Raw genomic sequence first — 175329 nt, forward strand, 5'->3', positions numbered from 1 at the left:
CGACAGCCCCATCCCCACGGCCACCGCCTGGAGCGCGATGCGGCGGGACCGGCGGGCGACCAGGATCGCGTCGGCGAGCGCGTCGATCCGGTCGACCGTGAGCACCACGTCGGCGGCCTCGGACGATGCGGTGGCGCCGCGCGCGGCGAGCGCGACGCCCACGTCGGCGGCCGCGAGCGCGGGGGCGTCGTTGATCCCGTCGCCCACCATCAGCGTCGGGCCGCGCTCCCCCTCGCGCCGGAGCGCGGTCAGCTTGTCCACGGGCTCGCACTCGGCGAGCACGGCGTCGACGCCGACGATCCGTCCGACCATGTGCGCGACGTCGGCACGGTCCCCGGTGGCGAGGACGATGCGGTCCATCCCCGCGGCCCGCAGCGCGCGCACCATGCGTGGGGCGTCGGGACGGATGGGGTCGCGCAGCAGCAGGGCCGCGGCCGGCTCGCCGTCGATCTCGACCATCACGCTCATCGAGCCGTCGAGGTCGGCGCGGCGACGGACCTGGCGGGCCCACGGCGCGGGATCCGGACCGGCGATCCAGCTCGGCCGCCCGACGCGGACGCGGCGGCCCCCGACGGTGCCGCGCACCCCGTGGCCATGGACCTCCTCCGCCTGGTCCGGCATGGTCAGGGCGAGGCCGCGCGCGAGGGCGGCCTCGACGATCGGTCCGGCGAGCACGTGGGCGGAGACCTGGTCCAGCGAGGCCGCGAGGCGCAGGGCGACGTCGGGGTCCCCGCCGTCCGCCGGCACCACGTCGGCCAGCTGCGGCCGGCCTCGCGTCAGCGTGCCGGTCTTGTCGAACACGGCGACGCGGGCGCGGGCGAGGCGCTCGAGCGCACCTCCGCCCTTGACCACCACGCCGAGCCGCGCGGACCGGGACAGGCCCGACACGATCGCGATCGGCGCCGCGAGCAGCAGCGGGCACGGGGTGGCCACCACCAGCACCGCGACGGCGCGGACCGGATCGCCGGACACCCACCAGGCGCCGCCCGCGAGCGCGAGCGTGAGCGGCACGAACGCGATCGCCCACCGGTCGGCGGCGCGCACGAACGGCGCGCTCGCCGCCTGCGCCGCCTCGACCAGCCGCACCAGCGCCGCGTAGGTCGAGGTCTGCGCCGTCGTGGTGGTGACCAGCTCGAGCGGACCGCCCGCGTTCACCACGCCCGAGCGCACGTCACCACCCGCGGGCCGCTCGACGGGCTCCGGCTCCCCGGTGAGCGCCGACTCGTCGAGCGTCGCGTCCGCCGCCAGGCGGCCGTCGACCGGCACGACCTCCCCCGGGCGCACCAGCAGACGCTCCCCCACCCCGATCTCCTCGACGGCGACCTCCACGAGGCCGTCTCCCACGACCCGGCGGGCGGTCCGTGGCGCACGCGCGGCCAGGAGGCTGAGCTCGCGCCGCGCGCGGGCGTCGGCGCGGGCCTCCAGGACCTGGCCGGTCGCGAGCATGAGCGTGATGATCGCGCCGGCGAGGGGCTCGTCGACCCACAACGCCCCGGCGAGCGCCAGCACCGCGATGATGTCGACCGTCGGCCGGCGATGCCGGGCGGCCTCGACGGTCGCGGAGAGAGCGAACGCCAGCCCGAGCAGGGTGCCGGCGATCCACATCCACCGGGCCGCCGCATCGTCCCCCGCCCAGGCGAGGACGCCGCCCGCGGCCAGGACGAGCCCCGAGGCGATCAGCACGATCGTCTCGAGGTGCCGCCGCAGCGCCGCGATCATGCTTCCACGCTACGCCGCGAGCCGTGGTCCCGGCTCAGGGCAGCAGCGGCTCGACCTGATTGTCGAACGGGTCCGAGGACAGCACCGTCCAGCGACGCGCCTCGTCGAGGGTCACGGCCAGGACGCACACGCCCTCGGCCGGGACGCCGGGCGCGAGCCGCGAGACGTGCCGCGCCACCTGCTCGGGGTCGCGGATCACCCGCGCCGTCCCGCCGGCGGCGAGCCACCCGCCGGGGACCGGCCCGGCGAGCGCGACCTCCGGCCACCGCTCGAGGTCGACGGCCTTGCGGGACGATGCGGCGGTCAGGACCAGCGCATCCGCCCCGCCCTCCGGCGCGTCGGCGAAGAGGGTCACCGGCCGCGAGCGCAACGCTCCCCCTTCGGCGCGCGTGGCCATGGTCCACACGGCGGCCTCGACGAGCAACGCGCGCACCGCGGCGCGACGGGGGCGGTCGTCCATCAGCCCGGCCCCTCCCAGCGCGGGATCCCCGCGACATGGACGTCGAAGAGGTCGAGCGCGCGGGCGACGGAGTGAGTGATCACGTCGTCGATCGAGGCCGGGTGCGCGTACATCGCCGGCACCGGGGGGAACACGATGGCCCCGGCCTCGGTGACGGTGGCCATGTTCCGCAGGTGGATGAGGTGGAGCGGGGCCTCCCTCGCCATCAGCACCAACCGCCGACGCTCCTTGAGCACCACGTCCGCGGCGCGGCTCACCAGGGACGTCGAGGCGCCCGAGGCGATCTCGGCGAGCGTCCGCATCGAGCAGGGCGCGATCAGCATGCCGCGCGTCGCGAAGGATCCGGAGGAGATCGCGGCGTCGATGTCGCCGGGACGGTGCACGTGGTCCGCGAGCGCCTCGATCTCCGCCCGGCTGAGGCCGCTCTCGTAGGTGCGGGTCACGTGCGCCGCCTTCGACATCACCAGGTGCGTCTCGATGCCCGCGTCGCGCAGGAGCTCGAGCGCCCGCACGCCGTACGCGGTGCCGGAGGCGCCGGTGATCCCCACGATGATCCGGTCACCCGTCATGGCGCCGCCCCGGCGACCGCATCGTCCAGGTACGGGAACGCGAGTCCCGGCGCCCAGGGGCGGGGGTCCACGTCCGCGAAGCTCGCGCGGGCGAACTCATCGCGCAGCGCCCACGGCGCCGTCGCGTCGTAGAGGGTCTTCGACGTCACGCCCGGGGCGGGGATGCCGGCGTCGTAGGCCGGCTGCTGCGAGGGGTCGAGCACGTGGCCCGCGACGCCCGGGATCACCACGATGTCCGTGGAGCCCTGCATCCGGGTGGTCATGGCCCACAGCACGTCGTCGGTGTCGAACACGTCCACGTCGTCGTCCACGACGATCACGTTCTTCAGCTCGCGGAAGGTCGCGAAGGCGACCAGCGCGGCATGCCGCGCCATCCCGTCGTCCCGCGGGCCGCGCTTGCGCACCTGCATCACCAGCAGGAGCTTGCCCCCGCCCGCCGTGTGCGCGTGGACCTGGGTCACGAACCCGGGCATCGATCGCTCGACCGCCTGCAGCACGGACGCCTCGGTGGGGATGCCCGCCAAGGAGGTGTGCTCCTCACCCGGGCCGACGAGCGTCTGCAGGATCGGGCGCTCGCGCGTGGTGACCGCCGTGACGCGCATCACCGGCACCGCCGGGTGGGCCGGACCGGCGTACCCGGGGAACTCGGGCATCGCGTGGCCGGTGCCCGTGTGCTGGTCCTCCGCGACGCGCACGCCGGGGAGGAGCTCGCCCTCGATGACGATCTCGGCGCGGGCGATCGCGTGCTCGTCGACCGTCGTGGCGCGCACCAGCTCGACGGGCTCGCCTCGCAAGCCGCCCGCCACCTGCAGCTCGTCGAAGCCGAGCGGCGTGGCGGGGGCCTCGAAGCACGCGCCGACCACCACCGCCGGGTCCAGGCCCATGTTGATCGTCACGGGCAGCGGCCGCCCGGCGGCCTCGGCCTTCGCGCGGAACACGTCGATGTGGCGGCCCGGCGAGAAGAAGATCGACAGCTCGTCCCGCCCCTGCACCGCGATCCGGTGGATCGTGACGTCGGAGCGCCGGGTCTCGGGGTCGGACGCGAGCAGGAGCCCCATGCAGAAGTACGGGGCGGCATCGGTGGGGGTGTTCGTGGGCGCCGGCAGCAGGGCGCGGATGTCGAAACCCGGGTCGGAGGCGAGGTGGACCACCTCCTGGGCCGGCGCATCGTCCACGACCACGGGCGGCACCGGCGCCTCCAGGGCGTCGACCAGCCGGTGGGCCACGGTGTCCGGGGTCGCGCCCAGCAGCCGCGCGGCCCTCCGGCGGTCCGCGAGCAGGCCCACCAGCACCCGCGCGCCCGGGTACCCGGCCACATCGGTGAACATCATGGCCGGCCCGCGGCGCGTGGGCCGGGCGACGGTGCCGCCGGCGCCCACGTGACGGTAGACCCCGGCGAGCTCCGCCTTCGGATCGACCGGGTGGTCGCTCTCGAGGTACGCGCCGGGCTCGTCCGCGATCAGCGCGAGCGCGTCGCGCAGGTCGCGCACGAGCGGTCCGGGTGCATCGCGGGTCATGGCGGCTCGAGCGGCCGCGGTCAGGCGGTCGCCTCCTCCGGCACACCCGTATTGATCAGCTCGAGCATCGTCTGCGTGGTGATGCGCTCGCCCTCGAGCTCGGCGACCGCGCGGCCGCGATAGAAGACCACGACGCGGTCGCACGCGGCGACCACCTCCTCCAGGTCCGTGGAGCACATCAGCACCACCGCGCCTCCGTTGGAGGCGCCGCGCAGGAGCCCGTGGATCTCGGCGCGCGCGCCCACGTCGACGCCACGGGTCGGGTCGTCGAGCAGCAGCACCGACGGCGCGTTGTCGAGCCACTTGGCCATCACGACCTTCTGCTGGTTGCCGCCCGACAGCGAGCTGACGTCGTCTGCGATCGAGCCGACCTTGATGCCGACCCGCTCGACGTGGCCCTGGGCCCGCTCGATGAGCGAGGCCTTGCGCATCACGAGGCCGTCGCGGGCCATGCCCATCGATCGGACCTGGACCATGTTCTCCCAGATGGGCTTCTCGAGCATGAGGCCGTAGCGGCGCCGGTCGCCGGACACGTACGCGACCCCGGCGGCGACGTGCGCCCGCTGCCCCTTGGGCGCGGGACGTCCGCCCGGCAGCGTCACGGTGCCCGCGGTGGGGCGGACGATCCCGGCGAGGGCACGCAGCACGTCGGTGGGCCCGGACCCGGCGAGCCCGACCAGGCCGACGATCTCGCCCGGCCGCGCCGTGAGGTCGACGTCGTGGACGCCGGAGGCGAGGGAGAGGCCGGTGACCTGCAGGACGCCCTCCGCCGAGCCGGCGAGGTCCTCGACGTCCGCCCGCGCGACGGTCTCGGTGGCCACGACCTTGTCGCCGATCATGGCCTTCACCAGCGTGGGCACGGTGTGGTGCGCGATCGGATCCGCGGACAGCGCCATCTCGCCGTCGCGGAGCACCGTGACCTCGTCGCAGACGCTCATCACCTCCTGCAGGATGTGGCTGACGAACACGACGCCCACATCGCGGCTGCGCAGCACCCGGAGGATCTCGAGCAGCCGCTCGGTGGCGCCCCCCTCGAGGGCCGAGGTCGGCTCGTCCAGAAGCAGGACGCGCGGCTGGGTCACGAGCGCCTTGGCGATCTCGACCAGCTGGCGGTCCGCCAGCGACAGGTCCTCGACCAGGACGCTCGGCTTGGCGTCGACGCCCAGCTGCTCGAGGATCGGCTCGGCCCTTCGGAGCATCTCGCGCGTGTCGATGAGCAGCCCCTTGCGCGGCTCGCGCATCGGGAACAGGTTGGACAGCAGCGACAGGTGGGGGAACAGGCTGAGCTCCTGCGACACCACCGCCACGCCGCTGGCGGCCGCCTCGGCCGTGTTCGCGAACGCCACGTCACGCCCGTCGAGGCGCAGGACTCCGGAGTCGGGCCGGGTCACCCCGGTCATGATCTTGACCAGGGTCGACTTGCCGGCGCCGTTCTCGCCCAGCAGGGCGTGAACCGAGCCGGGACGGACCGCGAGGCCCACCCCACGGAGCGCGTGCACTCCGCCATAGCTCTTCCGGATGTCCTGCGCCTCGAACGCGTGCATGAGTGTGCGTGCCTGCCTTGTTATCCGATGTAGTCCTGGTAGTTCGCGATCTGCTCGTCACCCACCGGGCTCAGAGCCTCGCGCATCGAGTCGTCGCTGGCCTGCCGCGCCAGCACCTCGTCGATGTTGTCGGAGTTGACCACGAGGCCGCCGGTGTCCCAGACGCCCGCGGGGATCTCGAAGCCGTCCTCGGCGTGCATCGCGAGCAGCTTGGTCGCGATGTAGCCCTTCAGCCAGTGCTCGGGCGAGACCAGCACGGCGACGCGGCCGGTCTTGACCTCGTCGAGCGAGCCGGGCTCGAGGTCCATGCCGCCGGCGAGGATCTCGACGCTGTTGCGGGTCTGGATCAGGCCGAGCGAGACGGCGTCCTGGGCGCCGGGCGCCATGTAGGCGAGGGCGTCGGGGTACTGGCGCCAGATGCCGTCCCAGGCGTCGTAGTTCTCCTGGGGGGAGCCGGACGTGCCGTAGGTGGAGATCGGGCCGATCACCTCGACGTTCGGGTACTCCTCGGTCACGACCTCGATCATGCCGTCGACGCGGGCCATGAGCGGGGGCACGGCGGGGCCGTTGGTGCCGATCACGATCTGCCCGGACGCGTCGGCGTCGAGGTCCTTGAGGAGCTCGCGGGCGAGCATGCGGCCCAGCTCCATGTTGTCGTTCGTGATGAAGAGGTCGACGCCGGCGTCGGCGGGCGGCGGGGCGTCGATGGCGATCACCGGGGTGCCGGCACCGGTGGTGTCGAGCACCGGACGGTAGAACGGGTCGGCCGCGAGCGTCTGGAGCACCACGCCGTCGGTCTGGGTCTGCGCCAGCGCCTGGAAGAGCGGGAGCAGCTTGGACGGGTCGCCGGAGTCGGGCGCGGCGGACTCGAGGGCGATCGCCGGGTCGTTGGCGGCCACGGCCTCGGAGCCCTTGAGCATGAGCTGGAAGGCGTACGTGATGGTGTCCCAGTACGCGATGCCCAGCTTGATCGAGCCGGGCTCGAGCGTCGACTCGGTGGTGGTGTCGGTGCCGGTGGTGGGCTCGTCGGAGGTGGTGGCCTCGGTGCCGGACGAGCTGCAGCCGGCGAGGGCGACCGCGGCGATCGCGGCGCTGGCCGCGAGAACGCCGAGGCGCCTGCGGAGGGTGGTCGGATCGGACTTCATTGTCACTGCTCTCCTTGTTGTTGGGGACCTGGTGGTGGGGTGGGATGTGGACCGCTAGGTCTTCTTCCGTCTCGCCTTGCGGCGGGCCATCAGCCCGTTGAGCGAGACGGCGAGGATGATGATGGCGCCGGTGGCGAACTGGCTCCAGACCGCGGGGATCGAGAAGTACACGAGGCCCACGCCGACGGTCTTGAGCAGGATCGCGCCGATCGCGGCGCCGAAGATGGTCGCGATGCCGCCGGTGAGCGGGTTGCCGCCGATGACGGCGCCGGCGACGGCGAACAGCTCGAAGCCGCCGCCGCTGGTCGGGTCGCCGCTGGTGAAGAACGCGAGCCCGAGCAGGCCTGCGAGGCCCGCGAGGCCGCCGCTCAGCAGGAAGCCGTACGTCTTGTTGCGGTTCACGGGGATGCCGGCGAAGGCCGCCGCGTCGGGGTTGGAGCCGATCTCGCGGGAACGGTAGCCGAACGGTGTCGCGCGCAGCACCACGGTGAGCAGCGCCACCACGATGATGAGGATCCACACCGAGACGGGCAGCCCCAGCACCTTCCCGCCGCCGAGGATGGCGAAGAACGGGTCGGAGACCGGCATGCCGATGATCTGCTTGCCTTCGGAGACCGCGGCCGCGAGTCCGCGGAGCACCCATCCCATCGCGAGCGTCGCGATCAGCGAGTTGATGCCGATCCCTTGCACGATCAACGCGTTGAACGCGCCCACGCCGACGGCGCACAGCAACGCGATGGCCGCGGCGAGCCACGTGTTCATGCCTCCCTGGATGAGGAGCGAGGCGACGATCCCGGTGAGCACATAGTTGCCTGCGACCGAGAGGTCGACCTCTCCCTGGGTGAGGAGGAACGCGATGCCGGCGGCCATCAGCGCGATGTACACCGACTGCTGCACCACGTTGATCAGCTGCGTGGTGCTGAAGAACGCCGGGTTCATCAGGCCGATCACCGCGACGAGCAGCAGCAGCGCGGCCAGCGCGCTGAACCAGTCGGCACCGGTGAGGGCGCGGATGTTGAGCCCGCTGGTCAGGAACGACGGCAGCGTGCTGCGCGTCGGCGCCGACGGCGGGGATGCGGAGGGCTCGTCGGCCTTCACGCGTGGGCTCATGAGGGTGCCTTTCATCGGAGGGTCCTGGCGGTGGCGTGGGGGTGAGCCGGGGGCATCACCTCGCGGAGGAAGTCCACGGCCTCGTGGACGAACTGGAACGGGTCGGGGTGGCCCTCGAAGACGTGCCCCGCGCCATCGACGGGACGCAGCCGCACATCGACACCCGCGCCCTCGAGGGCCGAGGCGAGGTGCACGCTCTGCCCGAAGGGCACCAGGCGGTCGTGCATGCCGTGACGGATCAGGATCGGCGGGCATCCCGGGCCCACGTGGGTCGCCGGATCCGCGTCCGCCACCCGGTCGGGCGCGTGCTGCACGGGAGCCCGCAGCAGCACCGACTCGGGCGAGTCCGGATCGTCGTGCACCTGAAGGGCATCGGCGGGAGCCTGGTGGTCCATGAGGGCGAAGTTGGACGGGCCGTACCAGTCGACCACGGCCGCCACGGTCGGCGGCTCGAGGCCGGGCTCCTCATCGGGGTGCTCCGCGGCGCCCCGGACCCCCGCGCTCGCCGCGAGGTGGGCTCCCGCGGACTCTCCCCACACCGCGATCGCGGCCGGCGCGATGCCGAGCTCGTCCGCGCGGCCCCTCAGCCATCGCACGGCGGCCCTGACGTCCAGCAGCTGGGCGGGCCAGGCCGCCTCGGAGGAGAGGCGGTAGTCGATCGACGCCACCACGAATCCGGCACGCGCGAGGCTGCCGAAGAAGTCGCCGTCGTCGAGGAAGTCGGGAAGGAGGGCCCGCGAGCCGACGCGGAAGGCTCCCCCGTGGATCCACACGATCGCGGGATAGCGACGCGCGGCGGCGGCGCCGCCGGCCGGCTCCCACGCCTCGGCCGGGGCGTGGAGGTCGAGGGTCAACGGGCGGAAGCCGACGCGGCTGGAGTAGACGGCGTCACGGATGACGGCCACATCGCCGTCGATCTGCGGCGCGCTCAGCGGCCGGCCGGCGAGGGGGGCTCCCCAGGGTTCGGCGGTCTCGGGACCGTCAGGTGTACGTCTTTGCACATCTGCAGTCTGGAGGAATTTAAGTCAGGAGTCAACTTAATTAGGTCACGAAAGGTCGAGTTTCGGTCTCGGTTCGGTAACGGTCGCCCAGGAGGGACGACGCGATGGCGCCGCGCCGCTCGCGGCACGGCGGGACGGCGCCGGCGCCATGCCCTCCCCCCGACGGTCGCGACGATGCGGCGGTCCGTGTCCTCAGCAGGGCCTTCGCCTCCCCCGGGCCCGCCGGGCGCGGGCGCACCCCGCGGGAGTAGATTCGAAGATGAGCGGGCACCCCGGATGCCCGGGTCGTCGCTGACTCGAGGAAGAGACATGCGCTGGCAGGAGATCCTGGACCGCTTCCGCCCGGTGGCGGCACCCGGCGGCGCCGCCGAGTCGGCGGAGCACGTCGCCCAGCGCTCCAGCGCGGCGCTCGAGCTCGCCCCGGTCTTCGCGGCCGTCGACGCGGACCTGGCGCAGGCCGCGACGCGAGTCGAGGAGGGATGCACGCGCGCGGCGGAGCGTGCCGAGCAGGCACGCGCCGAGGCCGCGGCGCTGCTCGCGCACGCACGTGGCGAGGCGCCGGCGCGGGAGGCCGCGGCCGCTGCGGAGGTGCTCGCGCGGGCAGCGGGCGAGGACGAGCGCGTGATGCGTGCGGCCCGCGATGAGGTGGACCGTCTGCTCGCCGACCGCAGGCCGCGCGTCGAGGACGCCGCGCGACAGGTGGTCGAGAGCCTGGTCGACCCGCTCGGGCGCTCATCATGAGCATCGCATGGGTGGCCGCCGCGGTCAGGACGCGTGCGCTGGTCTCCGGCCGCGCGGGAGCCGCCGGAGCCGCGCGCCTCGCGGCCGCCGGCTCGCTCGAGCAGGCCCGCGAGCTGGTCGCGCGCTGGAGCTACGGCGCACGGCTGCCCGAGTCCGCCACCGTGACCGGCCTCCAGCTCGCGACCAGGGAGACGCTGCTGTGGCAGCTGCGGGTCCTGGCGGGGTGGGCGCCGGCGGGCGGCACCCGCATCCTCCGCGCCGCCGCGGCGCCGTTCGAGCGCGACAACATCCTGGGACTGGCCCGGGAGCTGCGGGGCGACAGGGCGGGCCCGGCGCACGACCTGGGCTCGCTCGCGACGTCCTGGGGCGCTCTCCGTCGGGCCGCGAGCCCGGAGGACCTGCGTGCCGCGCTGGCGCGCACGCCGTGGGGGGCGGTCGAGCCCGAGGAGGAGGACCGGCTGGCCGAGCTCCTCGAGGCCGCCTGGCTCCTGCGCTACGCGCAGACGGCCCCCGCGGCTCGGGTCTGGGTGTCCCGACGCGCGGCCCTGGTCGCCGCGCGCGCCGTCGTCGTCGACGGCGACAGCCCCTCCGCGGGTCTGACCCGGCGGCTGCGGCCGTTGCTCGGACGCGCGTGGGAGGAGGCTCGGGACCTTCCGGCGCTGACGGCTGCGCTCCCGCCGCACGTGCGCCCGATCCTCGCGGGGATCGACGGCGCGGAGGATCTGTGGCGGGCCGAGGCTCGGGACCGTGCCCTGACCGAGGCGGAGGCCACGGCGCTGATGAGGTCCGGCGCGCCCCGCCAGGAGGTGGTGGTCGCGGGCCTCGCGCTGCTCGAGGTGGACGCGTGGCGCGTCCAGGCCGCCGCGGCGGCCCTCGAGGCGGGTCCGGCTGCCCGGGAGGTGCTCGATGCCGCGGCGTGAGCACGGGGGACCCGTGACGATGGACCGCGTCGCGATCGTCGCGCTCGAGGAGGACCGCGACCGCACGCTCGCGGCGGTCGCCCGCGCGGGCATCGTCGAGCTGGACCTGCGAGCCGCGGGCCCCGAGGACGGCGATCCGTTCGCCCGCGCCGCCCGGGCGGCCGTGACCCATGACCGCATCGTCGGGTGGGTCGGCTGGATGCCGAGCCACGAGCGCGACGGCCTCGCCTCAGCACTCGCCCCGCTCGGCGCGGCGGTCGTGCCGCTGCGCCACCCCGCGGGCGAGCAGCCGCCCACGCTCATGGCGGAGCGCGACGCGGGCACCTCCCGCACGCTGGTCGACACCTACGGGGTGGTGCCCTACGCCGACGTCGACCCGGCGCGCCTCGCGGCCGCCGCATACATCCTGATGTTCGGGATGATGTTCGGCGACGTCGGTCACGGCGCGATGCTCGCCGGGCTCGGGCTCGCGATGCGCGCCGGCTGGATCCCCCGCCTCAGGAAGCTGACCCGCATGTGGCTGTTCGTCACGCTCGCGGGGCTCGCGGCGATGGTGTTCGGCGCGCTCTACGGCGAGGCGTTCGGGCCCACGGGCCTGGTCCCGGTGCTGTGGCTCGACCCGATGGACGACCCGGTGCCGCTGCTGCTCGCCGCCGTCGGCATCGGCGGGGTCCTGCTCGCCGGCTCCTACGCGACGGGCACCATCAACCGCGTCCGCGAGGGCGGCTGGGGCTACGCGCTCTACGCGCGCTCCGGGCTCGCCGGCGCGGGCCTGCTCGTCGCCCTGGCCCTCCTGACGTGGGGACTCGTCGCGGACGTTCCCGCGCTGACAGCGGCGGGAGCCGTGCTCGCCCTCGCCGCGCTGGTGCTGATCTTCATCGGGGTGCTGTCCGAGTCGGGCGGCGGCGCCACGGGCGTGCTGCAGGCGGGCATCGAGTCCGTCGACGCCGTCAGCCGGCTCGGCTCCAACGTCGTGTCCTTCGCGCGGCTCGCGGCCTTCGGACTGACCCACGCGGCCCTGCTCACCGTGATCTGGGACGGCACCACCGCCCTGTGGCGTCCGGGCTGGGCGGCCGTCGCCGCCGTGCTGGTATTCGTGGTCGGCAACGTCATCACGTTCGGGCTCGAGGCGCTCGTCGCGGGAGTGCAGGCGCTCCGGCTCGAGTACTACGAGCTGTTCTCCCGTGTCTTCGTCGGGGAGGGACGCGCCTTCCGACCGTGGCACCCCGAGGTCCCCGAGGTCGCGGAGCCGTCCGGCGCCGCGGCGAGCGAGCCCGATCGAGAGGAGTGACCCATGTCCATCTGGCTCCTGACCCTTCCCATCCTCGTGCTCGTCGCGGGCGGCGCCACCGTGCTGATGCGTCGACGCCCCCGCGCGGGGATCGTCACGATCATCGGCGCCAACCTCGCGGTGATCGCTGCCGCCGTCGTCGTGCTCGTCTCCGCGCCCTCGGCGAGCGCCGCGGCACCCGTCGCGGCCGCGACCACCGAGGCCGCCGCGTCGGGCTCCAACGGCTCCGCGCTCATCGCCGCGGCGATTGCCGTCGTGGGCTCGTCGATCGGCGCGGCGATCGCCGTCGCGTACACCGGTTCCGCCGCGCTCGCCGCGATGAGCGAGCGCCCCGAGATGTTCGGCCGCGCCATGGTGGTCGTCGGCCTCGCCGAGGGCATCGCCATCTACGGGCTCATCATCGCGATCATCCTGATCGGCAAGGCATGAACGCTCCGGCACCGCTCCTCGACGGCGTCGTCGTCGCGATCGGCGACCGCCGGCTCGTCGGCGCGTACGCGCTGGCCGGGGTCGACGTGCGGCACGCGCCGGATCCGGGCGCCGTGCGCCTCGCCTGGGAGGCGCTCGCGCAGGATGTCGCGCTGGTGGTGCTGACCGCGGACGCGGCCGCGGCGCTGGGGGGCGAGGCGGACCGCCTGGGCGCACCGGTGACGGCGGTGATCCCGACATGAGGTCCCTGCCGACCGGATCCGCGCCGTCGCTCGCGCCGCTGCGCGACCGCATCCATGCTCAGGCGGAGGGCGTGGTGCGCGCCTGCGAGCGGAAGTCCGCCGAGGAGGCCGCCATCACGCTCGCGGAGGCGCGCCGGGACGCCGACGCGATCACGGAGCGCGCGGTCCAGGCGGGCGAGGCCGCGGCGCGGTCGGACGCCGCACAGCGCTCGGCACGCCGCCGGCGCGCCGCGCACGAGCTCGACCTCGCGGGTCGCGAGTCGCTGCGCCGGGAGATCGAGGACCGGGTGGTGGCGCGCGCCCGGATGCTGCGGACCTATCCGGCCTACCCGCGCCTGCTCGCGTCGCTGCGCGAGCGCGCACGCGAGATGCTCGGGCCCGACGCCGCCATCGAGGAGCACCCCGACGGCGGGGTGGTGGCCGCCAGCGGCACGCGCAGGCTCGACCTCACGCTTCCCGCGCTCGCGCGTGCCGCGCTGGGGTCCCCGTCCGAGGAGGTGTCGGCGCTATGGATGCCGTGAGCGCGTCGCCGACGCCGGCCGCACGCGTCGGCCGCGCCGTGCGCGTCACCGGGCCGCTGATCGAGGCCGACGGCGTGCCGGACGTCGCGATGGGCGAGATCCTCCGGATGGGCGCGGGCGGCATCAGCGCGGAGGTGGTGGGCGTCGACGGTGCCCGCGCGACGATGCAGGCCTACGAGTACACCGGCGGCCTGCGCGTGGGCGACCCGGCGGCGGGCACCGGGCAACCCCTCACGGGGCTCTTCGGCCCGGGGCTGCTCGGGCACGCGTTCGACGGGCTCATGCGTCCGCTCTCGTCGGCGCCGCTGTGGCTGCGGCCCGACCGTCCCGGGGACGATGCGGACGGGATCCGGTCGCACCGGTGGACCTTCGTGCCCGCGGTGGCCGCGGGCGACACCGTGGGCGAGGGCGACGTGCTCGGCACCGTGCCGACGACGGGCGCGGTCGAGCATCGGGTCCTGACGCCGGCGGGCTGCGCCGGCACCGTCGAGCGGATCGCCGCCGGAGAGGTCGGCGAGCTCGACGCCGTCGCGCGCGTCTCCGGGCGCGACGTCCACCTGTCCGAGCGATGGCCGATCCGCCGCCCGCGCCCCCACCGCGAGCGGCTCACGGATCCGGTACCGCTGCACACGGGCCAACGCGTGCTCGACCTGTTCTTCCCCGTCGCGCGCGGCGCGGCTGCCGCGGTGACCGGCGGCTTCGGCACGGGCAAGACCATGCTCCTCCAGCAGGTGGCGAAGTGGTGCGACGCCGACGTGATCGTCTACGTCGGGTGCGGCGAGCGCGGGAACGAGATGGCCGATGTCCTCGACGACCTCGGCCGGCTGGTGGACGCGCGCACCGGCGGCCGGCTGGTCGACCGGACCGTGGTGGTCGCGAACACGTCGAACATGCCGATGATGGCGCGCGAGCTCAGCATCTACACCGGCGTCAGCATCGCGGAGTACTTCCGCGACATGGGGCACGACGCCGTGGTGATCGCCGACTCGACCTCGCGCTGGGCCGAGGCCCTGCGCGAGTTCGCCAACCGGCGCGGCGACCTGCCCGCGGAGGAGGGGTTCCCCGCCGATCTGGCGTCGGAGCTCGCCGCGTTCTACGAGCGGGCCGGGCGCGTGACCACCTTGGGAGGGCAGGAGGCCTCCGTCACCGTGATCGGGGCGGTGTCGCCACCGGGCGGCGACATGTCGGAGCCGGTCACCACCATCAGCCAGCGGTTCGTGCGCGCCATGTGGATGCTCGACCGGGATCTCGCCTACGCGCGGCACTATCCCGCCGTGCACTGGTCCGGATCGTTCGCGCGCGACGCCGCCGGCCTCGCACGGTGGCAGACCGTGCACGGCGACCCCGAGTGGGCGCAGCGCCGCGCGCGGGCGCTCGAGGTGCTTGCCGAGGCGGACCGGTTGGAGTCGCTGGCCGAGGTGATCGGCGTCAGCTCGCTCCCCGGCCGCGAGCGGGTGGTGGTGCTCGGCGGGCGCCTGCTGCGCGAGGGCGTGCTGGCGCAGAACGCCCTCCACCCCAACGACGCCACGTGCGCCGACGCGAAGGGCGCGGCGCTGCTGGACCTGGTGCTCGATGTGATCGACGCCTGCCACGCGGCGATCGCACGAGGGGTCTCCGCGACCGCGCTGGAGCGCGTCGACATGGGTCCGGTGATCCGCGCGGCTCAGGACGGCGGCCCGGAGGACGCCACGGCCATCGCCGCGACCCGGGAGCGGATGCTCGACGCGATCAGGAGGGTGTCATGAGCGGCGACGGACGCGCCCCGTCGTGGGCAGCCGGCGAGCCGCGGGTCGCCCACCGCGACGTGCAGGCGATCCGTGGGCCGCTGCTGGTCGTCGGCGGTGTGGACGGCGTCGGCTGGGACGAGTCCGCCCAGGTCGCGACCGAGGAGGGCGTCCGGCATGGCCTGGTGCTGGAGCTCGACGGCGATCAGGCGACGGTGCAGGTGTTCGAGGGCACCGACGGTCTGGTGCCCGGCGCGATCGAGGTGAGGTTCGCCGGAAGCCCCCTGCGCGTCCCGGTCGGCGCCGGCTGGCTCGGCCGGGTGTGCAACGGCCGCGGGGCGCCCCTCGACGGGGGGCCGCCCGTCACCGGCGACCGGCTGGAGCCGGTGGCGGGGTGGCCGATGAATCCGGTCGACCGCGACCCCCCGCACGAGCCCGTCCTCACCGGGGTCTCCGCGATCGACGCGCTCACCACCCTGGTGCGAGGGCAGAAGCTGCCGATCTTCTCCGTCGCCGGCCTGCCCCATCTCGCGCTCGCGACCCAGATCGCGGCTCAGGCGACCAGCGCGGGCACGCGGTTCCGGGTGGTGTTCGCGGCCATGGGGCTGACGCATGCCGACATCGCGTACGTCCGGGACCGGCTGGAGGAGCGCACCTCCTCGGGAGAGCTGGTGCTGATCCTCAACGCCGCGGACGACCCGGCGATCGAGCGGATCCTCACGCCCCGCCTCGCGCTCACGGTCGCCGAGCATCTCGCCTTCGACGACGGCGCCGACGTGCTCGTCGTCCTGTCCGACATGACCAACTACGCGGAGGCGGTCCGCGAGGTCTCGGCCGCGCGGCGCGAGATCCCCGCCCGACGCGGCTACCCCGGCTACCTCTACAGCGACCTCGCGAGCCTGTACGAACGCTGCGGCCGGGTCCGCGACCGCGACGGCTCCGTCACGATCGTCCCGGTGCTCACCATGCCGGCGGGCGACATCACCCACCCCGTGCCGGACCTCACCGGCTACATCACGGAGGGGCAGATCGTGCTGTCGCCCGAGATCGCGGCGCGCGGCGTGTATCCGCCGGTCGACACGCTCGGCTCGCTGTCGCGGCTCATGCGTCACGGCGCGGGCGCGCGACGCACGCGCGACGACCACCTCGATGTGGCCGCGCAGGTGCTCGCGGCGCTCGCACGCGCGCGCCAGTCGGCGGCCCTGGCCGAGCTCGTCGGGGCCGCCGCGCTCGGCGAGACGGACCGCAGCTACCTCGCCTACCGCGAGGAGCTCGAGCGGGAGCTGCTCGACCAGGGCGACGCGGAGAGCAGGTCGCTCGAGGAGACGCTCGATCGTGCCTGGACGGCGCTCGCCACGTTGCCGCGACAGGAGCTGACGATGCTGTCGCCGGAGATGATCCGGGCGCACCTCGAGCTCCCGGACGAGGGGGTGGACGATGCCTGACGTCGGGCGCGCGGCCAGGCTGCGGGTGCAGCGCCAGCTGGCCGTCGCGCGCCATGGGGTCGACATGCTCGAGCGCAAGCAGCGGATCATCGCCGCCGAGCACGAGCGGCTCCTCCTCGGCGCGGACCACCTCCAGCAGGCGTGGGAGCGCGCCGCCCGCGATGCGGCGGTGTGGGCGGACCGGGCGGCCGCGCTGGACGGCTGGCCCGCGATCGAGGCCGCGGCGCCGAGCGGCGCGGCGACGATGCGCGCGGAGGCCGGCCACGTCATGGGGGTCGAGTTCACGGACGCGGGCGAGGCGACGGTGCCCGAGCGCCTGCCGTCGGGAGGCAGCTCAGCGCTCGAGCTGGCGGCCGAGGCGATGGCGGAGGCGGTCCGGGCGGCCGCCGCCTACGCCGCGGCCCGGCGCGCCTCGACCACGGTCGAGGCCGAGCTGGTGGCGACCAGGACCCGCCGTCGGGCGGTCGAGCACCGCTGGATCCCGCGCCTCGAGGGCGAGCTGGCGCGGATCGAGGGCGCGCTCGAGGAGCTCGAGCGCGAGGAGAACCTGCGTGTGCGCTGGGCGCTCGACGCGCGCCGACCTCGGCGGACCGCCGGGTCGCGAACGGGAGGTGCGGGATGAACGGCACGGTGCTGGTGGCGGTCCACGACTCCCCCGCCGCGTTCGCGGCCGCCGACGAGGCGATCGCTCACGCACGGCGGACCGGGGCGGCGCTGCGCGCCGTCGCGGTGGTCGAGCCCGCGGGGGCCGGCGAGGACCGCGACGGGTCCGTGGCACGCGGCCGCGCCGCCGGCTGCGAGGCGGCGCTGGCGCACGTGGTCGAGCGCGCCGGCGCGGCCGGGATCGTGGCCACGGTGGCGCTGCGTGGCGGCCGGATCGCCGCCGAGATCCTCGCCGAGGCGGACTCCTGCGAGGCGAGCCTCATCGTGGTGGGGCGGATGGACCGGCCCGGGCACGTGATCCCGGCGATCGGCTCGCACACGCTCGGCGTGATCGAGTTCGCCCGCTCCCCCGTGCTGGTGGTTCCCGAGGACGCCCCGTCGGCACCGCGGCCCCGGAGGCCGCAGTAGGGCGGTCGTGCGGCGGATGGTGCGCCTGGCGCGATTCGAACGCGCGACACCCGCTTTAGGAGAGCGGTGCTCTATCCCCTGAGCTACAGGCGCCTGTACGAGGGGGTACCGGTCAAGGGTACCCGCTCACCGCATCGTCCCTGCGCTCAGAACACGTCGTGGACGTGGCGGCGGCAGTGCCGGTCGTAGATGTCCTCGAGCGCCCGCATCGTCTCCTCGGGCAGCGCGGGCATCTCCGCGGCCGCGGCGTTCGACACCGCCTGCGACGGCCGGGACGCGCCGGGGATCATGGTCGCCACCCCCACCTGCGCGAGCCAGCCGAGCGCCATCTGCGCAGTCGTCCAGCCCGCGGGGGTGAGCGCCGCGACCTCGCGCGCCGCCGCCACGCCGACCTCGAACGGGATGCCGGAGAACGTCTCGCCGATGTTCATCTTCGAGCCGTCGCGGTTCCAGGTGCGGTGGTCCTCCGGCGCGAAGGTGGTGTGCTCGTCGTACTTGCCCGAGAGCAGGCCCGAGGCCAGCGGCAGCCGCGCGATGATCCCGACGCCGCGCTCGGCCGCGAGCGGCAGCACCCTCTCGAGCGGCTTGCGGCGGAAGATGTTGACGATGATCTGGATGGTGGCGAGGTCGGGCTGCTCGAGCGCCGCCAGGGCCTCGTCCACCAGCTCGACGCTCACGCCCCATCGCGCGATGCGGCCCTCGGCCTGGAGCGTGCGGAGGTCGTCGTAGACGCGCTCGTCGCCGTAGACGGCCGTGGGCGGGCAGTGCAGCTGGACCAGGTCGAGGGTCTCGACGCCGAGGTTCTCGCGCGACCGGTCGGTCCATGCGCGGAAGGCGTCGAGCGTGTACGCCGCCGGCTCATGGGGCTCGGCCCGGCGCCCCATCTTGGTGATCACCGTGAAGTCGGCCCGGTCGGCACGCCCCGCGAGGAACCGCCCGATCGCCTTCTCGGAGCGCCCGTCGCCGTACACGTCGGCGGTGTCGAACAGCCGCGTACCCGCGTCGGCCGCGGCCGCGAGGACCTCCTGCGCCGCATCGTCGCCCACGGTGGCCCAGTCGCCGCCGAGCTGCCACGTGCCCAGACCGACCAGCGAGATCTCGCGTCCCAGGTTCGGGACCATCGTCGTCCTCATGGGATCCACCCTAGCCGCGGGAATGCATCACCCCGACCGCGCGGTTGCACCAGGCATGACGATGCCCGGGCCCGCACGCGACGAGGGCCGCCACCTTGCGGTGACGGCCCTCGTGAGGCGTGTGCGCCGGTCAGCCGGCGATGCGCTTGTAGGTCGGGTTGGACTGCCAGATCGGGCGGAACTGGACGGTCTTGCCCGGGCGCGGCGCGTCGATCTGCAGGTTGGGACCCGCGTAGAGGGCCACGTGGCCGGAGGAGACGATGATGTCGCCCGGCTGCGGGCTCGACACGGTCACGCCGACGCCCCAGTAGGCGCTCGACGAGCGCGGCAGGGAGACACCGAACTGCGCGTAGACGTACGAGACGAAGCCCGAGCAGTCGAAGCCCGACGGGCTCGAGCCACCGGAAACGTAGGGGGTGCCCACATACTTTGCGGCCTCGGCGATGATCGCGGAGCCGGAGATGGCGGCCGTCACGGCGGCGGACGACGAGGTCGAACCGGACGAGCTCGAGGTGGTCGTGGTGCCGGCGCTGGTCCCTGAGGACGTGGCCGCACGGGCCGTGGTGGCGACGGGGGCCGGCTCCGGCGGCGGCGGGAGCTCGACATCGACGGAGGGGGTGTCGATCTCGAAGGCGTCCGACTCCTCGGTGGAGGTGACCGCAGGGATCTCGGCGACGTCGCTGGCGTAGTCAGCGCGCTGAGCGGAGCCCAGGACCGTGACGTTCGAGTCGTCCTCGGTCGTCACCAGGGCGGCCGCGGCGGCTCCCGTGAGGGGAACCACGACGAGTGCGGCGCCCGCTGCTGCGGCCACCGCGCGCGTCCGGGCGCGCATGTATCCGTACTTCAATTTCTGTTCCTTCCGCGCCGTGTGCGCGTCGTTGTTTCTGTACCCCGTCGCTCGCGTCATCTTCGAGCGTCTCCTCTTGTGAGGGGCACCGTGGAGTAGGTCTCCATGCCATGAAGGCCGTCTTTGTTACCGAAAATTTATCAAACTTCACTGAGAAGGCAAGCCGAAGAGGTGGCGCGCCACCTCTTCGGGCACGGTGACGGCATCCTTGCGAACGGCCAAGCATACCCCCTGGGGTACCTCGGACAGCGTGACCGTCTCGCCTGGCAGGATCCCGTTCTCGACCAGCGCCTCGAGCGCCTCCAGATCGGCCTGCGGATGCTCCCCGATGCGGGTCAGTGTGACGGATGTCACACCGGCCTCCAGCAGCTCCGAGACCCGCGCCTCGCCCCCGGCCGCGATGCCCTCGGGCACGCCCAGCTCCCCGAGCCCGGGGATCGGGTTGCCGTACGGCGACACCGTGGGAGCGTCGAGCAGCTCGATGAGCCGGCGCTCCACACGCTCGCTCATCACGTGCTCCCACCGGCATGCCTCGTCGTGCACATGCGCCAGGTCGAGCCCGATCACGTCGGTCAGCAGCCGCTCGGCGAGGCGGTGCTTGCGCATGACGCGCGTCGCGAGCTCGCGGCCCCGCTCGGTGAGCTCGAGGTGGCGGTCCTCCGACACCAGCACCAGCCCGTCGCGCTCCATGCGCGCGATGGTCTGCGAGACCGTGGGGCCCGCGTGGCCGAGGTGCTCGGCCAGGCGCGCGCGCATCGGCGTGACGCCGTCCTCGATCAGCTCATAGATGGTCCGGAGATACATCTCCGTCGTGTCGATGAGGTCGCTCATGACGCGTAGCGGCCCAGCCCCAGGTAGCGCCACCCCGCCGCGATCCACTGGTCGGCCGGGAGGCAGTTGCGTCCGTCGATGACCGTGGCCTGCGCGACCTCGCCCGCCACGACGGCGGGGTCGAGCTCGCGGAACTCCTTCCACTCGGTCGCGACGATCACGAGGTCGGCGTCCGCGCAGGCCTCGTCCGCATCGGCCACGAACGGCAGCGTGGGCCACACCGCGGCGGCGTTGCCCATCGCCTCCGGGTCGTAGACGCGCACCTCGGCGCCCGCGAGGTGAAGCCGCCCCGCGATATCGAGCGCGGGCGAGTCGCGCACGTCGTCGGAGTTCGGCTTGAAGGCCGCTCCTAGCACCGCGATGCGCGCACCCTTCAGGGAGCCGCCCACCTCACGCTCGGCGAGGTTGACGACGTGGTCACGGCGGCGCAGGTTGACGTTGTCGACCTCGCGCAGGAACCCCAGCGCCTGGTCCACGCCGAGCTCGCCGGCCCGCGCCATGAACGCTCGGATGTCCTTCGGGAGGCAGCCGCCGCCGAAGCCGAGGCCAGCGCCCAGGAACTTGCGGCCGATGCGGGCGTCGTAGCCGATCGCGTCCGCCAGGTCGGCGACGTCGGCGCCCGTGGCCTCGCACACCTCCGCGACCGCGTTGATGAAGGAGATCTTGGTCGCGAGGAAGGCGTTCGCGGAGACCTTGACCAGCTCCGCGGTCGCGAGGTCCGTCACCATGAACGGCGTTCCCCGGCCGATCGCGCCGGCGTACACCTCTCGCGCGACCTCCTCGATGCGGCCCGGCCGGTCCTTGTCGACCCCCACCACCAGGCGGTCGGGACGCAGGGTGTCCTCGACGGCGAACCCCTCCCGCAGGAACTCCGGGTTCCAGCCGAGCTGCGCCTCGTCGCCGACCGGAGCGAGCTCGCGCACGCGGGCCGCCAGGCGGGCGGCCGTCCCCACCGGGACGGTGGACTTGCCCAGGATCACGGCGGGGCGGGTGAGCAGCGGCGCGAGCGTCTCGATGACGGAGTCCACGAACCGCATGTCCGCCGCGTTCTCCCCCTTCTTCTGAGGGGTGCCGACACCGATGAAGTGGACGTCGGCGAACTCCGCCGCCTCCGCGGCGTCGGTGGTGAAGCGCAGGCGCCCCGACTCGACGTGCTTGCGGAGCAGCTCAGGCAGCCCGGGCTCGAAGAACGGCACCTCGCCTCGGGCGAGCCTCTCGATCTTCGCCGGGTCGATGTCGACGCCGATGACCTCGTGGCCGAGCTCGGCCATCCCGGCCGCGTGGGTGGCACCGAGGTAGCCGGTGCCGAAGACTGACATGCGCAGTGACATGCGCCTAATCTAACGGCACCCCAGGCACCAGGACTAAGGAACTTCTGCGACGACGGCCATCCCGTGGGCGTCCACGTGGAGCTCGCCGTCGCAGTACGGCACGAACGCCGCCTGGCCGCGGCGCAGCCCGAGGCCTCCCGAGCCCGCCCGCACGTCGACCGTGCCGTCGACGGCGAGGACGATGCGCGGGCCCGGAGCGACCCGCGCGGCCCCGTCCCTGACCACGGTGAGCGCGAACTCGCCGACCGGCGCGGGATAGTGCGTCACCGGCCCGTCGACCTGCGGCGCGACGCGTGGCGGAGGACCGGGGGTGCCGTCGGTGAGAGCGACGAGCAGCGGGATGTCCACCTGCTTGGGCGTGAGCCCGGCGCGCACCACGTTGTCGGAGTTCGCCATGATCTCGACGCCCAGGCCCGACTGATAGGAGTGGACCACTCCGGCCTCGGTGAAGCAGGCCTCACCCGGCTCGAGGCGCACGACGTTGAGCGCCAGCGCCACGAGGGCGCCGACGTCGCCGGGGAAGTCGGCCAGGGTGGCGGCGGCGACCGCGAGGCCCTCGCTCGCGTCGGCGCCGGTGCCGACCTCGGCCAGGCGTGCGACCGCGTCACCGGCGTCGGGATGGGTCAGGACCGTCGAGACGTACTCCCGCAGCGCGACGGTGGGCTCGGTCGAGTTGTTCAGCTCCTCCGCCCACGCGCGCGTGCACTCGAGGCCCAGCCGCATGAGGTCGGCGGCCACCGCGGGCGCCTTGCGGAAGCCCGCCAGCAGAGTCATCGGAGTGAGCGCGACGATCATCTCGGGCTTGTGAGACCGGTCCTTGAAGGTGCGCGCCGCCGCGTCGAGGGGGACGCCGATCGCCTGCTCCCGGCGGAAGCCCTCGTCGGCCTGGGCCAGCGTCGGATGCACCTGCAGCGACAGCGGCTTGGCGATCGCGAGGACCTTGAGCAGGTACGGCAGCCGCTCCCACCGCACGACCACGTCGTGGCCGAGCATGGCGGCGGGGTCGCGCGCGATGAGGCGGTCGAGCGGCACGACGTCCCCGGGGTACAGCCCTACCTCGTCGGCACGCACGGCGTGCATCGCCGTCGCGAGCGCGGGCGCGCTGGGGTGAGCCCCCCACCACGCCTCGGCGACCGGCTCGTCCGTGACGGGTCGTCCGAGCATCGTCTCGATGACCCCGGACATGCCCCAGGCATAGTTCTGGAGCGTGGGTTCCAGGCGATACATGGGGCACATCATGCCAGTACCCGCTGGCTACCATGATGCCCATGACCGCGCTGATCGAGATCCCTCACGACCTGCTGCCCCGCGACGGGCGCTTCGGCTCGGGCCCGTCGAAGGTGAGCGACGCGCAGGTGAGCGCGCTGGTCGCGTCCCAGCCGTCCGTGCTCGGCACGTCGCACCGGCAGGCTCCGGTGAAGGGCCTGGTGGGCGACGTGCGGCGCATGCTCGCCGAGCTCTACTCGCTGCCCGAGGGGTACGAGGTGGTGCTCGGCAACGGCGGCTCCACCCTGTTCTGGGACGCGGCGGCGTTCTCCCTGGTCGACGAGCTCGCCCAGCACTGCACGTTCGGGGAGTTCGGCGCGAAGTTCGCGAAGGCCACGGACCTGGCGCCGCACCTGCGGCGGTCGTCCCTCCGCACCGCCGAGCCCGGGAGCATCGTCCTGCCGGAGGCCGAGGACGGCGTGGACGTCTACGCCTGGCCGCACAACGAGACCTCGACCGGGGCGATCGCGCCGGTGCTGCGGCCCGCCGGGACCGAGGGCGCGCTGACCGTGGTCGACGCCACCTCGGCCGCCGGAGGCACGCTGGTCGACCTGACCCAGGCCGACGTCTACTACTTCGCGCCCCAGAAGAGCTTCGCCTCGGACGGCGGGCTGTGGTTCGCCTTCCTGTCGCCGGCGGCTCTCGCCCGCGTCGAGGCCATCGCGGCCGCCAAGCGCTGGGTGCCGGAGTCCCTGTCGCTCGCGGCCGCGATCGACAACTCGCGTGCGAACCAGACCCTCAACACCCCCGCGGTCGCCACGCTGGTGATGATGCGCGCGCAGCTCGAGTGGATGCTGGCCGGCGGCGGGCTCCCGTTCGCGGCAGGACGCTCAGCCGAGTCGTCCACGGCCATCTACGACTGGGCGGAGCGCACGTCCTGGGCGACGCCGTTCGTGACCGATCCGGTGCACCGGTCGCCGGTGGTCGCGACCATCGACCTCGACGCCTCGATCGACAGCGCCGTGCTGCGGACCCACCTGCGCGGCAACGGGATCGTCGACATCGACCCCTACCGGAAGCTGGGGCGGAACCAGATCCGCGTCGGCGTCTACCCGGCCGTCGACCCCGACGACGTGCGTGCCCTGCTCGCCTGCATCGACCACGTCGCGGACCGCCTGGGGTCATGACCACGGAGCGGGAGGACCCGCGGCCCGACCGTGCCGGCCGGCGTCTCCCGGTCCTCCTGCTCGGGATCGCGCTGGCGGGCGTCGGCGGGAGCGTCGCCTGGTCGCTCGCGTCGCAGGACGATGCGCGGGTGACCGCGAGCGCCGACGTGGTCTCCGTCCCGGAGGCCACCGCCGGTGCCGAGGCGATCACGGCCGCCGAGGTCAGCCCGGCACCCCTCTCGCGGGGCATCGGCGTGCGGCTGCCCTCGCCGACGCCGGAGCCGGCGGACACGCCGGCCACGCCGGGGGGATCGACGGCGTCGGGGTCCTCCGCCCGGTCCTGGGGGCCGGACGACTGGCGCGCCTACTGCGACTCTCCCGCCTCCCCCACCGGCGCATCGTCCGCCCGCGGCCTGCTCACCGCGGCGAATACGGAACGCGCCCGCCTGGGCATCGCGCCGCTGGCATGGTCCGGCGATCTGGCGGCCGCATCCGAGTCGTGGTCCTTACAGATGGCGCGCGACGACGAGTCGACCTCCGGCATGGCGGATGCGCTCGCGCACAATCCGGCGTCACCGGGCCGGGCGGAGAACGTCGGCGTCACCGCGAGCTCCGCAGGCATCAGCCAGGCCCGCGCCGCCTCGACGCTGGCCACCGGATGGATGCGGTCTCCGGGACACTGCCGGAACATCATGAACCCCGCGTACTCGGTCATGGGCGCGGGCCTCGCCGTCACCTCCGACGGCACCACCTGGTACGGCACCGAGAACTTCCGCTAGGCCTCCGGAGCCTCATTCGGCGACGTGACCCGGGGACCGCATGGACGGGATCCACGCGACGAATCCGCCCACCGTCGCCAACCCCATGCCGCCGACGGCGACGAACCCGACCGGCAACGCGATCAGGGCACCCACCGACACCAGCGCGGGGCCGAGCAGGCCTCCCACGTCCTGCAGCACCATCCACAGCCCCGTGAACACGGTGCGGCCCTCCGCGGGAGCGACGTCCGCGCCGAGCGTCATCACCAGGCCCGAGCCCCAGCCGTTGCCCAACCCCAGCAGGAGCGCGGCGATCGTGACCTGAGTCGCCCCCGCGGTCAGCGGGAGCGCGAGCGTGCCGAGCGCGAGCAGCAGGGTCGACGGGATCGCCGTCCAGCGCCGGCCCCAGCGGTCCATCACCGCCCCCGCCGGGTAGAACAGCAGCATGTCGATCGCCGCCGAGATGGAGTAGATCAGGGTGGCCGCCTGCGGGCTGAGCCCCACGTGGGTCGCCCAGAGCGGGATGACGGCGATGCGCGCCTGGCGCAGCGCCCCGGTGGCGATGACGGTCACGCCCAGGGTGCGCAGCACGGGCAGGTTCTCACGCGCGACCAGCCGCAGGGAGATCCGGGGACCGTCCGCGCGGGCCGGCCGCTCGCGAGCGGCCGGGGAGAGGCCCAGCGCCGCGATGGCGGCGACCAGGAACGCGGCCCCCATCCAGTAGGTCGCGGCGAGCCCCCAGATCCCGATCAGCGCGGCACCGAGCAGCGGGCCGATGAAGTTGGCGATGCGCCAGACCCCCGCGAGCGTCGTGAGCGAGCGGGCGGTGAGGTCGGGGGTGATGATCGCGAGGATCTGCCCCTGCCTCGCCACGTGATACCAGGCATGACCCAGCCCGACGATCACGGCGCCGACCATGAAGACGGCGAGGTGCGGTGCCCACGCGGCGAGCACCGAGCCCGCCGCGATGACCGCGAGCGCGGCCATCGCCGCGTGCGTGGAGCCCCAGCGGTGCGCGATGGCGCCGCCGAGCGCCGAGCCGGGCAGCCGGCCGAGCTGGTACGCGGCGACGGCGAGGGAGGCGAAGGCCGCCGTGTGCCCCATGTCCGCGACGCTGAGGGCCAGCACCGGCAGGATCGCGCCGATCCCGATCTCCGCGAGGAAGGTCGGCAGGTAGGCGTGGCTCAGGAGCGAGCGCGCGATCTCCCGGCGGGAGGTCGGGCCCTCGCCCGCGGTCAGGAGCGCTGCTCCGGCTCGGAAGCCGTGGCGGCGTCGGTGGCCTCGGCCGGCTCCTCAGAAGCCTCGGTCGTCTCCGCAGCCGCGTCCTCGGGCAGCGGCTCGCCGGGCGCGACCTCGGTCTCGACCACGTCGCCGTCGACCTCGACGGGCTCGGGGGCGACGGGCTCGTCGTCGGGGGTCTCGGGCTCGCTCGCCTCGTCGGCGGGCTCGGTCGGCTCCTCGGCCGCCTCGTCCGCCGGCTGCTCCGGCTCGGGAGTCGGCTCCGGCTCGGGCTCCTCCTCGGCCTCCTCGAGATCCACGGTGACCGCGGTCTGGTTCTCGAACACGGGGTCGGGGTCGGGCCACTGGGTCGAGTGACGCTCGACGTCGGTCTCCGAGTGCGCACCGCAGCCATGGTCGACGCTGACGACCTTGCCGTCGGAGGGCGACCACTCGTTCGAGCAGGCCCCGAAGCGCAGGCGCATCGAGCCGGTGAGCGGGATGAAGAAGGCGCAGGTCGAGCAGGGCGACGCGGACGCGATCGCCGAGGCGGCGTTCGGGCCATGCGAACCGCGGTACCAGCGGTCCGCGACCTCGGAGCGCCCCTCGGAGCCGAGCGCGCGGGCGCGACCGAGCCCGAGCTCCCAGATCTCCATGGCGTCCTCGTCCTCGCCGGACACCTCGTAGCCGGGGACCAGCCGCGCGTCGTCGGGGATGTACGGCAGCACCATCGAGGGCTCGAGGTCGCCCGGGCGCACCCGGTCGGCCCACGGGACCCACGCGGGGGCGAGCAGCGCATCGTCCGCGGGCACCAGGTGGGCCTCGCACACCGTCGCCGCCTTCTGGCGCGGAGCGCGCGCGAGCGAGACGGACCAGACCCAGCCGCGGTAGCCCGGCAGGGCGCAGGCGAACAGGTGGGTCACCAGCCGCTCGGACTCGGTGGTGGCGGAGAGGTGCTCGCCGACCGCGTCGACGTCACCGGCCGCCTCGATCGCCGCCTCGCGGGCGAGATCGACGGCTCCGATCAGCACGGCGTCCTTGGCCATCAGACGTCCAGCTGCTCCGCGACGGCGCGCAGCACGGCGGCCACCTGCTTGCCCTTGGCGGGCTCCGGGTAGCGCCCCTTGCGCAGCGAGTTGGACACGCCGTCGAGCATCTTGATGAGGTCCTCGACGATCACGGTCATGTCCTCGGCGGGCTTGCGGAGGTTCGCGGCGACCGACGGCGCCGCCTCGAGGACGGTCACCGAGAGCGCGGAGGGTCCCCGGCGGCCGTCGGCGACGGAGAACTCGACCTTCGCGCCCGGCTTGACGGTGGTGCCCGCGGGCAGCGCGGACGCGTGGAGGAAGACCTCCGAGCCGTCCTCGCTCGCGATGAATCCGAACCCCTTGTCGGAGTCGAACCACTTCACTTTTCCGGTGGGCACATCAACCTCGTTCGTCCTGCTGGCACCGTCTCTCGGCGCCCACCCGATTCTAGCGGGCGGGAAGCGCGTGCGGTCCCGACGCTCCTGGGTCGGGACGATGCGGGCGCGGGGTTTTGCGTCCCGCGCCCCTGAGTCGGCACACTGGAGGCGTACGGAGTCCCCCGTCCCTGTCTGAGGTGAACATGTCTGCGGCCACCACGCCTGCCTGGCTGCTCCCCGCCTTCGTCCGCGAGGCGACGGCTGCGGGCTCGACCGCATCCGAGGAGCAGATCGCCGAGGCGGGGGACCGGCTCCTGCGGCGGTGGGAGAACCCGGCGCGGCGATATCACGGGATCCAGCACCTGGTCGAGCTCCTGACGCGGGTCGACGAGCTCCAGCAGGAGACCCGCCTGCCCCACTGCGTGCGCCTGGCGGCCTGGTACCACGGCGCGGTGTTCGCGTCGGACTCGGCCTCCGCGTACGCCGCGAAGGGCGGGGAGGACGAGGACGCCAGCGCGGAGTTCGCACGCCTCGAGCTGCGTGAGCTGGGACTGCCGGTCGAGAAGATCGACGCCGTCGCGACCATGGTTCACGGTCTCGCGCGGCACGCCGCCGGGACCCAGTCGACCGACGCGGCCGTGCTGTCGGACGCCGACCTCGCGATCCTCGCCGCCGACCCGCAGCGGTACAAGGCGTACCTGCAGGACGTCCGCGCCGAGTACTCCGCGATCCCCGACGAGCGCTTCATGCGCAGCCGCCGCGCGATCGTCTCGAAGCTGCTGGCCCGGGAGCGCCTCTACACGAGTCCGCTCGGAGCCACGTGGGAGTCCCAGGCACGGCAGAACCTCACGGCGGAGCTCGCGCGCCTCGACAAGGCCCTCGCGGCGATGTCCCCCGCCGACGACACCGCCTGAACCGCTCCCCCTCCGGGCGCGGGCCCGCCGCGGTCCCGTCGCGATCCCTAGCGTGGTGCGCACCCACACCACCAGGGAGGACACCATGCAGTTCCACGTCGATGCCGCCGAGGTCGCGGCCGCCGCGGCACGGACCGCTCACACGGCCGACGCGATCCGCGGCGAGACCGCCGCCATGCTCGCGCACCTGACCGCGCTCGAGGGCTCCTGGCAGGGATCCGCGGCCGCCGCGTTCGGCGACGTCCGCGAGCAGTGGCGCGCGGCCCAGGTCCAGGTCGAGGCGGCCCTCGACGCGATCACCCAGGCCCTCGGCGCCGCCGCACGGTCCTACGAGGACGCGGAGGCGACTGCGACCCGGCTGTTCGCCCGCTGACCCCCGCCTGTCGGGACACTCAGTACTGATCCGAGCCCGATCCTGTGCGCCCCGGGACGCTCAGTCCTCATCGGAGCCCGATCCGGCTCCCCCCGGGACGCTCAGTCCTCATCTGCACGCCCGCGTCCGACGTACGCTCGGGACCATGATCCTCATCGACCCGCCGCTGTGGCCCAACCACGGCACGGTGTGGGGGCACCTGGTCTCGGACGCGTCGCTCGAGGAACTGCACGCGTTCGCGCGCCGGGCGGGGATCCCCGAGCGCGGCTTCGACCGCGACCACTACGACTATCCGATCGCCCGACAGGAGCAGCTGGTCGAGCTGGGCGCCACGCTGGTCTCGACGCGCGAGCTCATCACGCGGCTACGTGCCTCCGGGTTGCGCGTCACGGCGGCCCAGAGGCGCTGAGCCGCGCCCTGCACCTGCCGGCTCCCGCCGCCCGGCTCCGTGCGGGGAGGTGATGGTCGCTCCGCGGACTCCGGTTCTCGCTGCGGGGAGCTCGGCGCAGCGCGCACCCCTGGTTTGGCACTCCACTTCCCCGCAGGAGGCGCGCACCTTCCCCACGCGACCGCCAGCTCCCCGCAGGAGGCGCATCGTCCCGCCCGGGCACGACGAAGGCCCCCGCCCCGGCGAACCGGGAGCGGGGGCCTGCGTCAGTCGGTCGCGAGACCGGGCGGGGTCAGAAGCCCATGCCGCCCATGTCGGGCGCGCCGCCGGCCGGCATGGCCGGCTCGGGCTCGGGCTTGTCGGCGACGACGGCCTCGGTGGTGAGGAAGAGCGCCGCGATGGACGCCGCGTTCTGCAGCGCCGAGCGGGTCACCTTCACCGGGTCGTTGACGCCCGCGGCGAGCAGGTCGACGTACTCGCCGGTCGCGGCGTTGAGGCCGAAGTGGACCGGGAGGCCCTTGACCTTCTCCACGACGACGCCACCCTCGAGGCCGGCGTTGATCGCGATCTGGCGCAGGGGCGCGGTGATCGCGGCCTCGACGATCCGGGCACCGGTCGCCTCGTCGCCCTCGAGCGCGAGGCCCTCGAACGCCGAGGTACCGGCCTGGATGAGGGCCACGCCACCACCGGCGACGATGCCCTCCTCGACGGCGGCCTTCGCGTTGCGGACGGCGTCCTCGATGCGGTGCTTGCGCTCCTTGAGCTCGACCTCGGTGGCCGCGCCCGCCTTGATGACGGCGACGCCGCCCGCGAGCTTGGCGAGGCGCTCCTGGAGCTTCTCGCGGTCGTAGTCCGAGTCCGAGTTGTCGATCTCGGCACGGATCTGGCGCACGCGGCCCTCGATCATCTCCTGCGCACCGGCGCCCTCGACGATCGTGGTCTCGTCCTTGGTGACGACCACCTTGCGCGCCTGGCCGAGCAGCTCGAGACCAGCGTTGTCGAGGGACAGGCCCACCGACTCCGAGATCACGGTGCCGCCGGTCAGGATCGCCATGTCCTGCAGCATCGCCTTGCGGCGGTCGCCGAAGCCGGGCGCCTTGACGGCGACGGCCTTGAAGGTGCCGCGGATCTTGTTCACCACGAGGGTGGCGAGGGCCTCGGACTCGACGTCCTCGGCGATGATCATCAGCGGCTTGCCGGTCTGCATGACCTTCTCGAGCACGGGGACCAGGTCCTTGACGGAGCCGATCTTGGACTCGACGAGCAGTACGTAGGCGTCCTCGAGGACGGCCTCCTGGCGCTCGGGGTCGGTGACGAAGTACGCCGAGAGGAAGCCCTTGTCGAAGCGCATGCCCTCGGTCAGCTCGAGCTCGAGGCCCAGAGCCGAGGACTCCTCGACGGTGATGACACCCTCCTTGCCGACCTTGTCCATCGCCTCGGCGATGAGCTCGCCGATGGCGGGGTCGCCGGCCGAGATGCCCGCGGTCGCGGCGATCTCGTCCTTGGTCTCGACCTCCTTGGCCGCCTTGAGCAGCTCGGCGGTCACGGCCTCGACGGCCTTCTCGATGCCCTTCTTGAGGGCGATCGGGTTGGCGCCGGCGGCGACGTTGCGCAGACCCTGCTGCACGAGCGCCTGGGCGAGCACGGTGGCGGTGGTGGTGCCGTCACCCGCGACGTCGTCGGTCTTCTTGGCGACCTCCTTGACGAGCTCCGCGCCGATCTTCTCGAACGGCTCGTCGAGCTCGATCTCCTTGGCGATGGAGACACCGTCGTTGGTGATGGTCGGGGCGCCCCACTTCTTCTCGAGCACCACGTTGCGGCCCTTGGGGCCAAGCGTGACCTTGACGGCGTCGGCGAGGGCGTTCATGCCCCGCTCCATGCCGCGGCGGGCCTCCTCATCGAAGGCAATGATCTTTGCCATGGGGATGATTCCTCTTCCGATGGAATGCGGCTCCCCCACCGCCCGCGACGGACGATGCGGCGCCCGGCGTTCACGTCACGCCGCGCCCCGCACCTCGGCAGGTGAGCCTTAGGTCTGATTTAGCACTCGCGCAGGGCGAGTGCTAACCGCGATTCTGGCACTCTCACCCGGCGAGTGCAAACCGCGGGGGCGTCGTTCAGCCGATGTTCGCCAAGGGCGAGCCGCGCCTCAGCGCGGGTCGGAGACGATCTGCACCTCGACGTCGGCGTCCGTGGTCGGCTCGCCCTGCACGACCGCGTCGAAGCCGAGCGCGTCGGCGACCGCCTGCGCGGTGTCCGCCATCGCATCGTCCGCGTAGACGACCGTGTTGACGTCGGGCTTGGTGCCGGTGAGGTTGGCGGCGCTGACGGCGGTGAAGCCGGCGTCCTCGAGAAGCGACTGCTGGCCCGCGGCGAGGCCGCCGATGCCGGTGCCGTTGAGCACCGCGACCGCGGCGTCGTACTCGATGACGGGCTCCGGCTCGGCCGTCTCGGTCGGCTCGGGGGTGGCGCTGGCGGACGCGGAGGCCGAGGCGGAGGCGGAGGCCGACGGCGAGGCCTCCACGGAGGCCGTGGCGCTGGGCGTGCTCGACGACTCGGAGCCCGACTCGCCGCTGTTCCACAGGAACTGGGCGATCAGGAAGGCGAGCAGACCGGCGACGATGAACACCACGATCGGCGTGACCACGAGGATCCACCACGGGCGGGGCGCGCGGTGCACGCCCACGGGACCGGCGCTCTCGGCGATCTGGTCGAACTCGTCGCGGGGATACTCGTCAGCCACGGGGAAACCCTACCTTCCGCCTCACGCGTCCCGGGAGCCCATGGCGCGACCACGCTGACGCGCGGCGCGCATGCGGCGCAGGCGACGCACCAGCATCGGGTCGTGGGCCAGGGCCGCGGGAGAGTCGATGAGGGAGTTCAGCACCTGGTAGTACTGCGTCGCGCTGAGGTCGAACAGCTCCCGGATCGCGTCCTCCTTGGCGCCCGCGTAGCGCCACCACTGGCGCTCGAAGGCGAGCACGGAGGAGTCGCGCTCGCTCAACGCGGTGGTCGCGTCGAGCGGCTGCGCCGCGGTGCCGTCCATCGGGGCTCCCTCCAGTCCGGGCACCACCGTAACGCCGCCATGGAGGGACGACGCGCAGGCGCGCTGGTCGGAGCCGGGCCCGCCGCTAGGGTGGCGCCATGGCCGACGCGTGGAAGGACCCGGTGGCGCCCGACTGGGCGGAGGTCCTGGAGCCCGCCGCGGACACGCTCGCCGCGCTCGGCGTCTTCCTGCGCGAGGAGGTCGCCGCCGGCCGCGGCTACCTCCCGGCCTCCGACCGGATCCTCCGCGCGTTCGCTACCCCGCTCGCAGAGGTCCGGGTGCTGATCGTGGGTCAGGACCCGTACCCGACCCCGGGCGACCCGGTGGGTCTCAGCTTCTCGGTGCCGCCCGGACATCCCATGCCGCGGTCGCTCACCAACATCGCGCGGGAGCTGCGGGAGGACACCGGCGCGGTGCTGAGCTCGGGCGACCTCTCGCACTGGGAGCGGCAGGGGGTGATGCTCCTGAACAGGGTGCTCACCGTCTCGCCCGGCCGGCCGGCCTCGCATCGCGGCAAGGGGTGGGAGCAGATCACCGCCCTCGCGATCGAGGCTCTCGCCGCGCGCGGTGGGCCGCTGACCGCGATCCTCTGGGGTCGGGACGCGCAGGCGCTGGGTCCGGTGCTCGGCGACGTGCCGCGCGTCGAGAGCGCGCATCCGTCGCCGCTGAGCGCCTCTCGGGGCTTCTTCGGATCGCGCCCGTTCTCGCGGACCGACGCGGCGCTGGAGGCCCAGGGCGCCGCCCCCATCGCGTGGGGCACGCCGGACTGAACCTCGGCATCGTCCCCTCCCCGACTGTCGGGACACTGAGTCCTCATTTCTGCGGGAGACACCTCGTGCCGGGACGCTCAGTCCTCATCGGCCGCGGGCTCGGGAGGACTGAGTGTCCCGAGCGGCGCGATCCGGCCGAAACAGGAGGACTCACTGTCCCGACGGGCAGAGGGGAGGGTCGGGAGGCAGAGCTGGCAGCGGGACTCGAACCCGCAACCGCCCGATTACAAGTCGGGTGCGCTACCAGTTGCGCCATGCCAGCAGGGGACCGCCAGGATACCGGCCCCGGACGCGCCGACGCCCCGCGCGGCGGACCGGCGGGGCGTCGGGGATCGGACGATGCTGGGGCTCAGCCCAGGCTCTCGATGTACGCCTTGAGGTTGCCGTCCGTGAAGTAGTCCACCGAGGGCGAGCTCGAGTCGGCGTTGAGGATCAGGCCGTCGTCGAAGCTGCCGGTCGCGGAGATCCGCACGGTCGGGGTCCCCTGCATGCCGTCGACCGAGGCCTGCTGGGTCGCCGCGGTCGCCCACTTCTTGAAGTCGTCGTTCACGAGGCTGCCGGCGACGTCAGCCGGGACGCCGGCGTCGAGAGCGATCTGCTCGATCTCGTCGTCGCTGAGGCCGTCCGTGTTCTCGGCGGGCTGGTTCGCGAACAGCGCGTTGGAGAAGTCCAGGAACGCCTCGGGCGCGTCGTTGGCGACCACGCCGGCGGCGGCCGCGGACCGCGTCGAGTAGTTGGTGCCGTTCGAGTACCGGTCGAGGATCGAGATCGGGTGGTAGTAGACCTGGATGTCCCCGGCCTCACGCATCTCGTCGATGTCGGCGGCGTTGGTGTCCTCGAAGACGCCGCAGATGGGGCACATGTAGTCGAGGTAGATGTCGACGCGCACCGCGTCGGTCGGCACGTCCACCCCGACCACGCCGCTGGTGCCCACCGGGATGCCGCCGGTCGAGTCGGAGGCCACCGGGGAGGTCGCGCCGTCCGAGCCGAGCTCCGGCACCTTGCCCTGGTTCACGATGAAGATCACGACCGCGGCGAAGATCGCGAGACCCGCCACGGATCCGGCGATGATCATCAGGGTGGTGCGGCGCTCCTGCGCGCGGACCTGGGCCTGCGCCTTGGCGCGCGCCTCGGCGGCCTTCTGGTTCTTGCTGGACATCTCTCTCCTGGGGTTGGTCCTTGGCGGGAAAGTCTACGGGTGCGGGTCAGGCGGCCTTCATCCAGCCGTCGAGCGAGAAGCGCGACCGGGGCCAGATCAGCAGGTACGTGCCGAGCACGATGAACCCGAGCCGCTCGAGCATGTGCAGCGGATAGTTCGTGGTGCCCTCCGCCACGTCTCCGCCGCCGCCGAAGCAGCCGCAGTCGATCGAGTAGCCCTGCGACCACGCCCAGATCACGCCCGTGGAGAACGCCGCCATCATCAGCAGCCACGCGATCGAGGACAGCCGGGTGAACAGGCCCAGGATCAGGAAGACGGCGAGCGCGAGCTCGAGGAACGGCAGCATGGTGCCGACCAGCGGGACCACGGCCTCGGGCAGCAGCCGGTACGCGCGCACCGCGATGATCGACTGGGGGATGTCCAGCATCTTCGGGATCGCGGCGGCGATGAGGATGACCGCCATTCCGAGCCGCACCACGGTGCTCAGCCATGGCTGGATCGCGTGCCAGCGGCTCGTCTGCGCGTCGGTGGTCTCGTCGGTGTCGACGCCCATGATGTCCCCTCGTCCGCGGGGCGGACGCCGTCCGCCCCGTGCTGCCTGACCGGCCAACGTCCGGTTCTCCGTCAATGTTCCATCGCACTATCGCCGACGGGCCGGGGACGATGCGGGACCTGGGTCCCGCTCAGCCCGCGCCGGGCATCCCTGGCAGCGGCCACCACCAGATGTCGACCTTCACGTACAGCGCGAGGACGGCGACCAGGATCCCGACGACCAGGACGACCGCCCACGTGCCGCGCAGGCCCGACGAGGGCGACAGCGCCGCGGCCAGGCGGTGCGCGCCCTCGCGCGAGCCCGACATGTAGGGCCCCCACGCGAGCATGACGATCCCGACCAGGCACCCGAGCGCGAGCGCCGCGGCGTGCCCGTAGTACTGCCCGACGGCCGTCGTGGGGGCGGCGACGCCCGCGCTCACGAGCCACCACCCGCCGACCGCCGCTCCCCCGCCCAGCACGGCGGCCGCGAGCGCGGCGGGCACCGTCTCGGCCGCGGCGCGCAGCGTGTGCCACGGGAGGCCGAGGGTGTGCACCACCGTGTCCGACGTGCGCCGCTCCCCCCGGCGCGCGGTGGCGGCGTCGATGGCGACGCCGCGGCGGAAGACGCCGCGGGCGATGATCCACACGGCGAGCACGACGCCGAACGCGACGAACGGCGCGATCGGCGCCGCGACCACGGCGAGGATCGCCGCCAGGAGCAGGAGGGTGCGGCGCCGGGGCGCGGGCTCGGGCGCCTCCTCCACATCGTCCTCGTCCATCCACGTGTCGGCGCCCGTCGACCACGGCACCGGCGACCCCTCCGGCACGTAGGGCGCGGGCGCGACCGGCGACTCGCCGCTCGGCAGCACGGCGGTGCGCTCCGCATCGTCCTCGAGGACGTACCCGGCGGGCGCGACCACGGTGGCGGGGAGCCCGTACGGGATCGCCTCGGTGGCCCCGCGCAGCGAGGCGACCACGTCCCGCATTCCCGGGCGTCCCGAGATGTCGCGTCCGAGCGCGGCGTGGAGCGCCGCGGCGCCGGGGGCGTCGGGCAGGCGCACGTCGGCCTCGAGGGTGCGGCTGATCGCGCCGGTGCCGGCGCCGAAGGGCGCCTGGGCGGTCATCGCGTAGGCCACCGTCGCGGCCCACGACCACCGGTCGGCGAGCGTGCCCGGCTCGGCGCCGTCGATCACCTCGGGGGCGACGTAGCCGGGGGTCCCGCTCACGAGGCCCTCGCGGGTGAGGCGGTTGTCGGTCGCGCGGTGGGACAGGCCGAAGTCGATCAGCACCGGGCCGTCGCTGCCCATCATGATGTTCGACGGCGTGACGTCGCGGTGGATCACGCCGGCGGCGTGGACCGCCTCGAGCGCGGAGGCGGTGCGCTCGGCGAAGTCGGCGAGCGCGTCGCCGGCGAGCGGGCCCTCGCGCTGGATGAAGTCGAAGAGGGTGTCGCCGTCGATCAGCTCGAAGACGACGAAGGTCTCGTCCTCGTCCAGCTCGGCGTCGAGGATGTGCGGCACCGCAGGATGGCGCAGGGACTGCAGCGCCCGCACCTCGCGGCGCAGGCGCTCGACGGCGACCTCGTCGTCGCGGGCGTCGACCAGCTTGAGCGCCGCGACCTGGCCGTCGGGCGACTGGACGCGGTAGACCGAGCCCGACCCGCCCGTGCCGAGCCGCGCGAGCACGCGGTAGCCCCCGATGAGGTCACCTGGTTCGCGCTGGGGCCCGGCCATGCGCCCAACCTACCCGGCGGAGGCGCCGGTCCCGGGTCCCGGGTAGGAGGTCCCGGGTGGGGTGTGAGAGGATGACGGGGCCGGCGCACCCGCGTCGGCACGTGTCAGCGTGGACACACGATTGGCATCACTTCACTACGGATCGTCCGGCACGTACCTGCCGGTGAAGGAGAAACACGGCCATGGCCACTGTTACCTATGACAAGGCGTCCCGGATCTACCCGGGCACCGAGCGCCCCGCGGTCGACGCACTCGACCTGTCGATCGCCGATGGCGAGTTCCTGGTCCTCGTCGGACCCTCCGGTTGCGGAAAGTCCACCTCCCTGCGCATGCTCGCGGGCCTCGAGGACGTCGACAAGGGCTCCATCTTCGTCGGTGACCGCGACGTCACCCACGTGCAGCCGAAGGACCGCGACATCGCGATGGTGTTCCAGTCCTACGCGCTCTACCCGCACATGACCGTCGCGGACAACATGGGCTTCGCGCTCAAGATCGCCAAGGTCGACAAGGCCACGATCCGCGAGCGCGTCGAGGCGGCCGCGAAGATCCTGGACCTCACCGAGTACCTGGACCGCAAGCCGAAGGCCCTCTCCGGTGGTCAGCGTCAGCGCGTCGCCATGGGCCGCGCGATCGTCCGTCAGCCGCAGGTGTTCCTCATGGACGAGCCGCTGTCGAACCTCGACGCCAAGCTCCGCGTCCAGACCCGTACCCAGATCGCCGCGCTGCAGCGTCGCCTGGGCACCACCACCGTCTACGTGACCCACGACCAGGTCGAGGCGCTCACCATGGGCGACCGCATCGCCGTGCTGAAGGACGGCGTCCTCCAGCAGGTCGGCACCCCGCGCGAGATGTACGACACCCCGGCGAACGTGTTCGTCGCGGGCTTCATCGGCTCGCCGGCGATGAACCTGTCCACCTTCCGCGTCGAGGGCGACTCCGCCGTGGTCGGCGACTCGAAGGTGAAGCTCGAGCGCGAGGTCGTCGCCGGCATGACCGCCGACGACAAGGGCGACATCATCCTGGGCTTCCGTCCGGAGTCGCTCGACCGCGTGGCCCCGAACACCCCGGGCGCGTTCCCGGTCGAGGTGAACGTGGTCGAGGAGCTCGGCTCCGACGCCTTCGTCTACGGCACGCTCCCGACCCCGGTCGCGTCGGCCCACGACGTCACCGTCGGCGGCTCCGGCGAGGGCATCGTCCGCGTCGACCCGCGTGATGTCCCCGCCAAGGGCGACACCATCTGGGTCACCATCCGCCCGGGCGAGCAGCACGCCTTCTCGGCCTCGACCCAGAAGCGCCTCACCACGCACGCGATCCAGACCGACGCGTCGCGCACCGTCGGCGCGTAAGCACCGCAGTCCCGCAGGGGCGGTCCCGGCTCAGGCCGGGGCCGCCCCTGCGGCGTTCCCGGGCTGGGTCCCCGCGCCCCGCGCCCTCCCACCCGGACAGCCCGCACGGACCTGGTCCCGGGTTCGCGGCGTGTCGCGGGACGATGCGCGGGCCGGCCCGGCGTGTCGCGGCGAGATCCGTGCGGGGCGTCCGGGCAGGAGGCGGACGCCCGCCCGACCCCGGCATCGTCGCTCCGGCGCCCGGCTACGCTGAGACCCATGCCGCACATCACCGGAGCCGTCGACGCGTCGCTGATGGAGCTCCCCTGGGAGATCCCGCTGTCCGCCTGGCCGGAGGAGCGGATCGCCGCGCTGCCCCGCGGCCTGTCGCGCCACGTGGTGAGGTTCGTGCGCCACAACGGCACGGTGCTGGCGGTGAAGGAGACCAACCGCGAGATCGCGTACCGCGAGTTCGAGATGCTGCGCGAGCTCGAGCGCATGGACGCACCCTGCGTGCACGCCGTCGCGGTGGTCACGCGCCGCATCTCCGTGTCCGGCGACGAGCTCTCCGCCGCCCTGGTCACCGAGCACCTCGCGTACTCGCTCCCCTACCGCGCGCTGTTCTCGACGGCGCTGCGCAAGGGGACGCTGAACCGGCTGATCGACGCGCTCTCCGTGCTGCTCGTGAAGCTGCACCTCAACGGCTTCTACTGGGGCGACGTGTCGCTGTCGAACGCCCTGTTCCGCCGCGACGCGTCGGAGTTCTCCGCGTACCTGGTCGACGCCGAGACCGGCGACCTGCACGAGCAGCTCACCAGCGGGCAGCGGTCGTACGACCTGGAGATCGCGACCACCAACATCATCGGCGAGATCCTCGACCTGCAGGCCAACGAGGACCTCGACGAGGGCATCGACCCCTTCAAGATCGGCGACCGGCTGGAGTCGAAGTACTCGAAGCTGTGGTCGGCGCTGACCGAGACCGAGGTGTTCGACTCGAACATCCCGTTCCGCGTGTCGGAGCGCGTGCGCGCGCTCAACGAGATGGGCTTCGACGTGGGCGAGCTCGACATGCTCTCCACACCCGACGGCACGGGGCTGCGGATCCGGCCCAAGGTGGTGGACGCGGGCTACCACTCGCGCCGCCTGATGCGCCTCACCGGCCTCGACGTGCAGGAGAACCAGGCGCGCCGCCTGCTGAACGACCTCGACGAGTTCCGCGCTGTCCGCCGTGACGTGATCGAGGACGAGTCGTTCGCGGCGCACGAGTGGCTCACCACCATCTTCGAGCCCACGGTGCGCGCGATCCCGCGCGAGCTGCGCGGGAAGCTCGAGCCCGCCCAGGTGTTCCACGAGGTGCTCGACCACCGCTGGTACCTCGCCGAGGCCGCCGCGGAGGACGTGCCGATGCCCGTCGCGACCGCCTCGTACGTCAAGAACGTGCTGCCGCTGCGCCCCGACGAGCGCGCCGTGCTGGGCCGCTCGCTCGCGGAGATGACCGCGGAGCTCCCGGCCCTGACCGACGAGTTCGGCACCAGCTTCGAGGCGCGCGACCCGTTCGAGAACGACAACACCTACGCCTGGGGCGAGGTCCCGGCGCCGGCGACCACCGAGCCGCCGGTGGTGCGGCGCGCCACCACCCGGATCCCGGCGCCCGAGCGGGCGCCGCTGTCGGGCGAGCTCGCCAAGCGTGACCAGGACGCCGCCGAGGCGGCCCACGCCGAGCAGGACGATGCGGCGGAGTCGGAGGAGTCCGGCTTCTAGCCTCGTCGGTCGCGCGCCCTGGGGCGCGGCTCGCGCGGGCCGGTCAGCGCGGGCCGGTCAGCGCCCGGCGGCCTTCGCGGCCTCGTACAGCGCGATCGACGCCGCGACGGAGGCGTTGAGGCTCTCGGTGGTCCCGGCGATGGGGATCGAGACCACCTGATCGCAGGCCTCGCGCACCAGGCGGGACAGCCCCTCGCCCTCGGCGCCGACCACGATCACGAGCGGCCCGTCGAGCAGGCTCGACTCGTGCAGCTCGACCTCGCCGTCGCCGGCGAGACCGATCACGAACAGGCCCGCCTTCTTGTACTCCTCGATGGTGCGGGTGAGGTTGGTGGCACGCGCGACGGGGATGCGCGACGCGGCGCCCGCCGACACCTTCCAGGCGGCCACGGTCATGCCGGCGGCCCGCCGCTCGGGGATCAGCACCCCGGACGCGCCGAACGCGGCCGCGGACCGCACGATCGCGCCCAGGTTGCGCGGGTCCTGGATGCCGTCGAGCGCGATGATGCGGACGGGCGCGGGCGCCTCGAGCAGGTCGGACGGGTGCGCGTACTCGTACGGCGGCACCTCGAGCGCGACGCCCTGGTGCGGCGAGCCGTCCGCGAGCGCGTCGAGGGTCGGCTTGGTGACCTCGCGCACGGTAACGCCCTGCTCGACCGCGAGCGACACGATCTCGGTGACGCGGTCGTCGGCGTCGATCCTGTTGAACACGCTGAGCAGGTTCGCGCTCATGCCCTCGCGCAGCGCCTCGAGCACGCTGTTGCGGCCGACCACCAGGTCGACGGCGCCGCTCGTGCGGTCCTTCGGCGCGGCCTTGCCCGATCGCTGGGGCCGCTTGGCGGCCTCCTTCTCGGCACGCACCTTGGCCTTGTACGCCTTGTGGTTGGGGCGGTCCTCGGCCTTCGGGGTCGGACCCTTGCCCTCGAGCGCCTTGCGGCCGTGACCGCCGGTGCCGACCTGCGCACCCTTCTTGGAGCCCGCGTTCCGGGTCGCGCCGCGGCGCTGTGAGTTACCAGCCATGGGTACAAGGGTAATGGGGGACGATGCGCGGGGCCGCCTCACCGTCGCCACCTCCCCGTACGCGCGGACGGTCCGCACCTACCGACGGCACCGACGCAACACGCGGACACTCCTCGCCAGCCGTCTAGCAGGCACGTCGCTGAATCGGTGGCGGCCGCGAGCACGAGCGCTCGGCGTCGGTAGGTGCGGAGCGTCCGCGGTCTCGACCCTCAGCCGTCGGAGGCGAGCGACCAGCGGGCGCCGTCCGCGCCGTCGGCCACCACGATCCCGGCGGCGGCGAGCCGGTCGCGGATCGCATCGGCGGTGGCCCAGTCCTTCGCGGCTCGCGCCGCCGCCCGTGCCTCGATGTCCGCGCGCACCATCACGTCGAGCGCGGTCATCGCCGCATCGTCCGCCCCGGACGACCCGCCCGCCCACTCGGGAGCGGCGGGGTCGAGGCCCAGCACGTCGAGCATCGCCCGGGCGGCGAGGAGCGCGGCGGCGACCGCCGCATCGTCCCCCGCGGTGAGCGCGGCGTTGCCGGCGCGGACGGTCTCGTGGATCACGGCGAGTGCGCGCGGGACGGCCAGGTCGTCGTCCATCGCCTCGACGAAGCTCGCGGGCAGCTCGGCTGCACGCACCTCGTCGCCGGTCGGCGCCCCCACCTTCTCGGATGCGCGGGCGACGAAGCCCTGGAAGCGGCCCCACTGGGCGGCCGCCTCCGGCAGCGTCTGCTCCGAGTACTCGAGCATCGACCGGTAGTGCACCGCGGCGAGCGCGAGCCGCAGCGCAGCGGGCTCGTGCTCCGCCAGCACCTCGGACACGAGCAGCCCGTTGCCCAGCGACTTCGACATCTTGGCGCCCGACTGCGTCACCCAGGCCGAGTGCATCCACAGGTGCGCGAAGCCGTAGCCGGCGGCGCGGGACTGCGCCTGCTCGTTCTCGTGGTGCGGGAACCGCAGGTCGAGGCCGCCGCCGTGGATGTCGAACTCGTCGCCCAGGTAGCGCTGGGCCATCGCGGAGCACTCGATGTGCCAGCCCGGGCGGCCACGGCCCCACGGGGAGGCCCACGACGCGGTGTCGGGCTCGTCGGCCTTGCGCGCCTTCCACAGCGCGAAGTCGCGCGGGTCGCGCTTGTCCTCGGCCGGCGCGTCGGGCGCGGGCGTGAGGTCCTCGAGCGCCTGCCGCGTGAGCTCGCCGTAGGGAGCGTAGGAGCGGACGTCGAAGTAGACGGAGCCGTCCTTCTCGTACGCGTGGCCGGCCTCGATCAGACGCCCGATGATCGCGACGATCTCCGGGATGTGGCCCGTCGCGCGCGGCTCGGCCGCCGGCGGCAGCACGCCGACCGCGGAGTACGCCGCCTGGAACTCGCGCTCGTAGTGCAGCGCCCAGGCCCACCACTCCCAGCCGGCCTCCGCCGCCTTGGTGAGGGTCTTGTCGTCGATGTCGGTGACGTTGCGGACCATGGTGACCTGGTAGCCGGAGCGCTCGAGCCATCGCTGGAGGACGTCGAAGGCGACCGCGCTGCGCAGGTGGCCCACGTGGGGGGAGCTCTGCACCGTGGGACCGCACAGGTAGATGCCCACCTTCCCCGGGGTGAGGGGGGCGAACTCGCGCTCGAGGCGCGTGGCGGTGTCGAACAGCGTCAGGGTCACCGCACCAGGCTACCGGCCATGCCCTCCCAGGTACCGCGCCGCACGCTCGGGACGCTGAGTCCTCATCTGGACCCGGTTCTGGACCTCCCGGGACAGTCAGTCCTCATCGCCACGCGCGGGCCCGTGATGGCCGCTCCCGCGATGCGCCAGGCCGATGAGGACTCAGCGTCCCGGCATCAGCAGATCGGGGGCGAGACGGAGGACTGAGTGTCCCGACAGGCGAGGGGCGCGGGAGAGGGGAGGCCGGGCGCGGGGCAGGCTCAGGCCGGGAGGATCAGCGCGGTCGCGATCGCCGCGACCCCCTCGCCCCGACCCGTGAGCCCGAGACCGTCCGTGGTGGTGCCCGCCACCGTCACGGGCGCCCCGCAGGCCGCGGACAGCGCGGCCTCCGCCTCCGCGCGCCGGGGCGCGAGCTTGGGGCGGTTGCCGATCACCTGCACCGCCACGTTCCCGATCGAGAAGCCCGCGGCCCGCACCAGCCGCGCGGACTCGGCGAGCAGCACCACGCCCGCGGCACCCGCCCACTCGGGACGCGAGGTGCCGAAGTTCGATCCGAGGTCCCCCAGGCCCGCGGCGGACAGCAGCGCATCGCAGGCGGCGTGCGCGGCCACGTCGGCGTCGGAGTGTCCCTCGAGGCCCGGCTCACCCGGCCACTCGAGGCCCGCGACCATCAGCGGGCGGGACCCGCCGAACGCGTGCACGTCGACGCCGATGCCCGTCCGGGGCGGGCCGACGGGCGGCATGGTCACCGCAGCGCGTCCTCGGCGACGTCCGGGGACACGCCCGCGATATGCGCGGCGACCAGCAGGTCGGAGGCGTGCGTGACCTTGATGCCGTGCTCATGGCCGTCGACGGCGACCACGCGGTGGCCACGGCGGCGCACCAGGGTGGCGTCGTCGGTGGCGTCGGAGTGCACGGCCTTGGCGTGCGCCTCGAGCAGCGGGCCGGCGCGGAACACCTGCGGCGTCTGCACGGCGCGGAACAGCGTGCGGCTCACCGGGTCGCCCAGCGCGCCGTCGGCGGCGGGGGCGGTCACCAGCGTGTCCACGACGGGGACCACGGGGATCGCGCCGGCCGCACCCGCCTCGACCGCGGCGACGGCGGCCCGCATGGTCTCGACGGGTTGGAAGGCGCGGGCGGCGTCGTGCACCAGCACGATGTCCTGGTCGCCCAGGTCGAGCGCCTCGAGGCCCGCAGCGACGGAGGCCTGGCGGGTGTCCCCACCGGGGACGATGAACAGCGCGGCGCACGTCTCGACGTGCTCCAGCGCGGCGGCCACCTCGGTGAGGTGGGTCGGCGGCGCGGTGACCGCGATGCGGTCGGCCACGCGCGCCATGCGGCGCACCGCGTGCACCAGCAGCGGCTCGCCCGCGATGCGGACGAGCGCCTTGGGCAGGTCGGATCCGAGCCGCGTGCCGTATCCGGCCGCCGTGACGACGGCCGCGAGGGTCACGACGCGAGCACCTCGTCGAGGCGGGCCTCCGCGGCCTCCTCATCGCACTTCTCGGCGAGCGCGAGCTCGCTCACGAGGATCTGGCGCGCCTTGTGGAGCATGCGCTTCTCACCGGCGCTGAGGCCCTTGTCGGTGTCGCGACGGCTGAGGTCGCGGACCACCTCGGCCACACGGATCACGTCGCCCGAGGCGAGCTTCTCGACGTTGGCCTTGTAGCGGCGCGACCAGTTGGTCGGCTCCTCGATGTAGGGCTCCCGCAGGACTCCGAACACCTTCTCGAGCCCCGCCTGATCGACGACGTCGCGCACACCCACCAGGTCCACGTTCTCCGCCGGCACCTCGATGGTCAGGTCACCCTGGGCCACCTTCAGCTTGAGGTAGGTCTTCTCCTCACCGCGGATGATGCGCTTCTTGATGTCCTGGATCTGGGCCGCCCCGTGGTGGGGGTAGACGACGGTCTCGCCAACGACGAAGTTCATGGTGGAGTAATCCCCTTCTCGGTGGATCCCCAGTCTATCATTCGCCATTTGTGCAATAACATCCGCCCCCGAGCGCCCGCCGGGCCGTCGGTCCCGGCGCGGAGGCCGCATGTGGCCACGCGTGCGCGCACCCACTATTCTTCCTGGTGACGTCCCCCGAAAGGTCCCCACCGTGAAGATCCCCGCAGGCATCGCCGCCGCCGCCGTCGTCTCCGCCGTCCTGGCCGGCTGCAGCGCCGTCAACCCGATCACGACGCAGATGCAGTACGACGCCTCGGACGGCATCAGCCTGGAGATCGGCGACGTGACCGCCTACAACCTGCTGGTGCTCACCCCGGGCGAGGGCGAGACGGGGGTCCTGATCGGCACCCTGGAGAACGCGGGAACCGAGGACGTCGCGGTGAGCGCGAGCATCGACGGCACCGCCATCACCACGGTGGACGTGCCCGCCGGCGCCACGGTCAAGCTCGGTGGTGACGACGGCGAGACCGCCGTCACCGGTACCGTCCCGGTCCTGCCCGGCCTCCTGACCGAGGTGGTCTTCCAGACCGATGCCGAGGGCCAGGTGGCGGAGGACGTGCCCGTCCTCGACGGCACCCTCCCCGAGTACGACCACGAGCTGTCCAAGATCTCCTGAACCCCGCGCATCGTCCCGACGGAGGGACGATGCGGCGGTCCCGGGACGAGCAAAGGCCCCGACGCATCGCGTCGGGGCCTTCTCTCTGCGCCGGCTGGCAGACCGGCGGGATCAGCCGAAGCGGCCGGAGATGTAGTCCTCGGTCGCCTTCTCGGACGGCGTGGAGAACATGGTCGGGGTGTCGTTCATCTCGATGAGCTTGCCGGGCTTGCCCGTGCCGGCGATGTTGAAGAACGCCGTCTTGTCGGACACGCGCGCGGCCTGCTGCATGTTGTGGGTGACGATCACGATCGTGTAGTCGTTCTTGAGCTCCTGGATGAGGTCCTCGATCGCGAGGGTCGAGATGGGGTCCAGGGCCGAGCAGGGCTCGTCCATGAGGAGCACGTCGGGCTTGATGGCGATCGCGCGGGCGATGCAGAGGCGCTGCTGCTGGCCGCCGGACAGGGACGAGCCCGGCTTGTCGAGGCGGTCCTTGACCTCCTCCCAGAGGTTGGCGCCGCGCAGCGAGCCCTCGACCAGGTCCTCGGCGTCCGACTTCGAGATGCGCTTGTTGTTGAGCTTGACGCCCGCGAGCACGTTCTCCGCGATCGACATGGTGGGGAACGGGTTGGGGCGCTGGAACACCATGCCGATGTGGCGGCGCACCGCGACCGGGTCCACGCCGGAGCCGTAGAGGTCCACGCCGTCCATCAGCACCTCGCCCTCGACGCGGGCGCCGGGGATGACCTCGTGCATGCGGTTGAGGGTGCGGAGGAAGGTGGACTTGCCGCAGCCGGACGGGCCGATGAAGGCGGTCACGGCCTTGGGCTCGATCGCGAGCGACACGTCCTCGACGGCCAGGAAGTTGCCGTAGAAGACGTTCAGGTTGTTGACGTCGATGCGCTTGGTCACTATCGGTCCTTTACCGGCCGGTCTTGGGGGAGAAGTATCGGGAGATGAGGCGCGCGATCAGGTTCAGCGCCATGACGATCAGGATCAGCACCAGGGCGGCGGCCCACGCGCGGTACTCGGTGATCTCGCCCACGCAGGGGATCCCCGGGTCGTTGCACGGCTGCACGCCCTTGCGCCACTCGGACACGATGTACACCGGCAGCGACATCATGCGACCGTCGAACAGGTTGAAGTTCATGGAGTCCGCGACGCCCACCGCGATCAGCAGCGGGGCGGTCTCGCCGATCACGCGCGCGATCGCCAGCGTCACGCCGGTGGTGATGCCCGCGATCGCGGTGCGCAGCACCACCTTGAGGATGGTCAGCCACTTGGGCACGCCGAGCGCGTAGGAGGCCTCGCGGAGCTCGTTCGGCACCAGGCGCAGCATCTCCTCGGAGGAGCGCACGACGACCGGGATCATGAGCACGGACAGCGCGACCGCACCGACCATGCCGGTCTTGGTGCCGGGCCCGATGATGAGCGCGAACACCGCGTACGCGAACAGACCGGCGACGATCGAGGGGATGCCCGTCATCACGTCGACGAAGAAGGTGACGGCCTTCTTGAGCCAGCCCTTGCCGTACTCGACCAGGTAGATCGAGGTGAGCAGACCGATCGGGACCGAGATGACGGTCGCCGCGATCGTGATGAGCAGCGTGCCCCAGATCGCGTGCAGGATGCCACCCTCGGGCATGCCGCCGAAGACGCCGCGCATGGACTGCTGCAGGAAGTCGAGGTTGAAGTTCGCCTCGCCGTTCGCGTCGACCATGAACCGGTCGATGCCGCGGGTGATCACGGTGACCGTGAGCCACACGAGCGGGATGACCGCGATCAGGAAGGCGAGGTAGACCAGGACGGTCATGCCGCCGTTGGAGAACCGGCGGCGGGTGCTCAGGGTGCCGAGCGCGGCGGCGGTGTCGGTGGTGGCCATGTCAGTTGGCTCCCGAGAACTCGGCCCGGCGCGCCACGATCCAGCGGGCGAGCATGTTGACCAGCAGGGTGATGATGAACAGCGCGAGGCCCAGCGCGATCAGGGCGGACACGCCCTGGGTGTTCGCCTCCGGGAACTGGCCCGCGATGAACGATGCGATGGTGTTGTGGCTCGCGGCGTTGAAGAGGCCGAACGAGTAGCTCAGGCCCACCGAGAGGATCATGTAGACCGCCATGGTCTCGCCGAGCGCGCGGCCCAGGCCGAGCATCGTCGCGCCGATCATGCCCGAGCGCGCGAAGGGGAAGACCGCCATGCGGATCATCTCCCAGCGGGTGGCACCCATGGCGAGGGCGGCCTCCTCGTGCAGCTTGGGCGTCTGGAGGAACACCTCGCGGGTGACGGCGGTGATGATCGGGACCACCATGATCGCGAGGACGATGCCCGCGGACATGGCCACGCGGCCCGTCGAGGAGATGGTGCCGTCGGCGGCCGGGGCGAACAGCGGGATCCAGCCGAAGTAGGTGCTGATCCACTCGTAGGCGGGCTGGAGCACCGGGATCACGACGATCGCACCCCAGAGTCCGTAGACCACCGAGGGGATCGCGGCGAGCAGGTCGATCATGTAGCCCAGGCCCTGCGCCAGCTTGCGCGGCGCGAAGTGGGAGATGAAGAGCGCGATGCCGATCGACAGCGGCGTCGCGATGAGCAGGGCGACCGCGGAGATCAGCACGGTGCCGAAGACCAGGAAGCCGGCGAGCTCGATGAGGCTCTGGCCCTCGTCGGGCCGGACCCAGGAGATCTTGGCGGCGACCTCGCCGGAGGTGTCGGTGAGCGCCGGCCACGCCTCGACGAGCAGGAACGTCGCGACGGCGGCCAGGGTCACCAGGATCAGCGTGGCGGCGGTGGCCGACAGGCCGAAGAAGACCTTGTTCGCCGCACGCTCGGTGTGCGCCGTCAGGGGGGTGCCGGCCGCGGTGACCGCGGTGGGCTTGTCAGTGGTGGTCACGCTCTACTCTCCGTGGAGGCTCCGTGGGAGGCGGACAGACAGGTGGTGGACTCATCCTCGCGGACGAGCCCACCACCGGTCCAATCCAATGCTGCTTACGCCGCCGCGATCTCGTCGAGGATCGCGGTGATCTTCGCGGACAGGTCCGCGGAGATCGGCGAGGAGCCGGCGGCCGAGGCCGACTGCGCCTGACCCTCCTCCGAGGCGACGTACTTGAGGAAGCCGGTCACCAGGGCGGCCTCGGTCGCGTCGTCGTACTGCTGGCAGACGATGTGGTACGAGACCAGGACCAGCGGGTAGGCGCCCGCGGCGGTCGTGGTGCGGTCGAGGTGGATCGCGAGGTCGTTCTCACCGCTGGTGTAGTCCGCGGCCGGCGAGGCGTCCACGACGGCGGCGGCGGCCTCGGCGGAGAACGGCACGTACTCCTCGCCGACCTTCAGCGCGACGGTGCCGAGGTCGCCGGCACGCGAGGCGTCGGCGTAGCCGATGGTGCCCGCGTTGTCCTGGACGATCTGCACGAGGGCCGAGGTGCCCTGGCCCGACTCGCCCGCGGCACCCATCCAGTCACCGGAGGCCTCCTGGCCCCACGTGGTGGAGGCGGCGGCGAGGTACTCGGTGAAGTTCTCGGTGGTGCCCGACTCGTCGGCACGGTGGACGATGGTGATCGCGCTGTCGGGCAGCTCGACGCCCTCGTTCTGCGACGCGATCGCGTCGTCCGACCAGTTGGTGATCGTGCCGTTGAAGATGTCCGCGATGGTGTCCGCGTCCATGTTCAGCGAGTCGATGCCGTCGAGGTTGAAGATGACCGCGATGGGCGAGATGTACATCGGCAGGTGGATCGCGCCGGACTCGCCGTCGCAGCGGGCGATGGAGAGGTCGTACTCCTCCTCGTCCATCTGGGCGTCCGAGCCGGCGAACGAGGTCGCGCCGTCGAGGAACTGGGTGCGGCCACCGCCCGAGCCGACCGGGTCGTAGTTGACGGTCACGTCGGGGTTCGCGGACTGGAACCCGGCGCGCCAGGCCTCCATCGCGGACTCCTGCGACGAGGCGCCGGCGCCGTTCAGCGAGCCCGAGAGCTCCATGGCGGTGTCGGTGGTCTCCGTGGCCGACGACTCGGTGTCGGTCGAGCCCTCGTTCGAGGCGGAGCAGGCGGCAAGCGCAAACGTCAGCGCGGTGGCGGTCAGCACCGCACCGGTGCGAGCAGCGATCTTCACGTTCAGTTTCCTCACAAGTTGGGAGTGCCCGGCGTGCTGCCGGATGACCACCAAGGTAAGGAGCGAAGGTAACGGCGCCCGGGGCGGATTCTGAATGGAAGATGAACATCCGGTGAACTGCCCGGCGCCGTGATCGAAACGTGACGATCCTGCCCCCCTGCACCGCCGCATCGTCCCTCCGGACGGGTGCGTCAGGCCTCGAACGTGTAGCCCACCCCGCGCACGGTCTGGATGAGCACGGGCTGCGACGGGTCAGCCTCGACCCGCGAGCGGATGCGCTTGATGTGGACGTCGAGGGTCTTGGTGTCGCCGAAGTAGTCGGCGCCCCACACGCGGTCGATGATCACCTGGCGCGGCAGCACGCGGCCGGCGTTCTGCGCGAGTAGGTGCAGCAGCGCGAACTCCTTGGGCGGCAGGGAGATGGTCTCGCCGTCCTTCGTCAGGTGCAGGCGCTCGGGGTCGAGGGTGATGCCGGCGAGGGTGAGGCGTTCCGGCTCGTCGATCACCTCGCGCTGGCCCGACGCGACGCGGCGCAGCACGTTGCGGATGCGCGCGACCAGCTCGCGGCCGGAGTACGGCTTGGTGACGTAGTCGTCGGCGCCCAGCTCGAGGCCGATGATCCGGTCGACCGGGTCGTCCTTCGCGGTGACCATGATGACGGGCACGTCCGAGCGCTCGCGGATCGCCTTGTAGACCTCGGGTCCGGGCAGCCCGGGCAGCATGAGGTCGAGCAGCACCAGGTCGGCGCCGTCGCGGGCGAACGCCTCGACGCCCTTGGGTCCGGTCTCCGCGAGCCCGACGGCGAACCCCTCGCGCTCGAGCAGGAACTGGAGGGAGTCGCGGTACGACTCCTCGTCCTCGATCACGAGGATCCTCGCCTCCGACATCTACCCCTCCTGAAGAACGTTGAGCTTGAGCGTGAACGTGGAGCCGACGCCCTGCTCGGACCACAGGCCCACCGAGCCGGCGTGCTGGAGCGCCACGTGCTTGACGATGCTGAGGCCCAGGCCGGTGCCGCCGGTGTCGCGGGAGCGGGCCGGGTCGGCGCGGTAGAAGCGCTCGAAGATGCGCTCCTGGTCCTTGGGGTCGATGCCGATCCCGTGGTCGACCACGGAGATCGAGGCGACGCCGTCCTTCGCGCCGAGCGCGACGGCCACCTCGCGCCCGGGGTCGGAGTACTGGACGGCGTTGTCGATCAGGTTGCGCAGCGCCATCACCAGCAGGTCGCGGTCGCCCATGATCTCGGGCCGCGCCTTGAGGTCGGGGACGATGCGGATGTCGCGGGCGTCGGCGCCCAGGCGGGCGGCCTCGATCGCCTCGTGGACCACGCCGTCGAGCTGGAGGCGCTCGTGCTCCGCGATGGAGCCGCCGCCCTGAAGCCGGGTGATCTCGATGATCTCCTGGATGAGCTTGGTGAGGCGGCGGGCCTCCTTGCGCATCTTCTTGGCGAACTTGCGGACCATCACCGGGTCGTCCGCGCCCTCCTCGATGGTCTCCGCGAGCAGGCTGAGCGCGCCGATCGGGGTCTTCAGCTCGTGCGAGACGTTGACGGCGAACTCGCGGCGGGACTGCTCGGCGGCGCGCGCCTCGGTGTGGTCGTTCGCGACCGCGAGGCACAGCTCGTCGTCGAGCGGGGTCACGCGCACGTGGACGAAGGAGGTGCTGCCGAGCACGCCGCGCTGGACCGCGACCTCGTCCTCGACCGGCTCGTCCCTCCTCCACGCCTCCTCCGCGAGATCCGCGACGTCGGAGTGGAGCTTGCCGTCCAGCCGGGCGATGCCGAGCGCGACCGCCGGCGAGTTCGCGAACGCCGAGCGCCGGTCGCGGCGCACCACCACGGCCCCCGACTGGAGGATGGACATCAGCTGGCGGGTGCGGTGCGGCACCAGGGTCGCCGCGACGGTCAGCCGGTGCCGCCTGCGCAGGCCGAGAAGCGCGACCACGGCGGCCCCGACCAGGGCGCCGACGGCGGCGGCCAGCCACAGGTCGGGAGTCATGGCCACACAGTATCCACGCGCGTCGGAGTTCACCCAATGTTCAAACGGGTCACCGATTGTTCACCGTCGGTCGGGGCGGAAGCGTCCGGGATGCCCCTGGTTGGTGCCAGACTTGGAGGGCACAGCAGAAGGAGAGCCATGCGCACCCTGTTCAACGCCGAGATGGCGGACCTCGCCCAGGACCTGATCGCGATGGCGCGTCACGTCGAGACCGCCATCACCAAGACCGCGGACGCCATCCTCACCGGCGACCTCGAGCTCGCCCAGTCCGTGATCGCGGACGACGCGAAGCTCGACGAGCTCGAGGACATCGTCGACGAGCGCTGCGTCCTGCTCATCGCGCAGCAGCAGCCCGTGGGCCTCGACCTCCGCACCATCATCAGCTCGCTGCGGATCTCCGCGTCGCTCGAGCGGATGGGCGACCTCGCCGAGCACATCGCGAAGGACGCCCGTCGCGCGTACCCGAACTCCGCGATCCCGGACTCGCACCGCCAGATCATCGAGGACATGTGCGCGGCCGCCAAGGAGGCCGCCGGCGAGGTGGTCAAGCTGCTCGAGAACCGCGACCTCAACGTGGCCGCGGCGATCGTGGAGGACGACGACCGCCTCGACGACCTGCACGAGGCCGCCTACCAGGGCCTCGTCGCGGAGGGCTACGCGGGCACGCCTCAGGAGACCCTGGACGTCGCGCTGCTCGCCCGCTACTTCGAGCGCTTCGGCGACCACGCGGTGGGCATCTCCCGCCGCATCGTCTACCTGGTCACCGGCGACCACTCGGGCGACCGCGCCAAGATCTGAGAGCCCGCGGCGGGCGACGCGCTCTGGGGGGAGTCGCGCGCAGGCCGCTCCGGCCGCGCCTCGTCATCGGGCGGCGGCCACGGGCCCCGCACCCCGCCAGGGGTGCGGGGCCCCTCTCTTTCTCCCCCGCCCCGCCCCAGCCCCCCGCGCCCCCGGCCTCCCTGCCCCCGAACCCGCTGCGGGGAGGTCATGGCCCTTCCCCACGCATCGTCACCTCCTGCGGGGAGCTCAATGCCCCCGGGCATGCGACAGGGCCCCCGCCTCCGTCGGGAGGCGAGGGCCCTGCGCGTGGCAGCCGGTCCGGGCTGCTACTTCTTCTTGCCCTGGTTGGCGACGGCCTGGATGGCGGCCGCGGCGGCCTCCGGGTCCAGGTACGTGCCGCCGGGGTTGGTCGGCTTCAGGGTCTCCTCGTCGAGGTGGTACACCAGCGGGATGCCCGTGGGGATGTTGACGCCCACGATCGCGTCGTCCGCGACGTCGTCGAGGTGCTTCACGATCGCGCGCAGCGAGTTGCCGTGCGCCGCGACCATGACGGTCTTGCCGGCCTTGAGATCCGGGACCACCTCGGACTCCCAGTACGGCAGTGCGCGCTCGAGGACGTCCTTGAGGCACTCCGTCTTGGGGATCGGCTCGCCGGCGTAGCGCGGGTCGCCCTCCTGCGTCCAGGTGTTGTCGGCGCTGATCTCCGGCGGCGGCACGTCGTAGGAACGGCGCCAGATCATGAACTTCTCCTCGCCGAACTGCTCGAGGGTCTCGGCCTTGTTCTTGCCCTGGAGGTCGCCGTAGTGACGCTCGTTGAGGCGCCAGTTGCGCTTGACCGGGATCCAGTGACGGTCCGCCGCGTCGAGCGCGAGGTTCGCGGTCATGATCGCGCGACGCAGCAGCGAGGTGTGCAGCACGTCGGGGAGGATGCCCTCCTCCTTGAGCAGCTCGCCGCCGCGCTTGGCCTCGCCCCAGCCCTTCTCGTTGAGCGGGACATCCACCCAGCCCGTGAAGAGGTTCTTCTCGTTCCACTCGCTCTCGCCGTGGCGGAGCAGGATCAGTGTGTAGGTCATGGCGTCAGCCTAGCCGCGACCGCCGGGGGCGCGCTGGACCGAGGTCCCGGCCGTCACCGGTCATGCGCCCGCTTGCCCGACGTCGCCCGCGTCCCCCGCGGCCCACCCGAAATGGACGATCGGTGCGCGAAACCGCCGGGTTCCGTGCACTCAGGCTCCATCTCACGGCACGGCCGCGATCAGACGGCCGCGACGCAGGCCGGGCTGACCACCTCGGCGGCGGCGTGCGGCAGGTCGATCACGTCGCCGATCCCGCTCTCCGGCCGCAGCGCGAAGACGTCGGTCATCGCGAACGCCCGGACCTCGTGGCCGCGCTCGGCCCCGACGATCAACCGGTCGCCCAGCACCGCGAAGAACCGCGGCCACTCCCCCGCGTCGATCGCCGCGCGGTAGGTCAGCTCGCCCTCGGGCGCGATGTCGAACACGCTCACGACGTCCGCGCCGCGCACGCTCACCAGCAGGACCTCGCCGTGGGGCCCGTCCGCGAGCGCGAGGTGGGAGTCCTGCAGCTCGGCGCTCCGCGGCGGGGCGAGGGTGGAGGGCGCCTCAGCGATCACCTCGGCGGTGGCGGACGTCGGGTCCCAGCGCAGCGTCCGCACCAGGTGGTCGAGCTCGCAGGTGACGTAGATCAGCCCGCCGCGGACCACCGCGTGGCGCGGGCCGGCGCCTGGCGGCAGGGTCGCCGCGATCCCGTCGGGCTCGAGCAGCCCGTCGGAGCCGATCCGGTAGCGGCGCAGCTCATCCGTGCCCAGGTCGCAGACCAGCAGGTGGGCGCCGCCGGGGGCGATCAGCGACGAGTGGGCGTGCGGGCCCTGCTGACGATCGGCGTTCGGGCCCGAGCCGGCATGCCCGAGGAGCTGGGCCGGGGCCGCATCCGCGGGCAGGCCGTCCCCGCTCAGGCGCACGACGGCCACATCGCCGCTGGAGTAGTGGCTCACGTACAGCGTGCGGGCGTCGGGCGCGAGGAGCAGGTGGCAGGCGTCGGCGCCGCCGGTCGGGACGGAGGCGACGATGCGCGGCGCGGGCGGACGCGACACGTCGAGCACGGTGAGCGCCGAGTCAGGCAGCTCGCTTGCGACGTAGACGAGCGGCAGCTCCGGGTGGGCGAGCACGTACGACGGCGCGGGCAGCTCGGCGACCTGGACGGCTCCGGCGAGGCCGGCATCGTCCTGGATCCACAGGCCCTCGCCGAGCCCGGCGGGCGTGCCGAGGCCCGCCGCGGGGTACGTGCCCCAGAGGAGGGTCACCGGGCGTCGAAGGCCTCGCGGACCTTCGCAGGGATGCGCCCGCGCTCGGGCACGTCGACGCCGTTGGCCTTGGCCCAGGCGCGGATCTCGGCGGCGTCGGAGGCCTTCGCGGCCCTGGACTCCGCGCGGCGGGCACGCGAGGCGGGCTTGCGCGCATTCATGCGACGACCTGCGGAGATCCACGGCGCGACCGCATCGCGGAATTCCTTCGCGTGGGTCGAATTCAGATCGATCTCGTACGACGTGCCATCGAGAGAGAAAGCGATGGTCTCGTCGGCCGTGCTGCCGTCGATGTCATCGACCAGCACTACCTGCACCTTCTGTGCCACGAGCGGTCCTTTCGGTCGGGGGGAACCGAGATAACAGTTCCACGCGGAAAGGCGCGCGTCAATTGTCCGCGATTATCGGCACAGAATGTCCCGCCGGGGGGAATTCCGGTCCGATATTCAGGACTGAATGTCCCGGGGGGCGTCAGCGGAGTTCTCGGCCGACGAATTCCGGGCGGATTCCGCGCCCGCGGCACCCCCCGCATCGTCCTGCTCCGCGGCCTCGGCCGCGTCCTGCTCGGCCTCCATCCGGGCCAGCGCGGCGCGCTCGTTGCGGTCGGCGCGGATGACCGAGCGGATCGCGAACCAGAAGATCAGCCCCACCCCGATGGACGGGATGATGCCGACCAGCACCGCCTGCCACGTGGGCATCTCAGTCCTCCTGCGGCTTCACCAGGGGGAACAGGATGGTCTCGCGGATGCCCAGGCCGGTCAGCGCCATGAGCAGGCGGTCGATGCCCATGCCCATGCCGCCGCTCGGGGGCATCGCGTGCTCCATCGCGGTGAGGAAGTCCTCGTCGAGACGCATGGCCTCGTCGTCGCCCTGCGCCGCCATGCGCGCCTGCTGCTCGAACCGCTCGCGCTGGATGACCGGGTCGACCAGCTCGGAGTAGCCCGTCGCGAGCTCGAAGCCGCGGACGTACAGGTCCCACTTCTCGACGATCCCGTCGATCGAGCGGTGGTCGCGCGTCAGCGGCGAGGTCTCGACCGGGAAGTCGCGGACGAACGTGGGCGCCGTCAGGGTGTCGCCGACGTGGTGCTCCCACAGCTCCTCGACCAGCTTGCCGTGGTTGACGCGCTTGGGGTCCACCTTGAGTCCGGCCTTGTCGCAGAGCATCTCGAGGTGCTCGACGGGGGTGGTCGGCGTGATCTCCTCGCCGATCGCCTCCGACAGCGAGCCGTACATGGTGAGGTGAGCCCACTCGCCGCCGAGGTCGTACTCGGTGCCGTCGGCCAGCGTGACCACCTGGGTGCCGAACACGTCCTGCGCCGCACCCTGGACCAGGTCCTGCGTGAGCCGGCCGATGGTGGAGTAGTCGCCGTACGCCTCGTACGCCTCGAGCATCGAGAACTCGGGCGAGTGCGAGGAGTCCGCGCCCTCGTTGCGGAAGTTGCGGTTGATCTCGAAGACCTTCTCGATGCCGCCGACCGCCGCGCGCTTGAGGAACAGCTCGGGCGCGATGCGCATGTAGAGGTCGATGTCGTAGGCGTTCATGTGGGTGATGAACGGGCGGGCCGCGGCGCCGCCGGGCTGGGTCTGCAGCATCGGCGTCTCGACCTCGATGAAGCCGCGGGAGTGCAGGCTGTCGCGCAGGCTGCGCACCATGGTCGCGCGGTGGCGGACCGTGTCGCGCGCGAGCGGGCGGGCGATCAGGTCGACGTAGCGCTGGCGGACGCGCGACTCCTCGGACAGCTCCTTGTGCAGCACCGGCAGCGGGCGCAGCGCCTTGGAGGCGATGGCCCACTCGGTGGCGAACACCGAGACCTCGCCGCGGCGCGACTTGATCGCGCGGCCCTTGGCGAACAGGTGGTCGCCCAGGTCGACGTCGGCCTTGAAGGCCGCGAGGGAGTCCTCGCCCACCTCGGCGAGGCTCAGCATGATCTGCAGGCGCTCGCCGGTGCCGTCCTGGATGGACGCGAAGCAGAGCTTGCCGGTGTTGCGGATGAACACCACGCGACCGGCGACGCCGACCACGTCCTGGGTCTCCTCGCCGTCCTCGAGACCCGTGTAGGCCGCCTTGACGTCCGCGATCTCGTGGGTGCGGTCGACGGAGACGGGGTACGCCTCGCCGCCGTCCGCGATGATGCGGTCGCGCTTCTCGCGGCGCACGCGCATCTGCTCGGGAACGTCGGACTCGTGGATCTCGGGGGTCTCGCTCACGCGGAGAAGTCTAACGGCGCTCGTACGGGACCGGCCCCTCGCCCCCACCACCCCCGCCGGGACACTCAGTCCTCATTCTGCAGACACAACCTGGCTGCCGGGCCAGTCAGTCCTCTTCGGGCGCCGCGGCCTTCCCGACGCGGCCGAGCGCGCGATGAGGACTCAGCGTCCCGGGAGAGCCAGATCAGCCCAGAAATGAGGACTGAGTGTCCCGACAGGCGGGGTGGGGGCGGCGGCTGAGGTGGGGGGCGGGGCGACGATGCGCGGGGTCAGCCCAGATCGAGACCCAGGTCCACGATCGGGCTCGAGTGGGTCAGCGCCCCGACCGACATGAAGTCCACGCCCGTCGCGGCCACGTCGCGCACGTTCGCGAGGGTCAGGCCCCCGGTCGCCTCGAGCCACACCTTGCCCGTGCCGCCCGGGCCGTTCTCGCCGGCACGCACGGACGCGACCAGCGCCGCCATCCCCGCGGGCGGCATGTTGTCGATCATGAGGAACCGCGCACCGGCCCCGATCGCCTCGGCCGCCTGCGCGGCGGTCTCCACCTCGACCTGGATGGGAACCTCCGGATAGGCGGCCCGGATCCGCGCGATCGCGCCCGCAACCGAGCCCGCCGCCACGATGTGGTTGTCCTTCACCATCGCGCAGTCGTACAGGCCCATGCGCTTGTTGACGCCGCCGCCCATCCGCACCGCGTACTTCTCGAGCTCCCGCAGCCCGGGCGTGGTCTTGCGGGTGTCGAGCACCCGCGCGCCCGTGCCGGACAGCGCGTCGACCCAGCGGCGGGTGTGGGTCGCCACGCCGGAGGCGCGCGACATGATGTTGAGCAGGGTCCGCTCGGCGATCAGCACCACGTGTCCGGGCCCGGACAGCCGGGCGATCACGGCGCCCGCCGCGAGCCGGTCCCCGTCCGCGGCCTCGAGCGCGACCGCGGGCGACGGCAACCCCAAGCGGGAGGCCACCTGCCGCATCGTCTCGCCCACCGCGTCGATACCAGCGAGGACGCAGTCCTCGCGGGCGGCGACCACCCCGGCGACCTGCGCATCGTCCGGGATCGTGGCCTGGGTGGTGACGTCGCGGCCGGGGAACGGTCCGAGGTCCTCGTCGAGGGAGATGCGGACGAGGCTGGCCAGCGCCTCGGGGTCGAGCGGCGCGTCCTGCGGGAGCTCCTCGGGATGGGTCATGGGCCCATTGTGGCAACACGTCCTGTGCCACATATACCCGGGAGGGGTATCCTGAGCACAACGTCACGCCGTACGAAGGAGCCCCCGATGGCAGAGATCCACCTCTCCGAAGAGGACATGGACCCCGTGGTCAAGCGCCTGCGCCGCGCGCACGGCCAGCTCGCCGGGGTCATGAAGATGATCGAGGAGGGCCGCGAGTGCGCCGACGTGGTGACACAGCTCGCCGCCGTGTCGAAGGCCATCGACCGCGCCGGCTTCACCATGATCGCCGCCGGGCTCGAGCAGTGCGTGCGCTCGGACGAGGACGCCGACGACGCCAAGGAGCGCCTGCAGCGGATGTTCATGTCGCTCGCCTGAGCGGCCTGGGCTAGCCTCGGAAGAGTCCCCGTCGGAATGGTCAGGACCTAGGTCGGAATATACCCCCGGGGGTATCTGTTACTGTGGGTCCATACCTTGATGGAAGGACCCTCACATGCGCATCCTCGTGATCGGTGGAGTCGCCGGCGGCATGAGCGCCGCGGCCCGTGCCCGCAGGCTCGATGAGCACGCGGAGATCATCGTCTTCGAGAAGGGGAAGTACGTCTCCTTCGCCAACTGCGGCCTCCCGTACCACGTGGGCGGCGAGATCGAGCAGGACTCCTACCTGCTGCTGCACACCCCCGACTCGCTGAAGGCGGAGCTGGACCTCGACGTCCGCACCGAGCACGAGGTCATCTCGATCGACCGGGACGCGCAGTCCGTGCTGGTCGCCACCCCCGAGGGCACCGAGACCTTCGAGTACGACGCGCTGGTGCTGTCCCCCGGCGCCGACGCGATCGTGCCCCCGATCGAGGGCATGGACCTGCCCGAGGTCACCCACCTGCGCACCGTCGACCAGGCGCGCTCCCTCGCTGTCCGCGCCGCCGACGCCCGCCGCGCCGTGGTCATGGGCGCCGGCTTCATCGGCCTCGAGACGGCCGAGGCGCTGCGGCACCGCGGCCTCGAGGTCACCGTGGTCGAGCTCGCGCCGCAGGTGCTGCCGCCGCTCGCCCCCGAGATGTCCTCCCTGGTGGAGAAGGAGCTGCGCGCCCACGGCGTGGACGTGCGCACCGGCGTGGCCGCCGTGGGGGTCGTGAAGGACCCCGCCCACGAGGGCGTCACCGTGAACCTGGACGACGGCGGCGCGATCGGCGCGGACATCGTCGTCGTGTCCGTCGGCGTGCGCCCGTCGTCCGCCCTCGCGAGCGAGGCCGGCCTCGAGGTCGACGGGCGCGGCGCGATCGTGGTCGACGACCAGCAGCGCACCACCGACCCGCACATCTGGGCCGCCGGCGACGCGATCGCCGTCCGCCACGGCGTCACCGGCCAGGTGGGTCCCGTCCCGCTCGCGGGCCCCGCGAACCGCCAGGGCCGTCGCGCCGCGGACTCGATCATGGGCCGCATCGACAAGGCGCAGCCGGTGCTCGGCACCGCGATCGTCCGCGTGTTCGGCGAGACCGCCGCGATGACCGGCGCCTCCCCGCGCATGCTCGACATGGCGGGCATCGACTACTTCGTGGTCCACACCCACCCGGCGAACCACGCCGGCTACTACCCCGGCTCGCAGGTGCTGCACCTCATGGGCGTCTTCTCGCCCGAGGGCAAGCTCCTGGGTGCGCAGGCCGTGGGCCCGGACGGCGCCGACAAGCGCATCGACGTTCTCGCCACCGCCCTGCGCGCGGGCATGGACGCCGACGACATCGCCGAGCTCGAGCTCGCCTACGCCCCGCCGTTCGGCTCCGCGAAGGACCCGGTCAACATGCTCGGCTTCCTCGCGCAGAACGTGGTCAACGGCACCACCCGCACGTGGTCGGCGAAGGACCTGGAGTGGGCCCGCGACAGCGCGCTGATCCTCGACGTCCGCTCGGAGCGCGAGTACGCCATGGGCCACCTGCCCGAGGCGCTCAACCTTCCGCACACCCACATCCGTGAGTACATCGAGGGCGTCAAGCAGATCGCGGCGGGCCGCCCGGTCCGCGTGCTGTGCGCCTCCGGCGTGCGCTCCTACTACGCGCACCGCGTGCTGGCGCAGCACGGCCTTGACTCCGCGACGCTCGACGGCGGCATGTTCACGCTGGTCGAGTCGGTGCCCGGCCTCGAGCTGGTGCACGGCACGGCGCAGCCGGCGAACGCCTGAGGCGTTCGACCGCACGGCCCCCGCATCGTCCCGCTGAGGGGACGATGCGGGGGTCGCCTGCGTCCGGGACTAGCCGCCGATCTCCAGCGGCGCCCGCATGAACTCCAGCCGCCCGTCCGGGTCGAGCCGCGCCGCGAGGCGCACCGCCCACTCGGGATCGGTCTGCGGGTAGTCGGACCGCTGGTGGCCGCCGCGCGACTCCTCGCGCAGCAGCGCCGCCTCGCAGAGCACGGACGCCGTGGCGACGATGTTGGTCGTCTCCCACTCGGCCGTCTGCGGGACCACGGTCGACACCGGGTCCGTGTGGAAGCGCTGCCGGATGCGCGCGAGGCGCGCCACCGCATCGTCCAACCCGTCGCCGTCGCGCATGGGCCCCGCGCCCTCGTGGGCGATGGCCTGCACCCGCGTCCGCATGGTCGCCGGGACCAGCGCGGAGTCGCCGCGGCGCTCCTCGGGCTCGAGCTGGCGCAGGACGCCGTCGGCGATGAGGGACGATGCGTCGCGCGCCGCGCGGCGTCCGAAGACCGTGCCCTCGAGCAGGGAGTTCGAGGCGAGCCGGTTCGCGCCGTGCACGCCGGTGCAGGCGGCCTCGCCGATCGCGTACAGCCCGCGCTGCGTCGAGCGCCCGTGCAGGTCCGCCATGATGCCGCCCGAGTGGAAGTGCTGCGCGGGGGCGACCGGGATGAGGTCGTGCGCCATGTCGATGCCGTGCTCGGCCAGCGAGGCCCAGATGCTGGGGAAGCGCTGCTCGAGGAACGCGGCGTCGAGGTGGCGGCAGTCGAGGAAGACCGAGTCGGACTCCTCCTCGCGCATCACCTCGACGATGTTCCGGCTCACCACGTCGCGGGGTGCCAGCTCCGCCATCTCGTGCCGTCCGACCATGAAGCGCTCGCCCGCGCCGTTGAGCAGGTAGGCGCCCTCGCCGCGGACGGCCTCGGAGATCAGGGGCAGCTGGCCGCGCGCGTTCGCCCCCTGCCACAGCACGGTCGGGTGGAACTGGACGTACTCGACGTCGGCGACCGCGGCCCCGGCCCGCAGCCCGACCGCGAGCCCGTCGCCCGTCGCCGAGGCGGGGTTGGTCGAGGACCGGAACACCTGGCCGATCCCGCCGGTCGCGATGATGACGGCCTTCGCGAGCGCCGCGCCGACGCCGTCGCGCTGCCCCTCGCCGATGATGTGCAGCGTCGCGCCGCAGACCGGGCCGGGCCGGCCCTCGGCGTCCGGCGCGCCGGTCAGCAGGTCGACCACCATGGCGTGCTCGATGACCTCGATGCCCGGGTCGTTGCGGATCGCGTCGAGCTGCTCGATGAGCGCGCGCGAGATCTCGGCGCCGGTCGCGTCGCCGCCGGCGTGGGCGATGCGGTCCCGGTGGTGGCCGCCCTCGCGGGTGAGGGTGAGGTCGCCGTCGGGCCCGAGGTCGAACTGCGTGCCGCGACGCACCAGCTTGCGGACCGAGTGCGGCCCCTCCGTCACCAGCACCCGGACGGCCTCCTCGGAGCACAGGCCGGCGCCGGCGACGAGGGTGTCCTCGAGGTGCTCGTCGGGGGTATCCTCGGGATCCATCGCGGCCGCGATGCCGCCCTGGGCCCACACCGTGCTGCCAGAGCTCAGGACGCCCTTGGTGACCAGCAGGACGCGGTCGACCTTCTCCCGCAGATCCAGCACCGTGGTGAGCCCGGCGATGCCGGAGCCGACCACGATCACGTCGGTCTCGATGGTCCAGCCGGGCTGGGGCGCGGCGAGCTGCCGCACGAACGCAGTCATGAGGTCAGGCTACCCGCGGCGGCCGCCTGGGCACTCCGCACGGATTCGCCGGCGACACGCCGGTGAGAAGGGACGATGCGGTCCCGACACGCCGCCGACCCGGGACCAGGTCCGTGCGGACTGTCCGAGGGGGGTGGGTGGGCTGGGGTGGAGGGAGAGTGCCCGCGCTCAGGCCTCCGCCGGGGCCTCCGGCAGCACCGGGCCGATCCGCGTCACCACGTTGTCGATCAGCCGGGTCGCGCCCACCTGCGCGGCGACGGCCACCACGGCCTCGCCCACGTACCCGGGCGTCAGCTCCTCCGCGGTCACGGGGTCGAGCGCGGCCAAGTAGTCGACCTCGACCTGCGGCACCTCGGACAGCGTGTGCCGACCCGCGGCGAGCACGGTCTCCAGATCCCGACCGGCCCGCGCCGCGCCGTCGGCGGCCTGCAGCGCCCGGTGCAGCACCAGCGCGCGGGTGCGCTCGACGGGCGACAGGAACACGTTGCGCGAGGACAGCGCCAAACCGTCCGCGTCGCGCACGGTCGGGACGGGCACGATCCGGGTGGCGATCGACAGGTCCCGCACCAGCGCTCGCACCGCGATCACCTGCTGCGCGTCCTTCTGTCCGAAGAACGCCAGGTCCGGCTGCGTGAGGTTGAGCAGCTTGGTCACCACGGTGAGCACACCGTCGAAGTGGCCGGGACGATGCGCGCCCTCCAGCACGTCGCCGATCGCGCCCGCGTGGACGGTCACCACGGGCGGTCCACCGGGGTAGACCTCGTCGAGGGACGGCGCGAACACCACGTCGACGCCGAGCGGCTCGAGCAGCGCGCAGTCGGCCTCGAGGGTGCGGGGGTAGCGCTCCAGGTCCTCGTCGTCCTCGAACTGGAGGGGGTTGACGAAGATGGTGACGACCACCTCGTCGGCCGCCTCGCGAGCGGCGCGCACCAGCGCGAGGTGGCCCTCGTGCAGCGCGCCCATGGTCATGACGACCGCGCGCGACGCCCGGTCGCCCGAGCGCCGGCTGGGCCGGCTCGCGAGGCCGCGCAGCTCGCGCGCGGTGTGGACGATTCGCATCAGGGCTCTCCCAGGGTGGCGATGAGGTCGGCGTACACGGCGGGTCCGATGCGCCCCCCGCGCAGCGCCAGGTCGGCGGTCGCGCGGGCCATCGCCCGGTACGCGAAGAGGGCCTCGGGCTGGTCCGCGAGCGCCTCGAGGTGCGAGGCCACGGTACCGGCATCGCCGCGCACCACCGGACCGGTGAGCGAGGCGACGGCGCCGGGGGCGTCCCGCAGCGCGCCGTCGATGGAGGCGTGCGTGAGCGGCGCGAGCACCCGGGACGGGTCCTCGATGCCGATCCGCGCGAGCATCGCGCTCGCCTGCGTCACCGCGGTCACCACGTGGTTCGCGCCGTGGACCAGCGCCGCGTGGTACACCGGCCGGTCCCACTCCTCGATCACCACGGGCTCGCCGCCCATCTCGACCACGAGGGCCTGGGCGATCGGCAGCATTCCGGGCGGCGCGGTCACGGCGAACACCGCGTCGGTGAGGCGGGCGAGGTCCAGCGACGTGCCGGAGAACGTCATGGCCGGGTGGATCGCGAGGGGGACGATGCTGTGGCCGGCGGCCTCCGTCAGCACGGCGATGCCGTGCCGGCCGGCGGTGTGGACCACCAGCTGGCCGGGGCGCCAGGCCCCCACCTTGGCGAGGCCCGCGGCGACGGGCGCGATCGCATCGTCCGGCACCGTGAGCAGCACCAGCTCGGCGGCCTTGACGGCCTCGTCCGGCGGCACGACCGGGACGCCCGGCAGCATCGCCTCGATGCGCGAGACGGAGGCGTCGGAGACGCCGGTCGCGGCGACCACGTCGTGCCCCGCCTGGCGCAGCGCCGCCGCGAGCACGGCGCCGACGCGGCCCGCGCCGACCACCGCGATGCGGAGACGCCCCGGACGCCGCGATGCGCCCGTGATGTCGGGTCCGTTCACAGCCCTACCGCCTCCCGCCACTGCTCAGGGGTCTGTCGCCGCCGACCCTCGCGGGCGCGGGCGGCCTGGGCGTCGAGCAGGGCCATCGCATCGTCCACGTCGAGGTGGGCGGCGACGGGCTTGACGGGCCCGGACGTGGAGTGGACGTCGACGTTCGCGAGGCTGAGCCCGCGCAGGAGCGGGCCCTGGCTGAGCCCGAGCGACTGGGTGCGCTCGTGGGGCACGACGTAGAGCTCGCGCTCCCAGCGGCCGCGGCGGATCAGCAGGGCGCGCTCGGTCGCGCGGACGCCGCGGAAGCGCCACTGCAGCGGGTCGACGCGCCGGGCCCGGTCGGGGCTGGTGAGGAAGCCGCCCTCGCCGCCGCGGCCGCTCATCGCGAGGCCCAGGGTGCCGGCGGGGTCGGGGTCGCCCAGGTCGGGCAGGATCAGCCACACCGCGGTCAGGGCCTCCTGGCGCGTCGCGACGGGGTGGAGGATCGAGACGGACTCCTGCTCGTCGCCGTAGCCGGCCACGTTGATGGAGATGCGCCACCAGTCCTTCGCGCGCCAGAACAGCGGCTGGTGCAGGCGGATCGCCTGGACGCGGCCCGGCGGGACGGTCTGGCGCCGGGTCTCGGTGAGGCCGTGGCGCAGGCGCAGACCGTCGTCGCTCAACCCCGCCGTGAAGTGGAAGCCGCCGTTGATGCGGGTCCAGAAGAATCCGAGCAGACCGAACAGCGCACCCACCGTGGCGAACAGCGAACCGCCGAGCGCCGCCAGCAGGGTGCCGACGAGGTCGTAGTCGAAGAAGAGCCAGGCGGTGAGGCCCAGGACGAGCACGATCGCCATGAACGCGGCGGGTCCCGACAGGATCGTCGAGAGCACCAGCCGACCGATCGGCACCGTGTAGACGGGGCGCTCCTCGCTCGCCGCCACCGCGGTGCGGGGCGCCTCGGTGCCCAGCAGCACCGCCTCGGGGTCGTTGAGCGCCTGCGCCCTGCCCGCGAGGTGGGAGGTGAGGTCGCGCAGGCGGGGCGAGCCGTCCGGGGCGCCCCCCGCATCGTCCGCCGCCGCATCGTCCCGCTCCGCGACGCCCGCCGCGAGCGCGAGGATCTCGTTGCGCAGCGCCTCGGCGTCCCCGAGGCGGAGGTACCGCAGCTCGACGCCGGACTTGGAGCCGCCCGCGACCTGCACGTTGATGGCCGCGAAGCCGAAGATGCGCGCGAGCAGCGGCTGCACCACGTCGACGGCCTGGAGCCGGTCGAGGCGCGCCTGACGCTGCTGCTGGGTGATGATGCCCTGGCGGAGGTAGACCGCGTCGTCGCCGATCCGGTACTCGGTGCGTCGCCACTGCCAGACGCTGATGAGGATGGTCACGGCGAAGCCCAGGATGGCCGCGACCACGATCCAGAGCAGGGGGAACTGGTCCGCGAACTCGAAGGCGCTGTCGAACGACGTGCCCGCGATGATGTCGGGCAGCCGCTGGTGGATGAAGTAGGCGAGCAGGATGCCGATCACCGCCCAGCCGCCCAGCAGGGGCGACACGGGGTGGACGCGGGTCCACTCGCGCGGGGCGCGGAAGGTCTGCTGGGTCACGTCGCCTGCCCGATCAGAGTCCCGCGAGGCGGGCCTCGCCCCTCGTGGTGAGGCGGTCGCGCAGCCGGGCGGCCTCCTCCGCGGGGACGCCCGAGATCGAGGCGTCCGACGCCGGCGACGCGGTGTGGAGCTGGAGGGTCGCGATGCCGAACGCGCGATCGATGGGCCCGGCCTTCACATCGACGAACTGCATGCGGCCGTAGGGCACCACCGTGACGCTGCGGAACATGCGGCCCTTCTTGACCATGAGGTCCTCGCTGCCCTCGGCCCACGCGTGCGCGGTGACCTGGCGGCGGATCACCCAGGTGCCCCACGCCCCGAGGGCGAGCGCGGCGACCGGGATCGCGATCAGCGCGGCGAGGCCGCTCGTGAGGGCCGCGATCGCGCCACCCACCGTGATCAGCCCGATGAAGATCCAGAACGGGATCAGGCGGGCGGGGATGAGGCGCGGGGACACGTAGGTCCACGGAACCTCGGCGTTCTCGTACCAGCTCATGGGGTCAAGTCTGCCAGGGCTCGCGCCCTCGGGTCGCTGAGCTCCCCGCAGGAGTCGATGATGCGCGGAGAAGGGCGGTGGGTTCCCCGTGGCGAGCGGGGGCGGGGACGATGCGGGGGCGGGGACGATGCGGGGGCTACGCCGGGCTGGCGTCCGGGGGCGCCGCGTCGTCCTCGTCGTCGCCGCCGATCTTGCACCAGTGCTCGGCGACCCGGCCGGCGCCCGCCATCGCGATCGCGCCGAGCATGGCGACCAGCGCCGAGATGGCGACCTCGCGGCGCGGCGCATGCCCCCACTCGAGGCCGACCGCGAGCGCGTAGCCGCCGAATCCGCCCGCCATGATCGCGCCGGTGTACGCGACGGCCTGAGAGAGCACCGCCGTGCGGGCGGCGCGCAGCGCGCTCAGGCCCGGGTGGGAGCCCGCGCGGTACTGGCGGACCGTCCAGCCGAGCCAGAGGATCATGACCGCCACGGCCGCGCTCACCAGGAGCGACACCCATGACACGGCGGTCGGGGTGTGGCCGCCGTCGATGAGGAAGCGTGAGACCACGAACGCGACCGCGCCCATGATGGCGGCGGTGATCCCCAGCCGGGACGTGCTCAGCGGAGACATCTGCTCAGGCGGGGGCGGGAGGGGCGTCGGCCTGCGCCTCGGGCGCCGGCCACTGCGCGGCGACCATGCTGACGCCCTCGGCGCCCACGGCCGCGGCCAGCTCGCGCACGGTTCCCGCGCCGGGGATGACCAGGTCGGGGGCGAGCGTCGCCCACGGCTGCAGCACGAACGCACGCTGCGCGGCCCGCGGGTGCGGCACCATCACGTCCTCGGCCTCGATGGTGCGGCCGTCGTACCAGAGGATGTCGACGTCCAGCGTGCGCGGGCCGTTCTCCACCAGCCGCTCGCGGCCGTGCAGCACCTCGACGCCCTGGCAGGCGGCGAGCAGCTCGCGCGGGGCGAGGGCGGTCTGGACCTCGATGACCACGTTGAGGTAGTCGTCCTGCGGCGGCCCGCCCACGGGCGCGGTCCGGAACAGGGACGATGCGCGCTGCACCGCGATGCCCGGGATCCGGTGCAGCTCCCACAGGGCCTCGCGGAAGGCGGCGTCGACGTCGCCGACGTTGCCGCCGAGCGCGAGGTACGCGGTGACGGGCTGGGCGGGCTGCTCGTCGGCGGGGTCGTCGATGGGCCGGCGGCCCGTGAGGAGGTCCGCCGAGCGGCCGGCCGACGAGCCGATGCGCTTGTCCGCCCACAGCGCCCCGGACTTGAGGTCGCGGCGGATCTTCACCATGACGTCGCGGAACTCGACGTGCAGCGGGGCCTGCGGCTTGTGGACGGTGACGTCGACGCAGTGCACCCCGTCGAACTCGAGGATCGCGCGGGCGATGTGCTCGGCGACCGTCTCGAGGAGGTCGGCGGAGTCGCCGCCCAGGACGTCCGCGGCGCGGTCGGCGATGTCGGAGTAGTTGACGGTGCGGTCGAGGTCGTCGCGGGAGGCCGCGCCGTGGGTGGACACGTGCGCGACCACGTCGGCGAGGAACAGCTGTCCCGTCTCCTTCTCCGCGGCGTAGACCCCGTGGTGCCCGGTGACCCGGATCCCCTGGACCCAGATCTGGTCCAGCTCGATCCCGTCCTTCACGTACGGCGTGACAGTCGGCGTCGTCATGTCCCTCATCCTTCCCGGCGCGCGGCGTTATTCCAAGCGGACACGACCCGGACCGCGTCGGCGGCGGCGGTCGCGTCGTGGACCCTGACCGCCCAGGCGCCGGCGCGGGCGGCGAGGGCGGTGACGGCGGTGGTGGCGTGCTCGCGGACGGCGGGGTCGGCGGCGTCGACGCCGTCGCGGGCGATCGCTGCGCCCAGGAACCGCTTGCGGCTCGCGCCGATCAGCACGCGGTGACCGCGCGACCAGTCGTCGACGCGGGCGAGCAGGGGCCAGTTCGAGTCGGTCACCTTGCTGAATCCCAGACCCGGGTCCAGGACGATGCGCTGCTCGCCGACGCCCGCCGCCACCAGGGCGTCGACGCGGGCGGCGAGCTCGTCGCGGACCTCCGCGACCACGTCGTCGTAGCGGTCGAGCGCGTCCATGTCCGGCGAGTGCGCGCGCCAGTGCATGCAGATGAAGTCGACCCCGAGATCCGCGACGGTGGCCGCCATCGCGGCGTCCGCGAGGCCGCCGGAGACGTCGTTGACGAGGCTGGCGCCCGCCTCGACCGCCGCGCGCGCCGTGGCCGCATGCATGGTGTCGATGCTGGTGACGATCCCGCGGGCCGTGAGCTCGCGGATCACCGGGATCACGCGGGCGCGCTCCTCCTCCGGCGTCACCGGAGCAGCGCCGGGGCGCGTGGACTCGCCGCCCACGTCGACCAGGTCGGCGCCGCCGGCGACCAGGGCGACGCCCTGGGCCACCGCATCGTCCACCCGGGCGAAGCGTCCGCCGTCGCTGAAGCTGTCGGGCGTGACGTTGAGGATGCCCATCACCAGGGTCATCGCGGCCTACCTGCCGAGGATGAGGCTCATCGCCTCGGCGCGGGTGGCGCCGTCTCGCATGACGCCGCGCACGGCGGAGGTGACGGTGCGGGAGCCGGGCTTGCGGATGCCGCGCATCGACATGCACAGGTGCTCGGCCTCGACCACGACGATCACGCCGCGGGCGCCCAGATCGTCGACCAGCGCGTCCGCGACCTGCGTGGTGAGACGCTCCTGGACCTGCGGACGCTTGGCGAAGACATCGACCAAGCGAGCCAACTTGCTCAGTCCGGTGATGCGGCCGTCGGCGCCGGGGATGTAGCCCACGTGGGCGACGCCGTGGAAGGGCACCAGGTGGTGCTCGCACATCGAGTACAGCTCGATGTCCTTGACGAGGATCATCTCCTCGTGGCCCAGCTCGAAGACGGCGTTGAGCACGTCGGCGGGGTCCTGGTGGAGGCCGGCGAAGAACTCCTCGTACGCGCGCGCCACGCGGGCGGGCGTGTCGACCAGCCCGTCGCGGTCGGGGTCCTCCCCCACCGCGCTCAGGATCTCGCGGACGGCGGCCTCGATGCGCGCCTTGTCGACGGCCATCGCGCTACTCGTCCTTGGGCTCGACCAGCGCCGGGGCGGTGTGGGACTCCTCCTCGGCGCCCTCCGCGGGGGCGGGGGCCGCGGCATCGTCCTGGCCCGCATCGTCCCGCGGCTCGACCGAGGCGCTCGGGGGCGTCTCGACCGCGGGGCGTCGGGCGTCCTCGCCCACCGTGTCGATCCAGGTGCCGGAGATCCAGTCCTGTCGCGGCGCGATGCGGTCGACGTCCGCGAAGATCGCGGCCAGCTCCTCCTCGCCGAGCGTCTCCTTCTCGAGCAGCTCGACCGCGAGGCGGTCCAGGATGTGGCGGTTGGTCGCGAGCGCCAGCGTCGCCTCGGCCATCGCGTTGTCCATCAGCGCGCGGACCTCCTGGTCCACGGTGGACGCGACGGTCTCGGAGAAGTCGCGGCCGTGGCCCATGTCGCGGCCGAGGAACACCTCGCCGGAGCTGCCCGCGAGGCGGACCGAGCCGATCCGCGTCGACATGCCGAACTCCGTGACCATCTGCTTGGCGATCTCGGTCGCCTTCTGGATGTCGTTGGAGGCGCCGGTCGACGGGTCGCCGAACACGAGCTCCTCCGCGATCCGGCCGCCCATCGCGTACGCGAGGTTGTCAAGCAGCTGGTTGCGGGTCTTGGAGTAGCGGTCCTCCTGCGGCATCACCATCGTGTAGCCGAGCGCGCGGCCGCGGGGCAGGATCGTGACCTTGGTGACCGGGTCCGTGTGGCGCATCGCGGCGGCCACCAGGGCGTGGCCGCCCTCGTGGTAGGCGGTGACGCGCTTGTCGTGGTCGTTCATGACGCGGGTGCGCTTCTGCGGGCCGGCGATGACGCGGTCGATCGCCTCGTCCATCTCGTCGGGGCCGATCAGCTGCTTCTCGCGGCGGGCCGTGAGCAGGGCGGCCTCGTTGAGGACGTTCGCGAGGTCGGCGCCGGTGAAGCCGGGGGTCCGGCGCGCGAGTGCGTCGAGGTCGACCTCCGGGGAGATCGGCTTGCCCTTGGCGTGGACCTCGAGGACCTTGACGCGGCCCTTGAGGTCGGGGGCGTCGACGCCGACCTGGCGGTCGAAGCGGCCCGGGCGCAGCAGCGCGGGGTCGAGGATGTCGGGGCGGTTGGTCGCCGCGATCATGATGATGTTGGTGTGGGCGTCGAAGCCGTCCATCTCGACCAGCATCTGGTTGAGGGTCTGCTCGCGCTCGTCGTGGCCGCCGCCCATACCGGCGCCGCGGTGGCGGCCGACGGCGTCGATCTCGTCCACGAAGATGATCGCGGGGCTGTTCTTCTTCGCCTGCTCGAACAGGTCGCGCACGCGGCTCGCGCCGACGCCGACGAACATCTCGACGAAGTCGGAGCCGGAGATGCTGAAGAAGGGCACGCCCGCCTCGCCCGCGACGGCGCGCGCGAGGAGGGTCTTACCGGTGCCGGGCGGGCCGTACAGCAGCACGCCCTTGGGGATCTTCGCGCCCACGGCCTGGAACTTCGCGGGGTTCTCGAGGAACTCCTCGATCTCCTTGAGCTCCTCGACGGCCTCGTCGACGCCGGCGACGTCGTCGAACTTCACGGTCGGGGTGTCGGGCGTCACCAGCGACGCCTTCGACTTGCCGAAGCTCATGAGGCGGCCGCCGCCCGCGCCGCCCTGCATGCTCGACATGAGGAACCAGAACAGTCCCAGGATGATGAGGATCGGCAGGAAGCTGAGCAGCAGCGTCATCCAGATGCTGGTCTTCGGGACCTCGGAGTCGTAGCCCTGCTCGGGGTCGGCGGCGGTGACCGCGGCGACGATCGTCTCGCCCTGGGGGGCGACGTAGAAGAACTCGACCGTGCCTCCCATCTCGTCCCAGGCCTCCGGAGCATCGTCCGGGAAGGTCTCGGGGTCCGCGAGGGTGAGCTGGACGCGCTGATCGCCGTCGACGATCTTGACCTGCTCGACCACGCCGGCCTCGAGCATCGCGAGACCCTCGGAGGTGTCGACGCGCTCGGTGCTGGGGCGGAACAGGTACGACACGGCGAAGCCGAGCACGAGCGCCACCAGCACGTAGGACAGGATGAGGCGGAGATTGAGGACGTTCTTCATCGTGGCACCGACTCTACGCGGTGGTTCCGGGCACAAGTAAAGGTTTCGCTATGGGCGTTCTGCCTGCCGCCCCCTCTCAGATTGCTCCGCACGGATTGGCCGGCGCCACGCCGGGGATTCGAGGCCATACCGGTCCGAACGCCGGCGCGTCGCGATCAGTTCCGTGCGGAGCAACGTGGCGGGCGACGATGCTGAGTGGGACGATGCGCCGCGAGGTTCAGCCCGTGGCGCGCCAGATGAGCGCGCGCACGTCCGCGATGATCTCTTCGGGTGTGCGCATGACGTGGCTGTAGGCATACCGAAGGTGCGGGATTCCCAGGGTGGTGAGCGCATTGCTCCGGCGCCGGTCCTCCTCGAACCTCTCGCGGTCCGAGTGATAGGCGAACCCATCGCATTCGACGACGCAGCAGTTCGCGACCACGAAGTCGACCCGTCCCACGCCGGCGATCTCCACCTGTGGCACGAACGGCACCCCCGCGTCGATCATGGCCGCACGGGTGAAGCTCTCCATCGGCGACTCGCTGAGCGGGTCACCGTGGCGCCGGAGCCACTCGCGGACCTGGCGGGGGGTCGACGTGAAGTCGAGGACCTCGTCTCGCCGCATCAGCCCGAGGCGAAGGGCCGCGTCCATGGCAGCAAGCTGCCCGTTCCGTCCGATGCACCGCCACGACGCATCGAGCGCGCGCAGCAGTGGGCGACGAGCATCCGCGACGTCCTCCGTGTGGTGGACGCTCGCGAGTTCGAGGTCGCGGATTCCCGGTCGACCCAGGCTCCGGTTGGAGGGCACCTCGATGTGAGGCTTCAGGGCGCCCGGCACCACCGGGAGACCCAAGGTCTCGAGGACGGTCACGCACGCCGGTTGGCCCCGGAAGATGGTCGCGACGACATCGGGCCACGGCGTGCTGGCCAGCGCGTAGCACCCGCGATGTGGTCGCACCACCGTGCCCTCAGCGATCGCGAGCGCCATCGCGCTCTGCGGGACACCGGCGTCACGAAGCTCCTTGTAGCGCGCAACGCCCCCGGCGTCGGCGAGCGCACGGAGAGCGTCCATAGCGCGATCGTGTGATCAGCTCCGACCCGTTCGCGTCACGGCAGCGGCTCGCGCGGACACCGGTCGATTCCGCCCACGGCTGGGGACATCGCGAGCGACACCGCCGCGACCCGCCTCCCCCAGATTGCTGCGCACGGATTCGTGGTCGACACGCCGGTGGAGCCGAGCCGATCGGGGCCGCGCACCGGCGTGTCACTCCCAGATCCGTGCGGAGCAACTCTTGGGGGGGCGGAGCCATAGGCGGGCCGACACGCCGCAGACCCGGGACCAGCTCGGTGCGGAGTGTCCAGGAGGAGGGAGGGTCTGGGAAGCTCAGCCCTCGTAGACCTTCGGGTCCAGGATCGCCACGAACGGCAGCGTCCGGTAGTTCTCCGCGTAGTCCAGCCCGTAGCCGACCACGAAGTCGTTGGGGATGTCGAAGCCGATGTACTTGACCGGCACGTCCACGACCGCCGCCTTGGGCTTGCGCAGCAGCGCCGCCACCTCGACGGACGCCGCGCCGCGGGCCCGCAGATTGCCCAGCAGCCAGGACAGCGTGACGCCGGAGTCGATGATGTCCTCGACGATCAGCACGTGACGCCCCGTGAGGTCCGCGTCCAGATCCTTGAGGATCCGCACCACGCCCGACGACTTGGTGCCGGATCCGTAGGAGGAGACGGCCATCCAGTCCATCTGCACCTGCGGCGGCATGCGGCGCGCGAGGTCCGCCATCACCATCACGGCGCCCTTGAGCACGCCCACGAGCAACAGGTCCTGGCCCTCGTAGTCCCGGCGGATGGCGTCGGCCATCTCGTCGAGCTTGCGGCCGATGTCGTTCTCGCTGACGAGCACCTTCGAGAAGTCGGTCATGTCGTACTGCATGGTCACGGACGTCGCTCCTCTTCGGACGGGTGGCTGATGACCAGCCTGCCATATTCGCGCCGGGCCTCGAAGCCTCCGGGCAGCGAGATCGCGCCCTGCCCCTTCCACGCCGTCACGAGCGAGTCGAGCGCCGCCACATGGGTGGCGGTGAGCGGGCCGGCGCCGCGGTTCTCCGCGAGCATCTTCAGCATGCGGGTGCGGATCGCGTCGGGCAGGGCGGCGAGCATGTCGCAGCGCCACTCGTCGGACCGCACGGTCGACACGGAGGTGCCCATCGCGGAGCGTGCCTGACGGTCGAGCTCGTCGGCGTCGGCCTGCAGCAGCGCGGCCGAGCGCGCCAGCCCCGACACCACGCCCGGCCCGAGCACCTCGATCATCGCGGGCATCACCTTCGACCGCAGCGCGGAGCGGCGCGGGCCGTCCTCGATCGTGTTGGTCGGGTCGTGCCACGGGTCGAGGCCGAGCGCCTCGCACGCCATCATCGTGTCCTTGCGCCGGACGTTGAGGAAGGGACGGACGATGCGCCCCCGTCGCGCCGGGATCCCGGACAGCGCGCGGGCGCCGGATCCGCGGGCGAGGGCGAGCAGGACGGTCTCGGCCTGGTCGTCCATGGTGTGCCCGGTGAGCAGCAGCGGCGCGAGCCCGCCCTCGCGGTCGATGCGCGCCTCGAGCGCCGTGTACCGGGCCTCGCGCGCGGCGGCCTCCTGGCCACCCGAGCGCCCCACGATCACCTTCTCGATGTGCACCGTGTGGATGCCGGCGCGTCGCACCTGGTGCGCGGCCCGTTCCGCGACCACCGCGGAGTCGGGCTGCAGCCCGTGGTCGACGATGATCGCGCCGACCAGGTACCCGTGCTTGCGGCCCACGTAGGACGCGGCGGCGGCCAGCGCGAGCGAGTCCGGACCGCCCGAGCAGGCGACCCAGATCCGGGTGCCCAGCTCGAGGTCGCCGAGGGCGTCGCGCACCGCCACGCGGCACGCGGCGACGGCAGGATGAGGTCCGCTCACGCCCGACTCATCCCTCACAGCCACATTCTGCCAGCGCCGTGAGGAACTCATCGAACGCCGCCTTGGGCCGGGTCTGGCCGTACGGCATGCCGTCCGCCAGGATCGCGACGGCCAGCGGCCGCCCCTCCGCGGTGACGATCACCCCGGCGATCGTGGTCACCCCGGTCAGCGATCCGGTCTTGGCCCGGAAGTACCCCGCGACCGGGGTGTCCGCGAACCGCGTCTCGACCGTCCCCTCGAGCCCCGACAGGGGCAGCCAGGACAGCAGGTCGTCGAGCGCGGGCACGTCACGGGCGGCCAGGAGGGACGATGCGAGGGTCGCCGGGGAGATCTGGTTCCGCTCGGAGAAGCCCGCGCCGTCGTGCAGCTCGATCCCCGTGATTTCGACGCCGATGGCCTTCAACGCGCGCCGGGTCGCGGTCGCGGCCCCCTCGGGGTCGCCGGGCAGCCCGGTCTCGATCGCGAGCACCCGCGCGAGGGACTCGGCGACCGTGTTGTCGGACACCGCGAGCAGGTGCCGGGCGATCTCCGACAGCGGCGCGGACTCGACGGCGGCGACCTCGACGGCACCGGAGCCGGCGTCGGCCCGGGTCACCTCGTCGGCGACCGTCACGCCCCGGTCCGCCAGCGCCGCGGCGAGCACCTCGCCGGCGTTGACCGACGGGTCGTCGTAGCGCGCCGTGTACTCGGCGTCCGCGTTGTCCTCGGTGCGGATGCGGGCGATGTCGACGGCGAGGCCGGTCACGGCCGCGGCGTAGCCGCGGTTGCGCGCGTAGTCGGGCCACTCCTCGGGCCAGGCCGGCCCCTCGAAGGAGGAGTCGTCGACGGCGACGGCCACGTCGCCGGTCACCCCCGCATCGTCCAGCGCCGCGGCCACCTGGTCGGCGAGATCGGCGATGCCGGCCCACCCGTTCGCCGGGTCCGTGCCCGCCTCGACCTCGGCCCCGAGGTGCCCGTACCCGGCCGCGAGCATCTCGTCGCCCCCGGCGACCAGCGTGAGCGTCGCGGAGCCGGCGTCCCACAGGACGCGGGTGGTGAGCGTCGCATCGTCCCCGAGCGCGGAGACCGCGGCGACCACCGTGAGCAGCTTGGTGGTCGAGGCGGGGACCTGCGGGTCGGCGGCGGACAGGTCGGCGTAGACCGTGCCGTCGAGGTAGTCGACCACGGCGATGTTGGTGGAGTCGCCGGTGCGCTCGTCGTCGCGGACCGCCTGGGCGAGCGCCTGCACCACCGCCGCGGAGGGCCGCGGCGCGTCCGGGTCGAGCGCCGTGACGGGCAGCGGGGAGGACGATGCGACGGCCACCGGCGCCGCCGTGATGAAGGGCGGCTGGGGCTGCTCGACGGGCGCGAGAGTGAGCCATCCGGGCACCAGATCGGCCGCGTCGGCCCACAGGTAGCCCCCCGCGAGCAGCGCGACGGCGGCTGTGACCGCTCCAAGCACCCGAACCCGCACCCACGACCTCCGAACATGCGCCACACTAGACCCAGGACCGAGACCCGGACCTTCGACCTACCCCAAAAAGGACACCGAATGGAATTCGACGTCACCATCGAGATCCCCAAGGGGTCGCGGAACAAGTATGAGGTGGATCACGAGACCGGCCGCATCCGGCTGGACCGCATGCTCTTCACCTCGACCCGCTACCCCGACGACTACGGCTTCATCGACGGCACGCTCGGTGAGGACGGCGACCCGCTCGACGCGCTGGTGCTGCTCGAGGAGCCGACGTTCCCCGGCTGCCAGATCCGTTGCCGCGCGCTCGGCATGTTCCGCATGCGCGACGAGGCCGGCGGCGACGACAAGGTCCTCTGCGTCCCCGTGGGCGACCAGCGTCAGACCTGGCGCCAGGAGCTGACCGACGTCTCGGACTTCCACCGTCTCGAGGTCCAGCACTTCTTCGAGGTCTACAAGGACCTCGAGCCCGGCAAGTCGGTCGAGGGCGCCCACTGGGTGTCGCGCGAGGAGGCGGAGGACGAGATCCGCGACTCGTTCGAGCGTGCCAAGGGCACCTCGTTCGCGAGCCTCAACCCGCTGATGCCCGCGGAGCACTGAGCGCGCGCCGACTCACCACGAGCGGAAGGCCCGGATCGCAAGGAGGCGGTCCGGGTCTTTCTGCGTCTCCCGCCAGCGCCCCAGACTGCTCCGCACGGTTCTAGCGGCGCCACGCCGGCGCGATGGGACGATGCAGGAGCTCGCGCCGGCGTGTCGCCCACGGATCCGTGCCGAGCAACTTGAGGGCGGGCGCGGCGCGGGGGCAGCCTCAGGGGCGGCCGATGTACGGCATCATGTTCGACGTCATCCACGAGTACAGCGAGCGGATGCCCGCGGGCTTCGAGTAGTTGACGGCCTCCATGACCTGGCCGTCGCCGATGTAGATCGCGACGTGGAAGATCGTCGACGGGTCCGAGGTGTTGGTCGCGTAGAACACCAGGTCGCCGGGGCGCAGCTGCGAGTAGGGCAGGTGCTTGGTCGCCGCGTACTGGCTGCGCGAGGAGCGCGTGATCCACTGCCCCGCGGCGGACCAGGCGGACGAGGTCACGCCGGAGCAGTCGTACTGGTCCGGACCCGACATGCCCAGGCCGTACGCCTTGCCCACGAGGGTCACCGCGTAGTCGGCGGCGACCTGCCCCTGCGCGGCCGTCGACTGGGCGGTGCTGGTCCCCGGCACGTTGGTGGTCGGCTTGGGCGCCGGGGTGGTCGCCGTCTCCTCGGGCTCCGGTGCGGTGGTGGTCTGCGCCGGCGCGGGCGTGGTGGTGGTCGGCTGCGGGGCCGCGGTGGTCGCGGCCGGGCTGGAGGTCGTGGGCCGCGGCGTCGAGGTGGTCGCCGCGGGGGTCGAGGTGGTGGAGGGGCGGGACGCCTCGTACTCGGCCTCGGCCTCGGCCTGGGCGCGCTCGGCCGCCTCCTGCGCGGCGCGCTGGCGGTCGGCCTCGAGGCCGGCCTGGCGCTGCTGCTCGAGCTCGATGGTGACGCCGCGCAGCTCGGCCAGGCGCGCGACCGCGTCGACCCGGGCCTCCTCGGCGAGCGCGACGGCCTCCTCGGCGTGGGCCTGCGCGTCCTGCGCCTCGGCGAGGGCAGCCTCGGCCTCCTCCGCCGCGGCGACGGCCTCGACGGCGGCCTCCTCGGCGTAGGTGCGCATGGTGGAGGCGACCAGCTCGGCCGCCTTGACGCGCTGGACCAGGATGTCGGACTCCTCGGACGAGCGGGTCATCGCCTCGGAGCGGACCACGGCCTGGTCGACGGTCTCCGCGCCGACCACGGCGCCGAGTTCCGCCAGCCCGCCCGAGCCGCGGTATGCGGCCTGCGCGATCGAGGCGAGCTGGGCGCGGGCCTCGGCGAGCGCGACCTCCGCATCGGCGGCGCGCTGGTTCGCGGCCTCGAGGGTGGTCTGCGCCTGGTCGGAGGCGTCGGCCGCCTGCGAGTAGTTCTCCGCGGCGAGCAGGGCGTTGGCGGTGGCCTTGTCGCGGGCGTCCGCGAGCGCGGCGATCGCGTTGTCGAGCTCGTCGATGCCGGCGGCGAGGTCGTTCGCGGCCGCGCGGGCGGCGTCGATCTCGGCCTGACCGGGGTAGTCCTCCGCGACGGCATGCTGCGGCGGGCCCGCGATGACCACTCCCGCGGCCACCCCGAACATGGCGAGGAGCGCGAGCACCCTCTTGCCTGCGCCAGTCACTTCAACCACCTTTGTCACATCTGTCACATCAGTCCCAGGTGAATGCTAGACGGACCAGGGGCTATCTGTCACCAGTGTGTTCCCGACCTCACATCAGCGCGACCGCAGCCGCCCCGCCCCACCCGCTCGGGACACTCACTCCTCTTTTATCGGCAGGAATGTCTCCTACGGGACACTCAGTCCTCCTCGGTTCTCACAACAGCCGGCCCACCGCCGACCCCCTAGGCTTCGGAGCATGGATGACGACGGCATCGAGACCGACGCGCTCGCCGCGGATCAGGGCCCCGGCCCCGGCGCGCCGATCCCCGCGAGCGCCGCCTGGCGCGAGGGCGACCACCCGGGACGCCGCCTGTTCTTCCCGCTCGGCGACCTGGACCTCGAGGCCGACCCGCTCGGCACCCTCCCCGACACCGTCCTTGCATACGAGACGTGGGGCACGCTCAACAAGGCCAAGGACAACGCGGTCTACATCGCGCACGCGCTCACGGGCGACAGCCACGTCTTCGGCCCGGCCGAGCCCGGCCACCACACCGGCGGCTGGTGGAACGCGATGGTCGGCCCGGGTAAGCCGATCGACCCGGCCAAGCACTTCATCGTCTGCGCGAACGTCGTGGGCGGCTGCCAGGGCAGCACCGGGCCCGCGTCGCCGCACCCCGAGGACGGCCGCCCGTGGGGCAGCCGCTTCCCCTACGTGACGATGCGCGACATGGCCCGGGCGGAGATCGCCCTGATGGACTTCCTCGAGATCGACCGATGGAGGCTGATGACCGGCCCCAGCATGGGCGGCATGCGCGCGCTCGAGTGGGTGTCGATGGTCCCCGAGCGCGTGGGCGCGATCTCCCCCGTGGGCTCGACCGGCGCCACCACCGCGGACCAGATCGCCTGGTCGACCGCCCAGGTCGCGGCCATCCAGGCGGACCCGCGGTACCGCGACGGCGACTACTACGACGCCGCCGACGGCGACGGCCCCCACGTCGGCATGGGCATCGCGCGCATGATCGCGCACACCACGTACCGCAGCGCGGGCGAGCTCAACGAGCGCTTCGACCGCAGCTACCAGGGCGACTCCGACCCGCTGGGCAAGGGCGGCCTGTTCGCGGTGCAGAGCTACCTCGAGCACCACGCGCGCAAGCTCGCGCGCCGCTTCGACGCCAACACCTACATCCGCCTGGCGCAGGCGATCCAGTCGCATGACGTGGGCCGCGGACGCGGCGGCGTCGAGACGGCGCTCGCGCGGTACACGGGCCCAGCCCTGGTGATCGCGATCGACTCCGACCGCCTGTACCCGATGCAGAACTCGCAGCGCCTCGACGCGGCACTGTCCGGCTCGGACGGCATCAAGGTGGTCCACTCCCCCGTGGGCCACGACGGCTTCCTGGTCGAGGCCGCGCAGATGATCGCCTTCATGGACGAGTTCGAGCGCAGTCTCTGACGCGGTGGCCGTGGGGTGCCATGCCCTCTCGGCAGGCTAGAGGTTCACGATCCAGTTGAGCCGGTCCTGGTCGAGGCCGCCGGTCGCGTAGGCGACCTCGCGGTGCCAGCCGCGGTGCCCCCATCGGGCGATCTCGCGTGGACTGATCGTCGCGTGGCCGGCGCGCGCGAGCGTCGCCGTCAGCCAGGCCGCGGTGGCGCCCATCCCGCGGCGGCGGTACGTGCGCTCGAGACGTCGAAGCCTCGCCACCGCACGCCGAGCACCATCGGGATCGTCGAGCTCGCAGGTCGCGGTGATGACCGCAGCGGCGTGGCGCGACAGCCAGCACGGTGGCGCCTTCCGGGTGCGTCGGGACAGCACCGCATCTACCTCCCGACGACACGCATCGACGTCTCCGTCGACGCGGTACCGCTCGGCGCTGTGCAGGAGGAAGTAGTCGTAGAGCTGGCCTTCGACGCTCTCCGCGATCCCGCGTACTCGTTCCAGCTCGTCGCGCGCGGACGCGCCCGAGGTCGCGTGCAGAGCTGCGGAGACCCCCGCCATGAGGGCCTCCCCTCGGCGCGCGCCCGCGAGTGCGACGGCTCGCTGCATGCGCGCGTCGAGATCGCCCGCCGTTGCCTGCAGCTGTGGGAATCCGGTCTCGAGGAACGCCTCCGCCGGGCTTCGTCCCCAGACCGCGGCGATCTCGGCGGTCTTGGCCAACGCGTAGGCCTGCTGTGAGGCGTCCGCATACGGGAGCGACGGCATGATCTCGGCGAGGATCGTGATGGCTCCTCGGTAGTCACCCACCGTGCGGCGCGCGTCGGCGAGCCACGTGGCCTCGTCGACCAGTTCTCCCTGCCCGAATCCGGAGGGCGGCGGGTCCCAGCGCCGCACCAGAGCGTCGACACGGGCACCGCGCCCCGACGTCATCAGGCGCTGGACCAGGCGGACGCGAGCGCGTCGCGCGATCACACCCCTCCTACCGCGCGGATCCTTCCCGGCCTGCATGACCAGGATCCTGTCGAGCAGTTCAGCAGCGCGCGGATGGCCAGCGAACGCGACGTTGATGGAGATCTCCGATATCCGCGCCCCGAGAATGCGTGGGTCTGCGGTCGAGAGAAGCGTGCGAAGCGCCTGGGACGGCCTTCCCTGGCGGCGATGGCAGCGGGCCGTCAGTCGCGCCGCGTCCTCGCGAGCCTTCGCGGATACCCACGGCCGCCGCATCGAGGCGATCGCCTCGGGGTACATCCCCAGCTCGACCATCACCCGGACCAGCGCCAGCACACGCTTCTCCGAGAAGCCGGGATCACGATCGCGGCGCATCAGTTCCACGGTGTCCTGCGGCACCTCCACCTCGCGGTTCGCGCGCGTCGATGCCACGTGCCGGAGCTCCTCCATGACGGGCCCATCGACCGCTCCCGCCAGGAGGTCCTGCCCATAGCCGCGGACCACGGCGACATCGCATCCCTGATCACCGAGCAGGCGCAACGCTTCCCGAGCCTCGTCGCTGAGCACCTCGCCGACGGGCGCGGTCCACGTGACATGCCGGGGCCGCGCGGCGACCAGTTCCGGCCACACATCGCGGTCCCGCGCCGAGTAGCCCATGACAAGCAGACGACTACCCTCGACGCGCGCCCTCAGTTGTCCGCACATCTCGGGCGACAGACCGCGGAGGTACTGCGAGATGGTGGTGACGATGGAACCGGGCTCATCGACCGTGCCGTGCAGGTGGAGCACGTCCGCCGCTCCCGCGTCCTCCAGCAGCCGGTCCATGTTGACGGTGACCAGAGGAGAGCCCCAGCCAGCGAGCGCGCGGTGGATGAAGTTGACCGGAGCGTCCTTGAGCACGTCGTAGATGCGCACCAGATCGATCAGATCGAGCGAGTGGTGCATCACCTCCATCAGCTCCTCGAGGCGCAGGCCCTCGGCTAGCGCCCCGTCGCCCTCCATCCGCTCGAGGACCCCGGCGATCGCATCCGGCGACAGGGACGGCTCCGCATCGCCGATCCACTGGATCGCGGCGCGCGCGAGCCGATCCCCACTGGGAAGGGTCGATGGTGCGGGAATCGAGATCCCGGCGCCGACGAATACCGCATCGAAGTCGTCCGCGACCAGCCGCCGCACGCTCGTCACCGGCGCACCCGCCATGGAGCCAATTGCACGGCGAACCCCTCTCCCGCACCGGCATCGCGTCGCGAGCACCGTACCGAGGCCGCGACCGACCCCGGCTCACCAGCCACGAAGCAACGCCCTCGCACCGCCACCCTCGCCCCCCCGGACATGAAGCGAGGCCGCGGTGTCCCCCCAGACCACCGCGACCTCGCCACTGTTCGCTTCAGGCGACGGGCTCAGCCCGCCGTCATCGCCACTTCATCCAACCCGCGACCGTCATGGTCCCCCCTACGGGCCGTCCGGGCCCCCTCAGCGTCCGGGTCGACCGTACCGACCGGCACCCGGGCGCGCATGCCCCCATTTATGGGGGCACCGGCATGATCTGCCAGGGATTGTGCGGCTATGTCGGATATGTCAGCGCGACGATGCGCGCCCCACGCCGGGCCGCGCGAGGATGGACGCATGGACCCGTACCCCCGCCTGCACCCGCGCCCCGCGACGGGCTGGGTCAACGACCCGAACGGCATCGGCTTCTGGGACGGCCGCTGGCACGTGATGATGCAGTGGAACCCGGGCAGCGCCCGCTGGGGGGACATCCACTGGGCGCACCTCAGCTCGCCGGACCTGGTCACCTGGGAGGAGCACCCCGCCGCGCTGACGCCGCGGCCCGGCACCATCGACGCGGGCGGCTGCTGGTCCGGGGTGGCGACGGTGGACGATGCGGGGGTCAGGTGCCTGGTCTACAGCGCGACGCCGCGCGGTCCCGAGGAGGCGGGCGTGGCGATCGCCCGCGACCGCGGCGACGGCACCTACGCGCAGCCGGACGCCATGATCCTGCCGCAGTCCGCTGACCGCCCCTTCGAGCACATCCGCGACCCGTTCCTGTTCCACCACGACGGCCGCCGGCTCGGCCTCCAGGGCTCCGGACGCGACGGGCGCGGCGCGGCACTGCTGTACGAGGTCGCAGAGTTCGACCGCTGGGAGCCGCTCGGGGTCCTGCTCGCCGCCGCCGATGTGCCGGACCCGCTCCCGAGCGGCGGCGACATCTGGGAGTGCCCGCAGCTGGTGCGCGTGGACGACTCCTGGGTGCTGGTGGTGTCGTGGGCGTACCTCGACAACGGGCCGCGCGGAGCGGTCGCGTACGCGGGCGAGCTGGTCCCGGAGCAGGGCGGCTACCGCTTCGTGCCGCGCACGGGCGCGCCGCTCGACCACGGCCCGGACTTCTACGCGCCGCAGGCCGCCCAGGTGGGCACGCGCGCCGTCGTGTTCGGCTGGTCCGACGAGGGCACCGGCCCGGGCGCGCGCACCCAGGAGGAGATCGACGCCTCGGGCTGGGCGGGCACCATGACCCTCCCTCGCGAGGTGGTGGTGGACGATGCGGGCGTCGCCCGCCTGCGCATCGTCCCCGAGGTCCGGGCCCTGGTGGGCGACGCCGTCGGCGAGCCGGCGCCGGAGGGCGGCACGCGCATCGTCGATCCGGCCTGGATGGCGACCGCCGAGGGGCCGTGGCGCCTGTCGCTCACGGGACCCGACGGCGAGCGCGACGTCGCGGCGGGCGACGGCCCCGCCGAGGTCTGGGTCGACGGGTCGATCGTCGAGGCGTTCGGCCCCGCGGGGTCGACCACGCTGCGCGCCTACCCCGCCTCGGGCGAGGCGTGGGCGTGGCTCGCCACGGGCGCGGCGCCGCGGGAGCTCCGGCTCCCGTAGCACCGCGCCCGTGGCGAGCGGCTCAGCTGTCGAGCATCGCGAAGCGGTAGAGGAACGCCGCCATCGCGTCGCGCTTGATCGCGGAGGCCGGCTTGAACTTCTGGCCCGAGGACGTGCTCCAGCCCCGCGTCACGCCGGTCTGCGCGAGCCACGAGATCTCCGTGTAGAACTGGTGCGTCTTCGGGACGTCGACGAACGCGGACTTCGACGGCGCCGTGTAGCCCGAGACCCCCGCGAAGCGGTAGAGGAACGCGGCCATCGCGTCGCGGCCGATCTCGGACGAGGGGCGGAACTCGGTCCCCTTCGACGTGGTCCAGCCGCGCGTGACCTCGGACTGCGCCAGCCAGGCGATCTCCTTGTAGAAGGGGTGCGTGGTCGGCACGTCGATGAACGGGGACTTCTTCGGCGGCGTGTAGCCCGTCACCCCGGCGAGCCGGTAGAGGAAGGCCGCCATCGCGTCGCGCTTGACGGTCGACAGGGGGCGGTACTCGTAGGTGCCGTCCTTGAGCTTCCAGCCCGTGGTGATGCCTGCGGACGCCAGGAACTCGACCTCCGGGTAGAACTCGCCGTCGTAGGCGTCCCAGAACATGGGGATGCGGTCGAGCGTGAACCACAGGTCGGTCTGGTAGAAGCCGCCGAGGTCCAGCACCACGGCGTGCTCGGGTCGGAACGCGTCGAGGAAGTACTCCGAGGTGTAGGTGGTCTCGTCGCTGTAGACGTCGAGCCAGGTGGCGCTCACCACCACCTCCTCGGGCACCATGGCGGTCATGTACCAGTAGCCGTCCTCGTCGGTGCTCGCGGCGCCGATGATCTCGCCGTCGTAGCCCTCGGCCAGCACGACCGCGCCCTCGGCGTTCCCGCCGTCGGAGAGCGTGACGGTGCCGTAGAGGGTCTCGCCGTAGTCGAGGTCGATGTCGATGCCGGTCACCGCGCCGGCGACCGTCACGGTCTCGGCCTCGTCGGCGTACCAGGTGCCGGGCCAGTACTCGGGGATCAGGTTCGGGATCTCGATGCCGGCCGGGTCCTCGGCGGCCACCGCGACCATGTAGTCGCCACCCGCCGGCAGGTCGATCGTGTACGCCCCGGTCACCGGGTCCACGTCGACGTACTCGACGTCGTCGCCGATCGCGACCACGTACGCCATGCCCAGCCAGCCGGCGGGCGCGCCGTCGGGGACCGAGACGGTCCCCGAGATGGAGTAGGTGACGGCCTGGGCAGGCGCGGCTACCAGGAACGATGCGCCGATCGCCGCGAGCGCGGCGGTGGCGGCGGCGCGGCGGAGCGCGCGCGCAGGTGCAGCGGACATGCTGAGATCCCCCTCAGTGTGGCGCGGCATCCGTGCCGCGCGTGCAGGGGGATCGTACAGCCTGCGGCACCCGGTGCCGGACGCCGCGCGCAAGCGATGCATCAGGGAGCCGGGTTGCGCATCCGCGACATGACGCCGTACAGTCCTCCCCATGTTCCGTCGAATGTGCCGCTGACCGAAGCGCACGTTCGTCGTGCGCCCGTGAGGGCGCCGGCCGCGAACTCTTGATCAGGAGCGGACGCAGGCCAGGAACCCATCACCCACGGGCCACGCTCTCGTGTCGCACCGCGCCCTCCGGGGTCGCGGACGGTCGGCGCGCTTGCACGCCCGACGGTCGGTGACACCACGCCCGGAGGCGCGGATCCGCAGCAGTTCTGGCATCACGCCACCACCTCCATGCGAATCCACACGACCTTCAGGAGCAGAATCACCATGAGCAACGACTGGGCCTTCGAGACCAAGCAGATCCACGCCGGCCAGACCCCCGACGGCGCCACCGGCGCCCGCGCCCTCCCGATCTACCAGACCACGTCCTTCGTCTTCGAGGACACCACGCAGGCCGCGGCCCGCTTCGCGCTGGCGGAGCTGGGCCCGATCTACACGCGCATCGGCAACCCCACCCAGCAGGCCGTCGAGGACCGCGTCGCGGCGCTCGAGGGCGGCGTGGGCGCGCTGCTCGTGGCCTCCGGCTCCGCCGCGAACACCCTCGCGATCCAGAACATCGCGGAGGCCGGCGACCACATCGTCTCCTCCCCGTCCCTCTACGGCGGCACCTACAACCTCTTCGAGTACACGCTGCCCAAGTACGGCATCGAGGTGACGTTCGTCGAGAACCCCGACGACCCGCAGAGCTGGCGCGACGCCGTCCGTCCCAACACCAAGGCGTTCTTCGGGGAGTCGATCTCGAACCCCAAGCAGGACCTGCTCGACATCGAGGCCGTCGCGGCCGTGGCCCACGAGGTCGGCGTCCCGCTGATCGTCGACAACACCGTCGCGAGCCCCTACCTGATCAACCCGCTCCAGTGGGGCGCGGACATCGTCACCCACTCCGCCACCAAGTACCTCGGCGGCCACGGCACGGCGATCGGCGGCGTGATCGTCGACGGCGGCTCGTTCGACTTCGGCGCGCACCCGGAGCGCTTCCCGAACTACAACACCCCCGACCCGAGCTACAACGGGCTCGTGTACGCCCGCGACCTGGGCCCGGACGGCATCTTCGGGGTGAACCTCGCCTTCATCCTCAAGGCGCGCGTGCAGCTGCTGCGCGACACCGGCGCCGCGATCAGCCCGTTCAACGCGTTCCTCATCGCGCAGGGCATCGAGACCCTCAGCCTGCGCGTGGAGCGTCACGTCGAGAACGCGAAGCAGGTCGCCGACTTCCTCGAGGGCCACGCCCAGGTGACGTCGGTCGCGTACTCGGGCCTCGCATCGTCCCGGTGGAACCACCTGCAGCGCAAGTACGCCCCGAAGGGCGGCGGCAGCGTCCTCGCGTTCGAGATCGTGGGCGGCAAGGAGGCGGGCCAGGCGTTCGTCGACGCGCTGCAGCTGCACTCCCTGGTGGCGAACATCGGCGACGTCCGCTCGCTCGCGATCCACCCGGCGACCACCACGCACTCGCAGCTCAACGAGGCGCAGCAGGCGTCGACCGGCGTCTCCCCGGGCCTGGTGCGCCTCGCGGTGGGCATCGAGAACATCGACGACATCCTGGGCGACCTCGCGCTCGGCTTCGAGGCCGCGGCGGCCGTCGTGGCACGCCAGGACGATGCCGTGGTCGAGACGGTGCCCGCGTGACCGACCACGTCGACACCGCCTGGGCGCCGGCGGGCGAGGCGAGGGACGGGCACCGCCCGATCCCCGCATCGTCCGCCTGGCGCCCGGGCGACCACCCGGGGCAGCGCAAGTTCGCGCACGTGGGCGTCATCCCGCTGGAGGGCGACCCGCGCGGCGAGCTCGACGTGACGCTCGCGTACGAGACGTGGGGCGAGCTCAACGAGGCGCGCGACAACGCCGTCTACGTGGCGCACGCGTTCACGGGCGACAGCCACGTGGTGGGCGAGGCCGGGCCGGGGCACCTCACCGGCGGCTGGTGGGAGGACCTGGTCGGGCCGGGCAAGGTGATCGACACCGACCGGTACTTCGTGGTGAGCGCGAACGTGGTGGGCGGGTGCCAGGGATCGACCGGGCCGGCGCATCCGCACCCGGAGGACGGGCGGCCGTGGGGGTCGTCGTTCCCGTACGTCACGCTGCACGACCAGGTGGTCGCGGAGGCGCGCCTCGCCGACCTGCTGGGTGTCGACGCCTGGGCGCTGGTGATCGGGCCGTCGATGGGCGGGATGCGCGCGGTCGAGTGGGCGGCGACGTTTCCGGAGCGGGTGCGGGCGATCGGCGCGATCGGCACCACGGCGGCGACCACCGCCGACCAGATCTCCTGGCACGCGGCCCAGGCGGCGGCCATCCGGCTCGACCCGGGCTTCCACGGCGGGGACTACTACGACCAGCCCGACGGCGAGGGCCCGCACCACGGCCTCGGGCTGGCGCGGGTGATCGCGCACACGACCTACAGGAGCGCGCCGGAGCTCAACGAGCGGTTCGGCCGCGCCGTCCAGGACGGCGACCCGCTGCGCCCGGAGGGCTTCTTCGCGGTCGAGAGCTACCTCGACCACCACGCCGACAAGCTCGCGCGGCGCTTCGACGCGAACGCCTACCTGCGGATGCTGCACGCGATCAACACGCACGACGTGGGCCGCGGCCGCGGCGGCGTCGAGGCCGCGCTGTCGCGCTACGAGGGCGAGGCGCTGGTGGTCGCGATCGACTCCGACCGGCTCTACCCGCTCAGCGATGCGGAGCGTCTCGCGGGCGCGCTGCCGAGCGCCGAGCTGGTGGTGCTGCACAGCGAGATCGGCCACGACGGCTTCCTGGTGCCCGAGTCGGGGTTGAACGATGCGGTGGCGGGGCTGCTGGAGCGGGTCGCGGTGGGGGTGGGGGTCTAGTCGACCGGCCCTCCCCCGTCGCCGCCCGCGACCAGGCCCAGCTCGAGGAGCTGGGCCACGAAGTCGTGCACCTGGGGGGCGATGTCCTCGGCGGGAGCCTCGTAGGCCTCGGCGAGCTCCTCCACGACCTGAGCCTCGGCGCGCGTGCCGTCGATACGGGTCCAGATCTCGAAGGCGGTGCCCTCGAAGACGTAGGGCACCTGCTGCTCCTCGAGGCGAGGAAGGTTCAGCACGGTGGCGCGGGTGTCCGAGGTGACCTCGGCGAGGCCCTCGGTGCGGGTCAGCGGGCGCGGCTCGGTCATGGGCTCATCCTGCCCGATCCACGGCGCCGGAGCGGTCAGGCGACGGTGACGCGGCTCACGGACGGCGCGTGATCGGGTCCAGCATCGTCCACCGCCGCCGTCAGCACGATCTCCCGGCCGGCGATCCGTGTCCCCGGCTCGAGGCCGAGCCGGGCGGTGATGCCGGCACTGCCGCAGTGCCCGAGCGCGCCCCGGTAGGTGAAGGTCGCGCGGCCGAGGGCGGCGTCGACGGCGAGGGTCCAGCCCTCCTCGGCACCGCGGTCGAGCACATGCCAAGCGGAATCGGCGTCGAACCACACGCCGGGCGCGTCGAGCGTGAGGGTCGCGCGTCGGATGGGCGTGCCGTCGGCGGACTCGTAGACGATGCTCGCCCGGAGCAGCAGCGCCGTGGCGCCGTCACCGGCCGCCTCCATCGCGGCGATGTCGGACAGGTGGAGCTGGCCGATCGGCCGCTCCACGTGCGTCGAGTCGTGGGCGGTACCGCCAGTGAGCTCTCCGTCGACCCATGCAGTTGGTGTCGCAGCCGCCGCACGGCGCGGCTGCCCCTCAGTCAGATGTGCGTCCACCGGGCCCTCTCCCGTAGTCAGGCCGGACGCCCCCTCAGGCAGACCGGCCATCGTTGTGCCTGACAGGTGAGAAATTACCGCGTCATGGCGCTCGCGCGACAGCACGAGTGCTCTACGTCTCACGCGGGAACATCAGGGGCGATTCGCACGAATGGGACCGCGGGAGGTGCTCCGCGCCGTAGATGCGCGAAGGCCCGCGGACCAGTCGTGGTCCGCGGGCCGACGCGCGGGTGGAGCTTCTCGGCTACTTGAAGTAGTAGAAGCTCGTCGGGAAGCTGCTCGACTTGCCGTCGACGGACACGGTCACCAACACATCCACCGTGCCGGGCGGGAGCACCAGCTCGTGGTCATTGACGTTGATCTTGAACTTGGTCACGGAAACCGTGCCGGAGTTGTCGTAGGCCTTGTAGGCCACCGCCGTGAACGTGCCGTTGGTGGTGCCCTGCTCCGAGATGGTCCACTTCGAGCTGTTCTCGGCGACCGCGTCGACCACAGCGCCCTGCGGCACATCGAAGACGACGGTCAGGATGGCGTCGCCACTGAAGGCGCCCACCACGGTTGCGTCGAGCTTCAGCTCGAAGTTGTCGCTACCCTGACCGTTCTGGTCGATGATCGCGTTGGTGATCGTGACGGTCGCGACCGACGCCGCGGCCGGCGGCGATGCGGTCGCGATCAGGATCGCGGGAGTCGCCCACGCAGCGCCCTGGACGACGCGTCGGCGCGAAATCGAGCTATGCGCCTTCGGGCGCGCAACAGTGTTCTCAGTCAAGGGGGGACTCCTCAGCTTGCGGCTACCCCTCAGCGGGCACCTGGCGAAAGGGTAGCCACACAAGCCGCCCCGTGACGAGCACATTTGCCTAAGCGTTCCGCTATGTCACGAGATGTCGCTTTCGAGCAGCGCGATCACGGCCCTGACGATGCGTCGCGCACTGGCGCTTCCGGCGCGCCGAAGGTGGGCTCCGGCGCCGCCGGCGGAAATGCGGCGAGAACCAGCACGGTCGCGAGGATCATCCCGACGATGATGATCGCCCATCCGGGCGCCCCTCCGTGCTCACGGGAGATCCACGGCTTGTCGAGCGAATGCTTCCGTCGTGCGTGTCGATATCCCATGAGAGCGCCCCCGTGTCCCGCACTGATACGGGAGGACTCTATTCGGACATATCGGACGTTTGCCAGACCCGCCGGGAAGTGTTTACACGGAGTTCACACGGGGCGCTCCGGGGCGCCCGCCTACACGGATTGGCCCGCCGAGGTGCCCTCTGCCGCCACCGAGACCGTCGCTGAGAAGTTTCCGTGGCCGCTCGCGCCGACGGTGATCGCCAGTGGCGCTGTCGACGTGGTCGACGAGTTGAGGGTGCCCGTGTACCGATAGGTGAAGGTGTGCGTCGTCCCAGCGGTAGACGAACCCTCGTACGTCCACACGGCGGCGCCCGCGGTGATCGTGGGCGCCGTGGCGGTCGATGGGCTGCCGACCGAGATCCTCACCCTGATGTCGGTGATGGGCGCGTTCGCTGCGAGCCCAGTGCCGGAGACGACGATGTTCGAGATGTGGATCTGTCGGCCAGGACCGCCGTCCCACGTGAACTGGGTGGTGGGGGTCGGGACCGCGATCTGGCTCGGTTCGTTGATCGAAGCCGCTGCCGGCGGGGAACCCGTGGCGATGAGGATCGCGGGGGTCGCCCAGGCGGCGCCCTGGATGACGCGCCTGCGCGAGACTCCGTTGGTCTGCTCCGTCATGTCGTCCCTCCATCGGGTGTGCGGCTGCCCCTCAGCTGCCGGTCAGTTGCTCCAAGGGTAGGGATCAATTGACCATGTGACAAGCGTCACATCGTGAGCGTGCGCTCTACTCAGATATCGACACAATCCCGCGTTCCTGAAGCGCGGCCACCACCTCACGCACGGCACTCGAAGAATCGCCCCCGTCGGGAACGCCGAACCGCTCCTCCAGGACGGCCGTCAGCCGGGCCACGGAGATGCCCTGGCGGCACGCCAGTGCGGCGGCAGACGCCAGAGGAGACAAGAGCGTCACGTCGTTGCCCGCCAGCACCAGCACCTGGCCGTCACGCTCGAGTACGTCGTCCCACGCCGCAGTCACCAGGGCGTCGTCGGGGATCACGCGGCGCCCCCGATCAGGTCGGGCATCAGCGGGAGCACCGTCCGCACATCGCTGTAGGTCAGCCGCGAGAGCCCGCCTACTGCATCGACCAGGTCGGACAGCGCGTGAAGCTTGCCAGGGATCTTGGACAGGTAGGAGAGCTGCTCAGCGAGCATCGCGATCCCCTCCAGATGACCAAGCGGCGCGAGCGTGGGAACGTCCGGGCCGTCCGGTCGCCGGTCGAGGATCACGAGCCGCCTGAGCCTCAGCGGCACGTCAGGCAAAGGCGCGAGATCGAGCGAGTCCGCACCCCACTGCTCCTTCACGTGGGTGAGCGAGTCGATCACCGAGAGCGGCTTGGGATATGGCAGCACGGCGAGATCGGCGCCGATCGCCAGGGTCTCGTCGGTCACATACCCGTAGTGCGCGCCGAGCGTGCGGGACAAGGTGGTCTTGCCGGTCCCGGACGGCGCGACGAATCCCACCACCGACCCGTCGGGCCCGGCGAGCCCCGCCGCGTGCAGCATGATCAGCTGTCCGACACGCGCCTCGATCGCGCGCACCGTCACCGCAGAGCTGAGGAAGTGAAGCGCAGTGTCGACCGAGTCGTAGGCGAGCGCGCCGTCCAGGCGGGCCTTCGCCAGGAATGCGGGGTCCGAATCGACCACCAGGGACACGGAGGCCTCCGGCTCGCGTCCCGACACCACGCATCGCCCCCACGCCCGATGCCCCGCGTCGGAGAGCTCCTCTAGCGCCGCGCCGTCGCAATGAATCGCCACCGCGACGCCAAAGGCGTCGACGATGCACGACGGCTCACGCCCTTCGTACCCCTGCCGACGACTCGGCACGATCGCCGCCCAGATCTCGGCGATCCAGGAGGCAGCCTCGTCGATCGCCGCTCCGAGCAGGTGGATCCGCTGCTCGCGCTCGGCGTCCACGGGAAGGTCGAAGTCGTCGGGGACGGAGGCTAGCCGCCTGCTGAATGCCAGCAGGTGCGGATGCTCGGCCAGCGGCGCAGCGAAGGCGATCCCCTCGTAGAGGTGCGCGATCTCGGAGAGGGTGAAGGCGCGGGACTCGGTGCGAGGGAATCGGGTGACCACCTCGTCACGCTCGTCGGCGGCCCCGCAGATGATCATGTCAGCGGCGTCCACCATCGTCGCGGAGAGGGAGCGGGCCCGGAAGCCATGGGAATTGCCGTCGTGTCGGTCAATCTCGGCGGCCGCCGCGGGATCCATGCGCGCACCGTCGTGGGCGCCGAGCCCGGCGGAGGTCACGCGAATGACGTCCTTCGGGATGCCGTGGCGGGCCAGGTGGCGGCGGAGCAGACGCTCGCCGACTGCGGAGCGGCCGGTGTTGGCCGTATCGACGATCAGGACGCGGAAGGCGGCATCGATTCCCAAATCCATGTCAGGCTCGCCCGCTCCTGCGCTTGGAGACGGCTCGCCGGGCGACGCGCGCGGGCGCGCTTCTCTCGAGCGCCATCGGTCCCCTCACGTCTGGTGTCCTCGTGCGTCAGTGTAGGCGAGAGCTATCCGCGCCCCAGTGCCGCGGAAGCGTGTCTGTTCATGACCGAGGAGATCGTTGCGTCAGTGCACGCGCGCGTGACAACCCACGGGGCAACCGCGCGAGTCCGCGGCCCAGCCGCGCGAAGCGGGCCCCGAGGACCTCAAAGCTCGACGCATGGTCCAGACCGTAGGTCGATACGAACTCGTCGCGACGAGGCCAGACGATGCGCGCCAAGGCAACTACTCGGGCACTCCCTCGGCTCAAGGAGAAATCTGCCGCCGCGCGCGCCTCGAACGGCCCCGCGCCGGCCAGAGCAAGATCCCACGCGAGCTGATCCGGCTTCGAGGCCCGAGCCTCGGGGCGTCCGAGCACAGGCGCCATCGCGTACGCCGCTCCAGCGCTGTCAGCAAGTTCCGCGAGTTGGAGTGCCTCGTCGTCGGCAAGCGCACCGATCACCGCCCGACCCGCGCCGTGCGAACCGTCGATGCTCTGTCCCAGTGCACCCGAACGCATCGCATTGAGCGACTCCACCAAGGCGGTGCCCAACCTGTCGGGCGCGTCAACCACGCACCCGGCTGCGTCGAGGGGCTGGCGGCGCTCCCACAGCACCTCGAATGCGCGCGCTGCACCCTCGGTGAATCCTGGAAACGTGTGATGCAGATCTATCGAGACCGGCCAGCCCTTGTGGACCAACGTTTCCGCGTGAGGCGCTCTCGCGGTGTCACCGCCGGAACCGACGCTGGTGGTCCATCCCCAAGCGCCGAGCGTCGCGAGGGCGGCAAGTGCATCGTCGGGGTGGACCAAGACGTCCAGGTCGGCTGAGTACTTGGGCTCTCGGAGCCCACGTACGTCGGGCACCGCACCCTTGATCAATAGATACTTCACGCGACTTGCGGTGAGCGCCGTGCCGATACCCGCGGCAAGCAGCATCCACTGGTCCCGCCGCTGCACCGTGTCAGGCGCTGCGGACGGCGCGGCCCCCGGCTCCATGTCAGTGCTTGGCGCGGTGCTTCGGCTGCGGCGGGGGGACGATGCTGTCCCAGCCCTGGGTGGGGAGGCTCGTCTTGGGCTCTTGCGCCTGCGGCGCCGCCGGCGTGGTGTCGCGCCGCGGCGCCCTGGGGTCGGAGTACTCATAGTTGTACGCGTACGCGTACTTGTCCTTGTGGGCACCCTTGCGAGGCACGGCGTCGAGGATGAGGCCGAGGGCGCGGCCGTTGACCTTGTCCAGGGCCTGCAGAGCCTTGTCGAGCACGTCGACGGTCGTGCGACCCGCCCGCGCGACCACTACGGCACCGTCAGTACGAGCGGTCAGGATGGCCGCGTCGGTCACCGGGATCAGCGGAGGGGTGTCGACCAGCACGATCGCATCCTCCGGGAAGGAGTAGAGCAACGTCCGCATCGCTCCCGACCCGAGCAGCTCCGATGGGTTCGGCGGGATCACGCCGGCGGCCATGACATAGAGGTTGTCCGTGGGGCCGTAGGGCTGAAGGACCTCTTCCGCCTTGACTCGACCGACAAGGACATCGGTGAGGCCCGCGCCGTCGGGGAGCCCGAGGTTCTTTGCGAGGGTCGGGCGGCGAAGGTCGGCGTCGATCAGCACCACGTTCGTGCCGGACTCGGCGATCGCCTCGGCGAGTTTGTAGCTGACGGTGGACTTGCCGTCGCCGGGGAGCGAGCTGGTCACGACGATGACCCTCGGCGGGTGGTCGACGTCCAGGAACATCAGGTTGGTGCGGAGCTGCCGGACCGCCTCCTTCATGGCGAAGTCAGAGGTGGAGCGAACAGGCCCGAGGCGAGCGACGCTGTCGTCGAACGGCAGGGTGCCGACAACCGGCAGATCGAACTCCCGCTCGATGTCCTCCGCAGAGCGGAGCCGGCGGTCGATGGTCGCCTTGACGAGCGCGTAGCCGATGCCCAGTGCAAGTCCGACGAGCAGGCCGAGAGCTACGGCTAGCTTGGTGTTGGGACTCGACGGTGCGCCGGGCAAGCCGGCGCTGTCGAGGGTCTGGAGTTGCACGACCGTGGTGCCACCGTCGCCGCCGGTCTCGATGTCGGCGACGGTCTGCGTCATGCCGGCGATCCACGCCTCGGTGAGGGCCCGCGCGTCCTCGGGCGTAGGGCCCGTCGCGCTCACGCGAAGCACTGCGGTGTCGAGCGGGTTCGAGACCGTCACCCGTGCGACCAGCGAGTCGGGAGAGGCGTCGATGCCGAGCTCCGCCGCCGCATAAGCCCCCACCTGGCGCGACTTCGCGATGTCGAGGTAAGACTTCACGCGCGACTTGGCATAGTTGTCGCCGACAAGGGCGTCGCCGAGCGACTCCGAGGACCCGGTGGTGATGATCGCCGAGCCGGTCGAGGTGTAAACCTTGGGTTGCAGGAGCGTCCAGCCGAATGCGAGCGCACCGCCGAGCACCGTGGCGAGCAGGATCGCCAGCCAGTGCGTGCGGAACACGCGCATGTAGTCCTGGAGCTCCATCTAGTGCCTCCCTATCCCTCAGGCATACTGGTACGCAAGTCTAGGCGGCACCACCACGGTGCTAGGACCCGAAAGCGCCATTCACGCGGCGACCCGACTCTTGGTAAGGACGCGAGCGAGGCCTCTAGCGCCGCGCGAGTCTCGGCGAGCCTTTGCCGTGGAACCACCTCCATGGGTCGCATGCGAGAGCCGTCGGCGCGTGCATCGACCCGCTCGCGCTCGGGGTCCACGCGCCTTACTCCAGGTTGTCACCTCGGCAAGTGCAGGAGGCGGCCGCGGCAACGAGTGCCGCGCCGGACCCCGATCTAGCCGCGGACTGACCTCACTTCACCGGACTTCCGGCGCTGCGTACGCAAGCTACAAACGCGCGGGCCCAATGACTGCTATCGGGCGCTCCGAGTAGCTCCGGACTTGGGCAGTGAACTTTTCAAAACGCGGCAGTATGTCGATGCATGCGCACCGGGGCTGACGGAAGCCGTCGGTCCGGCGTCGCACCCCATGACGGTATAGTGCGGAAATCCCCAAGGTCGCGCGGATGCGTACGCGCGAGTGCGCCGAGCCCGCCAATAGATACAGCTCGATGCAAAGGTTGCTGATGGCGAGACAAAACGATGGTCCTGGCGCCACGCGGGGGCGGCGTGTGCTCATTGTCGAAGCACAGGTCTCCGGGCATCGTCTGAACTATGTCCGGATGCTCGTCGAAGCGGCGCTCCAGTCTGGCGATTCGGTGACGCTCGCCCTCCCCTCGGGCGCACTCGACAGCCCCCAATTCCAGACGTTCCTTGGGAAGTTGGTGGCCTCGGCATCAGTCGTGCCGCTTCCAGAACATCGAGCATCAGCGCTAGCCGAATTGGCCAAAGCGCGCGCTGCAGATCTCGTGGTCATACCGGAGGGCGACGCATGGCTCATACCGCTACTGCGAGCCGTGCCTCATTCAGCGGGAGCACGCTACCGTCTTGTCATCATGCGCACACGGTCAGTCGCCAATAGGCGGCGCCTCTTGGCACTTGCCTTCGCAGGTCTCAAGGGAACGCTAATCGGGATCGCAAACATATCGTCGACTCGCGACGTTTTCGTACTGCGCTCAGCGGGGGACACGAGGCGGCGTTGCCTCCCGTCCATTGGCGATCCGATCGAATGGTCGGCTCGGTCACTCTCGGTCGAGCAAGCTAGGGAACAATCGGGGCTGCCTCGTGAAGGAATCGTGGTGTCGGTGCTCGGCGCGATCTCCGAGCGCAAGAACATCGTGCTCGTAGCTCACGCAATCGCGAGTCTGCCGATTGCTGCGACCGTGACTCTGCTCATCGCAGGCAAGTTCGATGACTACGCGCGCGCCCAAGTCGGAGACATCCGGAACCTTGCCGCAGATAGCGGGTTCCGACTTGACGTCGTCGACCGCGTGCTCGAGGAGTCGGAACTGGATGCGATGATCCGCGCATCCTCATGCGTGGTGATAGCGCACTCAAACAACGGCCCGAGTGGCCTGTTCGGCAAGTGCCTCGTAGCGGGAACGCCGATCGTGGCCGCCGGCGCGCGATCACTAAGGAGGGACGCTCGGGAAGCTGGCCGAAGTCGGGCAACCTGGACGAAGTTGGAGGCCTCCCACATCGGCGACGGGATCGCCATCGCCATAGGTCGACCGCGCCCAACGCCAGGCCACGTCTCATCCGACTTCACGGACACATTGCTTAGATGAAGTCGTCGCTACGCGGTGCAGAGTCCATTAGCCGGCAAGCGCTCTGGCTCGTCGGCTCGACAGTCATCGCTCAAGCCATCTTCGCGGTTGTGTATCTCCTGGCGGCACGCGGCGGAACGCCTGCGGAGTTCGGTGCCGCTGCCGCTGCCGCAGCGCTCGGCACCGCAGCGGCTGGCTACATCGACTTCGGCTCAAACGCGCTATGGGTCAGAGAATCCGCGCGCGGAAAACTGCGGCCGACGACAATCGCTTCTCTCGTATTGAGCAAGAACATAGTAGCCGCGACGCTTGCCATTGCATGGATAGCCGCCACTCTCACGCTGTTCGCTGATACTCCGCTGTGGGTCGCGGGAACGAGCGCGTTCGCGCTCGTTTGGAGCCAGACCTGGCAAGTGCCTCTTCGGGGCGCTGCACTTATCGGCAGAGTTTCCATAGCTGTTATCGCAGATCGTGCAGTAGCGCTTGCCGTGCTCGGCGGACTCTTGGCGTCTGGACGTTCTGTGGCAGTCGCCTTTGGTGCGGCGCTTCTGATTGGCCCCTTGGTCTCCGGCTTTGTGTGTTTTTGGCTCACCCCACGGACTATTCGCCCGAATCTCGCTCACTACCGCTTCACGGTGCCCTGGCGAGGCTCCGCCGCTTACGGGCTCTCATCCGCAGCTGTAGGGAGCCAATCGCTGGACATGACAATCCTTTCGGCCGTGTCGTCGACCGTAGCAACCGGCTCGTACGCTGCGGTTAGTCGGTGGACGCAACCTCTGGGCATGCTTGCCAATGCATTCGCCTCTGTGTCAGTTCCCCATGTCGCAGCGGCGCCGTCGTGGAAGTCCGCGATCGAGCATGCCCGAAAGTCCCTCTGGCTGCTCGGGCTCGGCATAGCCGGATCCATCGCCCTCGCATTCGGTGCACCAATATTGGTTGAGTTTCTTCTGGGGCCGGAATATGGGCCGTCAGCCGCTGTCCTTCGCGTGCTGGCGTTGGCGATGGTCCCGGCGATCGTGAATCAGCCCATGGCGACATTCCTCCAGGCCCGCGGCCGGGACAGGTCCGTGTCGGTCGTAGTCGTCTGTGGGGTGGCGTTGCATCTCGCGCTCGTGGCGCTCCTAGGTTCCAACTTTGGCGCACTCGGTGCCGCTGTGGCGTTCCTCGCAATGCAATCGGCTATTCTCGTAGCGCTTGGGTTCCTGATGAAGCGCGGAGCAAGTTCGATGGTGGAGGAGTCAGGTTCAGTTTGACCAAGGTAGTTCAGGTCCTGCTCAGCCCTCGAATGGGCGGCGCCGAAGCGATCGCAGACGCACTTCAATCGGAGTGGCGAAAAATGGGTCTGTCGACGGATACGATCTTCGTAGATACAGACCAATCGCTCGGCACGGGGCGGATCAGGCGCTTGACGCGAATGCGCGCGGCGATAAAGGCCTACGGGCCTGACCTCGTTGTCGCGCACACCGCTACCCCGGCGTTCTACGCTCGACTTGCGGCTCCGCGGGCAACTTCAGTGTTCTGCGTGCTCCATAGTGCGAGCGATGATTTTGCGTGGCCGATTCGCCGCCTCGCTGAGAGGTTGCTCCTACTTCGGACTCGCGGAGTGATCGCTGCTAGCGAGGGTCAGCGACAATCGTTTGCGAGGCACTTTGCTCGTTACACGCGCATACGCGTCATTCCACCCGGCGTCCGGCTGAACTTGTCAGCAAGAGCCGTGGCAGGCGATGTTCCTTCCCGGGTAGTAACGCTCGCGCGGGTGGCCGAACAGAAGAACCCTCGACTCTGGTTGGAAATCGCACGTGGACTTGCTAGCGAGGCCCCAGAACTGAAACTCGAGTGGTGGGGCCCGCTGTCATCTGACGAACCGGAAATGTCGAGAATAGTCGATGAGATGCAGCGCACTGAAAATGCGCAGTACCGCGGTCCAACAAGTGAACCAGAGACGGTGCTCAACGCCTGCGACTTCGTGTTGCACACTGCGGATCGTGAAGCTCCGGGCCTGACGATCATGGAAGCCGTAGCCGCGGGCGTGCCGTGCATCTGCAGCGAAGACGCAGCGAAGTACCTTCCACGTGGGATCCGACCGATCACTTTCGTGACGGGTAACGCAGAGTCAGCACTCGCTGCAATCCATGAGTTGCGCAGTTCGTGGGCGACCGTCGCACAGGAGTCGATCGCCGCAGCCGGACCAATTCGCAGCGCGTACTCGACGCGCGCGATGGCCCGTGCCTATCTGGACGCTATGGGCCTGCCCCCGAAGACGTAAGTGCAGGTGCCCGGCGCGACACCTCCATCTCCCGCTGGGTACCATCCAAGCGTCTCAAGAAGCTGAATGCGGTTTGAAAGAAGCGGTGTCGGGTGGAGATGTATTCCACACGTCTTGTACGCACCACTAGGAACGAGCGCCCATGTGGTTGCGCCCCGCGCGCATTCGGGTGCGTAACCGCTTCGGAATACAGCGCGGCGCCGCGCGGGACCACGCGCGACAACCTAGCTAACTGTCGCTCGCATCGTCTGCCTCTTACCGGATAGCGGCAAGCAACGCTGCGGCGGCGGGCTCCAACCCGTACCTAGATTGCGCCCTCTCTCTTGCGGCGCGACCGCGCCGCACCGCCTCACCCGGATCATTGAGACACGTGCGCATCGCTGCGGCCAACGCTTGCACGTCTTCCCGCGCGAAGTAATAGGCATCTGGACCCGCGGTCTCCGGGAGGCCGCCGACATCGGCCGCGATCGTTACGACACCGCGGGCTGCAGCCTCAAGCGGCGGGTAGGGAGCCGGATCTTCCCAACGAGCCGGGTAGACAAGCGCGAGGGCCGACTCAAGCGTCTCAAGAATCTCCGCCGGCGTTCGGCGTCCTACGAAGTCCACATGACCGTCTAGTCCCAACTCGGTGGCAAGTGCCCGCACATCTGCGAACGCATCGCCGTCGCCGATGACGGAAACCGAGAAGTCTCGCCCCTCTCGCGCCAGGACAGCGCTTGCTCGCAACAGAAGATCAACGCCCTTGTCTCGAACGACGCGGCCGACGAACACGAAGCGGAACTCGAGTGCGGAAGACGTCCGGGCTTCATCGGTCTGCGACGCGCTCGCGTCGAGATCGAAAGGGTTCGGCACGCCGACGACCGCCGAGCCGGCCTCGACAGCTCGTGCGGTGAAGTCACTGCAGGCGAGTCGCGTCGGCACTATCGCGAAAGTCACGAGGCGCATCGTGAGCCTCGCGTACGCCCGAGCACCCGCAATTGGGCCGCGAGCCATCAAGTACTCATGCCAGATGTACACCAACTCGACTGCAAGCCTTCTCCGCCACCCGACGGGCGCAAACGTGTCCCGTGTCGACAGCCAGAACGGCCAGTGGTACTTGATGGACACCCGCTTGCGCGCAAGTCGGGCGGCTATCGCGAGCGGAAGGTCGTTGCTGTTGAGGTGGACGTAGTCCACGCCAGTCATCGCCTCCAGCCGCGTCCTCAGCGAATCCGTCTTTGAGGACACGACGCGAACCTCCGCGCCTTCACATGAGGACAGCGCGCGGTCAATGTTCGCGACGTACGTGCTGACCCCCGAGATTTCCGCGCCATGCGGATGCTGCACAAGAACTACCGGACGCGCCATTCCTAATCCTTCCGGTCCAGGTTCGAATCTGAAACGGTTGTCCTGCGTCGAGGTCCTCGCCACGCAGAGGCGGACGATGCGCGCTTCTGAGCAGGCGGCAAACTGGCAACCCTCTGCTCAAGAGAGTGGAGATGTGCTTGGCGCGCCTCTACCGAATCGAAGCGGACCGAGACCGCGCGCGCCGGATTGCCCGCGACAATCGCAAACTCATCCACGTCGTTCACGACCACGGACCCTGCAGCGATGATGGCTCCCGCTCCGATGGTTACTCCGCTCAGAATGGTGGAACCCCCGCCCACCCATACATCGGCTCCGATAGTCACTGTGTCGCGCGGCGAAGGCGTCCTCTCACCAATCCAGGTTGACTCACTAACTGGAACTCCGACGTCCCTTATCGCGTGGTCGTCACGCCCCACAATCTGAACGCCCATTCCAATCAGTGCGTAGTCGCCTATCGAGCCATTGACCTGAATTATGGACCTCGGACCGACTGACACCGCGCGCCCGATCTCAAGTCCGTGCGGGGATGAGACGACGCAACCCCTGCCGACTCGGAGATCGTCAAAGTAGACGAGATTCTCGTTGAGCGCGAGCCGTCGCATCAGCGCTCTCGCTCCACTCACCAGCGGGCCCGGAAGGCCGGAACGCTCACTGCGCTTTGTGTTAGCTGTCACTGCTCTTCTCCCCTGCGATTTCCGCGAAGCGCATCGGCAAGCCCGCGCGCCATGGCCTCGGCCGAGTAGCGCGACGCGACGAGCGCGCTCTGATTCGCGTGCGGTACCTCGTCGCGAGCAGCGTATGCGCGCTCGAGTGCGCTCGCGAGGGCGCCTGCAGAGTCAGACTCGAAGAACTCAACACCGCCGAATTCAGCCAACTCGATCTCCGGGGAGTGGCTCTCATCGCGCGAGACGAGCATCGGAACGCCGAAGCCCAAAGCCTGCGTCAGTCCTAGCCCCGCGAATCCAGGCGACACCGCGACGAAGGCTCGGTCATAATACCGACGAAGGTGCGCCGCGTCGTTCGTCCACCCTGGCATCTCGACCGCCTGCGACAGATTGGCCTCGGCTATCAGTGTCTGGAGGTTGGGTCGAAGCGGGCCGTCGCCGACAAGCAGCAAAGTTGCCTCGAGACCCCTCTCGCAGGCCTCGGCAAAAGCCTCAACCAAGAGAGCGACCTTCTTGTCGGCTGAGAACCTCCCAACATAGATCACCGAGTCCCGAACAGTGCCGCTGCTGAACCTCATCTCCTGCGACGTATGCAGAGCATTCGGGGCAACCCAGATAGGCCTATTAGCGACCTCGTTCGATGCGCGAAGCGAATCTCCGTAGGTGTAGCTGACCGCCCCGTCCGCGAGGCGTCGCATGGCACGCCGAAGCCACGCGGTACCCGAGTCGCCGCCGCTCTGCGGATGCATATGACCCCAAACCAAAGTGCGGCGCCTCGTAAGCCATCGCGCGACAAGTAGCCACCACGCGGTGAGGCTTCTCGGGTTCAGGTCCACGACGAGCACAGGAATCCTGGCAGCCTCGCGGAGCCCGCCTAGCTGAAGGAAGAGTCGTCCACCTAGCAGCCGATGCATACGGACGAACTGGTACCAGTTCACAGATGTGTCTGTGGTCACCGTCCGCTCGAGGTGTGCGTCACTCACCCAAGCCCGAAGCTCGCCTCCAAAATCTTCCTGGAGTATTCGCATGCAGTTGGTTCTATATGCCGGCAACACTGCGAGGTAGAACCCGTAGCTCGCCGTTTCCGCCGTCACGTGGCTACCTCGCCGGAGGTTCGCCCATCACGAAGCTCTCGGTACTTCAAGCCAATCTGCCAGTAGTAGCTGGCAAGCGCGAACGCATAGTCAAAGCCGGCTCGACCATCCAGGACTCCACCACGAAGGACATATGAGTAGACGAAGAACACGAGCGGCTTGAAGGGGACTCTCTGGAACAGCCGGCCTTGCCGACTACGTTGCTCTCGGTTTCCACGTCGCCGTTCTGACTGCAGTCGGAGTGCTGCTTCCCAGTCTGAGTAACGATTGTGCCGATCGAACCACGTGCGCACTGGATCGACGTCGTCGTGCCGCAACAGGCCGCGAAGCGTTACCACCGGGCCGTCGCACGTGGGCTGATAGTGGCCTTCCAACTCGCCCATCCCCGGAATATTGAGGTCGTCGATGGGCTCAAACCGAGAACGGTCCCGGTGAAGCAGGACAGTCTTCTTCACGCGGTGGCCCCTGCGGAGCGCACGCCCTGCGAAGTGATACTCGAGCCGCAGTTGCGCAGCGCTCGCGTTGGGATCGGAATTCACGAAGTTCCGGATGGAGTCCACCAATTGCGCCGATGGCGACTCATCGGCATCGATGAAGAGCAGCCACGGATGGCGTGTTCGCAAGTGCTCGATCTGCCACTGCTTCTTCTTGGGATATTCCCCGTTCCAGGTGAAGTTCACAACTTCTGCGCCATGCGAAAGCGCGACCTCCACAGTGCGGTCCGTGCTGTTGGAGTCCACCACGATGACCTCGTCGAATGCCGAAAGACCCTCAAGGCAGATTCCAATCGCCGCCTGCTCGTTCTTCGTCTGGACGAGCACGGTCACGGGAACCTTTGGCGCGCTCACGTTCCAGATCCGCGCATGAACCGATCGCCGACACGAACTGCGGGGTTCCCAGTCGCGATGCTCCCGGGTCCGATGTCGCGCGGCACAACAGAGCCAGCGGACACCAACGCGCCCTTCCCGATTGTGACTCCGCCGGTCACTATGCAGCGCGCGGTCAGCCATGCCCCGGCTCCGACGACCACTGGACGGGTGACCAGCGCCATGTCTCGACGATGCGCGTGACTGCCCGTCGTGATGAACGTCTCCTGGGAGATCACCACGTCATGCCCGATTGTCACCTGATCCTGATTGTGAATCCAGACGCCCTCGCCGATCCAGCAGTCGTCTCCGATCTCAAGCTTCCACGGAAAGCGCACCCGAGTACGCGGTCGGAAGATCACCCCGGAACCGATCTTCGCCCCGAAAGCCCGAAGGACCGCGACCCGCAGTCGCGAACTGATCTGGAGGGCATTCGTGACGAACAACCACTCGCACAGGCCCCACAGAAACACCACTGTAGGGGGACGGCCCCAGGTCGCGCGCTCGCCGGGAGCGTCCTTGAGCGGGATCACGGGAATGTCCGCCTCGCTCTCAGGTGTGTGCTCTGCCACAGAGGTCCCCCTCAGGATTCTTTACATCGGTAGAGTAGCCGAGTGAATTCAGGGCTCGATGTGACACTTCTCGCACTCAACTACGCGCCCGAGCCCACCGGCAACGCCCCGTACACCACCGCTCTCGCACGCCGATTGGTGGAGAACAGCGGGGTGACGGCCGTGACCGGTTTCCCGCACTACCCCCAGTGGTCGCGGTATGCAGAGTACCCCGGTCTGTACGCGCGGTCCGAGGACCAGGGAGTGGACCTGCGCCGTGTCGCCCACTGGATCCCTAACCCGCCGCGCGGTCTCAAGCGGCTGCTTTCAGAGCTCCACTTCGGTTTGCACCAGATGAACTCACCATGGGGCCGCACCGATGCCGCGATTCTGGTCTCCCCGGCGCTTTTCGCATCTGCGCTCTGTGCGGTGCGTCTGCGCTTCCCACGGCGCATCCCCCACGCGGTGTGGGTGCAGGACCTCTACACCCACGGGATGATGGAGACGGGCGAGGGCTCGCGTATGGCCGTGCGCATCGCCAAGACCGTCGAGCGGTGGCTCCTCAAGGATGCGGACGCCGTGGTCGCAATCCACCCCGCAATGCGCGAGCGCATGATCCGCGACCTGGGCGCGGATCCGGATCGCACCTATGTGATCCGCAATTGGGGTCACGTCATGCCCTCGGCGGCCTCGAGGGACGATGCGCGAGCACGCCTGGGGTGGGAGGCCGACGCGCGCATCGTGCTCCACTCGGGGAACATGGGCCGCAAGCAGGGCCTCAGCACGGTGGCCGAGGCAGCGCGGATCGCGCACCAGCGCGGGGATGACATCACGTTCATCCTGCTGGGTGACGGCGCCGAGCGCGCCGAGCTCGAGTCCCTAGCCGATGGTGTCCCGACGCTCCGCTTCGTCGACCCTGTATCCGATCGGGATTTCCCCGACGCCCTTGCCGCCGCGGACATTCTCTTGGTCAACGAGCTCCCCGGAGTCAAGGAGATGGCCGCACCTTCGAAGCTCACGTCCTATTTCGCGGCCGAGCGCCCGGTTCTCGCAGCTGTCGATCCCGACGGGATCGTCGCCGGGATCATGGCTGAATCGCTTGCGGGGCGAATCACGCCCTCCGGCGATCCCGTCGTGCTCCTCGACGCTGCGCTCGACTTCTTGGCACACCCGGCGGAGATGACCGAAGCCGCTGAAGCCGGGTCCCGCTACTGGCATGAGCACCTCTCTGAGGATGCAGCGATCACCGCCTGGCGACAGGTGCTCGCCGAGGTCACCAACTCGAAATCTTCGACCGATACCCTGGCGCCCTGAGGGCGACACCGACCACACAGATAGACGGGGGCACTGACGTGGCCAAGAAGGCATTCATCACCGGGATCACCGGACAGGACGGCAGCTATCTCGCCGAACTCCTGCTGAGCAAGGGTTACGAGGTGCACGGACTCATCCGCCGCGCCTCGACTTTCAACACCACGCGCATCGACCACCTGTATGTCGACCCGCACAACCCGGACGCCAAGCTCTTCCTGCACTACGGGGACCTCTCCGATGGCGCGCGGCTGACCACCCTCCTCGCGGAGATCAAGCCGGACGAGGTCTACAACCTTGCAGCACAGTCGCACGTGCGCGTGAGCTTCGACGAGCCGGAGCACACGGGCGACACCACAGGGGTTGGTTCGATGCGTATGCTTGAGGCGGTCCGCCTCGCTGGCATCGATACTCGCTTCTACCAGGCGAGCTCGTCCGAGATGTTCGGGGCGACTCCGCCGCCGCAGGACGAGGAGACCCCTTTCTACCCCCGCAGCCCGTACGGCGCGGCGAAGGTGTACTCGTACTGGGTGACCAAGAACTACCGCGAGGCTTACGGAATGTTCGCGGTGAACGGCATTCTCTTCAACCACGAGTCTCCGCGCCGCGGCGAGACCTTCGTGACGCGCAAGATCACCCGGGCCGCCGCCCGTATCAAGGCCGGACTGCAGTCTGAGCTCTGGCTGGGGAATCTCGACTCGATCCGCGACTGGGGCTACGCCGCCGAGTATGTCGAGGGCATGTGGCGGATGCTGCAGGCCGACGAGCCCGACGACTTCGTGCTCGCCACCGGGGTCGGCATCACCGTGCGTGACTTCCTCGAGGAGACCTTCAGCCACCTCGGGCTCGACTGGGAGGAGTATGTCCGGTTCGACCCGCGTTACCTCCGCCCGACCGAGGTCGACGCCCTCATCGGAGACGCCTCCAAGGCCAAGCAGAAGCTCGGCTGGGAGGCCACTGTCGACGGACGTGCACTCGCGCGCCTCATGGTCGACGCCGATGTCGAGGCCATCACCCACGAGGGCACGCCCTGGATCGACGCGGTGTCCCTGGCGTCCTGGAACCGCTGATGACCGCGGTCGACGGGGTCGACTTCACCCCCGGACCGCTCGACCGCGACGCGACGTTCTACGTCGCGGGACACCGCGGCCTGGTCGGTTCCGCGATCGTGCGTCGGCTTGAGAGCGCCGGTTTCACGAAGATCGTGGGCCGCACGTCCGCCGAGCTCGACCTCAAGGATCGTGAGGCGACCTTCGCCTTCTTCCGGGAGACCCAGCCGCGCTACGTGGTGCTGGCCGCCGCCAAGGTGGGCGGCATTCTAGCCAATAGCACGTACCCGGTGAACTTCCTGTCCGACAACATGCGCATCCAGACCAACGTGCTGGACGCGGCGCTGGCGACGGACGTGGACCGGCTGCTCTTTCTCGGGTCGAGCTGCATCTACCCGAAGTTCGCACCGCAACCGATCCCCGAGGACTCGCTGCTCACCGGACACCTCGAGCCGACGAACGACGCGTACGCGATCGCCAAGATCGCGGGCATCCTCCACGTCCAGGCCGCGCGCCGTCAGTACGGCAAGCCGTGGATCTCCGCGATGCCCACCAACCTGTACGGGCCGAACGACAACTTCTCCCCCAAGGGTTCCCACGTGCTGCCCGCGCTCATCCGCCGCTACGACGAGGCGACGCAGTCCGGCGCGGTCTCGGTCACGAACTGGGGCACCGGGTCGCCGCGCCGCGAGTTCCTCCACAGCGACGATATGGCCGACGCCTGCCTTCACCTCATGGAGCACTACGACGGGCCCTCGCAGGTCAACGTCGGCACCGGTACGGACGTGAGCATCAAGGAGATCGCCGAGACCATCGCCGGTGTGGTGGGGTTCGAGGGCGAGACCGAGTGGGACACCTCCAAGCCCGACGGAACGCCTCAGAAGCTGCTCGACGTGTCGATGCTGGCCGACCTGGGCTGGACGTCGAAGATGTCCCTCGCTGAGGGTCTAAGCCGTACCGTCGACTGGTACCGCGAGCACGTCGACCACCTGCGCGGCTGAAATAGGACCTCTCGCAGACCTAGCGAAGCGTCGTGTGCCTCATCTAGATCTAGGCGAGACCACAGCATCGCGTGGAGTCTGGTGATTCCTGGAGCCAATAGTTGCCCGGTCCAACCACGCCCCGATCAGCGCCGAGCGTACCGTCGCCCGTCGCCCCCGGCCCTCGTCGACGCACGGCCGCAGTCATGCCGCGCCCGATCCGTACACAGGCAGCAGACAATCAGCTCCGGGCGCAAACGTGATCGGGCCTCGCCCGAGCGCGGCGATAACTGCCGTCGGCGCAAGATTCACCGCCACCAGCAGCTCAGGATCGCCGCGGCGCGCTCGCGGTTTCGCTCTCGTGCGCGCGGCGGCAACCGGCTTGCGGTTCATACCGGAAGGGCAATCTGGAATACTCGTGCAGGTCCATTAGATGGGAGTGGCGGTGACATCTGCAGCGATCGCGCTCGTCGCCGCCGCGGCCGTTTGGCTGCTTGCGCTCGCAAGCGCCGGTCGGCAAAGAGGTGCGAACCGCCCGATTGAGTTTTGGTGGGCTGCGGCAGCGTTCTTCACTAGCGGCGTTGGCACGCTTGTGACGTTCAGCTTCGTGACCATGAGCGCCAACGAGGTGGTGTTCACGCGTGCGCTCCCGATGGCGGTCATCGGCGGCGTGAGCACCGTAGCGGCCATCCTACGCGGTGGCGTGCGACTCGGCCATGGCGCGGTCCCGCTGCTGCTGCTGTTCGCCACATTCGGCGTGTTTGCGGCCACCGGGCAGTCGCCTCTGATGCCGCTGGTTTCGCTCGCGACGCTCCTGCCTGCGATCATCGTCCCGGCACGGGGCTTCTCCCTGGACGCCCTACGAGCGGGCGCGCGGACGGGCGTCGGCTCAGTTGTGATCGCAGTTCCCGTCGTATACGCCTGGAAGCCGACTGACGTCATCGGCGCGTGCCGGCTCGACAAATGCTCCGCGTGGGGACTCGCGCTCGGAGCTGAGGGGACGGGAAACGCGCTCGGCATGTACCTCGCTGGCGCTGGAGCGCTCAGCCTCTTGCTAGTGACTGGCGCGCTAACGCGGCTGGCTGTTCTGGCGTCCGCCCTCGTGCTTGTCGACTTGACCGCAAGCCGTTCGGCGCTGATCAGTTTTGTCGTGGCAGCGGGCGTGGTCCTCCTCGGACAAGTGCTCGCCGCCAAGTTCCCGAGCAAGCCGTGGGCACAATTGGGGCTAGCGTTCAGCGCCGTCGCTGTTGCTGTCCTTCCGTTGACGACGAACGATCCCGCGAGCTACACGGGGCGGGCTGAACTGTGGATCTATGCCCGTGAACTGTTCTGGCAGTCGCCTCTCGCAGGCTACGGCCCGTCATTCTGGGTGGGTGGCAACGGGTCCGACGGCATCGATCGCAACTACTCCACGCACAACCTCTTCACCGAGCTGCTGGTCAGCGGCGGCGTGCTGGCCGTCCTCTCATTTGCGGCTGCCGTGGTCCTGGCCGTACGTGGTCCGCGAACGCAAGTCGGGTCGGCTCACGTGGCAGCAACGGCATCGATTGTTATGCTCATCTCCTTGTCAGAGGTGACCTCTGGCCCCGGGCGCATCTATCTCGCGCCGTGCTTCCTTGCCTACTTGTTCATGGCCGCGCAGACAACGCAGACGCCGAGCACGGGACGGGGCGCACCGGAAGAGTGCCCGCCGCAATCTCGAGGCAAATACCGCCGTGTAGGGCCACTTTCGAGGACGAGCAGTCGCAGGCGACTAGCTGAAGTGCCCGGGCAGCTAGACGGAGCTGCTACGCCGACCCGTCGAATGGGATAACGCCGCGTACGTTACCGCCATGATTGAGGATGACCCCGTGACGGACCTCGCAGACGCGTTGGGAATCATCGGGGTCCCGATACCGGCCAGGGTATTTGCGTTGGACCCTATGATGAATACCTACAAGCACACGTCGCGCGACATGGCGGAATCGTGAGCGCGGCGAGGTCACGGACCTCGCACATTCACCGCGCAGGCCATGGCGCGCCGCTTCGGACCGGCTGATGTTGAGGCAGGCCCGTCTCGTTGCCGATCGAATGGCAGCGGGAAGGACCTAGTTGTATGAGATGCCTCGCGTCTTCTCCGTCGAGTCGCAGTCTGCGCACGGTCCGCCGTTGGGGTAGTGGTTTGCGGGATGTTGAGGCACGGAATCAGCCGCGCCAAGTGTGAAGCGGAGGCCGTACGAAAGATGACCAGCGCCTCAAACCGTCGTGGTAGCGCGACAACGCCGAACGTCTGCGCGGCTGAGCCGCACCTCGTCACCGGACAACGCAGAAGGCCCGCACCGTGAGGTGCGGGCCTTCAACGTTGGTGGATGCCTACGCGTCCTGCAGCTGGCGGCGACGCGCGGCGACGAAGACGGTGGCAGCACCGGCGACGAGCAGGGCACCCGCGCCGATCGCGAGGCCCGTGTTCTCAAAACCGGTCGAGGCGAGACCGTCCGTGTCGGTGGTGCCCGTCGAGGTCGAGACGACGTCGACGGTAGCGGTGCCGACGGTCGAGCCCTCGGAGACCGCGGTCACGCCGAGCACGCCGAGCTCGGACGGAGCGGTCAGCGAGAAGGTGGCGCTGTCGGTGGTGAACGACGTCGGCGCGATCGTCAGCACGCTCCCGTTCGGGAGGGTCACGCGGAGCTCGAGGGTGCCGCCGTTCGGTCCGGTCACCGTGCACTCGAAGGTCCGGCCGGTCTCCACCTGGGTCACCGAGCAGGTGATGGAGTACTCGGACGCCGGGTAGGTCACCGGAGCCGCCTGAGCCGCAGCGGGAACGAGCACGATCGCGCCCGCCAGAGCAAGTGCGGCGATGGTCTTACGAATCATTTCAATGCCTCCCAGCGCGCGGCAGCCCCTCAAAGCCACCATTGATTTCCACGTGAATGCTAACAGCCCTCAGCGACTCTATCGGTCGCCGCCTCGTAAACATTAGGTTTCGGACCAGGGGTATCGACGTACACCGGGGGCAGGAGGCCCGCCTGCGAGGCGGCGATCTCGAAGGTGTAGGTCACGCTTTGTCCGGGTTCGAGCACCACCCTGACGGTTCCGACGGTGCGCCCCTCCTGCTGCTCCGGGTTGAGGCCCGCTTGCGCGCCGTCCTCGGTGACCTTGGTCACACCCGTCCCGCCACGCGGGTAGACGAGGAGGTTGGCATGGAATTCGCCCGCCGGGACGTAGACGTCACCACCCGAGATGTACTCCGGCAGATCCGCGACGTCGCCGTCGTAGGTATGGGTCAGCGTCACCGCGATGGTCTGGCCCGCGAGCGATCCGTCGGTGCACAGGTGGTTCGTCACCGTGGTAGCGGTGTCGACGTAGTAGCCGATCTTCGAGCCCGAACCGTCGTTCAGGAAGACGCCGAGCGCATCGTCACTCTCAAGGAAGGCGCCGGCCGCGGGCGTCGTGGCGAGCAACTCCTGCTCGCCGCCGTCCGCTGACCAGATCATGAACCTGCCCGCCTCGATGGCCCGCTCGACCCCGCCGAGAACGTTGGTCTCGCCCGAGACGATGCGGCCGAACAGCTCGGCGGACGCGCGGGCGAAGAACGCGTCCTGCTCGGCCGGGTCCTCGAACGCGAAGTACGCCTGGTTGAGCATGACGTCCGCGAGGCTGTCGCTGGTCAGAGTGAAGTCGGCGATCTCGGTGGGCGAGGCCCCGGCGAGCATCCAGCCGAGCGCGACCGGATCGACGCTGAGCACGCCGTCCACGGTCTCGTCGAACTCGGCCGCCCAGAAGCGGGTCATCAGCTCGGCCGACCGGGGGAACTCGGGGGTGAAGTTCACGTCGTGGGGGTAGATCTCCATGCGCTCGGAGAAGATGCGCAACTCATCGTCCGTGAGTCCCCCTACTCCGTCGGGGACCACCATCGAGCTCGCGGAGGCGTACCGGCCCTGGGTCATGCGGCCGTCCTCGACCGTGACCTCGATCACCGCACCCGGGATACCGCCGGTGGTGCGCGGCTCGGCGTTGTTCTGGACCATCACCAGGTAGGTTCTGGGCTCGTCACCACCGAGCATCGTTGGCAGGAGCTCCGCGGCGACGTGACCGCCCTGAACGATTCCGCCGACGGTCTCGAGCTGCTCCCGGAGCTCCACGAACGGGCCGGCGACGGCGTCGATGGTGCCCGCGATGTCGACGTCCGCGAGCGCCGTCTGCTGGGCATCTAGCGCCTCGGCGGCCTGCGCCAGCGTCTCTCGGTAGGGCTCGAGCGTGTCGGGATCAATGCGGCCATCCTCGAAGGCGGGCGCCTCGAGCGCGTCGAGGCTGCCAAGGCCGGCGAGGGGCGCGAGGGCCTCGCGGGCCACCGCGTCGACCGCCTTCCCAGCGGCCATGAGCGGCACCGCCTGATCCTCCACCCATGGGAGATGCGCGGCGATCCACCAGTGCGGACCGCTCGTCGCTCCCGCGAAGGTCTGCGCCGCGGCCTCAAGCTCGGCGACCTCAGCGCTCAACGCGGTCGCGTCGCGTTCCAGCAGAGCGGTCTTGGCCGCCGCAGCGTGCTGCGTGAGCGCATCCTTCGATCCGAGCAGCCGAACGCCGTCGACCACGAACGCGGCGGCGATCAGCACCAGCCCGATCCCGAGGACCAGCACCACCCAGAAGGTGACCGTGCGGCGGGTACCGCGACGCGCATCGTCCACTCGCGCGTGCCGGGGTCTCGCCATGGTCGCTCAGCGTAGCCGGGAGATCTCAGTACGCCCCGCGGCCCGCGAGGACCGCGCCGACGGTGCGCAGGATGATGATGAGGTCGCCCGCCAGCGACCAGTTCTCCGTGTAGTAGAGGTCAAGCCGGACGGACTCGTCCCAGCTGAGGTCGCTGCGTCCGCTCACCTGCCACAGGCCGGTGATGCCGGGCTTGACCAGCTGGCGGCGCGCGATGCGCTCGTCCCACTGCTCGACCTCCCGGCGCAGAGGGGGGCGGGGCCCCACCAGCGACATGTCGCCCTTGAGCACGTTGAGGAGCTGGGGGATCTCGTCGATGCTGAACCTTCTGAGAACCCGGCCCACCGAGGTGACACGCGGGTCGTCCTTCATCTTGAACAGGACCTCGTTGCCCTCGGTGCGCTCCTTCTCACGCAGGGCGATCAGCCGCTCCTCGGCGTCGACGTACATGGAGCGGAACTTCAGCATCGCGAACGGCTCCAGGTTGCGGCCGATGCGCTCCTGGCGGAAGAACACGGGGCCCGGGCTGGTGAGCTTGATCAGCGCGGCGACGATCAGCATGGGGATGGCGCCGAGCAGGAGGAGCGCGCCGGCGGTCACCTTGTCGGCGATCTCCTTGGCGTAGTACTGACCGCCCTCGAACTTCGGGATGTCGACGTGGAGCAGCGGCAGTCCCTCGACGGGCGACATGGACACGCGCGGGCCGGCGACGTCGACCATGGCCGGCGCGACGATCAGACCGATCCCGGTGCCTTCGAGCGCCCAGCCGAGCTCGCGGGACTCCTTGAGGCTCATCGCATCGGTGCCCGACAGAAGCACGAACTCGGCCTGGTGGTCGATCGCGACCTGCGCCGCATCGTCCAGGCTGCCGAGCAGCGGGACGTCCGCCAGGTCCTCATCGCGGAACTCGTGCCCGGCGGGGAGGCACGCGCCGATCACGTTGTAGCCGGCGCGGCGGGAGCGGCGGATGCGGCGGATCATCTGGCCGCTGGTGATGGTCGGTCCTACCACGATCACCTGGGCGAGCAGCTCACCGTTGTCGCGCTGCGCGTGGATGAACTGCCGCCACGCGGCACGGTAGACGAGCAGCGCGAGGGTGCCGAGCGGGATGGCGAACAGCAGGTAGCCGCGGCTCACGTCCCACTGCGTGAGGAAGCCGATCACGGCGACGATGGCGAACACGCGCCACCCGGCGAGCACCACGCGCTGGAACTCCTGGGGGCCGTGGCCGAGGATCATCGGGTCGCGCGAGCGGGTCCAGCCGAGGTTGAGTACCCACAAGACGGCGATCGCGACGGTGACCTGCCAGTAGTGCTTGCCCTGGGCGCCGGCGACGGGCGCGAAAGGGTCCCAGCCGAAGCGGGCGGCGTGCGCGAGGATCATCGTCAGCGTCACCACCGTCACGTCGGACGCGAACAGCCGGCTCTCGTACTTGCGGGCCCAGCCGCGCGAGCCATACATCCGCTGCGCGGACGCCCTCACGCCCGCGCTGCCCCCCTTGACAGTCATGGGGACCACGTTAGCCGCCGTGACCGACCTCACTTGTACAGGCGTGAAACTTCTCACTCTGGCCGTGGAAGGATAGGCGGCGGTGCGATTCTGGCGTGCGTCGCGCCTCCCGAACCGCGACTTCCTCAGGGGGATGACTTGGAGCTGCACGACTACCTCAGGGTGCTGAGGAAGAACTGGCTGCTCATCGTCCTGCTGACGGCGCTGGGCGCGGGCGCGGGATTCGCGTACTCGCTGCTCTCGACGCCGGTCTACTCCGCGACGGCGAAGGTTTTCGTCTCGACCTCGGGGGCGTCGACCGTGTCGGACCTGGCGACCGGGTCGAACTTCACGCAGCAGCGCGTCAAGACCTATGCCGACCTGCTCACCACCTCCGCGGTGCTGCAGCCGACCATCGACTCCCTCGGCATCGAGACGTCCGTCGCGTCGCTGCGCGGGCGACTCTCGGCCTCGACTCCGCTCAACACGTCGGTGATCAACATCTCGGTGTCCGACTCCGACCCCGTGTTCGCGGCGTCGCTCGCCACCGAGGCGTCGAACCAGCTGATCGACGTGGTCGAGGACATCGAGACCACGGACTCGGGCGAGGGGTCGCCGGTCTCGCTCACCCTGGTCCAGGCCGCCGAGGTGCCCGACGTGCCGGTGTCACCCAACAAGACGCTCAACGTGGCGCTGGGCCTGCTGCTCGGGCTCGCGATCGGCGTGGGCATCGCGCTGCTGCGCGCGACGCTGGACACGCGCATCCGCAACGAGCGCGACCTCGAACGCGTGGTCGATGCCCCGGTACTGGGCGGCATCGTCTTCGACCCGAAGGCGAAGTCGCGCCCCCTCATCGTCCACGAGGACGCGAAGTCGCCGCGCGCGGAGTCCTTCCGCACACTCCGGACGAACCTGCAGTTCCTGGACGCGGAGCGGTCCTCGAGGTCGTTCGTCATCACCTCGTCGATCCCCTCCGAAGGCAAGTCGACCACGGCCGCGAACCTCGCGATCACACTCGCCGAGGCGGGGGCACGGGTCCTGCTGGTCGGCGCCGACCTGCGCCGCCCCAAGATGGGGTCCTACATGGGCATCGAGGCCGGCACCGGGCTCACCGACGTGCTGATCGGGCGCCTTTCGCTCGACGATGCGATCCAGCGCTGGGGACGCACCGACCTCTACCTGCTCCCCGCCGGTTCGATCCCGCCGAATCCGTCGGAGCTGCTGGGCTCCTCGCTGATGGCGTCGCTGATCACGGACCTGGACGAGCGCTTCGACGTGGTGCTCTACGACGCCCCGCCGCTTCTCCCGGTGACCGACGCCGCCGTGCTCGCGCGCCTGGTCGGTGGCACCGTGCTGATCGTCGCCGCAGGCAAGACCCACGCGCCGCAGCTCGACTCGGCCGTGGCCGCACTCGAGACCGTCGGGGCGCCGGTGTCGGGTCTCGTCCTGACGATGCTGCCCTCCCGCGGGCCGGACGCGTACGGCTACGGCCGCTACGGCTACGTCTACGGCGACGAGGAGCCGGCGAAGGCCGGGAAGAAGTAGCCGCTCAACACCCCGTCGCCGCCGCGGTGACCCGCTCGACGTCGACCGCCCGCGGGCCCGGGGTCAACCAGGCGTCGCCGGACACCAGGCCCGCGGTGCGAGGCTCCAAGCGGAACTCCAGCACGGCCTGGTCGCCCGGATCGAGCACCACGCGAGCGGTCACCGTCTGGCGACCGTCGTGGCTGTTGACGGCGACCGAGGCGGGGTCCCCGTCCTGCCACGCCTCCGCGACGCGCATGCCGTCGGGAGGGTAGATGATCACGTTGGCGTGGAACTGGCCCGCCGGCACGAACCCGCCCCCGACGCCGACGTAGTCGGGAAGGTCGGCGACGTCGCCGTCGTAGGTGTGGGTCAGCGTCACCTCGACCGACTGACCGCCGACGGATCCGTCCGCGCACCGCAGGTCGGTCACCGCCATGCCGGTGTCGACGTAGTAGCCGATCTTCGAGCCCGAGCCGTCGTTGAGGAAGACCCCGAGGGCGTCCCGGTCCTCGAGGAAGTCCCCCGAGATCGGGAGGTCGGCGAGCAGGTCCTGCTCGTTCTCGTGCGCCGACCAGAGCATGAACCGGTGGGCGTCGATCGCGCGGCTGACGCCGTCGACCGCGCTCCCCGTGCCCGCGAGGAGCTGTCCGAACAGGGCCCGCGCGGCATCGGCGAAGAACGCGTCCTGCTCCCGCGGCGTCTCGAACGCGTAGTAGGTCCCGTTGAGCAGGGTCTCCGCCAGGGTGTCGCCCGCGAGCGTGATGCCGTCCACCTCGACCGGCGGGGCGTCCCCGAGCATCCACGAGAGCGCCACCGGATCGAGCGACAGCACGCCGTCGACGTCCCCGCCGCCGCCACGCGCCCAGAAGGCCGCCGCCAGCTCCGCGGCGCGCGGGAACTCGGGAGTGAAGTTGATGTCCTGGGGGAAGATCGCCATCCGCTCGGTGTAGAGGGTCAGCTCATCGCCGGTGAGCGGGGCGACCTGATCCGGCACCTCGAGCGAGAACGCCGGGACCACCGCGCCCGTGGAGAGGCGCCCGTCGTCGGCCGTGAGCTCGATGAACGCGCCGGGGATGCCGCCGCTCGCACGCGGCTCCGCGTTGTTCTGCACCACCACCACGTAGGTGCGCGGCTCGTCCGCCCCCAGCATGGCGGGCAGCAGCTCCGCCGTCGCATGCGCCGCGTCGACGGTCGCCGCGAGCTCCCCGACCTGCGCCTCGAGCGCGACGAAGGGCTCTCGGATCAGGTCGACCGTGCCCGCGATCTCGACCGCCGCCAGCGCCTCGACCTGGGCGTCGAGCGCCTCCGCGGCCGTCGCCAGCGCGGGGCGGTACGGCTCGAGCAGCAGCGGATCGATGCGGCCGTCGGTCACTGTGGGGGTGCTGAGCGCCCCGAGGTCCCCCGCCTGCGCGAGGGGCGCGAGCACGTCGTCCGCGATGACCGCGGCCGCCGCACCCGCCGCCACCAGCGGCACGGCCTGGTCACGGACGCCCACCAGGTGGGTGGCGATCCACCAGTGCGGCCCGTCGGTCGCGCCCGTGAAGTCACGCGCCGCCTCCTGCAGCGCGTCGACCTGGGCCTCCAGCGCGGCAGCGTCGCGCGCCGCGAGCGCGTCCTGCGCCGCGCTCGCCCGGGTCTCGAGATCAGCGGCAGCGGTCCGCAGCGTCATCGCGTCGACCCCGAACGCCACCACAAGCGCCACCAGCGCGACCACCGGGACCGCGAGGATCGCCAGCGTCAGCGCGCCGAGCCCGCGCTCCTGGGGCGGCCCCGACGGAGCCGGGCGCACGGAGCCGTCCCCAGACGCCGCATCGTCCGCATCCACGAGGCCTCCCCCAGCCGTGTCCACACCCCAATCTACGTGCGCCGCCGCGGAAACGGGAGGGCCCCGCCTGGCACCCGCTGATAGCGTGACCCCGACGCGACGGCTCGAGCTCGGAAGGGACACCATGCCCACGGTCCTCACGGTGTGCACCGGCAACATCTGCCGCTCGCCCGCCGCCGAGCTGCTGCTGCAGCGCGAGCTGGGTGACGCTATCACCGTCGCCAGCGCGGGCACCCACGCGCTGGTGGGTCACGGCATCCCTGACCCGATGCTCACCGAGCTCGCCGCCGACGGCATCGACGGCGCGGCCCACCAGGGCGCGCTCCTGACCGAATCCGTCATGCGGGACGCCGACGTCATCATCACCATGACGCGAGACCATCGGCGGCTCGCCGTCCAGACGGCGCCGGGCGCGCTCAAGCGCACGTTCACCCTCGCGGAGGTCGCGGCCGCCGCCGGCACCGGTGCCACGCTCACCGGCACCACGGTGTCCGAGCGGCTCGCCTCGCTCCCCGCGGCGATCGCCGCGCATCGTCACATCCTCGCCGACTTCGACCTCAGCGACGTGCCCGACCCCTACCGGCGCTCCCAGGACGCGTATCACGAGTCCTACACGATGATCCGCGGCGCCGCCCGCGAGATCGGCGCCTGGCTGCGCGGCTGAGCCCCGCCGCTCCCGCACCCGGGCCGGCGGCGCCGCCTCATTAGCAGTGTCCGTTTTCTCCCTCTAGTGACTTTCGTCACACTTGTGTAGCCTCTGAAGTGCGCAAAGGCCGCGAAAGCGGACATAGCGCACCACAAGCGCCACCTGGGGGAGGGACCGCCAGGAGCGTGAAGGCTCCTGAGGGGGACAAGATGACCGTGGCTCCGAGCATGACGATCGGCGGCGTGGCGATCGCGCCCGCCAGCCTCGACGAGGCTGTCGACGACGCCCTGCTGCACGCCGAGGCTCACGACGGCACGTGCCTGCGCTTCACTAACACCTGGTGCATCGTGCTGGCGGACCGCGACCCGGAGTACAAGGCCCTGCTCAACGGCAGCGGCGAGAACTTCGCCGACGGTCGCCCCGTCGCCGATGCGGTCCAGCGCCGCCGGGGCGGACGCGACTCGCACGTGCGCGGACCCTCGTTCTTCGAGGAGGTCCTCGACCGCGGTCGCGTCGCCGGCGTGCGCCACTTCTTCTACGGGGCCGACGACGAGACCCTCGCGAAGCTCGCCACCGTGGTCGCGGAGCGGTACCCCGGCGCGATCATCGCGGGGCGCCTCGCTCCCCCGTTCGGCACCGCCGACGAGCTCTGCGCCCCCGAGCTGCTCGCCCGCATCGAGGTGGCGTCCCCGGACATCGTGTGGGTGGGCCTGGGCACGCCCAAGCAGGACATCGTCGCCACCTGCGTCGCGAAGAAGCTGGGCGTGACCACCGCGGCCGTGGGCGCGGCGTTCGACTTCGTCGCCGGCACCAAGGCCGTCGCGCCCCTGTGGATGCGCCGAACCAAGCTCGAGTGGCTGTTCCGCTTCGCCTCCGAGCCCAAGCGGCTGTGGCAGCGCTACACCACCGGCATCATCGACTGGGAGCGCATCATGTGGCGGGAGCGCCGCCGGCACGCGTAGCGGCATCGCCCGCGCTCCAGACGTACAGCACGCGACGGCCCGCCCGGAGATCCGGGCGGGCCGTCGCGTCGCGTCCTACGCCTCCACCAACTTCCGGAAGTAGTCGATGGTGGGCTTGAGGCCGTCCTCGAGGGGGACGTGGGGCTGCCAGCCGAGCTTCTCGCCTGCGAGGGAGATGTCGGGCTTGCGCTGTCGAGGGTCGTCCTGCGGCAGCGGCCGGTACTCGATGGTCGAGTCCGATCCCGTGAGACGGATCACGGCCTCGGCGAGCTCCTTCATGGTGAACTCCACCGGGTTGCCCACGTTCACGGGCCCGGTGAATCCCGGCTCGGTGCCCATCAGGCGGATCATGCCGTCGATCAGGTCGTCGACGTAGCAGAACGAGCGGGTCTGGTTCCCGTCCCCGTAGATGGTGATGGGCTCACCCCGGAGGGCCTGGACGATGAAGTTCGACACCACCCGGCCGTCGTTCATGTCCATCCGCGGACCGTACGTGTTGAAGATCCGGATCACCTTCACGTCCAGACCGTTCTGACGGTGATAGTCGAAGAACAGGGTCTCTGCGGCCCGCTTGCCCTCGTCGTAGCACGAGCGGATCCCGATCGGGTTGACCTTGCCCCAGTACTCCTCCGTCTGGGGATGGACCTCGGGGTCGCCGTACACCTCGGACGTCGACGCCTGCAGGATCGGGATGTGGAGCCGCTTGGCCAGGCCCAGCATGTTGATCGCGCCCAGCACGGACGTCTTGATGGTCTGCACCGGATCCCGCTGATAGTGGATCGGCGACGCCGGACACGCCAGGTTGTAGATCCGATCCACCTCGACGTAGAGCGGGAACGTCACGTCGTGACGCATCAGCTCGAACCGCGGATGGTTGAGCACGTGCCGCACATTCGCACGCGACCCCGTGAAGAAGTTGTCCACGCACAAGACCTCATGACCCGCATCCAGCAGCCGATCGATCAGATGCGACCCCAGAAAACCCCCACCACCGGTGACAAGTACCCGCTCAGCTTCCATGTGCAGACGCCCCCTCAGCTGTCCCACTGGTCAGATACGGACAATCATGCCATAAGGGGCGAATCGCCGACAGGGGTCGGACCAGCGACGATGCTGGAGGTTCGTCGGCGGTGCTACGCCTCGCTGTTGGCGGGCGCCGGCTGCTCGGAGCGCCGCGAGGCGTCGGCCTCGCGATCGTCGTCGTCCCAGCCGTCCTCGGCCAGCAGCTCGTCGTCGAGGGCGTCGGAGACCGCATCGTCGCCGTCCGCGACCCACTCGTCCTCGGCGTCGATCTCGTCGTCGATGTCGACCTCGTCCGCGAGGGTCGAGCCGACCGGGGCGTCATCGTCCTCGGTTTCGCTCTCCTCGACGGGGCCGTCGAGCGCGACCTCGTCGTCGCCGTCCGCGGCAGCGGCCAGCGCATCGTCGGCGTCCGTGGCCACCGCCGCATCGTCACCATCGGCCGCGCCGGGCTCGTCCAGGTCCGCCTTCTCCAGGTCCGCCTCCTCCACCACCTCGGCGGCAGGCTCGCCGATCCCGGCGAGGCGGGCGCGCAAGCGGCTCACCCACGACTCGCCGCCGGACTGCGTCTCCTCGGGCTCGGCGTACTCGCGCGCGTAGGCCGCCTTGTCGATCCCCTTGAGCGTGACGCCGTTGAGGATCACCCCGAGCGGGTGGCCGTCGACCCGGTCGAGGCTCGCGAGCGCGCGGTCCAGCACGTCGACGGTGGTCCGGCCGGCCCGGGCGACCACGAGGGCGCCGTCGGTGCGCGCGGCGAGCACGGCCGCGTCGGTCACGGGGATCAGCGGCGGCGTGTCGACCAGCACCACCGTGTCCTCGGGGAACGAGTACAGCAGCGTCTTCATGGCGTCCGAGGCGACCAGCTCCGACGGGTTCGGCGGGACCTGCCCCGCCGTCAGGATCGAGAGGTGCCCGGTCGGGCCGTAGTCCTGCAGCACGTCGAGCGGGTCGACGCGACCCACGAGCACGTCGGTGAGACCCAGGCTGCCCTCGAGTCCGAGGTACTGCGCGAGCCGGGGCCGGCGCAGATCCGCGTCCACGAGGATCACGTCCTTGCCCAGCGCGGCGAGCACGTCGGCGAGCATGTAGGCCATGGTCGACTTGCCGTCGCCCATCAGCGACGACGTCACCACGATCACCCGCGGCGGCCGGTCGATGTCGATGAACTGGAAGTTCGTGCGCAGCGCCCGCAGCGCCTCCTTCATGACAGGAGTCTCCCCGCCGAAGGTGCTGCCGGACCTGCTCAGCTGCCGCACGAGCGGCACGGTGCCGAGCACCGGCAGGTCGAAGTCGCGCTCGACGTCCTCGCGACGGCGCAGCCTCCGGTCGAGGGCGCCCCGCACGAACGCGACGCCCACGCCGACGACCAGACCCGCGAGGATGCCCAGCACCACCGCGCGCTGGATGTTCGGGCTGGACGGGGACGTCGGAAGGCCCGGCTCGTCCAGCACCTCGAGACGCACCACGGACTCCGCGGAGCTCGAGCCGCCGGTCTCGATCTCCGCGACCACCGCCGCGGTGCCGGCGATCCACGCCGAGACCAGGTCGCGCGCCGCCTCCGGCGTCGGACCCGTCGCCGAGAAGCGCAGGGTGGCGCTGTCCGACGGGCTGGAGACGGAGACTCGGCTCGTGAGCGCACCCGCGCTGACGGTGATGCCGAGCTCGTCGGCGGCGTACTCGCCCACCTTCTGGGAGCGGGCGACGTCGAGGTAGCTGCTCACCAACGACTTCGCGTACCGGTCGCCCAGCTCCGCTGTCTCCAGGTCCTCGGCCACGCCGGCGGTCAGCACCGCCGAGCCCGACGCGGTGTAGACCTGCGGTTGGGACAGGGCCCACGCGTACGCGAGCGCACCCCCCACGAGTGTCAGCAGCACGATCGTGAGCCAATGCGCGCGAAGCATTCGCGCGTAGTCGACGAGCCCCATGTGTCCCCCTCAGCCACCGATGGCCATTCCTCAGTGTAGGCACCGGCCCCCGGCTCTGAACAGAGCGTCCGCCCCGCTACCTGTGCCCGATGCGGCCTCAGGACATCTGACGTCGGCTGCGGGTCACCACGTACTTGGGCGCGAGGGCGAAGGCCGTGGCCCCGCTCACGGCCGCGTCGACCCACTTGCCTCCCGCGTAGGCGAAGCCCGCGCGGCGGTAGTAGAACTTCGCCTTGTCGAGGCGGATCTCGCCCGAGGTGGCCGGGTTCGCCGCCTTCCACTCGTCCCAGTCGAGCTCGCCGTCGAAGCGCGCCTGGAGGTAACGGGTGCCCCGCTGCATCTCGAAGAACTTGGCGAAGGTGTTCGCGGCACCGTGCACGCGGTAGAAGCCGAGCGGCTCGGGGTAGGTCACCACGTCGCCCAGGCGCGCGATCTTCGCCACCATGTCGAGATCGTCGATCGGACCGGTGTTGTGGTTGAGCTCGACGTCGAAGGGGCCGGCCTGCTCGAGCACGTCCCGCCGCACGATCATCGACGACGGCGGGAAGGGCATCAGCCGCGCCTCCGCGATCTTGGTGCGCTGGCCATCCGCGATCTCCCCCGCCCGCGCCGCCATCGGACCGCGCGGCCCCAGGTACGTCATCAGGGCGCCCACGAGCACCGCGCCGGTCTCCCGCATCATCTCCAGCTGGAGCTCGAGCTTGTCCGGGACCCACGCATCGTCATGATCGAGGAAGGCGATGATCGACCCGCGGGCGTTCGCGATGCCCGTGTTGCGGGCGGCCGCCACCCCCTGATTCTGCTGCTTGAGGCATCTCACACGCGGGTCCTCGATCGCCTCGACCAGCGCGACGGTCCCGTCCTGCGAGCCGTCGTCGATGACGATCACCTCGAGATCCGTATGCGTCTGGGCCAGCACGCTGTCGATCGCCGCGCCCAGGAAGTCCTCCCCGTTGTACACGGGCATGATCACCGATACCAGTTCCCCCATGCGTGCGATGCTACGCATCCGCCCGAGGGAGAACAAGGGCTTTTCGGACATCTCGGACGCGCCGCGGCCGCGACGGGCCAGGGGCGGATCGCCGCCGGATCCTATCCGCGCGGGCCGCAAGCCTCCTGGTAGATCTCCATGAGGCGGCCGGCCAGGGCCGCGGGCGAGTAGTCCCGCTCCCACGCCGACGCCGCCTCGGACGCGAAGGCGGCGGCCTCCTCCGGCGACCACGAGGCGACCGCCTCGACGGCGTCCGCCCACGCGCGCGGCTCGGCGGCGGGCACGACCAGCCGGTCGCGGTGGCTCGCCGGGAGCGTCTCGGGAAGGCCGCCGCGGTCGGAGACCAGGGGCACCGCACCCATCCGCTGCGCCTCGATGCTCACCCGCCCGAACGGCTCGTCCCACTGCGACGGCACCACCACCGTGCGCGCGTCCGCGACCACCTCGGCGAGGCGGTCGTGGGCCACCTGGCCGAGCACGCGCACGTGCGGCAGCTCGCGCGCGTCGCGCTCGACCTGGTCCGCGAGGGGACCGGTGCCGACCACCGCGAAGGACCGATGCGGCAGCGCCCGCGCCGCCTCGAGCAGCAGCGGCAGGCCCTTCTCCTGCGACAGGCGGCCCACGTACACCGCGTCGTAGGCGCGATCCCGCCACGGCACGGCGTCGGGCTCGGGCAGGTCGACCGCGTTCGGCACCACGTGGGCCGGCACGTCGGCACCGAGCGCTCCCGCGAGCGAGCCGCGCATGAAGTCGCTCACGAAGAGGTGCGCCGCGGGCGGGTGGCTCCGCATGGCGCGGGCGTCGCGGGACACCTGCACGGTCGCCCCGAGCGACGCCCCGAGGGAGCCCCGGTAGCAGCGGTGGACGATGCCGGGAAGCCGCGTTCTCAGATCGCCGCACCGGGTGCACGGGCCGCCGTCGCGCCGCAGGTCGCCCCCGACGCACGCGAGCCGGTAGTTCCGGAACGTGCGCACCCACGGGATGCCGCGGGACGCGACCGCCTCGATCGCGCCTGCGCCGAGCTGGGGGAACAGGTTCTCCGCATGGACGACGTCCGGGCGGAACCGGTCGAGGCGCTCCGCCAGGTCGGCGAGCAGCGCGGGATCTCCGAGCACGCTGCGCGCGCGGTCCGCGAGCCCGCCGTCCCGCAGGCCCGTGTTGTCGACGCGGAGCACCTCGACGTCGGCGCCCGCGGCGGACAGCGCGGCGACCTCGGTCTCGACCGAGAACCGCTCGCCGCCGGCCTCCAGGTAGTCGTTGAACGCGACCAGGACCCTCATCGACGCACCGTCTCGCCGCCGTAGGCGCCGCCGATGGTCTCGACCATGCGGTCCACCGTGAACCGCGGCTCGACCGGCGGGTGCAGGTCGATCGCGCGCAGGAGGGCGGCGGCGAGCCGCTCCGCGAGCGTCCCGTCGCCCTCGGGGTCGACCGTGACGGCCGCGGGTCCGGCCATGAACGGCACGCCGCCCAGCGGCAGGCACACCGTCGGCACGCCGAGCTCGGCCGCCTCGGCAGCCGCCCACGGCGCCGAGTCGTGCAGGCTCGGCAGGGCGAGCGCGCCCGACCGGGCCATCAGCGCCAGCGCCTCGGGCCGGCTCAGGCGCCCGTGGAACACGACGGGGCAGGCGGCGTCCTGCGCCAGCTCACGGTGCTCGGGGGTGTCCGTGTCGGGGCCCGCGACGTGGACGGTCACGTCCGGCGGGAGGTGGCGGGCGGCGGCGAGCACCGCCCGCAGCCCCTTCCACGCCACGCCGCGCCCCAGGAACGCGACCGTGCGATCCCGCTCGGGGACGCGGTAGGCGGCCACCGCATCGTCCAGGACCGCGTTCGACGTGACGTCGACCGTCGCGTACCCGAGGCGGCGCAGCACCCGCTCCGTGTCCGCGTTGAGCGCGAGCGCGCGGTCGACGCGGGCCGCGAGCGGGCCGATGAACAGCCGCCGTGACGCGCTGGTGGCCAGTCGACGGGCCGTGAGCCCGACCGCGCGCGCCCCGGTCACCTCGCGTGCGAGCGCCGCGCTCGGGTACGACGCGCCGCCGATCGGCCCGAGCACCCAGCGCTCGCCGGGTCGCTTGCGCAGGAACGTGAGCGGGTTGAGGAACCAGTCGGACGCGTAGGTCGCGTGGTGGAGGACGTCGAACGCGCGGCCGCGACGCTCCCGGGCCGTCCAGCGGGCGGCGCGCACGCACCATGCGGCGTACTGCACGTGCAGGGGCAGCCGCCGCTCGAGCTCGAAGGGACGCAGCGCGACCACCGCCTCCACCCCGAGACGGGCGCGCAGCTCCTCGTCGGCCGCGGGCGACTCGAGCCCGCGGGTCACGACGGTGGCGGTCGACACCCTCCCGGCGACCTCCGCGAGCGCCGCACCGGCGCCGGGCTCCGAGCCCTGGCGGTCATCGCAGGTGTAGGCGTACACGACGCTGCGGATCCGGCGGTCGTCCCCGGTCATGGCGCCGTCCCTCCTCGACGGGGCCGGCGTGGTGCCGGGGCTGGCGCCGCGACCGGTGCCGGCGTCGGCGCGGCCTCCGTCGGCGCCTCCTCGTCGGGGGCGGCGTGCGGCTCGACGGACGCCGGGCCGATGCGCCACCGCGACAGGCCCTCGGGGCGCAGGCTCCACGTCGCAGGGGGCTCGTCGCCCAGGCCGCTCGGGCCGGGCAGGTGCTCCGGCCTCAGCAGCGCGAGCGAGGCACCCACCACGAACGTCTGGTATCCGAACGGCGACTCGAGGATCACTCCCGCGACCGCGGCGAGGGTGAGGCCCGTCATGAGTCCCAGCCCGAGCGCGACCGGCGCGGACGGCCGACGCGCGTTCCGGATCCCGAGCACGAAGAGGGTCACGAGCACCCCGAGGAGCACCGCGGTCCCGACCACGCCGACATACGCGAGCCAGGTGACGACGAAGCTGTGGGCCGCGCGGACGCTGGGATCTCCCGAGAGATGCGCGATCGCGCCGCTGTCGATGACCGGGCTGCTGCCGAAGCCGCTGCCGAACAGCCAGCGGGTCGTAGTGAGCTGGGCATGCTCAATGAGCAGCCCCCACGCCTCGAGCCGCGCATCCCAGGTGTTGAGGGCCGAGGCGTAGGCGTCGCTGTCGTTCGGGATGAGCCGGTTGAGAGCCGCCGCCCACGTCGGCGGGGACGCCAGGATCGCGGCGATGGACGCGATCAGCGGGACCACACCGATCAGCGCGACCCCGATCGCCAGCGGCGCGTACGGCGAGCCCTTCAGCGGTCGGATCACCGCGACGACGACGACGAGCAGCACCACCGCGGAGATGAGGCCCGCGCGGCTGCCCGCGAGCGCGAGCGCGGTGACGCTGGCGCCGATCATGGCGACCCGGAGCCACGGGCGCGCCCGCCGGTCGAGGGCGAACGCCGCGATCGCCGCGCCGCACAGCAGCATGTCGAAGTCGTTGCGCAGCGAGAAGACGGGGATCCCGACGAAGGGCATCGCGATGGTGGGCAGCACCCCCGCGAGCGCGCCGAGCAGCCACGTGGTGTGGACGGCGAGCGCCCGCCGGACCCAGAGGAAGGCCCGCGGGGCGCCGAGCTTCCTGACCGCCCATGCGCCCGCGGGCACCAGGCCCAGGTAGAGGATCGGGACCAGGTCGCGGATGACCAGCTCCGGCGCGTCGAGCGTGCCGCGGGCGAGGCCCATCACGCAGACCGCCAGCACCGCCACCAGGAGCATGGGCACGTGCGCCCGTGCGCGGCGCTCGCCTCTGCCGCGGCGGATGAGGGACTCGAGCACGGCGGCGGCGATCCCGCCCACCACCAGCAGGTCCGACAGGTACACGAGACCGTTGGCCGGGGAGATGTAGCTGCCCCACCGGCCGAACGCGACCGGGACCAGGAGCCCCAGCACGATGAGCATCGCCGGCCAGTCCGCGCGGGCCGCTCGGGCCGCACCGGACCCGGCACGGGCATCGTCCCCCGCGGGCTCGGTCCACCCGCGCGCCCAGCGGGACTGCGCGCGCTCGCGCAGGCGCGGGGGCAGCTGCCCCGGCGCCGTGGCGGTCCGCTCCATCATCGCTGCGTCGCCCCCCCATCGCGACTCTCCCTGCGTCTGGCCATCATCTCCCCGACCACGCGCATCGCGCCAGCAAGAGCCGCGCCGGCGGGCATCGCGTACACGCCGATCGGCACGGCGAGCGCGAGCACCGTCACGAGGCCGAGACCCTCCGACAGTGCGGTGAGGGTCACCGCGCGTCCGTAGCGCTTCGCCGCGAGGTTCACGGCGTTGTACGGCTGCGCGACCGCACCCACCGTCGCGGCCGCGCCCCGCGCGACGGCGAGCGGCACCCGGATCGCGCGGTCGGCGAGGGTCGCGATGATCGGGGTGACGACCACGAGGGCCGCGGAGAACGCGAGCCCGCAGGCGAGCACCACCAGGTTCTGTCGCGCGACGTGGCGGTACGCGGCGCGCACCTGGCCGGAGCCGAGCATCCGCACCGCGGTCGGGATGAAGAACGCGGACATCCCCGCGCCCAGCACCAGCACCGGCTGGGAGGCGATGCGTGCCGCCTCCAGCGCGACCACCGCCGAGGATCCCAGCACGCCGGCGATGATCAGGGTTCTCAGGTAGTTCGCTCCGTGCGCGATCAGCGCGGGCGCGCTGGCGACCGCGGACTCGCGCCAGTCGCTCGGCGCACGCTCGGGCACGCGCGGCACCGACCGGTGAAGCACCATGCCGGTGGTCGCGCTCGCGAGGTTCCCCAGCGCGAGGATCGAGAACGGGAGGGCCGCCAGCACCTCCGGCGCGACGTCGCCCGCCGAGGTCGCGAACTCGGCCGCGACGATCCCCACCAGCACCACGGCGAGGTTCACCGTGGAGACCACCGCCGCATAGCCGTGATGCAGGGACGCGTGCAGCGCGCCGCGCACGTGATCCTGGAACGTGGACACGGCCGTCCATGCCGCCGCCGACCCGCAGATCACGATGAAGACCCCGGTGCTCACCCCTCCACGGAGCGGCAGACCCGCGACGAAGGCGCCGACCGCGGCGAGCCCGAGCAGCGGAGCGGCCTGGCGGAGGTCGTTGCGATAGCGGGGCCGGTAGATGTCGCTGAGGCGGTTGACGTGGAGCCGCTGGAGGGTGAACACCGCGAGCTGGGGCACGATCATGAGCACCACCCCGGCCGCGAAGACGAGCGCGTAGAGCGCGAGCTCGCCCTCGCCCAGCACGCGCAGCGCGAGGATGCCCGTGGCGAAGGTCGCGAGGGACGCCTGGCCCGCATCGGCGAGCGACCAGATCGCGCCGTTGACGCGTCTCACCGCGGCTCCGGCAGGTCCGTCGTCCGCGCCCGCGGACGTCGCGCGGGGCGCAGCGGACCGCGGCGACATGGCGAACCCGCCCGTGCGTCGTGCGTCACGAGCCCCCCTCCGCTGCCAGCCCCGGCTCCTCGTCCGGCAGTGCCCTCGCCCCCAAAAGTAGGGCACCCCCGGCGCGTGTCAAGGGTGGGGCACCCGTGGGCGCCGTGAGGCCTCAGTACGCGCCCCGGCCCGCGAGCACGGCCCACGCCGTACGCAGCACGATGATCGCGTCCAGCCCCAGCGTCCAGTTCTGCGTGTAGTGGAGGTCCAGACGCACCGTCTCCTCCCAGCTGAGGTCGGCGCGCCCGCTCACCTGCCACAGGCCGGTGATCCCGGGCTTGACCAGCTGCCGTCGCGCCACCTCCTGGTCCCAGAGCTCGGTCTCCCGCGGCAGGGGAGGCCGCGGTCCGACGATCGACATGTCGCCCTTGAGCACGTTGAAGAGCTGGGGGAGCTCGTCCAGCGAGAAGCGCCGCAGCACCCGGCCGACGCGGGTGACCCGCGGGTCCTCCCGCATCTTGAAGTGGACGCCGTTGCCCTCGTTCTCCGCGATGATCGCGGCGAGGCGCTCCTCGGCATCGAGGTACATGGTGCGGAACTTCAGCATCTCGAAGGGCTGATGCGCGAGGCCGACGCGGCTCTGACGGAACAGCACGGGGCCGGGGCTCGACAGCCTGACGGCGGTGGCGATCGCGAGCATCGGCACCGCGAGCACCAGCAGGATCGCGGCGGCGCCCACCCGGTCCGCCACGGCCTTCAGCACCCGCGACGGACCGGTGAACGTCGGAGGGTCGACGTGGATGAGCGGCAGTCCCGCGACCTGGCTGACCGCCACCCGCGGGAGCGCGATGTCGGCCACCGTCGGAGCGACGATGAGCCCGACGCCCGAGTCCTCCAGCTCGTACTCGAGGCGCCGGGCCTCCTTCAGCGAGACCTCCTCGGTGCCGACGAGCACGATGTACTCGGCTCCCACCTGGTCGGCCGCGGCGGGTGCGTCGGCGATCGCGCCCAGCACAGGGATCTCCGCCAGGTCGGCCGCGAGCGCGGCGTCGCCGGCGCCGTGCACGCACACGCCCGCGACCTCGTAGCTGTGCTCGCGCGCGGTGCGGGCGAGGCGGCGGATCATCTGCTCGACGGTGCGCTGCGGCCCCACGATCACCACGGGCTGCCGCAGCCGACCGAGCGCGCGCTGCTCACGGAACCAGGTCCGCCAGGCGCGGCGGTAGCCGAACAGCACCAGCGTCCCGACCGGCAGCGCGAACAGCAGGTAGCCGCGGCTGATCTGCCACTGCGTGAGGAAGCCGACGATCGCGACGATCGCGAACGTGCGCCATCCGGCCGTGCCGACCCGCTGGTACTCCTCGGGCCCCTGGCCCAGGATGCGCGGATCTCGCGACCGGGTCCACCCCAGCTGGAGCACCCACAGCACCGACACCAGCAGGGTCACCCACCAGTACGCCGGACCGGAGGGTCCGACCAGCGCGACGAACGGGTCCCATCCGAAGCGGACGCCGTGCGCCGCCACCATGATCAGCGCGACGACGAAGACGTCGGTGAAGGTGATGCGGCGCTGGATCGCGCGCGCCCAGGATCGCGTGCCCGCTCCCGCGGGCGCGATGTCCAGAAGCGCCATGACGTGTTCCCCTCAGCGTCCAGCGTGCGACCCGGCGGATGAGCACGGCGCCCCGCGATCGCGGGGCGCCGTGCTCATCGACCTACACCCTGGTGCCCGTCGAGGTGCGGCGGGCCGAGATCACCACCGTCGCCGCGCCCGCGACCAGCAGAGCGCCCGCACCGAGCGCCATCGGCAGGCTGTCGAAGCCGGTCTCCGACAGCGTCGGCACCACCGTGGTGGTGGTCGTCACCTTCTTGGTCTCGACGACGACCTCCTCGGTCTCATCGTCGACGTCGACGACCTCGTCGTCGACCGGATCGTTCGGGATGACTCCGGACTGCGGTGCCGGAGGCGCCGGATAGACAGGAGCCGCGAAGGCGGCTGTCGGCGCCAGGACGATGGCTCCCGCGAGAACCCCGACTGCGATCTTTCGACCCCACATGGTTACTCTCCCCCACTCCACGTCGCACACCCTCCGTTTGTCATGCGATCGCGTTCTCGACTCTAGCCCTCTATGTCCGATTTGTCTTTCTTTTTCTCTATGTGCCGCTCACTGCGCACGAATCCGTCGCGGGCCGCGAGCAAGGGACAAAGGTCCTGAGTGGATGCCGAATCGGGTCGACCGTGCGGGGAGAGCGCTCCCAGTCGCGCCGCGGTCACCGGCGTGTCAGCACCCGTCCTGCAGCGCCACCTTCACGAAACCCGCGGTCTGGTAGGCCAACTGATAGGCCCAGTACCACGGCGCGAGGCTCTCGCCCGAGTCGATGTAGGCGATGTCGCCGTCCCAGCAGCGCTCCGTGATCACGCGGGTACGGGTGAGGTGGGGCCGGATCGTGATGACCGCCACGGACTCCCATCCATACGACTCGACCAGCTCCCGCATCCACCTGGCCTCACCGCGGGTGGTGAACGGCTCGGGCTGCGAGCACAGCACCGTGAAGCCCCACGCGTCGGGGGCGTCGCACAGCTCGGCCGCCCGCTCCATCGCCGCCCGCTCCGTCGCATCGTCCTCGACGAGCGACACCACCAGCGTGTCCGCCAGCCCGTCGGCGATCATCTGCTCGGCGAGCGCCATGCGGGTGCCCGTCGGCGGCCCGATGACGTAGACCGCGTCGACCGCGCGCGGCTCGTCGCTCGCCGGGAACGCGTACAGCGGGAGGCACGCGATCAGCGCCAGCGCGGCGACCACCGCACCCGCGATCACGATCCTCATCCCCCGGCCCACGCGCGGCACCCTAGCCGACCGGTGTTACGAACCGGAACGCAGCGCCTCACCGACCGCCTCGCCCACCTTCCGGGCGGCCTCGAGCGTGTAGTGGACGCCGTCGTCGGTCGCGCCCGGCGCCCACGCGGCACCCTCGCGGATCGCCGCCGCCGCGTCGACCCACTCCCAGCCCTGCTCGCCTGCCAGGGCTCGAAGCTGCCGGTTGTACGCCGTGGTGTCGAGTGCGTAGTCGTCGGAGATCGGCGGGATCGACAGCAGCAGCACGCGCGGCGCGTCCACCACCCCGGCGATGGACACCAGCGCCGACGCGGTCTCCCCGAACGGCAGCCCCCACGCCAGGTCGTTCGTGCCGAGCGCGAGGATCAGCACGTCCGCCTCGACGGGCGTCACCCGCTCGAGCTGGTGGAGCGACGTCGCGCCCGGGACGGCCGTGCCGCCGGCGAGCAGCGCATCGTCCCCGAGCGCCCAGAACAGGTACGACCCCTCCCCCAGCCCCTCCTGCGTGAACACCGACGAGTCGCCGAAGGACAGCGAGTCGCCCACCACCGCCACCCGCAGGGGGGACGATGCGGCGGACGGGCCGGGCGTGGCGCCTCCGGGATCGGCGGGGGCGCAGGCGACCAGCATCGCCGCGAGCGCGCCCGCGGCCGCCACGGTCCTCATGCCCACGCGACGCCCTGGACCCGCACGTCGGCGCCCGTCCGCGCGGACTCGATCATCGCGAGCGACAGCGCGTGATCCCACAGCCCCTGCGCGAGCGGGTACGGCTCGGGCGCCTCGCCGCGGACCCACCGGCCCATGTCCTCGAGGATCTGGGCGACGGCGAGGTCGTCCTCCGACATCCGCGACCCGTGCCAGGCGTTGCGGTAGACCACCTCGCCGTCGAACGCGGTGTGCCACAGCGCGTTGCCCTCGAGGTTGAGGTCCACCCCGGTGCGACGATGCTCGAGGTGCCCGGGGACGGGGCCGTCGGCCGTGAGGCGCAGCACCGAATCGTCGGAGATCTCGCCGCGCTCGCCGCGGATGACGACCCGACGGTGCAGGTACGGGTTCCACCACTGGTTGTCGACGAAGTCGTACAGCCCGGACCGGCCGTCCCCGAAGTCGAGGGTGGCGAGCATGGTTGCGCGCGGCTGCGGCTGGTCGCCGCCGACCCAGCCGTCGGGGGTCAGCGGGTCGACCATGGGCGCGGTGAAGGTGCGGGCGTTGACGGTCGCCTCGGTGACGGCCGCCGGGTCGCCGGAGCCGAGGTACGTCCGGATGAGCGAGACCGCGTGATAGAGGTGCGTGGAGCTGAGCTGCACGTGGTGCGGCGTGCCGATCGCGCCCCGCCGGAGCAGGGCGATGCGGGCGGCGTGGCCGGGCATGCGCGTGTACTGCTCGGCGACCTGGACGATCCCGGCGCCACCCACGGCGCGCCACAGCGCGGCGAGGCCGGCGGCGTCGGGCGCGGGCGGGGTCTCGGCGAGGACGGGGATCCGCGCGCCGACGATGCTCTCGATCATCCCCGGGCTGACGTCCCACGGCACGGCGACCACCACGAACTCGGGGCGGCGCTCGAGGGCCTCCTCGAGGCTGTCGGCGGCCAGGGCGTCATCGAGGTGCGCGGTGAAGGGCGCGGCGTCGCGGCGGGCCTCGACCAGCGCCTCGCGTGCGCGGGCGGGGGTCCGCCCGACGATCGCGACCGGCTCGAGGCGCTCCGGGGCCATGGCGGCGAGCCGCAGCATGAACCGCGTGCGCCAGCCGGTGCCCACGATCGCGAATCGCACGGGTGCGGTCATGGGTTCATCCTCGCTCACCAGTACTGGATGTCCCGCACGGCGCACCGCGCGGCAGAAAGCAGTACTGAGTGTCCCGGCGAGAAGTCAGCGGGAGGCCGCGCGGCGGCGTTCCATGATGAGCTCCGCGAGGTGGCGGCCCTGGACGTCGGCGAGGTCGTCGGCCTGGGTGCGGCAGCTGACGCCGTCGGCGAGATAGATCGACCCCTCCGGCGCCTCCCGGAGCGCGGGGAGCAGGGAGTTCTCCGCGACCTTCACGCTGGTCTCGTAGTGCCCCTTCTCCGTGCCCCAGTTGCCGGCGAGGCCGCAGCACCCGCTGGTCTCCGTGACGGTCGCGCCGGCGCGCGCGAGCAGCTCGCGGTCCGCTGCGTAGCCCATCACCGAGTACTGGTGGCAGTGCGGCTGGACCACCGCGGTCACGTCGGACAGGTCCGGCATCCGCCAGCCCTCGCGCGGCTTGACGGGCGAGCGCCCGGTCAGCACCTCGGCGAGCGTGTAGGTGCCGCGCGCGACGGCGGCGGCGCGCGGGTCCTCCGGCAGCAGGTCCACCAGGTCGCCGCGCAGCACCGCCATGCAGCTGGGCTCGACCCCCACGATCGGCACGCCGTTGACCGCCCACGGCCCCAGCACGCCGAGCAGGTGCTCGAGGTGGTGCTTGGCGCCGTCGAGCTGGCCCGTCGAGATCCAGGTGACGCCGCAGCAGGCGTCCCCCGCGACCACGACCACGTCGAGGCCGGCGTCCTCGAGCACCTCGACCACCGCGGTCGGGATCTGCGGGTCGATGCCGTCGGTGAACGAGTCCGCCCACAGCACCACTCGCGAGTTCTTGGGCACCGCCCGAGCCGCGTCGCCCCGACGCTCCTTCGCGAACTCCGTCGCACGGAACGGCTTCGCGAACCGCGGCAGCGTGCGGCGGGTGTCCATGCCCGCGATCGACACCGCGATCCGCTGGATCCACGCCGGCCTCAGCACCGCGTTCACCACGGAGGGCACCAGCCCGATCACCTTGAGCCAGCGCGGCAGCCAGCCGATCGAGTAGTGCGTCGCGGGGCGCAGGCGGCCCTTGTACGTGCGGTGCAGCACCTCGGACTTGTAGGCCGCCATGTCGACTCCGCTCGGGCAGTCCGCGGAGCAGGCCTTGCAGCTCAGGCACAGGTCGAGGCTCTCGCGGACCTCGGGGGCGGTCAGCCCGCCGATCAGCGTGCCGTTGATCGCGTCCTGGAGCACGCGGGCACGACCGCGGGTCACGTCCTTCTCGTCCCCCGTCGCCTGGTAGCTGGGGCACATGAAGCCCGACCCGGACCCGATCGCGTCCGCGCGGCACTTGCCCACGCCCGTGCAGCGGTGGACTGCCTCGGCCATGTCGCCATGGTCGTGCGGGAACGTGAAGCCCTCGCCCGGGGTGCGCGGCGCGGCGGGGCGGCGCAGGTGCGCGTCGAGCGGGTCGGGGTCCACCATCACGCCGGGATTGAGCACGTTCTCGGGGTCGAACAGGTGCTTGACCTGGCGGAACAGGTCGATCGCCTCGCCCGAGTACATCGCGGGCAGCAGCTCCGAGCGGGCGCGCCCGTCGCCGTGCTCACCCGAGAGCGATCCCCCGTGGGAGGCGACCAGCGCGGCGGCGTCCGTCATGAACGCCCGCAGCGGCTCGCCCGACTCCTGCAACGGGATGCCCAGCCGGACGTGGATGCAGCCGTCGCCGAAGTGCCCGAAGGGCTGCCCGACCACGCCGTGGCGCTCCATGAGCGCGTCGAAATCCCTGAGGTACGCCCCCAGCCGCTCCGGCGGGACGGCGGCGTCCTCCCAGCCGGGCCACGCCTCGTCGTTCTCCGGGGTGCGGCCCGACAGGCCGGCGCCGTCCGCGCGGATCGCCCACAGGCGGGCGGCCTCCCGCGGATCGGCGACCTCGCGCCAGGCGGACGTGCCCGCGTCGGCCGCGAGCGCCGCGAGGGTGGCGCGCGCCTCGTCCTCGGTCTCGCCGCCCACCTCGACGAACAGCCAGCCGGCCCCCTCGGGCAGGTCGGGCACCGGGCCGGTCGCGCCCGCGACGCGGGCGACCAGGCGGGCGTCGAGGCCCTCGACGGCCTGCGGCCGGTGGGGCAGGATCCCGACCACCGCATCGGCCGCCGCCGGCATGTCCGCGTAGCCGAAGGCCGCGGTGAGGCGCGCGGGCGGCACGTCCACCAGCCGTACGGTCGCCTCCAGGATGGTGGCGAGCGTGCCCTCGGAGCCCACCAGGAACCGCGCGAGGTCGCCGCCGAGCTCCGGCAGCAGGTGCTCGAGCGAATAGCCGCTGACCTGACGCGAGAAGCGGCCGAACTCCTGCCGGATCAGCGCGAGGTTCGCCGTCACCAGCTCCTCGAGCCCGGGCACGGCGCCCACGCCGCGCACACCCGCCGTGAAGCGGCGGCCGATCCCGTCGACCGCCTCGAGCGAGACCACGTTGTCCGCCGTGCGCCCGAACGCGACCGCGTGCGGCCCGCAGGCGTTGTTGCCGATCATCCCGCCGAGCGTCGCGCGGGTCGAGGTCGACGGGTCGGGACCGAAGCGGAGCCCCGCGCTCGCGACCCGCTTCTGCAGCTCCGACAGGATCACGCCGGGCTGGACGCGCGCGGTCTTGGCCTCGAGGTCGACGTCGAGGATCCGGTTCATGTGGCGGCTGAGATCGAGCACCACGCCCGGGCCGATCGCGTTGCCCGCCACCGACGTGCCGCCGCCGCGCATGGTCGTGGCGACCCCGGCGGCGCGGGCGGTCTCGAGCGCGGCGAGCAGGTCGTCGGCGTCCCGCGGGTACGCGACCACGGCGGGGACGATGCGGTAGTTGGAGGCGTCCGTCGAGTACTCGGCGCGCCGGCGCGGGGAGGCGTCGACCTCCCCGTCGATGGCGCGATCCAGCGCGGCCGCGAGCTCGGTGGAGGCGGTGGAGGGGGCCGTCGTCGTCACGCGCGTCATTCTTCCACCCCCGGCCCGGCCGGCCGCCAGGGACGGAGGGCCCGGGGCGCCTCCGGTTGCAGGTCGTGCTCGACAGTCGCACATTAGTAGGGGTTGAGGGAGGAAGGGGGGCCTCCATGATCTCGCGTGCCCCGATGATCGCCGGCGTCACCGGCGCGGTCCTGCTCCTGGGGGGCGGCGCCGTCGCCGCCGTCCTGCCGGAGCCCCGCAGCCCCGGCGACCTCGACAGCATCAACGTCAACGCATCGTGCGGCTCCGACATGCATCTGGACATCGGATGGGGCTGGGAGCCCGCGGCGGACATCCCGATCCTCGTGACGGTCACCACGTCCGAGGGCGAGGTGATCCAGCTGGTCGACGACGACCTGAGCGACCTGCGCGGCTTCCATCCCGTGATCCCCGCGGACCAGCTCCCGGATACCAGCTACTCGTACACGGTGGACTTCAGCTACGGCGACATCGTGGTGACGGACGCCTTCACCGGTGAGGTGCGATGCGGCTCCGAGCCCATCCCGTCCGGCACCCCGACCACGGAGCCGACCGACCCGCCCCCGCCGCCCGAGCCCGACCCGGTGCCGCCGGACCCGGAGCCGATCACCCCCGAGGTCGAGCCGGTGACGCCGGAGACGACCGATCCCGACCCGGACGAGACCACGGACCCGGAGGTGGGCGTCGAGGACGAGACCACGGAGGCGCCGGCCGCCGACGCCGTGGTCTCAGACGCGGGCTACACGGGCTGATCGCCGCCGATTCGTGACAAACCCTCACAAAGGAGGACAATGGGAGTGCTGGGGTAGTTGAGGACTGGCTGAGGCCCCCGCATCGTCCCCCGGCACAGGAGTGCATCATGAATGCGCGAGGCCTGGCGATGGCGCTGGGCACCTTCGCCCTGCTGCTGGCGGCCGGAACCGCGGCGCAGGCCGGGGACAACAACCCCGGGAACGACCCGCACATGGAGACCTACAAGGTCACCATCTGCCACGCGACGGCGTCGGAGACCAACCCCTACACCGTCAACCACGTGTCCTGGAACGCCGTGGACAACGGCCTCAACATCAAGTGGAACGGACACGGAGACCACACCGGGGACATCATCCCGCCCTTCGGCGGCGAGAACGGCTTCCCCGGCCTCAACTACGACGAGGTGGGTCAGGCGATCCTCGCGAACGGCTGCGTGGTACCGGCGGAGGAGCCGGAGCCCGTGGTCGAGACCGGATCGGTCATGATCTGCCACGCGACCTCGGACACGAGCGATCCGTTCGTGTCGGACCAGGTCGGGTGGACCTCGACGGACGGCGTGGTCGACATCGCCTGGAACGGGCATGACGACCACCCGGACGACATCATCCCGCCGTTCCTGTCCTACGCCGGACAGAACTACGGGACGCTCGGCCAGGCGATCTGGGACAACGACTGCGTGGTCCCCACGCAGGAGCCTGATCCCCAGACCACCGAGGTCCCCGACGACGAGGACGAGCCGGAGGTCGATGTCCTGTCGGACACCGCCACCCCGGAGGCCCCCGTCGCCACCCCGGTCCTGTCGGACGCCGGCTACACCGGCTGATCCGTCGACCGGACAGCACGACCGGCCCTGCTGCAGCAGGACCGGTCGTCATGTGTCAGTCGGCGGGCACCACCGACGGGCCGGGCTCGACCCCGAGGCTCACCATCAGCTCGCGGACGCGGCCGTCGATCTGGTCGCGCTGGTCCTCCGACGGGCCGGGCTCGATCGCCCAGTCCTCGTAGCGCTTCCCGGGGATGTAGGGGCAGGTGTCGCCGCAGCCCATGGTGATGATGACGTCGGCCTCCTGCAGGCGGGAGTCCGTCCACCGCTTGGGGTGCTCGTGGCTGATGTCGATGCCGACGGCGGCCATCGCCTCGACCGCGCCGGAGCTGAGCGCCGGACCCGGCTCGGAGCCGGCGGACCAGGCGACCGCGCGGTCGCCCGCGTAGTGGCTGAACAGGCCGAGCGCCATCTGGGACTTGCCGCCGTTCTTGACGCAGAGGAACAGGACGTGGGGCGTGGGCATGGAGGTCTCCTTCTTCAGGGGGTCGTGAGCGCGTCCGCCAGGCGGCGCACGCGCGGGGTCAGCTGATCGACGATGCGCGCGAAGGCCTCCGCGGTCCCGTCGGGCCGCGGGATGGACCAGTGGGCGGCGCCCGCGCCGGACTCGTGGGCGCGGTCGCAGACGGTGATGACCAGGTCGCCGGCGGCGCGGACCTGGTCGAGCGGCGCGGGAGTGTCGGCGAGCGGCGTCAGGCCGTGGCGGGCCAGCTCGGCGACCGCCCCGGGGTGCAGCGACGCCGCGGGGTCGACGCCGGCCGAGGCCGCGGGGACGCCCGCGGCGGCGGCCAGCGCCGCCGCCAGCGGGGAGCGAGCCGCGTTGCCGGTGCACACGAACAGCACGCGGGAGGGACGATGCGCGGGCGCGTCGGGCGCGGCGCGACCGGCGGGCTGCGAGACGCCGGGGGCGCCCGGGGTGGCGATCGCCGCGGCGACCAGCGGCGACCAGCGCAGCGAGAGGTACGCGCGGCGGCCGTCGCCGTCGGAGCGGCGCCGGTCCACCAGCCCCGCATCCTCGAGCACGCGCAGGTGATGCGCGAGGAGGTTCGACGGCAGGTCGACCGCGCGGCCGAGCTCGGCGGGCGACAGGTCCCCGGCGGCCAGCACGTCGACCACCGCGAGCCGGTGCGCGTCGGCGAGCGCGGCGAGCTGGGCCAGTCGGTCGGTCACGACCCCACCCTAGCCCATCTTGCTCAACGGCGACTGAGGTATCAGCGTCGCACGAGCCCCAGGCATCGTCCGCGACCGCGGACTCCTTGAGCCGATAACGCAGTCCCTTTTGTCACATCCTTCACATCCGTACATATGAACCTCATGAGGCAACACCCCCCTGCGAGGGTCGTTGACCCTGGTATCCGGCCCGAATCACGATGTGAGCAACCGGGGGATCGGGATTACGTGGGCTGGCTGAGGAGCCCCGCCCTCCCCTGGCTGGGAGAGGGATCATGAAGCTGAGGAACTTCGCCATCGCCGCAGGCGTGGCTGCGTTGACGCTGACCGGCATCGCGCCCGCAGGCGCCAACGAGAACAACACGAACAACCCCGACAACTGGGTCGGCGCGGCCGCCGCGGCCGCCGGCGTCGACCCCGAGATGATCAGCTGCTACAACGACAGCTTCGGCTCGATCGTCGAGGGCGGCACCGCCGTCGAGCTCGACCCGTACACGGGCGACGGCTCGGGTTACGCGCTGCTGGTCGTCAAGGGCGGCGCCGTCGACTACGGCTGGGGCGACGGCAACGCCGAGCCTGTCGAGTACCCGGTCGCCGGGACCCCGTACTTCACGCCGCTCAACGGCGGCGGCCAGCAGGCGGGCGTCTCGCACTGGATCGTCTGCGTCGACGACACCGTGCCGACCCCGCCGGTCGACGAGCCCCCGACGCCGCCGATCCCGCCCCAGCCCGACGACAAGATCGTCTACGGCGAGTACGCCGAGGGCGAGTGGGTCTGCGGCGACACCACCGTGACGCTCACCCGCGGCTTCACCGTGACCCCCTACGTCTGGAACGGCGAGGAGTGGGTGCTGGACACCGCGAACGCGACCTCGGGCGTCGAGGCGAAGCTGCGCGACCTGACCGAGGAGGAGCTCGCCGCCTGCGTGGAGGAGCCTCCGACGCCTCCGACTCCGCCTACCCCGCCGACTCCGCCGACTCCGCCGACGCCTCCGACTCCGCCGACGCCCCCGGCCCCGCCGGTCGACCCGAGCATCGAGGACGCCGAGGTCATCCCGATGTGCGGCGCCGAGGGTCCGTACCTCGCCTACACCGTCACGGTCAACGACCCCGCCGGCACGCTCGGCGACACCGCGACCCTGACCTTCCACCACCCGACCGACGCGGCGCAGGACTGGTCGATCGAGGTCGGGCTCGGATCGGGCACGGTCATCTGGCCGGGCGTCGAGTGGAACACCGACGGAACCGTCGCCACGTGGCCGGGCTGGTACTGGGACGTCGACGCCGAGGAGTGGGTGGAGGACGCCTCCGCCAACTACGGCTGGACCACCGCGCCGGACACCGAGGTCTCCGTGACCGTGGACCCGCTGTCGCAGACCCTCACCGTCACCTACCCGGGCGGCGTGGTCGGATGCGACTTCACGCCCACCATCGTGGTGGTCGACGACATCGTCGCCGAGACCCCCACCACGTCCACCGAGGCGCCGACCACCACGGTGGCGCCGACCAAGGCTGCTGCGGCCACCCCGGTGAAGTCCGCAGCCACATACGCCGGCTGATCCCCCCGGCGACGCGGCCCGGCAGGTCTCAGGACCTGCCGGGCCGTGCTTTGCTCGCTGCGAGGACGATGCGCCCCGACGCTACTCCGAGATCGTGACCGGGGTGCCGAGCGGCAAGCCCACCGTGGTCACCAGCGCGGTGATCGCGTCGTTGGGCAGGCGGATGCACCCGTGGGAGACGGCGCGGCCGATCGACGTCGGGTCGTCGGTGCCGTGGATGCCGATCACGGCGTCGCCGCCGGCGAAGGAGTCCAGCACGGGCGAGTAGCCCGACAGCCCGTACGCGTACGGCCCGTAGAGCCCGTCGGGGTCGGGCGGCTGCAGCAGCTCGCGGATGAAGTAGACCCCGCCGGGCGTGGGCATCTCGTCGCGGCCGAGCCCGATCGACGACTCGAAGATGACGTCGTCGCCGTCCGTGACGGTCAGCGTGAAGTCCGACAGCACCACCTCGACCTGGAGCGTGGTCGAGGTGAGCGTGACGTCCGACTCGGGCACCCAGCCCGTGGTGCCGTTGGGACGCACGGGCAGGTAGAGCTCGACCCAGCCGGCCTGGCGTTCCTTGACAAGGAACACCAGCGGGGTCTGATCCGGGACGGTGAGGACGTCGGCGGCCTCGACCGTCTGCTGCTCGGCTCCATCGGGCGCGGTGAACACCGTGAGCGACTGCCCCGACGCCTGGGCGATGAGCGACCCCTCGACCTCCGCGGGCTCGCTGGGAAGGTCCGAGGCGCTGATCGCGGGCTGCGGGGACGTGCTGGATCCGCCCGTCGCGGTGCCCGCCGGCTCGCTCGTGCCGGTGCAGCCGGCCATCACCAGCGCACCCAGGCTCGCGGCCGCGAGGACTCTCACGCGCATCGTCCCTCCCTCCAGGTCGGAGGCCAGCCTACGTCGGCTGGCACGCCACGGACCAGGGGCGTCGCCTGACACGGCGACGGCGCCCCGCGGTGATCCGCGGGACGCCGTCGTCGGGAGGAGCGGTGTCAGCCCTCGAGGGCGAACACCGTGTACTTGTCGACGTTGGACGCGTCGATGAGGATGCAGTCGATCGACTGCTTCTCCGGCTGGCCGGTCGACCCGGTCCGGATGTACTCGTCGGCCTGCTGGACCGCCATCTGCGAGATCAGCACGGCGGGCTGGAGACCCGTCGCCAGCAGCTTGCCGTCCTTGATCGCCTGCGCGGCGTCGGGGCTGCCGTCGAAGCCCGCGACGATCACCTCGCCGGTGAGGCCCGCCGCGTCCACCGCGGCGACCGCGCCGAGCGCCATCGTGTCGTTGCCCGCGATGATGCCCTTGACGTCCGGGTTCGCCTCGAGCAGGGTCTGGACCTTGTTGAAGGCCTCCTGCTGGTCCCAGTTGGCGGTCTCCTGAGCGACCATCTCCATGTCCGGGTACTCGTCGATGACCGCGTGGTAGGCGTCGGAGCGGACCGCCGCGTTGGTGTCGGTCTCGCGCCCGAGAAGCTCGATGTACGTGCCCTCTCCCTCCATGGCCGCGACGAAGGACTCGCCGACCAGACCCGCGCCCTGAGCGTTGTTCGCGACGATCTGCGAGACGGCGATGCCGGTCTCGTTGATCTCACGGTCGATCAGGAACACCGGGATGCCCGCGTCCTTGGCCTTCTGGACGGCGCCCACGGTGACGTCGGCACCAGCGTTGTCGAGGACGATCGCCACGGCGCCGTTCGAGATGGCGGCGTCGATCAGCTCGGACTGCTTGTTCGGGTCGTCGTCGTGCGAGTCGGCCTGAGCGGTGTAGCCCAGCGCCTCCGCTTCGGCCACGGCGGCGTCAGCCTCCGCCTTGAAGAACACGTTCGAGTGGGACGGCGTGATGACCGCGATGAGGCCTCCGGCCTCGCCGCCGCCGGCCGGCGTGCTCGTCTCCGCGGTGGCGGACGACGCGGTGGTCGGCGTCTCGGTCGACCCGCCGCTCGAGCATCCGGCGAACGCGAGGGCGGACATGGCTGCTGCGGCAATCACAGCGCCTTTGCGGAACTTGCCTAGCATCTTCTCTCCTTGAGTTTCTCTTCTTGGGTGGGGGATCAAGCTCTGACGGCCGCGGCTTCGCGCTCCGCGGCCTCCTGCTTGACGCTTTGGGCGGCCTGCGCAGCCGCGCGGGCCTTCTTGAGGCGCTCCTGGCCCTGGTCGAGGATGACCGCGAGCACGATGACGAGGCCCTTGATGACGGTCTGCCAGAAGCTGCTGACCCCGACGAGGACCAGGCCGTCCGACAGGAACCCGATGACGAACGCGCCGATGAGCGCGCCCTTGACCGTGCCGCGGCCGCCGGCGAGAGATGCCCCGCCGATGACCACCGCCGCGATCGCGTTGAGCTCGAAGGCCTGGCCCGTCTGCGGCGCGGCCGATGTGAGCTCGGAGGCGATGATGAGGCCCGCCATGCCCGCGCAGATGCCCGAGATGATGTAGACCCGCATCTTGACGCTCTTGACCGGGACGCCGGACAGCTGCGCAGCACGCTCGTTGCCACCGGTGGCATAGAGCCAGCGACCGAACTTGGTCCTCGCGACCAGCAGGGCGATCAGCACGGCGAAGATGACCATGATCCAGATCGCCGTCGGGATGCCGAGCGGGCGGGCGACGCCCAGGAACGAGAAGCCGGTGTTGCCGAGCTCCGCCTCACCCTGCAGTCGGGGGAAGGTCGAGCCGTTCGAGATCAGCAGCGCGGCGCCGCGCGCGATGTACATGGTGCCGAGCGTCGCGATGAAGGGCGCGACTCTGAATCTGGTGATCAGGAGGCCGTTGAGCGCGCCGACGAGCGCGCCGACCGCGAGCGCGACGATGATCACCACCCACACGGCCGGATAGGCCGTCACGTCGAACAGCGACAGCTGCCAGCCCTGGAGCAGAACACCGGCGACGATGCCCGACAACCCGACGATGGATCCGACCGACAGATCGATGCCTCCGGTGATGATGACCAGCAGCATGCCGAGCGCGAGGATCGCGTTGTACGCGACGTGCTTGGTCATCGTGATGAGGTTGCTGGGCTGGAGGAACGCATCCGACAGCATGGCGAAGATGATGACCAGCACGATGAGCGCGACGAACGCCCGCTGGTCCATCAGGAACTCGCCCAGCGAGCGATCGCCCAGGATCGGGTGGCGCTTCTGCTGCTGGGCCGCGGCTCCCGCGGTCTTCGGTGACTGCTGGGTGGTGGTCATGTCAGGCCTCATTCGTGGTCTGTGCGGCGGAGCCGGAATCGGCGACCGCCATCAACTTCTCGCGGGTGGTGGTGCGCGGGTCGAGCTCCGCGACGATGCGACCTCGGGACATCACGAGGATCCGGTCACAGGCGTAGAGCACCTCGCCGACCTCGGAGGTGGCGAAGAGCACGGCGCGTCCCTCGCGCGCCTGGGAAGCCATCAGGGCGAAGATGTCGGCCTTGGCGCCCACGTCGATGCCTCGCGTGGGCTCGTCGAGCACCACCACGCGGGGCTCGGTGAGCAGCGCCTTGCCGATGACCACCTTCTGCTGGTTGCCCCCGGAGAGCGAGCCGATGGCGGCGTCCAGGCCCGCCATCTTGACCTTGACGCCCTTGGCGGTCGTATCGAGGTGCTCCTTCTCGGCCCGCTGATCGAGCAGCCCCGCCTTCAGGAACCGGCCCACCGAGGCGAGCGCCATGTTGCGCCCCACGCCGAGGGTCTGGACCAGACCGTCCCGCTGACGGTCCTCGGGGACCAGGATGAGCCCGCGATCGATGCGATCCTGGACCGTACGGTGGGTCAGCTCCTCGCCGTCGAGCGTGACCGACCCGGCGCTGATGGGGTTGCGTCCGGCGATGGCCTCGAGGAGCTCGGTGCGGCCCGCGCCCATGAGCCCGTAGATGCCCACCACCTCGCCCGAGTGCACGTCGAAGGTGACGTCGCGTGCGGCGAGACGACCGGGGCTGTCGGGGTCGGAGACCACCAGGCCCTCGATCGAGAGGAGCACCTCGCCGGGGTCGTGCGCCATCGGGGCATAGAGGTCGGACTGCTCGCGACCCACCATCTGAGAGACGATCCAGCCGAGGTCCACATCCTCCATGTCGGCGCGGGCGACGATCTCGCCGTCGCGCAGCACCACCGCGGTGTCCGCGATCTCGAGGCACTCGTCGAGGTGGTGGGAGATGTAGACGATCGAGACGCCCCGGGCCGTCAGCTCGCGGATCATGCGGAAGAGGACCTCCACCTCGGCATGCGAGAGCGCCGACGTGGGCTCGTCCATGATGAGGATGCGGGCGTCCTCGCTGAGCGCCCGTGCGATCTCGATGATCTGCTGCTGGCCGACGCGCAGGTCGCCGACCAGCGTGCGCGGGTCGAGCTGCTCCTCGAGCCGCTCCATCAGCTCGGCGGTCTCGCGGCGTTGCGCCGCGAAGTCCACGGATCCGCCCTTGAGCTTCTCCCGCCCGAGGAAGACGTTGTCCGCGATCGAGAGGTTGGGGCAGAGGTTCAGCTCCTGGTGGATGATCGCCACCCCCTGCGCCAGCGCCTCGGTGGGACTGGCGAAGGAGACCTCCGCGCCGTCCAGGACGATGCTTCCGGAGCTCGGCGTCTCGACGCCCGAGAGGATCTTCATCAGCGTCGACTTGCCAGCGCCGTTCTCGCCGATCAGCGCCGTGACCTCGCCGACCCGCAGCTCGAAGTCCACACCGCGGAGCGCGTGAGTCCCTCCGTAGGCCTTGGTGATCTGCTCCGCCCGCATGACGATCTCGCCGCGCGCGAGCGTCCGGATGGCCGCCTCGGTCACGAGCCGACCTCGACGCTGACGGGGACGATCACCACGTGGGTGACGTCGCCACCGGTCTTCGAGGACCAGGTGACCGCTCCGACCACGGTGATCGTCTCGCCCTCGAGCGCATCCATGTCGACCTCGGCGTAGGCCTCCGCGGCGGCGAGCTTGTTCAGCTCGATGGCGACGTTCTGGTACTCCGTCTGGTTCACGAAGTCTCCGAAGGTGACGGTGGTGCCGGCGTCACGGAGCGCCGTGGAGGAGCCGAGCGGCGGCACCGCCACGCCGACGGTGAGCCCCTCGGGCATCTCGGCGACCTCGAGCCCGACCTCGCCGAACGACCCCTCGGTCACCGTGCCCGTCGCGGTGACGGGGTAGCTGTAGGGCTTGTTCTCGTCCTCGCGACGCCCGAGCTCCTCGCCGGTACCCTCGGGATCCGCGAGCACGTTCTCGGCGAGCTCGGCGACGGGGACGGCGCGCTCGGTGATCGACGGCACGATCACCTCGTCGTAGTTCAGGGCGGCATACTCGACCGCGGTATCCGCAGCGATCTCCTGATCCGCGTTGCTCACGAACGTGGTGCTCAGCACCATCGGCACCGCGAGCACGACCGCGACCCCGACCCCGACAACCCAGGTCCGCCGCCACACCGGTACCGCCTGCACACTGCTCGACATCGTCAGCGCCCTCCTTCGCGCGCCCCGACCGACGAGAGGCGCCGACGTAGTGGCCCCCCAGCTCCGGCGGCGGCCCTGCCACCGGAACTCCATTCATCGATCGACTCTGATTGTGAATCCCTATTCGATACCGACTGAATAAAAATTCATTACTGAATGTGTTGTTCAACAGGCTAGGACGCGCCATCATGGTTGTCAACATGCCGAGGGAGGCGAGCCGAATGGACATCGAGGTCCTGGTGGTGGGATCGATCAACGTCGACCTGTACGCCACGGTCGAGCGGCACCCTCGTCCCGGCGAGACGCTGCTCGGGCGCGATTCCTGGCAGGCACCCGGCGGCAAGGGGGCGAACCAGGCGCTCGCTGCACGGCTGCGCGGCGCCACGACCTCGATCGTCGGCGCCGTCGGAACCGACACCGCCGCCAGCACCGCCCTGAGCCTGCTCGAACGCGCCGGCGTGGAGACGGCCGCCGTCGCGCATCGTCCCGGTCCCACCGGCCTGGCGATCATCACGCTGGCCGAGGACGGGGAGAACACCATCATCGTCGTGCCGGGCGCGAACTCGACCGTGGATGCGGAGCAGGTGGACGCCTCGCGCACGATCGGGCGGGCCCGAGTCGTGGTGCTTCAGGCCGAGCTCCCGCTGCCCACGGTCGAGCACACGGCGCGGGCCGCGGCAACCGCGGGCGCGCGCGTCGTCATCAACGCCGCACCGGCCTGCGCGCTGGCCCCGGACGTGGTCGCGTGCGCCGACCCGCTGGTGGTCAACGAGCACGAAGCCGCGATCGTCGCCGCGGGCCTGCGGCCACCGGGGACGCCGGTCACAGGTGGCGGCGACCCGGCCGCCGCTGGGCGGTTCCTGCAGGCGGCGGGCGCGCGATCGGTCGTGGTCACCCTCGGCGGCGCGGGATGCCTCGGCTTCGAGCCCGGCACCGAGTGGACGGTGCCCGCGCTGCGGGTGCCGGTCGTCGACACCACGGGCGCAGGCGACGCCTTCGTCGGAGCACTGGCCGCGCACCTCGCCTCCGGCGCCGACCTACGGTCAGCCGCGCAGGAGGCGACGCGGGTCGCCGCCGCATCGGTCCAACGGCTGGGAGCTCAGCCGTCCTACCCAGGGAAGGAGGATCCCCTGCCATGAAGCGTTCCGGGATCATCAACGCTCCGCTGTCGGGTGCGCTCGCGCGGCTCGGCCACACGGATCTGCTGGTCGTCGCCGATGCGGGGCTGCCCATCCCCGCCCACGTGCCGGTCGTCGACCTGGCGCTCGTCTACGGCGAGCCGGCGTTCACCACCGTCCTCGACGCGCTCCTCGGAGAGATCGTCGTGGAGCACGCGTACGTCTCGGCGCCCTCCGACGAGTGGCCGTGCGGCGCGTGGGTCGACGAGCGCCTCGACTCGCCCGCCGAACGGCTCCCCCACGACGACCTGAAGGCCCTCGTGAGCGAATGCCGGCTGGCGGTGCGCACCGGTGAGGACACCGCCTACTCCAACGTGATCCTGAGGTGCGGCGTGCCGTTCGCAGTCTGAGGCGCTCTGCTCGCGCACGGGTCCTACGCTGAGCGCTAGACGGCCTTTCGGAGGCGCGGCAGAGGGGGACAGGATCATGAGCGGCGACACCAGCCCGGAGCGGAGGCCACGCTACACGCCTCGGACCGGCAAGCAGGCGATGCGCAGCATGCGAGGCGACGCCGCGTCGATGTGGCGTGGTGTCGCGAACCCGATCTCGCTCCGCGGGCTGGTGGCCGCGGGCGCCGGCACCCTGGTGCTCCTGCTGCCCGGCGTCAGCACCGCGATCGTCCAGATCATCGTCGTGGCCGTGCTGGGCGTCTCGGGCATCCTCGACGTGATCTACGCGCTGGTCGGCAAGCGGTGGATCGGAAAGCGACGCAACCGCGTGATCGCGTTCCTGCGCGGCCTCATCACCGTCCTGTTCGTCGCGATCCTGGTGCTCTTCATGTGGATCGACACCGACGGCGGCACGGTGAGCCTTCAGGTGGTGGTCTCGCTGACCGGGCTGTACGTGGCCATCCGCGGGCTCTTCCTGCTGGTGTCGTCGATCTTCCGCCGCGGGCAGGAGGGTCAGGGGCCCCGGATCGTCGGCGGCGTGATCGCGCTCGCCGGAGGCGGGATCGCCTTCTGGTCGCCCGAGACCCTCACGGACGCGATCATCGTCGGCGGCGCGACGCTCGCGATCGTCGTCGGGCTGATCCTGGTCGCGTGGGGACTGCGCCGCAGCTCGTCCCACGAGGCGGGTCTCGACCCCCGTACGGCGACGTTGCCCGAGGTGCTCTGGGACTGGATCCGGGGCATGGACATCGGCGTCGGCGAGCGCGAGGACCTGGCGGACAGCCTCTACTTCGACGAGCCGGGACGCTACGCGAAGCTCGGCGCGTGGTGGGTGATGCTGGTCCTGTCCGTCGCGATCGCCACCTTCGCCGTCCTGTCGGACTCGACCGCCGTGGTGATCGGCGCGATGCTCGTGGCCCCGCTGATGCAGCCGATCGTGGGGCTCGCCGGCGCGCTCGTCAACGGCTGGCCCCACCGCGCGCTGCAGGCCGGGCTCATGGTGACGCTCGGGGTGCTCGTGTCGATCGCGCTGTCCTACGGCCTCGCCGCGTGGGCCCCCGTCGCGGTCTCGTTCGACACCAACACGCAGATCACGTCGCGGGTGAACCCCAACGTGATCGACATGTGCATCGCGATCGCGGCCGGCGCCGCGGGCGCGTTCGCGACCGTCAACAAGCGGGTGTCCTCGTCGATCGCGGGCGTCGCGATCGCGGTCGCGCTGGTGCCGCCGCTCGCGGTGGTCGGCATCTGCCTCGGCGGCGGGCGCTTCGTCGATGCGGGCGGAGCGTTCCTGCTGTTCCTCACAAACTTCGCCGCGATCGTGCTGTCCGCGGCGCTGGTGTTCGTGCTCACGGGCTTCGCCGAGCATCGTCGCCTCCAGGACAACCCGATGCGGGTGATCGGCGTGCTCGGCCCGTTCGTGGCCCTCGCGGTGGTGCTGCTGGCCCCGCTCGTGCTGTCCTCGCAGGGCCTGCTGACCCAGGCGACCGCCGAGCGCGTGGCGCAGCGCACGGTCGACCAATGGCTGGGCGAGGACCCCGACTTCGTGGTCGAGGACATCTCGATCGAGAGCGGCACCGTCATCGTCGCGCTGCGCGGCAGCGGGGACACCCCTCCCCCGGAGGACCTCAAGGCCGCCCTCGACGAGGAGCTGACCCCGCCGCGCGCGCTCCGGCTCACGGTCACGCCGGTCGAGGTGACGGAGATCCCGGCGCGCTGACGCCGCCGGGCCTCCTCCCTCCCGCCTTCCCGTCCTCCCCTGGACAGTCCGCACGGGATCCGCGCGGACACGCCGGCGGCTGGGGCCGATCGGGTCCGGGACCACGGCGTGTCGCGCCCAACTCCGTGCGTACTGTCCGGAGGCGGGGCGGGGGCGGGGATGGACCACGGGCCCGGCGGGTGAGGACCGCCGAGCCCGTGGACCTTCGCCTCCGCGAGTCTCAGCTCTCGCGTCGGCGGCGCACCGTCAGCAGCGCCAGCCCGGCCACCAGCAGGAGCGCAGCGGCTCCCAGGGTGCCGCGGACGTCCGCGCCGGTGACGGACAGGGCAGGCGGCTCGGTCGGCTCGACCACGATCACCGGGATCACGGTGTTGACCGCGTCGCAGGTGACCATCCCGCCCAGCGGGGCCACGAACGTCACCGACGTGGCCACGTCGTCGAGGTCCTCGACCCCGGTGCAGGTGAGCTCCTGGGTGTAGAGCTCGTCGACCGGCTCGGAGACCGTGTAGGTCGCCCCCGGGATCAGGTCCCAGGTCGCGGTGTCGGAGCTCGAGTTGCCCGCACCCGTGAGGGTCACCGTCGCCGGGCCCACGTCGGAGGTCAGGGTGAACTCGAACGCCCAGTCGCCGTCGTCGGGCATGCCCGCCACGGTCTTGGTGAGCGCCAGCTGCGCCGCGAGGCCCGCGTTGGTGGCCGTGCAGGACACCTGCTGGTCGAAGCCCGCGACGAAGGTGACGGAGGACGCCACGTCGTCGAGGTCCTGGACCCCCTCGCACATCAGGGTGGCGGCGTAGCCGTCGACCTCCGCCTCGGCCACGGTGTAGGTCTCGCCCGGCACCAGGCCGGTCCAGCCCACGGGCTCCGCGGTCACGTTGCCGACGCCCTCGACCAGCTGCGAGTCGACGTCGTCGACGGCCGGTGCGATGGAGAACAGGAAGCTCCACGGCAGGTCGTCGGCGACCCCGGTCACGGTCTTGGTGATGGACACGCTCGACGGCCGCGCGGTGTTGACCGCGTCGCAGACGATGGACTGGTCGAAGCCGGCGACGAAGGTCACCGACGTGTCGACGTCGTCCAGGTCCTCCACGCCCTCGCACATGAGCGACTGCGTGTAGCCGGCGTCCACCGCCTCGGCGAGCACGTACTCCACGCCGGGAACCAGGTCGGTCCACAGCAGCGGCGCCGCGGTGCCGTCACCGGTGCCGGAGGCGACCTGCTCGCCACCGCCGCCCGCCGCCGGCGTCAGCGTGAAGGCGAAGGACCAGTCGTAGCCGTCGGCCACGCCCTCCACCGTCTTGGTGACGCTGATGTCGGACGGGAGCCCCGCGTTCGACGCCACGCAGGTGATGTCGAGGTCGAAGCCCGCGATGAAGGTCACCACCGTGGGATCGGGGTCGGTGTCCTCGACTCCGGTGCAGACCAGCATCCCGTCGTAGTCGGGGTACAGGCCCTCCATCACCGTGTACTCGGTGCCCGGCACCAGGTCCTCCCAGACCAGCGGCGCGGAGACCATGTCACCGGTGCCGGTCGCCGTCTGCAGGCCGCCGTCGCCCACCTCCGGGGTGAGGGTGAAGTCGAACGCCCACGCGAGCGTGTCGGCGACACCGGTCACCTCCTTGGTCAGGGTCAGGCTGGAGGGCAGCGCGTCGTTGGTGGCGTCGCAGGTGATGTCCTGGTCGAAGCCGGCGACGAACGTGACCGTGGTGTCGGACTGGTCGAGGTCCTCGACGCCCGTGCACATCAGCATCTGGTCGTAGCCGGTGACCAGCTCCTCGGCGATCACGTAGGTCTCGCCGGGGATCAGGTCCTCCCACGTCAGGACGTCGGAGCCGGGTCCGGTGCCGGTGGCGTGCTGCTCACCGCCGCCGGTCGCCTCGGGCGACAGCAGGAACCCGAAGTCCCACTGGTGGTCGGGACCCACGTTCGTGACCGTCTTGGTGACCGTCAGGCTGGAGGGCAGCGCGTCGTTGGTGGCGTCGCAGGTGATGTCCTGGTCGAAGCCGGCGACGAACGTGACCGTGGTGTCGGACTGGTCGAGGTCCTCGACGCCCGTGCACATCAGCATCTGGTCGTAGCCGGTGACCAGCTCCTCGGCGATCACGTAGGTCTCGCCGGGGATCAGGTCCTCCCACGTCAGGACGTCGGAGCCGGGTCCGGTGCCGGTGGCGTGCTGGACGCCGCCCCCGGTCGCCTCGGGCGACAGCAGGAACCCGAAGTCCCAGGCGTAGTCGTCGGCGACGCCGCTGACGGTCTTGGTCACGGTGAGCTCCGAGCTCTTGGCCGTGTTGGTCGCGGTGCAGGTGATGTTCTGGTTGACCCCGTGCCGCCACGTGACCGTGGTCGGGTTGTCGTCGAGGTCGGCCGGCACATCGCACACCAGCGTCTGGTCGTAGCCGGGGAGGATCTCCTCGGCGAGCGTGTACTCCTCGCCGGGGATCAGGTCCTCCCACGTCAGGACGTCGGAGCCGGGTCCGGTGCCGGTGGCGTGCTGGACGCCGCCGCCGGTCGCCTCGGGCGACAGGATGAACCCGAAGTCCCAGGCGTAGTCATCGGCCACGCCCTCGACGACCTTGGTCACGGTGACCGAGGTGGGCACCGCATCGTTCACCGCCCGGCAGACGATGCTCTGGTCGAAGCCGGCCATGAACGTCACCGAGGACTCGGACAGGTCGAGGTCGGTGACGCCGTCGCAGACCAGCCGCTGGAGGAAGCCTCCGAGCGCGACCTCCTCGAGCCTGTAGACCTCGCCCGGGATCAGCCCCTCGATCGCGCGAGGCTGGATGAGGGTGCTGCCGGTGCCACCGAGCACGAACTGCTCGGAGCTGCGGCTCGACGGACCCGTGGGAGCGAAGGTGAACGCGAACGCCCACTCGTAGTCGTCGGCGACGCCGGTGACCTCCTTGGAGAGGGTCGCCCGCGAGATCTTCGCCTTGTTCAGGGCGTCGCAGGTGAGGTGCTGGTCGAAGCCGGCCACGAACGTGACCGTCGTGTCGGACTGGTCGAGGTCCTCGACGCCCGTGCACTGCAGGGTCTGGGTGTAGTTCGTGTCGACCACCTCGGCGAGCACGTAGGTCATGCCCGGGGTGAGCCCTGTCCAGGTGAGCACGTCGGACGTGCTGCCGGTGCCGAGCGCGACCTGCGCGGACGGCAGGCCCCCGATCGGCGTGAGCAGGAATCCGAACTGCCAGCTGTAGTCCTCAGCCACGCCGACCACCGTCTTGGTGACCGTGATGTCGGTCGGCTTCGCCGAGTTGTCCGCGGTGCAGACGATGTGCTGGTCGAAGCCGGCGACGAACGTCACCGAGTGGTCGAACGGGTCGAGGTCCTCGACGCCGGTGCACTGGAGATCCTGGACGTAGCCGCCCACGACCGCCTCGGACACGATGTACGTGGTGCCGGGCACCAGGCCCGTCCACTCGAGCACGTCGGAGCCGTCACCGGTCCCGAGCGCGAGCTGCGCGTCAGGCGCCCCGCCGAGCGGCGTCAGGGTGAACCCGAACTGCCAGGGGAGATCGCTCGCGACCCCGTCGACCGTCTTGGTGAGCGTGAGGTCCGACGGCTTGGCGGTGTTGACCGCCGAGCAGACGATGCTCTGGTCGAAGCCGGCGATGAAGGACACCACCGTCGGGCTCGGGTCGAGGTCGACCACCCCGGTGCAGCGGAGCGTCTGGGTGTAGTCGCCGTCGGCCGCCTCGGTCAGCGTGTAGAGCGTGCCGGGGACCAGGTCCGACCACACGAGCGGCGCGGAGACCATGTCGCCGGTGCCGGTCGCGGTCTGCATGCCGCCGCCGGTGGCGTCCGGGCTGAGCGTGAAGTCGAAGCCCCACGCCAGCGCATCGTCCACGCCCGAGACGGTCTTGGTGAGCGTCAGCGTGGACGCCTCCGCCGCGTTGGTCGCGGCGCAGGTGACGTGCTGGTCGAGGCCCGCGACGAAGGTGACCGACGCGTTGGTCGGGTCCTGGTCGAGGTCCTCCGCCACGGTGCACGAGAGCGCCTGGGTGTAGTCCCCGTCGACCGCCTCCGCGATCGTGTAGGTCTCGCCCGGGACCAGGTCGGTCCAGGTGAGCACGTCGGAGCCGTCGCCGACCCCGTCGGCCTTCTGGAGGCCGCCGCCGGTCGCCGGGGGCGTGAGCGTGAAGTCGAACTCCCACGCGTAGCTGCCCGCCACGCCCGTGACCGTCTTGGTCAGCTCGACGTCCGCCGGCTTGGCCGCGTTGACCACGTGGCAGTCGATGACCGCGCCGGGAGCCGGGTCGATCTGATACCCGGGGGTGTCGCCGTCGGCGTCGGGCAGCTCCGTCTGCGCCTGGTCGTAGCACTTCATGGTCGCGTCGTAGCCGGTCGCGCCGGACTCGCTCAGCGTGTACTCGGTGCCGGGCTGGAGGTCCATCCAGCTCGCCACGCTCGGCGAGGTCTGGTTGCCCGTGCCGGCGAGCGTCTGGGTGCCCGCCGGGACCGCGTCGGGGCTCAGGGTGAATCCGAAGGACCACGGGTAGTCGTCGGCGACTCCCGTGACCTCCTTGGTCAGGCTGAGCCGCGCGAGCTTGGTGTTGTGCACGGTGCAGGTGACGGTCTCGCCGGCGTTCACGGTGATGTCCGCCGGGTCATCCTCGCCCTGGTCGCACATGATGCTGTCGAGCCGCCAGCCGTCGGGGACGTCCTCGCCCACCGAGTAGCCGGAGCCGGCGTCGACGAGCGCGCTCAGGGTGTTGCCCGAGACCGTCCCGTCGGTCGCGGTGGTGGTGATGGTGCCCGCGGCCGTGCCGGTGATGTCGAAGTCGCCAGCGCCGCCGTCGGAGGCCTTCTGGACGATCAGCTTCCCCTGCTGCTCGTTGGTGAAGGTGCAGGTGATCAGGTCGCCCTTCTGGGCGGTCACGGTCACCTTCTGGTTCGCGAGGTCGACGGTGCCGACCTCCTGGCCGTCGGCCTCGCAGTAGATGCTGTCGAGGCCCCACGGGAGCGCGCTCGCCGGGAGCGTGCCCTCGCTGATGACCACGGGCTCGCCCGCCGTCGCGGCGAAGGTCTGGGACTCGCCGAGCTTCAGGTCGAAGTCCGTCTGGCCGTAGCTGAAGTCGAAGTCGGTGCCCGTGTCGCCGTCACCGGCCTTCTTCACGACGATGCCCGTGAAGACGTTGTGGATGGTGCACGAGCTGGTGCCGCCCAGGAGCGACGACGGCACGTCGAAGACGTTCCCTGTGGGGGCGCCGTCCTCGTAGAGCGTGACGTCGACCCACGGTCGACCTGCCGCGAAGATGTCCTGATACGTGCACATCACGGTGTCGAGGCTCCACCCCGGCGGGAGGCTGTCGGTGAGCTCCCAGGCGGTGTAGTCGGTGCCGTTGATGACGCGGTTCCACGAGTCCTGCTCGCCCACGGCCAGGTCGCCGACGATGACGGCCTCGCCATCCCGCACCGTGCCGCCGCCCGTGCGTTCGATCCGATAGTCGAACTGCTGTCCGGGGGCGTCGGTGGTGGCGGTCTTGTCGATCTCGACGGTGCCGCAGTTGGAGATGTCGATCGGCGGCACGTATGCCAGGTCCTTGAGCGCACTGTTCGGGTCGTAGCCCGAGGCGGTGGCCGCCTGTCCGCCCACGCTGACGGTGCGGCACTGGTCGGTCGGCAGGATGCGCAGCAGGCTGAGGTTCATCGCGACCTCGCCCGCGGTCTGGGTGGCCGTCACCTCGACGGCTCCCGCCGGGATGCTGCGCAGCACCCAGGTGCCGCCCACGCGCTGGTACAGGTCGGCGTTGGAGGCCTTCGAGGGATTGAACTCGAACAGCATCAGGTAGTCGCCGTCGGGGTCGCTGGTCGGCGGCAGACCGTCACCGTCGTCGAAGTACAGCGCGCCGATCATCGAACCGGGATCCGCGTTGCAGCGCTTGTAGATCGCGTAGACGATGTCGTTGACGTCGCCGCCGACGTCGACCTTCTCAGCCGCGATCGCGACGTAGGCCAGGTCGCTCTTGGACGGCGTCACCTGCGAGAAGGTGGAGCCCCAGATGGGGCCGTGCTCGAGCTTGACGCCGCTGTCGCCGGCGTCATCGTTGACATCCGCGCACAGGTCCGGGTCCTCGCTCATCGCATACACGCCGGTGGTCGGCAGGCCGCCTGGCGTGGTGCCCGCGCCGTACAGCGCGTCGAAGTCGTTCGGGCCGGCGGTGTCGGCGTCGATCACGAAGGCCGTCTGCGGCGTGAACGCCGCGGACGTCGCGACCGCGGGCGCCGCCACCCCTCCCGCGAGCGTGGTCGCGAGCAGCGCCGTGATCGAGACCCCCGCGATGACCGGCCGCGACGTTCGCCGTCGAGCGTGCCGTCCGCGGGTTCCCTCAAACATGCCTGTGGACATGAAGCCGCGCATGATACCCCTCCCTCACTGGGGTCGCGCAGGTCACTCCCTTGTGACCTACATCACATTCGACGCTACGCCCGCGATGTGACATACGCCACATTGAGCTGTTCGGGACGTATGTTATGTCCGTTTTGTTGCGCTTCTCGGGGGCGAATGTGGCCGATTCGTGATGTAGAAGGCCTCAAGTCGGGGCGTTTCCGGCCGAGGCGCCGACCGGCTCGGGCCCATGTCGCCGCCGGTCAGAACGGCCGTCGATGCGACAACGCATCCGGGCGTGTCGCGCATCGTCCCGGCCCTGTGCCGTGCCCCAGGAGCCCTGTGAGTGCACGGCGCGACGCCTAGGGCGCCCGGCGTCGCGCGGTGCACTCGCAGGACCGACAACGGCGGCTGTGGACAGCCGGCGCTCGTCCACAGATCTCCGAGCGGCGGCCCCGCGCTCCCGATGCTCTGTTGCGCTGGAGAGATGCGCGCGATCCCGGGGGTGCCCATGCCCAGCGGCCTCCTGGCCGACCACCTCGACTCCCACCCCCATGCGTGGTCGCGCGCCGAGCTGCTCCACGCCTGGTCGACCCGGCGACTCACCCGCGCCATCGCCGACGGAACCGTGACCCGGCTGCTGCCGGGCGTCTACTGCGGCTCCCGCCACGCAGCTGATCCGGTGGTTCGAGGCGAGGCCCTCAACCTGTGGCACCCCGCGGGCCTGGTCACCGGCGAGCTGGCGCTGCATCTGTGCGCGCGCCAACTTCCCGCGCCGGACCGGGCCGCCCTGATCGTGCCCCGTGGACAGCACCTGCGAGCCCCGAGCTGGGTGCGGCTGCTGCAGGTGGGGACGCCACGGGTGAGCACCAGCTTCTCCATGGTGAACTGCGCGGTCCCCGAGCGCGCGCTGCTCGATGCCTGGCGTCTCGCCGCGCCGGAGCGCCGGGCAAGCATCGCGTGGGAGGCCCTGTGGGCGCGCGCCTGCAGCTGGCGCCAGCTCCGGCGGGAGGTCGAGCGCGCTCCGCGGGTGCCGGGACGCGTCGAGCTCGAGCGGATGCTCGGCTGGTTCGCCGCCGGCGCCACCACCCCGCTCGAGGTCCGCGCACGGTACGAGACCTTCGCGGATCAGCGCTTCCGAGAGTTCGAGTGGCAGGTTCCGCTGGCGTTGAGATCACGGCGCGCCACCGTCGACATGCTGCACCGGCGCGCGGCGGTCGTGGTCGAGCTCGACGGCGACCGCTATCACTCGACGCGACAGGCGCGCGATGCGGATCGCGAGCGCCAGACGGACCTGGTCGCCGCAGGATTCGCTGTGCTCCGCTTCGGCTGGCGCGATGTGGTCGATCGGCCCGCGTGGTGCCGGGACCGGGTGCTCACGACCGTGTCCGCGCGCCTCGCGGGTCCTGCGAGTGCACGACGCGACGCCTAGGGCGTCCAACGTCGCGCGGTGCACTCACAGCTGGCGGCCCGCCGCGCACGACGCTCGTCCGACTGGCCGCGATCGCGGCGCAGTCGACCCGGGTCACCCGCCACAGCACCGCGACCACGGCGACGTAGGCGATGACGGTGATCAGGCCGGCCACGACCGGTGCGTCCGCGACGCGTGCGCCCTCCGAATCCCCTGGCACGGGCCGCAACCCGCGCCGGATCCCGCCCATCCCGCCCGGGCGGGCCGTCCTGAGGCTAGGCCGTCAGCTGCGGCATGCCCTCCGGGGGGAGCACCTCGGTCGACGTGGGAGCGGGGCGGGTCAACGGCACCGGCGTCCCCCACACGGGCTCGCCGTCGACGAAGGGCAGCACCTGCGCGCACGCCTGACGGTTGGGCTCCCACAGGGGGTCGCCCACGATCTCGGTGTAGGTGCGGGCGTGATAGACCAGCACGGTCTCGCCGTCCTCGTTCTCCGTGAACGAGTTGTGGCCGGGCCCGTAGATGCCGACGGCGGGATCGGAGGTGAACACCGGCTCCGGCGACTTGGTCCAGGCCGCCGGGTCGAGCGGATCCGCGTCCGCGTCGGCCGTCAGCAGGCCCATCGCGTACTCGATGCCCGTGCCGGACGCCGAGTAGCTGAGGTACAGCCTGCCGTCCCGCTGCAGCACGGACGGCCCCTCGTTGACCCAGAACACGCGGGTCTCCCAGTCGTACTCCGGCTTGGTCAGCATGACCGCCGGCGTGGCCAGCGTCCACGGGTTCGCCATGCGCGCGATGTACAGGTTCGAGTTGCCGCGGATCGCGAGATCCTGCTGCGCCCACACCAGGTACTGGACGCCGTCCTTCACGAAGCTGGTGGCGTCCAGCGCGAACGTCTCCCAGCCGGTGTCGACCTGGCCGCGCTCGACCCAGGTGCCCGTGATGGGGTCGGCGTCGGCGCACTCGAGGACGTAGACGCGGTGGTTGAAGGTCTCGGCGGTGCCGGGCTCGTCCGCCGACGGCGCGCCCGTGGGCGACGCCGCGTAGTAGACGTACCAGGCGCCGTTCACCCGGTGGATCTCGGGCGCCCAGATCAGCTGCGACTGCGGACCCGACTCGTGCTTGACCCAGATGGTGTGCTCCTCGGCCGCCTGCAGGTCCTCGAGGCGCGACGCGCGACGCAGGACGATGCGGTCGTACAGCGGGTGCGAGCCGGTGAAGTAGTACTGGTCGCCGTCGCGGAGCACGCACGGGTCGGCGCGCTGCAGCACGATGGGGTTCGGGATGAGGTCCTCGGACACGGATGGCTCCTTCGACAGGCGGTCGCCGCATCGTCGCTGGTACGGCGGGCCTCGGGGGCATCCGCACGGATGCGGACGTCCCCCGGGGCCTGAGACTGGTCACGAGTTTACAACGATGGAAAGCGCGTGTCGAACCGGTGCGCCCTCAGACGTGCGCGGAGTCGAGCCGGCGCACCCTCGCCCCGCCGCTCAGGTGCGCGCGGTGGCGAGCTCCTCGCCCGCCGGTGCACCCGCATCGTCCGCACCGCCGCGGCCGCGCGGCCGGTCGTTGCGCATGAGCAGGCTCGCGACCACCGTCACCGCCACGATCGCGACGGACATCACCAGGTAGGCGTTCGAGAAGCCGATGGACTCGTAGGCCACGCCGATCGGCAGCGAGAAGACGGCGACACCCAGCGACTTCGCGACCCCGAAGCCGAGCATGTAGGCGGTGGCCGAGATGCGGACGTCGAACGTGCGGGTGATGTACTTCATCACGGAGACCAGCATCAGCGGCATCTCGATCGCGGCGAGCAGGCGCCACGCGATCAGCGCCTCCGTCGTGGTGACCAGCGCCGAGCCCAGCACGCGGACCACCAGGATCGCGGCGAAGAGCTGCAGACCGCGCTTGGCGCCGATCCGGTTGACGAACCAGGGCGCGACCAGCATCACTGCGGCCTCCGCGAAGATCTGGATGGTGACCACGTAGGAGAACAGGGAGACCGGGTCGCCGTGGTCGACGTGGGCGGCGAAGTAGATCGAGAACTGCTGGTCGAACACGTCGTAGAGCGCGGCGGTCCCGAACATCAGCACGACGAAGCCGAGGAAGCTCCGGTCCTTCACCAGCCCCAGCACCGCCGCGCGACTCACCTTCACCGACGAGTGCTCGCCCTCGGCCGCACTCTGCGCCGCCTGCCGGGGCACCCGCGCGACGACCAGGAGCGCGCCGAGCACGAGCGCGCAGAACGATGCCGCCCACCAGATGCTGTCGGGGTTCACGTTCGCCCACAGCCAGCCGGCGACCAGGGTGATGGTGCCGCCCGCGAGCGAGCCGAACAGGCGGGCGTGGCCGTACTCGAAGTCGTTGGCCCGCGAGGCGCGCTCGTTGAACGCCTCCACCACGCTCACGCCGGCCAGCAGCACCAGCGCCATGAACATGCCGGACACGACCGCGGCGCCCACCGGGCTCCAGCCCAGGAGCGGCGTGAAGACGAACGCGAAGAACGGCCCCACCATCGCGCCGCAGAGCACCACGAAGGCGAACAGGTGCTTGCGCAGCCCGAGCCGGTCCTGCAGGTAGCCGTACAGCGGCTGGAGGCACAGCGCGGTGATCGCCATCACGGTGTTGATCAGCCCGATGTTGCCCTCGCCGAGGCCCCTCTGGTCGAACCACAGCCCGTGGAAGGAGAAGAAGATCTGCCAGATGGCGAAGTAGAAGAAGTAGAGGCCGCCGTAGTTCCAGAACACGCCTCGCCGCAGCGACCCCCTCAGGCCGCGGTCGGACGATGCGGGGGTCGCGCCGGGAGACGGCGACGTGGCGGGCGTGGGCGTGGCGGACATGGGCGACTCCTTCGTGCAAGGGTCGGGCCCATCTTTGCACCCGTCAAACAGTGATCTCCCCACTGTAAACGCTCCCAGCGGTGCCGCATTCCACCTCCAACCTGGGCCCGCGGGCGGGCAGGCCCCACCACCCGTTGTCCGCGCACCGGCGTAGCCTGGAGGTGTGAGCAGGAGCCGGCGATGGCTGGCCGCGATCGCGTTGACCGCGGCCCTCCTCGCGGGGTGCTCGCAGGGTGACGCACCGCAGCCGTCGTCGCGCGCGACCACCCCGGCGCCTTCTGCGACGGCGACAGCAAGCCCCGCGCCGACCCCCACCCCGACGCCTACGCCCACGCCCAGCCCGACGTGCGAGGCCTTCGGCACGGAGGCGGCGAGCGCATCGTCCGACGACTGGGGCGCGCACCTGAGCCCCGTGATCTGGGGCTCGACCATGCGCCTGGGGACCCACGACTGCTACGACCGCTGGGTGCTCGACTTCGCGGGGGCCACGGCCGCGCCGGGGTGGTCGGTGACGCCTGTTGAGGCGAGCACCTTCACGCTCGACCCCTCCGGCGAGGAGCTGTCGCCCGCGCTCGCCGGCACCGCGTCGCTCGACGTGGCGTTCGGTGCCTGGGTCGACGGCACGCCGCTGGGCGAGGACCCGTACACCGGTCCGACGACCCTCTCGGGCACCGGGGCGATCCGCGAGGCGCGCATCCTCGGGGGCTTCGAGGGCATCAGCCACGTGGGTATCGGCCTCGACCGATCGCGCCCCTACCGGGTGACGTGGCTCGAGGACCCGGTCCGGCTGGTCGTGGACGTCTTCACGGGCTGACGCCCCGCGCCGTCACATGTGGACCGTGGAGGCGACCAGGACGGCCGTGGCCACGACGACCGCCGCGAACAGCCAGGCCTCGGCGACGGCGGCGCGACGCAGGTGCGTCGCATCGTCCTCGCCGCCGGTCTCCGCGGCGGCCGCCGCGGCGCGGGTCAGCCGCGGCACCACGGAGAAGTGCGTGTACGCGCCGATCGCGCCGACCACGAGCACCACCGCGACCTTCACCAGCAGGACGATGCCCCAGGTCGAGGTCCACAGATCGGAGAGCTCGTCGACGATCGCCCAGGTGAGCGCGACGCCGGCGGCGCCCACCACCACGAACGCGCCCGCGGCGACCACACCGAAGCGCGAGCCCATGCGGGCGGCGTCGAGGGGGCGACCCTCGCGGCGCCGCCTGAGCAGCACGCTCGCCAGGGTCACGACACCGCCGACCCAGATCGCGGCCGCCGCGAGGTGCGCCACGTCGGCGGTCAGCACGAGCCAGCGCGGCTCGGCCGTGTTGCTGTGCCCGCCGAGCACGTGTCCCGCGCCGGCGAGCAGCACGCCGACCACGGCGAGCCACGACCCGCGGGCGCTGCGCCACGCGCCCAGCAGCATCAGCAGCGCGCCCGCCGCCTGCAGGCCCAGCACCCAGGCGACGGACCCGGTGGTCGCCGTGTCGAGCGCCTCGAGGGTGAGGCCGTCGGCGAGCGAGCCCCCGTCGAGCAGCTCGGAGCGGCCGACGAGGCGCAGCGCGAGGCCGCCCAGGAGGAGAGCGCCGCACCAGCGCACGCCGGCGATGACGCGCGGCTCGTCGATCCGGTCGGTACCGCGCAGCGTCACCGCGGCGAAGGCGAGCGCGCCCGCGCCGACCAGCAGCGCCCATAGGGCGATCGCGCTGCCCGCGCGGGCCAGGACCTCGGCGAAGGTGTCGCCCCCGACGCCGCCCGCGTCCCCCTCGTGATCCTCTGGCATCGGGGACATCGACGCCGACGGGGAGGGCGAGGCGCTCGCGGTGGGCGTCGGGGCGGCGGACGCGCCGGCGGACGGCGTGGCCGAGGGCGACGGCTCGGTCCTGGTCACGGCGAAGGCGAAGGTGCCGTCGAGCGGATGCCCGTCCTGCGCCGCGACGGTCCACTCGACCGTGTAGTCGCCGTCGCCGAGCGGCGCGACCGGGGTCGCGACCATCTCGAGGCCGTCATCCGACTGCGTGACGTCGACGTCGACCGGACCGTCGGGTCCGGTCACCACCACCGCGTCGCCCAGCGGCGTCACCGGCAGGGAGTACGTCAGGACGATGCGCTCGACCGGCTCCGTGAGGGTCGAGCCGTCCGCGGGGTCGGAGGCGTCGAGCTGGGTGTGCGCCTGCGCGGGCGCCGCGGCCACGAGCGCGAGCAGCGCCGCGAGCGCCACCGCGAGGGCGGCCGGCAGGGCGCGGCGACCGGCGCCGGTGCGCGTGGGGACGTTCGTGGGGAGGGACATGGCAGTCGAGCGTAGGCGCGACGCGCGCGAGGCGCCAGGGTTGACCCCTCCCGTATGCTCCGTGGCACGGCACCGGACATCGAGGTCCGGATCCGCCGCCGTCCCTCGACGCGGAGAGGCGCTCCCATGGAGATCACCGACGTTCACCCGGACCTGCACGAGCCCCTGAGGCGGCTCCCACCGCTCGACCTCAGCACGCGGTGGGCGCGATGGCTCGGCCGCGTGGGACCGCGCCTGCAGCGCACCAAGCCCGTCGCCGGCGTCGCCGTGCGCTGGGTGCGGTCCGGCCGCCGACGCCTGCGGGTCTACTCCCCCGCGACCCCACCCGCCGCACCCGCGCCGGCCCTGCTGTGGATCCACGGCGGCGGCCTGGTGATCGGCTCGGCCGTGCAGGACGACGGCCTCTGCGCCCGCACCGCGAAGCGACTCGGCACGGTGGTGGTCTCCGTCGAGTACCGGCTCGCGCCCGAGCACCCGTTCCCCGCCGCGCTGGACGATGCGACCGCGGCGTGGGAGTGGCTCCACGCGCATGCCCGCGAGCTCGGGATCGATCCGGGTCGTGTCGCGATCGGCGGGGAGAGCGCGGGAGGCGGGATCGCGGCGGCGCTGGCGCAGTCGCTCCGGGACTCCGGCGGGGTGCAGCCGGTCGCGCAGTGGCTGTTCGCCCCGATGCTCGACGACCGCACCGCCGCGGACACGTCCCTGGACGCCGTCGACCACGTGGTCTGGAGCAACGTGAGCAACCGGGTCGGATGGAGCGCCTACCTGGGCGCCGCACCCGGGGCGGCATCCGTCCCGCCGTACGCGGTGCCCGCGCGCCGGGAGGACCTCGGCGGCCTGCCGCCCGCCTGGCTCTACGCCGGCGACATCGAGCTGTTCCACGACGAGGTCGCGGACTACGCCCGCCGGTTGGACGATGCGGGCGTCCCCGTGACGTTCGAGGTGGTCGAGGGTGCGGCGCACGGCTTCGAGAACTGGGCCGCGTCGACCCCGCTGTCGAAGGCGCTGGTCGGCGGCGCGTGGGCGTGGCTGGCGGCGCGGCTAGGGGTGCAGCCGCTCGCCTGAGCCGGCCGCGCTCGCGACCATAAGTGAATCGCGATTCACTTCTGTGCTACCGTGCCCGCATGACGACCCTCAAGGCCGAGCGTCGACACGAGCTCGACGGCATCGACACCGCCGCGCTCCGCGAGGGCGCAAACTGGTTCATCCAGCTCGCCGGCACGGCGAACGTGATCTGGCAGCTGTCCTACCCGCCGGTCGGCCACGGCGTGGTCGAGTCGACCAGCCCCGGCGCGCTGTTCCACGACCCGCGACGGCGGATGAGGACCACCATCGGGTACATCGCGGTGACGATGCTGGGCAGGGCCGACGAGCGCGCCGCCTACCGGGCCGCGACCAACCGGTCGCACGCGCCGGTGACGTCGCCGCCCGGGACGCGGGTTCCCTACCGCGCCTTCGACCCGGCGCTCCAGCAGTGGGTGGCGGCATGCCTCTACCGGGGGGCCGAGCACGCCTACGAGCGCGTGCACGGGCCTCTCGCCGGGCCGTTCCGGGAGGAGTTCTACCGGCAGGGCAGGGTGTTCGGCACCACCCTGCAGATGCCCGCCGAGGCGTGGCCCGCGACCCGCGACGACTTCGAGGCGTGGTGGAGCGAGCACCTCACCCGCCTCGAGATGGACGATCGCACCCGCGCCTACCTGTGGCGCGTGCTGCGCCTCGAGTACCTCGGCCGCGACCTGCCCGCGCCGCTGATCCGCTGGCGCATCCGGATGACCGGCGGCTACCTCGGCCCGCAGTTCCGGGAGCTGATGCGGATGACCTGGACCGACGACGACCAGCGCCGCTTCGAACGCTTCAACCGCCGCATGGCCGCCGTGCAGCGCGCGCTGCCGCGGGCCCTCCGCGAGGCGCCGCTGACGCGGCCGCTTCGCGACGTGCGCAAGCGGCTCGCGGCGGGGCGACCGCTGTTCTGAGGCGCACGGTCCGCTGGCCGGACATGAGCGCGCGATCCGCACCTCGATCCGGCACTCATGTCCGGCGACGACCGAGGCGCGCGAAGGGCGCGGGCTGGCGAGCGGGGCGAGGCGGTTCAGGCGCGCGCGGGCACCGCGAAGCTGTGCCGGACCTTGATCGCGTCGACCGCGTCGGACGCGAGCAGCGCGAGGACGGCGCGCGCGCCGTCCGGGTCGGTCGCGGCGGTCGCGACGGCTCCCGCGAACACCGTGGTGATCGCGCAGTCGTCCGGCAGCGTGCCCAGGATCCGGATCCCCGGCTGACCCGCGAGCTCGCTCAGCTGCTGACACCCCAGGTCCACGTCGCCGGCCGCGAGCGACGCGGCGACGGGGATGCCGGGCCTCGCCTGCACCAGGCGACCGCCGAGCTCGTCCGCGAGGCCCCACCGCTCGATCATCGCGACCAGCGCCGTCCCGCTCGGCCCGGTCGAGTAGCCGATGCGCGGCGCGGCGAGCAGCGTCTCCCGCATGGCCGCGGCGTCCGGGAAGGCGGGTCCGTCCGGAGCGACGGCGGCATCGACTCCCGGCGCGGGCACGGCGACCGCGACCTCCGAGACCACCAGCGGGGTCAGCGTGGCCGCGTCGACGTGACCGGCGTCGGCGAGCCGGCCCAGCGCGCCGTCGGCGAGGAAGACCAGGTCGAACGGCTCACCCTCGGCCACCCGGCGCGCCGCGTCCACGCCGCCGACCGACTCGACCTCGACCTCAGGGAGCCCCGCGTCCGCGGCAGCCGCGACCAGGTCCGCGAGCACGTGGCGGGTCGCCATCGAGGAGATCGCCCTCATGCGGCGTCCTCGAAGGACTCGGCGTCCACCTCGGCGGACTGCGCGGCGTTGTAGCGACCGCCCGACACCGTGGCGGTGTCGATGAGCGCGCCCGCGCGCTCCAGGAGAGCGGAATCGATACTCAGCGAGACGACTGACTCGTTCTCGAGCGCGTGCGCGAGGCTCGTCGTGCCCGGGATCGCCGTGACGTGCGGCCCGCGCGACAGGACCCACGCGAGCGCGAGCTGCGCGGGCGTGCACCCGGCCTCGACGGCGAGCGCCCTCCAGGCCGGCAGCAGCGCCGCGTTGGCGGGCCAGTGGTCCGACTGGAAGCGCGGCATGCCCCGCCGGATGTCCTTCGGGGCGAGCGCCTCCGGGTCCTCGACCGCGCCCGCGAGGAAGCCGCGGGCCACAGGCGAGAACGCGACCAGCGCGACGCCGGCCTCCCGGGTCGCCTCGAGGATCCCGAGCTCGGGGTTGCGGCTCCACAGCGAGTACTCGTTCTGCACGGCGGCGATGGGCCCGACCGCGAGCGCCTCGTGCAGCCGCGCGACGGACACCTCGGACAGCCCGATCGCGCCGATCTTGCCGGCGGCCACGGCGTCGGCCAGAGCGCCGACGCTCTCCCCGATCGGCACGGACTTGTCCCACCGGTGCAGGTAGTAGAGGTCGATGCGTTCGACGCCGAGCCGCCCGAGCGACGCGTCGACCTGCGCCCTCAGGGTCTCGGGGCGCCCGTCGATGGTCTTGACCCCGTCGACCATCGCCATGCCGCCCTTGGAGGCCACCAGCGCATCGTCCCGCCGCCCCCGCAGCGCACGCCCCACGAGCTCCTCGTTGCGCCCGCCGCCGTAGAGCGTGGCGGTGTCGAGGTGCCGCACGCCGGCGTCGAGGGCGGCGCGCAGCATGCGCTCCCCATCCTCGGGCGAGGGTGCCACGCCGTAGGCGTGGCTGAGCTCCATGCAGCCCAGGCCGGTGCGGGGCAGGATCACGCGAGCTGCTCCTCGAGCGCGCCCAGCACGCGGTAGCAGTCGATCACCTGGCGCAGCGAGGAGTTGGGCTCGCGGCCCTCGCGGATCGCCGCGACGAACTCCCGGTCCTGCAGCTCGATGCCGTTCATGCTGACCGCGACGTTCGACACGTCGATGGGCTCCTCGCGGCCGTCGACCAGGTCGTCGTAACGTGCGATGTACGTGCCCGTGTCGCCGATGTAGCGGAAGAACGTGCCGAACGGGCCGTCGTTGTTGAAGGACAGCGAGAGGGTGCAGATCGCCCCGGCCTCCGCCCTGAGCTGGATCGACATGTCCATCGCGATGCCGAGCTTCGGGTGGATCGGGCCCTGGATCGCGTTCGCCTGGACGATGCGTCCGGCCTGGTAGGCGAACAGGTCCACGGTGTGCGCTGCGTGGTGCCACAGGAGGTGGTCGGTCCAGGACCGCGGCTCGCCCTTGGCGTTGGTGTTGGTGCGGCGGAAGAAGTAGGTCTGCACGTCCATCTGCTGGATGCCGAACTCCCCGGCCGCGATCCGCTGGTGCACCCACTGATGTGAGGGGTTGAAGCGGCGGGTGTGCCCGACCATCGCCACCAGCGACGAGGCCTCGGCCGCCGCGAGGGTGGCCTCGGCGTCGGCGAGCGAGTCCGCGAGCGGGATCTCGACCTGGACGTGCTTGCCGGCCGCGAGCGCCGCCTGCGTCTGGGATGCGTGCAGCCCGGTCGGGGTGGCGAGGATCACCGCGTCGACGTCGTCGCGCTCGAGCACCGCCTCGTAGCCCACCACGGCGGTCGGGACGCCGTACCTGTCCGCCACCGCCTGGGTCGGCTCCGGCCTGGTGCCGGACACCACCGTGACCACCGCATCGTCGATGCTCGCGAGCCCGTCGAGATGCTTCATCCCGAAGGCGCCGGCGGCACCGACGACGGCGACGCGGACCTTGTCGCTGCTCACGCGTGCACCACCTCCGGCTTCGCGTCCGAGGCTACCTGGGTCTCGGCCTCCTCGACCGGCGCGGTGCGACCCACAGGGTTGCTGATCACGAGGTGGCCGACCGCGGTGTTGGAGGCGGGAACGTGGTAGAAGCGGTGGTCGACGGTCGGAGACTCGCCCTCGAACTGGTCGTCCATGGCGCCGCGGGCGATGAGCCAGTCGACCAGCTCGATGCCCTCGGAGCCCGCCTCGTCGACGTACTCCATGTGGGGCCACTCGGTCAGGCCCTTCGGGTCGGCGATGAGGTGGTCGAGGAAGGCGTTGTCCCACTCCTCGTTGATGAGGCCCGCGCGCGGGCCCTGGAGCTGGTGGCTCATGCCGCCGGTGCCCCAGATCTGCACGTTGAGGGGCTCGCCGTCCCACTTGTCGAGGGCGCGGCGGATCGCCTTGCCCAGCTCGTAGCAGCGGCGGCCCGACGGGACGGGATACTGCACCACGTTGACGGGCAGCGGGATGATCTTGCACGGCCACTCGTCGACGTCGCCGAACACGAGCGAGAGCGGCACGGTGAGGCCGTGGTCCACCACCATCTCGTTGACCAGCGTGAGGTCGAAGTCGTCCTGGATCACCGACTGGGCGATGTGCGCGGCGAGCTCCGGGTGGCCGTACACGTCCGGGACGGGGCGCGGGCCGTAGCCCTCGTCGGCGACCGGGTAGTGCGCGCCGGTGCCGAGCACGAAGGTCGGGATGAGGCTCGAGTCGAAGGCCGTGGCGTGGTCGTTGTAGACCAGGATGATGACGTCGGGCGTGTTCTCCTTGGCCCACTTCCGGGTCCACTCGTAGCCGGCGAACACCTTCTTCCAGTACGGCTCCTCGGTCTTGCCCAGGTCCATCGCGGCGCCGATCGCCGGCACGTGCGACGTGAACAGCGCGGAGGTGTACGCGGCCGGGGCGTCCTTCCGCATGGTCGTGGCCTTCTCGGTCGACGGCGGCGTCCACCCGTCGAGGTCCTTGAGCCGCACACCCTCGGGACGGCGGCCGCCCTCGATCATCATGTCGCGGTAGGCGGCCTCGCTCATGCCGGTCATGGACCCGGCCATCTGCTGGAAGCTCAGGCCGTGGGTCGCGCCGATCTTGGACAGGAAGTAGATGTTGCCGCCCTCGGCCATCATCGCGTTGAGGTCCAGGTCGAGCACGGCCTGGCGCTGCGCGGGCGACAGCGGCCACTCGTCGAGGTACGCCGCGCGGTCCGCGAGGTACCGCTCGCGGTTCTCGGGCTTCATCAGCGACATCGAGAACTGGTTGAGGTGGTAGCCCTTCCGGGCCATCTCGGCGTCGAAGATGATGGTGCCCGGGATCTTCTTGTAGGGCTTGTCGAGAGCCATGTCATTCTCCTTCGGGCCAGTACAGGCGGTGCGGGTTGTCGACCAGCAGCTGGCGCTGCCGCTCGGGCGTCGTGGCGATGTGGGGGATGTGGTCGACCAGCAGCCCGTCGTCGGGCATGTGGTCCTTGAGGTTGGGGTGGGGCCAGTCGGTGCCCCACAGCACGCGGTCGGGGAAGAGCTCGACCACGCGTCGGGCGAACGGCACCACGTCGGTGTAGGCGTCCCGCTCACCGTCGAGCGCGCGCGGACCGGTGACGGACAGCCGCTCGGGGCAGGTCACCTTGGTCCACACGTTCGGGTTCTCGCGCATGAAGCGCAGGAACAGGCCGAACTCGGGACCGTCGACGTCCTTGGTCACGTCGGGCCGGCCCATGTGGTCGACCACCAGATCCGTCGGGATGGCGGAGAAGAAGTCGTAGAGCTCCGGCAGGTCCTCGGCCTCGAAGTAGATGACGACGTGCCAGCCGAGCGGCGCGATCTTCGCGACGATCTCCTCGAGGGAGTCGGTGGGCACGCGGTCCACGAGGCGCTTGACGAAGTTGAAGCGCACGCCGCGCACGCCCGCCTCGTGCAGCTCGGCGAGCTGCTCCGCGGTGACGTCGCGGCGCACGGTGGCGACGCCGCGGGCGCGGCCCTCGCTGCGTCGCAGCGCGTCCACCAGGGCGCTGTTGTCCGCACCGTGGCAGGTCGCCTGGACGATCACGTTGCGGTCGAAGCCCAGGTGGTCACGCAGCGCGAACAGCTGCGCGGCGGAGGCGTCGCAGGGCGTGTACTTCCGCTCGGGCGCGTAGGGGAACTCCCCTCCCGGGCCGAACACGTGGCAGTGCGCGTCCACGGCGCCGGCGGGCAGACGGAAGGCCGGCGTCGCGGGGCCGTCGTACCAGTCCAGCCAGCCGGGGGTCTTGTCGAACCCGCCGGTGGTGACGCCGTGGGTCGCGGTGCCGCTGGCGGTCATCGGCCCGGCACCGACGGTTGGGGGAGGGCGACGATGCGGGAGCTGCAGGAGCAGCCCTGGCACGCGCCGCAGGGGCTCGAGGCGGCCGGGTCGTCACGACCGGAGGTGTCGATGATCACGAGTGGCGTCCTTGTCACTGGCGGGTCCTGCTCCTCCGACAGTAGGCCCGCCGCGGACTGTGGTCCAATAGATTCGACTGCGACGCCGCATAGATGGGTTCGATACATGTCCGTGGCCGATCTGAACCAGCTCCGCACCTTCGTGGTGCTCTACGAGACCCGCAGCCTCACCGGCGCCGCCGACCGGCTCTTCGTGACCCAGCCGACCGTGAGCTACACGCTCGCGCGGCTGCGCAAGCGGTTCGGCGACGACCTGTTCCGCCGCGAGGGCCACGTGATGGTCCCGACGCCGCGCGCGACCCAGCTGTTCGGCCCGCTCCACGAGGCGCTGGCCCAGATCGACGCGACCGTGACCGACAGCGCCGCCTTCGACCCCGAGGGCTTCGACGGCGAGCTGGTCCTCGGGCTCACCTCGATCGGCGAGCAGACCTTCCTCCCACCCGTCATGTCATCCCTGCGGGCCAAGGGCGCGTCGCCGCGGCTGGTCGTGAAGCGCCTCGACGCCGAGGCGGCCGAGGAGGAGCTCGTGCGGGGCGCCCTCGACGTCGCCCTGACCGTCTCGGTGATGGACACCTCGCGCCTCTGGCGCACGCCCGTGCGCGGCGTCGAGTACGTCGCGCTCACGTCCCGCGAGCACCCCCTCCCGGCCACGGGTCCGGACATGTTCGACGGGCGCCGGTTCATCCGGGTGTCCGCCCGCGGCGGTCACGTGTTCCCGACGCAGGCGCTGGTCGAGCACGGCCTGGTCCCCCAGGTCGCCCTGACCGTCGAGGAGCACTCGACCGTGCCCGCGGTGCTGGTCGCGACCGACCTGGTCGCCCTGCTGCCCCGGCACGTCGCGGACGTGTTCTGCGGCTGGTTCCCCGACCTGCAGCTCGCGGACCTGCCGTGGCCGGGCACGAGCTCCCCCGTCGCGCTCTACTCCCGGCGCGAGATGAACCTCTCCCCCGCCCAGCGCTGGTTCCGCCGCCTGGTGCTGCACGCCGTCTCCAGCGGCGAGTTCACCGACGACGCTCAGCGCTGAGGACGGTTCCAGCTCGCCCGCGCCGGGAACATCGGGCTGCGCACCGGGATGGTCCAGGACGAATGCGGGTGGATCCGCAGCAGCGCCTTCTCCCACCACGCCCGCGCCTCCTCGGACAGGTGCGGCATCACGGCGTCCTTGTCCACGTCGTCCTCCGGGCGGACGCTGAAGCACTTCCACAGCAGCTGGACCTCGGGGGCGCCCGTCGGGATCCCGTCGACGTCCAGCACCGCACGCTCCCACGGCAGCTGCAGGCGCGCGTCCCGGCGGTAGAGCCACGCGCGCGGCGCCCCGTCCTCGACGTTGACGCGCAGCACCCAGGCACCCGCATCGTCATCCCGGACCAGCACGGGCTGCACGTCCGCGTCCTCGGGGACCTCCGCGTAGGGCACCAGGGCATCGTCCACCGTCGCCCAGGCGGTGAACGATGCGGGCAGCGCCGCGACAAGCGCCGGCAGGTCGGCGGGGACGGTGCTGACGTCGATGTTCTCGCGCTCGCGGATCCGCTCGCCCATCCAGCGGTCGAGCGCGACTCCCCCGGACAGCCACCAGCGCGCATCCGTGGAGGCGAGCAGGTCGGAGACCGCCTCGGGGGTGAGCGGCGCCCACGGCGTGGCGGGCGGCGTCGTCGGCGACATGGTCCGAGGCTACCGCCGCTCGCTGTGGGATCCTGCCGCCGTGGCGAACTCCCCGTCGGGCGACTCGGTGACGGACCGCATCGTGCGGATCCTGGAGACGTTCACGCCCACCCGGACCGTCCAGACGGCCTCCGACATCGGCCGTCGCGCCGGGCTGCCGCCGTCGACGGCGCACCGCGTGGTCGGGGACCTGGTGGACGCGGGGCTGCTCGACCGCGACCCGGAGGGGCGGGTCCGCGTCGGGCTGCGGCTGTGGGAGCTCGCGACGCGCTCCTCGCACGCGCTGCGGGTGCGGCAGGCGGCGCTGCCGGCGATGGAGAGGGTCCAGGCGCGGGTGCGCGAGCACACCCAGCTCGCGATCCTCGAGCAGGACGAGGCGCTGTTCCTCGAGCGGCTCAGCCACCCCCAGGCGGGCGCGAACATCACCCGGATCGCGGGGCGGCTGCCGCTGCACGCGGCCTCCTCGGGGCTGGTGCTGCTCGCGTTCGGCGACCCGGAGCTGCAGGAGCGGATCCTCGCGGGACCCCTGCGGCGCGTCGGCCCGTCAACGCCCACCGATCCGGTCGCCCTCCGCCGCACGCTCGCCGAGGTGCGGCGGCTCGGGCACGCGATCGCGCCGGGCTACATCGAGGAGGTCTCGACCGGCGTGGCGGTGCCGGTCCGCGACCGCGCCGGCCGGGCGATCGCGGCGCTGTCGGTGGTGCTCCCCCGCGAGGCGCCGACCGCGCCGGCGGTCGAGGAGCTGCGCCGGGCCGCCCGCGACGTCGAGAGCGCGCTCGCCGCACCCGCCTGAGCGTTCAGACTCCCGTTCAATGGGAAACTGGATCCGCGGCATCGTCCCGCGACGCACACTGGCGTCGCATCGTGTCAAAGGAGACATCATGACCGCACCAGTACGCACCCAGGTCGCCATCGTGGGCGCCGGCCCGGCCGGGCTGATCCTGTCCCACCTGCTCGCCGCCGCGGGGATCGACTCGGTGATCCTCGACCAGCGCTCGCGCGAGGACATCGAGTCGACCATCCGGGCCGGGATCCTCGAGCAGGGCACCGTGGACCTGCTCGCCACCATCCCGGGATCGCGCGTCCACACCGTGGGCCAGCGGCACGACGGCATCGAGCTGCGCTTCTCCGGCGAGGGCCACCGGATCGACTTCCCCGGCCTCACGGGACGGTCCGTGTGGCTGTACCCGCAGCACGAGGCGCTCAAGGACCTGCTCGCCGCGCGCCTCGCCGCGGGGCAGGACCTGCGGTTCGGCGTGACGGCGACCGCGGTCGCCGATGCCGACAGCCTCCGACCGCGCGTGCAGGCGGTGGACGATGCGGGGGTCGCCTTCGAGGTCGAGGCCGACTTCGTGGTGGGCGCCGACGGGTCGCACTCGGTGGTCCGCAAGGCGCTCAGCGGGTCGCACGGCGGGTACTTCCGCGAGTACCCGTTCGCATGGTTCGGCATCCTGTGCGAGGCCCCGCCGAGCGCGGAGGAGCTCATCTACTCCAACTCGCCCGCGGGGTTCGCGCTCATCAGCCAGCGGTCGGAGACCGTGCAGCGCATGTACTTCCAGTGCTCACCCGAGGCGGATGCGAGCGCGATGAGCGAGGCGCAGATCTGGGACACCCTGCAGGAGCGGGTGCCCGGCACCTCGCTGGTCGAGGGGCCGATCTTCCAGCGCGACGTGCTGCGCTTCCGCTCCTTCGTCGCGCGGGACCTGCAGCGCGGCCGTGTCGCGATCGTCGGCGACGCCGCCCACACCGTGCCGCCCACCGGCGCGAAGGGGATGAACCTCGCGGTCGCGGATGTGCTGCTGCTGGCGCGCGCGCTCGAGGCGCTGCTGCTGCGCGGCGACGCGGGGCCCCTCGACGGCTTCGCGGAGGCCGCCAGCGACCGCATCTGGAAGGCGCAGCACTTCTCCTGGTGGATGACCTCGATGCTGCACCTCGCGCCGGAGGCCTCGGAGTTCGACCGGCAGCGTCAGCTCGGCGAGCTGCGCTCGGTGGTCGGGTCGGAGGCCGGACGGACCTACCTGGCGGAGGCGTACACGGGCTGGCCGTTCGCCTGAGCGGGCGGGCGCGCCTGGGCGCGTCAGCGCTCGGCGAGCTCGCGCGCGCGGGAGGCCGCCACCTGGGCGACCGCCGCATCGTGATCGCCGACCATCGCGGCGACCGTCGCGGCGGGCGTCGCCGGGTTGCGGGCGACCAGGAGACGCACCGAGCGCGCGGTGTCCGTCGCGAGGAGCTCGAGCATCGACGCCTGGGTGCTCGGATCGGCGGCGAGCATCCGCCGCTCGACCGGCTGGATGCTCGCGACCTGCGTGGTCTGGACGTCGTGCGCGGCGTCCCGGAGGGCCTGCTCGCGGTGCGCGGGGCAGGCGACCGCGGACGCGAGAGTGTGATGCCCTCGCTTGGGTGCGGTGCAGCGCAGGTCGTCCACGGGTCAAGGATAGGCAAAGATCGGTTGTGGCACCCGGGGCGCGCCGAGCTCGTCGCGCGCTGCGAGTGCACCGCGCGACGCACACGACCCTCACCGTCGCGTCGCGCACTCATGGGAGGCACCACCGCGCGCCGGGCTAGCATGCGGCCATGGCGACCTCTGCACCGATCGACGACGTCCCCACCCACGGCGGCATCCGCCTGGGCCAGTTCCTCCAGCTCGCCGGGCTCGTCGACTCCGGCGGGGAGGCGAAGGAGGCGATCCGCGAGGGCGAGGTGCTCGTCAACGGCGAGGTCGACCTGCGACGCGGGCGGCAGCTCCAGGTGGGCGACATCGTCAGCCTCGGCGGACGGCGCGCCCGCGTCGCCGGCTGAGCCGCGACGGCATCGCCTCGCCTCCCGTGAGGAGATGAGGGTACGGATCGGGCCGGAACCGTACCCCCATGTCCTCACAGGAAGCACGATGCGCGGTCCAGGAACGCGAGAAGCCCCGGTCCTCGCGGACCGGGGCTTCTGAGACGAGCCGCCTAAGGGAATCGAACCCTTGACCTATTCATTACGAGTGAATCGCTCTGCCGACTGAGCTAAGGCGGCGTGCACCCTCAAGAGAGGCACGGGTAGACATGATAGCGCCTCAGCAGGTGGTTCCCGAAACCGGCATCTCCCCGTCCACCAGGTAGCCGTCGACCGCGTCGATGATGCACTGGTTCGAGCGGCCGTAGGCGGTGTGGCCCTCGCCGTCGTAGGTCAGCAGCGTGGCGTCGCCCAGGCGCTCGGTGAGCGACTCGGCCCACGAGTACGGGGTCGCCGGGTCGTTGGTGGTGCCCACCACCAGGATGGGCGCCGCGTCCGCGGTCGCATCGAGCGAGGTGACCGGCTCCTTCGCCTCCCACGGCCAGCCGTCGCAGCCGAGGGATCCCGCGAACCACCAGCCGAAGGTGGGCGATGCCTGCGAGATCTGCGCCGTGAAGTCGGCGAGGGAGTCGACGGTGGTCGGCTCGCTCACGGGCCCGTCGAGGCAGCCGATCGCCGTGAACGACCACATCGAGTTCGACAGGTACTCCCCGCTGGACGAGTCCTTGTCGAGGTAGAAGTTCGCGAGCTGGAAGAAGATGTCCGCGGTCCCCCGGTCCGCCACCTCCTGCAGCGCGGCCGAGAGGTACGGCCACGAGCCCTCGTCGTACAGGGTCACCACGATGCCGTACACGAGCTCGTTGCCGTTCACCCGGTCGCCGTCGGAGTTCTGGTACCCGGAGTCGCGCGCATGAAGCGCGATCTCCTTGACCTGGGCCTTCGCCTGGTCGACGGTGCCGGTCAGCGGGCAGTCCTCCGCGCTGGCGAGGCACCACTCGGCGAAGTTGCCGAGCGATCGCTCGAATCCCTCGGCCTGCTCGATCGCGACCTGCTCGCCGTCGAGCAGGAAGTCGACCGCACCGTCGAGGACCATCCGGCCGACGTTCTCCGGGTACAGCGCCGCGTAGGTGGCGCCCAGCTGGGTGCCGTAGGAGAAGCCCAGGTAGTACAGCTCGTCGTCGCCGAGCAGCGCGCGGATCACGTCCATGTCCCGGGCGGCCGACGTGGTGTCCACGTTCTCGATCAGCGGCCCGGACAGTTCGCGGCAGCCGGCCGCGAAGTCGACCGTCGCCTGACGGGCGTCCTCGATCGCGCCCTCGGTGTCCAGCACCAGGTCCGTCAGGTAGTAGGTGTCGATCACGTCGGCGTCCCCGCACTGCAGCGGTGAGGACTGGCCGACGCCGCGCGGGTCGAAGCCGATCACGTCGTACGCGGCGAGCAGGTCCTCCCCCGCGGACCTCACGAAGTACTCCGTGAGGTCCAGCCCCGATCCGCCCGGGCCGCCGGGGTTGATCAGCAGCGAGCCGATGCGGTTCGCGGGGTCGGTGGCGGCCGAGCGGTTGATCGCGAGATCCGTCGTGGGCCCCGTCGGGTCCGTCCAGTCCACCGGCACCTGGATGGTCGCGCATTCGAGGACTCCGCAGGCGCTCCAGTCGACCGTCTGGTCGTAGACGTCGAGGCCGGACGATGCGGTGGTCGAGGGGATCGACGTCGGCACCGAGTCGTCGCTCGGGGTGATCTGGGCTCGCTCGGGGACGCAGGCCGCGAGCAGCAGCGCTGTCAGGGCGGCCGCGACCGCGGCGGTCAGGGGGCGAGGCATGCGCTCACCCTAACCGCGGGGGCGCAGGTCCAACATCATCGCCTCGAGCGCCAGCAGCGGCGCGACGTTGCCGGCGAGGCGCTCGCGCGCGGTGCCGAGCGCGTCGAGGCAGCGCATGGTGTCCGCCAGCGCCGTCCGGGCGGCGAGGTCGCGGATGTGGCCGTCGTGCGCGGTGTTGACCAGCGTCACGGTCGCGCCCGTCTGGGCGACGGCCACGTCACGGTAGAGCGACATGAGGTCGGTGATCGCGCGGTCGAGCACGTCGCGCTTGTGACGCGTGGCGCGCCGCTTCTGGTCCTCCTCGAGCTGGCGCAGCTGGGCCCGCAGCGCCGGGGCGACGCGCGCGCCCTCCTCGACGCCCAGGGTCTGCATGAGCGCCACCTTCTCGGCGGCGTCGCGCTCCTCGGTCGCGGCCTTGGCATCGGCGTCCGCGACCTCGACCAGGTCCGCCGCCGCGAGGATCGCGTCGCCCACGCCGCGGATCTCGGTCGCCAGGGCCAGCACCTGAGCGCGGCGGGCGCGCGCCTCGGGATCGCGCGCGAGGCGACGCGCGACGCCGATGTGGCTCTGCGCGGCCCGGGCGCACTCGAGCGCGAGGTCGGGCGCGATCCCGTCACGGGTCTCGAGGAGTCGCGCGACGTCCTCGGGATCGGGGGTGCGCAGGGGGACGATACGGCAGCGGGACCGGATGGTCACGGCGACGTCCTGCGGGCTGGGCGCGCACAGCAGCCACACCGTGCGTGGCGGCGGCTCCTCGATCGACTTCAGCAGCACGTTCGAGGTGCGCTCCGCCATGCGGTCCGCGTCCTCGACGATGATCACGCGCCAGCGGCCCTGGCTCGGCGTCGACTGGGCGAGCGTGATGAGCTCGCGGACCTCGGAGATGGCGATGGTCACCTTCTCCGTCGCCACCACCTTGACGTCGGCGTGCGTCCCCGCGAGGGCCGTGGTGCACTCGCGGCACTCGCCGCAGCCGCCGCGCTCGCACTGCAGCGCGGCGGCGAACGCGCGGGCGGCGTTCGAGCGCCCGGAGCCGGGCGGGCCCGTGATGAGCCAGGCGTGGGTCATCGCGGACGGATCGTCGATCGCGGCGCGCAGCGGACCCACCGCGTGCGCCTGCCCGACGGTCTCCGCCCAGACCCCCGCGAGCGTGGTCACGGCGTGCCCCACGGCTCGATGGGGAGCTCCTCCGGCTGCGCCTCCCGCTCGGCTCGCGCGGCCATCGCGTCCATCACGGCGACGGCGACGTCACCGGCCACCGACTCCACCGGCCGGCCCGCGTCGACCACGGCGTACCGGCCCGGGTCCCGCGAGGCGAGCGTGAGGAAGGTCTGGCGCATGGTCGCCGCCTTCTCGATGGTCTCCCGCTCGACCCGGTCGAGATCGCGTGCCATCCGGCTCGGGTCGGGCTCCATGTCGAGCACGACCGTGAGGTCCGGCAGCAGCCCCTCGGTCGCCCACAGGGAGATCTCCTCGACCATGTCCCCGAGCCCGCGGGCGCCGCCCTGGTAGACGATCGACGAGTCGAGGTAGCGGTCCTGAAGCACCACCTGGCCGTCCTCGAGCGCGGGGCGCACCTTGGTGGCGATGTGGTGCGCGCGGTCGGCGGCGTACAGCAGCGCCTCGGCGCGGGGCGCCACGTGGTCGCCGTGCATGATGGCCTGGCGCAGCTCGACCCCGAGGTCGGTGCCGCCGGGCTCGCGCGTGGTCAGCACCCGGTGGCCGCCGCCGGCGGGTCCGCTCAGGTGCGCGGCGAGGGCCTCGATCTGCGTGGTCTTGCCCACGCCGTCGGCACCCTCGAACACCACCCAGAAACCCGCGTACGCCATGGGGACGAATCTACCGGGACCCGGGGACACCCGGCTGTCAGGGGGGCGGCGCTCAGGGGATGATCGGCGAAGCGCGGTCCGGCGGCACCACGAGCTCCTCCTTGCGGAGCGGATCATCCGGCGCGATCACGAACTCCGGCATCAGGAACCATCCGTCAGGAGGCTCCGCGAGCCCGAGCTCATCGACCGTCTCCACCTCCCCCCGGGAGCCGGGAAGGAACAGGAGGTCGGCGACATAGACCGCGGAGTAGTCGCCCGGTTCCTGCGGCCACTCCGAGGGCACCGCGCAGCCGGCGTCGTACTGGAACACCTTCGCGACCGTCCCTGCGTCCGGCCCCTCGCCGATCCCGACGGAGCCGTCGCCCTCGAACACCGCCACGAGCGCGCCGTCGTCGTCGTAGATGAGCAGCGTGCTCCGGTACTGGTGGAAGACCCACGGGTGATCGGCCCGCTCCCCCGTCCAGCTGACCAGCGGGGCCACCAGCTCGATCGCATCGTCACGATTCGCGGAGTTGTCGAAGAGCACGGGTCCGAGGCGTGTCTCGAAGCTGCTGGAGTCGAAAGGCGTCGGCATCACGCGGATCGAGTCGAGCGTCGGCGCCGCGTCCGCTCGCACGCACGCCGCCGTGCCGTTGACCTGCGCAGCGGACGTCAGGGCCGGTGACGCGTAGCCCCCTCCGGCCTCCGTCAGCGGCACGCCCTCCTGGGCCACCTGCTGGATCAGCGCGCCCTGCTCCCTGCGGGCCGCATCGTCCGTTCCGAGCGTCATCTCCTCCGGCCGGTCCGCGAAGGCGACCACCGCATCGTCCCCCCAGCCCGGGTTCACATAGGTCGCGACCACGGTGCCAGGGTCGCCCTCCCAGACCTGCACCACCGTCAGCACCGTGTGCTCGCCCTCGCCCGCGAACGCCTCGCCGCAGGCGTAGGCGTCGAAGCCGCCCTCGAGGGCCCGCAGCTGCTCGACCACGGGCAGGAGGTCACCGCGCACCGTGACGCCGTCGTGGATCATCACGGGCGTGCCGTCGTCGCCCAGGACCGCGCCCGCGGTGGAGACGCCCCAGGTCTCGGGCGGTCCGTCCTCGCCCCACGCGACCGTGGTGGCGAACACCAGGGCAGCGTCGGGATCGGCCGTGACGGACCCGTCGACGGGAAGCCGCACCTCCACGGCCTCGCCCGACGCGTCGACGTACCTCTCGAAC

Annotated in this window: 159 protein-coding genes and 3 tRNA genes (1 of these 162 running past the window's edge); 51 read left to right on the forward strand and 111 right to left on the reverse strand. The window is 71.6% G+C overall.

Going from position 1 to position 175329, the window contains the following annotated elements; all coding sequences use genetic code 11:
- The 8 genes in view from QQX13_RS06895 to QQX13_RS06930 are tightly spaced (at most 54 nt apart) and all read right to left on the reverse strand, a layout consistent with a single transcriptional unit that may run on beyond the window.
- Positions 1-1719: the 5' portion of a heavy metal translocating P-type ATPase gene (locus QQX13_RS06895; protein WP_301118768.1), read on the reverse strand. Its footprint begins 576 nt before the window's first position; 1719 of the gene's 2295 nt are visible here — the first part of the coding sequence; its start codon is at positions 1717-1719; the stop codon falls past the left edge of the window.
- Between the two features lie 34 nt (positions 1720-1753).
- Positions 1754-2179, reverse strand: a complete 426-nt coding sequence (locus tag QQX13_RS06900) for a pyridoxamine 5'-phosphate oxidase family protein (protein WP_301118767.1) — start codon at positions 2177-2179, stop codon at positions 1754-1756.
- Positions 2179-2748: a UbiX family flavin prenyltransferase gene (locus tag QQX13_RS06905; protein ID WP_301118766.1), complete on the reverse strand. Its 570-nt coding sequence runs from the start codon at positions 2746-2748 to the stop codon at positions 2179-2181. Before QQX13_RS06905 ends, QQX13_RS06900 begins: the two co-directional genes overlap by 1 nt.
- A complete protein-coding gene (locus tag QQX13_RS06910) occupies positions 2745-4265 on the reverse strand; it encodes a UbiD family decarboxylase (protein ID WP_301118765.1) in 1521 nt (506 codons plus the stop codon). Before QQX13_RS06910 ends, QQX13_RS06905 begins: the two co-directional genes overlap by 4 nt.
- A 20-nt stretch (positions 4266-4285) precedes the next feature.
- The gene (locus QQX13_RS06915; RefSeq protein ID WP_301118764.1) at positions 4286-5809 is read right to left on the reverse strand and encodes a sugar ABC transporter ATP-binding protein; all 1524 of its coding nucleotides are present in this window, start codon (positions 5807-5809) and stop codon (positions 4286-4288) included.
- A 20-nt stretch (positions 5810-5829) separates the two neighbouring features.
- Complete coding sequence (locus QQX13_RS06920; protein WP_301118763.1) at positions 5830-6954, reverse strand: sugar ABC transporter substrate-binding protein; 1125 nt, start codon at positions 6952-6954, stop codon at positions 5830-5832.
- 54 nt (positions 6955-7008) lie between these two features.
- Positions 7009-8064 carry an ABC transporter permease gene (locus QQX13_RS06925; RefSeq protein ID WP_301118762.1) on the reverse strand — a complete coding sequence of 352 codons (1056 nt, stop codon included), beginning with the start codon at positions 8062-8064 and terminating at the stop codon, positions 7009-7011.
- Between the two features lie 11 nt (positions 8065-8075).
- Positions 8076-8969 (reverse strand): alpha/beta hydrolase, encoded by an 894-nt coding sequence (locus QQX13_RS06930; protein ID WP_301118761.1) that lies wholly within the window; start codon positions 8967-8969, stop codon positions 8076-8078.
- Between the two features lie 405 nt (positions 8970-9374).
- On the opposite strand from QQX13_RS06930, the gene QQX13_RS06935 reads away from it, so the two are divergent.
- The 10 genes from QQX13_RS06935 to QQX13_RS06980 are packed head-to-tail and all read left to right on the forward strand — an operon-like array spanning position 9375 to position 17449.
- Positions 9375-9806: a hypothetical protein gene (locus QQX13_RS06935; RefSeq protein WP_301118760.1), complete on the forward strand. Its 432-nt coding sequence runs from the start codon at positions 9375-9377 to the stop codon at positions 9804-9806.
- Positions 9803-10726, forward strand: coding sequence for a hypothetical protein (locus QQX13_RS06940; protein WP_301118759.1), 924 nt, complete (start codon positions 9803-9805; stop codon positions 10724-10726). The genes QQX13_RS06935 and QQX13_RS06940 overlap by 4 nt, the downstream gene beginning before the upstream one ends.
- Positions 10727-10745: 19 nt before the next feature.
- Positions 10746-12017, forward strand: a complete 1272-nt coding sequence (locus QQX13_RS06945) for a V-type ATPase 116kDa subunit family protein (RefSeq protein ID WP_301118928.1) — start codon at positions 10746-10748, stop codon at positions 12015-12017.
- A 3-nt stretch (positions 12018-12020) separates the two neighbouring features.
- The gene (locus tag QQX13_RS06950; protein WP_301118758.1) at positions 12021-12446 is read left to right on the forward strand and encodes an ATP synthase subunit C; all 426 of its coding nucleotides are present in this window, start codon (positions 12021-12023) and stop codon (positions 12444-12446) included.
- The gene (locus QQX13_RS06955; RefSeq protein WP_301118757.1) at positions 12443-12688 is read left to right on the forward strand and encodes a V-type proton ATPase subunit F family protein; all 246 of its coding nucleotides are present in this window, start codon (positions 12443-12445) and stop codon (positions 12686-12688) included. The genes QQX13_RS06950 and QQX13_RS06955 overlap by 4 nt, the downstream gene beginning before the upstream one ends.
- Positions 12685-13209 carry a V-type ATP synthase subunit E family protein gene (locus QQX13_RS06960; protein WP_301118756.1) on the forward strand — a complete coding sequence of 175 codons (525 nt, stop codon included), beginning with the start codon at positions 12685-12687 and terminating at the stop codon, positions 13207-13209. Before QQX13_RS06955 ends, QQX13_RS06960 begins: the two co-directional genes overlap by 4 nt.
- Positions 13197-14954: a V-type ATP synthase subunit A gene (locus QQX13_RS06965; RefSeq protein ID WP_301118755.1), complete on the forward strand. Its 1758-nt coding sequence runs from the start codon at positions 13197-13199 to the stop codon at positions 14952-14954. Before QQX13_RS06960 ends, QQX13_RS06965 begins: the two co-directional genes overlap by 13 nt.
- Positions 14951-16378 (forward strand): V-type ATP synthase subunit B, encoded by a 1428-nt coding sequence (locus QQX13_RS06970; protein WP_301118754.1) that lies wholly within the window; start codon positions 14951-14953, stop codon positions 16376-16378. The genes QQX13_RS06965 and QQX13_RS06970 overlap by 4 nt, the downstream gene beginning before the upstream one ends.
- Positions 16371-17000, forward strand: coding sequence for a V-type ATP synthase subunit D (locus QQX13_RS06975; protein WP_301118753.1), 630 nt, complete (start codon positions 16371-16373; stop codon positions 16998-17000). The genes QQX13_RS06970 and QQX13_RS06975 overlap by 8 nt, the downstream gene beginning before the upstream one ends.
- On the forward strand, positions 16997-17449 hold the full coding sequence (locus QQX13_RS06980) for a universal stress protein (RefSeq protein ID WP_301118752.1): 453 nt from the start codon (positions 16997-16999) through the stop codon (positions 17447-17449). Before QQX13_RS06975 ends, QQX13_RS06980 begins: the two co-directional genes overlap by 4 nt.
- Positions 17450-17466: 17 nt before the next feature.
- Here QQX13_RS06980 and QQX13_RS06985 read toward each other — a convergent pair.
- The 6 genes from QQX13_RS06985 to manA all read right to left on the reverse strand — a co-directional run bounded on the left by QQX13_RS06985 (position 17467) and on the right by manA (position 22818).
- A tRNA-Arg gene (locus QQX13_RS06985) sits at positions 17467-17542 on the reverse strand.
- Between the two features lie 53 nt (positions 17543-17595).
- Positions 17596-18582, reverse strand: coding sequence for an aldo/keto reductase (locus QQX13_RS06990; protein WP_301118751.1), 987 nt, complete (start codon positions 18580-18582; stop codon positions 17596-17598).
- A 130-nt stretch (positions 18583-18712) separates the two neighbouring features.
- Positions 18713-19429, reverse strand: coding sequence for a C40 family peptidase (locus QQX13_RS06995; RefSeq protein ID WP_301118750.1), 717 nt, complete (start codon positions 19427-19429; stop codon positions 18713-18715).
- A gap of 147 nt (positions 19430-19576) precedes the next feature.
- Positions 19577-20260 carry a metal-dependent transcriptional regulator gene (locus QQX13_RS07000; protein WP_301118749.1) on the reverse strand — a complete coding sequence of 228 codons (684 nt, stop codon included), beginning with the start codon at positions 20258-20260 and terminating at the stop codon, positions 19577-19579.
- Complete coding sequence (locus QQX13_RS07005) at positions 20257-21591, reverse strand: UDP-glucose dehydrogenase family protein (RefSeq protein WP_301118748.1); 1335 nt, start codon at positions 21589-21591, stop codon at positions 20257-20259. The genes QQX13_RS07000 and QQX13_RS07005 overlap by 4 nt, the downstream gene beginning before the upstream one ends.
- A gap of 33 nt (positions 21592-21624) precedes the next feature.
- Complete coding sequence (gene manA / locus QQX13_RS07010; RefSeq protein WP_301118747.1) at positions 21625-22818, reverse strand: mannose-6-phosphate isomerase, class I; 1194 nt, start codon at positions 22816-22818, stop codon at positions 21625-21627.
- A gap of 35 nt (positions 22819-22853) precedes the next feature.
- Here manA and serC point away from each other — a divergent pair, with 35 nt between their 5' ends.
- Positions 22854-23984, forward strand: coding sequence for a phosphoserine transaminase (gene serC, locus QQX13_RS07015; protein ID WP_301118927.1), 1131 nt, complete (start codon positions 22854-22856; stop codon positions 23982-23984).
- Positions 23981-24742 carry a CAP domain-containing protein gene (locus QQX13_RS07020; protein ID WP_301118746.1) on the forward strand — a complete coding sequence of 254 codons (762 nt, stop codon included), beginning with the start codon at positions 23981-23983 and terminating at the stop codon, positions 24740-24742. Before serC ends, QQX13_RS07020 begins: the two co-directional genes overlap by 4 nt.
- A gap of 12 nt (positions 24743-24754) precedes the next feature.
- Here QQX13_RS07020 and QQX13_RS07025 read toward each other — a convergent pair whose 3' ends face one another.
- Genes QQX13_RS07025 through QQX13_RS07035 form a run of 3 tightly spaced genes read right to left on the reverse strand, consistent with a single transcriptional unit; the run spans position 24755 to position 27365 of the window.
- Positions 24755-25960: an MFS transporter gene (locus QQX13_RS07025; protein ID WP_367281268.1), complete on the reverse strand. Its 1206-nt coding sequence runs from the start codon at positions 25958-25960 to the stop codon at positions 24755-24757.
- The gene (locus tag QQX13_RS07030) at positions 25957-26985 is read right to left on the reverse strand and encodes a DUF3027 domain-containing protein (protein WP_301118745.1); all 1029 of its coding nucleotides are present in this window, start codon (positions 26983-26985) and stop codon (positions 25957-25959) included. Before QQX13_RS07030 ends, QQX13_RS07025 begins: the two co-directional genes overlap by 4 nt.
- The gene (locus tag QQX13_RS07035; RefSeq protein ID WP_301118744.1) at positions 26985-27365 is read right to left on the reverse strand and encodes a cold-shock protein; all 381 of its coding nucleotides are present in this window, start codon (positions 27363-27365) and stop codon (positions 26985-26987) included. The genes QQX13_RS07030 and QQX13_RS07035 overlap by 1 nt, the downstream gene beginning before the upstream one ends.
- 182 nt (positions 27366-27547) lie before the next feature.
- Between QQX13_RS07035 and QQX13_RS07040 the strand changes: the two genes are divergently transcribed.
- From QQX13_RS07040 to QQX13_RS07050, 3 genes are all read left to right on the forward strand, one after another.
- Complete coding sequence (locus QQX13_RS07040) at positions 27548-28258, forward strand: HD domain-containing protein (protein ID WP_301118743.1); 711 nt, start codon at positions 27548-27550, stop codon at positions 28256-28258.
- 85 nt (positions 28259-28343) lie between these two features.
- Entirely contained in the window at positions 28344-28631 is a 288-nt protein-coding gene (locus tag QQX13_RS07045) for a WXG100 family type VII secretion target (RefSeq protein WP_301118741.1), read from the forward strand.
- Between the two features lie 145 nt (positions 28632-28776).
- Entirely contained in the window at positions 28777-29040 is a 264-nt protein-coding gene (locus QQX13_RS07050; protein WP_301118740.1) for a DUF4031 domain-containing protein, read from the forward strand.
- Between the two features lie 271 nt (positions 29041-29311).
- On the opposite strand, the gene groL is transcribed toward QQX13_RS07050, so the two are convergent.
- From groL to QQX13_RS07065, 3 genes are all read right to left on the reverse strand, one after another.
- Positions 29312-30940, reverse strand: a complete 1629-nt coding sequence (gene groL / locus QQX13_RS07055) for a chaperonin GroEL (protein WP_301118739.1) — start codon at positions 30938-30940, stop codon at positions 29312-29314.
- 228 nt (positions 30941-31168) lie between these two features.
- Complete coding sequence (locus QQX13_RS07060) at positions 31169-31762, reverse strand: LytR C-terminal domain-containing protein (RefSeq protein ID WP_301152919.1); 594 nt, start codon at positions 31760-31762, stop codon at positions 31169-31171.
- Positions 31763-31783: 21 nt separating this feature from the next.
- Positions 31784-32065 (reverse strand): DUF3263 domain-containing protein, encoded by a 282-nt coding sequence (locus tag QQX13_RS07065; RefSeq protein WP_301118737.1) that lies wholly within the window; start codon positions 32063-32065, stop codon positions 31784-31786.
- Positions 32066-32163: 98 nt separating this feature from the next.
- Between QQX13_RS07065 and QQX13_RS07070 the strand changes: the two genes are divergently transcribed.
- On the forward strand, positions 32164-32835 hold the full coding sequence (locus tag QQX13_RS07070) for a uracil-DNA glycosylase (RefSeq protein WP_301118736.1): 672 nt from the start codon (positions 32164-32166) through the stop codon (positions 32833-32835).
- Positions 32836-33024: 189 nt separating this feature from the next.
- Here the strand turns inward: QQX13_RS07070 and QQX13_RS07075 are convergent.
- The 4 genes from QQX13_RS07075 to QQX13_RS07090 form a co-directional block, all read right to left on the reverse strand.
- A tRNA-Thr gene (locus QQX13_RS07075) sits at positions 33025-33097 on the reverse strand.
- Between the two features lie 87 nt (positions 33098-33184).
- Positions 33185-33994 (reverse strand): DsbA family protein, encoded by an 810-nt coding sequence (locus QQX13_RS07080; protein ID WP_301118735.1) that lies wholly within the window; start codon positions 33992-33994, stop codon positions 33185-33187.
- 46 nt (positions 33995-34040) lie between these two features.
- Complete coding sequence (locus tag QQX13_RS07085) at positions 34041-34547, reverse strand: MauE/DoxX family redox-associated membrane protein (RefSeq protein WP_301118734.1); 507 nt, start codon at positions 34545-34547, stop codon at positions 34041-34043.
- Positions 34548-34677: 130 nt separating this feature from the next.
- Positions 34678-36261, reverse strand: a complete 1584-nt coding sequence (locus QQX13_RS07090) for a protein kinase domain-containing protein (RefSeq protein ID WP_301118733.1) — start codon at positions 36259-36261, stop codon at positions 34678-34680.
- Between the two features lie 182 nt (positions 36262-36443).
- Between QQX13_RS07090 and QQX13_RS07095 the strand changes: the two genes are divergently transcribed.
- Positions 36444-37607, forward strand: coding sequence for an ABC transporter ATP-binding protein (locus QQX13_RS07095; RefSeq protein ID WP_301118732.1), 1164 nt, complete (start codon positions 36444-36446; stop codon positions 37605-37607).
- A gap of 258 nt (positions 37608-37865) precedes the next feature.
- A complete protein-coding gene (locus QQX13_RS07100) occupies positions 37866-39347 on the forward strand; it encodes a DUF4032 domain-containing protein (protein ID WP_367281266.1) in 1482 nt (493 codons plus the stop codon).
- Positions 39348-39404: 57 nt separating this feature from the next.
- Here the strand turns inward: QQX13_RS07100 and rlmB are convergent, their stop codons facing one another.
- The 5 genes from rlmB to QQX13_RS07125 form a co-directional block, all read right to left on the reverse strand.
- Positions 39405-40367 carry a 23S rRNA (guanosine(2251)-2'-O)-methyltransferase RlmB gene (gene rlmB, locus QQX13_RS07105; RefSeq protein ID WP_301118731.1) on the reverse strand — a complete coding sequence of 321 codons (963 nt, stop codon included), beginning with the start codon at positions 40365-40367 and terminating at the stop codon, positions 39405-39407.
- A 209-nt stretch (positions 40368-40576) separates the two neighbouring features.
- Entirely contained in the window at positions 40577-42001 is a 1425-nt protein-coding gene (gene cysS / locus QQX13_RS07110; RefSeq protein WP_301118730.1) for a cysteine--tRNA ligase, read from the reverse strand.
- Positions 42002-42261: 260 nt separating this feature from the next.
- On the reverse strand, positions 42262-42744 hold the full coding sequence (gene ispF / locus QQX13_RS07115) for a 2-C-methyl-D-erythritol 2,4-cyclodiphosphate synthase (RefSeq protein WP_301118925.1): 483 nt from the start codon (positions 42742-42744) through the stop codon (positions 42262-42264).
- 2 nt (positions 42745-42746) lie between these two features.
- Positions 42747-43454 carry a 2-C-methyl-D-erythritol 4-phosphate cytidylyltransferase gene (gene ispD / locus QQX13_RS07120; protein WP_301118729.1) on the reverse strand — a complete coding sequence of 236 codons (708 nt, stop codon included), beginning with the start codon at positions 43452-43454 and terminating at the stop codon, positions 42747-42749.
- A complete protein-coding gene (locus QQX13_RS07125) occupies positions 43451-43933 on the reverse strand; it encodes a CarD family transcriptional regulator (protein WP_062296348.1) in 483 nt (160 codons plus the stop codon). Before QQX13_RS07125 ends, ispD begins: the two co-directional genes overlap by 4 nt.
- Positions 43934-44105: 172 nt before the next feature.
- On the opposite strand from QQX13_RS07125, the gene QQX13_RS07130 reads away from it, so the two are divergent.
- On the forward strand, positions 44106-44570 hold the full coding sequence (locus QQX13_RS07130; protein ID WP_301118728.1) for a hypothetical protein: 465 nt from the start codon (positions 44106-44108) through the stop codon (positions 44568-44570).
- A 111-nt stretch (positions 44571-44681) separates the two neighbouring features.
- On the opposite strand, the gene pstB is transcribed toward QQX13_RS07130, so the two are convergent.
- From pstB to QQX13_RS07160, 6 genes are all read right to left on the reverse strand, one after another.
- The gene (gene pstB, locus QQX13_RS07135) at positions 44682-45461 is read right to left on the reverse strand and encodes a phosphate ABC transporter ATP-binding protein PstB (protein ID WP_301118727.1); all 780 of its coding nucleotides are present in this window, start codon (positions 45459-45461) and stop codon (positions 44682-44684) included.
- Between the two features lie 10 nt (positions 45462-45471).
- The gene (gene pstA, locus QQX13_RS07140; RefSeq protein WP_301118726.1) at positions 45472-46431 is read right to left on the reverse strand and encodes a phosphate ABC transporter permease PstA; all 960 of its coding nucleotides are present in this window, start codon (positions 46429-46431) and stop codon (positions 45472-45474) included.
- Between the two features lies 1 nt (position 46432).
- Positions 46433-47437 carry a phosphate ABC transporter permease subunit PstC gene (gene pstC / locus QQX13_RS07145; RefSeq protein WP_436968569.1) on the reverse strand — a complete coding sequence of 335 codons (1005 nt, stop codon included), beginning with the start codon at positions 47435-47437 and terminating at the stop codon, positions 46433-46435.
- Between the two features lie 95 nt (positions 47438-47532).
- Positions 47533-48651 (reverse strand): phosphate ABC transporter substrate-binding protein PstS, encoded by a 1119-nt coding sequence (gene pstS, locus QQX13_RS07150; RefSeq protein WP_301118725.1) that lies wholly within the window; start codon positions 48649-48651, stop codon positions 47533-47535.
- 191 nt (positions 48652-48842) lie between these two features.
- Complete coding sequence (locus QQX13_RS07155) at positions 48843-49538, reverse strand: response regulator transcription factor (protein ID WP_301118724.1); 696 nt, start codon at positions 49536-49538, stop codon at positions 48843-48845.
- Entirely contained in the window at positions 49539-50648 is a 1110-nt protein-coding gene (locus tag QQX13_RS07160; RefSeq protein WP_301118723.1) for a sensor histidine kinase, read from the reverse strand.
- 138 nt (positions 50649-50786) lie between these two features.
- On the opposite strand from QQX13_RS07160, the gene phoU reads away from it, so the two are divergent.
- Entirely contained in the window at positions 50787-51446 is a 660-nt protein-coding gene (gene phoU, locus QQX13_RS07165) for a phosphate signaling complex protein PhoU (protein ID WP_301118722.1), read from the forward strand.
- A 308-nt stretch (positions 51447-51754) separates the two neighbouring features.
- Here the strand turns inward: phoU and QQX13_RS07170 are convergent, their stop codons facing one another.
- The 6 genes from QQX13_RS07170 to nadC form a co-directional block, all read right to left on the reverse strand.
- Complete coding sequence (locus QQX13_RS07170; RefSeq protein ID WP_301118721.1) at positions 51755-52501, reverse strand: phosphoglyceromutase; 747 nt, start codon at positions 52499-52501, stop codon at positions 51755-51757.
- A gap of 179 nt (positions 52502-52680) precedes the next feature.
- Complete coding sequence (locus tag QQX13_RS07175) at positions 52681-53748, reverse strand: lactonase family protein (RefSeq protein WP_301118720.1); 1068 nt, start codon at positions 53746-53748, stop codon at positions 52681-52683.
- The gene (locus tag QQX13_RS07180) at positions 53745-54077 is read right to left on the reverse strand and encodes a histone-like nucleoid-structuring protein Lsr2 (protein ID WP_301118719.1); all 333 of its coding nucleotides are present in this window, start codon (positions 54075-54077) and stop codon (positions 53745-53747) included. Before QQX13_RS07180 ends, QQX13_RS07175 begins: the two co-directional genes overlap by 4 nt.
- A gap of 117 nt (positions 54078-54194) precedes the next feature.
- On the reverse strand, positions 54195-54446 hold the full coding sequence (locus QQX13_RS07185) for a hypothetical protein (RefSeq protein ID WP_301118718.1): 252 nt from the start codon (positions 54444-54446) through the stop codon (positions 54195-54197).
- Position 54447: 1 nt separating this feature from the next.
- Entirely contained in the window at positions 54448-55911 is a 1464-nt protein-coding gene (gene lysS / locus QQX13_RS07190; RefSeq protein ID WP_301118923.1) for a lysine--tRNA ligase, read from the reverse strand.
- A gap of 314 nt (positions 55912-56225) precedes the next feature.
- A complete protein-coding gene (gene nadC, locus QQX13_RS07195; RefSeq protein WP_301152920.1) occupies positions 56226-57140 on the reverse strand; it encodes a carboxylating nicotinate-nucleotide diphosphorylase in 915 nt (304 codons plus the stop codon).
- A 96-nt stretch (positions 57141-57236) separates the two neighbouring features.
- On the opposite strand from nadC, the gene QQX13_RS07200 reads away from it, so the two are divergent.
- Together QQX13_RS07200 and QQX13_RS07205 are read left to right on the forward strand one after the other, a co-directional pair.
- Positions 57237-57497, forward strand: a complete 261-nt coding sequence (locus QQX13_RS07200) for a metal-sensitive transcriptional regulator (protein ID WP_301153052.1) — start codon at positions 57237-57239, stop codon at positions 57495-57497.
- Positions 57498-57612: 115 nt separating this feature from the next.
- Positions 57613-59295, forward strand: a complete 1683-nt coding sequence (locus QQX13_RS07205) for an FAD-dependent oxidoreductase (RefSeq protein ID WP_301118716.1) — start codon at positions 57613-57615, stop codon at positions 59293-59295.
- Positions 59296-59364: 69 nt separating this feature from the next.
- Here the strand turns inward: QQX13_RS07205 and QQX13_RS07210 are convergent, their stop codons facing one another.
- The 14 genes from QQX13_RS07210 to dacB form a co-directional block, all read right to left on the reverse strand.
- On the reverse strand, positions 59365-61059 hold the full coding sequence (locus QQX13_RS07210; protein WP_301152921.1) for an L-aspartate oxidase: 1695 nt from the start codon (positions 61057-61059) through the stop codon (positions 59365-59367).
- Positions 61060-61227: 168 nt separating this feature from the next.
- A complete protein-coding gene (gene panC / locus QQX13_RS07215; protein WP_301152922.1) occupies positions 61228-62118 on the reverse strand; it encodes a pantoate--beta-alanine ligase in 891 nt (296 codons plus the stop codon).
- A complete protein-coding gene (locus tag QQX13_RS07220) occupies positions 62118-63026 on the reverse strand; it encodes a Rossmann-like and DUF2520 domain-containing protein (protein ID WP_301152923.1) in 909 nt (302 codons plus the stop codon). Before QQX13_RS07220 ends, panC begins: the two co-directional genes overlap by 1 nt.
- Positions 63023-64600, reverse strand: a complete 1578-nt coding sequence (locus QQX13_RS07225; protein WP_301152924.1) for a PH domain-containing protein — start codon at positions 64598-64600, stop codon at positions 63023-63025. The genes QQX13_RS07220 and QQX13_RS07225 overlap by 4 nt, the downstream gene beginning before the upstream one ends.
- Before the next feature lie 13 nt (positions 64601-64613).
- Positions 64614-65096: a PH domain-containing protein gene (locus QQX13_RS07230; RefSeq protein WP_301152926.1), complete on the reverse strand. Its 483-nt coding sequence runs from the start codon at positions 65094-65096 to the stop codon at positions 64614-64616.
- 136 nt (positions 65097-65232) lie between these two features.
- Positions 65233-65709 (reverse strand): DUF3180 domain-containing protein, encoded by a 477-nt coding sequence (locus QQX13_RS07235; RefSeq protein WP_301152927.1) that lies wholly within the window; start codon positions 65707-65709, stop codon positions 65233-65235.
- Positions 65710-65713: 4 nt separating this feature from the next.
- Positions 65714-66757, reverse strand: coding sequence for a 2-amino-4-hydroxy-6-hydroxymethyldihydropteridine diphosphokinase (folK, locus tag QQX13_RS07240; protein ID WP_301118709.1), 1044 nt, complete (start codon positions 66755-66757; stop codon positions 65714-65716).
- Between the two features lie 5 nt (positions 66758-66762).
- Positions 66763-67581 (reverse strand): dihydropteroate synthase, encoded by an 819-nt coding sequence (gene folP, locus QQX13_RS07245; RefSeq protein ID WP_301152928.1) that lies wholly within the window; start codon positions 67579-67581, stop codon positions 66763-66765.
- Positions 67582-67587: 6 nt separating this feature from the next.
- Entirely contained in the window at positions 67588-68154 is a 567-nt protein-coding gene (folE, locus tag QQX13_RS07250; protein WP_301152930.1) for a GTP cyclohydrolase I FolE, read from the reverse strand.
- 4 nt (positions 68155-68158) lie between these two features.
- Complete coding sequence (gene ftsH, locus QQX13_RS07255; protein WP_301152931.1) at positions 68159-70225, reverse strand: ATP-dependent zinc metalloprotease FtsH; 2067 nt, start codon at positions 70223-70225, stop codon at positions 68159-68161.
- Between the two features lie 217 nt (positions 70226-70442).
- Positions 70443-71276, reverse strand: a complete 834-nt coding sequence (locus QQX13_RS07260) for a type IV toxin-antitoxin system AbiEi family antitoxin domain-containing protein (RefSeq protein WP_301152932.1) — start codon at positions 71274-71276, stop codon at positions 70443-70445.
- 312 nt (positions 71277-71588) lie between these two features.
- Positions 71589-72137: a hypoxanthine phosphoribosyltransferase gene (gene hpt / locus QQX13_RS07265; RefSeq protein ID WP_301118921.1), complete on the reverse strand. Its 549-nt coding sequence runs from the start codon at positions 72135-72137 to the stop codon at positions 71589-71591.
- Between the two features lie 2 nt (positions 72138-72139).
- Positions 72140-73144 (reverse strand): tRNA lysidine(34) synthetase TilS, encoded by a 1005-nt coding sequence (gene tilS / locus QQX13_RS07270; RefSeq protein WP_301144537.1) that lies wholly within the window; start codon positions 73142-73144, stop codon positions 72140-72142.
- A 7-nt stretch (positions 73145-73151) separates the two neighbouring features.
- A complete protein-coding gene (gene dacB, locus QQX13_RS07275) occupies positions 73152-74597 on the reverse strand; it encodes a D-alanyl-D-alanine carboxypeptidase/D-alanyl-D-alanine endopeptidase (RefSeq protein ID WP_301152934.1) in 1446 nt (481 codons plus the stop codon).
- Between the two features lie 78 nt (positions 74598-74675).
- On the opposite strand from dacB, the gene QQX13_RS07280 reads away from it, so the two are divergent.
- Complete coding sequence (locus tag QQX13_RS07280; RefSeq protein ID WP_301118702.1) at positions 74676-75197, forward strand: inorganic diphosphatase; 522 nt, start codon at positions 74676-74678, stop codon at positions 75195-75197.
- Between the two features lie 208 nt (positions 75198-75405).
- Here the strand turns inward: QQX13_RS07280 and QQX13_RS07285 are convergent, their stop codons facing one another.
- Positions 75406-76812: a C40 family peptidase gene (locus QQX13_RS07285; protein ID WP_301152936.1), complete on the reverse strand. Its 1407-nt coding sequence runs from the start codon at positions 76810-76812 to the stop codon at positions 75406-75408.
- A gap of 235 nt (positions 76813-77047) precedes the next feature.
- Between QQX13_RS07285 and metX (QQX13_RS07290) the strand changes: the two genes are divergently transcribed.
- The gene (metX, locus tag QQX13_RS07290) at positions 77048-78244 is read left to right on the forward strand and encodes a homoserine O-acetyltransferase MetX (protein ID WP_301152938.1); all 1197 of its coding nucleotides are present in this window, start codon (positions 77048-77050) and stop codon (positions 78242-78244) included.
- 36 nt (positions 78245-78280) lie between these two features.
- Here the strand turns inward: metX (QQX13_RS07290) and QQX13_RS07295 are convergent, their stop codons facing one another.
- A complete protein-coding gene (locus QQX13_RS07295; RefSeq protein WP_301152939.1) occupies positions 78281-80428 on the reverse strand; it encodes an SIR2 family protein in 2148 nt (715 codons plus the stop codon).
- A 372-nt stretch (positions 80429-80800) separates the two neighbouring features.
- Here QQX13_RS07295 and QQX13_RS07300 point away from each other — a divergent pair, with 372 nt between their 5' ends.
- On the forward strand, positions 80801-82045 hold the full coding sequence (locus QQX13_RS07300) for a glycoside hydrolase family 32 protein (protein WP_301152941.1): 1245 nt from the start codon (positions 80801-80803) through the stop codon (positions 82043-82045).
- A gap of 22 nt (positions 82046-82067) precedes the next feature.
- Here the strand turns inward: QQX13_RS07300 and QQX13_RS07305 are convergent, their stop codons facing one another.
- The gene (locus QQX13_RS07305) at positions 82068-83351 is read right to left on the reverse strand and encodes an S-layer homology domain-containing protein (protein ID WP_301152942.1); all 1284 of its coding nucleotides are present in this window, start codon (positions 83349-83351) and stop codon (positions 82068-82070) included.
- 432 nt (positions 83352-83783) lie between these two features.
- On the opposite strand from QQX13_RS07305, the gene QQX13_RS07310 reads away from it, so the two are divergent.
- On the forward strand, positions 83784-85142 hold the full coding sequence (locus QQX13_RS07310) for a bifunctional o-acetylhomoserine/o-acetylserine sulfhydrylase (RefSeq protein WP_301152944.1): 1359 nt from the start codon (positions 83784-83786) through the stop codon (positions 85140-85142).
- Positions 85139-86341 carry a homoserine O-acetyltransferase MetX gene (gene metX, locus QQX13_RS07315; protein WP_301152945.1) on the forward strand — a complete coding sequence of 401 codons (1203 nt, stop codon included), beginning with the start codon at positions 85139-85141 and terminating at the stop codon, positions 86339-86341. The genes QQX13_RS07310 and metX (QQX13_RS07315) overlap by 4 nt, the downstream gene beginning before the upstream one ends.
- Here metX (QQX13_RS07315) and QQX13_RS07320 read toward each other — a convergent pair.
- The 8 genes from QQX13_RS07320 to QQX13_RS07355 all read right to left on the reverse strand — a co-directional run bounded on the left by QQX13_RS07320 (position 86338) and on the right by QQX13_RS07355 (position 93286).
- Positions 86338-86643, reverse strand: a complete 306-nt coding sequence (locus tag QQX13_RS07320; RefSeq protein ID WP_301152946.1) for a PqqD family protein — start codon at positions 86641-86643, stop codon at positions 86338-86340. The two genes, metX (QQX13_RS07315) and QQX13_RS07320, sit on opposite strands and share 4 nt — an antisense overlap.
- Before the next feature lie 35 nt (positions 86644-86678).
- Positions 86679-87101 (reverse strand): hypothetical protein, encoded by a 423-nt coding sequence (locus QQX13_RS07325; protein WP_301152947.1) that lies wholly within the window; start codon positions 87099-87101, stop codon positions 86679-86681.
- A 352-nt stretch (positions 87102-87453) separates the two neighbouring features.
- Positions 87454-87978, reverse strand: coding sequence for a hypothetical protein (locus QQX13_RS07330; protein ID WP_301152948.1), 525 nt, complete (start codon positions 87976-87978; stop codon positions 87454-87456).
- Positions 87979-88439: 461 nt separating this feature from the next.
- The gene (locus QQX13_RS07335; protein WP_301152949.1) at positions 88440-88946 is read right to left on the reverse strand and encodes a hypothetical protein; all 507 of its coding nucleotides are present in this window, start codon (positions 88944-88946) and stop codon (positions 88440-88442) included.
- Between the two features lie 106 nt (positions 88947-89052).
- Entirely contained in the window at positions 89053-89325 is a 273-nt protein-coding gene (locus QQX13_RS07340; RefSeq protein WP_301152950.1) for a hypothetical protein, read from the reverse strand.
- Positions 89322-90710, reverse strand: coding sequence for an arsenate reductase/protein-tyrosine-phosphatase family protein (locus tag QQX13_RS07345; RefSeq protein WP_301152951.1), 1389 nt, complete (start codon positions 90708-90710; stop codon positions 89322-89324). The genes QQX13_RS07340 and QQX13_RS07345 overlap by 4 nt, the downstream gene beginning before the upstream one ends.
- Positions 90711-90867: 157 nt before the next feature.
- Complete coding sequence (locus tag QQX13_RS07350) at positions 90868-91800, reverse strand: nucleotidyltransferase family protein (protein ID WP_301152953.1); 933 nt, start codon at positions 91798-91800, stop codon at positions 90868-90870.
- A 1-nt stretch (position 91801) separates the two neighbouring features.
- On the reverse strand, positions 91802-93286 hold the full coding sequence (locus tag QQX13_RS07355) for a tyrosine-protein kinase domain-containing protein (protein ID WP_301152954.1): 1485 nt from the start codon (positions 93284-93286) through the stop codon (positions 91802-91804).
- Between the two features lie 1207 nt (positions 93287-94493).
- On the opposite strand from QQX13_RS07355, the gene QQX13_RS07360 reads away from it, so the two are divergent.
- From QQX13_RS07360 to QQX13_RS07370, 3 genes are all read left to right on the forward strand, one after another.
- Positions 94494-94982: a hypothetical protein gene (locus QQX13_RS07360; RefSeq protein WP_301152955.1), complete on the forward strand. Its 489-nt coding sequence runs from the start codon at positions 94494-94496 to the stop codon at positions 94980-94982.
- Positions 94979-96214, forward strand: a complete 1236-nt coding sequence (locus QQX13_RS07365; RefSeq protein WP_301152956.1) for an MATE family efflux transporter — start codon at positions 94979-94981, stop codon at positions 96212-96214. The genes QQX13_RS07360 and QQX13_RS07365 overlap by 4 nt, the downstream gene beginning before the upstream one ends.
- An 83-nt stretch (positions 96215-96297) precedes the next feature.
- Positions 96298-97227, forward strand: coding sequence for a glycosyltransferase family 4 protein (locus tag QQX13_RS07370; protein ID WP_367305455.1), 930 nt, complete (start codon positions 96298-96300; stop codon positions 97225-97227).
- Between the two features lie 255 nt (positions 97228-97482).
- Here the strand turns inward: QQX13_RS07370 and QQX13_RS07375 are convergent, their stop codons facing one another.
- The 5 genes from QQX13_RS07375 to QQX13_RS07395 form a co-directional block, all read right to left on the reverse strand.
- Positions 97483-98574 carry a glycosyltransferase family 4 protein gene (locus QQX13_RS07375; RefSeq protein ID WP_301152957.1) on the reverse strand — a complete coding sequence of 364 codons (1092 nt, stop codon included), beginning with the start codon at positions 98572-98574 and terminating at the stop codon, positions 97483-97485.
- 2 nt (positions 98575-98576) lie between these two features.
- Positions 98577-99176, reverse strand: coding sequence for an acyltransferase (locus QQX13_RS07380; RefSeq protein WP_367305454.1), 600 nt, complete (start codon positions 99174-99176; stop codon positions 98577-98579).
- Between the two features lie 68 nt (positions 99177-99244).
- The gene (locus QQX13_RS07385; protein WP_301152959.1) at positions 99245-100333 is read right to left on the reverse strand and encodes a glycosyltransferase family 4 protein; all 1089 of its coding nucleotides are present in this window, start codon (positions 100331-100333) and stop codon (positions 99245-99247) included.
- Positions 100330-101160, reverse strand: coding sequence for a glycosyltransferase family 2 protein (locus QQX13_RS07390; protein WP_301152961.1), 831 nt, complete (start codon positions 101158-101160; stop codon positions 100330-100332). The genes QQX13_RS07385 and QQX13_RS07390 overlap by 4 nt, the downstream gene beginning before the upstream one ends.
- A gap of 17 nt (positions 101161-101177) precedes the next feature.
- The gene (locus QQX13_RS07395; protein ID WP_301152962.1) at positions 101178-101771 is read right to left on the reverse strand and encodes an LbetaH domain-containing protein; all 594 of its coding nucleotides are present in this window, start codon (positions 101769-101771) and stop codon (positions 101178-101180) included.
- Positions 101772-101813: 42 nt separating this feature from the next.
- Between QQX13_RS07395 and QQX13_RS07400 the strand changes: the two genes are divergently transcribed.
- The 4 genes from QQX13_RS07400 to QQX13_RS07415 all read left to right on the forward strand — a co-directional run bounded on the left by QQX13_RS07400 (position 101814) and on the right by QQX13_RS07415 (position 106903).
- The gene (locus QQX13_RS07400; RefSeq protein WP_301152964.1) at positions 101814-103064 is read left to right on the forward strand and encodes a glycosyltransferase family 4 protein; all 1251 of its coding nucleotides are present in this window, start codon (positions 101814-101816) and stop codon (positions 103062-103064) included.
- A 38-nt stretch (positions 103065-103102) separates the two neighbouring features.
- Positions 103103-104131, forward strand: coding sequence for a GDP-mannose 4,6-dehydratase (gene gmd, locus QQX13_RS07405; RefSeq protein ID WP_301152966.1), 1029 nt, complete (start codon positions 103103-103105; stop codon positions 104129-104131).
- Positions 104131-105111, forward strand: coding sequence for a GDP-L-fucose synthase family protein (locus tag QQX13_RS07410; protein WP_301152968.1), 981 nt, complete (start codon positions 104131-104133; stop codon positions 105109-105111). Before gmd ends, QQX13_RS07410 begins: the two co-directional genes overlap by 1 nt.
- A gap of 592 nt (positions 105112-105703) precedes the next feature.
- Positions 105704-106903 carry an O-antigen ligase family protein gene (locus tag QQX13_RS07415; RefSeq protein ID WP_301152969.1) on the forward strand — a complete coding sequence of 400 codons (1200 nt, stop codon included), beginning with the start codon at positions 105704-105706 and terminating at the stop codon, positions 106901-106903.
- Between the two features lie 539 nt (positions 106904-107442).
- On the opposite strand, the gene QQX13_RS07420 is transcribed toward QQX13_RS07415, so the two are convergent.
- Genes QQX13_RS07420 through QQX13_RS07430 form a run of 3 tightly spaced genes read right to left on the reverse strand, consistent with a single transcriptional unit; the run spans position 107443 to position 111288 of the window.
- Entirely contained in the window at positions 107443-107943 is a 501-nt protein-coding gene (locus QQX13_RS07420; RefSeq protein ID WP_301152970.1) for a hypothetical protein, read from the reverse strand.
- A 59-nt stretch (positions 107944-108002) separates the two neighbouring features.
- Entirely contained in the window at positions 108003-109781 is a 1779-nt protein-coding gene (locus QQX13_RS07425; protein WP_301152972.1) for a DUF4012 domain-containing protein, read from the reverse strand.
- Between the two features lie 25 nt (positions 109782-109806).
- Positions 109807-111288, reverse strand: coding sequence for a sugar transferase (locus tag QQX13_RS07430; protein ID WP_301152973.1), 1482 nt, complete (start codon positions 111286-111288; stop codon positions 109807-109809).
- A 138-nt stretch (positions 111289-111426) separates the two neighbouring features.
- Here QQX13_RS07430 and QQX13_RS07435 point away from each other — a divergent pair, with 138 nt between their 5' ends.
- The gene (locus tag QQX13_RS07435; RefSeq protein WP_301152975.1) at positions 111427-112812 is read left to right on the forward strand and encodes a tyrosine-protein kinase domain-containing protein; all 1386 of its coding nucleotides are present in this window, start codon (positions 111427-111429) and stop codon (positions 112810-112812) included.
- Between the two features lie 4 nt (positions 112813-112816).
- Here the strand turns inward: QQX13_RS07435 and QQX13_RS07440 are convergent, their stop codons facing one another.
- Complete coding sequence (locus QQX13_RS07440; protein ID WP_301152977.1) at positions 112817-114643, reverse strand: DUF4012 domain-containing protein; 1827 nt, start codon at positions 114641-114643, stop codon at positions 112817-112819.
- Positions 114644-114704: 61 nt separating this feature from the next.
- Here QQX13_RS07440 and QQX13_RS07445 point away from each other — a divergent pair, with 61 nt between their 5' ends.
- Both QQX13_RS07445 and QQX13_RS07450 read left to right on the forward strand, forming a co-directional pair.
- Positions 114705-115283, forward strand: a complete 579-nt coding sequence (locus QQX13_RS07445; protein ID WP_301152979.1) for an arsenate-mycothiol transferase ArsC — start codon at positions 114705-114707, stop codon at positions 115281-115283.
- A gap of 191 nt (positions 115284-115474) precedes the next feature.
- Complete coding sequence (locus QQX13_RS07450; RefSeq protein ID WP_301152980.1) at positions 115475-116227, forward strand: WecB/TagA/CpsF family glycosyltransferase; 753 nt, start codon at positions 115475-115477, stop codon at positions 116225-116227.
- A 75-nt stretch (positions 116228-116302) separates the two neighbouring features.
- Here QQX13_RS07450 and QQX13_RS07455 read toward each other — a convergent pair whose 3' ends face one another.
- The 13 genes from QQX13_RS07455 to QQX13_RS07515 form a co-directional block, all read right to left on the reverse strand.
- Complete coding sequence (locus QQX13_RS07455; RefSeq protein ID WP_301152982.1) at positions 116303-117247, reverse strand: UDP-glucuronic acid decarboxylase family protein; 945 nt, start codon at positions 117245-117247, stop codon at positions 116303-116305.
- A 113-nt stretch (positions 117248-117360) separates the two neighbouring features.
- Entirely contained in the window at positions 117361-119172 is a 1812-nt protein-coding gene (locus tag QQX13_RS07460; RefSeq protein ID WP_301152983.1) for a tyrosine-protein kinase domain-containing protein, read from the reverse strand.
- Positions 119173-119269: 97 nt separating this feature from the next.
- Positions 119270-120163: a glycosyltransferase family 2 protein gene (locus QQX13_RS07465; RefSeq protein WP_301152985.1), complete on the reverse strand. Its 894-nt coding sequence runs from the start codon at positions 120161-120163 to the stop codon at positions 119270-119272.
- A gap of 101 nt (positions 120164-120264) precedes the next feature.
- On the reverse strand, positions 120265-121443 hold the full coding sequence (locus QQX13_RS07470; protein ID WP_301152986.1) for a glycosyltransferase: 1179 nt from the start codon (positions 121441-121443) through the stop codon (positions 120265-120267).
- Complete coding sequence (locus tag QQX13_RS07475; protein ID WP_301152988.1) at positions 121440-122615, reverse strand: glycosyltransferase; 1176 nt, start codon at positions 122613-122615, stop codon at positions 121440-121442. Before QQX13_RS07475 ends, QQX13_RS07470 begins: the two co-directional genes overlap by 4 nt.
- Positions 122612-124195, reverse strand: a complete 1584-nt coding sequence (locus tag QQX13_RS07480; RefSeq protein WP_301118665.1) for an O-antigen ligase family protein — start codon at positions 124193-124195, stop codon at positions 122612-122614. Before QQX13_RS07480 ends, QQX13_RS07475 begins: the two co-directional genes overlap by 4 nt.
- Positions 124192-125439, reverse strand: a complete 1248-nt coding sequence (locus QQX13_RS07485) for an MATE family efflux transporter (RefSeq protein ID WP_301152990.1) — start codon at positions 125437-125439, stop codon at positions 124192-124194. The genes QQX13_RS07480 and QQX13_RS07485 overlap by 4 nt, the downstream gene beginning before the upstream one ends.
- A gap of 211 nt (positions 125440-125650) precedes the next feature.
- Positions 125651-127111 carry a sugar transferase gene (locus tag QQX13_RS07490; RefSeq protein WP_301152992.1) on the reverse strand — a complete coding sequence of 487 codons (1461 nt, stop codon included), beginning with the start codon at positions 127109-127111 and terminating at the stop codon, positions 125651-125653.
- 82 nt (positions 127112-127193) lie between these two features.
- Complete coding sequence (locus QQX13_RS07495; RefSeq protein WP_301152993.1) at positions 127194-127535, reverse strand: hypothetical protein; 342 nt, start codon at positions 127533-127535, stop codon at positions 127194-127196.
- A gap of 225 nt (positions 127536-127760) precedes the next feature.
- A complete protein-coding gene (locus QQX13_RS07500; RefSeq protein WP_301152995.1) occupies positions 127761-128306 on the reverse strand; it encodes a YdcF family protein in 546 nt (181 codons plus the stop codon).
- A 36-nt stretch (positions 128307-128342) separates the two neighbouring features.
- Positions 128343-128981: an SGNH/GDSL hydrolase family protein gene (locus QQX13_RS07505; RefSeq protein ID WP_301152997.1), complete on the reverse strand. Its 639-nt coding sequence runs from the start codon at positions 128979-128981 to the stop codon at positions 128343-128345.
- The gene (locus QQX13_RS07510) at positions 128978-130099 is read right to left on the reverse strand and encodes a Gfo/Idh/MocA family protein (RefSeq protein ID WP_301152998.1); all 1122 of its coding nucleotides are present in this window, start codon (positions 130097-130099) and stop codon (positions 128978-128980) included. The genes QQX13_RS07505 and QQX13_RS07510 overlap by 4 nt, the downstream gene beginning before the upstream one ends.
- 84 nt (positions 130100-130183) lie before the next feature.
- Positions 130184-133048: an FAD-binding and (Fe-S)-binding domain-containing protein gene (locus QQX13_RS07515; RefSeq protein WP_301152999.1), complete on the reverse strand. Its 2865-nt coding sequence runs from the start codon at positions 133046-133048 to the stop codon at positions 130184-130186.
- Between the two features lie 116 nt (positions 133049-133164).
- Between QQX13_RS07515 and QQX13_RS07520 the strand changes: the two genes are divergently transcribed.
- Both QQX13_RS07520 and QQX13_RS07525 read left to right on the forward strand, forming a co-directional pair.
- A complete protein-coding gene (locus tag QQX13_RS07520) occupies positions 133165-133788 on the forward strand; it encodes a hypothetical protein (protein WP_301153001.1) in 624 nt (207 codons plus the stop codon).
- A 107-nt stretch (positions 133789-133895) separates the two neighbouring features.
- Positions 133896-134612: a hypothetical protein gene (locus QQX13_RS07525; protein WP_301153003.1), complete on the forward strand. Its 717-nt coding sequence runs from the start codon at positions 133896-133898 to the stop codon at positions 134610-134612.
- Positions 134613-134667: 55 nt separating this feature from the next.
- Here the strand turns inward: QQX13_RS07525 and QQX13_RS07530 are convergent, their stop codons facing one another.
- Both QQX13_RS07530 and QQX13_RS07535 read right to left on the reverse strand, forming a co-directional pair.
- Complete coding sequence (locus QQX13_RS07530) at positions 134668-135078, reverse strand: arsenate reductase ArsC (RefSeq protein ID WP_301153004.1); 411 nt, start codon at positions 135076-135078, stop codon at positions 134668-134670.
- A 14-nt stretch (positions 135079-135092) separates the two neighbouring features.
- Complete coding sequence (locus QQX13_RS07535) at positions 135093-135782, reverse strand: arsenate reductase/protein-tyrosine-phosphatase family protein (RefSeq protein ID WP_301153006.1); 690 nt, start codon at positions 135780-135782, stop codon at positions 135093-135095.
- A 275-nt stretch (positions 135783-136057) separates the two neighbouring features.
- Here QQX13_RS07535 and QQX13_RS07540 point away from each other — a divergent pair, with 275 nt between their 5' ends.
- Positions 136058-137341, forward strand: a complete 1284-nt coding sequence (locus QQX13_RS07540; RefSeq protein WP_301153008.1) for a hypothetical protein — start codon at positions 136058-136060, stop codon at positions 137339-137341.
- An 81-nt stretch (positions 137342-137422) separates the two neighbouring features.
- Here the strand turns inward: QQX13_RS07540 and QQX13_RS07545 are convergent, their stop codons facing one another.
- The 5 genes from QQX13_RS07545 to QQX13_RS07565 form a co-directional block, all read right to left on the reverse strand.
- Entirely contained in the window at positions 137423-138196 is a 774-nt protein-coding gene (locus QQX13_RS07545; protein WP_301153009.1) for a L,D-transpeptidase, read from the reverse strand.
- 125 nt (positions 138197-138321) lie between these two features.
- On the reverse strand, positions 138322-139317 hold the full coding sequence (locus QQX13_RS07550; protein ID WP_301153010.1) for a D-ribose ABC transporter substrate-binding protein: 996 nt from the start codon (positions 139315-139317) through the stop codon (positions 138322-138324).
- Positions 139318-139379: 62 nt separating this feature from the next.
- A complete protein-coding gene (locus QQX13_RS07555; RefSeq protein ID WP_301153012.1) occupies positions 139380-140519 on the reverse strand; it encodes an ABC transporter permease in 1140 nt (379 codons plus the stop codon).
- Position 140520: 1 nt separating this feature from the next.
- Positions 140521-142083, reverse strand: a complete 1563-nt coding sequence (locus QQX13_RS07560) for a sugar ABC transporter ATP-binding protein (RefSeq protein ID WP_301153014.1) — start codon at positions 142081-142083, stop codon at positions 140521-140523.
- Positions 142080-142742, reverse strand: a complete 663-nt coding sequence (locus QQX13_RS07565) for a DUF2291 family protein (RefSeq protein ID WP_301153015.1) — start codon at positions 142740-142742, stop codon at positions 142080-142082. The genes QQX13_RS07560 and QQX13_RS07565 overlap by 4 nt, the downstream gene beginning before the upstream one ends.
- A 221-nt stretch (positions 142743-142963) precedes the next feature.
- Here QQX13_RS07565 and QQX13_RS07570 point away from each other — a divergent pair, with 221 nt between their 5' ends.
- From QQX13_RS07570 to QQX13_RS07580, 3 genes are all read left to right on the forward strand, one after another.
- A complete protein-coding gene (locus QQX13_RS07570) occupies positions 142964-143881 on the forward strand; it encodes a ribokinase (protein WP_301153017.1) in 918 nt (305 codons plus the stop codon).
- A complete protein-coding gene (rbsD, locus tag QQX13_RS07575) occupies positions 143878-144270 on the forward strand; it encodes a D-ribose pyranase (RefSeq protein ID WP_301153018.1) in 393 nt (130 codons plus the stop codon). The genes QQX13_RS07570 and rbsD overlap by 4 nt, the downstream gene beginning before the upstream one ends.
- 76 nt (positions 144271-144346) lie before the next feature.
- Entirely contained in the window at positions 144347-146029 is a 1683-nt protein-coding gene (locus tag QQX13_RS07580; RefSeq protein ID WP_301153021.1) for a DUF389 domain-containing protein, read from the forward strand.
- A 220-nt stretch (positions 146030-146249) separates the two neighbouring features.
- Here QQX13_RS07580 and QQX13_RS07585 read toward each other — a convergent pair whose 3' ends face one another.
- On the reverse strand, positions 146250-152375 hold the full coding sequence (locus QQX13_RS07585; RefSeq protein ID WP_301153023.1) for a prealbumin-like fold domain-containing protein: 6126 nt from the start codon (positions 152373-152375) through the stop codon (positions 146250-146252).
- A 490-nt stretch (positions 152376-152865) separates the two neighbouring features.
- Here QQX13_RS07585 and QQX13_RS07590 point away from each other — a divergent pair, with 490 nt between their 5' ends.
- The gene (locus QQX13_RS07590; protein ID WP_301153024.1) at positions 152866-153786 is read left to right on the forward strand and encodes an endonuclease domain-containing protein; all 921 of its coding nucleotides are present in this window, start codon (positions 152866-152868) and stop codon (positions 153784-153786) included.
- A gap of 254 nt (positions 153787-154040) precedes the next feature.
- Here the strand turns inward: QQX13_RS07590 and QQX13_RS07595 are convergent, their stop codons facing one another.
- Complete coding sequence (locus QQX13_RS07595; RefSeq protein WP_301153025.1) at positions 154041-155066, reverse strand: glycoside hydrolase family 43 protein; 1026 nt, start codon at positions 155064-155066, stop codon at positions 154041-154043.
- 189 nt (positions 155067-155255) lie between these two features.
- Entirely contained in the window at positions 155256-156605 is a 1350-nt protein-coding gene (locus QQX13_RS07600; protein ID WP_301153026.1) for an oligosaccharide MFS transporter, read from the reverse strand.
- Between the two features lie 163 nt (positions 156606-156768).
- Between QQX13_RS07600 and QQX13_RS07605 the strand changes: the two genes are divergently transcribed.
- A complete protein-coding gene (locus QQX13_RS07605) occupies positions 156769-157419 on the forward strand; it encodes an AMIN-like domain-containing (lipo)protein (protein WP_301153028.1) in 651 nt (216 codons plus the stop codon).
- 12 nt (positions 157420-157431) lie between these two features.
- Here the strand turns inward: QQX13_RS07605 and QQX13_RS07610 are convergent, their stop codons facing one another.
- Positions 157432-158883: a copper resistance CopC/CopD family protein gene (locus QQX13_RS07610; protein WP_301153029.1), complete on the reverse strand. Its 1452-nt coding sequence runs from the start codon at positions 158881-158883 to the stop codon at positions 157432-157434.
- Positions 158884-159009: 126 nt separating this feature from the next.
- Between QQX13_RS07610 and QQX13_RS07615 the strand changes: the two genes are divergently transcribed.
- Both QQX13_RS07615 and QQX13_RS07620 read left to right on the forward strand, forming a co-directional pair.
- Positions 159010-159948 carry an alpha/beta hydrolase gene (locus tag QQX13_RS07615; RefSeq protein ID WP_301153030.1) on the forward strand — a complete coding sequence of 313 codons (939 nt, stop codon included), beginning with the start codon at positions 159010-159012 and terminating at the stop codon, positions 159946-159948.
- 59 nt (positions 159949-160007) lie between these two features.
- A complete protein-coding gene (locus QQX13_RS07620; protein ID WP_301118644.1) occupies positions 160008-160856 on the forward strand; it encodes an oxygenase MpaB family protein in 849 nt (282 codons plus the stop codon).
- A 116-nt stretch (positions 160857-160972) separates the two neighbouring features.
- Here the strand turns inward: QQX13_RS07620 and QQX13_RS07625 are convergent, their stop codons facing one another.
- The 5 genes from QQX13_RS07625 to QQX13_RS07645 are packed head-to-tail and all read right to left on the reverse strand — an operon-like array spanning position 160973 to position 165923.
- A complete protein-coding gene (locus tag QQX13_RS07625) occupies positions 160973-161680 on the reverse strand; it encodes a substrate-binding domain-containing protein (RefSeq protein WP_301118643.1) in 708 nt (235 codons plus the stop codon).
- Positions 161677-162651 carry an aldo/keto reductase gene (locus QQX13_RS07630; protein WP_301153031.1) on the reverse strand — a complete coding sequence of 325 codons (975 nt, stop codon included), beginning with the start codon at positions 162649-162651 and terminating at the stop codon, positions 161677-161679. The genes QQX13_RS07625 and QQX13_RS07630 overlap by 4 nt, the downstream gene beginning before the upstream one ends.
- A complete protein-coding gene (locus QQX13_RS07635) occupies positions 162648-163604 on the reverse strand; it encodes a Gfo/Idh/MocA family oxidoreductase (RefSeq protein ID WP_301153032.1) in 957 nt (318 codons plus the stop codon). Before QQX13_RS07635 ends, QQX13_RS07630 begins: the two co-directional genes overlap by 4 nt.
- The gene (locus QQX13_RS07640; RefSeq protein WP_301153033.1) at positions 163601-164968 is read right to left on the reverse strand and encodes a protocatechuate 4,5-dioxygenase subunit alpha/beta; all 1368 of its coding nucleotides are present in this window, start codon (positions 164966-164968) and stop codon (positions 163601-163603) included. Before QQX13_RS07640 ends, QQX13_RS07635 begins: the two co-directional genes overlap by 4 nt.
- Position 164969: 1 nt before the next feature.
- Positions 164970-165923: an amidohydrolase family protein gene (locus QQX13_RS07645; protein ID WP_301153034.1), complete on the reverse strand. Its 954-nt coding sequence runs from the start codon at positions 165921-165923 to the stop codon at positions 164970-164972.
- Between the two features lie 225 nt (positions 165924-166148).
- Between QQX13_RS07645 and QQX13_RS07650 the strand changes: the two genes are divergently transcribed.
- The gene (locus QQX13_RS07650; RefSeq protein WP_301153036.1) at positions 166149-167066 is read left to right on the forward strand and encodes a LysR family transcriptional regulator; all 918 of its coding nucleotides are present in this window, start codon (positions 166149-166151) and stop codon (positions 167064-167066) included.
- Here the strand turns inward: QQX13_RS07650 and QQX13_RS07655 are convergent.
- Positions 167057-167704 (reverse strand): nucleotidyltransferase domain-containing protein, encoded by a 648-nt coding sequence (locus tag QQX13_RS07655; protein ID WP_301153038.1) that lies wholly within the window; start codon positions 167702-167704, stop codon positions 167057-167059. The genes QQX13_RS07650 and QQX13_RS07655 overlap by 10 nt on opposite strands.
- A 40-nt stretch (positions 167705-167744) precedes the next feature.
- Here QQX13_RS07655 and QQX13_RS07660 point away from each other — a divergent pair, with 40 nt between their 5' ends.
- Together QQX13_RS07660 and QQX13_RS07665 are read left to right on the forward strand one after the other, a co-directional pair.
- Positions 167745-168497: an IclR family transcriptional regulator gene (locus tag QQX13_RS07660; protein WP_301153039.1), complete on the forward strand. Its 753-nt coding sequence runs from the start codon at positions 167745-167747 to the stop codon at positions 168495-168497.
- Between the two features lie 88 nt (positions 168498-168585).
- Positions 168586-169758 (forward strand): 4-hydroxybenzoate 3-monooxygenase, encoded by a 1173-nt coding sequence (locus QQX13_RS07665; protein ID WP_301153041.1) that lies wholly within the window; start codon positions 168586-168588, stop codon positions 169756-169758.
- Positions 169759-169781: 23 nt separating this feature from the next.
- Here the strand turns inward: QQX13_RS07665 and QQX13_RS07670 are convergent, their stop codons facing one another.
- A complete protein-coding gene (locus tag QQX13_RS07670; RefSeq protein ID WP_301153042.1) occupies positions 169782-170129 on the reverse strand; it encodes a hypothetical protein in 348 nt (115 codons plus the stop codon).
- 149 nt (positions 170130-170278) lie between these two features.
- Here QQX13_RS07670 and QQX13_RS07675 point away from each other — a divergent pair, with 149 nt between their 5' ends.
- Positions 170279-170503, forward strand: coding sequence for an RNA-binding S4 domain-containing protein (locus QQX13_RS07675; protein ID WP_301153044.1), 225 nt, complete (start codon positions 170279-170281; stop codon positions 170501-170503).
- Between the two features lie 146 nt (positions 170504-170649).
- Here the strand turns inward: QQX13_RS07675 and QQX13_RS07680 are convergent.
- The 5 genes from QQX13_RS07680 to QQX13_RS07700 all read right to left on the reverse strand — a co-directional run.
- Positions 170650-170722 (reverse strand) — tRNA-Thr (locus QQX13_RS07680).
- 40 nt (positions 170723-170762) lie between these two features.
- Positions 170763-172301 (reverse strand): alpha/beta hydrolase, encoded by a 1539-nt coding sequence (locus tag QQX13_RS07685; RefSeq protein ID WP_301153046.1) that lies wholly within the window; start codon positions 172299-172301, stop codon positions 170763-170765.
- A gap of 9 nt (positions 172302-172310) precedes the next feature.
- Complete coding sequence (locus QQX13_RS07690) at positions 172311-173471, reverse strand: DNA polymerase III subunit delta' (protein WP_301153048.1); 1161 nt, start codon at positions 173469-173471, stop codon at positions 172311-172313.
- Positions 173456-174130: a dTMP kinase gene (tmk, locus tag QQX13_RS07695; RefSeq protein ID WP_301153049.1), complete on the reverse strand. Its 675-nt coding sequence runs from the start codon at positions 174128-174130 to the stop codon at positions 173456-173458. Before tmk ends, QQX13_RS07690 begins: the two co-directional genes overlap by 16 nt.
- A 52-nt stretch (positions 174131-174182) precedes the next feature.
- Positions 174183-175329, reverse strand: a 1147-nt coding sequence (locus QQX13_RS07700; protein ID WP_301153050.1) for a hypothetical protein, incomplete at its 5' end; no start/stop codon positions are given.

It is taken from the genome of Demequina lignilytica (genome assembly GCF_030418375.1).
Taxonomy (GTDB): Bacteria; Actinomycetota; Actinomycetes; order Actinomycetales; family Demequinaceae; genus Demequina; species Demequina lignilytica.

Excerpts from the sequence above, each read along its gene's own strand:
- rbsD (WP_301153018.1), top strand. The coding sequence starts at position 143,878 with ATGAAGCGTTCCGGGATCATCAACGCTCCGCTGTCGGGTGCGCTCGCG.
- QQX13_RS07170 (WP_301118721.1), bottom strand. The coding sequence starts at position 52,501 with ATGACCTACACACTGATCCTGCTCCGCCACGGCGAGAGCGAGTGGAAC.
- QQX13_RS07280 (WP_301118702.1), top strand. The coding sequence starts at position 74,676 with ATGGAATTCGACGTCACCATCGAGATCCCCAAGGGGTCGCGGAACAAG.
- QQX13_RS07095 (WP_301118732.1), top strand. The coding sequence starts at position 36,444 with ATGGCCACTGTTACCTATGACAAGGCGTCCCGGATCTACCCGGGCACC.
- manA (WP_301118747.1), bottom strand. The coding sequence starts at position 22,818 with ATGTATCGCCTGGAACCCACGCTCCAGAACTATGCCTGGGGCATGTCC.
- QQX13_RS07205 (WP_301118716.1), top strand. The coding sequence starts at position 57,613 with ATGCGCATCCTCGTGATCGGTGGAGTCGCCGGCGGCATGAGCGCCGCG.
- QQX13_RS07260 (WP_301152932.1), bottom strand. The coding sequence starts at position 71,276 with ATGGACGCTCTCCGTGCGCTCGCCGACGCCGGGGGCGTTGCGCGCTAC.
- QQX13_RS07490 (WP_301152992.1), bottom strand. The coding sequence starts at position 127,111 with ATGGCGCTTCTGGACATCGCGCCCGCGGGAGCGGGCACGCGATCCTGG.
- QQX13_RS07230 (WP_301152926.1), bottom strand. The coding sequence starts at position 65,096 with ATGAGCTGGTACGAGAACGCCGAGGTTCCGTGGACCTACGTGTCCCCG.
- QQX13_RS07655 (WP_301153038.1), bottom strand. The coding sequence starts at position 167,704 with ATGTCGCCGACGACGCCGCCCGCCACGCCGTGGGCGCCGCTCACCCCC.
- groL (WP_301118739.1), bottom strand. The coding sequence starts at position 30,940 with ATGGCAAAGATCATTGCCTTCGATGAGGAGGCCCGCCGCGGCATGGAG.
- QQX13_RS07450 (WP_301152980.1), top strand. The coding sequence starts at position 115,475 with ATGACCGTGGCTCCGAGCATGACGATCGGCGGCGTGGCGATCGCGCCC.
- QQX13_RS07040 (WP_301118743.1), top strand. The coding sequence starts at position 27,548 with ATGTCTGCGGCCACCACGCCTGCCTGGCTGCTCCCCGCCTTCGTCCGC.
- QQX13_RS07580 (WP_301153021.1), top strand. The coding sequence starts at position 144,347 with ATGAGCGGCGACACCAGCCCGGAGCGGAGGCCACGCTACACGCCTCGG.
- QQX13_RS07210 (WP_301152921.1), bottom strand. The coding sequence starts at position 61,059 with ATGACTGCGTTCGTGCGGCAGCTCGCCGCGCCCCAGCCCGGCTGGACC.
- QQX13_RS07335 (WP_301152949.1), bottom strand. The coding sequence starts at position 88,946 with ATGACGGAGCAGACCAACGGAGTCTCGCGCAGGCGCGTCATCCAGGGC.
- QQX13_RS07000 (WP_301118749.1), bottom strand. The coding sequence starts at position 20,260 with ATGAGCGACCTCATCGACACGACGGAGATGTATCTCCGGACCATCTAT.
- QQX13_RS07455 (WP_301152982.1), bottom strand. The coding sequence starts at position 117,247 with ATGGAAGCTGAGCGGGTACTTGTCACCGGTGGTGGGGGTTTTCTGGGG.
- folE (WP_301152930.1), bottom strand. The coding sequence starts at position 68,154 with ATGGCCGTCGACAAGGCGCGCATCGAGGCCGCCGTCCGCGAGATCCTG.
- QQX13_RS06920 (WP_301118763.1), bottom strand. The coding sequence starts at position 6,954 with ATGAAGTCCGATCCGACCACCCTCCGCAGGCGCCTCGGCGTTCTCGCG.
- QQX13_RS07495 (WP_301152993.1), bottom strand. The coding sequence starts at position 127,535 with ATGTGGGGTCGAAAGATCGCAGTCGGGGTTCTCGCGGGAGCCATCGTC.
- QQX13_RS07185 (WP_301118718.1), bottom strand. The coding sequence starts at position 54,446 with ATGCCCACGTGGCAGGCGGTGCTGGTCGGCATCATCCCGTCCATCGGG.
- QQX13_RS07305 (WP_301152942.1), bottom strand. The coding sequence starts at position 83,351 with ATGTCCGCTGCACCTGCGCGCGCGCTCCGCCGCGCCGCCGCCACCGCC.
- QQX13_RS07370 (WP_367305455.1), top strand. The coding sequence starts at position 96,298 with ATGGGTCTGTCGACGGATACGATCTTCGTAGATACAGACCAATCGCTC.
- QQX13_RS07465 (WP_301152985.1), bottom strand. The coding sequence starts at position 120,163 with ATGGGGGAACTGGTATCGGTGATCATGCCCGTGTACAACGGGGAGGAC.
- QQX13_RS07650 (WP_301153036.1), top strand. The coding sequence starts at position 166,149 with ATGTCCGTGGCCGATCTGAACCAGCTCCGCACCTTCGTGGTGCTCTAC.
- QQX13_RS07125 (WP_062296348.1), bottom strand. The coding sequence starts at position 43,933 with ATGAACTTCGTCGTTGGCGAGACCGTCGTCTACCCCCACCACGGGGCG.
- QQX13_RS07510 (WP_301152998.1), bottom strand. The coding sequence starts at position 130,099 with ATGACCGCACCCGTGCGATTCGCGATCGTGGGCACCGGCTGGCGCACG.
- QQX13_RS07525 (WP_301153003.1), top strand. The coding sequence starts at position 133,896 with ATGAATGCGCGAGGCCTGGCGATGGCGCTGGGCACCTTCGCCCTGCTG.
- ftsH (WP_301152931.1), bottom strand. The coding sequence starts at position 70,225 with ATGAAGAACGTCCTCAATCTCCGCCTCATCCTGTCCTACGTGCTGGTG.
- serC (WP_301118927.1), top strand. The coding sequence starts at position 22,854 with ATGCCCATGACCGCGCTGATCGAGATCCCTCACGACCTGCTGCCCCGC.
- QQX13_RS06990 (WP_301118751.1), bottom strand. The coding sequence starts at position 18,582 with ATGAGGACGACGATGGTCCCGAACCTGGGACGCGAGATCTCGCTGGTC.
- QQX13_RS07585 (WP_301153023.1), bottom strand. The coding sequence starts at position 152,375 with ATGTCCACAGGCATGTTTGAGGGAACCCGCGGACGGCACGCTCGACGG.
- QQX13_RS07565 (WP_301153015.1), bottom strand. The coding sequence starts at position 142,742 with ATGTCGAGCAGTGTGCAGGCGGTACCGGTGTGGCGGCGGACCTGGGTT.
- QQX13_RS07460 (WP_301152983.1), bottom strand. The coding sequence starts at position 119,172 with ATGGGGCTCGTCGACTACGCGCGAATGCTTCGCGCGCATTGGCTCACG.
- QQX13_RS07425 (WP_301152972.1), bottom strand. The coding sequence starts at position 109,781 with ATGGCGAGACCCCGGCACGCGCGAGTGGACGATGCGCGTCGCGGTACC.
- QQX13_RS07375 (WP_301152957.1), bottom strand. The coding sequence starts at position 98,574 with ATGGCGCGTCCGGTAGTTCTTGTGCAGCATCCGCATGGCGCGGAAATC.
- QQX13_RS07085 (WP_301118734.1), bottom strand. The coding sequence starts at position 34,547 with ATGGGCGTCGACACCGACGAGACCACCGACGCGCAGACGAGCCGCTGG.
- QQX13_RS07620 (WP_301118644.1), top strand. The coding sequence starts at position 160,008 with ATGACGACCCTCAAGGCCGAGCGTCGACACGAGCTCGACGGCATCGAC.
- QQX13_RS06935 (WP_301118760.1), top strand. The coding sequence starts at position 9,375 with ATGCGCTGGCAGGAGATCCTGGACCGCTTCCGCCCGGTGGCGGCACCC.
- QQX13_RS07080 (WP_301118735.1), bottom strand. The coding sequence starts at position 33,994 with ATGTCCAGCAAGAACCAGAAGGCCGCCGAGGCGCGCGCCAAGGCGCAG.
- phoU (WP_301118722.1), top strand. The coding sequence starts at position 50,787 with ATGCGCACCCTGTTCAACGCCGAGATGGCGGACCTCGCCCAGGACCTG.
- QQX13_RS07600 (WP_301153026.1), bottom strand. The coding sequence starts at position 156,605 with ATGTCCGCCACGCCCACGCCCGCCACGTCGCCGTCTCCCGGCGCGACC.
- QQX13_RS07100 (WP_367281266.1), top strand. The coding sequence starts at position 37,866 with ATGCCGCACATCACCGGAGCCGTCGACGCGTCGCTGATGGAGCTCCCC.
- QQX13_RS06970 (WP_301118754.1), top strand. The coding sequence starts at position 14,951 with ATGAGCGGCGACGGACGCGCCCCGTCGTGGGCAGCCGGCGAGCCGCGG.
- QQX13_RS07345 (WP_301152951.1), bottom strand. The coding sequence starts at position 90,710 with ATGGATTTGGGAATCGATGCCGCCTTCCGCGTCCTGATCGTCGATACG.
- panC (WP_301152922.1), bottom strand. The coding sequence starts at position 62,118 with ATGCGAATCGTCCACACCGCGCGCGAGCTGCGCGGCCTCGCGAGCCGG.
- QQX13_RS07160 (WP_301118723.1), bottom strand. The coding sequence starts at position 50,648 with ATGACTCCCGACCTGTGGCTGGCCGCCGCCGTCGGCGCCCTGGTCGGG.
- QQX13_RS07665 (WP_301153041.1), top strand. The coding sequence starts at position 168,586 with ATGACCGCACCAGTACGCACCCAGGTCGCCATCGTGGGCGCCGGCCCG.
- QQX13_RS07365 (WP_301152956.1), top strand. The coding sequence starts at position 94,979 with ATGAAGTCGTCGCTACGCGGTGCAGAGTCCATTAGCCGGCAAGCGCTC.
- QQX13_RS07645 (WP_301153034.1), bottom strand. The coding sequence starts at position 165,923 with ATGACCGCCAGCGGCACCGCGACCCACGGCGTCACCACCGGCGGGTTC.
- QQX13_RS07420 (WP_301152970.1), bottom strand. The coding sequence starts at position 107,943 with ATGATTCGTAAGACCATCGCCGCACTTGCTCTGGCGGGCGCGATCGTG.
- QQX13_RS07625 (WP_301118643.1), bottom strand. The coding sequence starts at position 161,680 with ATGAGGGCGATCTCCTCGATGGCGACCCGCCACGTGCTCGCGGACCTG.
- QQX13_RS07090 (WP_301118733.1), bottom strand. The coding sequence starts at position 36,261 with ATGGCCGGGCCCCAGCGCGAACCAGGTGACCTCATCGGGGGCTACCGC.
- QQX13_RS07615 (WP_301153030.1), top strand. The coding sequence starts at position 159,010 with ATGGAGATCACCGACGTTCACCCGGACCTGCACGAGCCCCTGAGGCGG.
- QQX13_RS07530 (WP_301153004.1), bottom strand. The coding sequence starts at position 135,078 with ATGCCCACGCCCCACGTCCTGTTCCTCTGCGTCAAGAACGGCGGCAAG.
- hpt (WP_301118921.1), bottom strand. The coding sequence starts at position 72,137 with ATGCAGTACGACATGACCGACTTCTCGAAGGTGCTCGTCAGCGAGAAC.
- QQX13_RS07320 (WP_301152946.1), bottom strand. The coding sequence starts at position 86,643 with ATGACCGAGCCGCGCCCGCTGACCCGCACCGAGGGCCTCGCCGAGGTC.
- QQX13_RS07610 (WP_301153029.1), bottom strand. The coding sequence starts at position 158,883 with ATGTCCCTCCCCACGAACGTCCCCACGCGCACCGGCGCCGGTCGCCGC.
- ispF (WP_301118925.1), bottom strand. The coding sequence starts at position 42,744 with ATGCCGCCCGTCGGCCCGCCCCGGACGGGCATCGGCGTCGACGTGCAC.
- QQX13_RS07030 (WP_301118745.1), bottom strand. The coding sequence starts at position 26,985 with ATGGCCAAGGACGCCGTGCTGATCGGAGCCGTCGATCTCGCCCGCGAG.
- QQX13_RS07685 (WP_301153046.1), bottom strand. The coding sequence starts at position 172,301 with ATGCCTCGCCCCCTGACCGCCGCGGTCGCGGCCGCCCTGACAGCGCTG.
- lysS (WP_301118923.1), bottom strand. The coding sequence starts at position 55,911 with ATGCGCGTGCGCCGCGAGAAGCGCGACCGCATCATCGCGGACGGCGGC.
- QQX13_RS07545 (WP_301153009.1), bottom strand. The coding sequence starts at position 138,196 with ATGCGCGTGAGAGTCCTCGCGGCCGCGAGCCTGGGTGCGCTGGTGATG.
- pstA (WP_301118726.1), bottom strand. The coding sequence starts at position 46,431 with ATGGCCACCACCGACACCGCCGCCGCGCTCGGCACCCTGAGCACCCGC.
- QQX13_RS07520 (WP_301153001.1), top strand. The coding sequence starts at position 133,165 with ATGATCTCGCGTGCCCCGATGATCGCCGGCGTCACCGGCGCGGTCCTG.
- QQX13_RS07235 (WP_301152927.1), bottom strand. The coding sequence starts at position 65,709 with ATGTCTCCGCTGAGCACGTCCCGGCTGGGGATCACCGCCGCCATCATG.
- QQX13_RS07070 (WP_301118736.1), top strand. The coding sequence starts at position 32,164 with ATGGCCGACGCGTGGAAGGACCCGGTGGCGCCCGACTGGGCGGAGGTC.
- QQX13_RS06980 (WP_301118752.1), top strand. The coding sequence starts at position 16,997 with ATGAACGGCACGGTGCTGGTGGCGGTCCACGACTCCCCCGCCGCGTTC.
- QQX13_RS07500 (WP_301152995.1), bottom strand. The coding sequence starts at position 128,306 with ATGAGGATCGTGATCGCGGGTGCGGTGGTCGCCGCGCTGGCGCTGATC.
- QQX13_RS07410 (WP_301152968.1), top strand. The coding sequence starts at position 104,131 with ATGACCGCGGTCGACGGGGTCGACTTCACCCCCGGACCGCTCGACCGC.
- QQX13_RS06965 (WP_301118755.1), top strand. The coding sequence starts at position 13,197 with ATGGATGCCGTGAGCGCGTCGCCGACGCCGGCCGCACGCGTCGGCCGC.
- QQX13_RS07470 (WP_301152986.1), bottom strand. The coding sequence starts at position 121,443 with ATGAGGGTCCTGGTCGCGTTCAACGACTACCTGGAGGCCGGCGGCGAG.
- QQX13_RS06940 (WP_301118759.1), top strand. The coding sequence starts at position 9,803 with ATGAGCATCGCATGGGTGGCCGCCGCGGTCAGGACGCGTGCGCTGGTC.
- metX (WP_301152938.1), top strand. The coding sequence starts at position 77,048 with ATGGATGACGACGGCATCGAGACCGACGCGCTCGCCGCGGATCAGGGC.
- QQX13_RS06975 (WP_301118753.1), top strand. The coding sequence starts at position 16,371 with ATGCCTGACGTCGGGCGCGCGGCCAGGCTGCGGGTGCAGCGCCAGCTG.
- QQX13_RS07475 (WP_301152988.1), bottom strand. The coding sequence starts at position 122,615 with ATGACCGGGGACGACCGCCGGATCCGCAGCGTCGTGTACGCCTACACC.
- QQX13_RS07300 (WP_301152941.1), top strand. The coding sequence starts at position 80,801 with ATGGACCCGTACCCCCGCCTGCACCCGCGCCCCGCGACGGGCTGGGTC.
- QQX13_RS07590 (WP_301153024.1), top strand. The coding sequence starts at position 152,866 with ATGCCCAGCGGCCTCCTGGCCGACCACCTCGACTCCCACCCCCATGCG.
- QQX13_RS06945 (WP_301118928.1), top strand. The coding sequence starts at position 10,746 with ATGGACCGCGTCGCGATCGTCGCGCTCGAGGAGGACCGCGACCGCACG.
- QQX13_RS07065 (WP_301118737.1), bottom strand. The coding sequence starts at position 32,065 with ATGGACGGCACCGCGGCGCAGCCGCTCGACGCGACCACCGCGTTGAGC.
- QQX13_RS07555 (WP_301153012.1), bottom strand. The coding sequence starts at position 140,519 with ATGACCACCACCCAGCAGTCACCGAAGACCGCGGGAGCCGCGGCCCAG.
- folP (WP_301152928.1), bottom strand. The coding sequence starts at position 67,581 with ATGACCCTGGTGATGGGCATCCTCAACGTCACGCCCGACAGCTTCAGC.
- QQX13_RS07050 (WP_301118740.1), top strand. The coding sequence starts at position 28,777 with ATGATCCTCATCGACCCGCCGCTGTGGCCCAACCACGGCACGGTGTGG.
- QQX13_RS07350 (WP_301152953.1), bottom strand. The coding sequence starts at position 91,800 with ATGGAGCCGGGGGCCGCGCCGTCCGCAGCGCCTGACACGGTGCAGCGG.
- QQX13_RS07515 (WP_301152999.1), bottom strand. The coding sequence starts at position 133,048 with ATGACGCGCGTGACGACGACGGCCCCCTCCACCGCCTCCACCGAGCTC.
- QQX13_RS06910 (WP_301118765.1), bottom strand. The coding sequence starts at position 4,265 with ATGACCCGCGATGCACCCGGACCGCTCGTGCGCGACCTGCGCGACGCG.
- QQX13_RS07430 (WP_301152973.1), bottom strand. The coding sequence starts at position 111,288 with ATGACTGTCAAGGGGGGCAGCGCGGGCGTGAGGGCGTCCGCGCAGCGG.
- QQX13_RS07640 (WP_301153033.1), bottom strand. The coding sequence starts at position 164,968 with ATGGCTCTCGACAAGCCCTACAAGAAGATCCCGGGCACCATCATCTTC.
- nadC (WP_301152920.1), bottom strand. The coding sequence starts at position 57,140 with ATGACCCATCCCGAGGAGCTCCCGCAGGACGCGCCGCTCGACCCCGAG.
- QQX13_RS06915 (WP_301118764.1), bottom strand. The coding sequence starts at position 5,809 with ATGCACGCGTTCGAGGCGCAGGACATCCGGAAGAGCTATGGCGGAGTG.
- QQX13_RS07415 (WP_301152969.1), top strand. The coding sequence starts at position 105,704 with ATGAGCGCCAACGAGGTGGTGTTCACGCGTGCGCTCCCGATGGCGGTC.
- QQX13_RS07020 (WP_301118746.1), top strand. The coding sequence starts at position 23,981 with ATGACCACGGAGCGGGAGGACCCGCGGCCCGACCGTGCCGGCCGGCGT.
- QQX13_RS07505 (WP_301152997.1), bottom strand. The coding sequence starts at position 128,981 with ATGAGGACCGTGGCGGCCGCGGGCGCGCTCGCGGCGATGCTGGTCGCC.
- QQX13_RS07540 (WP_301153008.1), top strand. The coding sequence starts at position 136,058 with ATGAAGCTGAGGAACTTCGCCATCGCCGCAGGCGTGGCTGCGTTGACG.
- tmk (WP_301153049.1), bottom strand. The coding sequence starts at position 174,130 with ATGGCGTACGCGGGTTTCTGGGTGGTGTTCGAGGGTGCCGACGGCGTG.
- rlmB (WP_301118731.1), bottom strand. The coding sequence starts at position 40,367 with ATGGCTGGTAACTCACAGCGCCGCGGCGCGACCCGGAACGCGGGCTCC.
- QQX13_RS06950 (WP_301118758.1), top strand. The coding sequence starts at position 12,021 with ATGTCCATCTGGCTCCTGACCCTTCCCATCCTCGTGCTCGTCGCGGGC.
- QQX13_RS06925 (WP_301118762.1), bottom strand. The coding sequence starts at position 8,064 with ATGAGCCCACGCGTGAAGGCCGACGAGCCCTCCGCATCCCCGCCGTCG.
- QQX13_RS07355 (WP_301152954.1), bottom strand. The coding sequence starts at position 93,286 with ATGGAGCTCCAGGACTACATGCGCGTGTTCCGCACGCACTGGCTGGCG.
- QQX13_RS07380 (WP_367305454.1), bottom strand. The coding sequence starts at position 99,176 with ATGCGACGGCTCGCGCTCAACGAGAATCTCGTCTACTTTGACGATCTC.
- folK (WP_301118709.1), bottom strand. The coding sequence starts at position 66,757 with ATGACGACGCCGACTGTCACGCCGTACGTGAAGGACGGGATCGAGCTG.
- QQX13_RS07005 (WP_301118748.1), bottom strand. The coding sequence starts at position 21,591 with ATGTCACTGCGCATGTCAGTCTTCGGCACCGGCTACCTCGGTGCCACC.
- QQX13_RS06955 (WP_301118757.1), top strand. The coding sequence starts at position 12,443 with ATGAACGCTCCGGCACCGCTCCTCGACGGCGTCGTCGTCGCGATCGGC.
- QQX13_RS07675 (WP_301153044.1), top strand. The coding sequence starts at position 170,279 with ATGGCGACCTCTGCACCGATCGACGACGTCCCCACCCACGGCGGCATC.
- QQX13_RS07310 (WP_301152944.1), top strand. The coding sequence starts at position 83,784 with ATGAGCAACGACTGGGCCTTCGAGACCAAGCAGATCCACGCCGGCCAG.
- QQX13_RS06900 (WP_301118767.1), bottom strand. The coding sequence starts at position 2,179 with ATGGACGACCGCCCCCGTCGCGCCGCGGTGCGCGCGTTGCTCGTCGAG.
- QQX13_RS07570 (WP_301153017.1), top strand. The coding sequence starts at position 142,964 with ATGGACATCGAGGTCCTGGTGGTGGGATCGATCAACGTCGACCTGTAC.
- QQX13_RS06905 (WP_301118766.1), bottom strand. The coding sequence starts at position 2,748 with ATGACGGGTGACCGGATCATCGTGGGGATCACCGGCGCCTCCGGCACC.
- QQX13_RS06960 (WP_301118756.1), top strand. The coding sequence starts at position 12,685 with ATGAGGTCCCTGCCGACCGGATCCGCGCCGTCGCTCGCGCCGCTGCGC.
- QQX13_RS07045 (WP_301118741.1), top strand. The coding sequence starts at position 28,344 with ATGCAGTTCCACGTCGATGCCGCCGAGGTCGCGGCCGCCGCGGCACGG.
- QQX13_RS07480 (WP_301118665.1), bottom strand. The coding sequence starts at position 124,195 with ATGATGGAGCGGACCGCCACGGCGCCGGGGCAGCTGCCCCCGCGCCTG.
- QQX13_RS07155 (WP_301118724.1), bottom strand. The coding sequence starts at position 49,538 with ATGTCGGAGGCGAGGATCCTCGTGATCGAGGACGAGGAGTCGTACCGC.